The sequence below is a fragment of the Brucella sp. LJL56 genome (assembly GCF_054871705.1).
The window spans coordinates 288357-518453 of sequence record NZ_JBTXLQ010000003.1 but is presented as its reverse complement, the minus strand read 5'-3'; the positions used below and the strand labels follow the sequence as shown (position 1 = coordinate 518453).

Genomic DNA, 230097 nt, shown 5'->3' with positions numbered 1-230097 from the left:
TCGCCGAAGCACTCGTCAATATCCGAACCTACTTTATGCCGAAGCGGGCAAAACAGAAGTTCTGAAAGAAAGTGCTATTGCGATCCCGTCAACGCCGAAAGCAGTGGGCTGTTCGTCGCGCTCACGACAAACGGGACAGATGGTGTAGGGTCTGGCCAGCATGGGCGACTAGGCGTGCTGACAGAACGTATCACTTCCTCTCCTTCGGTCAGAAGCGACTTCAACGCACCAGATCTGTGATAATCGGGATTGCCCTCCGTGGCTCTCACCCTCTCTTTCTGTCAGTTTCTTTTTACCATCAGGACAAAATCCGGTCATCTCTAACTGTCGTCCATAACTACGTCGTTTGACGGATGTACAGACCAGGAACACAGAGATTGGTTCACCGAAATGAATCATCGGTTCGCGCTGATTGATTCAAAACTGTCGTTGGACAGGTGGGGCGATTACGGCGAACTTTTGGGCATGATCGCCCAGCAGTTTCATATCTATGTCGAACGGACTGACCCGAGCAAAAACATGGCCCGCTACTACGCCATGCATATCTCCTATTCGCTGTTTGGAGAGCCCTGTCTGACACGCGAGTGGGGCCGGATCGGAACCTCAGGACAGGTCAAGCTACCGCATTTCGAGCGGGAAGCGGATGCAGTTCGGATGTTTCTAAACCTGACATGAAGGAAGCAAACTCGTGGTTATCGGTCCAGAAATACGAAAGCGTAATCACCCCGCTAAGGAGCTACTGGTTATATGCCATATTTCGTACGGGAAGTGATACTAAGACTCGCTTAGTATGGTGATAAGTTAATATCAAAACTTGACCCGCATCACCTTTACGATCATGCACGGAACGTAGCGCATTCAGACTCAACCATCACGGCTTCCTTTGTTCTTGTTAATTCACCTGTAGTTTGGCGACGCTGGGTCTGACGATAACTTCAATTCCTGGAATTATCCTGTTTCGCGCTCAGCTTTTTCCGAAGAAGAAGCTTTAGTCGAATATTTTCAGCTTCCAGCTCTGCGAGTTCGTCGTCTGTCACCTGTTCATCAGCAGTTTCTGGCTTTCGCAAGCGGGGGCGCTTTTGCGGCGACGCAGGAACAACGGGAGTGGCAGCATTTTCGTTGGTTGATTTCTCGCCCTGCGAGAGCTGGCCAGCGGATGGCTCTTGAAACACCTGGGCTTCAGGGACGGTAACCACCTCTTCTGATGGATTTTTGGGGCCGGTCCGGACGGTTGCCTTGCCACCAGCTCTCTTCGTCAGCGCTTTACTGGTAACTTGTTTCTTTAGCTCTTGATCGGGCCGGTTGGTACCACTGCTGACGAGTCCTTCCCTGTCCGAAGTTTCATCGGCCGTGGCTCCCTCCTGGGCAGTCAGGTCTTTGCCTGTCGTCCGCTGGCCGCCAGATTCTGGTGTTTTCGCTCCCGGTTGCTTTGGAGGTGATTTGAACCCGGATGTTGAGGTTGAGGGCTTGATTGCTTCCCGGCCAGCCTCTTCAAGTCGACTTGACGCCGTCTCAAGCGCTTTCGGTTCGCCACCGTCTTCGGTCATTTGCGCATCTGCATATGCATTTGCCGGATCGACTTGCTGATTTGCTCGAGAGGGTTTTTCATCAAAGTCTATCGGCGTGACTTTGATCGAATCTTCTATTGGCTCTTCAACAGACGGCTCCCCGCGCCCGGCACCTGGTGTTTGGTCTGGCGCAGCATCGCTTTTGTGTGATCGCCAGTTTTTCAGTCTCGCGACGAGACGCTCACCCCATGATTTCACCGTTGATTACCTCCCCCTTTTCGAGCCCAAAAGGACTTGAGTTGTCTTCTTTCTGAAAAACATGATCGCGTAAGTGAGGATAAACCGATCACGCCTGTATGACCAGAACGTGAAGCTATTATCGGTCATTTCCAATGCAAGCATGATCAATACCGTTTCAAGGTGAATGCTGGCCTGGCTAAAGCGGATTCATCTTTTATTTAAAGTAGAACGCTGCTCCGCCCGTTCGAGCATCGCGTACAGGTTCTCGTTCTCAGCGTGCAGTTTCGCAATCAGCTCGCGCTTGAGAGAAACGTTTTCTTGTTCAAGGAACGACAATTCATCACGGATATCTATCGTTGCGACTCGACGTGTTGCCGCTCTCGTTTGCTGCGACACTTTCGTTCTTACACCGCGCCCACTCGTTCGACTTTTCCGCCCGACGATGATTTCTGGCTTTTGAACCGGATTAGGCACCATTATCGCGCGTTCTGGCTCTACAGCATCGACGACTGAAGGCCCTCCTTCTTCCTCAATCGCCTCAGCGGCTGTCACAATCTGCGGCACAACGTTTGGGTTGATGACCTTAGACTTATTGTCAGGCGGTTCAGGCAGATCAGCTTCAGCGCGAACATGCATGGGAGCTTGCAGTGCATCTGCTTCGACTTCCCGAGCTATGGATTTCAGATCAAGGCTCCTCCACAGGGAAACATTCCCCTTGCGAGCACGTTTGTTCTTATATTCGACAACGACGTTGCGGACCGGGTTCTTCATCCGTGAATAGCTATCCCATGGAAATATGACAAAAGGACGTACAGAAAGCCTTTGCCGCTACGTATAGATTTTGCTTCAGGGTTTCAACGTTCGGCACAGCGGCTGATTACCACAACAATCTCTCAAACAAGCCTTTCATATTGCTCCTATGAAATTTCCGGTCTTATTTCCACATTAAGCAATGATCTGTATATTCCAGGATCGAACAGTTCCAGCTAACAAACCAGGAGAAACTCCACATGGCTGATGAAACAAATACAGAAGCAAATTCGGCTGTAACAGAAACCAAGGCAGTTGAACCTGTCGGCGATAAACCAAAGACGCGCGCTCTGCCGAAGAAAGCGGCGCCAAAATCAAAAAAAATAGAGGCGGTCTCTTCTTCAACTGCAGCCAAAACTGGTACCAGATCCACCAGAACACCCAAAGCTGCCGCAAAAACTGAACCCGTTGCACCTCCGCCGGTGGCGCGTAAGCGCACCACGTACACGCCAGCTCAGCGCGCCTCCATCCTCGCTGCTATCGAAAAAGCAACAAAAGGTGGCAAAACCACACTCAAGGCGGCATTGCAGCAGGCCCACGTGAGCGAACAGACCTACTATAACTGGAAGAACGCTGCGGCAAAGAAAACCCCCGTGTCATCGGCGGGATCGTCCAGCGACGATCTTTCTACCTTGGTTGCACTAGAAGCGGAGAACCTCAAGCTACGCCAGGAACTTGCAGCAAAGCTGCGTGCAGAGAACGAAGAATTGCGTAGACGTCTCGGTCAGGCCTGAGACGAACCGCTGCGTATCAACGGAACCAGGCTGCCAACAAACAGGTGACTTTCCGTGCGCAAGTCACCTGTTTGCCTTTAATGGAAATTCCGGAGCCATTGTTCTCTCCTTCGAGACGCTGTCCAATAAGGCCAGGAGTGGAGCCGTATCATGATTTTGAAACCCGCCCAGGCCCATGCGATCTACAAGGCAATGCACGCCCTGAATGATGGCGGAGGTCAGTTGATTGCTGCTTCCTTTGACGCCTTCGCCGCCGGTGAGGCGATCATTGATGTTCGCACCTACACAGACGATCGTATCGAACTGCGGTCAGTTGGCGGGAATGTAACTGAAGTGCATGCTGATCTGTCCGCGTTTGCTTTTGCCTATGGCTTGCAAGCACCATGACCGCATTCCTGTAGCGTAGTCACCACTAAACGAGTTCATTTCACCTGCACGCCAGAACGGATGAGAATTTCTAGCGATGGATGGCCCAGATTTGACATTACCCTGCAAATGGCCGGAAAGCTCAGCTCCTCGGATTGCCCTTCGTTCCCAAAAATAAAACGCCCGCCGCGGGAGGAGCGACGGGTGTTTATTGAAAAGACCAGATCCTGGGAGGAGGGCGTCTGGTCGTTGAGTGCCGGGGAATTGGGAAGAACGGCCTCGGCGATAATCAAAATTTATTAGCGAACTGAAGCCTGACGAGCCACGAACGGAATTTCCGAAGCCATAATGCCCAGATCGTTCAGTTCACGTGCATTAAGGCGGCTCAGTTCGTTAACGGTGTTGCGGTAACGGCGCCAGTTGCTATACGAGCGGATCAGGTTCATTTCTCTCTCCTCAAAAACTCTCTCTGTGTTGCAAACAGCATATAGGTTTAGGCAAGTGCGGACAGAAGCCCCAGATTCGCATAGCTGTCATGCCAATAAGAAGGGTAAGAACCTAAATCCCAATATGATCGCAGCAACGCCGAACAGAACTCCCGATTGGTGTTCGCCCTGAATTCTTTCCTTAGAAACGACTGCAACGAATATTTAACCATAATCTGGCGAATACTTGGCAGGTCCAATCAGGCTTACGACATGTCGCACTTCGTTCTTTTATCCAGATTCACATTGAGTATCGTTGTATTTTCCGTCGTGCTTGGCGGTTCGGGTGGGGCCGCGACGCTCTTTCCTGAACATGAGTTTGCGCGACAATCTACTGAACATCGCCAACGCTATTCCTCGTCGCTTTCCGCCATTGAGAGTCCGGTCAATGGTTTGCTTTTGCAGATAAAAGATATCCGACCGCCAGCGTCAGTGGGGTCAAATGCACCCATCGAAGGCGAGGTGGATCAGATGACCACCGGCAGCATCAATCATACGCAACAGACACACCAGGAAATTTCATCAACCTATGTTCCAACTGCCGACGACCTGGCGCCTGCTATTGAAATGCCAAGAGGCGTTGGAGCCAAGGAACAGATTGCCGCCTATCAGATCATGCTGGACAGGGCAGGCGCATCGCCTGGCGCAATTGACGGGCGTTCCGGTAGTAACGTCGACAAGGCTTCTGCAGCTTTTGGGGAGATCACGGGCAAATTTATCAATCCAGCCGATCCGGCTGCGGTACAGGCCGAACTCGAAAACACTGGCGGAGCAGCTTTCAAGGATTACCTTATCACCAATGAGGATGTCGGCAGGCAATATGTAGTAGAAATCCCCACCGACTATGCCATGAAAGCGCAATTGCCAGCAATGGCTTATACATCGGTGACAGAGATGCTCGGCGAGCGGTTTCAAGTTGATGAGAGTTTTCTCAGGGAGATCAATCCCGGCGCTAACTTCAATCAACCCGGTTCGATCATCCAAGTCCCCAATCTTGGGAAAGCCAAACGTGCACAGATAGCGCACATCGTGGCAGATAAAGCCCGCAAACAGGTTCGCGGCTATGGCGCAGATGGCAAGCTGAAGGTTGCCTATCCGTCCACTATTGGCTCTTCGGACACTCCATCCCCTTCAGGCACGGTTCAGGTCAAGCGAATAGCGATAAATCCCAATTACACATACAATCCCAAAATAAACTTCAAACAGGGGGCCAATGATAGCGTTCTGACCATTCCGCCTGGGCCAAACGGCCCCGTGGGTACGGTGTGGATTGCGCTTTCCAAACCCACTTACGGTATTCATGGCACACCTGATCCTTCGCGCATTGGCAAGACATCGAGCCATGGCTGCGTGCGCCTTACAAACTGGGATGCCGAGGAACTCGCGAAAATAGTCAAGGCTGGCGTCATGGTGGTTTTCACAGAATGAGTGCGTATCGCCGTCGTGTTGACGTTTGGTAATCAGAGGGAAGTCGAAGCAAGGCCTACATTGGCGCTCTTTCCCAATCTGCGTGGAGGGGCGATTTATTGAGCGACGACCTCACTCATCACTCGGCTATGTTGGCCCTGCGCAATTCAATTGGACATGGATCGTCCGATCGCCAACCAAAGTGACATCACTTGCAAGGACGAGCGTTTTCGTCATGTTCTTGTTGCTTACAATAATGCCTTGCTGCAGCAATTCCCGCTCACCTCCTATATCGACGCTGCTCGTATAGACCGCCCGTGCTGAAAAGCATCCACAGTCACCGATTGGCTTATGGAATTGAAAACGGGTTTTCACTGAGATGGCAGCCTCTTTCACGACCGCTTTCTCGCCTGTGACCGTCACGCACCCAGCCAGTTTGTTTTCAAAGGCTATGCCACCGGCATCGGCAGCTCCAGCTACTCCGCACAGCAATGCAAGTGGAACTACACCGGAGATTAACTTAAGCATGAACGTATCCTTGCCTATTGAGGTGGCAACTGTTTAATGCAGCTCAGAATATCTATATTGCAAACGGGAACCTGGGACCGTGTGGCAGGCTCATTCAGCCAACGATGATATGCGCTGCGGATCTCCACGTCTTTATAATTGTAAGTTCTCGCTTTTTTATTGACACGGCTCGCTGTCAGCGCTTTCGGCGTTACAGCCATATGGGAAGCAAGTTCATTGAACTGCCAAACTTTCCAGTCTTTCTGTCGTTCGATGACCCGTACATGATAATAAGGATCATCCGGGCGCTCTGGCTGAACCTTGTAAACATCGGCCCACCGCACCCTTTTCGGTGAAACGGACAAGATGATTGTTTCCTGAAACTCCTGGGCCAATACCGGGGCAGCTACCAGAGCGCCTAGGACTGACAAAAAGAGGATGGATTTCAGCCGTTTCAACATTCACTCACTCTCACTGATGACCTGGCTTTCATTAGGGCCGAACCCAAGATGACGCGGGTTAATACGCTCTACATTACTTTTTGGCTGGCCCGGACTCATAATTATCCCGCGACCAGATTTCCGTTTGCTCTCATTCCAGAAAACAACAACTGGCTGATTGAAAAGGTCCCTCCTTGCCTTCTGTGTGAGAGATCGCAGATATCCGCCTGGTGAATTGATCGAGGCCAGTTTCTGAAGAATTCAGGCGATAGCCGTCGATGCGGATTCTGCTCCCATGAAGTGGACAGATGGTATTACCAAGTTGTTTGACTGCGGCGTTTCTTTTATCGAGGCGGCATGAATTTATCGAGCACTTTCCCTCGTTTGAAGGGGTTTCGTTTTCCGCGTGAAGTTGTCGCCTAAGCCGTGTGGGCCTATCATCGGTTTGCTCTGAGTACCGCCGATGGAGAGGACCTTCCTGCTGAACGCGATGTTATCGTGAGCAGGGGATCGGTTCGTCTCTGGATCAAGCGCTTTGGCCGACATTTTGCCGATTGCATTCGCAGAGACCGGCCCAAGCCAAACGATAAATGGATATGGATGAGGCCGTCATCACGATCAGCGGAAAGAAATTCTGGCTATGGCGGGCCATTGACGCCGATGGTGACGTACTCGACATTCTGGTTCAAGCTCGCCGCAACACCAAGGCCGCCAAGCGCTTTTTCTCCAGACTGGTCAAGCAATTCGGTGAACCGCGTATCGTCGTAACGGACAAGCTGCGCAGCTACATCAAACCGATACAACATCTGGCCCCGGATGCTGATCATCGGCCCCACAAGGGTCTGAATAACAGAATTGAGAACGCACACCGCCAGACCAGGAAGCGAGAGAAGATCATGGAGCGGTTCAAATCGCCCCGCCAAGCACAGCGCTTCCTGTCAGCCCACGATCAGATAAATACCGTCTTTCGTTTCCGCCGGTACAACCTCTCAGCCCGCTCCTGGCGACACGCTAGGGCAGATGCCTTCTGCCGGTGGTCCGACTACACTGCAGAAATGACTGTTTGAAGAAGCAGCGACCGCGCCGCCTTGCAACCAACCACAAACAACTTGGCAATACCGTCTTTGCACCTGAAAGTATCAGATTGCCGGCACCTTCCTTGCGCGACGCGCCGATGCCAACGGTCGTACCACTCATGGTGAGTGTTGTATTTGTGTCAGATATCTATTCCCTTTCCGCAGGAATTTACGGAGCGCGCATCTTGAGTAGCCACGGCTGTCACTGCTGATAGCGTTTGTCTGCCAGCATCAATTGCCTGTGGTGAATTTCGCTATTTACCAATTGACCTTTATTCCTGCGGTGGCCTTTAGAGTATAGCTGTCGGCAAAGTGACTGAGAGAGGTGTTGATGGAACCTTCGCCGAAGACTGCATATTTGCCGTCAGCCCAGGCGTAGGTTCCGCCAGCACCAATACCTGCCCATGTGTCGTCATTGTTGGTGTCGAAGCGGGTGCCGGAGACGATGATCTGCGTGCCGCCGAGAAACTCTTGATAAATGTTGGCGAGACCATAGACCTGACTATTGATCATCCGTCCGTCATTGCCGGTCCAACGCTTGTCATAATTGACTGCAAGCCCAAGGCGTCCGGTGAGGTTGTTCCCGTCGTGCAGGCTGACATTGGCCTGAAAGACATCCTGGAATGCATCGGCATTGATTGATGCCCATAGAAGTTGAGCCTGTGGGGTTAGCGACCAGTGATCGTCGATGACAATGCGCTTACCTGCTTCGAAGCTCACCGCATAGCCGAACGCCTTGGCGCCACTGGCAAGACCGCTATTGGCCGTTTTGGAATCGAGATCGTTGTCGAACCAGGTCAGCTGCGCCTGTCCGTCAACATAAAAGCCCTTGTCGCCGTACCAGGTAGTGGTTGCGCCAAGGCTCCAGGCCTGTGTCGAAACGTTGCCATCGCCGTCGCGGGATGACATGTCGCTGCGTGCCGCGCCATATTGGCCGGTGATACCGGCGATCAGACGCCCCATGCTGCTTTCGTAGAATTCGCCATCGACGCCAGCCTGCATCTGGAAGGTGTTGATGTCCTGTCGCATACCGGCAGGCGTGGAAGATTCAAGACGATTATGCGCTCCCTCCACCCGTCCCCATATGCCGCGCGCGTTCATCATGGCGCCATTGGTGCGACCGTCGCCGTTCTGACCCGTCCAGTAGCGGTTGCCGACGCGCTCCTGCAGGGTCGGCAGTTTGTTCAGGGCCTGCATGGTCTGGGCATAGCCCTCGTAGACCGGGACATTGGCACCATACCGAGGATCAGCCGGGCCGCTCGGATCGGTGTTGCCGTTAAACTGGCTTGCGAGATACCAGTTGCCGTCATCGGGCGTTTTAGCGCCACCTTGCTGCAGTGTATAGGCATAGGCTCCGGCAACTACGGCCTTCTTGCCGTCTTTGGTGGTGTAGTCGCTGACCAGCGAGAACGTACCGTTTGATTGACCGTCGACCTCGACTACATCAATGCCATTGGTGGTCTGTGCCCCTATGCCGCCGCGGTTAACGATCTTGACATTCGTATTACCCGAGGTATCGCCGGTAATCTTGAATTTGTCGGTCTGGGAACTGTCGTCACCCAGTACCGTATTGATAACCACCGTACCGCCTTTGCCGCTATAATTGCCTGCGACCGTCAGGGTTGTTCCGGCATTGGCATTGTTCATGTTGATCATACCGGCATTGGAAAGGCCCGACAGCGTGGTATCGAAGCCATTAATGTCGAGCGTGCCGGCTGCGGCTACCGAATAGGTTGAGGAGGCTGTGTTGAAGGCCCCGGTCGCACCCTGCTGTAGCGTACCGCCGTCGACCTCGGTGATGCCGCTATAGGTGCTGACACCGGAAAGGGTTTGCGTGCCGCTGCCCGTCTTGGTCAGCCCACCGCTGCCGCTGACGATGCCGGAGAAGCTGCTATTGCTGCCCATTGTAAGCGTCAGTGTGCCGCTGCCGAGCGCGACGCTACCAGTACCGGCAAGGCCGCCGGTACTGACATTGTGGTTACCGAGATCGGCATCGGTGCTGTCCTTAAGTGTCAGAACGCCGGTGCCGAATACGGTGCCGTCGGCGCCCGCGAGGATGCTGCCGCTTGCAACCATCATGCCGCCGGAGAAAGTGTTGGTGCCTGAAAGCGTCAGTTGATCGCTACCCTTCTGCACGACCTGTCCGGTGCCAGTGATGTTGCCACTGAAATTGGAATTGGCCCCCTGGCTATGATCGAAAGCAAGGGTTCCGGTTGGAGCTGCCGCTCCCTGTGTCAGATTAACGTCGCCGATTATGCTGCCGGTCGTGCCGCCATTGCCAAGTTGCAGTGTTCCGCCCGAGACTGTCGTGCCGCCGGTATATCTGTTATCGCCGGTCAGGATTGCGGTTCCGTAGTCAGTCTTGTTGAGGCCGTCGGTGCCTCGCAGCTCGCTATCGATCGTCGCCGTTTTGCTGGCCCCCGACGCCTGCCCATCACCGACCCGGATAATCGGCTGTGCATCGGAAGACGGACTGTAGAGCACTAAAGGATCGCCGGTAACGGTATAGCCACTGGTTTGAAACTGCATCCCGGTTGCTCGCACCTGGCCGTCGCCATTGTCTATGGTGACGGTAGCGGGATGATCGGCATCGATGCCATTAAAAACTGCATAACCCTTGTTGTCGTTTTCCCAGCGCCCATTGAACGACGGACCTGACTGGCTTGGTTCTGTCCAGTTGTCATTGCTGGCGTTCCAGGTTCCCGAACCGCCATCGACGGTGCCGTTGTTGTGGTTTGCCCTGTCGTCGCCATCCCAGAAACGCAGTTCCACCCCGTCCTGATTGACGAGGTTGACTTGCTTGTCCACGGTATCGTTCTGAACCCACATATGGTCCTTGTTTCCGGGGGCAGAAGCGATAGCCATGGTTCCGGTTGCAGTCCCGGTATAGTCTATGAGAGTGGAGATGCCTGCACCGAATCCACCCATATCCTGTGTGATGTTCAAGGTGCCGGCCAGAGCGACATCACCATTGACGTCAAAGAGTGCAGTGCCGCTCGCGGCGCTGGTGCCGAGGACGACATTCATGGAACTGTTCGTTGCAAAGGTGAGATTGCCGTTGATAGTCAGCGTCTGGCCGTCACTTCCAGCTAGCGAGCCGCCATCCTTCACGCCGACATTTCCGTTGAGCGTGCCTGAACCGGACAGGGCAGCATTCTGGTTGATATTGATCTGAACAGGTGTTGTCGCACCGGCTTTGCCGAGCGTGCCGTTGACGATCACCTCACCTTGATTGATATCACCCGTTCCGGTCCAGTCGATGCTATTGCCAGTACCGAAGACAAGGTTGCCGCTGCCAGCTTTTTCCCAGTTGCCTGTACCCGAGAAACCGCCGTTTAGCGTAAGGTTCTCGTCTGTCTGGAACGTGCCGCCACCGGCACCGATTGCAACGTCATTAGTCAGAGTAATCGTGGCCGTATTCACCAAAGTTGCATTGGTCGCCCCAGCTTCCTTGTCCAAGGTTAGCACACCCGAACCAAGATTGTTGGCACCTGCGATCTTCAGCGTTCCATTTGCGACCGTCGTGCCGCCGGAATAGCTGTTGTTGCTGCTCAGTGTCACCGAACCGGTGCCATCTTGCGTTACAGAACCGGTGCCACTGATCACCCCGTTGAAGACGATGCCGTTGCTGCGATTGAAGACAAGCGTGCCGTCATTGGTGACGCCACCAGCACCATTATTGCTGACAATGCCGCCGATATCGCCTGTCGTGCCACCATTGCCGATCTGCAGCGTGGTGCCGGAATCGATCTTCGTATCGCCTGAATAGGTGTTGTTGGCCGTTACCGTCAGGGTACCGCCGCCCGTTGCCGTCAGCGAATAATTGTTGACGGAAGTGCCGGATATTGCTCCGCTCATGACTATAGCATGGCCAGACGTGTCGAAAGTACCGCCATTGGCGCCGCTTAGCACTATTGCGTGGTCGAAAGAACCGGCATTATTGAAGTCCGCTCCAAAGCGCAGCGTTGCACTATTCATCGCAATATTGCTGCTGCTCGCACCAAGGTTGGAGTTTTGCATAACGGCAACCGTTGTACTCGTGATTGCAGTGTCGCCTGCATAGCTGTTGTCCCCGCTGATCGTCACAACGCCATTGCCGTCGCCCGCCAGCACCGACACACCGCCTGCTCCGTCGACTTTGTTCGAGAGTGCATAATTGCCTGCTGCATTGATCGCAAGCGTACCCTTGCTTGTCGGCGCATTCTTGCCATTCGTGGTGATATCGCCAATGAGCGAACCATTCATTGTGCCATTGCCAAGCTGAAGTGTCCCACCAGCAATGTAGGTTCCGCCCGCATAGGTGTTGTCGGCCGTCAGAACAAGCGTTCCGCCCATCCCTTTCTGCATACCATCGCTACCGGTGAGGATTGCCGAAACCGTCGCCGTCAAAGTGCTGTCGTTGGCGTTGCCAGCACCGACTTTGATAGAGGGGACACTGCCGCCATTTGGAGCGACAAGCGTGAGGCCCGTCGCGTTGGTTTGCCCCTGAATTCTATAACCATCAGTCATGAATTGGAGGCCAGATGCTGTGACTGCACCCTGAGTGTCATCCACCGTTACCGTGCCTGCCGTGCCGGTGAATATAGCCATCTGGCCCGCGCTCCACTCACCGTTGAAATCATAATTGGGAGAATCTGTCCAATTGAGCGCATTGACATCCGCGCTCCAGATTCCGTCGCCGCCATGCACGGTACCATCGCCAATCGGGTTCACGGGGTTGCCATTCCAGTAGCTCAGCGTGGCGCCATTCTCGTTCTCAATGTAGATTTCGTGATTGATCTGGGTATGGACGTGAACCTTACTGGAATCATCTCCTGTGGGAACGTTTCCGATCGTCAGGGTTCCCGTGCTGGCGCCGTCATAGCGAAACAGATGGTAGACACCTGGCCCACCGGTCCCAAAACTATCGATATTTATCTTGGCATTGAGATCGACGTCGCCGTTCACAGTAAAGACACTGCTCGCGTCATCAGATTGATTAAACGATACATTGATGGCGCTGCCGGCCTGCATTGTAAGATTGCCGCCGAAAATCAGACCCGCAGTCGATGTCCCCGCCAGTACACCGCCGTTCTCAATGGTAGTGTTCCCGCTAATCCTGCCGCCACCTTGCAAGGTGGCGCCGCTTTTAACGCCGACAATGCCACCAAGTGTTGCACCAGTGTCTATATCCAGTGTGCCGGACACGACGTTCGTTGTGCCGGCAAACGAACCACTGTCGTCGGTGAGGGTCAGTATTCCGTTGCCATTCTGGTTCAAAGTGCCGGTGCCGCTGATCTGGCCTTCGAACTGGTAGGCTGCGATATTCTTGAAGTCGATGGTTCCGTTGTTGGCCAGATCGCCATTAATTGCACCATCCTTGGTGCCGTCGCCCAGTTGCAGCGTGCTTCCTGTATTGATCGTCGTGATGCCGGTATAGGTGTTCTGTCCTGCCAGAATAAGCGTGCCCGCACCCCGTTGGGTGAGTGAACCGGTACCGCTGATGACGCCATCAACGACCGTCGAACCCTGGTTATTGAAAACAGCCGTTCCGTTGTTGGTGATGTTGGCCTGTTGTTGACCCAACGTCGCATCCTTGGTTCCATCGCCAAGCTGCAAGGTGCTTCCTGTATCGATGATGGTAGCACCGCTATAAGCAAGTGCTCCGGTCAGAACCAGCGTTCCCTGGCCGCTGGCTGTCAATCCGCCCGCACCACTGATGCCGCCGCCGAACGTGCCGGTCTTGCCTTGAGCCGTATCGATCTCGCCATCTGATGTCAGGGTGACTGCCCGTGCAGAGGTAAGATTATCGGTTAGTTGCAGCGTGCCGCCATTGAAGATCAGCCCGCCCGCCGTAGCTCCAAGATTGGTGTCGGCACTGATCGAGAGAACACCTTCGGTGATTTCCATGCCGCCGGTATAGGTGTTGATACCGGCAAGCGTCAGCGTGCCGGCGCCGGTCTTGGTCAGCTTGCCAGATCCGCTGAATAGACCGGAGAAGGTGCTGTCAAACCCGTGCGTATCGATTGTGGCGGAACTTTTGAGTTTCACCTGTCGCGCGCTGTCGAAGCTCGCGCCAAGCTGTAATGCGCCACCATCGAAAATCAATGCGCCGATAGTCCCGTTTCCAGCGACATTATTACCAAGATTACGGTCACTGCTGATCGACAAAATGCCGCCATCAATTTCCGTATCGCCCTTATAAGTGTTGCTGCCGGAAAGTGTTACCGTGCCGCTCCCGGTTTTCAGAACGCCGCCGTCGCCGGAAATCACATTGTCGAAACTGGATGTGGTCGTGCGGGCGAATTCCAGAATCGCTCCCTGATCGACCTGAATTCCGCCTGAAACCTTTCCTGCCGCGCCGCCGAGCGCGAGAGTGCCTGCGGCAATTCTGGTTGCTCCGGCATATGTGTTGTCGGCTGTCAGAAGCAATCTGCCGTTTCCGGACTTGACCAGCGTGCCTTGCCCGTCAATTAAGCCGTTCCAGCTCGCAGCTCCGGAAACATTCAGTACTTCCTCTCCTGTTTCCAGATGAAGTGACCGCGTGGAGGAGAAACTGTCATTGCCGTTGATCTGAAGCGTACTGGCCCCGGTCAATGTCAGGTCGCTGGCGGCGGAGCCGAGATTGTTGTCGCGACCGACAATCAGTGTGCTTGCATTCCGGACTGCTGTGCCGCCAGTATAGCTGTTGGCGCCGGAAAGTGTCAGCGTGCCGCTGTTTACGGCGAAATCGCCGGAGCCCGAAATGATATTCCCAAGTTCCATCGTATCGGCTGAGGCAAGATCGACAACCAGATGGCTGTTGTTGACGATATTGCCGCCGCCGGAAAACTGAGTGCCTGTTGTCTGACCGTCGCCGATCTGCAACGTACCGGCACTGATTGTCGTCATGCCGGAATAGCTGTTCGTGCCGGTCAGGGTCGTCGTACCACTGCCGCTGATGGTCAGCCCGCCCGCGCCGGTGATCGCGCCGCCATAGGTGGCGGTTGTTGAACCTGAAATATTGAGCGTGTTGCCCCCAAGTTTGACGGTCCCGCCAGCGCCTTCAAGTGTGCCGATCATGAAATCAGCGCCGCTTGTCACGCCGCTGATATCGAGCGCGCCGGAATCTATCTTGATGAGGGGGTCATCGGCACGAGAATTGCCGGTAAAGACGAGGTTGCCACCGGTAGCCCAGAGACGCGTGTTTGAAAAATCTGTCGCGCCGCTGAAATTGACCGTGCCACCGCTATCGGCCTGCGCGGTCCAGGCATCATCGCTCAGGGTGATTGTCGTGGATGTGGCAAGATCGATGCCATCGAATGTCAGTACGCTGCCGGAGTCACCAGCATAGAAAGCGGCCGCATCCTTTCCTTGGATGATTATCGTACCTGGCAGAGCATCGTTTGCGTCGCCCGAATGGTAGGTTCTGTTGTTGCTGATATAGGCCACGATCCCTTGCGAACCGTCGCCTGTAACCTGAAGCGTCGTGTCCTTGTCGGTCGTGATAATTGAATCGGGGTCTGAAGTCTGAAGGCCGATAGCGCCATTGCCACTTGCCGAGACAATTGCGCCCTGCAGAGCAATCTGCCCGCCTCCAATCGCCCATACGGCGGCGGCACCATCGCCGGTTTCCGATATATGCGTGCCTGTTGCCGTGACCGTACCGCGATTCTGAGCTAATATAGCGCCGCTCGGAATATCCCCATCCAATAACGTGAATTTCACGGAAGCGTTTCCGATCGACAGGCTTCCGCCGTCAACCAGAATCGAATGCGTTTGCCCATTAGGGCTGCCGCTTCCTATGATCTGCACGCCGTCGTCGACCGAGGCATTTGTTCCGCCGACAATTGCCAGCGTTGCAATGTCCAGGCCGCGGTCAGCCCCGCTGGACGTCAAGATCGTATCGCCCTTGATTGTCAGGAATGAATTAGGGTCTTTTCCATCATAGTAAACGGCGTTGTTGGAGCTGTTGATCTTGACGCCATCGAGCGTCGTCTGGCCTTCGCCGACATGGACGCCGTCGGCATTTGCACCCGTTGTCTTGATAGTCACATCTGTCAGCGAGAGCGTGGTATTGTTGTCGTAGGGGCCTATCGGGGAGCCATTCGTGTAGACGACTGCGCCATGCGCGCCGTCGCCCGATGTCGTGATGGAGCCACCATTCTGGGTGATCGTGCCATAGCTCAAGGCATAAAGCCCGAAACTGTCCTGGCCGGACGTCGTGATGGTCGTATCGGTCAGATTGGCAGCATATCTATAGGTTGGGTCTGGCTGCACCAGCGAGCTTCCATCCGAATATACACCGATGGATGCCACCCCACTCGTCGTAATTGTGGCGTCGGAAATTGTAGCCAATCCATAGCCTGGGAGGTAGATTGCATAGGAATCATCGCCATCAACCGTAATTGTCCCGCCGATATATGTAGCATAAGAAGAGTTATGTGTAATAATTCCTTTAGAGTTATTTCCTTTTAAATTTATATCAACTTGATTTAGTTCAATATCTACGGGTGAAATTGATTTATTCTGCATAGAAACTCCATATGAATTATCTCCATATGCAGTTATACTTCCACCGGTCTGCTGGTAATGTTGATTTGTATCTATACTGATTCCTATCGAATGATCCTTCTCAAGAATGATTTTCGTGTTGGTTGCATTCACGACAGCAGAAGAATTATCAATCGAGATGCCATTTGAATAACTGCCATGCATTGTAATGGTGTTGTCGCCTGGAAGTTCAATCGTTGTGCTTGCTTTGCCTTTGATGCCTATTCCGCTGTCTGCGCTGATTTCAACCTGATCGCCGATCTGCAAACTCTGCGATTGCGTGGTGGTGTAAACCGTTTGCGCCTGTGCGCAAAATACCGTTGCAGGAATGCAAACGGTGGAGAGCAGCAATATCACCAGCTTGCCATGAATTTTCCGTCTGGCTTGGATGCTCCGGTTGCGCAAAGACATGGATGCCGGTTTCCCGGAAGAAGGCAATGCTGTCATGCCGAAAATCACCGTTGTCGAATCGAATTAATTTCACAATTATTTCCATCAACATGTAAATGATACGGAAATATATTCAAGATTTATTGATATTACGTATTAGTAATACTTAAATTCTGTAATGATATTCTTTATTTAAGTTTTAAATGATATAATAATATATCATAATGGCGGCGATTTATTCTGTAAGCAATATGGAGGAAATGATTCTGCTTGTTCAGTCAGGGCCTATAGCCAGCAAACTCTCGCTGGGAGTTTCTTCAGTCACTCCAAATGCCATAGAGACCAAACGACCGGATAGGAGGAGGCCCGACCGACGGCCTTGCCGCCTCAAGCGCACTGCAGCTCGCATTTGGGGCAAGGCACAATGGGCTGATATTCTGATAGCGCGCAGGTGCATCTTTGTTGCGGCAGATTGCGGTAATGCCATCGTCGCCACGGAGGCCGTCTAACAAGATATGAATTTTGTTCCCCGCAGAATAGCGCGGCGGGTGCGGCTGCACACCTTAAAACTCTGTCCGTCCAATAATTTCCGGATGCATGATTATATTTTATATTACTATAATATAATTTGTCATTGGTTTGGAGTTTCCTGTTTATTTTTTTGTAAAACCTTCTTATTCTAAAAGAAAATCAATTCATTCTTATGAATATAGTTTGTTGCTTATTTATGGATTATAAATGATGGCGTCATTTATTAATATTATTCCAATAAGGCTCATCCGGGTCTCAACGTCATGCTTGGCATTAATTGCGGTATTGTCCCAGACTCAACCTTTCTGGTTAACCGAGGCATTCGCACAAGACCTCCCGGGCAATTCGGGTGGCACAGGAACGACGACTGATCCGGGAGATCCATCGGACATCACAGCAGCTCAAGGCGGAAGCGGCAATGGTTATGGAGGAGGCGGTGCCGGTGGCGGTATTGGTGCCGCCAACACCCTGGGCGGAAGCGCTTCAATTGACGGCAATGGCGGGGATGGAGCGTTTTCTTTCATTCATGGCGTGACCACACCGGGCGGAGCGGGCGGCAGTGTTGGACAAACGACACTTGGGGCGGATGTAGTGCACGTTACCGGCGGTTCGGGCCAATCTGGTGTCAACAAACATGGGTCGGGTGGTGGCGGAGGCGGAGCCGGGCTGTTTCTCTCAGACGGCAGCTCTTTTTCTCTTGCTGCGAATTCAACTGTGACTGGCGGCATTGGCGGCGCTGGCGGTGTAGGCGCCTACCAGTCCGCGAATGGAGCAGGCGGTGGCGGTGGTGCAGGTATTTTGCTTCGGCAATCGAACCTGACCGTCTCAAACGGCGCTGCCGTCGTCGGAGGAAAAGGCGGAAATGCGGGCGGTGGCGGCGGTACATTTAAATCCGGTGGTGGCGCTGGAGGAGATGGTATCGTCATTCAAGGTGGCGCGCTCGTCAATCAGGGCTCGATAAATGGGGGTAATGGCGGGACCGACTCGAGTGCCTATAGTGATAATAATCCTGGTGCGCGAGGAGGGGACGGTGGCAGCGGCGTTTTTGTCGATGAGGGCACGTTACACAATCAAGGAGATATCGCTGGGGGTAAGGGTGGTGGAGCTTATCAAAAAGGGCGTCCCGGTACCTCGGGCTCCGGCTTGCGCGTCGGATCGGATTCCCGGGTCATCAATGACGGCACGATTGAAGCAGGAGGCGCTGACGCGAACGCGGTCGATATTCTTGGAAACAACAACACATTCGAGATTGCAAGCGGGTCGGTAATTACTGGAAATGTGGTCGTAAAGGATGGTGCCGCAGGAAACGTTTTTGCTATTGGTGGTTCCGGCGACAGTAGCTTTGATGTTTCGCTGATTGGCAGCCAGTATCAGGGATTTCAATCCTATCGCAAGGATGGTTCCAGCACATGGACCCTGACAGGAACAGGCGCCTATTCTGGTGGCTTCGACATTGCTGAAGGCATCGTGCGAGCAGGTAACGACGGCACGATATTCGGTACCGGCCTTCTAACGATAGAGGAAGGCGCGCGCGTCGATCTCGATAATTACAGCGTCGGCATAGGCGGACTTGCCGGTGAGGGCAATGTAGCGCTTGGCAGTGGTAATCTGACAGTTGATCAGGGGTTCGACACGTTGTTCTCCGGCGTGATCGACGGTTCTGGTGCTTTGACCAAAAGCGGAACCGGCACCCTGACGCTGACCGGTGCCAACAGCTATACCGGTCAGACGATAGTTTCCGGTGGTACATTGAAGCAAGGTGCGGCGGGTGCATTCAACACGGCTTCATCCGGCTATGACGTCGCGGCAAACAGCACGCTTGATCTTGGCGGCTTCTCAACTTCGCTTGCCGCGCTCGCCAATAACGGACAGGTCAGCTTTGGCGGTTCGGGCGGTGTCACTCTTAAGGTCGCCGGCAATTATGTCGGCAACGGCGGCATGATGACTATCAACACGGTTCTGGGCGGTGACGATTCCAAAACCGATATGCTTAAGGTCGGCGGCGATACATCGGGGTCGACCAAACTCTATGTGAATAATGCCGGTGGTGTCGGCGCACAGACCGTCAACGGCATCAAGGTCATTGATGTGGCGGGTTCCTCGGAAGGCTCATTCTCGTTGGCTAACAGCTATACCACCAAGGATGGCCAGCAGGCCGTTGTGGGTGGCGCTTATGCCTATACGCTGCAGCAGGGCGGTACAAACACGCCGACCGATGGTGACTGGTATCTCGTCAGCCACGTCGATGGTCCCAATCCTGGCCCGGAACCGGAGCCCCGCTATAGTGCCGGCGTCCCGGTCTATGAGGGCTATGTCCAGAACATGCTGGCGCTCAACATGCTGCCCACCCTCCAGCAGCGTGTCGGCACCCGTTACTGGACCGGCAAGAATGGTAATGGCGCGGACAATGGTGCGGCGGTGAATGAATATGGTGTGTGGGCACGTGTCGAAGGAGCGCACAACCGTTTCGAGCCCGATACCTCGACGTCACGCATGAAGCAGGACATCAACACGCTCATCATGCAGGCTGGCGTCGACGGCCAGTTCTATGAAGGCGAGAATGGCAAGCTAATCGCCGGTATTACCGGGCAATATGGACATGCCAAGGGAGATGTATCGTCGTTCCATGGCGACGGCGATATCAGCACGGATGCCTGGAGTCTCGGGGCCACGGCAACCTGGTATGGCAATAACGGCTTCTATGTCGATGGGCAGGGTCAGGTGACCTGGTTCGATAATGATCTCAATTCCTGGACTGCAAATACAGGCCTTGCCGATAGCCGCAAGGCAACCGGCTATGCGTTGAGCATTGAAGCGGGGCAGCGTATTGGGATGCAAGGTAACTGGGCTTTGACACCGCAAGTGCAATTGATGTGGTCTAGCATCGATGCCGATGCTTTCAACGATACATGGGGGAGCCGCGTCAGCCTGCATGGTGGCGACAGTCTGGTCGGACGGTTGGGCCTGGCCGCAGATTATCGCACAAGCTGGAAAGGCGATGACGGGCTGCTGGTCAATACAAGCATGTATGGCATCGCCAATCTCTACCAGGAGTTCCTCGGCGGTACGACGGTCAACGTCTCCGGTGTCGATTTCGACACGGATAATGATCGCATCTGGGCCGGTATAGGTGCCGGTGGAACCTATGCATGGGATGACGATAAATATGCTGTCTATGGCGAGGGTTCCATCAATACAGCGCTCAACCACTTCGCCGATAGCTATACGCTCAAAGGCATCGTTGGCTTCAAGGCAAAGTGGTGAGCAGGTCCTGAGAGCCGGCGCATATGGTGGCCCGCCTCCCATTGGGTATTCCGTTTGAAATGTTGGTGCATGCTTGGTCTGTTGGTCACTGCGGTTGCTGAAGCCGGTCCGTTCTGGCGCGGACGGACAGCGGCGTTAAGTGCCGGTGGCTTGTAGCTCAGCGATGAATGAGGTCCCGCAGTGCTGTAATGTTGTCTCCGGTTTTCGATGATGATCTTCGCCTCCTTCAATGTGTAGGAAATTTCGCCGTTGAGCATTTCATCGCGGAGTTTCGCATTGAAGCTCTCGTAATAGCCGTCGATGTAGGTGGTCTTCCCGCAACGCCTTGGCGATGCAATCCTGGCTAAACTCGCCGATCACGTTGAGCATGCAGATTTTCCCGACGTTGTGGGTGCGACGATCCTTGACGAGGTTGTAGGACCAGACAGGGTTGTGGTATTCAGGAGGGAGCGGGATGCACGAGTTGTTTCCAGTCAGAATCCACCGCGCTTGGGGGGATTGTGCGAGACTTTCAGCCCCTCCTTTTGCCAGATCCGCTCAACCCGATCCATTTAGCTTGGTGCGCTATGTGGAACGATGCTGGCCGAGAGCTCGGCATACCCCATGCTCGGACACTTGCAGTTCATCGATGACATAATCCACGCAAGCGCGCCAGCGGCGGGGGCTTGGAAGTCTTTCTTGGCGTTCAGCGGGCAAATGATTCACTGGATCATTTGCTTGCTCGCTTCTGCTTTGTGTCGTTTCGCTGCCATTTCTATATCCTCTATTGGCTTATAAGCCATACTTCATGAAGGATCACTTTTCAGAAGGCTGAATACCTTTTTGTTTTGACTGCTGTTGCCTCGGATGTTTTCATCATACTGAAAGTAACTATTCTGCAATATTTAGTACATTCTTATATTATCTATTTAGAAAATGCTAATTCAACTTAAGAATACATAATAGTAATATGATGGCAATAATGCAACTTCAAGCTTATTGATAATATATATGTTGAAATTCATAAATGCCCCCAAAATGATTGCAATATTTTTTTGAAGGCAGGAGCATTATGAGGCATTCGACTGAAACAGATTACGCGATTTCGTCCAACAAGTTTGCGCACAGATGTACGCAAGCAATGATAGCTCGTCTGTCGCAACGCCTGTGTTCGACCGTTTCCTACTTTGCAATTACTTTGGCTGGAGCGGCGACGATCACGTTTGCCGATCCAGTTCAGGCCGACGATTATCACTTTATAGGCACGAGCGTTGTTAAGGATAGTTGGAGTAAGCCGACTTCTTGGGCGGAGGGGGTGGCCCCTGACGGTGGAGATCGGGCAATCATATCGGGGTCAGCAACCGGAATTGTTCCCAACGGACCTGCCACCATCGGATCAATCTGGATAACCGAAACGAGCGCGTTGAAATCGTTCAATCAATTGGCAGGCGCTTCCCCCATTACAATCAATGGTCTCGACGGTGCGGGTGTACAGTCTGATTCCGCCCAGATGATTAATTTTTTCAGTCGCACAATCCTTGGTGGTGATATCGCCATAAGCGCAACCAATAAAGCCGGAGGCGGATTTAATTTCAACGGAACCATCGCAAGCTATGGAAGTGGCTTCGATACGAACGGTTATACATTGACATTTGATCCCGTTAACGCAGCCAATGTCATGAATGTAAGCGGCAGCTATGCGATACGCGGCTCTGGCAACCTCGTTAAAACGGGAGCCGGTCTGCTGAAAATCGATGGATATATCGATAATCAAAACTACCCTACTTCGCCCGCATCATATACCGGAAGCACCTGGATACAACAGGGCACGCTGGCTTTGACTGGGACTGCAAGCCTGCGAAATTCGAGTGCGGTTCGCGTCGATGGAATTTTTGACATTTCGGCCACTGCGGACGGCCAGTATGACACCTTCGAAAAGGCTGGCGGTACCAGCGTGGCGGTTCTGGCTGGCAATGGCACGATAGTGCTCGGCTCACGTAATCTCACCTTGAACGAAGGCGGCAGCAATTTTGCCGGACAAATTTCTGGAAGCGGAAAACTCATCGTCCAGCAAGGCACAACCGTCCTGTCTGGAGAAAGCACTTATAGCGGCGGAACGGATATTGACGATGCCAGGCTGAACGTGGCGAATGCCAAGGCATTGGGTAGCGGTGCTGTGAATATGCAAGGCGATGCTGCGCTAGGATTTCTGGTCAATGGACTGGTACTTGACAATGATATCCTTCTTGCAAACGGCAGCATGTCTGCAATCGATACCGACGCTTTCAGTGAAACACTTGCTGGTAATATCAGCGGTAGTGGGACCCTTGCCAAGCAAGGAAATGGTACGCTGATCGTTACTGGCACCAACAGCTATACTGGCTCCACAAATGTGCTGGCTGGCACACTGCGCGCTGGCGGCGAAAACACTTTTAGTGCCGCGAGTGTCGTTGATCTGGCAAAAGCAACCGCACTCGATCTCGGTGGCTATGATCAGACCATTGCAGGTCTTTCAAATGAAGGCATTGTGAAATTTGGTGCGAAGCCCGGAACAACACTGACAATTGCCGGAAACTATGCGGGCAATGGCGGTCTCCTTGTCTTCAATGCCGATCTTGGCGGCGATGACTCTGCAACGGACAGGCTCGCGGTCGCCGGCAATACTTCAGGCAGCTCCACGGTCCAGATTAATAACCTCAAAGGCGAAGGTGCACCGACCGTAGAGGGCATCAAGATTATTGAAGTCGGCGGAATGTCCGACGGCGAATTTGCCCTCAAAGGCGATTATGAAATCCAGGGGGAACAAGCTGTCGTAGCCGGAGCTTACGCTTATCAGCTTTACAAAAACGGTAAAGCCGACCCGACCGACGGTGATTGGTACCTGCGCTCAACGTTGAAGCCCAAAGAGGTCGATCCGGTAACGCCAACAATCCCTTTAAAGCCGCTATATCAGGCGGGTGCACCGCTCTATGAAGCTTATCCGCAGGTGCTTCAGGCGTTGAACGGCATGTCTACACTGCAACAGCGTGTCGGTGATCGCTATTGGGCTGCGGACGAAAACAATAGAACGAACAACACAGCCCGATCGTCAGTCTGGGGTCGAATTGAAGACGCACATACCAGCATCGTGCCAAATTCGACGACGACGTTGACATCGTATGATGTCGATACCTACAAAATGCAGGCTGGTCTCGATGGTCAATTCTTCGACGGCGATAGCGGCAGGCTGATCGGCGGATTGACAGCCCAATATGGCAAGGCATCGGCAGATGTTTGGTCGATATTCGGCAATGGTACTATCGATACTGATGGTTACGGGCTTGGTGGCACATTAACCTGGTATGGCGACAATGGCATTTATGTCGACGGTCAGGTTCAGGCCAATTGGTTTGATAGCGATCTTTCTTCTGTCACGGCAGAAAGAGGCATGACCAATGGCAACAAGGGCTTTGGCTATGCCCTGGGCATGGAAGCCGGAAAACGGTTTGCCGTTGCGCCACGCTGGACACTGACGCCGCAGGCACAACTTATCTATTCGTCAGTTGACTTTGACAGCTTTAACGATGGATTTGGTGCACGTGTATCGCTGAAGGATGGCGACAGCCTCAATGGCCGCCTTGGCCTCTCTGCCGACTATCGCGAAAGCTGGCAGGCTGCGAATGGGTTAATTTCCAGCGCCAAAGTATATGGCATCGCAAACCTTTATTACGAGTTTCTGGGTGGCGCCCAGGTCAATCTTGCCAGGACGAGCCTCGGCACGGAGAACGACAGTTTCTGGGGCGGCGTCGGTCTTGGTGGCACCTATAGCTGGTCTGGCGGTAAATATGTGCTCTACGGCGAAGGCTTGTTGAAGACCAGTCTTGCGCATCCAAATGACAGTTTCGGCGTAAACGGTACAGTTGGTGTGAAAGTCTCATTCTAAAGCATTCGGGATGCGCGTCCCGTAAGGCATTACTTTTGCTCAAGCGGACAGGTGGTGACTAATTGGCGTTGTCGCCACCTGTATATTCTTTTTACGGCAACGTTCAGGTAACGGTGCCATCGCGGCAGTGATTATGACACCTCTTGTTTCCGCCGTCCCGGCCCAAGCGCAAAGCATCGAGATTGGACCTGATGACATTCAGGTAAACCCGGATGGAGAACGTCGGATAGATCCTGATCGTCGCTACGATCGTGATGACGTCAGCGAGCGCACGGCCGCAAGGATCGCGCGCAACGAAGGAATGGACGAAGTTGAAAGCGTTTCACGACGTCGAAACGTATTCGTCGTCAGGGGAATAGACCGTTGCGACAACGATATGCGCGTGGTGATCGATCATCGTACCGGCGAGATGCTTGAGGTGCGCTAGAGGCCACGGCCTGTAGGTATCAGGTTTGGGTGCGATTTGCGCCGGATTTGTTCCTGAGCATGAGAGCAGACTGCCGTAGAGTAACCCTCTGCGACACGCGTGACGCATTTCGGGAAAATTTCACCTCGTCCCGACGGGATGTCATGAGAATAGGCAAACTCGGCATCGCAAACTCTGAATGGGAACGCCCACCTGTGGCCTGCTCGTAAATCAGGGCGGTTCTCATCCGATCACGTTCGAAAGCTAGAGCGGTTCCAGTTAAAAACGGAGTCGTGAAACCGCTCTATCTATTTGTTTTCAAGCATTATCCAACGCATCAAAGCGGAATAAGAAATCAGTCCAGTAAATTGATTTCCTCGCGTAGATGCATCGTACTTTTGCTGGAATGCTCTAATTCTGTTACCGGCCGCAGAAAACGTGTTCCTTACCTGCAGCTTCCACGCTCATCGCATAGCCGAAGGCCTTGGCGCCGTTCGCCAGAGACGAGTTCATATCATCGGAAGACGGGTCATTGTCGAACCAGGTAAGCTGGCCCTGTGTATCCACATAGAAGCCGTTATAGCCATACCAGGTGGCCGTCGCACCGAGGCTCCAGGCATTGGTATCGGTATAGTCATCACCGAAGAACGAACGCGATTTGCTATGCGCCGTGCCATATTGCCCGGTGATGCCGGCAACCAGCTTGCCGTTATCATCCTCGTAGAACTGGCCGTCGACGCCTGCCTGCATGATGAAGGTATTGATGTCCTGCTTCAAGCCGGTGGCGCTTTGCGGCTCAAGCCGGTTGTGCGCTTCTTCGATGCGCGCCCACACACCGCGACCGTCAGTCATGGCGCCGTTCGTCTGGCCATCGCCATTCTCGCCCGTCCAGTAGCGGTTACCCACACGCTCCTGAAGGGTCGGCAACTGGTTCAGAGCCTGCATGTTCTGCGCATAGCCCTGATTGACCGGAACACCGGTACCGTAAAAAGCTGTCCATAAAGTGGAAATCGCAATCGATGCAGCGACTTACGCGTGCAGGACGAATTATCCTGCTGATTTCGTCCGCACCCGTCATGTTGCGATTGCTGATGGCAAATGAAGCAGAAGGCTATTGGACAACAATGCTTCACTGTAGAGATAAAGGATAGCGCATCCCGACAGACGCTGCCATGCACCTGGATCGAGATCACGGGCGATCTCCTACGCTGTGCCGGCGACCGGAAGCTTCCGGACCACGAGCCAAAATGGTGGTCCGGTTTGACCTCAAATACTTAGCGGGCCAACACTCAAACCTTCCCACCAGGGTGTGTGCCAAGCTACCAAACGCTACCGAAGGCGCCACGCATTTGCGATACGTCTCATCGACGCCAGGGACGTACAGATGAGTTGAGTTCTGAAATGTCACATTCCGTGCGCCGACCATCACGACCGAGCCGTCGATAGCCACAGCAGCGTGGATCCATACACCAAAGCTCATCGGTTGTGGGACATGCCCTTAAAAGCTCCAGAGTAGATCAGCTTTCAGCGACTGATCGCGTGAGGTTTGAGAAAACTGGCCCGAATAGGTCAGGCCCAACTGCGCATTGTCGGCTATGTTCATGCCGATGCGCGCTTCAGCGATCAGAGCATTCCGTGAAATTGGCAGGCCCGTGACAGCGAACGGCGCTTCACCCTGCCCAAAAAGCATGGTGCTGTTGGCAGCAATATCTCCGTCCGCACGCCGCCAGCCGAGCACCGTTGAAAGGTTAAGGGGCGCTGATCCGTTCAAGTCGAAATGCGTTTCGGTTCGCAGGCCAAGCGTCGATATCAAGCTGTTCATGGAGTCTGTTCGATAGCTCAATGCTGCAGCATTTCCATTCTCTGTTCCATTTGATCCGCCCAGATGGACCCATGCCAGACTGGCAAAAGGCTCCATCATTGTCGCTCCAACGGCGTGGCCATAACCGATGTCAACAAAACCCTGCACCGATCTGGTCGTGTGTTCGCTGTAAGTATGGTCTGAAAAGCCCGAGAAATTCATATTACGGGTGACGTCCTGTCTATACCAGGTAATCGCACCGCCCAGATTCAGGCGTACTGGACCGGCTTTGGTGCCACCATAAATCGCCGCATAATAGTTCTCACCTTGTGACGATGCCGTCAAACCGTCAATTGTCGTATGGCTATACCCACCAGCCATACCGATCTGCCACAGGCCGATTGGAGCATCAGCTCCGAAGAACACTCCGCTTGTTCTTGTGTCGAGATCATCGAACCCATGGCCCGTGTAGTTGCCGCGAGTTCCAAAACCCTGCGCCCAAAGTGTGACGTCGGAATTCTCGATCTTGTGTGCTTGTGGGCCAACGCTCGTTTCGGTATCGGCAAAGGCTTGCCGCAGACGTGTGCCTATCGCGTCGCGCACATAGCGACTCGTATCGATCAATATGGCTGGCGAGGATGCATAAACATCTCCACTGAGGCTACGAAAGACAGCATCGCCCTGCGTCTCTTGCAGTTGCAGCACCGCGTTGTAAACAGGATTGTCCTGCCCCAGATACTCAATGGCTTGTGCTGTTGCCTTACCGTTTGCGGTCGTCGCTGCATCTACAAAAGTGCGAGCATTGCGATTGATATCGATAAAGACGCTGTTTGCGCTATATTCAGCCGAAATATCGAAGAAAACAAAGGGGTCGATCAGTTCAGCAAATTGTCCCGAAACAGCACCGGCTGACAGAACCAGTCTCCGCTCACCCGCACGCAGATTGGAGCCGTTGACAATCAGCCTGCCGCCGAGAAACGCATTGCCGGAAATCGCCAGCCGACTGGATTGCTCACCCTCGATGCGGATCGCCAGCGTTCCATCGCGCCGTTGCCCGAACTGACCGTCAATCGAGAGCGTGCCAACAGAGTTCAATCCGCCCGGAGCGATTAATCCGTTGAGATTATAAACACCGTCATAGGTCAAGATATCGCCAGTTCCTGACAATGCTCCACCATTCAGCAGGACATAGCTCGTATCCAGTGTACCATCCACGACAAGCCGGCCGGCATTGATCTCAACGTCGTGCCATACAAACATGTACTGATCGAAAGGCAGATCGAGCGTAGCTCGGGGATGCGATATAAACAACGTATCCAGGGTTGGATTGGTATCCACGGTTATTGTTCCGGCGCTGGCCAGAAGCACGTTGTAATAACGACCTGCGAAGCCATAATTCTCGAAGTTTCCGTCAATGTTCTGTGGCACAGAAACAGCCCGACCTTCGAGGTCCTTCCAGGCGGATATATCGCTCCAGTTAAAATTACCGGGCAATGCGGCGACATATCGGGTTGGATTATTTTCATGAATCCAATCGAGGTAGTCGGCAACGTTGGTCCACGCATTCGTGGCTCCGTAGCCGAACTGAGAGGCACCCGTATAGTTCTCCACCCAGCTAGCGATGCCAATTTGAACGAGACCACTTGCTGTTTCGACGAACAGTGGGCCACCGCTATCAGTAGGGGCGGTTCCCGCTTGCAGATAGGGCACCAGCTCATCCGATGTCAGAGGGTTTGCAAACATACCGATAAGGAATTTTTGCTCGTCGTCTGACCAAAATTCACTGCCGGACAGGTATCCATAAAAATTGGTTTCCCCGACCCTGCGTTTAAAATCATAGGGTCCGGTCTCTCTGTCGGGCGGACTGGACCCGGTGCCGGTTGCGCCATAGCCGACGAACTTGAGCCGCGTGCCGATGTCGGGCAGAGCGACGCCCGGAGCTGTCAATTGAACCGGGGTCCCACCCCAATAGCCATAACGCATTGTGACAAGAGCCACATCATTGGAAAGCGAAAAATAGTCAAAGCCCGAATGTACGACAACACCGGCCGCATAACTGAAGCCGTCGGTTGGATTGAGAGCGTCGGGCGAGAATTCAATCGTGGTTTGCGGAGACCCAATCAGTTGTCCCTTATCCCCCATCATGCAATGGGCGGCGGTTAACATGACCCGTGGAGCAATCAAGGTACCCGAACAGGTCCCGCCATCGTCAACCGGCATACTGATGAGGCCTACATTGGAATAGACGTTATCGCGGTCATAATAGTTGGAATAACCGCCGACGTCGGCGGCGAGTTGATCATTCAGGACGACGGCAAAAGCGGAAGAGGTTACGGGCAAAAATCCGCATATAACAACGGAACTGATCCAAACCCGATGCAGCATTATATCCCCCACCCGAACCCGGCATGACTATATAAAAGCTTTTCTAGAGTTGTCGATGCATTATTAGAGATTTATGCTTATATTAAACAGCCAAATTAGCTTTCTATACACGTTCGCAGCAAAGAAGATCTCAGGCCCTTTCTTGTAGCCAGAAGGTGGGTTTTCATCGCACAGCCATGGCGGGTACCGTCGAGAGAGACATGAAGGCGCGGTATGATTTTCTGATTATATTGGCCTCGACGTGCCGCCTAGAGTTATTCCCAGCTTTGGTGCATGGATCTGAATTGTTGAGAACGGAATGCATAGGATGGTCGGTTAGCGGGGGTATTTTGATTTTATGGAAAGCCATCATGCCTCCCAAGCACAACGCTGCCCGCCGTCACACGACACCAAGACAGCAGTTCAAGGTGACGAATTGGCCGACCTGTGAGGCTGGTTTGCGCCAGCGCAGCAGCATCACCTTCTGGCTGAGCGAGGATGCCATTTCCAGATGGTATGCCGATCGGCGCAGGATGCCGGGTGGACAGCCGCCTTATTCGGACCTGGCCATTGAAGCCGCTGATGTGCAGTCTGGTCTTCGCTCAACCTTTACGGCAGATCGAAGGGCTGATGGCTTCGCTGTTTGCGTTGATGGGCGTCGATCTGCCGGTGCCTGATCATATGACCCTGAGCCGACGCCGTGGTCCGTTGCATATCTCCAGAAAATGGCGCGATGACGCGGCAGACATGCATGGGGCACCCATGCCAGCGGGCCTGGCACATCAAGACGATCCTCGAGCATGACCGGCTCGCCCGGCAAGCCATGACTGATTATGGCAAACGGTCAAGGGCGAAAACCACGATAGGCCGGTTCAAGGGCTGCATCGGAAACCGGCTTCGCGCCCCTTGAGATCGTGGTCCGCCTGAATGGCGATGGGCCCTATCGCCGTTGGTGAGGAATGTCCGCAAAGAATCTTGACTGGCGATTAGTTCAACAATCCAAAGATTTATATGGGCTGATACCGTCTGAATCAAATTAAAACCGAGATATCGCTAACGCCCATCCCCTCACGGATATGTCGAGAGAGTTCTTCAACGAACTTGTCCGGGTTCGTCGCATGTGCAACGAGCCGCGCATGCCGGTCTGCTATTCCCGAAATATTCAACTCATGTTTCTGGACATTGAGCATGGCCAGTTCAATCTGATCCTGTAATGCATGATACGAGTCTAGAAGACGCCTGTGATCGGCGCACTCGATCAATACCTCATGAAAGCGACGGTCTGCCGCCGCCAGCGCCTTGAGGTCGCGGTTCTCTGCAGCTAATGCGATAGCAGGTATGGCCGCCGCCAAAGCGGAAGATGTATAACTTCTTTGAAGTGCGAGTCGTGCTCCCATGACTTCAAGAGCCGTACGTAAGGTGGCGAGTTCGAAAATATCTCGTTCGTTAAAGCTCACAACGATGTAGGAACGGTTGGGTGACTTCTCGATCAATCCACCTCTCTCGATTAGTCTGAGAGCCTCGCGTAGCGTTGCACGGCTGACGCTGAGCTCTGATGCGACGCTCGATTCGCGTATCCTCTGCCCGGCTGGCAGTTCCCCGCTTAGAATTTTTTCTCGCAAACTGGCGACCAGGATCTGCACCATGTCACCAGTACGTCCTTGCTGATCGTTGTGCTCGTCTGAGGGCGTAAATTTATTAGACATGGCTCCATCTTTCCGGTATGTGTCGACAATAAAACAAAAAGTGCCGACACTTTTATATCGGGAACATTTGGGAAAGTCGATTCCCATGGAGGAGAAATTATGGATGAACACATCGCCCGACAAGTGACTCGCAACATAATGCCGCTGCTCGGGATCAGCTTTTTCGTGTCAATTCTGGACCGCGTGAACGTCGGGTTCGCGTCGCTAACAATGAATGCGGAAATCGGTCTTTCCGCGGCCGCCTACGGTTTTGGCGCAGGTATTTTCTTTCTCGGCTACTTCGTATTCGAGATTCCGAGCAATCTGATTTTGCAGAAGGTCGGCGCGCGCCGATGGATAGCGCGTATCATGGTCACGTGGGGCATTCTGTCCATGTGCATGGCTTTGGTGCAAGGCCCCTATTCCTTCTATGCGATCCGTTTCCTACTCGGGCTTGCAGAAGCCGGTTTTGTTCCCGGTGTCGTCTATTATATGAACCAGTGGTACACGAAACGCGAAATTGGCAGGGCAACAGCAATCTTTTTCGCCTTCGGCCCTGTTGCAAATGCTGTCGGTGCACCGCTTTCCACAGCGTTGATCGAAGCCTTTGACTGGCGCTGGATGTTTATCATTGAGGGAATACCTGCCATCATTCTCGGCGTTATCGTCTTTCTCAAACTGCCTGATCGCATCGAAGACGCGAAGTTTCTAAACAATGACCAGAAAGGCGTATTGCGCGCACAGTTGCAGGCGGAAGGCAATTCAGCCACGAAACATGCCTCGCCGTTGTCTGCGTTAAAGGATTTGCCTACGCTTGCGCTCGCGTTCCAGTATTTTCTTATCCTGACAACCGGCTATGCGCTCAACATGTGGCTGCCACGAATCGTTCGTGAACTGGGTGTCCAGACGTCGATGGTGGGCTGGGTGGTGGCTGTCCCCTATATTGCCGCCGCTCTAGCGATCTATTTCTGGAGCCGTTACACGAAATACACGGATGATCGCCTGTTTTATGTGCTCATTCCCTGTGCTCTAGGCGCATTTGGGTTTGTGATCGGCGCTTTGACGACAAACCCGCTGCTTTCGATGTTCGCATTCTGTTGCGTTGCGGCGGGCATCTATGCGGGTGGGAGCGCCTACTGGGCGCTGCCACGACCTGCAGTATCAGGCGCTGCGGCGGCAGCCGCGATCGCACTGGCGAACTCACTTGGCAATCTCGGCGGGTTCACCGGTCCCTACCTGTTCGGAATCATTCGCGATACGACGGGTAATTACGAATATGCGCTTTTCGTCGCTGCTGCTTTTCTACTGTCAGGTGGGCTCATGAGTTTCGTCAACATCCGTCTGGCGCGGCGGCGTGAGGCGCTACTTTTTGCTGCCCGCTAAAGCTGCGTGGAAGGGAAAGAAATTTCATTCTTCTAACGCTTTTAAAAGGAATGGATTCATGGAAAGTTTTCGTGCTCGCTGCAAGGCACGCTCACCGCTGATGGGGACGTTTTCCGCTATCCCCCATCCTGTCGCGGTCGAGGTGACGGCGGCCACCGGGCTTGATTTCGTCTGCATAGACTGGGAACATTCGCAGATCAGTCGTGAGCGTATTGAGGATCTGATCCGGGCTTGCGATGTTCACGCTGTGCCGGCCATGGTCCGGGTACCGGGTCATGCTCCGGAAGCGATTGCGGCTGTGCTTGATGCCGGTGCGCAAGGTGTTCTTGTGCCGCGCGTATCAACGGCTCACCAGGCACGGGCCGCAGTTCAGGCAACGCGCTATCCGCCGACAGGCACTCGAGGGGTTGGGCCCGGTCGCGCCGCGGCCTATGGCTATCGTATTCCAGACTATCTGACCGCAGCAAACGATGCCATCGCTTTGGCGATCCAGGTCGAAACGGCTGAAGGTCTGGCCAATATCGAAGAGATCTCAGAAGTTGATGGTGTCGATGTGATCTTCATCGGCCCCGGAGACCTGTCCGTTTCCATCGATGCGATGGGGCCGAATGGTCGCGAAAAACTTGTTGCTGCGATTGAAAAGATCACAAGAACAGCAATTTCTGCGAACAAAGCTGTAGGCATTTTCCGCCCGGATACAAGCGACATCGCCGTTTGGTACGGGAAAGGAATCTCGTTCTATCTGCTCGCAAGCGATACGATGTTTCTCGGCGCTGCAATGGCGGGAGGCATATCGCAAGCGCGAGCAGCTATCACTGAAACGGAAAGGAAATCCGCATGAAGATCGTCAAGTGTGATGGCGTTCTCACAGTTGAGCCGGAACAATATGCATATCTTGCAGGGCTCGATGCGACCTTCATCGAAAAAACGCTTCTTAACGAAGACGATCTGATTGAGCATTGCTACGATGCGGATGCGTTAATGATCTTGCGCGAACCGGTGACTGAGCGTGTTGTAAAGGCGCTGCCAAAACTTAAAGTCATCGGTCGCTTTGGCGTGGGGCTCGATTCCATTGATGTCGAGGCCTGTACGCGGGCAGGGGTTCAGGTCACTTATGTGCCAGACTCCAATCTAGACGAGGTTAGCACTCACGCTGTGGCAATGATGTTGGCTCTCGCTCGCCGGTTGAAGCGCTACGACACTGCCGTGCGCGCGGGACGCTGGCAGGCTATGGTGGAAGGCGAGGGAATTATCCGACCTTCGCATCAGAAGCTTGGCTTGATCGGTTTTGGTCAAATCAGCCGTATGACAGCACGCAAGGCTGCAGCATTCGGCTATAAAGTCATTGCATACGACCCCTATATGGTTCCAGAATCCATTGCTGCGACCGGTGTGGAAGCAGCCACGTTCGAAGAGGTGATAACTCAATCCGATATTGTTTCGCTTCATGTTCCCGCCACGCCCGAAACACAGAATATCATCTCAAAAGACGTGCTCGCACGAATGAAGAAAGGTGCGATCCTGATCAATGTTTCCCGCGGCGGCCTTGTGGATGAAGGAGCGTTAGCAAACGCCCTGAAATCGGCACATCTATCTGGCGCGGGTATCGATACGCTTGTCCAGGAACCGCCAAGGCCAGACAACCCGCTTCTGCGCGTGGAAAACCTTCTTCTTTCTCCTCATGCAGCACATTATTCCAAGCAGTCTTATGCAGAGGTGAGAAACAAGGTTTTTGCTGATGTTGCCGCTGTTTTGCGAAATCAGACACCAAAATACGGAATTAATTCAGTCCACAAGGAGACATGATCTTCTGGGGTCATGTCGCTTCTGATATTTGCGAGAACAATGGTGTCGACGCCATTTTATATCAGAGTTATAAGCTGTTACGTCTCTTCCGCCTTAGGCGGGGGAGAGCATCTTGAGCTTGTGTAGCACGTATTCACTACCCGCCTTAGCGAGACCACGAGTGATGGTATCTGCGGCGTCTATAACTCAAGCGGTAATCGATACCGAAGTGCGCATAGACTGCCATGGGAAAGTGAGAAAGATTTGAAGATAACAAACAAAATCTCTCCGCATTCCCTCCAATGGCGGTGCCTTTGACCACCATCGTCGGCGACGTGTTTCGTTGATGAGCCTAACTTTTAGACTTTTGGCAGCTTGGCCAAAGCCCACGGGCGCAAGGAAATACTCCAACGGTCCCGCCGAAATGAGCCACACGGTTCAAAACCTTTGTAAATTCACACAAAAAGCAGACTGAATGGCATTCCTCGTTGCAGATTGACTTACTGTTAGAGCGCGTTTCGATCTGATTGAATCAGATCGGCGCTCTAACCTCTTTTATTTGAAGCATAATCTTATCGATCCTCGTTTCATTCCGGTCGGATTATGCTCTAGTCAGCAGCCCCAACGCCGCTTTTCCAAATATTACCGTTGACGAAAGGAACAACCTTCTTCATTATAAATGCAATATATAAAATTGCAATGCAATACAGATACAATGGGGAACAATCCATGACTTTCGCTACGGATACCATTCCCGTTCGGTCCAATATGGACCGCAACGCGAAAAAGGCCATTTGGGCTGCTTCAATAGGGAATATGCTGGAATGGTACGATTTTGGCGTCTACGCCTTTCTGGCTACCACGATTTCGGTAAAGTTCTTTCCTTCAGATGATCCGACGGCGTCGTTGCTCGCAACCTTTGCGGCCTTTGGAGTTGGCTTTCTTGCGCGGCCGCTTGGCGGTGTGGTAATTGGCCGTCTCGGGGACACGAAAGGCCGTAAGTTCGCTCTGGTGCTGACCCTGATCATGATGGCAGTTGGTACCATCGGGATCGGTATACTGCCATCCTATGAGCAAATTGGTCTGCTGGCCCCGGCATCGCTGGTCGCGTTGAGAGTGGTACAGGGTATTGCAGGCGGCGGTGAATGGGGTGCTTCTACAGCCTTTATTATTGAATGGGCTCCCAAAAATCGTCGCGGTTTTTTCGGTTCTTTCCAGCAGGTAAGTACTGCGGGGGGAACCCTGCTTGGCTCCGCTGTCGCTGCGGTCCTGACGACTCTGATTTCTACGGAAGATATGATGTCGTGGGGATGGCGAATTCCGTTTTTGCTGGGTGCTGCATTACTCGTGGTTGGAGTGTTCATTCGCAGGAGCGTGGATGAGACCCCAGCATTCGAGGAAGCGCAGTCGGCTGCCGATCTGGCGCCAGAGCCCGAAATCAGCGGTCCACGCTTAGGCCTGCGCGCCTTTGGCTTCACAATCTTCTGGACCGTCGCCTATTATACATTGCTGGCTTACATGCCCACGTTTACGCAGAAATATGGTGGTCTCTCAGCGTCACAAGCGCTTTGGGCAAATACGGGTGGACTGATCGCCATGATTCTAGCGGTGCCACTTCTTGGTCATCTTTCGGATAAGATTGGCCGCAAGCCTCTTTTGATTGGAAGCACCCTGGCTGCGATCGTGTTGGTCTACCCTCTTTTCTCGCTTATCGCGGACGGCGCGTCATTTACTACAATACTGGCAGTCCAGATCGTATTGGGAGTGGTGATGGCTCTTTATTCCGGGCCTGGACCCGCCGCCATCTCAGAAATATTTCCCACTCATATGCGGTCAACATGGATGTCGATAGGATATACGATGGCGGCCGCTATTTTCGGTGGTTTTGCTCCCTTCATGGCAACGTGGCTGATCAAGGTAACGGGATCGCCGCTATCACCGACTTACTTTTATCTTATCCCGGCCGCACTCATCACGATGCTGGTTCTTTCCCGCTTGCCTGAAACGGCAAAGTCAGAACTGAGGTAATGGAGAACTTCATGAGCGATTTTGAAACTTTGAAACCATGGCAGTGGCCTGATGACGTCTGGCGCAATCGCGTCAACAAAGTTCGTGCGGGAAAGTCACTGACCCCACCATGGCCGAATGGCAAACGTTGCGCAATCGCGCTCTCGTTTGACGTCGATCATGAAACCAACGAGCTGAGGGATGGTGGTAAATCCCTCGGGCGCTTGTCATGGGGACAATATGGCAACCGTCGGGGAATGCCTCGCGTCCTTTCCCTCCTGAACAAATACGATATCAAAGCGAGTTTCTATGTTCCCGCTGTCGTTGCTCAGCTATATCCGGAAGAGCAGAAAGCGGTAGTCGACGCCGGACATGAGATTGGGATACATGGCTGGATTCATGAATTGAATTCCATCCTTCCCGCTGAAAATGAACGTGATCTCATGCTGCGGAGCGCGGATATGCTGGAAAAGATCACCGGTATCCGCCCTGTGGGAATCCGCACACCATCATGGGATTTTTCCGACAGTACACTTTCCATCATTCGCGAAATGGGTTTGCGCTACGACTCGTCCCTGATGGCTGACGACAATTGCTATGAGTTGATGGAAAACGGGGAGCGAACTGGAATTGTCGAAATACCTGTAGAATGGATCAGAGACGACGCTCCATACTTCATGATGAGCAGGTTTGAGTCTTTGCGTCCGCACATAGGACCGGAAGACGTTCTTGCCATATTCATGAGAGAATTTGAGCAGGCCTACGAAGAAGGCGAGCTTTTCCAGCTCACCATGCATCCTCACATCATCGGATATCGGTCTCGCATATGGATTGTTGAGGAGCTTATTCGGGCTGCCCAGAGCAAAGGCGATGTGTGGTTCGCTACACATCGGCAAATAGCAGAGTACGTCGCTCAGGCTATTTAACCCGTATATCCTTTGGTCAAAGTCGGTGAGGCGCGATCAGCGTCCTCGCCTCCTCTGGACACGCCCGGTTGTGCGTGTCCAACCGTCCCTGATGAATAACTTATTCTGTAGGCGATAATGAACTCTCAGCATATATCCAACGAATACAAGATCGCGGGCATTGGTTCGACTATCAGCATTAAAGTTGATCAATGGGGTGTTGCCCATATCGAAGCGGCCAACCTGTACGATCTTTTTTTTGCGCAGGGATGGAATGTCGCGCGGGATCGCTTGTGGCAGATTGATATCGCGCGGAAGAGAGGGTTGGGGTTGCTCGCTCGGGATTTCGGGCCGGGATATCTTGAGCAGGACCGGGCATCGCGATTATTTCTCTATCGCGGCGGGATGGACGCAGAGTGGAAGGCATATGGGCCGAATTCAGAAGAGATATGCACTGCGTTTACCCATGGCATCAATGCTTATATCGATGGTTGTGACGCAGGCAATTTCTGTCTTCCGCCGGAGTTTGAGCTTCTCGGGAACCGGCCAGATCGCTGGAAACCGGAAGATGTTGTTCGGGTCAGGACACATTCGCTGACGAGAAATGCCTCATCAGAGGCGCTTCGCTCAAAAATATTTGCACTGGCTGGTGGCCAACTAGCCTCGAAGCTGGATGGACTGCGCAAAAAGCTCTCCCACAGTAAGGTCCCTGAACCAGTAGATGGCTTTGATCCGGCGATCATATCAGATCGGGTTCTACGCGATTTTCAGCTTGCTGTAAGCCCGGCGACGTTTTCAAACGAACGTCTGGCCGTAAGTCTTGAAGAAGCCCAAAGTTGGACTTCTGTTTTACCGACCGGCGAAATTGCCAGAGCCTCTTTTGAAGAAGGCTCGAACAATTGGGCCATTTCCGGAGACAAGACCGCTACGGGCCGCCCAATTCTCGCTCTCGATCCACACCGCACGCATGTGCTGCCATCGATCCGCTATGTCGTGCATCTTGCAATGCCCGGGTTCGATGTTGTTGGTGCTGGTGAGCCAATGGTTCCTGGCATATCAATGGGGCACAATGGAACAGCGGCATTCGGCCTTACAATTTTCGGCGCGGATCAGGAAGACATATACTTCTACGAGACATCTGAGGATGACCCATCGTGCTATTTCTATAAAGGAGGATGGGAGAAATTCAAGATCGTTGAGGAGCGGCTTCCAGTAAAGGGGTACGACGATCAGAAGATCGAGTTGAAGTTCACCAGGCATGGTCCTGTCATATATGAAGACCGTGCGAACAACAGAGCTTTCAGCCTGCGGACGGTATGGATGGATGCAGGCATGGCTCCCTATATGGCGAGCCTCGCCGTGATGAGGGCGCGCAACTATGCTGACTATACGGCGGCGCTGGAAGGGTGGGGCTGTCCGTCCGTTAATCATGTTTATGCAGACACCTCCAATACAATAGCGTGGAAGCCTTCAGGAGCTGCTCCAATCAGAAAGAACTGGGATGGCTTGATGCCTGTTCCCGGAGATGGCCGCTATGAGTGGGAAGGATACTTGTCGCCGAGTGAAACACCGGCGGAAATCAACCCGGAACGAGGCTTTATTGCCACGGCGAACGCAATGAATATTCCCGACGAATGGACGAAGAATAATGTTCCTATCGGGTATGAGTGGTTGGATAGCAGCCGTCACGACACCTTGCATCAGAAGCTGGCATCAGAGCAATTACTCACGCTGCAAGACAGCATTCGTCTCCAAGCTTCGACCGTTTCTCCAATCGCTGTTCGAATCCTGGGCAAACTCAAAGAAGTGTCTGAATATCTTAGCAATGAGCCTTCCTGGCAGTTGCTGGAGTTGTGGAATGGCGATCTTGAGGCTAGCTCATCATCAGCAGCCCTCTTCGAAGTCTGGCTTACTAAACATCTCGGCCCGTTCATTGCTAAGCTTGAAGGGGCTGATGACAAGGTGCTTCCGCTTCTTCTACCTCTTGATCCTCCAAGTGTCGCGGAGTGGATCGAAAATGCAACGTTCGACGGCGAGACACTCGGTGCCTTAAGGCAAACCCTGGCGGCAGCGTTTATTGAGTGTTCCCAACTCTTGGGCCAGAAACCATCGGAATGGTCATGGGGGCAACTGCATAAGTTGCACCTCTACCATCCCCTTCAGAAACTCACCGATCATAACTGGTCGCCTGGTCCGGTCGCCCTTGGTGGCAGCGGCTCTACCCTCAACTATGCAACGTATCGTTTGAGCGATTTTAACGTTATAGGCGGGCCCTCGGTACGAATGGTTATTGATGTAGGCGGTTGGGATAACAGTCTTTTTATCAACAATCCGGGGCAAAGCGGAGTGCCTGGATCTGTGCACTTCGCGGATCTTGGCAAAAGCTGGCAAGACTGCGAACTCAAGCCGCTCCTTTATTCCCGAGACAAGATTGAGGCACACACGACGGCCGCGATAAAGCTCGTACCTGCTGATCGGAAGATCCGGCAAAAAGACAATAACCGGTGAATGCAAAAGTCGTGCAACGTTAAAAGAGGGTTCTTAGATGGCACTCGCAATCGTGACAGGAGCTGGAGGCGGGATTGGTCGCGCTACTGCTCGAAGGCTTGCCTTAGATGGTTTTCAGGTCGCGTGCTGTGATCTCAACTCTGAGGCGGTGGAGAAAACTGTAGCGCTTGTCAAGCAGGACGGATGTGCTGCCTTTGCAGCTTCATTCGACCTGACGGACGAAGGCGCGCATCGGGATTTTCTGTGTAAGCTAAGCGCTAGCCCGGTTGTTCTCGTCAATAATGCAGCCATCTTTTCCGTGAAGCCGTTCGACGAAATCAGCGGTGACGACTTCGATCAACAGTACATCGTCAACGTCTCGGCTACTTTCCGCTTCACGAAAAATGTTCTGCCCTCGATGCCGGATGGCGGCCGTATAATAAATCTCACTTCGAGAGCAGCCTTCGGTGGTCGGGGCACCGCTCACTATAGCGCGTCAAAGGGAGCGGTCATAAGCATGACGAAGTCATTGGCTCTGGAGCTGGCTCACCGGTCAATATGCGTTAACGCTATTGCTCCTGGAGCGGTCCTTACGGACATGCTGCTAAAAAGAGGCGAAGCGTGGAAAGACATGGTTGCCGATCAACCAATCAAACGCGTCGGGACCCCCGAAGACATCGCCAATGCCGTAGCCTTTTTTGCGGATGAACGCGCGAGTTTTATTACGGGGCAAGTCCTCGTTGTGGATGGAGGTCGCTCTGTAGGTGGTGCGCCGACATTTTGATCAAGGAGGATGACATGAACGTCGAATATACGTCGTTGCAGGGGAAATGGGCAGTCGTAACCGGTGGCGCACGGGGTATAGGGGCTGCAACATGTCGTGCCTTGGTGCATGCTGGTGCCCGCGTTGTTGCGGTCGATGTGCTTGCTGAGGATCTTAACCGCCTTTGCGAGAGCGAAGAAAATCTATGGCCTCTTATTGCAGATGTGTCTGATCCCGAATTGCCAGAGCAATTGGAAGATATTTTCGAGAAGTTGCAGGGTGATATAGATATTCTGGTCAATAACGCCGGCATTGGAAAAGGCCATCATGCTCTGGATACCACCGATGAGGAGATGCACCGATATCTCGATGTCAATCTTGTTTCAGCGTTCCGGCTGTCTCGATGGGCCTCAAGGCGCTTTGTTGCGCAACGACGGAGCGGAGCAATTGTAAACGTTGCATCTGTCTTTGGTGTTGTAGGCGCTGAAAACTGTGCGGGGTATTCAACCTCGAAGGCAGCCCTGATCGGATTGACCCGGCAGATGGCCAACGACCTGGGTCCGTCTGGAGTGCGTGTGAATGCTGTCGCGCCGGGGTTGATTGAAACGCCGCTCGTTCAGGAGCGTATTCAGACACAGCCGTGGCGTACCAAGATAATGGTAGATCAATCACCTGTCAGAAGACTAGGGCAATCCGAAGACGTGGCACGGGCAATTCGGTTCCTCGCATCCGATGAAGCCGCCTACATAACCGGACATACACTGGCCGTCGATGGCGGATGGATGATTGGTCGCTTCCCAAAAGAACATCCGGTCGACCCGGCACTGATTTCACTATCTGAGGAATGAAACTGCTCTGAGCATGCCCGGCACGACTTTGTCCGCGAATTCCTGATCCGTCCAGCGGGCGGAGTTCGCGGCCACGTGCACTGCAGCTATGGGATTATTGTTTTCGTCGGTAATCGCCGTCGCGATCACAAGTTCATTTTCGATAAGTTCATTTCGCGCAAGGCCATAACCGCGCTCACGTGTGGCTTCAATCTCTGCAAGGATATCGTCGTCATTTACGCGGGTGAAACGCGTGAAGGATTGTTTCTCTGTCGCGGTTATGATGTCTTTTGCTCTGTCGGCAGAAAGACAAGAGAGTACCGCCCGACCGCCAGCAGTGCAATAAAGGGGAATGCGCCGCCCTGCCAACGTGGTGTAGTAATGTTCACGCTGGCTTTGAAGGCGTTGGGCATAAACCAGGCTACTGCCGTCAAAAAGGCTCAAATCCACTCGCTCATCGAATTCTCTGCGCAACTCGATGAGCATTGGCGTTGCCCGTTCAATAAGAGGGTGGTTGCGGAGAAAATGATAGGACAGATCAAGCGTTCGGTTGGAAAGCGCAAAGCGACGTGTCATCGGGCATTGTTCAAGATAGCCTAGCTCGGCGAGGGTGTGCGTCATCCTCTGAACCGTACTTTTATCAAAGCCGGAGCGCACACATAGTTCAGCGAGGGTAAAATATCGGGCACCGGAAAAAGCTTCGATTATTTTAAAGCATTTTTCTACCGAGCCGACGAACAGCCGACTGCGCTCGTCATTAGCAGAGACATCCATGATGCACATCCATCGTCAAAACCGAATTGTATAGCAATACATTGATGCGCCTTGCACTACAATAGAAGGTATATCAATTGGTGGAAACGTCAACTGTTCGAGTAGCTTTGTCCCCATATGGCGATTTATCGTCAGTTCGAAATTCGATGGCAATAGAATTTTGACCGGCAATCAGCATGAACTGTAAGGAAAGCGGCGGCGCGACCGAATTTGCTTCTCTCACTGTTGAGATCACGTTCGAGTTCTACAATCTGCGAACTGGTGATGCTCCCGCTCCAGACAAGAGGGAGGGAGGTCCAATCCAGCTTGTCACGAGCAGCGATAAACGCCTCATCCTTATGGATCGCCGAGGCCAGGGCGCACCCTCTTCGGCAAAGAGCCGGAGAGGGCTTTAATGAATGTTGAGACGCTGATGCAGTTTACTGCGGAGTAAGGTCGAAGCCGAACCATTTCTCCGACAAGCGTTTGGTGGTGCCGTCTGCTTTAGCCTTTTCGATTGCCTTGTCGAACATTTGCTTGAGTTCCGGATCGGATTTGCGAAGGCCCACTGAACTGCCTGCACCTAAAAAACCGCCCTGAAAACGAGGGCCCGTGATTTCCATTTCTGAATTGGTCGGTTTTTTCATCGCTGTGGTGAAATAGCCCATGGATGCCATCACCAGATCGACGCGGCCTGCCAGCAGATCGAGATCGTGCTGTTCAGTTGTCTTGTATTCGCGCATATCCACAACGCCTTTCAAATACTCATCGACGAACCTTGCGGCCATAGATGCGGTTTGGACGCCGATGGTCTTTCCCTGCAGGAGCGGCTTGATCTCATCCAGCGCTTTTTGAGCTCCCGCCTCATTGGTAGCGAGCGAGAAGAGTTGTCCGGTTAGTGGAAGCTGTCCGAGGCCACTGTCTTTTATTGTTGCAAAAGCCTGTCCGGTGCTGCCATAGGAAATAGAAAATGCGATGGCTTGCTTGCGTTTTTCCGTTGCCGACAAACCAGCCATGATAGCGTCGAACTTCCCGGCATTCAGTGCAGGAATGATGCCGTCAAACGACTGCGCGACAAAGGTGCACTCAACCTTCATTTCGGCACAGAGATATTTGCCGAGCTCAATATCGTAGCCATCAAGCGTGCCATCGGGGCGCGTCAGATTATAGGGCGGAAAGCCACCTTCAGTTCCGATAACGATCTTGTCCCATTTCTTTTCCTGTGCAAGCGCGGGCGCCGTGAACAGAAAAGCTATGGTGGAAACACTCGTGACGAGTGCAGAGACGATCGATTTCATGATAAAATTCCCCTGTAGCTCAGTTCTTGATGAATTGACGGAAACGTTCGGATTGTGAATTGGAAAAGACATCCGCCGGCTTGCCTTCTTCTTCGATTGCTCCTTGATGGAGAAAGATCACGCGGCTGGAAACATCGCGCGCAAATCCCATTTCATGGGTCACGACCAACATCGTACGGCCTTCTTCCGCGAGGCTGCGCATGACGCGCAGGACTTCTCCCACCAACTCTGGATCGAGCGCCGAGGTTGGCTCATCGAACAACATGACTTTGGGTTGCATGGCCAGTGCGCGAGCTATCGCTGCCCGTTGCTGTTGGCCGCCGGAAAGATGCGATGGGTATTGATTGCGTTTGTCCGCAATGCCGACTTTGGCGAGAAGCGCTTCCGCTTCTTCGATACATTCGGCCCTGGGGCGCTTGAGAACATGAACAGGCGCTTCAATGACATTCTCCAGAATGGTCTTGTGCGACCATAGATTGAAGCTCTGGAAAACCATTCCGAGACGCGAACGTATATATTCGACCTGTCGACGATCTGCCGGCTGCGTTTTGCCGTCTCGTGTTTTCGCAAGCGCGACTGTCTCGCCAGCGATGGTTATCTCGCCGCGGTCCGGCGTCTCAAGCATATTGATACAGCGGAGCATCGTTGATTTGCCGGATCCCGAAGAGCCGAGGATGGAGACGACCTCTCCTTCGCGGGCATCCAGCGAAATGCCTTTCAGAACTTCCAGACCGCCAAAGCTTTTGTGCAAATCCCGAATGCGCACTGCTGTCGTTGCGGATGCACTTACACTGTTCATATCGCATGCCTTTCAGAAAAGTGCGCCACCTTCGGCTGCCGTATGTGCGGGCTCAACCGGTATTCCGCGAATGCGATGAGGCGGGTCAGAATGAAATTGATTGCAAGATAGATCGCGCCCGCGATGACGAATACTTCGATGACGCGATAGGATTCAGAAATTATTCTTGCAGCGACGCCGGTGATTTCCATCAAGGTGATAATTGATGTCAGTGAAGTCGCCTTGACGATTGAGATGATTTCATTGCCATAAGCGGGAAGTGCTTGCCGGATAGCCAGTGGAAACACGATGCGTCGAAATATCTTGAAGCGTGACATGCCGCAGGCCTTGGCGGCTTCAACCTGCCCCAAGGGAACCGATAACAGACCACCACGGATGATTTCCGCCGAATAAGCAGCCGTGTTCAGCGTCAGAGCCAGAATTGCGCACCAATAAGGCTCACGCAGCAAAGCCCAGAGGAAGCTTTTTCGGATTTCGGGAAACTGTCCTAGGCCGTAATAGATCAGAAATATCTGAACCAGTAGCGGCGTGCCGCGAAAGACGAAGATATAGCTCCGTGCGGCCCAGTCGAGAATTGTAACTCCCGATACGCGACACAACGCCAGAAGGAGCGCAAATATGCAACCAAGGGCTGCCGCTGTCAGAGCAAGCTGTAATGTCAACGGCGTCGCTGACAGGAGGCTGATGAGGGTTTCCCAAGCAAAGGCAATATCCATCATGCCCTCCTTACGCCGCGGGAGTATCGTTGTTCGGCACCCTGCAATAGGGTGCTCGAAATCGTTGAAATGCCGAGATAGATGGCGGCAGCGATGGCGTAGAAATAGAAAGGCAGACCTGATGATCCCGCAGCAATCTGTGTTTGGCGCATCAGTTCGACGACGCCGGTAACGGAAACAAGTGCAGATTCTTTCAGCGCCACCTGCCACACATTGCCTAGTCCGGGGAGGGCATGGCGCATGGTGAGCGGCATCACAACGCGACGGAACATAGTTGCGCGGGGCATGCCACAGGCGGTCGCAGCTTCAAGTTCGCCACGATTCACGGCGCGAAACGCACCACGGAAAACTTCGGTTTGCTGCGCACCCGACGTGATACCGATGGCGCATGCCCCGGCCAGAAAACCCGGAAAGCCGATAAATCCTCCTGCACCGAACCATTTACCGATGGCGGTGATGGCAGCACTGCCACCGAAATAGAAAAGATAAATCACCAGAAGATCGGGAATGCCGCGTATGACTGTCGTATAGGCACCGGCGAACGCGCGGGCAAATGAACCGCCCGAAATTTTCGCCCAGGCGCCCAAGGTCCCAATGAACGCCCCGATCGCATAACCTGCGACGGCTATAAGCAATGTCATGCCCGTACCGGTCAGCAGGACAGGCCCCCAGCCGTCGAATGAGAAACTGGCAATATCGAGAAAGCCAAGCTGGTTCATGGGTGCAACCAGTCTGTTCCGGTTCCATCATAATGCTGCATCGCGTGGTTCCCCTTAATTATGTTCTGGATACACGGAAGACGATCAGGGTTTGGCGGCTGGCAGAGGTGGGTTTACGTCGTCCGGTATCGGATTGACGAAAGGCGTGCCGTCCAGACGCAGGCGCATGTCAGCACGTGCCGCGTCGATCAGAGCGGGTTCAGCTATCAATCTCAGGGCAGTCGCTGCCATTACTTTCGCGGCGTGGGTCATTCCCTTGTGCGCCGCAGGCAATTTCCCTTGCGCAACCAGTTGCCACGAATGTCCTGGTGTGCCGATTGCATAGGTCGCGCCACGCATTTGTACGGTTGGGACCACCCAGCTTACCGTTCCCACATCCGTGGATCCTACCAATGTGCCGTCACCGCTCTCGGGTGGGAAAATACTGTCGCATAGGGCAACGTTCTTCCGGATCTTGAGACCGAAGCGCTGGAATGCAGAGGCGATGTCCTCATTGTTGAAGGTGTTTTGGAACTGTGCAGCCGTTTCGCGGTCGGCGGCATCGAAATCGGGAGGTCCCAGCCGCTCGAGTTCGGAATGCATGATCTGTTCAAGCGGTGTATTCCCAACAAGATTGGCGTCACCGCTTATGATCTCGCTTCGGACTGACGTACCGGTCATCAAAGCCGCGCCTTGTGCGACGTTTTTGACGCGTTCGAGGAGTCCCAGCAATTCTGGAAGATTACGGGCCCGGATGAGGTAACGAACCGTTGCCTGTGCCTGAACGACATTGGGTGCATGGCCGCCGGTATCCGTAACAGCATAATGGATGCGCGCAGAGGAAGGCATGTGCTCGCGCATGTAGTTGACGCCGACATTCATCAGTTCGACGGCATCAAGTGCGCTGCGGCCCAGATGTGGCGCAGCCGAGGCGTGTGATGCGCGGCCTTTGAAATGAAAATTGATCTCATTGCAGGCGAGTGAAATCGGGTTGTTCACGCCTGCGAACGGGGCTGGATGCCAAGAAATAGCAATGTCGACGTCGTCGAATGCCCCGGCACGGACCATGAAGCCTTTGGATGAGCCGCCTTCTTCAGCCGGACAGCCATAATAGCGTACACGCCCCTTGAGGCCGTTGCTCGCCAGAAAATCCTTGACGGCAGCAGCGGCGAGCATGGAACCGGCACCGAGCAGATTATGACCGCATCCGTGACCATTGCCTCCAGAAACTATCGGCTTTTCCTCAGCCAGACCGGCTTCCTGACTCAATCCCGGCAACGCATCGAATTCACCCAGAATGGCAATCACAGGCCCGCCATCGCCAGCTTCGCCGACAACTGCGGTAGGCAATCCGGCGACTCCTTTGCGGACACGGAAGCCTTCCGCCTCCAACATAGCCGCGTGTTCAGCGCTGGATCGATATTCCTCGTAGTTGGTTTCCGGCGTATCCCATACCCGGTCGCTCAACGAGGCGAATGCATCGGCCTTTTCGTCGACAACGCGCCAGACAGCATCGGAATTCAGCATGTAATCATCGCCCTATAATGTGATCCAAAATTGGTACCAATTTATGAACCTATTTCTGTTTGAGCAAGAATTATTTTTGATTAAATTGTAATTCGTTGATTCATCGTGGTGGTTGGCAGTTCGTCCATAAGGGTGGAGAATGCTGAACGGAGGTTTTCATGACTTTACAGGCAAGGGACGACGTGTCCGTTTCCATGGAAGCAGACGTAACCGACCTGATCCTTCATGATATACAGACTGGAATTCTTGCATCCGGTAGCTGGTTGAAACAGGTCGATCTGGAGCGGCGTTACAATTGCGGGCGCAATCAAGTTCGACGTGCGCTTGACCGGTTGGCGCAGAAGCGGCTGGTGGAGCATGTTCCTAATCGCGGTTATCATGTCTATGAGCCGGATGGGAAGCAAGCTGCCGAAGTTGCAGAAATCCGTATTATTCTCGAAACGGCCATTGCCGGAAAAATTGCAACGAATGCAACACAGGGCGATATTCGCACATTGCGATCATTGGCGGAGCAATTCGACCAACTCGTATTGAATGGCACGATGCTGCAGCTTTATGAGGTCAATCTCTCCTTTCATCACTACCTCATTTCCCTTGGTGGAAATCAGGAACTCACGACCCTTGTAAACGAGATCCGGCAAAGAACGTCTTCGGCGCCGGTCTCGCAATGGAGAACGCGTGCCAGAATAGAGGTATCAGCCAAGGAACATCATCAAATGATTGATGCCATCATTGCACGTGATGGTGAGACACTGCGTCAACTCCTGATCAGGCACATAAGTCAGAGCTGATTGGAAAGGCCGGAATGGAGTTGTTGCGGCACAAATGAAGTCCGCATCTTGCACTATGCTACCATGGAAGCGAGAATGTTTTGACGTTCGCATAGACCTTCGCAGGGCTGTGTCGCAATTTTTCACTTCTGCTGAGTTATGTCACGCCTGGCGGGCACACTTTAATGGGTGGAAGCCGATGATGGTGGGTGATACCGGCGATAAGCACTTGTCGTTCTGGAACCGGTTCTGAGCGGTCATATGGGCACTTCGATCCCCGCGACGGCACCAGAGGTGGAGTGGAACGCGTCGAATCCCATCGTCATTTTGGTCATCTGCCTGATGAAGCAGCCATGAGGGTCGGCCAGCATTTTGCCTCAGATCATCAATGCTGTCGTCCGTCAGAGCGGATATAGCCTGATTCTCGCCGGGTCAGTTCTCAGTGAAAATCAACAGGTTGGAGCTTCGCATGTGGAAGCATAATCATAAGTCAAACTTATGGAATGATCTGAAAGAACGATTTTACAAATAGACTACCAAATCACAATCTATGTCCAGCCATTTGAAACAGGTTCAATCGAAAGACTGTGTGGAGGACATAAATGGTGGAATACAACAAAGTCATTGCGCCCCGATTTGATCCCCCAGTTCTGGGTGAGCCATATCTCCTGACGCCGGGACCGCTGACGACCGCTACCGAAGTCAAGCAGGCAATGCTGCGAGACTGGGGCTCATGGGACGGTGATTTTCGCGGCATGACGGCGGAAATGCGCCAGCGTCTGCTGGAAATTGCCGGAGACCGGAAGGGCGAGTTCGATTGCGTTCCGATCCAGGGAAGCGGTTCGTTCGCGGTTGAAGCGATGTTGGGCACGTTCCTGCCACGCGACGGCAAGATCCTGGTTCTGATCAATGGAGCCTATGGTCAGCGCATAGCGCAGACGCTGGAATATCTGGGGCGAGCTTACAGCGTAATCGACAAGGGTGATTATCTGCCGCCGCGCGGCGATGAAGTGGCAGCGGCTCTCGATGCAGATCCCGCCATCACGCATGTGATCGTCGTGCATTGCGAAACCAGTTCAGGCATTCTCAATCCGGTCGGCGAAATTGCCGAAGTGGTTTATGCGCGCGGTCGCAAATTGCTGGTGGATTCGATGAGTGCTTTCGGTGCGATCGATCTCAGCGTCGGCGCCATCCGTTATGAGGCGATGGTTTCCTCTGCCAATAAATGCATTGAAGGGGTGCCGGGCTTTGGTTTCGTTATTGCCCGAAAGAGCGAGCTGGAGGCTTCCAAGGGCAATTGCCACTCCCTTTCGCTGGACATTCATGCGCAATGGATCGCGATGAACAAGACAGGCCAATGGCGCTACACACCGCCAACCCATGTCGTTGCCGCCTTCATGGAAGCGTTGCGTATGCATGAAGTGGAAGGCGGCGCGAAGGGTCGGCTTGCTCGCTACACCGAAAATCGCGATGTCATGGTCGCGGGAATGCGCGAGCTCGGTTTTGAAACCCTGCTGCGCGACCGTTGGCTGTCGCCGATTATCGTGACGTTCTTCACCCCGGCCCACCCGAATTTCGAGTTCAACAGATTCTATGAACTGATGAAAAACAAGGGTTTCATCATCTATCCCGGAAAACTGACGGTAGTCGAAAGTTTCCGTATCGGCTGCATTGGCCGGATGGATGCGGCTGTCATGCGCAAGGTTGTCGCTGCCGCACGGGAAACCCTTGATGCCATGGGTGTCGACACGGCTGTGCCACCGGCTGCGGCTCTCGATGAAAGAGCGAAACTCGCCGCATAGATTTTGGAACACAAACGGGTTTGGACCCGGCCCGCAAAGGATATCGACGTGAATAAGATGACCAATCTGACTGTTACGGTGAACGAGCGCGACTATAGCTGGCCCAAGGCTCCGGCGATCGCCATCTGCCTCGACGGTTGTGAACCAGCCTATCTGGATGAAGCAATAGCCGCCGGGCTCATGCCGACATTGAAGCGGATCAAGCAGACTGGCACTGTACGCACCGCTCACAGCGTCATCCCAAGCTTTACCAACCCGAATAATCTATCCATCGCGACCGGGCGCCCGCCGGCTGTGCACGGGATTTGCGGCAATTATCTCTATGACCGCGAGACCGGGACGGAAGTGATGATGAACGACGTGCGTTTCCTGCGCGCACCGACCATCTTCAAAGGCTTCTACGATGCTGGTGCCAAAGTTGCGGTCGTGACCGCGAAGGACAAGCTGCGTGCCCTTCTGGGTGCGGGGTTGCAGTTTGACGATGATCGCGCGGTCTGCTTTTCGGCAGAACGCTCGGATACGACGACCAAGGCGGAAAATGGCATCGACAATGCCTCGAAGTGGCTGGGTATGCCCGTGCCGGAAGTCTATTCGGCAGAATTGTCGGAGTTCGTCTTTGCTGCTGGCGTGAAGCTGCTGCAGACATTCCGCCCGGATGTGATGTATCTCACCACAACGGACTATGTGCAGCACAAATATGCGCCTGGCACTCCGCAAGCCAATGCCTTCTATGAAATGTTCGACAAATATCTGACCGAACTCGATGCGCTTGGCGCTGCAATCGTGGTGACGGCCGATCACGGCATGAAGCCGAAGCATAAGGCCGATGGTTCGCCAGATGTGGTTTATGTTCAAGATATTCTTGACGAATGGCTTGGCAAGGATGCCGCCAGGGTTATCCTGCCGATCACCGATCCCTATGTCGTCCACCATGGTGCGCTCGGTTCTTTTGCTACCGCCTATCTGCCTGAAGGCACGGATACTGCCGATATCATGAAGCGCCTTGCAGGGATTGAAGGCATAGATGTCGTGCTGGATAATCCGGCTGCTGCCGAGCGCTTCGAACTGCCTGCTGACCGTATTGGTGACATTGTTCTGGTTTCGACCGTCAACAAGGCCATCGGCACCAGCGAACATCGACACGATCTGGCTGCGCTCAACGAACCTTTGCGTTCGCATGGCGGGCTGACCGAGCAGGAAGTACCTTTCATCGTCAACCGGCAGATGCCGGACTTGCCGAATGCGCCGGTTTTGCGAAACTTCGATGCATTGTTTTACGCTGTCACTGCGGCTGCGCACGCGTGATACTCCAAAGGCCGATGAAGGAACACGCCATGGTCAAGCCTGAAACACAGATCAAGACACGACACGAGCCGATGCGCATCGCTGGCCGCAAGGTTGATGCCGATACGACATTCGATGTGCATTATCCCTATACGAATGCGGTGATCGGTACTGTTCCCGCAGGTCGGGCAGAGCATGCGCGCGAAGCCTTCAGGATTGCAGCGTCCTACCAATCGAAGCTCACGCGGTATGAACGGCAGAAAATCCTGTTGCGCACTGCCGAACTGCTGGTTGAGCGCAAGGAAGAAATGGCCAGCCTGATTACCTCAGAGCTCGGCATTTCGAAGATGGATGCCTATTACGAAGTCGGGCGCGCTTACGATGTCTTCACCCTTTCGGGACAGATGTGCCTGCATGATGACGGTGAAATCTTCTCTTGCGATCTGACACCGCACGGCAAGGCGCGCAAGATTTTCACCACGCGCGAACCGTTGCAGGCAATCTCCGCGATCACACCATTCAATCATCCGCTGAACATGGTGGCTCATAAGGTTGCACCCGCAATTGCCACGAACAATTGCGTCGTGGTGAAACCGACCGAACTGACACCGATGACGGCTCTGCTGTTGTGCGACATCATGTATGAAGCCGGCTTGCCGCCGCAAATGCTGTCGGTCGTCACCGGCCTGCCCAACGATATCGGGCTGGAAATGATTACGAACCCCGATATTGACCTCATCACCTTTACCGGTGGCGTTCCGGTGGGCAAGATGATCGCCCGTACCGGGGGCTACAAGCGGATGGTGCTGGAGCTTGGCGGCAACGATCCTCTCATCATTCTCAACGATCTGAGCGACGATGATCTGGCCAAGGCCGCCGATCTGGCGGTTGCTGGCGCGACCAAGAATTCCGGCCAGCGCTGCACGGCGGTGAAACGCATTCTCTGTCAGGGCAGTGTTGCGGACCGTTTCGTGCCGATGGTTCTGGAACGGGCGAAGAAAATCCGCTTCGGCGATCCGATGGACCCGCAGACGGAGCTTGGCACAGTCGTTCACGAACAGGCCGCGGCGCGTTTCGAGCAGCTTGTTTATTCGGCTGCCGAACAGGGAGCAAAGGTACTCTACGACCCCGGCAGACAAGGCGCGTTGCTGCCACCGATCGTTGTGGACGAAGTTCCCCATGGTTCGGAATTGGTCATGCAGGAAACTTTCGGCCCCGTCATTCCGATCATCCGCGCACCGGAAGATGACGATGCCCTGATCGCTTTGTCGAATTCAACGGACTTTGGCTTGTCGTCCGGCGTTTGCACCAATGATTACCGCCGCATGCAAAAATACATCCGGGGTTTGAAAGTCGGCACCGTCAATATCTGGGAAGTCCCAGGATATCGGATCGAGATGTCTCCGTTCGGAGGCATCAAGGATTCCGGCAACGGTTACAAGGAAGGTGTGATCGAAGCCATGAAGAGCTTTACCAACGTCAAGACGTTCTCGCTGCCATGGGAAACATAGAAGGGGGAAACATAAGGGGGGAAGCATAGGCGAGAAAGCACGAAGGCTGAAGCATCGGGAAGGGGACGCTGATGAAACTGGCGGTGCATACGGAAGGCGAATCCAATCGCTCGCAGGCCCGCCAGCGCTGGCAAGAGCAGAAAAACAGTCCAGCCATGCAGCAGTTGCTGAACCGCGACGCTGATGTTTTCCTGCATCAAAGCTTGTCCAGCCCATGTCTGACGGCGATTGTCAGGGCGCAAGGCATCTGGATCGAGGATGCCAATGGGCGGCGTTTCATGGATTTTCATGGCAATAGCGCTCATCATATCGGCTATGCGCATCCACGTCTGATTGAAGCCGTGAAGAAACAGATGGACGAGCTTTGCTTTGCGCCTCGTCGTTTCACTTGCGAGACTGCCGTGCTGCTCGCTGAGAAACTGGCCACTCTTGCTCCCGGCAGTCTGGACAAGGTGCTGTTTACGACGGGAGGATCGGATGCCATTGAAGTCGCCCTGAAGGTCGCGCGCGCCGCCACGGGACGTTTCAAGACATTGTCCTTCTGGGATGCCTTTCATGGTGCAGGCTTTGGGGCATCCTCGGTCGGCGGCGAGGCGACATTCCGGTCCGGTATTGCCGGGCCGCTGCTGCCGGGAACGGAGCATGTGCCGCCTTTTGCCTGCTATCGCTGTCACTACAAGCACAAGAGCCCGGATAGTTGCGGCATTGCCTGCGCCGATGTTGTGTCGTTTGTGCTGGAGCGGGAAGGCGATATCGCGGCTGTCGTTGCCGAACCCATGCGTGCAACGCCCTATCCGCCACCACCGGGATTCTGGAAGAAGGTGCGCGAGGCTTGCGACCGGCACGGAACCTTGCTGATCTTCGACGAAATACCGACCGGGTTGGGCAAGACGGGCAGGTTCTTTGCGTCGGATCATGACGGCGTTACACCTGACATGATCGTTCTTGGCAAGTCGCTGGGCGGAGGATTGCTTCCCATTGCCAGCACCATTGTTCGTCGCGATCTCGATGTTTGCGGCGACTTTGCGATCGGTCACTATACGCACGAGAAAAATCCCGTCACGGCTCGTGCAGCGCTCACGACAATTGAGATCATTGAACAGGAGGGCCTGGTGGAGCGAGCGGCAGAGCTTGGCGCCTATGCGATGGGCCGTTTGCGCGCGCTTCAGGCACGTTGTCATCGTGTCGGAGATGTGCGCGGGCGGGGATTGTTGTTCGGTGTCGAGCTGGTGACAGACCGCGACACACGGATGCCCGATCATGAAATGGCGGAAGCTGTTTACTATCGTTGCCTTGATGGCGGCGTCAGTTTCAAGATCAGCCAGGGCAATGTGCTGACGCTTTCGCCACCGTTGATCATCACCCGAACCGAGCTGGATCAGGCTTTGGATATCATCGAAGGAGCTATTCTCGCGGCAAGTAGCCGCTGATAGTCTATTATAAGTTCTGCCTTGGAATTCATAAGATAAATAGATTTTACTTATTCAACCCGACTCCACACTATACTGCTCAAAAAGAGGAAAAGTCTGAGATCCATCAGACAGGGAACATAAAACCAAGCCGCCAAAGGCTGAAAATGGGGAAATTTCACATGCTGAAACAAGGTGCTTTCATATTATCGCTCGTGACTGCCCTGAGCTTGCCTTACGGCGCGCAGGCTCAACAGTCGGAACTGACGGTCTATACTGCGTTCGAGGCTGTCGATCTGCAGCGTTTCGCCGACGCTTTCAACAAGGACCATCCGGATATCAAGATCAACTGGGTGCGCGATTCCACCGGTGTGATGACCGCCAAGTTGCTGGCGGAAAAAAACAATCCCAAGGCCGATATCATCTGGGGGATTGCTGCCACGTCATTGCTGGTTCTGAAAAGCGAAGGAATGCTGGAGCCTTATACGCCGAAGGAGGTCGACAAGCTTGACCCGCGTTTCGTGGACAAGGATCGCCCGACGAGCTGGATCGGGCTCGATGCCTATGTTGCCGCCGTTTGCTTCAATACGGTTGAAGCGGAAAAGCTCGGACTGAAGCCGCCAAAGAGCTGGGCGGACCTGACCAAGCCGGAATATAAGGGGCACGTGGTGATGCCGAACCCTGCTTCATCGGGAACCGGCTTCCTTGATGTATCGTCCTGGCTGCAAATGTTCGGCGAGAAGAAAGGGTGGAGTTTCATGGACGCCCTTCACGCCAATATTGCCAATTATACCCATTCCGGTTCCAAGCCCTGCAAGATGGCAGGAGCCGGCGAAATACCGATTGGTATTTCGTTTGAATTCCCGGCATCGCAGGTCAAGAAGGCGGGCGCGCCGATCGATATCATTTTCCCCGAGGAAGGGTCCGGCTGGGAGTCGGAAGCGGTCGCGATCATGGCAGGTACACCCAATCTGGAAGCTGCCCAGACTCTCATGGACTGGACGCTGACCACCAATGCGATGGAAGCTCTCAACCAGAGTTTCGCTGTGGTGGCCCTACCAGGCGTCGCCAAGCCGGTGGAGCATATTCCGTCCGATCTCAAATCCAAGATGATCGATAACAATCTGGAATGGGCCGCCAATAATCGGAAGGCAATTCTGGATGAGTGGACGAAACGCTACGATTCCAAGTCCGAATCCAAAGGCTGAAGCACTTTCTGCAGAAACGAAAGTCGATTTGCGCCGCGCAATACGTGAAGCCAGCTCAATGCTTTGCCGCGGCGTAAACCATGTACTGCCAGATCCGCATGGGAGAAACATATGCTCATCCAGAGGAATTTAAGTGTGAACAACGATACCGCTTCGGAGTCCGCGCCGTTTAACGACACGTTATATTCAGCCGCTCCCGCACATCCAGTTCGCAAGGATTACCTTCAGATTGAAGGCCTATGGAAAAATTTTGGGGACTTTCAGGCTCTGAAAGACATCAATCTTGAAATAGGCGAAGGTGAGTTCATCTGCTTTCTCGGCCCTTCCGGATGCGGCAAGACCACGCTACTGCGGGCGATTGCCGGATTGGATCTGCAAACGCGCGGCAGCATTCGGCAGGCGGGGCGGGATATTTCCGTCCTGCCTCCCTCACAACGGGATTACGGCATCGTATTCCAGTCCTATGCCTTGTTCCCCAATCTGACGATCGAGAAGAATATCGCCTTCGGGCTGGAAAACTGGAAGCGTCCGCGCGCCGAGATCAAGGCACGCGTTGAAGAATTGCTTGAGCTGATCGGTCTGGCTGATCAGGCGCGCAAATATCCCGCACAGCTTTCGGGCGGCCAGCAACAGCGTGTCGCTCTGGCGCGCGCCATTGCAATCTCGCCGGGGCTTCTTCTGCTGGACGAGCCGCTTTCGGCGCTCGATGCCAAGGTTCGGGTTCATCTGCGGCATGAAATAAAGGAGTTGCAGCGCAAGCTCGGCGTCACCACGATCATGGTCACTCACGATCAGGAAGAAGCACTCGCGACCGCTGACCGCATTGTCGTGATGAACGGCGGCGCAATCGAACAGATCGGAACGCCACTCGAGGTTTATCGCCAGCCAAATACGCTGTTTGTGGCCGACTTCATCGGCGAAACCAACAAGTATCCGGTTGTGGTCGGCAATGAAGGCGCGGTCGGATTAGGGCGGTTTTCTCTCCATTGTCATGATCACGATCTGCCCGCCGGTTCCGAAGCGGTCGCAGTCATTCGTCCCAACGACATCGTCCCCCACGGTCGCTTGATCGACGATCGGTCTTTTGCCGAAAATGGCGAGAACCTGATCGAGGTGCAGATCGAATCCATGGAGTTCCTGGGATCGTTCTGGCGCACGCATATGCGCAGTCCCGATCTTCAGAACCAGCCTTTGATTGCAGATTTTTCCGTCAATGCCGAGCGGCGTCTCCGGCTTGCCGAAGGCATGTCTATCCTGGTTCAGCTCCCCAAGAGCCGCATGCTGGTCTTTGGCAAGAGGGCGCAATAAATGAGCACAGTCAGCGATCATCTGGCCATGCCAGCGGCTTCACGAAAAGCTCTGTTCCGTAAGGTCAGCGCGGATGACTGGATCAAGCGCGGCATGATGCTGGTGATCGGTCTCTATCTTCTCATGACGCTGGCCGCGCCGCTTTACGTCATGCTGACCAAGTCTTTCAACAGTTACCAGTTTCAGCTCGGCAATTTTGAAGTTCAGGTCGGCGATGGAAAGGGAAACTGGCAAGATCCTCAAACGCTTTCCGCGCTGAATGAAGCGCTTGGCGTCCTCAAGCCCGATGACCTCGCTACATCCAATAGCGGTCGGCTGTCGCCAACGGACCTGTTTCCGGACTTCAGCTTCCGTGGGCCGGAACATTACCGGATGCGCGGTCTGACACCGGATGCGCGCTTCCTGATCGGTTCGACGCCGCATCAAGGTGAAGCCTGGCAGGAGATGGATTCCAATACTTTCCGGCGCGTCATGCTGGTTCCGTCGCAGATAAGAGGCCTCGAAAACTACCGGACCTATTTTTCATCGCCAACGCTGTTTCTATCGATCAAGAACTCGTTTCTGATTGCGGTCGCCAGCATGATCCTGACTGTGACGCTCGCCTTCGGTTTCGCCTATGCGCTCAACCGTTCGCAGATGCGGTTCAAGGGGTTCTTCAAGCTGATCGCGGTCATGCCAATTCTTGTTCCGTCATTGTTGCCGGGGATCGGGCTCATCTACCTGTTCGGCAATCAGGGCATATTGAGGGAATTGCTTTTTGGCGTACCCATCTATGGACCGTTGGGGATTGTGCTCGGATCGGTATTCTTTACCTTTCCACACGCATTGATGATCATATCGACGGCGCTTGCCGTCTCTGATGCCCGCCATTATGAAGCGGCGGAAGCTCTGCGCACTTCAAAATGGCGCACATTCTGGACCGTAACCGTTCCGGGAGCCCGCTATGGTCTGATCTCGGCTGCTTTCGTTGTATTCAATCTGGTGATTACCGACCTCGGCCTGCCCAAGGTCATCGGGGGGCAATTCAATGTGCTGGCCGTCGACATATACAAACAGGTCATCGGCCAGCAGAATTTCGAGATTGGTGCGGTGGTATCGGTCATGTTGCTGTTTCCGGCCATCGTCGCCTTTTTTGTCGATCGTGCCATCCAGCGCAAACAGGTCGCCCTTCTGTCTGCCCGTGCCGTACCGCTGGTGCCGAAGAAGAAGCCGGTTGTCGACAATCTGAGCCTTCTCTATTGCACCCTGATCGCCATTTTCATCGTCGGTTTGATGGCTGTGTGCCAATTGGCAGCCGTCGTCAATTTCTGGCCCTACGACATGACGTTGAGCCTGCGCAACTTCGACTTCAGCCGCATGGATGGCGGTGGATGGGCTGCCTATGCCAACTCGATCCAGCTTGCCTTCCTGACAGCAATCGTTGGCACAATCATTGTGTTCATCGGTGCATATGCCGTGGAGAAGACGGAAGGCTTTTTCAAAGGAAGGATGTTGTTCCAGTTTCTGGCCATGCTGCCGATGGCGGTTCCAGGTATGGTGCTGGGTCTGTCCTATATCTTCTTTTTCAATAATCCGGCCAATCCGCTTCATGGCATTTATGGAACCATGGCCATACTCGTCATTTGCACGGTCACGCATTTTTACAGTGTCGCGCATCTGACGGCCCTGACTGCACTGAAGCAGATGGATTCGGAATTCGAAGCCGTCTCGGCTTCGCTCAAGCAGCCATTCTATAAATTGTTTGCCCGTGTGACGGTACCGGTTTGCCTGCCCGCAATTCTCGATATCTCGCTGTATCTGTTCGTCAATGCCATGACCACCGTGTCGGCAGTTGTGTTTCTCTATTCCGCACATACCGCGCTGGCCTCGATTGCGGTTCTCAACATGGACGATGCGGGTGATGTGGCTCCGGCCGCCGCGATGGGCATGATGATATTCTATACCAACGTGATTGCCCGTCTGGCCTATTTTGCAGTGTCACGGTTTCTGTTGAAACGTACGCAGTCGTGGCGGTTCAGGGAGGCATGATAGTCGCGCTGGCGTCGGTTGTAGCGTTCGTTGAGCAATGACGGGTGCGGCATCGGTTCTCTCAACGAATACCAAGGCGCTGAGATGCTGACGCATCACGCCCTGAAAATGCTCAATCGCCGCACAGGCTTAACCAAAAACCCATGAGCCATACCCATAGGTTTTTGGTATAAGGACGAATTCACGATCCTTTTTGCGCCAGCACAAGAACCGCAGCCGATAAAACCCCTATAACGCGGCAAGTTCCGGTTCTATTGCATGCAGGGGGGATTATGACTTCATCGACTGAACGGCCAAAGCAGGATTGGGACCCCAGGTCGGAGGCCGTCCTTTCCGATCAGATCGGCGCTTATGACCGCATGCGCCATCAATGCCCGGTTGCCCATAGCGATTATCTCGGCTGGTCATTGTTTTCGCATGACGATGTGGTCCGCGTTCTGGAGGATCACGAGAGTTTCAGCAGCGTCGTTTCAGCTCATCTCTCGGTGCCAAGCGGCATGGACCCGCCGCAGCACACTGCCTTCAGGCAATTGATCGAACGTTATTTCGAGCCGGAGCGGGTCAAAGCTTTCGAGCCGGTCTGTCGGGAGATCTCGAAGAAGCTAGTTTCCGAATTGCCCCGCGATGCTGAAATTGATCTGGTGGCGCAATTCGCACAGCCTTACGCCGTGCGCATCCAGTGCGCATTTTTGGGCTGGCCGGACAGTCTGCAGGTACCCTTACTTGACTGGGTTCGCAAGAACCACAAGGCAACACTTGCCCGCGACACCAAAGCGATGGCGGTGATCGCGCTTGAATTTGATGAATATATTCGGGAGCTTCTGGACGAACGACGCAAGCTTGGCGTGGATGCACCGGACGACGTGACGACAAGCCTTCTGCGGGACAGGATCGATGGACGCGAGCTCTCGCACGAGGAAATCGTGAGTATCCTGCGCAACTGGACGGTGGGTGAGCTTGGGACCATCACTGCCTGTGTCGGTATCCTGTGTCATCACCTGGCCAAAAACCGGCAGACGCAAGCCTTGATGCGGGGCGGCCCGGACCTTATGCCGGCAGCTATCGACGAAATATTGCGGTTACACGCGCCGCTGATCTCGAACCGCCGTGTCACGACCCGCTCGGTCACGATTGGCGGAAGGGAAATTCCCGCCGGAGAAAAAATCACGCTGATGTGGGCTTCAGCAAACCGCGATGAAGCCGTGTTCGATAAGCCAGATGAATTGCGCCTCAATCGCGATCATACGCTCAATCTTCTCTACGGGCGTGGCATTCATGTCTGTCCGGGGGCGGAACTCTCACGGATGGAACTGCGTGTTCTGATGGAGGAATTGCTGGGAGGGACCCGCAAACTCGACCTTGTTCCCGGCTTGGCGCCAGTGCTCGCGGTCTATCCGGCAAGCGGCTTTTCGAGACTGCCCGCGCGTATATCCTGACTTTGCTATCCGGCAAGCGCCGCCATAACGGCTTTCGCTTGCCGGAAAACCGCCGGGTCAGGATTATTTCAACACGCTGACGCCCGTTGTTTCAATAACCTCGTTTGCGGTCGATCTCGCCTATAAGCGCCTTGCCTCCAGACAGTCGCCGCAGATTGTCGACGAGTACACCGGCAGCACCATGGCTGTCGGTCACGCAAGCAATGTGTGGGGTAAGGATTACCTTTGGATGCGACCAGAGGGGGTGTTCCGATGGAAGCGGCTCGGGTGCCGTTACGTCGATGAAGGCCGAGGACAACTGTCCGTTATCGAGAGCCGCCAGAAGAGCATCGTAGTCCGTATGTGCCCCGCGACCGACCAGAACAACACTCGCGCCCACCGGCAGACGCGCAATAAACGCGGCATCGATCATGCCTTCCGTTTCTGCAGTTAGCGGCAGAAGGCAGACCAGAATATCTGTTTGTGAGACAAATGCGTGAAGACCGTCTTCGCCGGAAAAGCAATGCACGTCCGCGATGCTCTTTTCGCTTCGGCTCCAGCCGGAAAGTGGAAACCCGAATGGCTTGAGCGCCGTCAAGGCGGCTTGTCCAAGATAGCCGAGCCCCATCACGCCGACCCGGCGGCGCGGCGCATCTGGCTGAGGCAAGGCCTGCCAGATTTCATTGCGGTTCTGCTCCAGATAGGCGGGCAATTGGCGGAAAAGCGACAGGACGGCAAGCGTAACATATTCCTGCATCATTCGTGCAAGACCCGGCTCGGTCATGCGGACAATGCGGACGTTTGAGGGGATATCTGCTTCAAAAAATTGCTCTACACCCGCCCCACTCGAGAAGATGATCTCAAGCGCGGGAAAACGCTCCGCCAGCCGTGCCGGTGTTTGCCAGCAAAGAAGATAGCGAACCCTTGCAGCAGCAGCTTCGTCCAGATCACCGGAGAGAAATTCCAGTTCCGGCAATTCATGTGCAAACACGTCGCGGATCTGCCCGGTGCGCGCGGCGTCCAGATAACAATAGAAAGCCATGAGCTCCCCCCGGCAAGACACGCCGTGCGTGTCTTGCGAAAATATGGATCAATGATTGAGAACGCGGCGCAGGAAGTCCTGAGTACGCGGATGTTGCGGCGAACCGAGCACTTCCTTTGCCTTGCCCTGTTCAACGATCACGCCGCCATCAAGGAAAAGCACGCGGTCTGCTACGTCACGGGCAAAGCCCATTTCGTGCGTCACGACCAGCATGGTGAGGCCCTCGTCGGCGAGGCTGCGCATGACATCAAGCACATCGCCCACCAGTTCGGGATCGAGCGCGGACGTCGGCTCATCGAACAGGATCGCCTGCGGTCGCATCGCCAGGGCGCGGGCAATCGCAACGCGTTGCATCTGGCCGCCGGAAAGCTGGCCTGGATAATGGTTGGCCCGATCGCCCAACCCGACGCGCTGAAGCAGATGCTCGCCATATTTGCGCGCTTCGGCAGGCTTTTCGCCTTTGACATACACCGGACCTTCGATGACATTCTCGAGCGCGGTTCGATGTGGAAACAGGTTGAACCGCTGGAAAACCATCGCCATCCGCGTGCGGATGTCGCGGATCGAGCGGTCCTGCGCGCTGACCCGCTGGCCATCGATCAGAATGTCGCCGCCCTGATAAGTTTCCAGCCCGTTCAGGCAGCGCAGCATCGTGGACTTTCCCGAACCCGAAGGCCCGATCAGGCAGACGACTTCGCCCTTCTGCACTTCGGCACTGATGCCCTTGAGTACTTGAAGCGGACCATAGGATTTGGTGACGTTTTGTAATTCAATCATCGCCATGGCTAGTGTCCGTTTCTTTTACCAAAGTGCTTTTCGAGACGCCCGACAGCCATCATCAGCGGAAGGCTCAGGCAGAGATAGAACATCGCAACCAGCGTATAGACGCTCATGTTCTTGAAGGTCGAGGAAGCGAGAAGCTGGCCTTGCAGGGTCAGTTCAGCGACGGTGATGGCCGACGCCTGCGAGCTGTCCTTTAAAAGCATGACCATGATGTTGCCGTAGGGAGGCAGGATCACACGAACGGCCTGCGGCAGGATCACGCGACGCATTGTCATGAACCAGCCCATGCCGATGGATTGCGCGGCTTCCGTCTGTCCATGATCGATGGCTTCGATACCGGCGCGGAAATTTTCCGCCTGATAAGCCGAGTAGGCGATGCCGAGGCCGATGATGCCGGCCTGAAGGGCGGAAAGTGAAATGCCGAATTCCGGTAGAACGAAATAGATATAGAATAGCTGCACCAGAATAGGGATGCCGCGGATCACATTGACGACAGTTGAGGCGATGGCCGAGAGCCAGCGAATTCCAGACACCCGCATCAGCGCCCAGACAAGCCCCAGAAGGGTCGACAGGACAAGGGAACCCAGGGTCACGAGAAGCGTGTATTTCACGCCTTCCAGCAAGATCGGGAAGAACTCGCTAATGTCCGTGAGAAAATTTTGCATTGGTTTTAACTCTGTTTTTTTGGCGGCGATCAAACGGGGAAGTAGGCCCTGCGGCCGGCTGGCCCCGTTGCGCGCGCACCCGTAAAGCATGAAAAGCTTCTGCATGGATGCGCGCGTGGAGCACACCAGAAATCTCGAGCATGAGGAGCAATCCTCGCGCTCGCATCGGAATTATTTCAGTCCATATTTTGCGAGAATTTTCTGGAGCGTGCCGTCCGACTTGATGCGGGCGATAGCCGCATTGATCTTGGGCATGCGTTCATCGCCTTTGCGCAGGGCAATGCCGAACTCGCCGCCAGCCGAAGCTTCATAGCTCTCGACCATCTTCACCTTCGGGAACTGGCCCTGTGTGAGATAATAGGCAGCCATCGGCCCATCCGCGAAACCGGCGTCGATGCGCCCGGCATTCACGTCAGCGATGATGTCGGGAATGCCCTTGTAGACCTTCACATCGCTGAACAGGCCGCTCTTCTTGAAAAGATCGACAAAGGTCGTCCCCACCTGTACGCCGACAGTCTTGCCTTTAAGATCGGCATAGGTTTTGTAAGCGGTATCGTCGGAAACCGGCACGAAGACCCCTTCGCCATAACCATAGACCGGATCGGAAAAGTCCACGACTTTTGCACGTTCCTCGGTGATGAACATAGCAGACGCAATCATATCGATCTTGTTCGAGGTGAGCGACGGCACGAGCGCCGAAAATTGCACTGCCTCGAATTCCGGCTTGATACCGATATCGGGTTCGATGGCCTTGACCACATCGATCAATACGCCATCCATCGCCTTGGTTTCCGTGTTCATAAAAGTAAACGGCAAACCGGTGGGCGAAGAACCTACCTTGACGACTTCCTGTGCCGAAGCGGGCATCGCGCCCCCGATTATGGCCGCCATGGCCGCCAGGCCGAAAATTTTCTTGAGACGCATGACATTCTCCTTCCTAAATGCAGCGATAAGCTTGTTGTCCGTCATACTGGCTATGAAGCCGTGTTCGTTAAAATGAAAATTGTCGCAGTCGGTGTTCACATCGAGTTTTCTCATTTGCGACCGCCGTGGGAACCCGAACTGTTTCTCGATGCCCGTTCCCGTGATGCCATTGCTTCCAGCTTGCGGTCCTTGCGTTCGAGATCGGCAAAAACCAGAGGCATGAACCAGGCTTTTCCGCGCCAGGTAGGGACAAAACGTGGAGGTCGGAAATCAAAGCTGCTTTCACTATTGGGAACACCCAATATCTTCTGCGCAACTTTGAGGCCGAGCCAAGGCGCCCAGACGACACCCGATCCACAGAACCCGGTTGCGTAGTGAACGGCTCCGCGCTGAAAAATTCGAGGAACCATGTCCCTGTTCATTGCCACATAGCCAAACCAGCTATGGGAGATACCCACGCCTTCAAGCTGAGGAAAAATCCTGCACATTTCCGTATAATTGCGGAGCGTCGCGCTATCAGGATCGCCCCGGCTTGTTACGTCGCGACCACCGAACAAAATGCGCCGTCCATCCGGCGACGGACGGAAATAGTAAGTCATCGCACGGGTGTCGGTGAGCATTTTCAGCCCCGGCACCAGTTCCCGCACACGTTTCTCACCCAGATCTTCGGTTGCGATGATTCGCGAACGCAAGGGCACCAGACGCTGACGCAGCCAACGATCAGAATGGTCGGTATAACCGTTCGTGCAGACAAGAACCTCGCGTGCCTGAGTGCGCCCGCGTTCGGTAATTACCGTTTTGTTATCAATAGCTTCCACGCGGCATTCGCTGTGGATCGACACGCCTTCGGCACGTGCAAGCCGCACCAGCTCCGCATGGAACTTGGCTGGATGCAGGCCGCCTATATCCATACGCACGCTGCCGCCCGCATAGAGGTCCGTCGCGATATGCTGGTGCACTTCGCTCAAGGGCACAGCATATGATTCGATACCGGTCGCGCGCTGGATAGCTTCCGAGTTTCGGGCCATGACGTCATATTCGGCGCGCGTCATCGCACCGCTGAAACGTCCCACGAGCTGGAAATCCGCGTCGATCCCTTCCTCGGCCAGAAAATCGATCATGAAGCGGCGCGCTTCATGGCCTTCGGCAGCAATCTTGATCGCGCGCTCCATGCCGAACTTGCGGATCAGCGTCTTGTCGTCCGGACGAATATTGCCGCTGGTAAACCCGCCGTTGCGGCTGGAGGCGCCATAGCCCAGTTGTTCCCGCTCGAAGACCTGGACCTTTCGCCCTGCTCGCGCAAGATGAAGGGCAGCACAAAGTCCCGCATAGCCCGCGCCAACAATGGCAACATCGCAATTCGGCTCGATCGCACTCTTCTCGGCGCTGCGCGGCGGGGCTGCTTCCCACCAGTAAGGTGTGTCCTTGTGAGCCATGTCCGATCTGTCCCCTCCATGTTTTGGATGGATTTTGTTTTTAGTTTATTGAACGTGGATCAATTATGAAGCAGAATAGTGAAAACTAATCAACCCCGATTCAATCCTGTTCGTAGCGAGAGCCATCAAAGGATGCCAAAAGTGAACAAGGCAGAAATGTCCCGGACCGCCCCGGTCAGCGAGCCTGCTTCCAACGATGCGGGGGAAATTGGAGCGCGCATTCGTCTGCGACGGCAGGCGCTGGGTCTCACACTGGGTTATCTATCGGAAGTGTCCGGCCTGTCGACGGGAGCGCTGTCGCAAATCGAGCGCGGCCTCGTGTCACCGACGGTACGCACCCTCTATACGATTGCGGACGTGCTCTCGATGAGTCCGGCGCAGCTCATCGACCCGCAAGGCTTTGCAGCGGCCGCCCGCGCCAATCCCTATGTGCTGCGCGGGGGCGAGCAGCCGGAAGTGCTGAACGCTGGTGGCATCATCAAGCACCGCGCTTCGCCTGAACTCATCGAGACCATGAAGTCCTTCTCGGTGCGGATCATCCCCGGCGGAAGCTCCGGTGAAGAATGCTACACGCATTCCGGCGAGGAGCTGGGTTATGTGATTTCGGGCAGTTTCACACTGCAGATCGAAGATGCTCAGTACCTGCTTTCGACAGGAGACGGATTCGCGCTGCCTTCAACGACTCGCCACCGATTCTTCAATAACGGCGAAACCGAAGCTTTTGTGCTCTGGGTGAACAAACCCGAGTAAGACCGCCTGGCAGGCCGGATAAACACGCTGGAGGGAGATGAAAATGGCAAGCAGCCCTGAGAGCTTCTCGCGCTCATTATGGTGGAACGAAGCTGGCGAGGCCAAGCCGAACCATCCCGGATTGAGCGGCGTGCATGAGGCGGATGTCGTGATAGTCGGCGGCGGTTTTACGGGCCTTTCAAGCGCATTGTTCCTTGCCGAACGCGGCAAGACGGTGGTGGTCCTTGAAGCGCGCCATGTCGGCTTCGGAGCATCGGGACGCAATGGCGGACAGGTGATCCCTGGGCTGAAGCATGATCCCGAAGACCTTCTGTCGACCTTTGGGCCAGAACACGGCAGGCGTATGATCGATCTGGTCGGCGGCGTGGGCGATCTCGTTTTCGACCTTATACGGGAACATGACATCCAATGCGCGCCTGTTCGTACCGGCTGGATTCAGGCCGCGCATTCCCAGCTTGCGACTGCTGCTGTCCATAAGCGTGCGCGGCAATGGCAGGCGCAAGGCGTCGAGGTCGAGATTTTGGATCGCGCGCAGGTTGCTGCGCTTTCCGGCACGGATCGTTATTTCGGCGGGTGGCGTGATCCGCGTGCCGGTGCCCTGCAACCGCTGGACTATGCACGTGGGCTTGCACGCGCTGCCACGGCGCGCGGTGTTCAGATTTTCGAAGATTCCTCCGTTACCGCTCTGGCGCAGGAAAACGGCGACTGGATCGCAAAGACCGCAAACGGGACAGTTCGCGCGCGTGAAGCGCTTGTCGCGACCAATGCCTATACAGGCAATCTGGTGCCGGGGCTCGCTCAAAGCATTCTTCCTGTGCAAAGCATGTTGATTGCGACCGCTCCACTCTCGGAAAAGCAGCGCCGCGAGGTCATGCCGGGCGGTGTGGTCCTGTCAGAAACGCGCAAGATCGCTTTTTATATGCGTCAATCACAAGACGGGCGTTTTCTCATCGGCGGGCGTGGCGCCGTCGGGATGACCGAGAAGAAAGCCCTGATGGATGCATTGAAGGCCGGGATGGTGAGGCTGTTTCCGCAACTGGACGGAATCGGCATCGATTATCACTGGTCCGGCCATGTGGCGCTGACCATGGACGGCCTGCCACACCTGCACAATCCGGCCCAAGGCTTGCACGTCATGCTTGGCTATAATGGCCGGGGCGTGGCTATGGCCACTGCCTTTGGCAAGATGTACGCGGAATACATCGCCGAAGGTCGCCCCATGGTTTATCCGACCACCAACATTCCGCGCCTTGCCTGGCATGCCATCCGCAAGCCGGTGATGGATCTCGGCATCCGCTGGTACTGGATCAAGGACAGCCTCGGCTTCGCATCGAAATAATTCCCCATATAGAAAGAATCCAACGTGCTGAAAAACGTAATCAATCTGGGCGCCGCACCTTCTTGCGCCTCGGACCTGAAAACGGCCTTTCAAACCATCGGCCTGAACGAACTGGCGACTGAATATTTCGGCTTCGGTCGTGCCGTCCTTTCGGGGAATGGAAAAGAAGCGGAAAGCCGCTTCTCGTGCATCATAATGCTGCGCGACGGCACTTTAACGATCCAGGACAGCAATGGCGCCGGGATTACGCTGACCAAGGGCGAAGTGGCCAGCCTCCCGGCAGGTATATTCTCGTGGGATGCAAAATCGGCGGATTGCGTCATTCTTGTTTTGCAACAGGATAATCCGCAACTATCCCTGGCCAAACTCGATCTTGATCACCCGATGACGCCCGGCGGTGCACCCAATGCGGCACTTTTGACCACGCCTGCGCCGCAAACTGTCCGGCACGAATTCCAGGACGAGGATTTGCTCTCATGGGGCATCTGGGCAACCACCCCATATGCCCGCCGTCCGATCACCTATTCGTTTTCGGAATTGATGATGTTGCGCAAGGGCGAAGTCACGCTCTCCAACCCCGATGAGGGAAGCGCGACATTTGCCGCGGGGGACATTTTCCTCGTTTGCTCCGGTGCCGTGGCCGCATGGGACAATCCGGTTGATCTGGAAAAGTTCTGGGTCATCCGTACGGCAGATTAGAGCGCATCCCGAAAAGTGTGAAACGGTCTTCGGAACATGATGCGCGTTAAAACAAACAGTCGAGACGCGCCGTTCCGAACTCAGTCCAGTGCCTGAAAGCGACGCCGCCGCGAGCGCCGGCGAGGGCGCAATGTGTTCAGGTCTTGCGCCTGGTCGGCCTTATGGCGCGGGGGAGGCGAAAGAAGGCGCATGATAAAAAGAATGCAGCACCCGATGGTGAATATCCAGAATATCTCATCGGTGAGATCGTTGATCATGACGCAATCCAGAGCAAAACCGCTTGTCCGTTCCCGTGACACGCGAAACAATATTCCAAGATAGATATCTTCTTGTGAAACTGTGGCCAAGTCACGAAGCCGTGCTTTATCACCACATCAACACGGCAGTCCTGTGGATGGCAGGCAGGTGCTGGTCGCGATTTATGCGCCGATCTGCAATAGATCGTTCATGCTGCCTTTCACGATCCATTGTTCCGGCCGGGTGCTTGCGGCTGAATTTTCCCACCGGCAAAACATTCTGAGCTGGTCGCTGACACGTCCGGGTTTCGTCTCGGCGCGTTCCGTCGCCTGGCTGGAAGTGCGTAATGACGATCTGACGCTGGATGTCGATCCGGCAGTTTTGCTGCAGGAAAGACTGGCAGAAGCCGGTTATGGCGAAGCGGTCCAGATGATGACCTCGCGTAGCGTGCAGAAGCATCATGTCGCAACGCGGCGCTCCGGCGAAACTTATGCTGCTTGTCTTGCCACTGTCGGCCTGTCGAATGCGGGGAGGGTTGGTGAACTCTCGCAGTTGAAGATGCCAGCCGGAACCATCAATCTTCTGGTCCACATCAACAGGCCCTTGTCGATAGCAGCCCATATAGAGGCAATGTCGATAGCAGCCGAAGCCCGCACCGCTGCCATTATCGAACTTGGCCTCACTGTCGGCGGCAGAGCCGCAACGGGCACTGGAACGGATTGCATCGCCGTTTCAGCTCCACATGGGCAGACTGGAGAGGCGGCGTCGTATGCCGGCTTGCATACGGACATCGGGGCCGCCCTCGGTGGCGCGGTTTATGACGCGGTGTCCGAAGGCGGCAGGCTCTGGATGAAGGAACAGGGTTTCTGATCGATCAGGCTTCGGCTGTAGCCCCTTTCGGCTTCAGACGCAGAATAAGCGGCACCAGAACGAGGGCGACTATCGGGAAGACGAGCCAGTTGATGGTTTCCCAGCCTGAAGAATGCAGCAGCGAACCTGCAAAGAACGAAGCGCAGGCCACGGTGCCGAACATGATGAAATCATTGGCACCTTGTGCCTTGCCGCGTTCTGCTGGCGTGTGGCAATCCGTTATCATGGCGGTCGCGCCGATAAAGCCGAAATTCCAGCCGATACCGAGGAAGATCAGCGCACCCCAGAAATGGCCGACATCAAAGCCGCCCAGAGCAATAATGGCGGAGAAGGCAATCAAAACCAATCCGAGCGCGGTGATCTTTTCCTTGCCGAAACGGGTGATGAGCTTCCCGGTGAAGAAGCTCGGCGCGAACATGGCCAGCACATGCCATTGGATGCCAAGTGCTGCATGATCGACGGAATGGCCGTGGCCGACCATGGCGATAGGCGCTGCCGTCATCACGAATGTCATCAGCGCATAGGAACAGACACCCGCAGCCACTGAAAGGATGAAGCGCGGCGAACGGAGAATTTCACCGAGAGGACGGCCTGTATCATGGACAGTGCCGGGGTCTTTGCGAATCTTCGGTGCGCGCAGCATGAAAAGGACGGGGAGGGCAAGAAGACCCAGGACCGCCTGGCTGAGAAAACTGCCTGCAAACATCGCATCCGGAATGCTATCGCGCGTCCAGATGACGAGCTGTGGCCCGACGATTGCCGCAACGAGCCCACCCACCATGACCCATGATATGGCGCGCGCCTTCATGTCGCCGGTTGCCGCATCGGTGGCGGCAAAGCGATAGCTCTGAACATAGGCGGCGTAAAAGCCGGCGGTCAGCGTTCCAAGGCAGAAGATGAGGAAGGAGGCGGCAAAAATACCTGCGGCTGCGATCACGCCCGCCGAAGCGCCGACAAGTGCGCCCAGCATATAGGCATTGCGGCGTCCAAACTGGCGCATGAAGAAGGCAGCAGGAAGCGTGCCAAGCGCGAGCCCGAGATTGAAAAGGCTGACGGGAAGCGTGACAAGCGCCGGATCGGAAGACAATTTCTGGCCCACCAGACCGCCAAGCGAAATCACAATAGGCGGGCTGGAAGCACCAAGTGCCTGTGCCATCGTCAGGACAACAATATTGCGCCGCGCGGTTGCCATGTCGGTCATCACCAACCCCTCAATTCATAAAATCGGGACGGTTCTATCGGAAACCGCATTTGCCAGCAAAATTATTCTATCATTAGGCGGAAATTTTCCCGGCAGGTTTCGCAGCGGCTGGCCCAATGTCGTCCGGCTGTCATGGAGTACTTCTAATTTGCAACTCCACTGTTCGATAGGGAGCCAGCAATGTCAGAGAATCTTTCCCAGCAAAGTCTGTTCAAGACCAGCCAGTTGGAAGAAGCAGATGCCGACCCGCGCAATCCGTCCGACAACCCCACCATGGGCGAAATCATCAGCCGCCGCTTTTCCCGCCGTGGCTTTCTGCGTGGATCGCTCGCTGTCTCGGCCATTGCGGCAACCGTCAGCCCGCTCGCGCTGATGAGCGCTGGCGATGCGCGCGCCGAATCCGGCTCGGCCTTTTCCTTCAAGGAGGTCGAGGCCGGTGTGGATGCCCATCATCACGTCGCGGAAGGCTATGATGCTGATGTGCTTTTGCGCTGGGGCGACAGACTTTTCGCCGATGCGCCGGAATTCGATCCAACCAAACAGTCAGCCGAGGCGCAGGCGCGCCAGTTCGGCTACAACAATGATTATGTCGGCTATATCGCCATCGAGGGATCGCCGGAACATGGCTTCCTCGTGGTCAATCACGAATATACCAATCCGCACCTGATGTTCCCTGGCCTTGTCAAGATCGTTGACGGCAAGGTGGAGCAGGCTCCGCTCTCCAGGGAACAGGTGGATATCGAAATGGCCGCCCATGGCGGCACGATTGTCGAAATCCGCAAGCGGGACGGCAAATGGCAGCCGGTGCTCGACGGCGCAAATAATCGCCGCATCACCTCCAATACCGAGATGGCGCTGAGCGGTCCCGCCGCCGGTCATGATCGCGTCAAGACCAATGCCGATCCTTCCGGCACCAAGGTATTCGGCACTGTCAACAATTGCGCAGGCGGCGTCACGCCCTGGGGCACCTACATCATGGCCGAGGAAAACATCCACGGCTATTTCATCGGCGAATTGCCGGAAGGTCACGCGGAAACGGCCAATTACAAGCGCATGGGCATTCCAGAAGGTTCCTATGACTGGGGACGTTTCTACGACCGTTTCGATGTTTCCAAGGAGCCGAACGAGCCGAACCGTTTCGGCTGGATTGTCGAGGTCGATGTGTCCGATCCGAACTCCGTGCCGAAGAAGCGAACCGCGCTTGGCCGTTTCAAGCATGAAGGGGCGGAATCCATCGTCAACAAGGATGGGCGTGTGGTCTTCTATCTGGGTGACGACGAACGCTTCGATTATGTCTACAAGTTCGTGACGGCGGGCAAGTTCAACCCGGATGATCGCGCTGCCAATATGGACCTGCTGGATGCAGGCACGCTTCACGTGGCCAAATTCCATGAGGATGGCAAGGTGGAGTGGATGCCGCTGGTGTTTGGCCAAGGGCCACTGACCGAGCAGAACGGCTTCAAAAGTCAGGCCGATGTGCTGATCGAAACCCGCCGCGCGGGCGATCTTCTCGGCGCGACCAAGATGGACCGCCCGGAAGACGTGCAGCCGAACCCGGTCAATGGCCGCGTTTATGTCATGCTCACCAACAATACCAAGCGCAAGGACGATCAGGTGGATGCCGCCAATCCGCGCGCCAAGAACGCCTTCGGCCATATCATCGAGATCGAGGAAGACGGGCAGGATTTTGCCGCCACGACGGGCAAGTGGGAAGTGCTGCTGAAATGCGGCGATCCAAGCGTGGCCGAAGTTGGTGCCAGCTTCTCCACCGATACGACGCGCAATGGCTGGTTCGGCATGCCGGACAATGCCGCTGTCGATAGCGCTGGGCGGTTGTGGGTCTCAACCGATGGCAACAGCAACAAGGATACCGGCCGCACCGACGGGCTTTGGGCCGTTGATACGGAAGGCGATGCGCGCGCGACCTCGAAACTGTTCTACCGCGTGCCAGTGGGTGCGGAAATGTGCGGTCCGCTGTTTGCACCCGATGACGAGACGGCTTTTGTTGCCGTACAGCATCCGGGCGACGGCGGCGAGGATTGGGACGGTCATGGCCGTCCGTCCTATTACGAGGACCTGTCCACCCGCTGGCCGGACTTCAAGGACGATATGCCGGTGCGGCCTGCCGTGGTGGCAATCACGAAACAGGGCGGCGGCAAGATCGCTGTCTGACACAGCATGTCTCCCGAAAGTGGAAACCGGTTTCGGTAAAGACATGCGTAAGACAAATAAATTGCGTGCGGCCCCCGGTGAAAGCTGGGGGCCTTCGTCAAAGCTTCATGGAAGCGTCAAGCCAGCGATACAAAGCCAGCCTAATTCCGTTCCTGTATTTGAATTCCAACGGGGACTTATCATGATATCGCGTCTCGTCGCCTCGACCATGCTTGCCGGTGCCGTCGCATTGGCGTTTCCAGCCTCCGCTGAAGAAAAGGCTTTTCCGGCCACGCTGAAGGTTCATGCCATCCTGCCTGGCAACACGATCATCGCTGCTCCGGATGATGCGGCTGAACATCTGAAGACGTCGGGCAAGTTCACCACCGCCGACCGCAAGCGCGCTGAGGGCATCGGCACGGTTGAAGGCAAGGACGGCGTGCGCAAGACCGGCCTTTCAGTGCCGTTCGACGGCCAGCCGGTACAGGGCTTTTCGGGCATCAAGACCATGGAAGACGGCAGCTTCTGGTCGCTGTCCGACAATGGTTTCGGCTCAAAGCTCAATTCTCCTGATGCTATGCTGATGTTGCACAATGTCAAGTTCGACTGGGACAAGGGAACGGTCGAGCACGCAAAAACCGTCTTCCTCAGCGATCCGGACAGGAAGGCTCCGTTTCCCATCGTCATGGAAGGCGCTGAAAAGCGCTATCTGACCGGCGCCGACTTCGACGTGGAATCCATCCAGCCGGTGGCGGACGGTTTCTGGGTCGGCGAGGAATTCGGGCCGTTCCTGCTGAAATTCGACACAGATGGCAAGCTGACCGATGTGTTCCCGACTTTCGTTGGCGAGACGGAAGTGGTGTCACCGGATAATCCGAAACTCGCTTTGCCTGCCAATCCGAGCCTCAAACTGCCGTCTTATAATCTGAAGCGTTCCGGCGGCTTCGAGGGGCTTGCCATGTCGAAGGATGGCTCGAAGCTCTATGGTCTGCTGGAGGGTCCGCTCTTCGTCGATGGTGCGCCGGAAAAGACCGAAAGTGGCAAGACCGGCTTGCGCGTCATCGAGTTCAATGTCGCGGACAAGAAGTGGACGGGCCGTTCCTGGCTCTATCCGCTAGCGGAAGGTGGTGAAGCCATCGGCGATTTCAACATGCTGGATGAAACCACGGCGCTGGTCATCGAGCGCGACAATGGCGTCGGCACGGCGGACAAGGCTTGCGCCGATCCGAAGAAGCCGCAGGCCGATTGCTTCGATGTGCCGTCGAAGGTCAAGCGCATCTACAAGATCGCTTTCGATGACAGCAATGTCGGCAAGGAAGTGCGCAAGATCGGCTATATCGATCTGCTCGCCATTGCCGACCCGGAAAACAAGCGCCGCCAGGGCGGAAGAGAAGGCATTTACGACATGCCGTTCCTGACCATCGAGAATGTGGATCGTGTGGACGACACGCATATCGTGGTCGGCAACGACAACAATCTTCCGTTCTCGGCTGGCCGTTTCCTCGACAAGGTCGATGACAATGAATTCGTCCTGCTGGAAGTGGGTGAGTTCCTGAAGGCTGAATGATCCTTCTGAATGGGTCCTATGATGAAGCCGCGGAGAAATCCGCGGCTTTTTTCTCTCTGTGCATGGCGACAAGCCCGGCGTGGAAGTTTTGTTTCGGCGCGGTTATTGTGCGGCGACAAAACGATGGAGAAAACCGTTGAAGATTTTTATTTTCGGCAGTGTGAATGTGGATGTCAGCGCCCGGATGGCCGCGCTGCCGCGTCCGGGGCAGACCGTAAATGCATCGGGCTATGGTATTGGCCTCGGTGGCAAGGGTGCCAATCAGGCGGTTGCGGTTGCCAAGCTTGGCGGCGACATTCGCTTCGTCGGCGCTGTCGGCAACGATGCTTTCGGCGAACTGGCCTTGAAGCAGATGCAGGAATTTGGCCTCAACACCGGAAGCGTGCGCGTGATTGACGGCGTCGATACGGGCATCGCGATCATTCAGGTTGAGGAAGCCGGACAGAACACGATTGCTGTTTGCGCTGGTGCCAATGCGCGCTGGTCGGCTGCCGACATTGATGCCTATGCCGCCGACATTGCCAAAGCGAAGATTACGCTGTTGCAGCGGGAAGTTCCCCATGAAGCCAATCTGGCCGTGGCAAAGGCGGCGCGTGCGGCAGGCGGCAGTGTTTTGCTTGATCCGGCGCCCGTCGGCGACGCAAGCCGCATGGCGGACCTGATTGCGCTCAGCGACATCATCTCTCCCAACGAGACTGAGGCTGCTGAAATTACCGGTATCGAACCGACCGATCTTGCTTCGGCGGAAGCTGCCGCGCGCAATCTTCTTGAGCGTGGGCCGAAGATCGTCATCGTCAAGCTTGGAAGCCGGGGCGCGCTGCTGGTGACGGCAGACGAGGTGAAACACTTCGCGCCGTTCAAGGTCAAGGTGGTGGATACGGTTGCTGCCGGTGACAGTTTCAACGGTGGTTTCGCGGTCGCCTTCTCGCAGGGCCAGTCCTTGCATGATTGCGTACGGTATGGTTCGGCAGCGGGTGCAATTGCGGTCACGAGACCGGGTGCTGGCGCGGCTGCACCGACTGCGGCTGAAGTGGCAGCGCTTCTGCAAAATAAGGCAGAATGAAAATCCGGGGCATTTTGCGCCAGTTTCGCTCAATTTGAGCAGAAACCTGCGCAAAAACCTTTTGCCAAACATGGCGAAGAAGCCGCGAGAATAAGGCGCTCGCGGCTTTTTTGCGGCTTAATTGTGATTTAGAGCGTGGCCAGACGTTCGGTCAGCAGGCTGAAGAAACCGTCTGCATCCACATCCTTGATGAAGAGCGCGTTCTTCGGACGGTCGGTTACTTCCCACCAGTCGACGACTGTTTCGCCAATAGTCAGTTCCGAATTGATCTCGATTTCCACATTGCATTCGCGCCCGGAATAGAGTTCCGGCTTGATGAGATAGGCGATGACATTCGGGTCATGCAGCGGGCCGCCATCGGTGCCGTACTTGGCTTCGTCATAGCGCTCGAAGAATTCGAGCCATGCGGCGACTACTTCGCCGACATGGGTGCCGATGCCGCGAATGGCAGCGATGCGCTTCTCGGTGGTCAGGACCTTGTGCGTGACATCGAGCGGCATCATGGTGATCTTGATGCCGGATTTGAAGACGACGGCAGCGGCGTGCGGATCGACATAGATGTTGAATTCCGCCGATGGCGTGATGTTGCCGCCCTCGAAATAGCCGCCACCCATCAGCACGATTTCCTTGACGCGCTCAGCAATCTTCGGTTCGCGGATCAGGGCAGATGCGATATTGGTGAGCGGTCCGAGCGGGCAGAGCGTGACGGTGCCCGGTTCTTCCGTCATCAGCGTTTCGATAATGAAATCAACGCCATGTTGGACCTGAAGCGGCATGGTAGGGGCAGGCAAGTCGTAGCCGTCGAGGCCGGTCTTGCCATGGACGTTTTCAGCCGTCACGAGCGGGCGCACCAGAGGGCGGATGGAGCCTGCAAAAACCTTGGTTTCGGGCTTCTTCGCTACTTCGCAGATGGTGCGGGCATTGATTTCCGTGCGTGCCAGCGGGCCGTTGCCTGCAACGGCGGTGATGCCGAGAATGTCGAGTTCCGGGCTTGCGAGCGCCAGAAGAATGGCGACGGCATCGTCCTGACCGGGATCGGTATCGATAATGATTTTACGGGCCATGATAGGTTCCTGATGAGATATTCTAGAGAGCGTTGCGCGCTGCACTGACCGTCTGGTCGACAAGCGCGTCGAAGGAGATTTTCGCCGGGCGGCGCATATAGGTGACGATGTCGTCGGCCAGAAGCGGCTTCGACCACCGTTCGGCGATGATGCCGGAGCCATGCTGGATGGCGATGACGCAGAGGATCTGCGCGGCATTGCAGTCCACGTCATGGCCGATACCGCAGACGATTTCGAGCGTGCGGTCGAAATCGCCTTCGCCGAACCAGAGCGCAATCACCTGTGCGGCTGCATTCGGATAGACGTGAATCCAGTTATATTCGGCATATTCCACGTCGCATTTCGCCCATGCGTCCTGCCAGTTGCCGGCAGAACGGCAGGCGTCGAGTGCGAAAGCCAGAACCGCACCATATTCGGTTTCGGTCGAGAAAAGCGCTGCCGTCGAAACGAGCAGTTCGCGTGTGTCGCTGACTGCAAAGGCGCGCGCCGCCATGACGGCGTTGAAAACTTCGCCCAAAATACCGTTTCCGGCATGGGAGATTTCCGCGTCCATATAGGCGAGGCGGGCGGCTTCGCGGGCGTGGCCTGGCACGACCATGCCGCAGATGACGCCGCGCATCTGTGCACCGATCCATTCATCGAACGGATTGTCGCAAGTGCCGGTTTCAGGCGCGGTGAGGCCGCGCCGCATGTTGGAAAGTGCGATTGCCTCTGCCGACCAGCCAAGCGGGATCAGCGAGGTCCAGCGCTCGGCAATGTCGGCGCTGGTTACAGCAGAACCCTTGTCGCCGAAGGCCTCCAGAAAGGCGATCTCGAAGGTGATGTCGTCATTATAGGTGTTGGGCTCGCGCACATAATCGCGGATCGGGCCGAAGGCTTCGGCGATGTTTTCCGCCGTATAGCCTTCGAGCGCCGTGCCAGCCGCAGCTCCGACAAGCTGCGCCATCCAGGCGGCTGCGGTGCGGTCGCGGAAATCATCGGACTGGACGGCATAGAGCACATCGTCGGGCCATTGAACGGCGGCATCGAATTCGTCCCACGATCCATAGCGCACCGTCTTTTGCGACGGATGATCCGGATCGGGCCGTGCTGCGCGCATCAGGACACGCAGGCGCATGTCGATACGATAGAGCGTCTCAAAGTCACTGCGTTCGAGTGCCGTCAGCCCATCCCGAAGAAGTTCTTCATAAGGGGCAAGAACAAAGCCCTTGTTTTCCAGCGATTGCAGCGCACCGGCCATCAGGCATTCAGGCGCTGCCGATCCCGGCACATTGCTTTTCCAGAACATCGCCATGAGGTCGTCCTGCGCCTTCATAACGGCACTTGCATCCCAAGTCTGTTCTTCTGCCGTGCGCACCACCGGTTTCGTATCGCGCAGCAGATCACGGGTCAGTTCCCAAGCCTTCATTTCACTCTCATTTCAGTATTCTGATCATGCATTTCAGGAGTTTTTCAGTTGCTTTGCGCGCCGCTGACGGCGCGCCGCATGGATCGTCAGCACGACGACCGGGACGAGATAAGGGATCATCTGCATCAGTTCGAACGGCAGTCCGAGGCTTTGAAGTGTGATGGCGAAAGATTCCGCCGCTGCCAGAACCAGGCTCGCCACGAGCGTTCCCCACGCGGTTCCCTGTCCCATGACTTCCGCCGCAATGGCGATGAAACCGCGACCTGCGGTCATGTTCTGGGCGAACCATGTGACATAGCCGAGCGACAGATAGGCACCGGCTGCACCACCGAAGAGACCGGACAGGACAAGCGCCATCATCTGCACCCGGCCCGTATGGATACCGGCAGCGCGCGCCGATTTCGGATCGACGCCAGTGGCGCGCAGATGCAGGCCGAAGCGCGTGCGCATCATGAGAAGGCTGACAGCCGGAACGGCGAGGAGGGCGGCGAAAGTCAGCACATGGATATTGCCGATGAAAGGCACGGCAAGGCTTGGCAGCGCGCCACTTTTCAACGCGCCTGACATGCCCTTGTCGCCGGTGGCAAGGAATAGCCCGAGCGTCGTTGCCGCCGCTGCGGCGATGTTGAGCGCGATGCCCGTCATGATGAGATCGGTGCCAAGCCGGTTGACCGAAAGCGACATCAGCCAGCCGAGAGCCGCACCCGTGATGAGCGCGGCCAGCAGGCCGACAGCCGGGCTGCCGGTGGCCGCACTGGCCAGAACGGCAATGAGTGCTGCCGACAGCATCATGCCTTCCATGCCGATATTGAGGACGCCTGCGCGGTCGGAAATCATCACGCCGAGTGCTGCCAGCAGCAAAGGTGTTGCCACGCGCAGGATGGTGCCGATGAAGGATGGATCGAGAATTTGTGCGAGAACCATGCTCATGGTTGTACTCCGGCCTGCACTACCGCTTGTTCTCCTTCGCGATTGCGAAGGTTGCGGATCAGCCGCAATACGGTCGGATGATTGTGAATGACGCTTGCCGTCGCGCCTACCATGATGGCGGCGGTCACAAGCCCCACCACTTCGGTTGGGATGTTCATGTTGCGCGCCAGTAGATCGCCGCCGATCTGCACGAAACCGAGGAAAAGCGCGGACGGAATAAGCAGGAACGGATTTTCGCGCGCCAGGATGGCGACGACGAGGCCGGTCCAGCCATAGCCGGGCAGATCGAGCCAGGCAAAGCGGGCATGAAGGCCGAGCACTTCCAGCGCACCGGCCATGCCCGCCACCAGTCCGCCGACAATCTGGGCACGCATGATGATGCCCTTGAGCGGCAGGCCAAGATGATTGGCAAAGCCCGGACTGGAGCCTGCGATACGGATATTGAGGCCCGAGCGCGTCCAGTAAAGCCAAATGCCGCCAGCGATGCAGGCCAGAATGGCGATGATCGAACCGCTGTTGAGACGCGTACCGGCCAACAGCCGGTCAAGCTTGGCGTCTGGCGGAATCCTGAGCGACATCATCCCGCCCGCAGCCGGGTCGCGGATGACATAGTTGAGGACGAACAGGCCGAGAAACAGGAAGGCATAGTTCAGGACGAGCGAGGTCACCATTTCCGATGCGCCGAAACGAAGCCGCAACGCTGCCGGAATGGTGCAGGCGAAACTGCCCGCAACCGCGCCGCACAGGATGGCGACCGGCAGTGAGAACCAGCCGAGCGAAGGGAGCAAAACGGCACCCGCCACCGCGCCGAGCGCGCCGAGGAAGAAGCCGCTTTCCGCACCCAGATTGAACAGGCCGGAGCGGAAAAGAATAGTGATCGCAAGGCCGGTCAGCATGATGGGCGTTGCCGCTTCCACCACATTGCCCATATGGCGAATGCTGCCGAACGGGCCGAGGAAGAAGGTTTTCAGGACCGCAGCCGGGTTGTCCTGCATCAGCGCCAGTGGCACCAGCAGCACAGCCATGATGACGGCGATGACAAGCACGGTCAGGAAAAAAGGTATGAGGTAGGAGATAAATCTGCGCATTACGCTGCATCCCTCGTGCCGAGCATGTAAGGTCCAAGGACAGCAGGCGTGATGTCGGGACTGTTTTTCAGAACGGCGACGATGCGTCCGTTGAAGAGAACGACGATGCGGTCGCTCAGGCGCAGCAATTCATCGAGATCTGCGCTGACAAGCAATACGGCGCAGCCGCCCTGCGCCACTTCATCGATGCGGCGGTGCAGGAAGGCTGCCGCCGAAACGTCGATGCCGCGTGTCGGCTGATCGGCGATCAGGAATTTCGGATTGGTGGCAAGTTCGCGCGCGGCGATGAGCTTTTGCGCGTTGCCGCCGGAAAGGGAATCGAGCCGTTCGGTGATTGCGCCTGCGCGCACCGAATATTGCTTGATCATCCCGCTGACACGGGTCTTGATCGCATTCCAGCGCAGGAATGGTCCCCAGAAAATCTGCTTGTCGGCGGTAATCGATCCCGTTCCGGCTATCGCGTTTTCGGCGAGAGACAGGCCGGGTGCGCCGCCTTGCGAAAAGCGGTCGGCTGGCAGATGAGCGAGACCTTGTCTGCGCCAGCTTGCCGTGTCGGCGCGCAGCATATCCTCACCGTTGAGGCTGATTGTGCCGCTGGCCGCATCGGCAAGGCCGGAAAGCACCGATACGAGGCCGCGCTGGCCGCTGCCATCGACACCGGCGACACCGACGATTTCGCCTGCGCCGACGGTCAGGTTCACATCCTTGATGCGGTCTGCCGGATCGGCTGCTTTCGTCGTGACACCCTTCATGTCGAGAACGGTTTTCATCGCGCCATGCTTGTGGGCGCGTTGCGGAATGTCGACCGCATGGCCCATGACCATCTGCATGATGGCGTCATCCGGCACGTCGGCAAGCTTTTCCGTGCCTGCAACAGCACCGGCGCGCAATACGGTCACGCTTTCGGCCAGTTCACGCACTTCGTTCAGCTTGTGGGAAATGAAGAGGATGGTAATGCCTTCATCGCGCAGCGACTTCAGCTTGCGCATCAGTTCCTCGATCTCTGGCGGAGAGAGAACGGCGGTCGGCTCGTCGAGGATCAGAAGCCGCGTGCGGCGCGCCAGCGCCTTCAGAATTTCGACCTTCTGCTGGGCGGCGACGGAAAGCGCGCCCGTGATCGCATCCGGGTCGGCGTGCAGGTCATATTGCTGCATCAGCGCTTCGACCATTTTGCGCGCGCCCGCGCGGTCGATCAGCCCGGCCTTCACCGGCTCATGACCGAGAATGATATTTTCGGTGACCGTCAGCGTCGGCACGAGTGAGAAATGCTGGTGTACCATGCCGATGCCTTGTGCTGCAGCATCTTCCGGCGACCAGGACGCAATATGCTGTCCATCGACGATGATTTCGCCTGCCGTGGCATTTTCGATACCGAACAGGATTTTCATGAGCGTGGATTTGCCCGCACCGTTCTCGCCGCAAATGGCGTGGATTGAGCCTGCGCGGATCGAGAACGACACGTCGCGAAGCGCCTGCGTGCCGTTCGGATAGACCTTGCTCACATCGCGGAAGGCGACGATTGGGCGAAAGGCGACGATAGCATCGCCGCCTTCGATATTTTCAGCTTGTTTTTCCACGATCAGGGACGAACCTTATTGCGGATCGCATTGAGATCCTCGGTGCTCATGCCGAATGCGGTCGGAACCGTGATCTTGCCTTCGGAAATCTCGTCGGAAGCCTTCTTGATGGCGTCCTTCATTTCCTGGGTGGCCATGGAAGCCATGTTGCCGTCCTGCACGATGCCGACAGCGCCTTCCTTAAGGCCGAGTGCTTCCGCCTTGCCGAACGGCAGGTCGCCTGCCTTGAAGCGTTCATAGGCTTGCAGAAGGCTGACATCGACATTCTTCAGAACGGAGCTGACGACCTGCTTGGCAATCGCCGGATCGCTGTCCTTGAAGATCGCTTCCTGATCGGAATCGACGCCGAGCACATATTTGCCGGTTTCCTTGGCAGCCGAAAGCTGACCGAGGCCCGTCTGCGAAGCGACGACGAAGCCGAGCGACACGTCGGAACGATACTGCGCGAGACCGAGTTCCTTGCCCTTCGCGGCATCCATGAAGGAACCGGCATAGGAAATGGCGATCTTGGTATCAGGCATTACGGACTGCGCACCGGCGATATAGCCGACGAGGAAGTCGTTGATGACCGGAATGTCCATGCCGCCGAGGAAGCCGAGATTCTTGCCGGTATCGCCGAGCTTGCCTTCCTTCAGGAGCGAAGCCGCCAGCATGCCGCCGAGATAGGAACCCTCGTTCTGCTTGTACTGGATGGAATAGACATTGTCGTAGCCGCCTTCTTCATAAGGCACGCTTGCATCGTAGAGGACGTATTTCTTGTCGGGATATTGCTGGGCAACCGAACCGACGGTTTCCGACATCTGGTAGGTGCCGCCGATGATCAGGTCCCAGTCCTGCTCGGACGCATCAAGGAACACTGGTTCCCATTTGGTCGGATCATCGCCGATTTCAAGAATCTTGGTCTCGACGTCGTCGCCATACTTGTCCTTGATCATCTTCATGCCCTTGGCGGCGCTGTCGAAGAACGACTTGTCGCCGAGCGCACCATTGATGATGAGCAGAATCTTGTCCTGAGCCTGTGCGGCCGTGGTGGCGAGCGTGCCCATTGCCGTAGTGGCGGCAAGGGCAAAGGCAAGGTGGATTATTCCCCGTCTGGTGGATTTGATCACAACAGAACTCCAATACTGTAGCGTTATAGAGATGGATTTTCTGCTTTGGATAATTTGCCTCCGCCCACAGAACCCCCACACCTGGGGAGCGATCAAACGCTGACGGCGTGTGTGAGTCAATCGTCAAACTTTTTACCCGCTGTGGACAAAGCAAGTCTGTTGCGCCGAATGGAGCTAAAGCTTTCGTTTATTTCAACAAAGCCTGATTGGGGTGCCGTAGCGTCGGGTCGAACGGATTGAGCTTTTGCGAGATGATCGCCGCTTCCTTGCGCAGAAGTTCTGTCACCGTCTCCTGACGCTTTTCGGTGAGGCGCGAGGCAAGCGTGCCGATGCTGAGTGCTGCCACAGCTTCACCGTCGCGGTTGAGGACAGGCACGCCAAGACCCGCCATGCCATCGATCATGTTGAAGTTGAAGGTCGCGGCACCTGTGTTTCGCACTTCCTCGATCATGATACGCAGATCGACCTCATCGATGGTGGCCTTGTCCAGAATGCGGGGCATGTTGAAGCGGATGATTGCCTCGCGCTCCTCTTCCGGCAGGAATGAAAGGATTGCGAGGCTGCCCTGACCAATGCCAAGTGGGACCTTGCCGCCGATATCGCCGGTATAAGAGCGGATCGGAAACGGCCCTTCCACCCGGTCGAGACAGACCGCATCGAAATTGCTGCGCACCAGCAGGAAAACCGTATCGTTGAACGTGGTCGAAAGCCGCAGCAGTGACGGGCGGGCAATGCTCAATATGCCGTCGCGCTGGCGCGCCTGTGCCGCCATTGCAAAAAACTCCAGCGACAGACGATAGGCTTTCTTGTCGGGAAGCTGCTCAACGAGGTTTTCCGCAATCAGCGTCTTCAGCAGGCGATGCGCCGACGGCTGGCTGAGGTCGAGGTCCCGCGCCAGATCGATGAGCCGCACACCGTCATCCGTGCTGGCGGCCAGACCCTTCAAAATATGGATGGCCTTCACCAGACTTGAGTTAAGCGCGGCGCCGGATTTCGGATTCTCAGATATATCATCCATAAAATTGCTTCCAAATTCTGCATTATGAAAGAAATATATAATTTCTTCCGGATTTGAAAATTATAATTTGCATTCATACGGATTTTTCCGCCATCTAAAACCGTCGCCAATGGGAAGGTCCGGCAAGGCACTGGAAAAGTGCCCGCACGCGGATCGGCGGTTTTGCTTGTAATCAAGGGGAACGCTGCGGCTGCGTAAGCGGCTGGACAGTCATGCGTTCAAACGGACAAGTCGGATCGGCGCTTCAAGGCGCGGTCAAGCCGCTCCCGCCAGCCAGCCCTATCGAAGAGGCGACGCGAGACAACATCACGGCGCTTCCGCTCCCCCGCACAGTTCTGCGGAAGTCATGCCGAGAGGGAGATGCAATGAGCTTTTTGACCCTTTCCGGAATTTCCCGCCACTACGGCAAGTTCGCGGCTGTCGACAATTTCAATCTGACGATTGAAAAGGGCGAGTTCATTTCGCTTCTCGGTCCTTCCGGCTGCGGCAAGACCACAACCTTGCAGATGATCGCCGGGCTGGTGCCGCCAACGGCAGGCACCATCACGCTCGATGGGCGCGACATTACACGCCTTGCGCCGGCCAAGCGCGAATTGGGCGTTGTTTTCCAGAGCTATGCGCTGTTCCCGCATATGACGGTTGCGCAGAATGTGAGCTTCGGCCTTGAAATGCGCAATGTTCCCAAGGCAGAGCGCGAGAAGCGTGTGCGCGACGTGCTGGAACTGGTGCATCTGAGCGCCCTTGCCGATCGTTATCCGCGCGAGATGTCGGGCGGTCAGCGCCAGCGCGTGGCGATTGCCCGTGCGCTGGTTATCAATCCGCCGGTTCTGCTGCTCGATGAGCCGCTCTCCAATCTCGATGCGCAGCTGCGTGAAGAAATGCAGTTCGAGCTGCGCCGCATCCAGCGCACTGTCGGTATCACCACCATCATGGTGACGCATGACCAGGCTGAAGCGCTTTCGATCAGCGACCGCATCGTGGTCATGGAAAAGGGTGTCATCACGCAGGTCGATGCGCCCTACAAGCTTTATGAGCATCCGCATAACCACTTCATTTCCAACTTCGTCGGCAAGTCGAATTTCCTGAAGGCACGCGCCGAAGGCGATATGATCACGCTGACCGAAACCGCGATCCGCTTCCCCGCAAATGGCAAAAAGGTTTCCGGCGAGCTGTCCGTCTTCATCCGTCCTGAAAAGGTACAGCTCGTTACAGCGAGCGAGGGGCATATCGCTGGTGAAGTGACGACCCGCTACTTCATGGGCGCGCAGTGGTTGCTCGGCGTGACGACGCCTGCTGGCCAGCTTTCGGTGGCGCTCCCCAATCTTGGCAACCCGCCGCCATCGGAAGGCACTTCTGTTGGTCTTAGCTGGAATCATGAAGATTGCCGCATCCTCACCGCAGGGGTGAACTGAGCATGTCGGCTGTCACCTCACAGGATACCTCCGCCGCGCCCAAGGGGCAGCGCGATCTGACCCCGCTTTTTTTGGTTGGACCGTCGACGCTTTTGTTCTTTGCGCTGGTGCTGCTGCCGCTCGGCCTCACCGTGCTGCTTTCCTTCAACAGCTACAGCTATGACAAGGGCATCGAGAACGTCTATTCGCTTGCCAATTATGTACAGGTTCTCAAAGATCCTTATTATCTTTCGATCTTTTGGCGCACGCTGAAGCTGGCACTGATCACAACCGTCATCACGGTGCTGGTCGGTGTACCGGAAGCCTATATTCTGTCCAATATGCGCAAGCCATGGCGCTCGATCTTCCTGCTGGTCATCATTGGCCCACTTCTGGTTTCGGTTGTGGTCCGCACATTCGGCTGGAGCATGTTGCTGGGTCGCAATGGCCTTGTGAACAGCGTGCTCGACATGGTCGGTCTGCCGACCACGCAGATCCTTTACAGCGAAACAGCCATCGTCATCGGTCTGGTGCATATCATGCTGCCATTCATGGTGATCCCGGTCTGGACTGTGCTGCAGAAACTCGATCCGTCGGTCGAAGCCGCAGCGCTGACGCTGGGCGCTTCGCGCCTGACAGCGCTGCGCCGCGTGGTATTTCCGCAGGCAGTTCTTGGCATCCTGTCGGGCAGCCTCATCGTGTTTGCGCTTTCGGCCAGCTCCTTTGCCATTCCGGGTCTGCTTGGCGGGCGTCGTCTCAAGATGGCGGCAACCGTCGTCTATGACGAGTTCCTGATCGAGCTGAACTGGCCGCTGGGTGCTGCCATCGCCATCATCGTTCTGGTCGCCAATCTCGTCATCATGATTGCCTATAATCGTCTGCTCGAAGGGCAGGCCAAGAAGAAGCTGGGATAGAGCCATGGTCAAGAACGGTCCTTTTGCCCTTTTCTTCCACACGCTGATCGTCATCTTCATGCTGGCGCCGATGGTTGTGGTGTGTCTGGTGGCTTTCACGCCGGAAAACACCTTGACCATGCCGTGGAGCGGCCCAAATGCGGGTCTGTCGCTGCGCTGGTTCGAGGCAGTTTTCGCGCATAACGACTTCATGACCGCCTTTGGCAACAGTCTGAAGCTTGCTCTGTTCTCGGCAACCATTTCGACGGCACTGGCCGTGCCATCGGGGCTGGCAATCGCACACTATGCATTCCGTGGCCGCGATGCACTCAACGCGCTGTTTCTGTCGCCGCTGATCATCCCGCATCTGGTTCTGGGCGTCGCGTTCCTGCGTCTTTTCACGCTGATGGGTTTCACCGGCACATTTGGCTGGCTGGTCGCGGCACATACGATTGTCGTCACGCCCTATGCGCTGCGCCTGATCCTGGCTTCGCTTGGCAGCATGGATCGCAACGCGGAAAACGCGGCACGCACGCTTGGTGCAGGCGAATGGACAGTGTTCCGTCGCATCACCTTGCCACTGCTGCTGCCGGGTCTGTCGGGTGGCTGGCTGCTTGCCTTCATCAATTCGTTCGACGAACTCACCATGTCGATCTTCGTCACTTCGCCGTCCACGGTCACGCTTCCGGTCCGCATGTATATGTATGCCAGCGAATCTATTGACCCAATGATGGCGGCGGTTTCGGCCCTGATGATCCTCGTCGCCACCGTGACCATGATTATTATTGATCGCATGTTCGGCCTCGACCGGCTGCTGGTGGGCAAGGGCTGAGCAGGCAGACCATGACGATTCCGATTTTTCCTTCGGCGGCGCAGTTCCGCAGACGGTATCGGCTGACCGAACAGCCTATTAGTTTCTCGCTTGACGGCGTTTCTTTTGAGGGACGCCGTGGCGACACCGTGCTGACCGCCATTCTCTCCGTGCAGGGAAAGCTGCGTCATACCGAATTTACCGGGGAACCGCGTGCGGGCTTCTGCCTGATCGGCGCGTGTCAGGATTGTCATGTCATGACGGCTCAGGGCTACAAGCTTCGTGCCTGCACCACGCTTCTGGAAGACGGCATGGCCTTTGTGACGGAGCCTGCAATATGAATGCCGCGCTCAATCCGGTTATTGTCGGTGCCGGTCCTGCGGGCATTCGTGCCGCTGAAACGCTGGTCAAGGCGGGTCTTAAGCCCATCGTGCTTGATGAAGGCTTTCGTTCCGGCGGCCAGATTTATCGCCGCCCGCCGCTTGATGACGGACGCAGCTATCGCAGCCGTTATGGCTCCGAAGCGCACAAGGCCGAAGCGCTGCACAAGACTTTTGACGCGTTGCGCGGCGCAATTGATTATCGCCCGGAAACGCTCGTCTGGAATATTACGCGGAGTGATGGTGATCGTCTCGATCTCCTGACCAACGGCTCGCATAGCCAGTTGGCCTATAGCCATCTCATTCTGGCGACCGGCGCTACCGACCGGGTTTTGCCGTTCAAGGGCTGGACCAAGCCCGGCGTCTATACGCTCGGCGCGTCGCAGACCGCACTCAAGGCGCAAGGCTGCACGGTTGGCGAACGCGTGGTGTTCATGGGGTCGGGGCCGCTGCTTTATCTGGTGGCCTGGCAGTATCATCATGCAGGTGCCAAGGTTGCGGCGGTGCTGGATACGGCGCCTTTCGCTTCAAAATTCCATCTGGCGCATCTCGCACTTTATGCGCCGCGCATTGTGGCGCTCGGCGCTTATTATGGTCTGCGTCTCAAACTTGGTGGCGTGCCGATCCATTATAATGTGCGTCCGGATGAGGTTTTAGGCGAAGGCCGTGTCGAAGGCATTCGCTATCGCTCGGCCAAGCGTGTGCGCGAGGCTGAGTGCGATGCGCTGGCCTATGGTTTTGCGCTGCGTCCTGAAACCCAGCTTGCCGATCTCGCCGGTTGCGATTTCCGCTTTGAAGAACGTGACCGCGCATGGCTTCCTGCGGCAGACAGGCTTGGCCGCACGAGCCGTATCGGTGTCTATGTAGCGGGTGACGGTGCAGGCATTGCCGGTGCGGATGCTGCGGAAATTCGAGGGTCATTGGCCGCGATTGCCTTGCTGCGCGATAGGGGCCTGCCATTTGACGAAGGCACGGAACGCAGCCTTCTGTCGAAGCTCGATCATATTTATCGCGAGCGCCTGATCGTCGAAAAAGCTTTCCCGTTCCCGCGCGACTGGTTCGACACGATTGCTGGCGATGTCACGCTTTGCCGTTGCGAAGAAATCGCGGTGCGTGATGCCAAGGCAGTTATAAGCCAAGGTGATACGCGGGAGATCAACCGGCTCAAGGCGCTGACCCGTGTAGGCATGGGCCGTTGTCAGGGGCGCATGTGTACCGCTGCCGCCGCAGAACTACTAGCGTCGATGCAGGACAAGACGCCCGCCGAAGCAGGGCGCATCCGTGCTCAGGCACCGGTCAAGCCGATCCCGCTCGGCTTTGGCGCTCCGTCCAAGGAAGGCGCTTCGTCATGACAAGACATCTTCAGGCGGATGCGGTGATTATTGGCGGCGGGATTGTTGGTGGATCGGCTGCGCTTTTCATGCGTCAGGCCGGATTGTCGGTCATCCTGCTCGACAAGGGCTTTTGCGGTGCGCAGGCAAGCGGCGTCAATTATGGCGGCGTTCGCAGGCAGGGTCGCGCACCGGAACAGCTTCCACTTGCGCAGCGTTCGCATCAATTGTGGGCGCGTTTGCCGGAACTCATCGGCATCGATGGCGAATATATCCGCAGCGGCCATTTGAAACTTGCCCGCACGGAAGCGCATTTCGCCAAGCTTGAAGCCTATGCTGCCCTGGTGCAACCGCTCGGGCTCGATGTCGAGCTGATCGGCGGCAACGCGGTGCGGGAACGTTTCCCATGGCTTCCGGGCGATGTCGCGGGTGCATCGCTTTGTGCGGAAGATGGCAATGCCAATCCGCGTCTGGTTTCGCCTGCTTTTGCCCGCGCCGCACTGGCTGCGGGTGCCACCGTACTGGAAAACACGCCAGTCATCGAAGCGCGTGAAACCGGCGACGGCTTTGCCATTCTGGCGGGTGATGGCATCGAAATCCGCTCGCGCCTTCTGTTCAATTGCGCCGGTGCCTGGTCGGACCGGTTTGCAGCCTCGTTCGGCGAGCCGGTGCCGCTCCAGCGCATCTATCCGTCGATGGTGGTCACCGAGCCGATGCCGTTCCGCCTGCCGATGAGCCTCGGCGAAGAAGGCGGCGGTTTCTACGGCCGTCAGGTCACACGCGGCAATTATGTCATGGGTGGCGGGCGCGGTACGCCGCTGGAAAACCCGGATTTTTCGCGGCCTTCGGTCGATGCGGCTTCCTCGGTGATGCTGCGCGCAATCGAACTGTTTCCGCATCTCGAACATGCGCAGGTGATCCGCTTCTGGTCCGGAACCGAGGCTGAAATGCCGGATGATAATCCGGTAATCGGGCCAAGCAGCCGTGTCAGAAATCTTTATCACGCCTTTGGTTTTAATGGTGCCGGTTTCCAGACTGGCCCGGCTGTCGGCGCTGTGCTCTCAGACCTTGCACTGAACGGCGAGACAGAAACTCCGATCGATGCGTTTTCGATCGACCGCTTCAATCCAAAACTCAACCACGAAGGGAACCAAGCATGAAAAATCAACGTATTACCGCAATGGCGACAATGGCGCTCGGCCTGTCCGTCGCTTTTGTATCGGGCGCATCGGCTGAAACCAAGACGCTCTATATCGGCATGAATGGTGGCAACATGGAGCGCGCTTACACCGAGCACGTCCTGCCGGAATTCGAAAAGGCCAACGACGTCAAGGTTGTTGTCGTGCCGGGCACTTCGGCTGATATTCTGGCCAAGGCAACCGCGCAGAAAGACAAGCCGCAGATGCATGTCATGCTGCTTGACGACGGCGTAATGGTGCGCGCGATCAATGGTGGCCTTTGCCAGAAAATCTCTGACGATCCGGTTCTGGCCGACATTCAGCCGGCCGCGCGTCTCAAGGACGACATGGCCATCGGTGTCGATATGGGCATGACCGGCATTGCCTATAACAAGAAGCTTTTCGACGAAAAGGGCTGGGCAGCTCCGACCTCGTGGATGGACTTTGCCGACGAAAAATATGCGAACGCCGTTGTGTTCCAGTCGGCCTCCGCCTCGACTTTCGGTCTCCATGCCTTCCTGATGTTCAACCGCATTCAGGGTGGTGACGACAAGAACCTCGAACCAGGTTTCGAAAAGTTCCCGGATACTATCGGCAAGAACGTTCTGGAATTCATCCCGTCTTCGGCCAAGATTTCGGAAATGGTCCAGACCGGCGAAGCTGCGATCTTCCCGCTGACGCCAACCGGCGTGAACAACCTCAAGGACAAGGGCATTCCGGTTGAATATGCACAGCCGAAGGAAGGTTCCGTCATCCTCGCCGTGACCGAATGCGTGCTCGCAGGTAACAGCGAGCCTGAACTGAGCCAGAAGCTCGCACATTACCTGCTTTCCGCCGATGCGCAGAGCAAGGCGCTCGACCATGGCAACGTCATCCCGTCGAACCAGAAGGCAAAAGCCGGTACATCGGAAGCACAGGCCAAGCTCGACGCTTTCAACGGTTACATGAAGACCGCCAACACGCTCGATTGGGATGCAGTCAATGAAGGCCGCCAGCAGCTCAACAGCCGCTGGAACCGCACCATCGAAAAGTAAGATTGGCGACCGTTCTGAAAAAGCCCGCCTTGGGAAACCGGGGCGGGCTTTTTGCCGGAAAGCCGCTTACGTATCGTCTGCTGATATTGTAGCTTGCCCGCAAATCATCCGGGCAAATCGATGGATCGGGGCAAGCGTGAAAAAAGCGGCAGCATTCGCATTCCTTGGAATTCTGGTGGGGGCACCTGCACTTGCAGAAGACAACTGGAAAGCCGTCGAGCAAATCAAGACCTACGCAATTGCCGGGAAAACCGGTCCCGAACTTTATGAATCCATCGGTGAGCGTGGCCCGAAGATCGGCGGCGGCAAAACCCGCGTCATCGCCCATACCAGCTATGTTTTAACCTGGGACCGGCAGTTCGACCGTTCCAACAATGACTGCACGATCCTGTCGGCCACGCCGAAGCTGAAGATCACCTATACGCTGCCGAAGCCCTCGCAGAAACTTGCCTCGCCCGTGAAAGAGCATTGGGAGACTTTCTTCGAAGGTATCCGCAAGCACGAACTTGTGCATGGCGACCATGCCAAGGACATGACACGCGAGATCGTGCGCCGGACCGTTGGCCTGTCGGTTCCAAACGACCCGAAATGCCAGAAAATCCGCAAGGTGCTCATCAAGGAAATCACCGATATGGTGGACGTCCAGCGTGCTCAGGGCCGTGCCTTCGACAGGATAGAGATGGGCAATGGCGGCAATGTCCACCAGCTCATTCTGGCGTTGGTGAACGGCGGCTGATTTTTCTTCAATAGCCTGCGCTCCGCACAGAAATCTGCTGCTTTGAACCAGGTGGAACATTCCTGATATTGATGGACTGAAAGCCTTTCATGCGCCTGTTTGAACAGAAGTGATTGACTTCCTAACCAGTTAGTACATTTTAGGGGAATGGCGCAGCCGACCGATGCGATTCAATTCTGGAGTGGGATGGACTGAGGAGGAATGGATTGCAGCTCGCGATGAGGCACTGCGGGGAGCCGGAATGGTTTTCTGACGCGCCTTTCATTGCGATGGTCGGCCCGGAATCGGTCAAGGACTGTGAGGAAAGCGAAGTTTCACCTCGGATGCACGGCGCATCCTGCCGGTGATGCCGCGTCGCTTTCACCCGAAACCCGAAAAGGGGCAGCAGTCTGCAAGCGATGCGTCTGGAGGAGGCCGGGAGGAGGAACGTGAAAGCTTTAGTCGATTTTTATTTTACGGCGGCACGGTTCGCCATTGCCTGCCTTCTTGGCTGCATGGTCGTGCTTGTGTTTGGCAATGTGGTGCTGCGCTACGCCTTCAATCAGGGCATAACGGTTTCAGAAGAACTGTCGCGCATCTTCTTTATCTGGCTCACCTTTCTTGGCGCGGTGGTCGCCATGCGCGACCATGCGCATCTGGGCGTGGATTCGCTGGTGCGCCGTCTGTCACCTGCGGGCGCGCGCATTGCGCTGGTCGCCGGCCATATCATGATGTTCGGTGCAACATGGCTCGTTCTTTCGGGAAGCTGGACGCAGACGCTTATCAATATTCCGACGCTGGCCCCGGCGACGGGTATGTCGATGGGCTGGTTTTACGGCGCAGGACTGGCCTTTGCAGTCCCCGCACTCCTGATCATCGCGTGGAACGGTTTCGGCATTGCAACCGGGCGGATCGATGTCGCCAAAACGCATTTCGTGACGGATAGCGAGGAGCATGTCACGCCCGTCTCGACCGATGAAAATCGCAAATAGGGCGCGCCGACCATGACCTTGCTCATCTTTCTTGCCGCTCTTCTGGTTCCGATGGCTCTCGGCGTTCCGGTTGCCTTTGCGCTCATCATCAGCGGTACGGCGCTGATGATGTATATGGATTTGTTCGACGCCCAGATCGTGGCGCAGAACGTGCTGAACGGCGCCGACAGTTTTCCGCTGATGGCCGTTCCCTTTTTCCTGCTTGCCGGGGAGATCATGAATGCGGGCGGCCTGTCGCGTCGCATCGTCAATCTGGCGCTGGTCATGGTGGGGCATGTGCGCGGCGGTCTCGGTTTCGTCGCGATCTTTGCGGCCTGTGTGATTGCAAGCCTTTCGGGTTCGGCGGTCGCCGATACGGCGGCGCTCGGCGCATTGCTGTTTCCGATGATGCGCAATGCCGGACACGAGCCGGGCCGTGCTGCCGGGCTGATCGCCTCCGCATCGATCATCGCCCCGATCATCCCGCCATCCATCGGTTTCATCCTGTTTGGCGTGGTCGGCGGCGTTTCGATCACCAAGCTGTTTCTGGCAGGTATTTTCCCCGGCCTGATGATTGCCGTCGCGCTGTGCGTGACCTGGTTCATCCTCGCGCGTCGCGAACAGTTTGAACTGCCGAAGAAGGCCGAACCCGGTGCACGGATGCGGGCTTTCCTCGACAGTATCTGGGCCTTGATGCTGCCGGTCATTATCATTGTCGGCCTTCGCTTCGGTGTGTTCACGCCGACGGAAGCGGGCGTGGTTGCCGCTGTCTATTCGCTGTTCGTCGCAACCGTGATCTATCGGGAATTGCCGCTTTCACGGCTCTATCCGGCCATGGTGGACGCGGCGAAGACAACGGCTGTGGTGATGTTCCTCGTTGCCAGCGCCAGCGTTTCGGCCTGGATGATTACGGTTGCCGATGTGCCGGGTGAACTGGCCGAACTGGTGCGTCCTTTGATGGATAACCAGACGCTTCTGCTGCTTGCCATCATGCTCATGGTTGTTCTCGTCGGCATGGCCATGGACATGACCCCGACAATCCTGATCCTGACGCCAGTGCTGATGCCGATCATCAAGGAGGCGGGAATCGATCCGGTCTATTTCGGCGTGCTGTTCATCATCAACAATTCCATCGGCCTCATCACCCCGCCCGTCGGCACGGTGCTGAATGTGGTGTGCGGCGTCGCGCGCCTGCCGTTCGAAAAGGTGATGACAGGCGTGCTGCCGTTCCTGATCGCGCAGCTGGTGGTGCTTTTCCTGATGGTGCTGTTCCCGCAACTGGTGACGGTGCCAATGGGCTGGTTCCGTTAAATTGGAGCATGTCTCCCGAAAGTGGAAACCGGATTCGGGATAAAGACATGCGTAAAGACAAAGACAGAATTTTTGAGTGGGAGGAAGACATGAAGAAACTATTGAAGACGATGGCACTGGGAATGGTGCTGCCCCTGGCCCTGATGACCACCACGGCCATGGCTGAAATCCGTTCGCAGACGATCAAGTTTGCTGCCGCCAATAGCAAGGGCCACCCGCAGGTCACGGGCATGGAGAAATTTGCCGAGCTGGTGAAGGAAAAGAGCGGCGGGCAGATCAATGTGAAACTGTTCCCCGGCGGTGTTCTGGGCAGCGACCCGCAGACGCTTTCCGGCTTGCAGGGCGGTGTCGTGGAAATGACGGTGATGAATGCTGGCATCCTGTCCAGCACCGTCAAGGCATTCGAAGCGGTCGATCTGCCGTTCCTGTTCAATAGCGGCGAGGAAGCCGACAAGGTCATGGATGGGCCTTTCGGCACCAATCTGATGAAGCGTCTGCCCGATACGGGGCTGGTGGGGCTTGCCTATTGGGAGCTCGGCTTCCGCAATCTGACCAATAATCGCCATCCGGTTGCGAAACTGGAGGATATTGCCGGGCTGAAGATCCGCACCCTGCAATCGCCGGTTCCCGTTGCCCTGTTCAATGCGCTCGGTGCCAATGCGGTGCCGCTGCCCTATACCGAACTTTATACGGCGCTTGAAACCGGTACGGTCGACGGGCAGGAAAATCCCAACGCCAACATTATCAATGCCAAATTTTATGAAGTGCAGAAATATCTGACGCTGACCCGCCACCAGTATAATCCGCAGATCGTCATGATCAGCAAGAAGTTCTGGGATCGCCTCAACGATGAGGAAAAAGCGGTGATCGAACAGGCTGCTGTCGAAGCGCGGGACTATCAGCGCAAGGTTTCGCGCGAGCAGGACGCGACGGCGCTCGATGAGATCAAGAAGACCGGAATGCAGGTTACTGAACTGACGCCGGAAGAAACCGCGCGCCTGCGCGATGCGGTAAAGCCGATCATCGAAAAGTTTACTGCCGAAATCGGTGCGGAAACGGTCGATGAACTCTTTGCCGAATTGAAGAAGGTGCGCGGCGGGAATTAAGCCGGTATGGCTCTATATCCGGGCCGATACGAAACACGATGGTTCCGGGCAGGTCTGCCCGGTTCTGAGCGGAAAACTCCGGTCTGGCCGGAGACAGGAGCGTGACATGAAGACTTCGATAGCAACCGTCTCCATCAGCGGCGATCTCCAGCAGAAACTGGGAGCCATCGCCAAAGCCGGTTTCGACGGGGTGGAGATTTTCGAGAACGATTTTCTCACCTTTGACGAAAGCCCGCGTCAGGTGGGCCAGATGGCGCGCGACCTTGGTCTTGAGATCACGCTTTTCCAGCCATTCCGTGACTTTGAAGGCATGCCGGAACCGTTGCGCAGCCGCACTTTCGACCGGGCGGAACGCAAGTTCGACCTGATGCAGGAGCTGGGTACTGATCTCGTTCTGGTCTGCTCCAATGTGTCGCCAGCCGCCATTGGCGGCATCGACCGCGCAGCGGATGATTTTCGCGAGCTTGGCGAAAGGGCGGCGCGGCGTAGTCTGCGCGTCGGTTATGAGGCGCTCGCCTGGGGACGCCATATCAGCGACCACCGCGATGCATGGGAGATCGTGCGCCGCGCCGATCACCCTAATGTCGGCCTTATCCTCGACAGTTTTCATACTCTGGCGCGCAAGATCGACGTGAACTCGATCCGCTCCATTCCGAAAGACAAGCTTTTCATCATCCAGATGGCCGACGCGCCACTGATCGATATGGATCTGCTTTACTGGAGCCGCCATTATCGCAACATGCCGGGCGAGGGTGACCTGCCGGTGCTGGATTTCATGCGTGCGGTGGCTGCGACCGGCTATGACGGCTATTTCTCGCTTGAAATCTTCAACGACCAGTTCCGTGGCGGATCGCCGGCCACCATCGCAGCCGACGGACGCCGTTCGCTGGTCTATCTCGGTGATCAGGTTCGCCGGGTCGAGCCGGACAACAAGCTGACGGTTGCGGCCATGCCGCCCCGCGCAAAGGTGCACCGCGTCGGCTTTGTCGAGTTCGCCACCCATGCCGATGATGCCGAAAGGCTGGTTTCCGCTGTCGGCGCGCTGGGCTTCAAACTCGCTGGCAGGCATCGCACGAAAGACGTGGCACTCTACCGGCAGGGCGACATCAACCTCGTCATCAATACGGATACGCGCGGTTTCGCAAGCTCGGCCTATGCCGTTCATGGCACTGCTGCCTATGCCATGGGGCTTGTCGTGGACGATGCGGCTGAAGCCCATGCCCGCGCGCTTGCCATGGGCGCGGAAAGTTTTGAGCAACCGCTCGATCCGGGTGAAATCGGTATGCCTGCCATTCGTGGCGTTGGCGGCGGGCTGGTCTATTTCCTCGATGAGAAGACCGATCTCGGCCGTATCTTTGATATCGAGTTCGAACCGGTTGCAGGTAATGAAACCGGTGCCAGTGTCGGCCTCACCCATATTGATCATGTTGCCCAGACGATGAAGTTCGATGAACTTCTGACCTGGCTGCTCTTTTATACCTCGCTCACGGAATCGCGGAAATCACCCATGGTGGATATCGTCGATCCGGGCGGTGTCGTGCGCAGTCAGGTAGTGGAAAACGACGAGGGAACGCTGCGTATCACGCTTAACGGCGCGGAAAACCGCCGCACGCTGGCTGGTCGCTTCATTGCCGAAACCTTTGGTTCGGGCATCCAGCATCTGGCTTTTGCGACGGACGATATCTTTGCGACGGCTGCGGCCTTGCGCGACAACGGGTTCCACACGCTGGAAATCTCGCCGAATTATTATGACGATCTGGAAGCGCGTCTCGGTCTCGATCCCGAATTCACCGACCGGCTCAAGGCCGCAAACGTCCTTTATGATCGCGACGAGAGCGGGGAATATTTCCAGCTTTATAGCCCGACCGACGATCAGGGCTTCTTTTTCGAAGTCGTGCAGAGGCGAGGCTACAAGGGGTATGGCGCAGCCAATGCGATCTTCCGCATTGCCGCGTTGCGGCGTTACATGCGCCCGGCGGGCATGCCGAAAAGTGCTGCTGCACTCTGAACGCTGAAGGGGAGGACTATGGCAAAGGCACTCGCCAAGGCGCAGCCGCGCAAGAACGATCCCGACGCAACGCGCGAGAACATTCTCGACATTGCGGCGCGGGAGTTCGTGGCATCGGGGTTTTCCGGCGCGCGCGTGGATGAAATCGCGGCGCAGACCCGCACGTCCAAGCGCATGATCTATTATTATTTCGGCAGCAAGGAGGGGCTTTATCTCGCCGTGCTGGAACGGGCCTATGGCAAGATACGCACGCTTGAAAGCTCGCTGTCTCTTGACGATCAGGACCCGGAATCCGCCATGCGCAGTCTGGTGGAAAGCACTTTCGACCATGACGATGCCAATCCGGATTTCGTGCGGCTCGTCGCGGTGGAAAATATTCACCGTGCCGAACATATGGAGCGCTCCGATGTTCTGTCGCGCCAGAATGTAACCATTCTGGAAACGATCGAGAAAATCCTTGAGCGCGGGCGGGAGCAGGGCGTTTTTCAAAGGCGCATTTCCGCGCTCGACCTTCATATGCTGATCAGCGCGCAATGCTTTTTCCGTGTGTCCAACAGGCATACGTTCGGCGCGATCTTCGGCACCGACCTGATGGCGTCCGACGTGAAGGCGCGGCATCGCCGCCTGATCAGCGACACGATCATAGCCCTTTTGAAAAGCCCGGAATAACGAGGACCGGCGTGTCGTCCGATCCTGCGGAGAATAAGAATTGATAAGTGAAGTGACCAAGCGTCGTGTGCATGTCGGATTGATCGGCGCAAATATTCAGCGCTCGCTTTCGCCGGCAATGCATATGCAGGAAGGTGAGGCCGCAGGGCTGGCCTATCGCTACGACATTATCGACATTGCCGAGAACGGGCGTTCGGCAACCGACCTGCCAGCCCTCGTCGCGGAAGCCGAGGCTGCGGGATTTGCCGGGCTCAATATCACGCATCCCTGCAAGCAGGCTGCGGTGGCGCTGGTCGATGAACTCTCACCTCATGCTTTGGCCCTGCAATCGATCAATACGGTGGTGTTCTCCGATGGCAGGCGCATTGGCCACAACACCGACTGGTGGGGCTATGCGGAAGGATTTCGCCGCGGCCTGCCGGGAGTGTCATTAGAACGTGTCGTGCTGCTCGGGGCAGGCGGGGCAGGTGTTGCGGTTGCCTATGCGCTGGCGGAAATGGGCGCGAGGGAGGTCCATATCTTCGACCTCGACGCCGCGAAGGTTGACGCGGTAATCGGCAAGCTTGTTTCCGTGCAGCCGCAATGCAGTTTCATTGCCGGGGCTGATCTGGAAGAAGCACTGGCAGGCGCGTCCGGACTGGTCCACGCAACGCCGACGGGTATGGACGCGCATCCGGGTCTGCCGCTTGCGCCAGCATTGGTGCAGCCGCATCTCTGGGTTTCGGATATTGTCTATTTTCCTTTGCAGACGGCGCTGGTTCTGCTTGCCAAAGAGCAGGGGTGTCGGGTGCTCGATGGGGGCGGGATGGCCGTGTTTCAGGCGGTCGGTGCTTTCGAGCTCTTCAGCGGCATCAAGGCCGATCCGGACCGGATGCTTGCCCATTTTGCGCAGTTGCAGGCAAGGGCTTAAACCCGTTTCCAGCCTGTCATTTCGAAAGGTGCCTCGGTCTCCGGCGCACCTTTTTCTATTCAGAGAGTTTCAGAATCGACGACGCGTCATCGTGAAATCGTTCATTAAGAATAAGCAGATTGTTGACAATATTTCGAGTGCGTGTTTAGCTTAATACATCCTTTCTCCGCCAAATGAGGGAAAGGTGAAGCTAATTAAGGGGAACTAAAATGATCAATAGACGCGCAGTTGTTAAGACTGCGGCGCTAGGCGCCGTTTCTATATTTGCGCTCATGTCCGCATCGGCCTCCCAGGCTGCGGACAAGGAGTTGAAGATCGGTTTCGTCGGTGTCACCAGCGGCCCTGCGGCGGCCTGGGGCACATCCAATGTCCGTTCGATGCAGGTTCGCGCCGACTGGCTCAACGAGCAGGGCGGCGTAAAGATCGGCGATGACACCTACAAGATCAAGGTGGTTACCTTCGACGACCAGAAGGACCCGAAGCGCGCCATCGCCGGTATGGAAAAGATGGCTCAGGAAGGCGTCCATTACGTGGTTGGTCCGAATGTCGATGACGGCGCTGCTGCCGTCCGTCCGGTCGCGGAAGCCAAGGGCATCATCTATTTCCCTTATTCCTTCCCGAAGGAACTCTATACGCCGCCGGCATCCAATGCTGTTCTCGGCATGATCGCCAACTACCAGTCAGGACCGGCGATCTATAAATATCTCAAGGAAAACAAAGGCATCAAGACGGTGGCCTTCGTGGCGGCCAATGAATCCGATCCGCTCAGCCAGCGCGACAGCGGCATCGAGGCGGCCAAGGCGCTTGGTCTCGAAGTGGTTTCGACCAACGATGCCTATCAGAATGACACGCGCGACTTCACACCTGTTCTGACGCCGATCGTCATGCAGAAGCCGGACCTGCTGGTGCTGTCGGGCGTTGCGCCGGGCAATGCGCCGCTGCTCATCCGCGCTGCGCGCGAGCTTGGCTATCAGGGCTTCATTTCCACCGAAACTGCACAGGATGCCAAGGTTCTGGAAGAAGGCGCAGGCGAACTCGCCAATGGTTTCATCTCGGTCGGCGGCGCTTCCACGCCGGAAATCGCATCTGACACCATGAAGGAATTTGTCGACCGTTATACCAAGGCCTATGGAGAATATAACGACGAGTCCAACACCAAGGTCTATGCACTCGAATATATCGTCGAAACAATCAAGGCCAATCCGGCGGCTATCGACAATGTCGAGGAATTCAAGAAGACGATGGACGCATTCTCTGCACCCAATCCTTTCGTCAAGGGTGATGGCGACGGTTCCAAGCTGACCTATGTCGGCACCTCTTCTTTCACGCAGAAGCGCCAGATCGGCATTCCGATGGTTGTGACAGAATACAAGGACGGCAAGTTCGAAACGCTTTTCGTCGGCCAGGTCGATTAGCCAGCAGGCCTGAACAGCCCGAAGCGGAGCAGGAATATTTCCGCTTCGAGCCTCCCAATCGTCAGGAACTGTTACGGAGTTTCGGGCTTGCCTTTGAGCTTGCCTGACACTTCGCACGAGGGAGTTTGCCTTCATGGAACAAGTGATAGCCAATGGGCTATATCTGGGTGCGCAATATGCATTGATCGCGTTGGGACTGACGCTGATCTTCGCGCTCATGAACGTCCTCAATTTTGCGCACGGCCAGATGTATGTGCTGGGCGGCTTCGTCACCTATACGGTTTACGGGCAGCTCGGCCTGCCGTTTGTTGTCGCTCTTCTGGCCTCCGCCGTCACATTGATGATCGTCGGTGCGCTGATTGAAAAGTTTCTCTTCAGACCGGTCATCAAGCGAAGTCTGCGCGATGAAAGCACGATGTTGCTCGCAGCCGCTATCGCCTTTTTCCTTGATGCCGTCATCCTGCTTCTGTTCGGCGAAAAACAGCGCGGCGTGCCGAAGATCGTCAATGGCGTCTTCGTGTCCGACTGGCTGATCATGCCTTATGACCGCATCCTGATCGGTGTGCTTGCGGTGGTGTTCATCGCAGCCTTCGTTCTCTTTATGCAGTACACAAAACCCGGTCGCGCGATGCGCGCGCTTGCCCAAGACCGCGTGGCCGCGCAGTTGATGGGCGTGAATGTCGACCGTTATTCCATGATAGGCTTCGCGCTGGGGGCAATGCTTGCGGGGCTGGTCGGTGGATTGCTGGTCGCTATTACCGGTGTCAATTCCGGCATTGGCGGCGCCATTTCCATCAAAGCCTTCATGATGGTGATGATCGGCGGCGCCGGCGTCGTCAGCGGCGCGATTGCCGGTGGCTTCATCCTCGGCATGATGGAATCCGTCGGCCTGACGGTGCTGCGCTCCTATGGCGACATCACCTATCTCGTCATCTTCGCCGCATTGATGGTGTTCCTGAGCATCCGTCCGAATGGGCTGATGGGCAAGCCGTGGGGTTGAGGGGGCAATCATGACAAACACAACAAAGCTTATCGGCGTTGCTGCCTTTCTGGCCCTGATCTTCATCGGTATTCCGGTCTTGATCGAGACGACCGGACGGCACGACCTTTACTATACGCTCACTTCGGTGGCGCTTCTCTCCATCGCCAGCAGCGGTGTGTGGCTCACCTTCTATATCGGTCGTATCAATATCGGCCAGGGTGCCTATGCTCTCATGGGTGGCTATGTCTCGGCGATCCTGATGGTGAAATATGGCGTTTCCTTCTGGCTGACGCTGCCCATTGCCGGGCTGTTTTGCGCTTTCGCCAGCATCCTGATCGGCTTGCCGATCCTGCGGCTTCGCGGCGTTTATTTCGCCATGGTCACACTGGTTCTGACTGAAGTTGTCCGTCTTCTGGCCATGGCGCTGCCCATCACCAACGGCGCCAAGGGCATGGTCAGCATTCCGATGCCGGGCGGTATATCGCTGTTCGGCCTGACTATCCTGCCGGATTTCGCAACATTGCAGAACCCGCGCGCGGCCTTCTATTTTGTGTCCATAGTACTGATGGTGCTTTGCTTTGCGGGGCTTTACCGTCTCATCCATTCGCGTATCGGCGGCCTTTGCCAGTCGCTGCAGCAAAATGAGGAACTTGCCTCGTCTATTGGCGTCAACATCACCAATCTGCGTGTGCTGGCCTATGCGATCTCGTCCTTCCTCGGCGGACTTGGCGGCGCGATGTTCGTTGCGATCTCGCAGTCGATCTACCCGTCGAGCTTCACAGTCACTGACTCGGTCAATTTCATGCTCAACTGCTTCCTTGGCGGGCTTGGTTATGTGTTTGGCCCGATCGTCGGAACCTTCGTCCTCTATTTCGGCTGGGACTTCCTGTTCCAGACCGGCAAGTTCCAGCTTCTCATATTCTCCAGCGTCCTCATCATCCTGATGCTGTTCCTGCCGAACGGGCTTCTCAGCCTCAGACTGACCGGAAAGAAGGGAGCAGGATCATGAGCGAGCTTCTGGAAGTCAAAAACCTGACCAAACGTTTCGGCGGACTGGTGGCGGTCAACGATGTCTCCTTTTCGGTGCGTGAAAAGGAAATCCTGTCGGTCATCGGGCCGAACGGCGCGGGCAAGTCCACGCTGTTCAAGCTGATCGCCTCGTTCCTCAATCCCACGACCGGCGAGGTCCGCTTCAAGGGTGAGCGCATTTCGGGTCTGGCACCGCATATCGTGGCACGAAAGGGCGTGGTGCGCACTTTCCAGGAAACGACGATCTTCAAGGGCATGACGGTGCGCGACAATGTGATTGTCGGTCACCATCTGCGTGCCAAGGCGAGTTTCCTCGGTTGTTATGTGGGTTCAAACCTTGCCCGTCGGGATCAGGAAGAATTCGGGCGTTCCGCCGATGAAATCCTGCAGTTTCTGGGCCTGTGGAAGCAGCGGGACGAAGTTGCACAGAACCTGCCGCATGGCCATCTGCGTGCGCTCGGCATTGCCATCGGTCTCGCCACGGAACCGAAGATCCTGCTTCTGGATGAACCTTTTGCCGGAATGAACCACGACGAAACCGTCAAGGCGGTGGAAATGGTGCGGGCGGTCCGTGACCGGGGTGTCACGGTGCTGTTGGTGGAGCACGACATGCCGGCGGTGATGAATATTTCCGACAGGATCGTCGTCATCAATTTCGGGCAGAAGATCGCGGAAGGAACGCCGAAGCAAATCCAGGAGAACGAGAAGGTGATCGAAGCCTATCTCGGCGCAGAAGACGAAACGATTGGATACTGACCATGGCAGAGCTTCTCAAAGTTTCCGATGCCGAACTCTATTACGATCACGTCTATGCGCTGAAAGGTGTTTCCCTGAGCGTTCAGGAAGGGGAGACGGTTGCGCTGATCGGTGCCAATGGTGCAGGAAAATCTTCGATCCTGCGGGCGATCACGGGACTGAAAAAAATCCGCAAGGGCGAAATCCATTACGAGGGCCGCCGGATCGACGGCACCCGGTCGGACGAGATCGTCAGGATGGGGATTGCCATGGTGCCGGAAGGCCGTCGCGTCTTTCCCTATATGAGTGTGCGCGACAATCTGATGATGGGAGCGTTTACCCGTTCCAGCAAGGCGGATATCGCCAACACGCTGGAGATGGTTCTGGGACGATTCCCACGCCTGAAAGAGCGCTATTCGCAGGCCGCAGGCACGATGAGCGGCGGGGAGCAGCAGATGCTGGTCATCGGGCGTGCGCTCATGGCCAAGCCGAAGCTCCTGCTGCTGGACGAGCCGTCTCTCGGGGTCGCGCCCAAGCTGGTGCAGGACATCGCCCGTTCAATCGTTGCCATCAATCGCGACGAAAAGGTGAGCGTTCTTCTGGTCGAGCAAAATTCGCGTATGGCGCTCCGCATCTCGCAGCGCGCTTATGCCCTGACGACCGGAAAGATTGTCCTGTCCGGCAATTCTCAAGAACTGGCGACGGACGACCGGGTCAAGAAACTCTATCTGGGCGGGGAGATCTGACCGCCTGAGCTGCGACTAGGCAGGGCGTCCCCCAAAGGACGCTCTGGACCATCCAGAACGAAAACAAACATTTCGATGGTTCGAGGAAAAATGGAAATACTTGTCATCAACCCCAATACGACTGCATCGATGACGCACAAGATCGGTGAGGCTGCGCGCAGCGTGGCTGGTGCCGGTACGACAATCATCGCGACCAATCCGCTTGATGGTCCGCCGAGCATCGAAGGATATTTCGACGAGGTTTTTGCCATTCCCGGCATGATCGGGGAAATGCAGAAGCGCCCGACCGCCGATGCCTGCGTCATTGCCTGTTTCGACGATACTGGCCTTGATGCTGCACGCTGTGCCGGAACCATGCCGGTGATCGGTATCGGCGAGGCGGCCTTTCACCTGGCAAGCCTGATTGCCGGAAAGTTCAGCGTCGTCACCACATTGTCGCGTTCGGTGCCGGCCATCGAGCATAACCTCTCCCGCTATGGGCTCATATCACGCTGCGCCCGTGTTCGGGCCAGCGATGTGGCAGTGCTCGACCTCGAAATTCCGGGATCTGACGCCCGCAACAAGGTCTCGAACGAGATCGCGAAGGCGATCCGGGAAGACCATGCCGAAGCGATTGTGCTTGGTTGCGCAGGCATGGCCGACCTTGCCGCTTCCCTTTCGAGAGAGCACGGCCTGCCGGTTATCGACGGCGTGACCTGTGCGGTGAAATTGTGCGAAAGCCTCGTGGGACTTGGCTTGAAAACATCGAAACTCGGAGGCTATCAGTTGCCGCGAATGAAGGGCTTTCAAGGTATTTTTGAATCTTTTTCGCCGCGAAGCTGACGAATGGTGTTGGAATTGATCTGAAAGTGCACGTCATCGAATGATTTCAATGAAGTTTGTGCATCAAAGCTGGCGAAATTGTTGACACTCGTGGGACCTGTGTTCGATATGTAAGCGAGCAAAAACTTGGATGTGCGGATGCTGTGTCGCCTGATCGCATCGGCCATTTGTATAGCTTCTACTGGATGACAATGACCCTGGCTGAGACGAACATCACAGACCAAAACGGCGGCGGGAATCTCCGCTGGCTTCCGGTCTATAACGGTTTGCGCGATGCGGTTGTCAGCCATCGTCTGCTTCCGGGCACCAAGCTCCCGGAGGACGAGCTGGCGACGATCTATTCCGTCAGCCGTGCTTTCGTGCGCTCGGCCCTGCAGGCGCTGGCCCATGACAGGCTTGTGCGTCTGGAACCCAATCGGGGTGCCTTCGTTGCCGAGCCGTCACGCGAAGAAGCGCGCGAAGTGTTTGAGGCGCGGTTGCTGATCGAGCCGGAGGTGGCTTCCCTTGCGGCGAAGGTCATCAAGCCCAAGCAGGTCAGGCAGTTGCGCCAACATCTCCATGATGAGCACGAGGCGCTCCATGCCGGGCGCGACAGCGAGGCTATCATGCTGTCGGCGCTTTTTCATACCCATCTGGCCGAGATTTCAGGGCATTCGATTCTGGCGGGTTTTGTTGGCGACCTGCTGCCGCGTTCCTCGCTCATCATCTCGCTCTATTGGGAACGACGCGAGACAACCTGCCAGTGCGACGCGCATCACGCGCTGGTCGATGCGATTGAAAAGCACAAGAGCGACGAGGCTGCGGTCTTGATGAAGACCCATATTCTCGATCTGCTGGCGGGCCTCAACCTTGAGCGTGTCGATAAAGAGCAGAAGCGTCTGTCGGATATTCTGCGCTAGAGCATGTCTCCCGAAAGCGGGAACCGGCTTCGAGATAAAGACATACCTAAAAACAAACAGATAGAGCATTTTCAATGATTCAATCAAAACAGGAAATGTTCTAGAGCGCGTTTCGATCTGATCAAATCAGAGCGGCTCGACTTTTGAAAGCAACGCCATACGCGTTGCGATGCTATTGTGCCATTCACCTGATTTCATTTGTTGCTTGTATGCAAAATGGTCGAAAAGACTTGTCATCCTCAATGAATGCGCAACAGAAATTGAAGAATTATACAGAGGATGTTTTAGCGACCAAAAACATTTGGGATTTTTTCCAGAATGCGATAGCGTTTCCGCAGTTCCGTGGGAGGACATTCCGGAATGTGGGTGAGGGAAGTGATTTGCAAACGCTCCCCGCTTAGCTGTGGTGCTTGCGCTACGGCAAAATCTATTGGAGTGAGGAGGAAATATGCAGATCTTTAATCGGAAAACAACTGTTTCTCTGGCGACTGCGCTTGGGCTGGTTTGGGGTGCGGCACAAGCGAAAGCTGAGGAATTTGTAAATATTCTGACCGGCGGTACCAGCGGCGTCTACTATCCGCTGGGCGTTGCGATGGAAAAAATCTATTCGGGCATTCCCGACGTGCGCCCTTCTGTGCAGGCGACAAAAGCTTCCATTGAGAATATCAACCTCATCAACAGCGGCCGTGGCGAGGTAGCGTTCACGCTGGGCGACTCCCTGCGCGATGCCTATGAAGGAAATGAAGCAGCCGGTTTTAAAAAGAAGCTCACCAATCTGAGCACCCTTGCAGCGATCTATCCGAATTATGTTCAGATCGTCGCCTCCAAGGAATCCGGCATCAAGACATTGGCCGATCTCAAGGGAAAGCGGCTTTCCGTCGGCGCACCGAAATCCGGGACCGAACTGAATGCGCGAACCATTCTGGAGGCCGCCGGGCTTTCCTATGACGACCTGGGCAAGATCGAGTATCTGCCCTTTGCAGAATCTGTCGAACTCATGAAAAACCGCCAACTGGATGCAACCTTGCAATCCTCCGGGCTCGGCGTTGCCTCGCTGCGTGATCTTGCCAATTCGGTGGACATCAACGTTGTTGAGGTTCCGGCAGACGTTATCGAGAAGATCGGCGCGCCCTATCAGGTCAACACGATCCCGGCGGATACCTATAGCGGGCAGGATAAGGATGTCGTAACGGCTTCCGTGATCAACTATCTGATCGTTCGTCCCGATATGGATGAGGAACTGGTCTACCAGATGACCAAGGGGCTATTCGAGAATCTCGACCAGTTGACTGCCGCCCATTCATCGGCGAAGGCAATCAAGCTCGACAAAAGCACCATAGTGTCACCTGTCCCGGTTCATCCCGGCGCGCTGCGTTACTATAAGGAAAAAGGCATCGAATAGGCTGGCAGCAATCCTGCCCGGCGGACGATATCCGAGTGACATTTCACGGGTATCGTCCTTTCCCGGCCGACGGCGCTCGATCCCTGCCAATCGGATCGCTCCCGTAACTGTTCATTTCAACTTGCATAATCTGATGAAGGTTCGTTCATGACGCAGAGCGAGAACAGCGCCGTTGAATCGGCTGAGCATATTCCCGCCTGGGGTGCCGGCGCAGGCGCAAAAATCCTGTTTGCCATCGCCGTGGCTTTTTCGGTTTTCCAGCTTTGGACTTCTGCCTATTCACCATTGCCAAGCCAGGTGGTCCGCTCCATCCATGTCGGATTTCTGCTTCTGCTGCTCTTCGGCCTTTATGCCAATGCGAGTACGGTCGCTGCCAAACGAGCGGCTTTCTGGCTGGCCGCCATTGTCGCTTTCGCGCTCAGTCTTTACCACTGGATTTTCTACGAAGATCTGGTGATCCGGGCTGGCGAACCCAATACGCTCGATATTGTGATCGGCATTCTCGTGGTCGGTCTCGTCTTCTGGGCGGGCAAAAAGATGATGGGCTGGACCTTGCCGCTCATCTGCGCGATCTTTTTGGCTTACGGTCTGTTCGGGCAATATCTGCCGCATCCATTCAATCATCGCGGATATGATTTCGAGCAGGTGATCGAGGTTCTCTTTCTGGGAACAGAGGGAATTTACGGCACGCCGATCTATGTCTCGTCGAGTTATATTTTCCTTTTCATCCTGTTCGGGGCATTTCTCGAACGCGCTGGCATGATCCAGCTCTTCAACGACATTGCCATGGGAACGGTCGGCGCATCGCGGGGCGGGCCAGCAAAAGTTTCGGTAATCTCGTCCGCACTCATGGGGACGATCAACGGTTCCGGTGTCGCCAATGTCGTAACGACAGGCGCGTTCACCATTCCGCTCATGAAGCGTTCCGGCTTTCGCCCGGCCTTTGCCGGTGGTGTCGAAGCGGTGGCCTCGATGGGCGGCCAGATCATGCCCCCGGTCATGGGCGCGGTTGCCTTTATCATGGCTGAAACGCTCGGCCTGCCCTATGTCGAGATCGTCAAGGCGGCAATCGTTCCCGCAATTCTCTACTTCATAACTGTCTTCGTGATGGTGGATCTTGAAGCGCGTCGTCTCAAGATGAAGGGCCTCAATAAAAGCGAAATGCCAAGTGCGCTTGAAGCAATCCGAAAACGCTGGTTTCTGGTTCTGCCGCTGGTCGCATTGGTATGGCTGCTTTTCTCGGGCTATACGCCACTTTTTGCAGGCACGGTTGGCCTCAGCCTGACCGCGCTCATCATCCTCGGTGTGCCGGTTTCCGGCTCCATGTCGATGCCGCTGCGCGTGCTGTTCTGGGTCGCACTCGGCGTCATGTCGGCTGCGGCTTTCGGCACCACCTTCAATATATTCGGCTATGTCCTGCGCGGCATCACACTGATCATCTGCCTCGTTGCGCTGTTGGTCGCGATAAATTTTCTGGTGCGCGGCGGACGCGAAACGCTGAATCTTTGCCTCGAAAGCCTCGCGGAAGGCGCCAAGAATGCGCTGCCCGTGGGCATCGCCTGTGCGCTGGTTGGCGTCATCATCGGCATTCTGGCGCTGACTGGTGCCGGATCAACTTTCGCACGCGTGATCGTCAGTGTTGGAGAAAACTCGCTCTTCTTCTCGCTGGTATTGACCATGCTGGCCTGTCTCGTGCTCGGCATGGGCATTCCGACCATTCCAAATTACATCATCACATCCTCGATAGCTGGACCGGCGCTCCTTCACCTCGAAGTGCCGCTGCTGGTGTCGCATATGTTCGTCTTTTATTTTGGCATCATGGCCGACCTCACTCCGCCTGTCGCGCTCGCAGCTTTTGCTGCGGCGCCGATTGCGCGAGAGTCCGGTATGAAGATCGGCATGCAGGCGATCCGGATCGCGGTTGCGGGTTTTGCAGTGCCCTTCATGGCAGTGTACGAGCCGGTTATCATGCTTCAGGAGGGCGGGCCTCTTTCCGAAAAATTCGGTTTCTGGCCAGCCTTCGTCTATATGTTCATCAAGGCGCTGCTCAGCATTCTGCTTTGGGGGGCGGCCGCCATCGGCCATCTTCGAACACCGCTGAACATGTGGGAACGAATGTGGGCTTTCATTGCCATTGCCCTGATGCTCGCCACCTATCCCTTTAGCGATGAGCTCGGCTTTGCGGCCTGTGCGGCCTTTCTGGTGTGGCATTTCTGGAGATCGCGACCTTCCGTCGTCGCGTCATCAGGTTGATGGCAGTCTGCATTGCAACGGCTGGCGGCGCGCTCAAAATCGCCGCCACAAGCTTTCTTCTCTCATGGACGCACAGCGTTGAGAAAGTGCCGTGGCAGGAGTCCTGGAATGTTACGCCGCAGGGACTGGTCTTGTCCGAGGCGCGCATCAAAGGTTCCGGCGCCGGCATGGACCCGCCTGCAGATGCTGTTCTCAAGAATGGCTGGTATGTCTATCACCCAGCCATTCCTCCACGTCGGGAAATCGTCCTCGCCGCCTCCGGCAAGACAGGCGGGGGCTGGACGTTCTGCTCAGGGCAACAATGTATCGAGCTGGGCAAGGCCGCGGAAAAGCCAATTCATATCAAACCTTGTGAATAGCTTCGTCAGCGACTGGTACTGCATGGCGTCAAAAATGGACGCAAGGATAAGATTCCGGATTCTACGCTAACGACTCATGTCTCCGGCGCCGCTATCTTCAATCATCTAGTAAAGCAAGCAAAGAAACATTGACCAGTGCGCTTCAATTCGAACGCGCGGACGGAATTGCTTTGAATTTTACCAGATAGCGCAAGTGAAGTATTAGCGTTGGAGGATCTCGTGAGTATAAACTTTAGATCATTGGGTATATCTGCGGATCGCATGGCAACACGGCGTATTCTCGTAGCAGGCGGCGCAGGATTTCTCGGTTCTCATCTTTGCGAGCGTCTTCTGAATGAAGGAAACTTCGTCATTTGTGTCGATAATTTTTCGACGGGACGGCTCGAGAACATCCGCAATCTGCTGCGTTATGACACGTTCAGCTTTGTGCGCCACGATATTGTCCATCCGATCGATCTGCCTGTAGACGAGATCTACAATCTGGCCTGCCCAGCATCGCCGCCGCACTATCAGGCCGATCCGGTTCACACGATGAAGACGAGCGTCATGGGCTCGCTCAATTTGCTTGAGCTGGCAGCGCATTATCAGGCCCGGATTTTTCAGGCTTCGACGTCGGAAGTGTATGGCGATCCGCAAACGCATCCGCAACCGGAAGCCTATTGGGGCAATGTAAACTCCTTCGGTCCCCGGTCGTGCTATGACGAAGGCAAGCGCTCAGCCGAAACGCTGTTTTACGATTTTCACAAGCAGTATGGCGTCGATATCCGTATCGTGCGCATCTTCAATACCTATGGCCCGCGCATGCGGCCCGACGATGGTCGTGTCGTGTCGAACTTCATCGTACAGGCCCTCAAGGGCGAAGAAATCACCATCTATGGCGACGGCTCGCAAACCCGTTCCTTCTGCTATGTCGATGATCTTATCGAAGGTTTCAGCCGGTTGATGAACAGCCAGATTCAGAAGCCCGTAAATCTCGGCAATCCGGGAGAATTCACTGTCCGCGAGCTGGCCGAGCAGATCATTGCGCTGACCGGTTCGGCGTCGCGCATTGTCTATCGTCCGCTGCCCACCGACGATCCACGTCAGCGGCGTCCCGACATCATGCTGGCAAAGCGCGAGCTTGGCTGGGAACCACAGATAGCACTTGTCGAAGGGCTGAAGCAGACGATCGCCTATTTCGAACGCCAGTTGGCCAGACCCTCGGGTGAGCTTTTCGAGGTGGCGAGATGACTCGGCGGAACATACTCGTTACCGGTGGCGCGGGCTTCATTGGCAGCCATACGGCCAAGCTTTTGCATAAGAGCGGATTTTCGCCGGTCGTCTATGACAACCTGTCGACCGGTCACAGGTCTTCCGTGCGCTGGGGTGATTTTGTCGAAGGCGACACGCTTTCGCAAGAACAGCTCATTGCTGCAATCAGGACCTTTGATCCGGCAGCCATTATCCATTTTGCGGCATCGGCCTATGTGGGTGAATCTGTCACGGACCCCGCAAAATATTATCGCAACAATGTCGGCGGCATCCAGTCCGTTCTGGAGGCCAGCCGCCTGACAGGCGGTCGCCCGGTCATCTTCTCATCGAGCTGCGCTACTTACGGTATTCCTGATGTACTGCCGATCCGCGAAGGCGAAACGCAGAAACCGATCAATCCATATGGCCGCACAAAGCTGATCGCGGAACATATGCTGGCCGACTATTCGTCAGCCTATGGCATGTCCTATGCGGCGTTGCGCTACTTCAATGCCTGCGGTGCCGATCTGGATGGCGAACTGGGCGAAGAACATGATCCGGAAACCCATCTGATACCGCGTGCCATGCTGGCTGCGGCAGGGAGGACGGACTGTCTCGAAGTGTTCGGCGACGATTATGATACGCCGGATGGCACCTGCATCCGCGATTATATTCACGTGGCCGATCTGGCGCGGGCGCATGTGCTTGCAGTCGAGCACCTTCTTGATGGCGGCGACAATCTCATCCTTAATCTGGGGACCGGGCGCGGAACATCCATCAGGCAAATCGTGGATGCGATAGACCGGCTGACCGGACGAAAGGTGCCTGTTGAAATGCGTGCGCGCCGGGCAGGCGATCCGCCGGTGCTTTATGCCGATCCGGCTGAAGCGGCTGCAAAGCTTGGCTTTCGCACGCTCCATTCCGATCTCGACACGATTATCCGCACAGCGGCCCCCTTCTTTGGTCTGGAGATGCGGACATGACACGGCGCGAGCTTCATCCAGCCATTGATGGCGATACAGGCGAAATGGAACCATTGCTGGCGCCCATCTTCACCGGCCGCAAGCGGGTGGAATATGTGGTGGGCATCGTCCTGTGGGCCCTCGCCATCGCCTATTTCTGGCAATGGTGGTTCATCAGCGCCAAGCTCAATCATCTGCTCGGCTTCATTCTGGTGACGGGACTGCTGGCCTGGATCACGATCCTGCCGCTTTATTTCATCACCGTCTTCTTCCATGCGGCACGCCCGACGGGTCCGCTTCGCATTCCTGCGGGAAGCCGCGTCGCCATGGTCGTTACGAAGGCTCCGTCAGAACCCTTCGAAGTAGTGGCTGAAACATTGCGCGCCATGTTGGCGCAGGATGTACCGCATGATACCTGGCTCGCCGACGAAGACCCGTCGCCCTCGACGCTCGCCTGGTGCCGCGAGCATGGCGTGTTCGTTTCCACGCGCAAGGGCCGCGCCGACTATCATCGGCAAAGCTGGCCACGCCGTACCCGGTGCAAGGAAGGCAATCTCGCTTTCTTCTACGATCACTATGGCTATGAGCGTTATGATTTCGTCTCGCAGCTCGATGCCGATCATGTGCCTGAACCGGGTTATCTCTTTAACATCCTGCGGCCTTTCGCCGATCCGGCTATCGGTTATGTTTCCGCACCGAGCATTTGTGATCGCAACGCGCATGAAAGCTGGTCAGCGCGCGGACGTCTCTATGTGGAAGCCAGCATGCATGGCTCGCTGCAGGCCGGTTACAATGGTGGCTTTGCCCCGCTCTGCATCGGTTCGCACTATGCCGTGCGGACGGCGGCGTTGAAAGAAATCGGCGGCCTTGGGCCGGAACTGGCCGAGGATCATTCCACGACCCTGTTCATGAATGCGCATGGCTGGCGCGGTGTTCATGCGCTGGACGCCATCGCCCATGGCGACGGCCCGCGCACTTTTGCCGATCTCGTGACGCAGGAATTCCAGTGGTCGCGCAGTCTTGTGATGATCCTGCTGCAATATACGCCGAAGCTGATCGGCCGGTTGCCGCTGCGCCTGAAGTTCCAGTTTCTGTTCTCGCAGCTCTGGTATCCACTCTACGCATTCTTTCTGGCGCTGGCATTCATTCTGCCGATAGCGATCCTGGCTTATGGCGACAATTTCGTCAGCGTTACCTATCCCGCCTTCCTGGTGCACTTCTTGCCACTATCGCTCGTGACCCTGGCGCTGGCATTCTGGTGGCGGTCGAGCAAGACATTCCGTCCGGTCGACGGCAGGATTTTCAGTTGGGAAGCGATGCTGTTCCTGCTGGCACGGTGGCCCTGGGCTCTGGCTGGCACCTTCGCAGCCTTCCGCGACTGGCTGACCGGTTCCTTTGTCGATTTTCGTGTGACGCCGAAGGGCTCATCCGAGGTCGATCCGGTGCCGTTGCGGGTGATCGCTCCCTATGCGCTGATCTCCGGTCTCTCCATCCTGCCGGTACTCTTCGTCAGGGATGCCCATGAAACGCGGGGCTTCTTCATTTTCGCCATCGTCAATGCGTGTTCCTACCTGTTCCTGATGGCGATGATCGTGATCCAGCACACACGCGAAAATCATGTGCGGATGACAAGCCGCCTCTATCGACCAGTGTTGGCATGCAGCTTTACCGCGCTGGTGGCACTGACTGGCGTTACCACCGTCGAACGCGGACGCGACGGCATCGAAGCACTGAGCTGGGGCACGAAAAGCTTCACGATATTTGACGATCGCTTCTCGGTTGCCGGTGCCGGTGTGGGCGGACGCGATCTCCACCGGACAATTTTCAATCCACGCTGGCGCACGGATGCGACTAGCGGAACGAACTAGCGGGAAAGGCGCGACGATTATGAAGATCGCTGTCATCGGTACGGGATATGTCGGGTTGGTCAGTGGCACGTGTTTTGCTGCATGGGGACACGAGGTGGTCTGCGTCGACAAGGATGCCCAGAAGATTGTCCGGCTGGAGCGCGGCATCGTGCCGATCTACGAGCCGGGGCTGGACGAACTGGTTGAACGCAATTTCGCCTTTGGCCGGCTCAGCTTCACGACCAATCTGACGGAAGCGGTCAAGGGCGCGGAGCTTGTCTTCATCGCCGTTGGCACACCGGCGCGCGCCAGCCATGGCGATGCCGATCTTTCCTTTGTCTATATGGCCGCTCGCGAACTTGCGCCGCTGATCGACGACAATACGGTTGTCGTGGTCAAGTCCACAGTTCCCGTCGGCACAGGTGATGTCGTGCAGAAGATTATCGGCTCTGTTCGCAGGCCTGGCACCTTCTCCGTCGCATCCAATCCGGAATTTCTGCGCGAGGGTGTTGCTATTCGCGATTTCCTCGAGCCTGATCGCGTCATCATCGGCGTAGAGGATGAACGTGCGCGTTCAGCGCTGGTTGCGCTTTATACTCCGCCGCTTGAAGCCCGGAAAACGCCAATCGTCATCACGCAGCGCCGCACGTCGGAACTGATCAAATATGCGGCCAATGCCTTTCTTGCCACCAAGATCACCTTCATCAACGAACTGGCAGACCTGTGTGAGGAAGTCGGCAGCGATGTCACGGAGCTCGCGCTCGGGATGGGGCTGGATCAGCGCATAGGCACCAGTTTCCTCAATGCAGGGCCGGGTTATGGCGGCTCCTGCTTCCCGAAGGATACGATTGCGCTGCTGCGCACCGCTCAGGACCACGGGATTGCCCTGCGGATTGTCGAGGAAACGGTCACCGTCAATGAAGCGCGCAAGCGTCGTATGGCATTAAAGGTGCTGGATGCACTGGGCGGTAGCGTCGAGGGACGGACGATTGCCGTTCTCGGCCTTGCCTTCAAGCCCGACACGGACGATATGCGCGACGCGCCATCCATTCCGCTCATCGAAACCTTGCAGCGCTTCGGCGCCAGCATTCACGCCTACGATCCCGCCGGGATGGACAATGCGCGCCGCCTTCTCAGCGACGTTGAGTTCCATGACGATCCCTATGACTGCCTTGGCAATGCTGATGCAGCCGTGGTCGTGACCGAATGGGACAGCATTCGCAAACTCGACCTTGTCCGTGTGAAGCAGGCCATGCGGCAAGCGGTACTCATCGACCTGCGCAATGTCTTTTCACCGCTGATTGCAGAGAAATTGGGTTTCCGGATTTCGACAATCGGCCGTCCCGTTCAACAGCGGCAGGAAATAAGACCAACAAATGTTCTGCCGCACGCGCGCACCCGTCAATCGCAAGAACCCTTGGCGGGTGCGCGCAACCTGAAGGTCGTGGGAGGTTCAAATGAAACATTTGATATGTGATGGCCAACAGTCCCGGCCAGATCGGGGCAAACGCCTTCTGACGTTCTTTGTCGTGCTTGCCGGGCTGAGTGCTCCGGCCACTGCAGCATCGGTCAGCAAGGACGGCTTGCCTGACGGCGCTCGCGTGATGACGCCCGCTGAGCTTTACCTGCTCTATCGCGACAAGAACTGGCTGTGGGCCGACGGTGCTGGGCGGATGGAAAGTTTGAACCGCCGTTTCACAGCCCGCGTCGAGGGCGAAAAGGGCAAGGCCTGGGCTGAAGGCCGCTGGAGGATTACCTGGGCGGGCCAGATGTGCTTCGATGCGAAATGGCATCTGGATCAGGGCGTCTTCCCGAACAAGACCTGTTTCTCCCACCGTGTCGCCGATGGGACGATCTACCAGAAACGAGAACCTGACGGTGTCTGGTATGTCTTCCGCCATGCTGGCGGAAACAAAAATGACGAGGCGCGCAAGCTCGTATCCATCGAAGCCTTAACGCCGAAAACGGGAGCGCTGAATCTGGCGTTGCCCGTTTCCCAATCGCCTACACAATAAAGGAGGCGGCGATGAAAAACTCATACAAGATCGCTACAGCTATTCTCTGCAGCGCACTGCTTTCAACCGCTGTTTATGCGGCGAGCGGCGTTTCGGGTGCCAATGTCGATACCCGAAACATGTTCCACGACAAACGCCCGGTCATAACCCCGCAATCCATAAAATTCGGAGCCTACGATCCGCACGGGGATTTCACCAACGATCCCAATTCCCGCATCGAGCATCTGTTCCTTCCCTGGGAAGATGTGGATTTGACGAGCCTTTCGACAGCGGATACCTATGCGCAGGAACGAGGCCGCGAACTGCTGATCACAGTGGAACCATGGTCATGGGCCCGCGACTGGCGCGTTGCGCCGGACGATCTCCTGAACGGCATCGTGCGTGGTCACTATGATACGAACATGGCTGCTGTCTGCTCGGCTGCTTCGAAGCTGAAAAGTCCTGTTACCATTCGCTGGGCGCAGGAAATGGACGACAAGACGGGCCAGTTCACCTGGTCCTATTGGTCGGCGCAGAGCTATATCCGCGCCTATCAGCATGTCGTCAATGTTTGCCGGAAGTCCCTGCCGAACGCCAAATATATGTGGTCGCCGAAGGGAGATGCCGGGCTTGAGGCCTATTATCCGGGCGATGGCTATGTCGATGTGATCGGCCTGTCGGTGTTCGGCTATGAAACCTACGATATGCTGGAACTCGGACGCGCATCCACCTTCGTTGAACGGGCAAAGCCGGGATACGACCGGGTGGTGGGCTTCAAGAAGCCGATTGTCATCGCCGAGCTCGGCTATGAGGGAAGCGATACCTATGTCCGCGCCTGGGCACAGGAGACCAACAAGCCGCAGCCCGAATTTCCGGCTCTGACTGCGACAGTCTACTTCAACGACCGGGAAGTCTATCCGTGGCCGCGCGGTGTCGGACGGCCTGACTGGAGGGTTGCGAACCATCCGCTTGATTGATCCGAAAGCTCGATTGCGTCTCGATCAGATCGGCGCTCCGGGATTTTATTGGAAGCATAGCCCGGCCGGCATTCATCTCAGCCCGGTCGGATCATGCTCTAACGTCTGAACAGGAACACGACAATGTTTTCGATCAGTTTGAGAACCATAAGCGCAGCGCTGTCTGTGCTTCTTCTGGCCGGAGCAGCCGATGCGGCGCCGAAGCAGAAAACCGAGGACGCAACCGCAATCAAAGCTGCTGCAGCGCCGCCACTATCAGCCGAAGCCCTTGAGGCGCTTTATTCCGGTAGAACATGGAAATGGAAGGATGGCGGCGGCTATTTCTCCGCCGACAGACATCGTTTCATCGCCTGGTCACAGAAGGGCAGGGCCTGGTCGTACGCACAGGGGCGCTGGTATGCAACCGACAGCGGCAAGCTCTGTCTTCAGGCCTATTGGGTCAGCAAGATGGGGGGCAGCAGCGATACGACCTGCTTCCTCCACCGCGAGCAAGACGGCGTCATCTATCAGAAGCGCTCGCTGGGCGGCAGTTGGTATGTCTTTCGCCACAATCCGTCACGCCCGACCGATGAGGCAGTCAAGCTCCTGCGCGGTGACCGTATCAGCAAGGGACTGGCAATCATGAAAGCCAAGGCGAGATGATCGCCGGGCAAGCATGCCGGCTCGCTGATCAGTATCGAGTTCTGGCGAGCCGGTATGCCTTGGAGCGTCTCCCGAAAGCCGTTTCACGCCGGTCGGATCATGCTCTAGTCGCGAATGAAGCAGCGGGATTTCTGCCCGAAGCCGCTTGGCGTGCACACATAGGACGTACCGGTCGCATATTGCGAGGCAGATACCTTGATGACCCTGGCCGATGCAGGCTTGTTGAAGCGAGCTTCACTATTCGCTTTGTACTTGGCGAGGTAAATGGAAACCGTGGCGTTGTTCTGCTTGCGGGTGTCCTTGGCTTCGGCGCCGACCGTCAGGCACAATGACACTGACAGTCCAACGACAACAGCGGCAACCCATTTCAAGCTTTCACGGCGCACAGTATATGCAAATATAGTGTTCATGCGATTGCCTCCGGTGGTTATTACTGCGCTTTCTATCGGACGCGGTTTAATATTCTGGCCGGATTTTCATAAAAATTTTCATCAAATGGGATGTATTCAAGTCGCTTCATCTGATCTGTTTTGAAGGCTTCGATACATCCGGCCAAATCTGGCGCTGAGCCAGGAATCCGCGGTTTCAACACGCAAGAGGAAATATCGGCTACCGGTCTGAACGGTTACATGGCCGATAGAGTTCCAGCCCATTTGGATTTTATTCCCGCAAATGCTAATATTATCGAAGGGACTTGGGTTGCGGTCTCCGCGCCTTAAGCCTGCGAGTTGGTTTAGGGAGTTGCCGTGACATCCCCGAGCGACAAGGCCACGCACAATCTGAAGCCCGAGTTTGTGGAGCGCCGCCAATCTGCGCGTGTACCGCTTGCGCTGCTCGGGGAAGATGCTCGAAGCGCTAATATTCTGGCTCCGCTGATCTTTACGACAGAAACGCTCGAACCTTGCGCGCAGTTTTCTGCATGGCAACAGCATATGGCTCCGCTTTATGATGTGCGCATGCCAGACGGCGGCAGCGCACAGGATGGCTTCGTTGTGATCCAGAAAGTCTGGGATCTGCACGGTATGCTTCTCATAGAGCAGACCGCCCCTCCATTCAGTTATGAACGGACCGCCGAGAAGGTTCGTTTCAGTCCGATAGATCATTGGCAGCTCAGTTTTCTGCGCAGCGGCCATACATGGACGGCGGTGGATGGCTGTGTTGCGGAAAATCAACCGGGCATGATCAACATCCGTTCGTTCGGCTATCCGTTTCGCGGTCGGGCGCTGGCAACGGAAGCAGTGCTGCTGATCATTCCTTTCGACCACTTTTCCGGTCTGGGCGGGATGCCGGAAGCCTGCAACAACGCAACGCTTGGAGGCTACCGCGCCAAGTTGTTGATCGATTTTGTATCGACGATCCAAGCAGGTCTGGATCATATAGCAAGCGAAGACCTGCCGGAGTTGCGCGATGCCTTGCGGCAGCTCGTGTTCGACACGATCACCCCCCTGGTGAAGGAAAGCGACGCGAACGAGCAGAATGCTTCTCTGGGACTGATGACCAAGGCTAGACGTTTCATCCAGAAAAACCTCATGTCCCGTGATCTCACGCCGGATGCCCTGAGCAAGGAGCTCGCGATTTCCCGCACGCATCTCTATCAACTGTTCGAAGGCTCCGGGGGCGTGCTGAATTATATCCGCCAGAAGCGGTTGTTTGCGGCGCACGAAATGCTTGCCGATGTGTCCGACAATCGCAGAGTGTCCGATATTGCCCAGTTGCTAGGCTTCGAGACGGCAGCCAATTTCACACGGGCCTTCACACAATATTTCGGCTACAGCCCAAGCAATGTTCGCAAATCGATCTCGCGAAATGATGGCATTGGCGGCAGTCAGCCTGATGCAAACCGTTCGGCCACTTTCTCAAACTTGTTACGAACACTGGCGATGTTCGATACGTGACGTCGCGCAAGGATGAGTGTTTCCGTCTGGCTGTGATGATTAGACGAAAGGTTTCTCCAGCGTCGGTGCCCGCGTCCGTTACGATGAGGTGCCTCGCTGTTCTGTCGGCTGCATGCCGGAAATCCGGTTGGTAAGAACGACAGTGTCAATGATCGTTGGAGGGTGCAGGTTACGATTGTTTATTTTCATGTGATCATTGTTTTGAATGGAGATACTTCATTCCTTAAAGCGAATTTCCATCTCATTGTATCTTGTCGGCAAATTAAAATTTTCTACAAAATACAATAGTGTCGCTCCTTGTTTCACTTCGCTCGGATGATGCTTTTAAACTGGAGTCCATGCTCCAAAGTCCTACTGATAATGTTCCAGAAGGTTGGGCGAGCAAGTGATGTCTCATGATTTGCAAAATTTGACTTTATTTTCGAATTTTAATGTATAAATTATAGTACAATAAGTTTCCATTTTTTACGTTAAAATATTAACAAGAAATTGCGGTTCGTATCGTAGATAGTTCCATATATAGTTCATATTTTATTTTATTAGGATTTAATAAATGTACAAGCAAAAAATTGTTATTGCGACTGTTACGCGCAACCGCCCCAAAATGCTCGAAAACTTGTATCGATCAATCTCCACATTGGAAATCCCCCCATTGGTCGACGTCGGGTTTCTCGTGGTGGAAAATAACCAAACCAGCACATCTGATAGCTGGTTTGCCGTCATTACTTCGAAAATACGCTTTGCAAAGGTTCACTATCTATTGGAAACCAGCATCGGAATTTCGTGCGCGCGCAATCGTGCACTGGATCATGCGGAGCAGTCTGGCGCCGACTTCCTGGTTTTTGTTGACGATGACGAACTCGTTCGGTCGGATTGGTTGAAACAATTGCTGGCCGAACAGCAAAGAATGAATCTCGATATGGTCGGTTCTCCGGTGCGGCCACAGCCATTGAAGAAGCTGAACCTCTGGCAGAGATTTATCTGGTCTGGTGTCGAGCGCAATAGCGTCAGGGCTGAGCAAAGAGCACGAAAATGCTGGCAGGAAAATCGTGCCCAAAGCATCAAGATAGCTACCGGAAGCTGGATGGGGAGGCTCGATTTTTTTCGAAAAACAGGTTTGCGGTTCGATACCCGGTTGGGATTGACGGGCGGTGAAGATTGGCATCTCTGGCGCCAGGCAAAAGCACTCGGTGCTGCGACAGGCTGGGCACCCGAAGCGATTGTCTATGAAACCGTCCCTTGCTGCAGAATAAGCCTCTCCTACCATTTTCGTCGGAACCGGGATCATAATGCGACGGAATTCGCGCTTCGATACCAAGAAAACCCACAGCAGGCGTGCAAACAGGTTCCTTACAAGGTTCTCAGCCGCTTGTGGAAGCTGCTGAGAGCGGTTTGTACCCTGCCATTCAAGGGCGGGCAGGCGCTGGTTTCATCAGCGATGGCGCTAGGAGGGATTGTCGGCCTGCTACTGGCTTGCTGCGGGAAACGACCGATGCACTATGCAAAGACAACTGGATGCTAAAACCTTGCCTCCCGAAGTTGGTTTATGAACTTGGGAGGAATGGAGATGTCATCTGTCGTACAAACAATGGCTGCGCGCGGCTCGAGATGATACCCGCGCGCAAACTCTAAGAACTGGCAATGATTGAGCCACACCAGTGGTCCGATTTCGACATTTACACCCCGCGGATGTAGGCATCGAGCAAATGCCGAAAACCGACCGCAGGCACTAAATCACCCAAATTCTGATCCTGGCGGCAGGACCCTTCAGGCACGATTCTGGAGGGGTATCAGTAGTTTTGCCAGTTACGAAAATGAGTATTCTCGCATAAAACTCTTTGTATTAATAACAAATATAAAGAGTTTGAAATGAAAGAGAAATCCATTGAATCTAATAACCAGATTGCACATACAACAGAAAATTCCTCTGGGCAATTATACAATATTAGCGCCGTACCAGACAACAGCCTTTTCTCGGTAACTATAGGGAATTTAGACCCGGATAACGCAGATACGACTGCTACAGTTACTATATTGGTAACGTCGTATGATACGGCTGTTCCGGCCCCGTCAGTGAGCGTTATTATACGCCCAGACCCGGCTGTTAGCGGCCTGATTTATTACCATAATGACGTTGAGCTTGATCTAATACCAGACATTCAAGACGGACATTACGAGATCAATACGGACAGTGCCGGAAAAATTACGCTGAAAATCCTGTCCGATCAAGTACTATATGCGAGCACGACCTTTACCGCGCCAGATTCTACATCCACAAGTGTGGGTGTTACTTTTGATTCTAAACTTGATGCAAGTCTTGATCTTGGTGCTCCCATAGTCCAAGGCTTGGATGATGATGTGCTGACGCTGGACCCCACTGAGGATAGTTTCATTGTGCGCGTTCCGCCGTCTTCCAGTCTGGCATCAAGTCTTTGTGTTCTCAATATAGGAGAAATACATTTTCTGACGCTGCAATATGAAACTGCCGCAGAAATTGGGTTTACCGTTTCGTATAGTTATCTGAATACATTACCAGGCAATACGAACGTAATATTTTATTTTTCTCAAAGCTCGGTTGGGAAAACTTACACTTCTTCGATAATTGAATTCATCGCAATTGGTTCATACGAAAATAAGCCGAAAGCTGATCCAGAGTATCGTTCAATTGATGAGCAGCCTTACCTGGCGAATCACTCAAGTATCATTAATAACAACGACGTTCTCCGCGGGGACGTGCCGGTCAGTATAGATATTGAGCCGGTTGATGGTATCTTAGCTGGAGATAATATTGTATTTACTATCTACATTAATGCTTTCAAACCAGGAACAAGTGTTCCGAAGTCGAATAAATTCGACCTGCCAGTAATAAACGTGAGTAATGCGGAGATTTCCGAAAAAAGGATCTCGGCCATGATCCCTCAGGCGCAGCTTGTCGGCTATGGCGGAGATGTAAATAGCGGAAAACCTGGTTCTATTTACATCGATTATGCTGTTATTGGCAAAGAGAATGACAGAAGGGAGCCTGAATCCTGGCTGAGTGGTTATATTGATACTGCTGGGTAAGCGAAGTTAATCCATAGAAAATTTATCATAATGATCGATATTACCTTGGATCTGCAAGGTAATATCATTGTGCTCGTGGTGAAGATTATGACAAATATTCTTGTTACAAGACAAAGAAATATTATTCGACTTCTTAATCCTTACAAAATGGCCAGAAGCGTTGTTTATCCGGCCAATCATTCTATTCCTTTCACAATTTCCTATGAGAATAAACACCATAGCGGATTGGATCAACAGCGCCTTGAGTGGCGCATAGCCGGCGGCGGTATGCTGCGGCGATGGTATACTTTGACTAACGGTCGCGGTAGAACCGTTAATCATGTGATGGTTCCCATGGCCGATCCGACGGAAAGCACCACAATCCAGATTACTGTCTGGCCATGGTCCGAGCCCGAAGCCGTTCTCGAAGTTGCGCTTGAGTTCGGCCTGCCAAGTGGTTTGGCCGACGCGACAGACGAAGATGGAAACAGGCTTTCCGTTGTCAATCCTCGTGATGGACTGGCCGCCACGACTACGGGTAGCGAAGGCGAGTATGCCGCTTTCATCGGTTACACAACTGCTGATGGTGAATCTATAGTGGGGCAGGAAACCCAAACCACCATTACCAGCGGTATGGCGCCAACCACCACGCAACATCCAAATACTCGGGCGCCCTATACGAGAGTCGCTTCAGGATTCAGAAGTTCCGAAATCAAGAATAAAACAATCAATGTTACAACGCAAAGAGTGTACTCCAACGGGCAAGACCCCTTGCTTACCCACTCCAATTTCTATTGTGAAGGAAACAACTGGGCGTCTGGTGTTTATGACATGCTGTTTCCGCGTGACGGTACGACCCTTTTGTCCGGAAAAGAGTATCCTGTCAGAGCTTTCTTCAGCATACCATTCAGTGGATTGAATCCCCGCTCCAATCTACCGACAAAGTTTGAGGTCCTAAACGGTTCGGCAACCGTTACTCCGGAGACCCGGACGAATGAGTTTGGCATGGCGGAGGGCACAATTATTGGTGCCATGCCATCAAATGGCGGTACGAATTCTGTTACGATTCGCACGGGTACCGTCGATGGATCAACATACGTAGATGCCACTTATAATTTCCGTGCGGACAGCATTCTCCTGACTACCGATCCCGAGCCGGTGTACGAAGCCAACACTGCGCAATCGTTTGCGGTCGTCTATACTGACGGACTGGGACAGCCGATCGAAGGTGCGGAAATATTCTGGTACGCTGACGAAAAGCATAGCTCCTTCAACGTCCCTTTCACCTATACAGACGCCGAGGGAAAGTCATCGAATGTCCTGAATACGTGCAATGTTCCCCAAGGTGGGATTATATCAGTCCCTGTCAGAGTCGCCACGGATCGGACAGCAACCCAAACGACCTATCGGTTTGGCGCCAACAAACTGATATTTGCTACTCCAGCCGCAGGAACCGTCTCTCCGATACACTATCCAATCGACTTCTCGGCGCGCTATACGACCTATGAAAATCAGCCGATTGCCGACGAATACGTTTATTGGAGCGCAACCCCTGCCCCTGGGGATGACACGATCAATCTTGTCTACAAGAAATCAAGAACTGATAACGACGGCTATGCACGCACTGCCATCTATGCAGAAACAGACATTACAATTGCACTGACTTGCAAATCGGGAAACGGATGCGAGCTACCAACAACGGCTCCATTCACTTTTGGCCAAAATCATCTGACGATCCTTTCACCGAAAACGAGCGATACTCTCCAGTTGGATACATGGGTTCCGGTGACAGCGCAGTTTCTGGATGAGAGTTATGGGCCGGTGCGATATACCACCCTCAAGTGGGCTGGTGGTGATTTCAAGCAAGCAGAGTCTGATACGAATGGATCGGGCATAGCGCAGAATATGCTTCGAGTAGAATCTCTCTCTGGCTATCCAGCGGCTCCGATCATACAGAATATCACTGTCAGTTCGTCGGCCCCCAAAGCATCGACCACGCAGCCTTTGACCTTCGATCTATCTGCCGATAGCAATAGTCTGGTTGTCTTGTCGCCGATTTCGGGTGCCGAACTCCCGTCCGGTCAATGGATTGATGTCACGGCGCAGCTCCAGAACGTATTTGCTCACAATCTGGCGAACTACAATCTCGTCTGGAACAGCGGTGATGGTATAATATTCGATAGTTCCACATCCACGACCAACTCCAACGGCTTATCTTCCGTCAAAATGATGGTGCCGAACTCAAACAATGGTAACTGGCCCGCGTCACTGACCGTTGCGGCCGGTGATGCAAAGGCGAATGGGTCGGCGGCATATAATTTTGTGAACCAGTCTAACATAAAAAGCGCTATGGTTGGCGATAAGACTTATGCCCACAATTACACCGGAACTCAACCAGCCGGTGACGATCAAATTATCACATTTACATGCAGATATGTAGAAAATGGGTTACCAGTACCAAATGAAAAAATAGAATGGTACTGCTCTTCAAATACGACATACTTGTACTACATGAACGAAGACGGAGTGCAGATAGAGCCCGATAAATATCAGAGAATACAGCTACAGACGAATGAAAACGGTGAATGTATTCTCAAGCTTGCTAGCCCGCACCCCTTTACAGGTTATATGTATGCCGTCCCGCCAGGCAGCGTGGCTCTCAGCGTTCATTTCACCATAGCAACTGTCATGCTATCGAATAATATGTATAGAGCGCCTCGAACTCAACCGGATCCGCTTGTTATCCCACAATCATCTCCAGGTCAGGCCACCTTCCAGTTTCTTGCCCCGGCGGTTCCGCCTGGACAGATACAGGCCGGAAGCACCGTCGTCATTTACATTCAGTCGGGAGGACAGGAGTCTATTCTTTATTCAGATTATGGCACTGTTAGTTCACCTGCCGGTGCTTTAATTCCTTATAGCGAGCTTCAGCCAGGTCCGAATACACGTATGGCCTACTGGGTTGAGTCAGGATTGTCTGATCTTTATCAATCAGATGTCATCGACATGACCGTTACAGGTAATCAGCAGAGACCGGGGCCGGATCCGACAATTCAGGATCGGACTTTGTTGGCTCCTTATCTCGGCGACAATTCAACCATCGTGAATGGAACGGCGATTTCTGGTGGGTTGGTCATCTATATTCCATATGCGACCTGGAAAACGGGAGATACTATCAGCGGAGCGGTCTACCTTAATGGATATGCCGGAAATACAACCCAGCCGAAATGGGCGACTGTGCTTTATAATGCGACTATTGGCGCGAATGATGAGGGGTCTGGTCAACCGCTGTCGATAATCGTTCCACAAGACCAGCTTGATGGGTACGGCTATCCGGCAGGTGGACGGCCAGGAACCTTGGAGTCTGACTATAGCTGGTATAGCGTGGATAATAATATGACCACATGGTCCATGGTTCTTCGAGATGTCCAGCTTGACACAGCATCTTTAGGATGAAGCGTGCTTTTCTGGTGCAATAGAGCGGTTCCGGTTTGAATGGAATCGTCGGAACCGCTTATCTCTTTGTTTTCATGCAGTATACGACGCAAAACCGCTTCGCACTTTTGCCGGAAATGCACTAGCACTCAATCCGAGCGTGATTGTATCTGTAGTGGTTTGTTGCGTAAATCAGATTTGTGCGAGCAAATATTGCTCACGGCCTGTTTTGGCTAATGCGACGGAACTCCGGGCGGCCAAGCCCAACCATTCGGTTGAGAACGGGAGCGCCGATCTTCGCGTCAGCTTTCAGGTCGTCGAAAGTTCTCGCTTCGATTTTGGGGCCGGTCACGGTCTTTCAACGATCCATTAGGGTCTCACCCGGCTGCGCTGCGCGTGGCCGGGCTTTTTGCCTGGCCAGTTACCAGTGTTCGCAATGTCTGCAATATGGCGATCCCGGTTCAATGGATTGCATGTCACTTACGGACTGGGAATGGCCGTTCGGGGCGATAACCACTATAGTTCATTAAGGTGAATCTCCAGAATGATTATGCGTTGGCGTACATTCATAAGTGCCATCGCTATAAGCCAGGCAATGAGATCATCGATCTGTTTCAATCAGATCGAAATGCGTTCTAATACAGCTCAACTGGCATCCGGATGACAAAACGGTAAAGAGATGGCGTCTTCGTCGCTCATCCATGTATCGAGGCCATCTGCACCGCGTCGCTTCTATTCGCAAGACGCTCCGGAGCCTCCTCCATGTTTTCCGTAGTCAGTTCTTTTTTGCTGATCATCGTATGTCGGGTCGAGCCGTCGACAATATGTGGCGCGATATTATGTTCCTGAAAACCGCATAATATCAGCGTCCTAGATATCGATACCTTTAAGCTTAAGTTTAAGTTATCCAACATTATATTTTAGTCATATTAATAGTAGTATATATAATATTAAGTCAATATTAAATCATTTTTGCAATTGCTGACTATTGATTGCGTAATGTATCGTGATATAGAATCAAATTTATATTTTGATAGTAGGGATATATATAATGAAACATATAAAAGCTGGCCGTTTTATGAAGAATTATCGATCTTTCTTATTAAGGAGTGCCTTTTATATATTTCAGTTCGGTATCATTGGGTTTATTTGCCCGGTTGTAGCGCATGGCCAGACTGTTGGAGGCGACGGAGGGCTTAGTTTGACCGACAGTTGTGGCGCATCAGGTGCCGGAGGTGCCCCCGGTGCGTCGGGCGGGGCAGGAACGGTCATTGGAAATACCGGTGTTCAATGTGGAGGCCCAGGCGGTGGTGGTGGCGGTGCAGGCGGTCAGGCAGGTGGCGCAGGGAGCGCACCGCAAGTCGTTGGCAACGGTGGACAAGGGGGTAATGGCGGAAATGGGGGCGCACACGGTCTGGTTGTCAGCGATAGCCTGAACAACACGACGGCCTTGTCGGCGGGTGCTGGCACCGACGGTACAGACGGTAGCAAAGCAACTGGTGCAAGAAATAATTTTGATGGCGGCGGCGGTGGTGGTGGAGCAGGTGGCTACGGTCTGGTGATCAATGGAGGTTCCAGCTTCAGTAACTCAGCTACGATCTCTGGCGGCGGTGGCGGCAATGGCGGAAATGTTGGTGGCGTTAATGGTGATTCAAACGGGACAGCCGATGGCGGCAATGGCGGCGGGGGTGGCCTCGGTGTATGGATGAACACTGGCGACGCCAGCTTGGAAAACGCGGGCACGATCACAGGAGGCGTGGGTGGGCAAGGCGGTTTAAGTTATGGCATCAACGCTGGTTTCGATTCAAGTGGGGGAGGGGGCCGTGGTGGCGCAGGAGGTGCTGGTGTCTATGCCAAACAACAGACAGGCAGCGCACTGACAAACAGTTCTGGTGCCAACATAATAGGTGGTGCGGGGGGCAAAGGCGGCGACGACCCTGGTCTCATACCAGGGCCTAATGTTGATGCCGGGTTCGGCGGGAGTGGTGGCGCGGGTGTTGATAGTGTCAGTTCCGTACGTAATTTGGGCGCCATTGCTGGGGGCGCTGGCGGTGATGCGGGGCAGGGAAATGCGGCGGGTACAGTTGCTCCGTATAATAAGATTACTCAACAGAATATCGGGGGCGACGGTGGTAATGGAATTATCAATAGTGCAGGAACTGTCATCAATTCCGGCACGGTATCTGGTGGCAACGGTGGCGCAGGTGGCGTAGCTAATACCACAATGTACCTGACATATTTGACGGGCTACACAATAATATCAAGCAATGGCGGGGCTGGCGGCACCGGCATTTCTGCCACCAACACGACCATTACCAATAGTGGAACGGTTTCGGGCGGCAATGGCGGTGCGGGTGCAATCGACTATGCAGCCGTTCACAATGCGAGCAACGGCAATGGCGGCAATGGCGGGGACGGTGTTCGCGGTGCGGGCCTGTTTCTGATAAACAGCGGCACAATCACGGCAGGAACGGGCGGCGCGGCTGGTAGTGGTATCGCAGGCGTCGATGGTGTTGCGGTGAATCTCCTTACTTCGGCGAATGGCAATACGCTGGAAATTCGAAACGGATCGAATATTCAGGGCACCGCACGCGCTGCCGGAACGAAAAATACTTTCATTCTCGGGGGAGACGAAGACGCTACTTTCTCCGGGACATTATCATCAACGCTCGACAGCAGTTCAGACTACCAGGGTTTTCAGACGTATCAGAAAACCGGAACGAGTACATGGACGCTTGCAAGTACTTACACCAATAACTGGCAGATACGCGGCGGTACATTGCAGGTCGGTGACAGCGGTGTGATTGGAGACAGCGCCACCATCGATACAGGCAGCGGTACCGACAGCGGATTTCTGGCCTATAACCAATCCGCTGGAACAACGACGACTTTTGGCAATCTGGTGACGGGTACAGGCGGCGTGCGGCAGGCCGGGGCAGGTACACTCGTCCTGACCAATTGGAATAATAGTTATACTGGGGGCACCCAGATAAATGGTGGCACACTCTCTGTATCGTCCGATGATGTGCTTGGAGCCGCCTCAGGCATACTGTCTTTCAACGGTGGTACGTTACAGGTTACCGGGACGACTTATCAAGGCACTGGTCGCACTATCAACTGGGGGGCGAACGGCGGCGGATTTGATATTGCCAATCAGAACAACAGTTTTACTGTTTCACAACTGCTGACCGGTCAGGGCCAACTGACCAAATCCGGCGACGGCAAGCTGATCATGATAGCCAAGAACACTTACGCCGGCGATACGACGATTTCGGCCGGTGTCCTGCAGTTGGGCGACGGTGCCAATCAGGCCAATGACGGTGCGATCAGCGGCGACATCATCAACAATGCGAGCCTCGTTGTTGCCAATCTGGGCGCAAGCACTCTTGCTGGCACCATCAGCGGGACGGGCTCGCTGACCCAGAACGGGAGCAGCACGCTGACGCTTTCGGGCGACAATAGCTATACCGGCAACACCAATCTCAATGCCGGCACCATTGTGGTGAGCCAGGATGAGAATCTCGGCGCTGCGGGGTTACTAAACTTTGACGGTGGTGTTCTGGAAGTAACCGGCACCGACTTCACAGGTTTCGATGCAAATCGCGCGATCACCTGGGGCACCAATGGCGGCGGCTTCGATATTGATGATGCCGACAATACATTCACCCCTTCCAATGTCTTCACCGGCACCGGTGCACTGGCCAAGTCGGGGGCCGGTACATTGGCGCTCACCGGCGATAGCAGCGCCTATACGGGTGGTACATCGGTCAATGGCGGCGCGCTTCGACTGGATGATGGTTCGCTTGGCGGCAATGTCACTGTTGCCAGCGGAGCATCCTTCGGCGGGCAAGGTACGGTCGGCGGTGCCGCCGATGTGAAGAGCGGCGGCACCTTGTTCGGCCGCAGTGGTCAGGTGCTGAACTTCCAGAACGGACTGACGTTGGACGCGGGCAGCAGTACCGATGTGACCATCTCTGGCGGACCATCTGACACAGGTCTCTTTCACGTTGACAATGGTCTCACGACCGCTGGAACGCTGACCGTTAACCCGAACAGCACTTTCGGTATCGGCGTTTATCGCATCTTCGATTCCACATCACCTATTACCGATAACGGGATGGCTCTCGCTTCGGCAAGTGACCCAAATTATCAGTTACAGATGCTCGCCACACAGGGGCAGGTCAATCTGGTCAATACGGGCGGACGGAACTTTCAGTATTGGGATGGCACAACCATGATCGGCGACGGTACCGTCCATGGTGGCAACGGTACCTGGAATGCAGCGAATACAAACTGGACCGGCATCGACGGCAACGGCAATATTGACTGGCAAAACGATACTTTCGCTGTCTTCCAAGGCGCCGCCGGTACGGTAACGGTACAGAATGGTTTTGTCCCCAGCGTCAACGGTATGCAGTTCCTGACGACCGGCTACACGTTGACGGGTGGTCCGGTTCAGCTTGGCAGCGCCGAAAACCGGGTCCTTGTCGGCGACGGCAATATCAGCAGCGCCAATGTTACAGCCACAATCGCATCGGAACTTCAGGGCCAGAACGGCTTTACCAAATCCGGCTACGGCACGCTGATCCTGACCGCGGCCAACAGCTATTCGGGCACCACAACGGTCAATGAAGGTACGCTTGCACTTGGCGATGGCGGCAGCATCGACAATAGTTCCGATATCGCCCTGGCTGGTACAGCCTATGATCATGGCGATCTGCTGATCAACAAGAGCGGACAGTTTACTCTTGGCAACACCATCAATGGCATCGGTACGGTTACGAAAGACGGCAGCGGCACGACGGTCTTTACCGGAAACAACAGTTTCAGTGGCGGCCTGACGGTTGCGGGTGGCGCGGCACAGGCGGGCATTGCCAATATTGCGTTCGGCACCGGCACCGTTTCTGTCAAGACTGGCGCGACGCTTGATCTCAACAATTTCAATGAAACCGTCGGCAACCTGTCTGCCTTCGACAAGACGGGTGCTGTCGGTGATGGCAATATCACACTTGGCTCCGGCACGCTGACGCTGAACCAGACGCTGCACGGTGATTTCTCCGGCCAGATCTCGGGTGCGGGCGGCCTGATCATGAGCGACAGCAGTACCGCATCGCTGACGCTGACCGGTCAGAACAACTATTCGGGTACGACAACGGTCAATGGCGGCGAACTGGTCCAGGGTGCACAAGGGGCCTTCAGTTCCGCCTCCGGCTATGCGGTCGGCAGCGGCGGTGCGCTTGACCTTGGCGGCTTCTCCACCGGCATGGCCTCGCTCAATAATGCAGGCACGGTCTCCTTCGGCGGTACCGGTGGCACGGTTCTGAATGTCGCGGGGGATTACAACGGCAATGGCGGCACACTTGGCATGAGCACGGTTCTGGCCGGTGACGATTCCCAGACCGACATGCTGAAAGTCGGCGGCAACACATCGGGCAGCACTGTCATCAACGTCACCAATCGCGGTGGTCTTGGCGCGCAGACTGTCAACGGCATCAAGCTTATTGATGTGGGCGGTTCGTCGGACGGTAACTTTGCCCTTCAGGGCGATTATGTCACCAAAGACGGCCAGCAGGCGATCATGACGCCATCGGCCTATGCCTATACCCTTCAGAAGAACAGCGCGACCGGTCCGAACGACGGCAACTGGTATCTGGTCAGCCAGAATACCAACAGCAACCCGACACCGCCAAACTGTGAGGAAACCAACAACTGTCCACCACCGCCCAAGCCCGGCCCACGCTACAGCGCAGCAGCGCCTGTCTATGAGGCCTATGCCTCGACTCTGCAGGCGCTCAACAAACTGCCAACCCTGCAGCAGCGTATCGGTGACCGCTATTTCAACGATACGACCGCCTTGCGTGGTACCCCGTCCGGCGATGTCGGCGAGACCGACAACAAGGCGATCTGGGGCCGTATAGAAGGCGCGCATAATCGCCTTGAACCCGGTACGACCACGGACCGTACGCACCAGGATGTCGATACGTTCATCATGCAGGCCGGCGTCGATGGCCAGTTCTACGAAGATGACAGCGGTCGGTTAATTGGCGGTATTACCGGCCAGTATGGCAATAGCCATTCCAGCGTCTCCAGCTATTATGGGGATGGCACCATCAACACCCAAGGCTGGGGATTGGGAGCAAACGCCACCTGGTATGGCAATAACGGCTTCTATGTCGATGGTCAGGCGCAGCTCAACTGGTATGACAGCGATCTTTATTCCGACAGTGCCAATAAGGGGCTCACAGACAGCAACAAGGGCTTCGGCTATGCGCTGGGTGTGGAAACCGGCAAGCGCTTCGCCATGGACGAACACTGGTCTTTGACCCCGCAGGCGCAGTTGATGTTCTCGTCGGTCGGTTTTGACACTTTTACCGACAATTATGGCGCGCGCATCTCCGATCATGACAGCAACAGCCTCACCGGGCGCCTCGGACTGGCAGCGAGCTATGCCAGCAACTGGAAAGGCGAAAATGGCAAGATGGTTAATACCAGTGTCTATGGCATCGCCAATCTTTATCAGGAGTTTCTCGGCGGAACGGTGGTCGATTATTCCGGAACGCGGATGAACACCGATAATGACAGCACCTGGGGTGGCATAGGTGCTGGTGGCACCTACGCCTGGGCCGATGACAAGTATGTGTTCTACGGCGAAGGCTCGCTGAACACCTCGCTCAATCACTTCGCTGACAGCTATGCCATTAAGGGCAATATCGGCTTCAAGGTGAAGTGGTAGGCAAAGGTCTAAGAGCCGTCTTTGGGTCTGCATCGCATTGCATGATTGTAGTGCGATGCTCGACCATCATTTCCTTCAGGTTGCACAGGCTCGGATTGTAAGCCCCTCGCCAACGCACACATTGAGAATGATTGGCTCTTCGAAATGATGGACCTTGTAAATCAAAGAGACCACTAGAAGGAGTTCGCCCACAGGACAGGGATTTTCGAGTTGGGTTCCGGCGCCTGCATGTTTGCTTTTAACCGCGAGGGCAAGATTAGCGGCATGCAGCTCAGTCCGCCGGTACAATAACGTCTTTCGGATGTATATTGAAGAAGCTCTTGAATGCTTTGGTGAATTGGTTTCCATCATTGAAACCGGACATGTAAGCGAGTTCTTTCGACGTCAATCGTTTGCCGTGGTTTGTGACGATCAATCGATATGCGAATGCGAGCCTTTTGTTCCGGATCAGCGTCATTACGCCCCCGTCCTTTTCGAAACACCGATAAAGATGCGAACGCGATATATTGAGTTTCTGACACACTATATCGGGGCTAAGCGTAGGGTTCAGAAGATTCGCGTCGATGTAGATCAGGACCCGGTGACGCAGGGAAAGATTGATCGCGGTAGCCTCTTCAGTACATTCTGTTGCACTGTTTATGCAGGCAACCAGGAGCGATATCAACGCATCCTGTGCCGCCATGGCCTCGCGACTGTTGAGGCTGCTGGAATTTTGAACAAGACTGCCTAAAAATTCCGTCAAAAGACGTGTGGTCGGTTTAGCTCGACTGAAAACCATGCCATGCGGATCTGAAGTTGAAAGCAACCGTTCAAAAAGATCGCGTGGTAAGATCGCCACTACATGTGTGCCAATAGTACTCTTCACCATTATGGGTTTCGACGTATCGATAACAATTACGTCGCCTGATCCGGCGAAAACATCGGAGCCGTTGCGTTGGAACGTGAGGCTGCCGCCTGCAACGACTGCCTGAATAATATATTGGTCTTGAAACTCCACTGAGCGGTGCGAGAGTGCGAGATGAAGGCTTTGCCCGTCAAGTTCTGCCTTGGCAATCGTGATCGCATCCACTCGGCAACATTGGACAATCGGCGCGGGTTGGCTCTTGACGCCCGGCGATGATACGACGCCTTCCATGGAAGGCATGACTTTACCGCGCCAGTTTTCGTTGTCTGTACTGTATAAAAGGGGATTCTTTCGAGAAAAGCCAGATGCATTCATATGGTTCTCCCGAAATTGCAGCTCTGCAATCATGTCTAATGCCAGAGAAGCTGTCGACATTTGAAACTAATCCGTCTCTGAGATCTGAACGACTGGAACTTGCCGGGTTGTATTGCCTGTTTTGGTGTTTTGGGACGTTTCAGAAATGGGGTTCTGAAACGTCCCAAAACACACGGTGAAAGCTTTCATGCCATGCGTTTCACCGCAGTTTCAACCGTTCGTGCGCCCCAACTCCAGCAAGAGACGGGCATAGGCTATCTGCCCCTGACGGAAGACCGGAAGGCGGAAAAATTCGTCAGGCGCATGCAGATTTTCATCGCCATGCGAGAAGCCGAACATCGTGGCGTGAACGCCGAGGACATCAAGCAAAGTCTGCATGACAGGTATCGAACCGCCGAGCCGGGCAATATAAGGCTTGCGGTTATAGACTTCCTCAAGAACGTTTGCCGCGATCTGGCTGGAATTATGCCCATAGGGAACGATGAACGGGTCGGCGTCGCCGGGCAGGTGAATCACTTCGGCTGTGACACCCGATGGAAGATGCCGTTTTACATGCTTGCTGATAAGCTCCACCACGCGCCGGGGTGATTGACCGGCAACGAGGCGACAGGTGATTTTGGCGGTTGCCTGTGCCGGCAGTACGGTTTTTGTGCCTGCTCCCTGCCAGCCACTGAATATGCCGTTCACATCCAGGGTCGGGCGTGCCCACAGGCGTTCATAGGTTGTATAGCCTGGTTCACCGGCTGTCGCCGGCGCGCCGGACTGGGCCAGATACTCAGCTTCATCATAGGGAATACGCGCCATCGCAGCTCGGTCATCATCGGTCAGGGGCAGTACATCGTCATAGAAATTATCGACAGTGATGCGACCGTCGGCTGATTTCAAGGAGGCCAGGATCTGGCCAAGTGCGAGCGCCGGGTTCGCTATGCCGCCGCCATGCAAGCCCGAATGCTGATCGGAGTGCGGCCCGGTGACAACGATATCCAGCCCGACAAGACCTTTCAGCCCCATGACAAGCTGCGGTGTATCTGCACTCCATTGCAATCCATCGGCCGAGAAAATCATGTCTGCCGCAAGCCGCTCGCGATGTTCTTCAACAAAAGGCGGAAGATCAGGCGAGCCTATCTCTTCCTGTCCCTCGAAAAGAAACTTCACATTGACCGGCAAGGCTTTTTCGGTGGCCAAAAGTGCTTCTACGCCAAAAACCGAGGTTAGCAGGCTGCCCTTGTCATCTGATGCCCCTCGACCGTAGACACGTTCGTCGCGGATTTCGGGTTCGAACGGTGGTGACGTCCACAGGTCGAAGGGCTCGGCTGGCTGTACATCGAAGTGACCGTAAATAAGCACGGTCGGTTTATCCGGCCCGGCACGAAGCCAATCGGCGTAAACACAAGGATGGCCTGCGGTCGGCAGCACGACAACATTTTCTAGGCCGGATCTGGTGAGGCGGTCGGCAATCCATTGAGCGGCGCGCTTTACGTCGGGAGCATGTTCAGGCACGGCCGAAACCGAAGGGATGCGAATGAAGTCCAGAAGGTCCGCGACAAAGCGCTCTTGTTCCCGATCGATGTATTCACGCCAGCTCATGTTGCTTTCTCCTGCCTGAATGTTTTGTTTGATGCCGGTTGCCGATAACCGTCGGTATCTGTGTTCCGGCGTTCTTCCTGCAGACGGTCCAGCCAGCCGATTTCGAGCTTGGGAACGCTGTTCAGAAGCAATTTCGTGTAGTCATCGAAGGGTGGCGACAGGACGGAGTCCTTGTCGCCGTAGCGCACGATGCGGCCGTGATGCATGACCGCAACGCTATCGGCGATAGCCCGCACGATCTCGATGTCGTGGGTAATGAACAGATAGCTGATCGCTGTTTCGGCCTGAAGGCGGCACAACAATTCGAGAATACCTTCGGCAACAAGCGGGTCGAGTGCCGATGTCGGCTCATCGCAGACGATAAGCTCCGGTTTAGCGGCCAGTGCGCGGGCAATTGCAACGCGCTGCTTTTGCCCGCCGGAAAGTTCCGATGGCAGACGATCCAGATATTGCGGTCCGAGTTCAATCTGGTCCAGCAGTTCGAGTACGCGCTGCTCCCGGTCGGCTTTTTTTATGCCGAAATAGAGCGATAGTGGTCTGCCGATCAGCTCTCTGACACTGTGTCTCGGATTGAGTGCCGTATCCGCCATCTGGTGGATCAATTGAATACGGCGTAACAATTCGCGCGGTCTCTTGTTGAAGGAGGCTGGGAGTGTTGTTCCATCGAAATGGATCGTTCCGGCAGACGGCGCAAGCAGTCCTGTGATCACGCGCCCAAGCGTCGACTTGCCCGAGCCGGATTCACCGACGACTGCAAGCGTGGTTCCGCGCCGCAGTTTAAAACTGATGTCCTGCAATATGTTGGACGCAGCGCCATAGCCGGCGTTGACCTTGTCGACTGCAAGGAGCGGCAGGCCGTCGAGGGGCGTGTTCTTCGATACCGGATTCTTGGCGCTCACCAGAGCTTTGGTGTACGGTTCAACCGGCTTCTCGATGATCTGGCGTGCTGTTCCGTGTTCGACCATCGAACCGTGACGCAGTACCATGATGTCATCGGCAATCTGCGCCACCACTGCAAGATCATGGCTGATATAGAGAGCAGCCGTTGCGGTTTGTTTTATGGCGTCCTTGATGGCGGCAAGAACCCCGATCTGGGTTGTCACATCGAGCGCCGTCGTTGGTTCGTCGAAGACGACGAGGCTCGGGCTGGGACAAAGCGCCATGGCCGTCATCGCGCGTTGAAGCTGGCCACCCGATACCTGATGCGGATAGCGTTTTCCAAACTGTTCCGGTTCCGGCAAACCGAGAATGCGAAAAAGCTCGACGGCGCGCTTTTGTGCATTCTGCCGGGTCAGAACGCCGTGGTGAACTGACGCCTCTATGACTTGATCACCAAGCTGTTTAGCCGGATTGAAGGCGCTCGCGGCGGACTGCGCGACATAGCATACTTCCGTACCGCGGATGCCACGTACGGCCTTGCCGGGAAGTTGCAGAATATTCCGGTTGTTGAGCCAGATTTCACCGCCGGTAATCCGGGCTTCGCCGCGCGTATGGGCGAGGGCGGATAGGCCGATGGTGGACTTTCCAGCCCCGGATTCACCGATCAAGCCGAGTACCTGCCCGCTGGCGACATCAAATGATATGTCGTTGACCAGCACCGTCGGTGATGCTGCCGGAACTTCTATACGCAGGTTGTGAATACGAAGCGTATTGCGCTGGCCGTCAGTCATTATCGGCTCCTCCGCATCGAAGCGCTCTTGTTGATGAGCCAGTCGACCACAAGGTTGACGCAGATCGCGAGAAGGGCAATTGCAGCACCGGGAACAAGCGCTGCCGAGATGCCGAAGACGATACCGTCCTTGTTGTCCTTCACCATGCCGCCCCAATCGGCAACTGGCGGCTGGATCCCCAGACCGAGGAAAGAGAGCGTCGAGAGATAAAGAACGGAAAAGGCAAACCGCAATCCGAATTCGCCCAGCAAGGGGGCTGCCACATTCGGGAGAATTTCGCGGACGATAATCCAGAGCGTGCCTTCGCCGCGCAGACGGGCGCCCTCGATATAATCCATGACACTGATATCGAGGGCTACGGAACGTCCGACGCGATAGACACGGGTCGCTTCGATCAATCCCATGACGGCAATCAACGTCCAGGTGCCGGATGGCAGAGCGGCAAGAACGATCAATGCCAGAATGAGTGCGGGGATCGACATGAAGAGATCGTTGATCCGCGACATGAGCTGGTCTGTCTTGCCGCCGATGGTGACGGCAATGAAGCTGAGCATGATGCCAAGCGAAAAGGCAATAATGCTTGCCGCAAGTGCAACAAACACGGTTGCTCGCGCGCCGAAAAGCAGGCGTGACAGGAGATCGCGCCCAAGATTGTCGGTGCCGATCAGAAATTCAGGTCCAGAAGGCGCCCAGACCTCGCCGACGATTGCATTGCCGTCATAAGGCGCAATCCAGGGCGCAAGGAGAGCACATAGCAATATGGCGACAAGGCCGGTAAGGCCGATCCATGCGCTGAGTGGGGTGGATCGAAAACTCATCGTGGATGCCTCAGGCGGGGATTGGCCAGCAGAGAAACAATATCGGCAATCGTATTGAGAACGATATAGATTGCCGCAAAGACGAGGCCGCAGGCTTGAACGACCGGCATGTCACGCACCGTAACGGCATCGACCATATATTGCCCGATACCGGGATAGACGAAGACGACTTCCACCACGACAACCCCGACAATCAGTGCTGCCAGATTGAGTGCAACCACTGTCACGATCGGCGCGACGGCATTGGGGGCGGCATGCGATGCGATGACCCGTAACGCCGAAAGCCCTTTCAGTTCAGCCGTTTCGATATAGGGTGCGGACATCACGTTGAGAATTGCCGAACGGGTCATGCGCATCATATGGGCGAGGACGACGATCACCAATGTTGCAACCGGAAGGGCCACGACCGATAGGCGCTCCAGAAACGGCATGCCGTCATAGACTGTGGCCGGGAAGGCGGCCCAACCGAGTTGGACGGCGAAATACTGGATCATCAGATAGCCGACGAAGAATTCCGGCAATGAGATCGCTGCGAGTGCTCCGACGCCGATGAGCCGGTCTGTCAGGCGGTTACGATGAAGGACGCAGATCATGCCGAGCAAGATGGCAAGCGGTATAGCGATGGCCCCGGCAATTCCGGCAAGAAACAAGGAGTTCGCCAGGCGCTGACCCAGTTGTTCGGCCACCGAATTGCGGTTTGCCCATGACGTGCCAAGATCGCCATGCGCAATGCCCGAGAGCCAGCCGATATAACGCTCGCCAGCCGAACGGTCGAGGCCGAGATCGTGGCGGATATTGGCGACGGCCTGCGGTGTCGCAGACTGCCCCAGATAGGTGGAGGCAAAATCGCCGGGCAAGGCCTCGACGCCTGCGAAGATCAGCAGCGTCGTGCAGAATAGAAGCACGACGCTCAGGCCAAGACGGCGCGCGATCAGTGTTCCGATCGAGTTGCCGCCAAGCCATCTTCCTATGATATTTGTCCTGTCTGCCAACACGCCCATGGCTGCGTCCGCTCCAATTGCGATCAGGAATCTAGCCAGACCCGCGAGGTGACGTAGCCGTTTGAAAGGTCATTGCCGACATCTTCGACATATCCCTTCACGGTCTTGAGCTTCGCGCTGATATAGTTGTTGAAGATAGGGATCAGCGAGCCACCCTGGTCGCGGACGATCACAGCAGCATCATGATAAAGCGTCTTACGCTTGCCTTCGTCTTTTTCGGCGCGGGCGCTTTTCAGAATCCCGTCAAGTTGAGCGCTTTTGAAATAGGTCTCATTCGTTGCTGCATCCGAGAGGTTTTCTGTCGAATACATCAGATCCTGCGTGAGACGGCTGCCATAGTATGACATGCAGAATGGAGCAACGCGCCATATATTCGTCCAGTAGCCGTCTTCAGGTTCCCGTTTGACATCGACCTGAATGCCAGCAGCTTTGGCGCTTGCCTGTAGCAGAAGCGCTGCGTCAACGGCTCCGGCGAAAACTGCGTCTGAAGCCTGCAGCACAATCGGGCCGTCATAATTGGCTTTCTTGAAATGGAAAGCCGCCTTGTCCGGGTCGTAGGCGCGCTGCTCGATGTCGGACGGGAAATTCGGATAGGTATTGTTGATCGGGAAATCATTGCCGATTGTGCCGAAGCCACCCAGCGCTGTGCGCAGCATCTGCTCGCGGTCAATGGCATATTTCATCGCAAGGCGCAGATCGGGATTGGTAAACGGCCCGGTGTCGCAGCGCATTGGAAAAGTGACATGACCGCGCCCCGGCACATGGACAATTTCGACGGTCGGGACGCGCTGTAACAGGGGGACAGTCTTCGGGCTCAATTGATTGATAAGATGTACACGCCCCGAGGTCAGGGCGGCTGTCCGCGCAGTTACGTCGTTGATGACCAGTAGCTCGACGCTGTCGGCAAAACCGCGATCATCACGCCAGTCGTCCTTGTTGCGCTCCAGAAGAACGCGAACGCCCGGCTGGAAGCTCGCGATCCTGTAGGGACCGGTGCCGATGCCCGCCGCCGGGTTTTCAATGCCGCCGCCGGGCTGGACTACGAGATGATAGGCGTTGAGGATCAGCGGCAGGTCGATATTCGGTTCGTTCAATTCGAGGATAAGGTCGCCGTTCTTGACGCTGATACTGCTCAATGCCGAGAGGTAACCCAGCGCGCCAGAGCGCGATTTTGCATCGCTATGTCGACGAAGGGTCTGCGCGGCATCGTCGGCTGTCAAAGTTGAGCCGTCGTGGAACTTTACGTTCTTGCGGATTTTGAACGTCCAGATTTTGAAGTCCGGCGAAGATGACCAGCTTTCGGCAAGGCCGGGCAGGGCGCCGCCAGTCTTCGGATCTGTCTCGACGAGCGTGTCCCCCCAGCTTCGTGAAAGGCAAAGCGCAAACGAACTGATGTAGGTGGCAGAATCAAGAGAGTCTGTTGACGCTCCGCCGCTTAGTCCAAGCTTGAGATGCCCGCCTCGCTTGGGCGCTTCGTCCGCCAAGGCTGCTCCGGTTTGCCATTGTCCGAACGTCAGTCCGATGCCCGTCGTTACTGAGGCTTTCAGAAAATTGCGCCGACTAAAGCCGCTCGATAGCAGCGAATGATCATTAGAATTGTTGCCCATTGCCCTCTCCCCCGTGCAATAAACCAGATCACTAGCTCACGCATCGAGGCCCGCGCGAAAATGCGAAGCCAGGTTTTGGAGAGCTCGACTTTTGGCGGGACTGCCGTTCCCATTTTCTTGATAGGTGTTGATAGACCTAAACATACATGTTCACTTATGTCCAGTACAAAACTCGTGAAAAGTCGTGATCTGCTTTTATTGTTTTAAATTTGGTGTCTTCTAATATTGCTCCTATAATCATAGAATTAAGAGTATATACAATTATATCAATAAATTAGCAGAACGAAAGCGAGGCTTCTTCACGTTGTGTGGCGATATATCCTCGACCTTGTAAGTGATCAATGTGCATACATTTATGTATGGACGGATTATCCGGGGTACGATAAACGAAACAGCAGCGCGAATTTGACTCTGGTCACGCAATCGGGCCTGGGCTGAAAGTCTATTTTCACGCTAGGTCTGAATTAAGTCTGATACGCTATGATGATTTTACGGCGTCACTTTTGATAGAGTTAAATCGAATGCATTGTGGGTCTGGAGTTCTTGCCAATTCATTTCGGGGCTCGCGACCGTTGGGCGGGGAATTAAAACGATGAAGCAGGTCGAATTGCAGGAAGAGGCTGGCGGTGGTCGCTCCACCAAGGAAGATTGGCTTAATCTTGCCAAGGAGACCTTGATCGGCGAAGGCATTGATCAGGTCAAGATCCAGGTGATGGCGAAGAAGCTTCGTGTTTCGCGCTCAAGCTTCTACTGGTTTTTCGAAAGCATTCAGGACTTGCAGGATCAGTTGTTGGATCACTGGTTGAGCAAGAATACCGGGCCAATTATCGAGCGCGCCATGCGGCCTGCGCCTACGATTAACAAGGCGGTCTGCAATGTTTTCGAATGCTGGATTGATGACAATCTCTTCGAGCCTGACCTCGATGTTGCGGTGCGTTTCTGGGGGCGTCACGAGCCACGTATTCGTTCGGTTGTGGATGAGTCTGATCGCCAGCGTATGGAGGCGCTCACGCGCATGTTTACGCGCTTCGGCTATCTGGAAAATGAGGCGAGCACGCGTGCCAGAGTGCTTTACTTCACGCAGATCGGTCACTTTACGCTGCAGATGAAGGAGACGCTTCCCATGCGAATGGATCGGGTAAGGGACTATCTCATAACCTTTTCCGGGATAGAGCCGACTCCAGAAGACATGGCTGCCCTTGAAAAAGCGGCGGCGCGTCGTCAGGAAGATCATTGCGATATTATATCTTGATGCCCCAATTATAGACAGGGATGATTGTCTTTTCGCCGATGCGGTTTGCAATGGAGAGGGCGGTTAATTTTCATAAGTATTTGATAATAAATTATTTTTTTCATACCTGAAAGACGAAGCGCTTCTTCTTCTGCAGACCGAGAAGCAAGAATCTGCGTCCGCGATCATAAATGATTGCATATTGTGGACACTTATGTACTTTACAGTACGTGTTTCAGGCAAAATTACTGGCTTGGCGGGTGAGAAAACATTGGCGGAAGATTTTAAAACAGCACCCCGGGTGATGCAGTTTTCATCCTTGGAGTTTCAGCCTCGCTTTGCCTTTCCTGAAATGGCGAATGTCGTTGAAGTGGCTGGCGTCGAGGATAGGAGCAAACTTGCGGGCGGCTTTGCTCGTTTCAACAATGCGCGTATTCCCTGGCAGGTACAGTATGACGAGCTCATCCTTGTGCTTGAAGGAAAGCTCTCGATTGAAACTGCGCGGGAGACACTGCAAGCGGTCCGTTTCGATACGATCTGGCTGCCTTCCGGGACAAAGCTTACCTATTTCGCCGAAAACGCGCTGGTGTTTTACAGCCTTTACCCGTCCAATTGGGCGCAGCAGCTTGAAAGCAGACCATGAAGAAGATCGGATTACTGCCGCAGGATGACAAGACAAATGGCTGGAGCGCGCTTCTGCCGGCACGCGCACCAAAGCCGTCCTTGCGTGGCGATGTCATCGCGGATTTCGCTGTTATCGGCGCCGGGTTTGCCGGGCTTGGTGCTGCCCGTCGTCTTGCAGAGCTGCGGCCGGATGCGAAGATCGTCGTGCTGGATGGGCAACAGCTTGGTGAAGGATCGTCAGGGCGAAATTCCGGCTTTGCCATCGATCTTCCGCACAATGTGGGGTCGTCTCTGGAAGAGCTTGCAAAAAGCCATGCTTATCTGAGGTTAGCCCGCGCAGGTATCGGTTCCTTGCGCGATAGCGTTAAGACGCATGGTATATAGCGTTAAGACGCATGGTATTGAGTGCGACTGGAGTGAAGACGGCAAATATCACACAGCTTCCTCGGAGCGCGGCGCGGAAGAGATTTTACAGCCGACGCTGGAAATGCTGAAGACGCTGAAGGAGCCTTATGAATGGCTGGACGGCAAGGAAACGACCAAGCGTCTCGGTACACCGCATTTCGCCGCCTCGATCTATACACCAGGCACGGTTCTGATTAATCCGGCTGCGCTTAATCGCGGATTGGGTGACACCTTGCCGGAAAATGTGACGCTCTATGAATTGTCACCGGTGCTGGAGGCCGATTTCGGTGCAAAGATCGTTCTGCGAACCGCTGACGGAACTGTCACCGCCCCGAAGGCGATTGTAGCAGTGAATGGCTTCGCGATGCGCTTTGGCTTTTGGAAGGGCCGTCTTTTGAACTTTGCGGCTCATGCCAGTTTCACCAGACCCCTGACTGAAAAGGAACAAGCTGTTCTCGGCAATATAGGATCATGGGGATCCACACCTGCCAACGCCTTTGCAGGCATCACGATGCGTTATACCAATGATCGTCGCATTCTCATCCGGCAGAATATCCATTTCTGTCCTGGTATGCGCCAGTCGGATATGCGTCGCGCTTCGATCCGTCAGGATCATCAGCGCCTTTTCGACGAGCGGTTCCCGATGCTCCACGGCGTCAATGTCGAACACACATGGACCGGCTATATCTGTCTATCTCGCAATGGCGCACCGGGTTTCGGGAAGGTTGGAGCGAATGTCTGGAGTGCCGTTTGCCAGAATGCGGTTGGCGTCGCCAAGGGCACGATCAGCGGAAGGCTTGCTGCCGAAATGGCGCTGGGGGAGGATAACGGACTGATATCCGACATGCTGAGCCTCGGAACGCCGTCGGCTGTTCCGCCAAGGCCGTTTCTCGATGTCGGCGTTCGCGCACGATTTGCCTACGAGCTATATCGTAACCAGCACGAGGCGTGATCGAGTTTCAACCGTCGCCAATTCTCCAGACTGCAGCTCCTGCAAGCATTCCGGCACCCGCTGCCGTTAAAAGCAGTGGTTCGCCGGGCTGGAAAGGGCGCGATCGCGATGCCAGAGACAGCGACAGCGGAATCGTGGCTGCCGACGAATTACCGAAGGTTTCAATCGTTCTGGCTGCTATGGACGCAGGCAGATGCAGCCGGTCGCAAACTGTGTCGATTATCCGCGCATTTGCCTGATGGGGAAAGAACCGATCCACATCGGCGGCGGTGAGCTTTGCTTGTTCAAGTGCATTTGTTGCACAGTTCGTCATCATGCGAACGGCTTGTGCGAAGACCGCTTTTCCGTCCGGCATGGTCATTCGCGTGTCACCGTCCGGAATGGATATCAGGCCATAACTTCCGCCATCGGATATAAGTGCTGATCCAACAAGCCCTTCATGCGGGTTGTCTGACGGCGCCAGCAGAACAGCCCCGGCGGCATCGGCAAAGAGAATTGCCGTGTTGCGTTCCGCCATATTGATACGACGGCTCAGTATATTGGCTGCTACGACCAGAACCGGTTTTCGGAAGTTTTTGACAAAGCCGTCGGCCAGCACAAGCGCATAGAGGAATCCCGAACACGCGCCTGCCAGATCGATGCCGCCACAGTTTTCCAGGCCAATCTTATGAGCAAGCAGCGGAGCGGACGGCGGCAGAAGATGATCGGGTGTCGATGTGGCAAGAATGACGAGCGCCACGGAGTTGGGCGGCAGGCCGGAATCGTCGAGCGCCATTGTTCCGGCCTTCATTGCCATATCGGTCAGCGTTTCATCTGGTGCCGCCCAGCGTCGTTCCCGGATGCCGGTGCGCTTTTCGATCCAGCCGGCTTCCAGTCCGAGCCGCTGTTCCAGTTCGGCATTTTCAACCCGGCGTTCCGGCGCATAGTGACCGAAACCCGCCATTCGGCTTCCAATGTTCATCGTGCCGCCGTCCCGATCATGTCGGCTACCGCATCGATTGCGTCATAGGCAAGGTCCAGATCGGCAGGCGTCACGCAATAGGGCGGCATCAGATAGATCACATTGCCGAGCGGACGCAGAAGCACACCCCGTTCACGGAAGAAGGCTTTCATTTTCGGTCCCGCATTAGAAAGATATCCGGTCTGCTCGACGGCGAGGTCGAGGGCGGCAATCGTGCCCTGCTGGCGCAGATTGGTGAAACGAGGGTCGCCCTGAAAGCGTGCAAGCCTTTCCGAATGCCATCGCGCCAGTGTCTCGATACGGTTCTCGACCGGTTCCGTTTGCCAGATTTCAATATTGGCGCATGCCGCCGCGCAAGCTATCGGATTGGCCGTATAGGAGCTGGAATGAAAGAATGTGCGACTGCGATCCTTCGAGAAATGTGCCTCGAAGATTTCTGCAGTACTGAGGGTTGCAGCCAGAGGAAGAGCGCCGCCTGTAATGCCTTTGGAAAGGCATAGAATGTCCGGTTTGATGGATGCCTGCTCGCAGGCGAACAGGGTGCCGGTGCGTCCCCATCCCGTCATCACTTCGTCGGCGATCAGAAGCGTCCCGTAACGCTGGGTAATCCGCTGGAACTCTGCCAACAGATGCGCAGAATAGATTTTCATTCCGCCCGCCCCCAGCACCAGCGGCTCAATCAACAGGGCGGCAACCGTACCGCTGCGGCAGAACCGCTCCAGCGCGTCGAGGGTTTGCTGCTCCTGTCCCGCAGATGGAAACGGGATGGTGTCGACGTGAAACAGCAGAGGTTCATAAGCTGCATTGAACACGCCGCGCGCACCAGTGGACATGGTACCAATCGTATCGCCGTGATAACTATGCTCCATCACCACAATGCGCGAGCGCGGTTCGTTTCTGTTGTGATGAAAGCCGAGCGCCATCTTGATCGCGACCTCGACTGCGGTGGAACCGCTGTCGGAATAGAAGACGTGAGCAAGGCCTTGCGGGGCAAGCCTGACCAGATCATGCGCCAGCCTTTCCGCCGGTTCGTGGGTGAACTCGGCAAAAATAATCTGGTCGAAGCGTTCCAGCGCATCGCGGATCGCCGTCATGATCTTCGGGTGACGGTGCCCATGGGTAATCACCCACCATGACGATATGGCGTCCAGCACCGACCGACCGGATTCATCCTGCAGGTAGGCGCCATCCGTTTTGACGATCCTGCGGAAAGCCGGTTCGGTGGCGTGCTGGGTGAAGGGATGCCAGACAGGTGACGGATGGCCGGTCATTTGGAAGCCTCATTGAAGACATTCAGGTCGAAATGTTCGTGAAAGGCGTGGCGAAGCGTGTTCTGATCAAGTTTCGCAAGGTGCGGCAACCGGCCCAGCCTGCGCACGCCGCCGAGCTCCGGGATGATCTCTTCGGTGTCGGGTTGCGGCTCACCGATGAAGGCGATGCCGAGTACGGGAATATTGCGCCGGTGCAATGCCTCGAGCGAAAGCAATGTATGGTTGATGGTTCCGAGGCCGGTTCTTGCGCAGAGGATGACCGGCTGATGCCAGCGCGCAAAAACATCGATAAATGTCGTGCGGCGCGTTAGCGGTACATGCAATCCGCCGGCGCCTTCGATCACCAGAGGAACATCGACCGACGGCACTTCCAGCGCATCCGGATCGATCTCGACCCCATCGATCTGTGCCGCAAGATGCGGCGAAGCCGGTGTTTTTAGGCGCCAGGCTTCGGGGACAATCCTTTGCTGCGAAAGCCCGGCGAGTCCGGCCACGGTTTCGCTGTCGGTCGCCTCGTCCAGTCCTGACTGGATCGGCTTCCAGTAACAGGCATCGAGCGCATCCGCGAGGGCTGCGGAAAAGACGGTCTTGCCGATACCCGTATCGGTGCCGGTAACGACGAAAGTGCGGTTCATATCATTTCCTCGGCCATGACGAGCGCAAGATGTTCGAACATGCGCGCTATCGTGGGTTCATCGACGTTAACCGTGATGGTGATGCGCAGGCGCGCCGTACCGGTAGGCACTGTGGGCGGGCGGATCGCGCGTATGTCGAAGCCATCGGCCTGCATGCGACGTGCGATACGCAAGGTGCGGTCGGCATCGCCGATGATGAGCGGCAATATCTGCGTACCGCTGCCGGGTCTGCCGAAGCGCTCGGCGAAGCACGCATTGGCGAATGCGATAAGTCGGTGCAATTCGTGCCGCCGATGGTCTTCTGTCGCCATGGTTCGCAGCGCCAGCCGTGTTGCGGATACCTGCAAGGGTGAGGGCGCGGTCGAATAGATGAAGGGCCTCGCGCGGTTGACGAGAAAATCGCGCAGGACCGGATCGGCTCCAACCAGTCCACCCGCACTGCCCATGGCCTTGCCGCAGGTGTGAAGCATAATCACATTCTGCCGGTCTTTCAGCCCTGCAGTGAAGCCGCGCCCATCCGGTCCATGTACGCCGGTCGCGTGGGCTTCATCGATGAAGAGAAAGGCATCATGCCGGTCAGCGATTTCAATGAGGTCGGATAGGGGTGCGCAGTCGCCATCCATCGAATAGAGGCTTTCCACCACAATCCATGGGGTGCCGCTTCCTCCCTTTTCGCGCCATGTGCTGATGGTTCTGTCGAATGCATCCGCATCGTTATGCGGGATGGACACAGTTTCGGCTTTTCCGGCCCGCATCCCCTCATGTGCGCTGGCGTGGATCAGCCCGTCATATGCGATCAGGTCGCCGCGTTGCGGCAAGGTTGAGAGAACCGCAAGATTTGCAGCATAACCAGTGCTGAAATAAAGCATTGATGGCGCACGAAAACAGGCGGCGGCCTCGGCTTCCAGAAGCGCGTGTTCGGGGTGATTGCCGCGTAACAGCCTTGAACCGCCAGCTCCGCTGGCAAGGCCGTATTCCAGCGCGTCAATCAATGCCCTGCGGATCGACGGCGAGGCGGCAAGGCCCAGATAGTCGTTCGAACTGAAATCCGCGCCTCTGTTATCGGAAAGCGTGCGCAGATGTCCGCGTCGCTGCAAGTTCTTCAACTTCGCGGCGTAACGGGCCAATGGGGCAGTGTTCATGCATGGGTGTCCAGTGCATACGCAGTCAGACCGAGCCGCCGCATGAGGCTTGTGTCGCGATCTTCGCCCGGATTGGCGGCGGTGAGCAGCGTGTCGCCGATAAAGATCGAGTTTGCGCCTGCGAAGAAGCAGAGAGCCTGCATTTCATCACTCATCGAATTGCGTCCGGCTGTCAGGCGCACATGCGATTGCGGCATCATCAGGCGGGCAAGCGCGATGATCCGAATGAAGGCGATGGGATCCACGGGGGAGGCTTTTTCTAGGCGGGATCCGGGCATGGGGATTAGCATATTGATCGGCACGCTTTCCGGAGGCGTCGGCAGATTAGCCAGCGTCACCAGCATATCGATGCGATCGTCCTCGGTTTCTCCAAGGCCGAGAATACCGCCGCTGCAAACCTTGATTCCGGCATCCCGGACATGGGCAAGCGTTTCCAGCCGGTCATCGAAACTGCGTGTTGTGATGACCTGCGGGTAAAACCGCTCCGACGTATCGATATTGTGGTTGTAATAATCGAGGCCCGCTTCCGCAAAGGTCTGCGCCTGATCCGGGTTCAGCATGCCGAGCGTCATGCAGGTTTCCAGACCGAGCGCCTTCACCTGTTTGACCATTTCCACAATGGCCGGTTCGTCGCGTGGCTTCGGGCTGCGCCAGGCTGCACCCATGCAATAACGGGTTGCGCCGCTATCCTTTGCCTTCTGCGCTTCTTCAAGAACCGTATCAAGACTCATCAGTTTTGAGGCTTTCAGGCCCGAGGCATGATGTGCCGACTGACTGCAATAGCCGCAATCTTCGGGGCAGCCGCCCGTCTTGATGTTGAGCAGCTTGCTGAGCTGTACGCGGTTCGGGTCGAAGTTGGCGCGGTGCATGCTCTGTGCTTCGAAAAGAAGATCATTGAACGGTAGATCGTAAAGCAGGCGGGCGCTTGCGAGCGTCCATGCACCGTCATCCGGTTTGGACGCCGTTTTTTTAGCGCTTTCAGTGGTCAGTTTCACCGTATTCAGCATGCTTTCTCCATTTTATCTATAAAAATAGAAAGAATCTATGAAATATAGATTATCCGCATGGATATGGCCGACTCAAGCTAAATTATTATAGATAATTATGGATGCACCGAACAAGGTGCTGTGGTGTGACGGTGCCAGAACGAAAATGCCACGATCATCGGATCGTGGCGCTATAAAATCGGCGAGTTGGAGAAGTCTGCAAAAGGGTTGTTGCAGCGCAGGCGATTACCCATCTGAAGTTTCGAACCGGACCTCAAGATGATCTTGCCGGAGGCGATGCCTTCCCAATGGCAGCATGATGGGGCGGCCGGAGGTCGGGTCGGTCATGATGCGACTTTCCAGATGAAAGACATCACGGACGTTCTGTTCTGTCAGCACCGCGTCGGGTGTCCCGGTTATATGCAGCCGTCCGTCGGCCATTGCGACCAGAAAATCGGCATAGCGGGCGGCAAGATTGAGATCATGCAAGACCATGACGATTGTGGTTCCCCGCTCCCGATTAAGATCGGTGAGCAAATCCAGCACTTCGACCTGATGGCTGATATCCAGAAAAGTCGTGGGTTCGTCCAGCAGGAGAATATCGGTCTGCTGCGCCAGCGCCATGGCGATCCACACACGCTGACGCTGGCCGCCTGAAAGCTCATCGACCGGTCTGTCGGCCAGTTCGGTTGTCTTGGTTGCTTCGAGTGCCGCCGCGATTGCTTCGTCGTCTGCCCGCGTCCATTGCGAGAAAACGCCGTGATAGGGGTTTCGTCCCCGGCTGACGAGATCGGCGACCAATATGCCTTCTGGTGCTATTGGCGATTGCGGCAGCAGGCCGAGCTTCTGTGCCAGTTGCCGGGATGGAAGCGTGTGGATCGATTTGCTGTCCAGCAGAACCTGCCCGTGGCGCGGCGTCAGAAGCCGCGACATCGTTCGCAGAAGTGTAGACTTTCCGCAGGCATTCGCCCCGACAATTGCGGTCACCTTGCCAGACGGTATCTCAAGATCGAGACCGTTCAGCACAAGCCTGTCGCCATAGCCGGTGGTCAATTGACACACGCTGAGAGTGTGATTGGTCATAGGGATGCCCCGCTGCGGTTGGCGCGTATGATGAGATAGATGAAATAGGGAGCGCCCAGAGCCCCTGTGACAACGCCGACCGGATAACGGCCCGGCAGCAGGAATTGTCCGCAATAATCGCCAGCGAGAACAAGTATGGCTCCGACGAGAGCAGATGGGATGAGCAGGGAACCGTTATTGCCGATGATGCGCGCTGCAATCGGGCCCGACAGAAAGGCGACGAATGCAATGGGTCCGGCGACCGCCGTGGCAAAGGCTATCATGCCCACGGCGGCGATGATGATGACGATCCGGGTCCGCCCGACATGGGTTCCCAGTGCTGCCGCACTGTCGTCGCCAAGCCGCAACGCTTCGAGATCGCGCGACCGGCTCAAAAGCAGCCCGCCGAAGACGATCAGAGCGACCAGAAGCGGAAACATCTGATCCAGCCTTGCGCCATTGACGCTGCCGGTCAGCCAGCGCATGGCTTCCTGCAGGCTCCAGGCGGGAGCCGTTGAAAGAATATAGGCGATGAAGCTTTCGAGCATCGCCGAAACACCGATGCCAACCAGGATAAGCCGGGTTCCGGCAATCCCGTTCCTGAAGGAAAGGCCATAGACGGCCAGCGCTACGGCAAGCCCGGCGACAACGGCGAAAACGGAGACAATGGGCCCGCTCATCGAGAGCACGACGATTGCAAAAACGGCGGCAGCGCTTGCGCCTGAACTGATGCCGATAATATCAGGGCTTGCCAGCGAATTGCGGAGCATGAGCTGGAATGCGACACCGCCGAGGCCAAAGCTCAGCCCGGCCAGCACCGACAGAATGGCGCGCGGCAGGCGCAGCCTGCCGACCGTGAAGCTTGCTCCCTGAACGTCTTCGCCCAGAAGCACCCGGACGACATCTTTTGGCGGGGTGAATGATTGTCCCATCATCAAGGTGATGAGGAAGAAGGTGACGAGAATGGCCAGAAGAAGACCGATGACAAGATTGCGCTTGCGGGCGCGGCTGCGGCGGTTTCGGGCGATCAGATCGGCGGTGGGAAGCAGTATTGTCATAACTCGCGAACCCGTTGGCGCCTGACGATCCAGATGAAGAATGGCGCACCGATCAGGGCGGTGACGATCCCGACATCCAGTTCGGCAGGGCGGGCAATGAGCCGCCCGACAATATCGGCGGCAAGCAGGAGACAAGCTCCGCTGAGCGCCGAGAACGGTAACAGCCAGCGGTGGTCAACCCCGACCAGCAGGCGACAGAGATGTGGTACGACCAGTCCGACAAATCCGATGGGGCCGCAGATAGCGGTCGTTGCGCCGCACAACAGGATTGCGCCGAGCGCCGCGACGGCGCGTGCGACGGCGACTTTTTCTCCCAATCCGGCGGCAAGTTCATCGCCGAGTGCGAGTGAGTTCAGTTTGCGGGCTGACAAAAGACTGATGACGAAGCCGACAGCAAGAAACGGCAGCACATAGTTGAGCCGGTCGAAGGTCGCACCGCCGACACCGCCGATCTGCCAGGCGCGGATGCCACCGGCAATGTCGTTGCGCGGCAGAACGACGGCAATAACCAGCGAGGAAAATGCGACGGATGTGGCCGCACCTGCAAGGGCAAGCTTGAGCGGCGTCGCGCCGCCGCGACCAAGCGATCCGACCGTATAGACGAAGATGGCGGCTCCACCGGAGCCGAATATGGCTGTCCAGATATAGGCAGGTGCGGAGACGATGCCGAACCAGGCGACCGCGATGACGACAGCGAGCGAGGCACCCATATTGACGCCAAGAATGCCGGGGTCCGCCAACGGATTACGGGTGATGCCTTGCATGATCGCGCCTGCCAGCCCGAGTGCCGCTCCGGCGAGAAGAGCCAGCAGCGTGCGCGGAATGCGCATGGCGACCGCAGCTTGCCCGACCGTGTCCAGATGGCCGCGCAGCGCTGCAACAATATCCGACCAGGGAACTTCGCGTGTGCCGAGCGACACGGACAGAACGCAGAGGACCAGGAGAAGAAAAACAACCGTGCCAAGCCAGCCTGTTTTGGTTCTGCTGGACCGATATGTGCTGATCGGCTGGCTCGAATGCCGGGTGTGGTAGGCGAAGGTCATTTCGTTTTATCGGCCGCACCGGCAAGAAGGGCTACATAGTCCTTCAGCACCCAGGAAATCGAAAGCGGCGTCGGATTGGCCGCTGTTCCAAGCGGATTTCTGCCCAGCATGACCGCCGCATTGTTTTCGACGACCGGCATTCTGGCGAGAAGCGGATTGCGCCTCATGGCATCCAGCAATTCCTGACTGCCATAGGTCACGACGATGTCGACATCATCGAACACGTCGACGCGTTCGGCGCTGATGGAACCGGAGAACTGGCCCGGTTTGGAGGCATCGACAACGCTCTTGGGCGAGTCCAGGCCAAGATCCTTGAAGAACTTCACTCGCGTGTCATTGGTGGTGTAGAAATTGATCGTACTCAGGTCCGTCGTGTCGAGATGCGTGACGAACATGGCCGACTTGCCCTTCAGGTGCGGATACTGGCTGACCGTCTCGGAAATCTCGCCTTCGATCTTTGCGATCAGTGCTTCGCCTTCTTCCGCCATCCCCATGCCTGCGCTGTTGAGGCGGATCATATCGCGCCAGTCGGTAGACCAAGCTGCTTCAGGATAGGCGACCACAGGGGCGATCTGGCTGAGTGTCTGGTAGTCGGATTGGCTCAGGCCGGAATAGGATGCAAGTATGACATCGGGTCGTGTTTCGGCAACTGCCTCGAAATCGATTCCGTCGCCTTCATCGAAGAGCACAGGCGCATCGGCACCGAGTTCCTTCAACCTTGCGGCTACCCATGGCAAAAGACCATCATTGTCGTCATCGCCGAAATTGGCTCTCGCAAAGCCGACCGGTAGCACGCCGAGCGCAAGGGGAACTTCATGGTTCGCCCAGGCAACAGTGACGATCCGCTCAGGTTTCTTCTCTATCGTTGTTGTTCCAAAAGCATGTTTGATGACAATCGGATAGGCAGTTTTTTCACCAGCCTGCGCAGCGTGCGGCATGATGATTGCAATGCAGGACAGAGCCACGAAAAATAGAGAGCGAATGGACCACGTCATCCGGCGCATTCTCCTTATATGTAAAGTGGCCTTTCACTCTCAAGTTAAACCCATTGCGTCAAGGCCGAAGCACGTACCTTGATAAAGCTGATGCGAATTAACCGTGATTTCCTACAAAAAAGCAGTTTTCTACAATACTGGACAAAGATTCTCAAGTTAGTGGCGGTACGGGGACAGTTTCAGTTTCTTCATCCTATCGATTGCCGGGCTTATCTGGCCGTTGGTCGAAGCGCTGGTCGATGTCTCCACGATTTGAAACGTCGTCGGCAAAAAACGACCGCCGCAAACCGCATATCGGACCTGACCATGACTATTTCAAAGACCGCCGAGACGAAGAAAACCAACCGGGTCCGCTATCGCAGAGCAATTCTTCTGGGATGCACGGCGCTTTTTGTATCGATGCCGGGTCTGGCTTCTGCGCAGCAGGCAGCGACGACGGAAGCGCCCACAGTGCTCAAGACCATCACGGTCGATGGTTCCGGCGGAAGCGACGACGATTCAAAGTCGATTGTCGCAACAAGAACCACCGGTGGCGGCAAGATGGCGACGGACATTATGGATACGGCAGCCTCCGTATCGGTGATCACTGCCAAGGAAATGCAGGAGCGCAACGCGCAGACCGTCGAGCAGGTGTTGCAATATACGGCTGGTGTTTCCACCAATTTCTACGGGTCAGACGACCGGTTCGATTTTTTCCAGATCCGCGGCTTCGACGCCAATACCTATCGCGACGGGCTGTCCCTTGGCCGTCCCTTTGGCGGCATACGGGAAGAACCCTATGCATTTGAAAGGATCGAAGTTCTGAAAGGCGCCAGTTCCACGGCTTTCGGTGTTTCCGATCCCGGTGGTCTGGTCAATTATGTGACCAAGCGCCCGAAGCGCGAGCGCTTTGGCGAAGCCTATGTCACCGGCGGCTCCTTCAATCACAAGGAAGTTGGCTTCGATTTCGGCGATAACCTGACCGGCGATGACACGCTGTCCTACCGCCTCACCGGTAAGTTCAAGGATTCTGACGCCGAATATGATTATTCGCGCGACGATGAAAAGTTCATCATGGGCGGGCTGACATGGCGTCCGAGCGATGCAACCAATCTGACGGTGATCTTCGATCACCTTTACCGCAATGGCGTGCCTGGAAGCGGTGGTCATCCGGTCGGCACCGATTTCAACAGAAGCCGCTTTTTCGGCGAGCCTGATTTCAACTATCGCGGCACCGACAGAAATACCGTCAGTGCCATGTTCGACCATGATTTCGGCAATGGCCTGAGCCTGAGCGCGAACGGGCGTTACAGCAACCAGGACACCGATTTCGGCTATGCCTACATTTCGGCTACGCCAACCGATGGTTCCACAATCGCCAAACGCGATTTCTTCGGGAACGAAGCTTCAGCCGAGAATTTTGTCGGTGACGCGAACCTGAAATATGAGACGAACTTCGATCGGTTCGAAAGCCGGACGATGGCGGGCATCGAGTACAATAATTATTCGGCCACCAACAGGACGCTCTGGGGGCCGGCTCCGGGCATCGACTGGACCAACCCGGTCTTTACAGGCGCTCCGGTCAATCTGCCTCTTATCGGCAGCACGTCGACCAAGCAGAAAACCAAGGCGATCTATTTCCAGCAGGATCTGACATTCGCAGAAAAGCTGATCGCCAGCGTTGGCCTGCGCAATGACTGGCTTGATCTGTCGCAGACGAACAATCTCAAGAACACGACTGCGGACGGGGACCTTAGCGAGTTCACGAGCCGGTTCGGTCTGACCTATCGGGTGACCGATGAATGGGCGGTCTATACGAGCTATGCGGAATCGATCGCCCCTCCCGCCATCGGCATTGATCCCGAGCGCGGCGAACAGATCGAAGTCGGCGTAAAATACCAGCCGTCAGCGTTTCCGGCCTTGTTCACAGCGTCGGTTTATGACCTGACCAAGAACAATATCTCGGTTACCGATCCCATCACGCTTCAGCCATCCACGATCGGCGAGGTTCGCGTTCGCGGCATCGATCTGGAAGCCAAGGCGGAGTTGACCAGCAATATCAATCTGATCGCAGCCTATTCCTATATGGACCCGGAGATCGTGGAGAACGGCACGAGCGGCAATGAAGGCAACCGCCCGCAGTTCGTTTCAAAGCACCTTGCCTCGCTGTGGGCAAACTACAAACTTGAGGGCAGCGGGCGTCGCGGCGACATGACATTCGGTATCGGTGGTCGCTATATCGGCGCCTATTACTTCACGCCAGCCAATACATCCGGCACAAGCGGCAATGTCGTATTCGATGCTGCATTCACCTATGAGTTTCTCGATAACTCGGCGCTGCAGGTCAATGTCAGCAATCTGTTTGACAAGAAATATGTTGCCTATGGCGGCTTCGGCGCGGATTTCTATAATCCTGGCCGCGAGATTACCGCAACGCTTCGCCGCACCTGGTAGGATTAGCGGTTCGACTGGAAGCGTCGCCAGGCGGCCGGTGTTTCACCCACCACCTGGCGGAAGGCTTTGGTCAGATGGGCCTGATCGGTAAATCCGAGCTGGGCAGCGATGCCGGCAACAGTCATCTCGCTTTCCGCCAGCAACTGTTGCGCCAGATCGATGCGTTTTGCCATCTGCCATTGCAGCGGGGTTTTGCCGGTTGTCTGTTTGAAGACATTGGCGAACCAGCTTTCCGACAGACCAACGGAAGCTGCCATTTCGGCGACGCTTAACCGGCGATCGCTGCAGCTATCGAACCGTGCGTTCAGCTTGTTCATCTGCGCCATGGTGAGGCGGCCATAGCCCTGTTTGTTCTCTTCGCCCGGTATATCGAGCAGGCCGGTCAGAATACTGCCGATCAGGTTTTCTGCGAAAAGCCCATGTTTCGACGGATTGGCCGTTTCGTCGACCAGCAGGCGAGCAAGTGTCTCTATCGCACCAAGATCCTGAATCTCGACCGGGCTGCGCATGGCGGCCATGGCCATAGACGCACCGAGCGCAGGGCTGAGATATCTGAGTAGCCGGTCTTTATGGAAATGCAGGTTGAGGTGCGAAAAACGGTGGAGCGAAACCGTGTTCGTCCACATAGGGACGCCGGCCGGTATATAGATCGCACGTGTCATCGGGCGGTGGCGCTGGCCAAAGACACCATTGTCGTTCGATATGCGAATGTTGGATGAGACATCCTGGAAAAAGATCATGATGCGGGGATCATGCGACAGGAAATAGCCGTTGGCTCCCGTCTGGCTTTCGGCCTCCCAAAAGACGCTGACCAGCCCGTCCAGTACACGCCATTGGACCGGCGCAACCACCCGGATACCTTCGGCTTGCCAGATCATAGAATGCCAAAAGCCCAAACTGTTCCGATCCGTATTTAAACAGCGTTCCGATGAGGCCCCGGACTGTTCGCCGGAAATGCGCCAGGATGCATCATATTAATATGACTAAAAATATCATCTTATAGGGCTGACGCAAGATAATTCTGCCAATAATGAGGGAGGGGAAACGCGCGATCCCGACCGCCCGTGTTCACTCAAGATCTTCCTGCTCGAAATGCTGGCTGACGTGAATGTCGGTTGTTTCCAGACGTCCGGGTCCCAGATTGATGAATTTGTGCGGTATGTTTGCGGGGCCGAAGACGACCTGTCCTTCCGTCGCCTCGATCTGTTCATCGCCGACAATGAACAAAGCTTTCCCCTGGCGGACAATGAAAATTTCGTCATAGGGGTGCCGGTGCAGTTTGGGTCCGTGTCCGACAACATCGGTTGAAAAGAATATGATTGACGCGTCGGTGCCAAATCTCTTGCCTTCGACACGGCCGGACCAGGCATCTTCGCGCCTCGCCCATTCTTCTCTTTTCAAGACGACGGGTTGTTTCGTCAAAACCGTTCTCCCGGAGCACTCCCAGTCAGTACGGGATCATTGGAGCCGCTCTATCTCGTTGTTTGCGCGCATTGCCCGATCAGGAGGGCCCCGATCAGGAGGGCAGGTCAAATTCTAACGAGACCCGAGCGCTTCAACAACCCCATGAGGACCAGCGGCAGAAGCGTGGTGATGAGAATGGCTATGAATGCCATGGCCATGCCGAGGCCGACCGACCCCTGTTCGAACTGGCGCCAGATGAAGATCGAGATGGTCTGCATTCCAACCGGAGCGACCAGGATCGACGCGACCAGCTCACGGGTCGCGACGGCGAAGACGAGCAGCATGGCGGTTATGAGGCTCGGCGCGATCAGCGGCAGCATAATGCGGCGGAAAGCAGTGAAACTGTTTGCACCGCAGACCCGTGCCGCAGCTTCCAGATTGTCACCGATCTGGTGAAAGGCAGCCGATGCATAGCGGATCGGCTGCGGTAGAAGAATGCAGCAATAGGCAAGCAACAGGATCAGCGGTGTGTTGTATGGCGAGACGGGTAGCACGGGCTGGTTCCATGCCAGAATGAGACCGACTGCCACAACGACGCCGGGCAGGGCATTCGGCAGAACGGTCAGCACGTCGAGCCAGAAGCGCCCGCGAAAGCGCATCTTCACTACGGCATAGGCGGCAACCGCGCCGAGGAGTCCTGTCAGCAGGGCGCTTGCAATGCCGAGCGACAAGCTGTTGAGCAGTGCACGTATGCCCCCTGCGCTGTTGTCGGCAATGGCGGCGAAATTGTCAAAGCCGAGATTCGACAGGATCAGCCCGCCGGAAACGGTTTTGGAAAGGGCGCTCGCCAGAATGGCCAGCGAAGGAATACCGGTTGCGGCAAAGGCGACGATGGCGAAGAGAGCAACCACGGGAATGGTGAGCGCTCCGAGCGAACGTTTGTCCTTTGCCTGTGGCTTGCCGCCAGTCGTCACATAGGAGCGGCGTGTCAGTATCCAGCGCTGGACCAGAAAAGCGGCCAGCGACAGGCAGACAAGCGTCAGTGAAAAGACGGCGGCTCCGGCAAGGTCGATGGGCCAGTCGGAAATTCGCAGGTCGATTTCCGTCACCAGTACGTCGAAACCTGAACGGCGTCCAAGGGCTGCGGGCGTGCCGTATTCCTCAATAGCGGCCGCGAAAACCAGAAGGAGGCTTGCCGCGAGACCCGGCGTCGCAAGCGGCAGGGTAATGCGGATAAAGGAGCGCCACGGCGAAGCTCCGAACACGCGTCCGACGTCGGAATAGCGCGCGCCGACCGCTTCAATCGTGCGCGACACCGCAAAATAGACGAGCGGAAACGTATTCAGCGCCATGACGAAGCTCATGCCCGCGACCGAGAACAGGAAGGGAGCCAGATTGAAACCGGCGAGCTGTTCAAGATAGCCGCGCGGTTGCAGGGTCATGATCCAGCCAAGTGTGGCGATATAGGGCGGGATCATGAAGGGAACGAGCATCAGCACGTCCCACAATACGGCGAAAGGAACCTTGTAGAGCGCTCTGAAAACCGCAAGCGGAACGGCGATGAGGGCGGAAAGTGCCACCACCGAAAGCCCGAGCAGCACGGTATTGCCGCTCATGCGCAAAAGTTTCGGTTCTTCGAACAGGGCTGAGAGATGCAGGAAAGGCTCGGCCAGCGAGCCTCTCCCCAACTGCGGAAAGATTGCCTGAAGGACAATGAAGACAAACGGCACCGCGACGATGAATGCGAGCCCTGCAACCGCAACGAATCCGAGCGGATTGCCAGCCGCCGCACTGCTTGACTTCATGTCTGCCTGTCCTTCAAAAATCAGTTGCTAACGGCGAATGCGGCGCCGAACTCCTTCAGCGTTTCGTTGCGCTTGCCATAGACTTCCTTGGCGTCGACCGGCAGGATTTTGAGATCGCCGATCAGTGGACGATTGGCCGAAATATCCGTGCGCGACGGCATCAGATAGGTGTCGGCAACCATTTTCTGGCCTTCATCGGACAGCATGTAATCGACGAACTGCTTGGCCTCGTCCTGGTTCTTCGACCATTTGAGGATCATGGCCGGGCGTGGTGCGATCACGGTACCGGATGCCGGGAAAATGACGTCGATGGATTCACCCTTGGCCTTGCCGGCAAGCGAGATGTAATCGACTGCGCCGAACACTGCTGCCTTCGCACCCTGGAGGACAGGGTTCAAAGCTTCTGCATTGGCACCGGCGACAGCGGCGCCGTTTTCATGCAGGTTCTTGAACAGGTCCCAGCCCTGCTGTGCCTGAAGGGCAGCGACGAGCTCGAAGGTCGCGCCCGACTGTGCCGGGTCCGGCAGGTTGACCAGATCCTTGTATTCAGGCTTGGCGAGATCCGCCCATTCGGCGGGCTTCGGCGTCTTGCTGGCAGGGTTCCAAGCGATACCGAGGGCAGAGACGCCCTGCGCAACCGCCGTTTCATTCTTGAGAAAATCCGGCACTTTCTCGGCGTTCGGGCTGGTATAGGCGACTAGCCAGTCGCGCTTGGCGAAATCGGTTGCCGTATCCCACGATGCGGAAATCAGAACGTCGACGACCGGATTGGCAGCTTCCGCTTCGATGCGGGCCATGACCTTGCCGGTGGTTGCCTGAAAGACATTGACCTTTGTGCCGGTCTTGGTGGTGAAGCCCGCTGCCAGCTTTTCAATCAGGCTGCCGGGGCCTGCCGAATAAACCGTGATGTCCGCATAGGCAGCCGTGCTGGTGAGCAAAGCAGTAACAAGCGCAAGCCCCGCGCCGAGAATGGATTTCTTCATCTGTGCCTCCTGAGATGTTACCTGATGTGATGGTCTTATTTTGAGAACCAGCGAAGCTGGCTGGCATCGACCGAAATACCGACCGGAACGCCGGGTGAAAGGCGGATGCTGTCGAGATAGGTCAGTTCGTGACCGTCCTGCTGTGAGCCGATGCGCACCGTGGTCAAATGACCATCACCGCGAAATTGCGAGCGCAGGACTGTCGCCGGAATTGAAGCTTCATGGACGGGAACGCTACGAACCGAGCGTGACGGCAACAACACATGCGTTGCATGTCCCGCGATGGAGCCATGGGCGATGTGGATTTCGGTGCGCGCAATCCGGTAGGCATTGTCGAGGTGTTCTACAGGCACCACGCAGCCAAGCCGTAGAAAATCGGCGACCTCCGGTGTCGTCGGTTCTGCGACAAGCGCTTCGGGTGCGGCGAGCTGTTCGATCACACCGGCACGCATGACGGCTACCTGATCGGCAAGCGAGAACGCTTCGCTCTGGTCGTGCGTGACATAGATTGCAGTCAGTCCCAGATTGGCGACAAGCTGCCCGATCTCTGTGACCATGTTTTCGCGCAGCTCGCGATCGAGATTGGAAAGCGGTTCATCGAACAATACCAGTCCCGGTTCGGCGACTATAGCGCGGGCAATGGCGACGCGCTGCTGCTGGCCACCCGACATATCGCTGATGGCGCGATCACCGAAGCCGGTCAGGCCGACACGATCGAGTGCGGAGGCAACCCGCTTCTCGCGCTCAGCGCGACCGAGCCCGCGCATCTCAAGTGGGAATGATACATTGCCGAAAACAGTCATATGCGGCCAGAGCGCATAATCCTGAAACACCATGCCGAGATGGCGCTTCTCAGGCGGAATGAAGGTTCTGGTCGAGGCATCTGCGACGGTGACGCCGTTGATCGTGATCGAGCCCTTCGTTGGGGCGAGAAGACCAGCCACGAGACGGAGCAGCGTTGTCTTGCCGCAACCGGATGGTCCGAGCAGGGCGAGCGTCTGTCCCTTCGGCAGTGAAAGATCGATATTCTTCAATATGGTGGCCGGACCATAGGCCAGATTCAGCCCCTCGGCCTGAACGGCGATATCCGCTTTAATATTCGAGGAATGCAACATTTTCCCACAATCCAAATCGATTGGGAGCTTCTATTCCGATTGCATGACAGTGGGATGACGCTGCGGAAGCCTGCGTTGTTTGCGGTTCTGAACCAATCGCCATCACATCGGTTTGTCTCTTCATGCAACAAAGGAAGGGAAGACGATGAGATTTGGAAAGCTTGCTCTTGGTCTGACAGGGCTGGCGGTGGGATATGCGCTGACGCGGGCAAGCTCGCCGCAGATTCCACAGGGTATCGTGCCGGTAAAACCCTTCGATCTCACGCGCTATCTGGGCCGTTGGTACGAGGTCGGGCGCCTTGAAAATCGTTTCGAGCGCGGCCTGACCCGAACGACGGCGGAATATTCATTGGACCCCGATCAAACCGTCAAAGTGGTCAATCGCGGCTTCGATCCCTGGAAGGGACGCTGGACGCAAGCTACAGGAACCGCCCGCTTTGTGCGATCTGCCGATGAAGGCGCGTTGAAAGTATCCTTCTTCGGTCCCTTCTACGGTGGCTATAATATCATTGATATCGATGAAGAGGGCTATCAGTGGTCTATCATCGTCGGTTCGACGCGAAGCTATTTCTGGGTGCTTTCGCGCGAGCCTGACGCGGGCGAGGAACTAAAGGCACGTGCGGTCGCGCAGGCGTTGCTGCTGGGGATCAATCCCGACACTATTTTATGGGTGCCGCAATAAGCGCGAAGACCCCGCAGCGAAAGGCCCGCCGGAGCGGGCCTTTCGGTTCTGATCTATGCCCCGTAAGGCACCCAGATATTCTTCACCTGAATGGCACGGCGCAGATAGTCGCGGCCTTGCCCTTCGGTCTTGTTGAGCCAGTTTGGCAGACGGCCATTATTGACCCAGGTTGCTTTGAGATTGCCAGCCGACGCTTTCTCCACCATGGCGCTGCCGTCGCGCGAACCGAAATACCAGAGTGCGGCAACATCATCGTGCTCGGCAAGTGTCTTCGTCAGAAGGTCGCGCTCGCCGGTGACGATATTGATCACGCCGCCCGGCACATCGGAGGTGTCGAGCACCTGATAGAAATCGCCTGCGATCAGCGGATGACGGCTCGAAGGCACAACCACGGTCCGGTTACCCATCGCAATGGCAGGCAAAACCAGAGAGACGAGTGAGAGAAGCGGCGCTTCGTCAGGGCAGACGATGCCCATGACGCCCCATGGTTCGTTCATCGCCAGTGTCACATGGCGCGACTTGGTGGAATGAACTGCTCCATCGAACTTGTCGGCCTGCGCGGCGTAATAGAAAATGCAGCGCAATGCAGCTTCGAATTCTTCTGCGGCCTTTTTCTCGCTGATACTGGTACTTTCGATCAGTCGCGCGACGAAATCCGCACGGCGCGCATCGAGGTTTTCGCCGAGATAATAGAGCACTTGCGCCCGGTTATGCGCCGTCGCGGCACCCCAGCTTCCAGCTTTGCTCGCTGCTTCCACCGCGTTGCGAATGTCCTTGCGGCTGCCGATACCCGCCTGGCCGATGACCGCACCGCTCTTGCCGATGACCGAATAGCTGTAGCCACCATCGGGACGGGCCTGCTTGCCGCCGATATAGTTCTTCATCGTCCGGTCGATACCGTCGATGGTGATTGTGTCATTCCCGGAAGGTGAGGCCGACGGCACGAAAGCTTCCGCAATCTTGGCCGAGGAAAGCGCTTTTTCCCAATCGGAAACGAGATATTCGTACATGCCTTCGCGTGCACCCTCGCGACCGAAACCGCTCTCGCGGTAGCCACCGAAGCCTGCGCCTGCATCCAGCATGTTTGTGCAGTTGATCCAGACGACGCCGGCCTTCACCCGCGCAGCAAGATCGAGTGCGACATTGATGTTTTCGGACCAGATCGAAGCGGCCAATCCGTAACGTGTGTTGTTGGCGAGCGTGACGGCTTCGTCCGGTGTGCGGAAGGTTGTCGCCGCCGCAATCGGTCCGAAGATTTCCACCTGACAGACGGTTGATGCCTGATCCACTTCGGTGAAGAAGCCGGGCGCGATGTAATTGCCCTTTGCGGGTAGCGGGTTCGGCGTCTGCCAGAGCTCGCCGCCTTCCTCAATGCCCTTCTGGATCAGATCGGAAATGCGCTTCACCTGACCGGGTGAAACAATGGCGCCGACATCGGTGGATTTGTCGAGCGGATCGCCAACACGCAAGCTTTCGAGACGCTTTCTGAGCTTGGCATAGAAGCGGTCGGCAATGCCTTCCTGCACGAGCAGGCGCGAGCCTGCGCAACAGACTTCGCCCTGATTGAACCAGATGGCATCGACCACGCCTTCGACGGCGGCATCGAGATCGGCATCTTCGAAGACGATGAAGGGCGACTTGCCACCCAGTTCCAGCGACAGCTTTTTGCCCGATCCGGCAATCTGCTCGCGGATAATACGACCAACCTGCGTGGAGCCGGTGAAGGCGACCTTGTCCACGCCGTCGTGACCGCAGATTTCCGCACCCGTGGTGCCATCGCCCTGCACGATGTTGACGACACCGGCGGGCAGGCCGACCTCATGACAGATTTCAGCAAAGGCAATGGCTGAAAGCGGTGTCAGATCGGCAGGCTTCAAAACGACTGTGTTGCCGGCAGCCAAAGCAGGCGCGATTTTCCAGGCAAGCATGAGAAGCGGGAAATTCCACGGAATGACCTGACCGCAGACGCCAACCGGCGAAAAGCTCTTGAATTCATCTTCCACCATCTCGGCCCAGCCTGCGTGGTGATAGAAGTGACGGGTGGCGAGCGGAATGTCGATATCGCGGGTTTCGCGGATCGATTTACCATTGTCCATGGTTTCCAGCACGGCCAGAAAGCGCTCGCGCTTCTGAATGTGGCGCGCGATGGCATAGAGATATTTGGCGCGCTCATAGCCAGACAGTTTGGACCATTTGCCGAAGGCAGCGCGGGCGGCTTTCACCGCCTGATCGACATCTTCCGCATTGCCGCAGATGATTTCAGCGAGCTTGTCATTATTGGCCGGATTGGCAACCGCAATCGTCTTGCGGCCTTCCGGTTTGACAAAAATGCCGTTGATATAGTGGCCGAAAGAGCGGCCATGCTGTTCCAGCCACAGGTTCACATCGCCGTTTGCTTCGGGGGAAGGTCCATATTCCATGGTCTTCAGGATGTCCTTGATGGGTCGCATATTTGTATTCCTTACGAGCATTTCCAGCAAAAGTGCGAAGCGGTTTTGCGTAGGAGAATGCGAAATTCCAAGTTTAAGCAGCGGCGTGACGGTTGGCGGCGGAGTAGCGTCCGGTCACGAAGTGCTCCAATTGCCGTTCGACATCGCCGAGAAGCGAGCTTGCGCCGATGCGGAAAAGATCGGGCTCCAGCCAGCGATTACCGAGCTCTTCTTTCATGAGGCTGAGCCAGGTGAGCGCATCCTTGGCCGTCTTGAGGCCGCCCGCAGGTTTGAAGCCGACACTTTGACCGGACAGCTCGCCATAATCGCGCAGTGCTCGCACCATGGTCAGGCTCACCGGCAAAGTGGCGTTGACGTCTTCCTTGCCCGTCGAGGTCTTGATGAAATCGGCGCCTGCCTGCATCGCCACCATCGAGGCGCGATAAACATTGGTCAGCGTGTTGAGGTCGCCAGTGGCGAGGATCGCCTTCATATGCGCTTCACCGCACGCTTCACGCATGGCGGCAATCTCGTCGTAGAGGGCCGACCAGTTCTGCGTCAGCACATGCTCGCGGGTAATCACAATGTCGATTTCATGCGCACCCTGTTCGACGGCATAGGTGATTTCTGCAAGGCGAAGTGGCAGCGGCGTCAGTCCGGCGGGAAAGCCCGTCGCAACAGAGGCGACCGGAATGCCGGAGCCCTCGAGCGCCTTCACGGCATGCGGCACCATGGTGGGATAAACGCAGACAGCGCCGGTGGTAATGCCCGCATCTGCAAGGCCCAGCGCTTCCAGAATATCCTCGCGCACCGGACGACGTGCCTTGGCGCAGAGCCTGCGGACGCGCCCCGCCGTGTCGTCGCCTGCGAGCGTCGTCAGGTCGATGCACTGGATGGCACGGATGAGCCACGCAGCCTGATATTCCTTTTTCACCGAACGGCGGGCGCTGATTGTGGCGGAGCGGCGCTCGGAAGCGCTGCGATTGACGGACACGTCCTCAAACCATTCCGGCTTGAGCGGTGTCCCGTTATTGCGGGGGAGGGCTTCGGTCATTTCATTGTCCGTTCATAAGTTCAGATGCGTTCAGGCGCATTCGATCGTGGGAGCGTGATCGCGGCAGAACGTTTCGAATTCTTCCCAACTGGCATAGGCTTTCTGCGTGCCGGGCCGGGTGATGGAATGGGCCGCATAAAGTGCAGCTTTGCGAAGCGAGGCCTCCACATTGCCGGTTTCTGCGTAAAAGCGGGCGAACGAACCGATAAAGGCATCGCCTGCGCCGGTTGTGTCTTTTGGCGTGACCTTGACCGGCGGGATATTGACAATTTCGTTTGCCGTAATCATGCGCGCGCCGCGTCCGCCGAGCGTGACGATGACGGTGCGGATGCCGCGCGCGATGAGCGAACGCGCCGCGGTGACGATTTCATCGTCCGTGCCGGTTGGCAGACCGGAGAGGATCGCCAGCTCGCTTTCGTTGGGCACGAGAAAGGTCACCTGCCGGATCAATTCGGGATCAAGATCAGCGGCGGCAGGCGCAGGGTTCAAAATGGTTTCGATGCCGTTTTCAGCCGCAAATGCGATGGTGTGATAGACGGTCTCAACCGGAACCTCCATCTGCATCAGGATAAGGCCGCAAGCTTTCAGATCGTCGGCAGCCTTATCGACTTCGGCAGGCAGAAGATCGGCATTGGCGCCCTTGACGATCAGGATCGAGTTTTCACCCGATGGTTCGACAAAGATTGGCGCAACGCCGCTCGATTTGCCGGGAACCTGGCGCACATGGCGCGTATCGACGCCGAACTCATTCAGGTTGCGGATGGTATTGTCCGCGAAAATATCGTCACCCACCCGCGTGACCATCATCACATCTGCGCCAAGGCGCGCGGCAGCCACGGCCTGATTGGCACCCTTGCCGCCGCAGCCGATTTCAAATGTCGGCGCTTCCAGCGTTTCACCGGGGCCGGGCATACGGTTCACATAGGTGATGAGGTCCACCATGTTGGAGCCGACCACTCCGATCTTTCTGGTCATGAGATGTTCCTTTGAAATTTCAGAGTGCCTTGATCGAGGCTGCAAATTCTTCGGCGGCTGCGGTATCGAGATAACCGACGCGCACGGGGAAAACGGCGCGTTCACCCGATGCCAGCACCTGCACATTGTTCTTGGCCTTTTCCGCCAGATAGCCTTCCGGCTCGCAGGTCGAGGGCAGGGCAAAGGCTGCAACCTGAGCGTCCCCGTTCACGAGAATCCAGCGCACGGTCTTGGGGAAAATGTCAGTCGAATAGGAAATGCCAAACCCGTCGCCTTCGGGAAGCTGCATCATCAGATGCGTGTTGCCGCCCGTGTCTTTCGGCAGTCCGCGAATATAGAAGACCTGTTCGGGGTCGTAACGCTTCGGTTCGTCCAGCACTTCCATCGCGGCTGGATCGGAGGCCAGTTCGTCGATCAGCGACAGGTAATCATCATTGGGCGTAACGTGACCGGGAACGGCAGTGCGCACCTGCACATGATCCGGTGTGTAGGGCACCGGCTGTACGATCTGCGCACCTTCCGCATAGGCGAAATTGACGTGGCACATATACATCAGCTCCATCGGAGCGGATGAAAGGTTCTCGACGTCCATGGTGATATCGAACAATGTTTCATCGGCGTGGAGCCGCACATTCGGTCGTGCCAGATAATGCGCGCCGAAGCCCATCACATATTCATATTCACCGGTGATTTCCACGAAGGCGCCGCGCTCGTCATGGCCGAACAGAAGCCCGGCCTTGTCCATCTTCGCACAGGCCATTTCTCCATGCAGAAGATGATTGTCCTGAGGCGAAGGACAGCCATTGCGCAGGATGCCGCTGTGGAAAGCAAAGCAGCCATAGGTCTCGACGATGGTGGTTGCCGGGCGCGGCATGGAGAAGCTGTTGCCCATGGTCAGGTCGACGCCGTCGAACTCCGCGCCCCAGATCATCTGCCCCATGAATGGCAGTACGATGATGTTGCCGCGTTCGTTCTCGACCAGCAGAGCCTCGATACCGCTTGGATAGCGAAAGGCCGTGACGCTGAGACCATAAGTATTGGCGACCACATGCGGCTGTTGGACAAAATCCTGACGGCGAAGATGAAATTCGATGTCCTGCATAAGAGGTCACCTGCCCTGATTGCGCGATGCGTTGATCGCGATGACGAGAATGAGGAAAGCACCCCAGATGAAATCGATGAGGTGGTTGGAGAACCGCATCATCTGGAAGCCGGACGAAAGCAGCATCAGAGCGATCAGCGCGATTGCGATGCCCAGCACACGTCCCTTTCCGCCTGCCGGATTGGTGCCGCCGAGAACGGCGATCAGCACGGCTTGCAGCAGATAGGATGCGCCGTAGTCCGACTTGGCTGCGTTGGTGCGTCCAGACAGGATGATCCCGGCTATGGAAGCAAGCACGCCGGTGAGCATGTAGGAATAGAGGATCATGCGATCCTTGCGGATACCGGCAAAGACGGCTGCACGCGGATTGGTGCCGATCAGCATGAGATTGATGCCGAGCGTCGTGCGTGTCAGGAGAATTGCCACGACGATACAAACTGCGATGAACAGCAGAAAGGGTGTGGCGATGCCGAACATCTTGCCGTTGCCGACCCAGTTCCACGCGTCGGGAAAACCGACGATGGCCGGTCCACCGGTCAGAACAAGGGCCAGCCCCATCAAGACTTGTCCGGTGCCGAGTGTGGCGAGGATCGGCGTGATGCGCAGCTTGGCGATCAGCAGGCCGTTGACCAGCCCCGCTACCAGTCCGATCAGCAAGGCGAGCAATATGCCAATGATGGTATAGAACAGCATTCCCGAGCCGGAAGCCTGTGCTGCCTGCACCATGGAGGAGTGGAAATAAACCCCGGCGACGATGCCTGCCAGATTGGCGATGCCGACCACCGAAAGGTCGATGCCGCCCGTTAGCATGGCAATCATCATGGCGACGGAGAGGATGCCCAGCTCCGGCATGATGTAGCTGATGGATTCGAAGTTGTAATAGCGCAGGAACTTGTCCGGGTTCATCCAGGTCATCAGCGCAAAGACCAGCACAGTGATGACGATGAGCTGGATGATGTTGTTGTCTCCGCCAAGGATGCGGCGCATGTCGAAAGACTGTTTCATGTCGCGTTTTCCCTTCAGGCGATGCTTTTGCGGTCGCGCCATGCGGTGATGGCTGTGGCGACGATGATGATGAGACCCACCACGACGCGCTGCCATGTGGTGTCCACCTTCATGATGATGAGCGAGTTCTTGACCATGACGAGCATGAAGACACCCATCAACGTGCCGAGAACGGTGCCGCGTCCGCCAAAGATCGACGCGCCGCCCAGAACCACGGCTGCGATCACGTCCAGCTCCAGCCCGACGAAATCGCGCGGATTGGCAAGCCAGATCATCGAGGAATGCAGAAGGCCCGCGAAGCCTGCGAGCGCCCCTGCCACGCAATAGACGAAGAAGATCGTGCGGCGGGTGTTGAAGCCGACGCGCTTTGCCGCTTCCGGCGAGCCGCCATAGGCATAAACGCTGCGTCCGATCATCGTATAGTTGAGGGTCAGGTGGATCAGCAGCGCCAGCGCCAGATAGACCAGGAACATTGCGGTCAGCCCGAACGCCGTGCCGGAGGCCGATGTCAGCGAGATCACATCCGTCTTGCCGAATTCGATCAGTTCCTTCGGCATCTTGTTGATGTTGACGGTGCTGGTGCCGACAAGGCCCAGCACGAGCCCGCGCACGATGGAGCCTGTGCCGAGCGTCACGATCAGCGGGATCATCTTGAAGCGATGGATGATGAAACCGTTGAAAGCGCCAAGCAGCAGGCCGATCAGCGTTGCCGCCACAAACGGAATGAGCACGCCGTCATAGCCGAGATAGACCATGGCGCGGACGGTCAGATACATGGCTGCGATGGCAAAGGCGGTGAAAGAGACGTCGATGCCGCCGGAAATCATCACCAGCAGGACACCAAGCGCCATGATGCCGATCACGACATTGGAGCGAAGAAGGCCGAAGATATTGTCCAGCGACCAGAACGCCGGATTGATGAGGCCGATAATAACCATCGCCGCGAACAGCACACAGGCAATGATGAATTCGGTACTGCGGAAAAACTTCATGGGCCGGTTCCTCAATTCAGCGTCTTGAGCCGGTCATTGACGGCATCTTCGGTCATGGCTTCACCGGAAAGTTCGTCGACGAAACGTCCGCGATGCATCACCAGCACACGATTGCAGTTCTGCACCAGCTCGGGCACATCGTCGGAGATCATCAGAACAGCGAGCCCTTCATCGCGGGCGAGCTTGCGGATGATATTGTGGATCTGCGCCTTGGAGCCGACATCGACACCGACAGTCGGCCCGTTGAGGATCAGCACTTTCGCGCCTGTCAAAAGCCAGCGTGCCAGCACCACACGCTGCGCGTTGCCGCCCGACAGGTGATTGACCGGCGTATGCGGGCCGGGGGCGACGATGTGCAGTGCCGAGAACATGTCGCGGGTGGTGGCATCGGCTTGTCTGCGGTCGATGAAAAGACCACGCACGAATTTCTCGATCGATGTGACGATGATGTTGCGCTCGATTGATTGCGTGAGGAACAGACCTTCCGTCAGGCGGTCTTCCGGCACATAGGCGACGCCGCAGGCGATCCCCTCCTGAACTGTTTTCGGATGAACTTGCCTGCCATCGATACGAACAGTGCCGGTGAATTGCGGCTTCATGCCGAAGAGTGCCAGCGCCAGTTCCGTGCGGCCTGAGCCGATCAGCCCGGATATGCCGACGATCTCGCCCGCGTTGAGAGTGAGGCTGGCATTTTCCACCGAACCCGGAACAGAAAGGTTTGTGATTTCGAGGGTCGGATTGGTTGAAGCGCCTTCACGCGGGGTCCAGTGATAATGGTCCGACGTGAGTTCCTGACCGGTCATGGCGCGAGTGATTGACGGTTCGTCGAAATCGGAAATCGGGCCTTCAGCAACCTTTTTGCCATTGCGGAAGACGGTCAGTCTTTCGCTGATTTCCAGCATTTCGCGCATCTTGTGGCTGACGAAGAGCACCGCAATGCCCTGTGCCTGAATATCGCGCACGATCTTGAACAGCGCATCGACCTCATGCCGCGTCAGTGCGGTGGTTGGTTCGTCCATGATGATGAGGCGGGCGTCAGCCATGACGGCGCGCGCAATCGCCACGATCTGCTTGCCCGATGTCGGCAGGCTGTCCACATCCGCATCGAGGTCCATGCTGACGCCAAGTCGGTCCAGCGCCTTTTGCGCCAATTCGCGCACGCGCTTCCAGTCGACGCTTTTGCGGCCTTCAATGAGGAAAGTATTGATTGCCAGATTTTCGGCAACGGTCAGGTTCCCGAACAAAGAGAAGTCCTGATAGATCACCTGAATGCCGTGATGAACCGATTTGACGGGGTTGAGCTTGCCGACGGATTTGCCGTCGATCAGTATCTCGCCGTCTTCCGGCGTGTAGACGCCCGACATGACCTTGATGATGGTGGATTTGCCGGAGCCGTTTTCGCCCGCGAGACAGTGGATTTCACCGGGCTTGATGGCGAAGGAAACATCGTCCAGCGCCCTGACACCGCCGAAGCGTTTTCCGATATGGCGCAGTTCGATCAGGTTTTCACTCATGGGAAGGCCTCGTGCAAGGCTGGAATGCAATTTGCCGGATGGGAGGAGCATGAAGCTCCTCCCATCGAACATCCATGGATATTAGAAGTCGTACTTATCCATGTTTTCCTTGGTCACGCCGACCCAACCGGCACCATAGAGCAGGTTCGGTTTGGCAGCGTCCGGTGCCAGCAGGCTTTCATAGCCAGGCAGGCCCAGATTGAGACCGGCCTTGATCTGGTCGTTCTTCTTTTCAAGTGCGGCGACGGCCAGCATGTTCATGGCGTAGCCTGCAACGGCAGGGTCCCAGAACTGGATGTACTGAATGTCGTCGTTCTTCAGATATTCGCCAGCGACCGAGACGAGGCCCGTGCCAGCGAAGAAGACCTTGCCCTTCAGGCCGCCTTCGGCGATCAGGCGTCCGGCACCGGCAGAGGTCGGCATCGGCGCGCCGAGAATGCCCTTGATGTCCGGATAGGCGGTCATCGCTTCCTTGAGCTTGTTATAGTCGGTGTTGGCATCGTCATAGGTTTCGAGACGACCGGTTGCTTCCGACATTTCCGGGAAGTTGGCCTTCTGGTATTCGACGGCACCGTCGATCCATTCCATCTGCGACTTGGAAGTCAGGCTGCCGACGGTCGTGACATATTTGCCTTTGCCACCCATCGACTTGCCGAGTTCCTTCATGAGGTTCGCGCCGTAGGCCTTGTTGTCGAAGGCTTCGATATCAAAATCGACGTTCTGAATGTTGGATGCTTCGTGGCTGATGACGACGATGCCGCGTTCACGCGCCTTCTTCAGAACCGGTTCCACCGCTTCAACCGAGAACGGCACGATAGCAATAGCGTCAACACCCTGCGCAATCAGGTTTTCAACGATCTGCACCTGTGCCGCGGCATCCGCCTGACTCGGACCAACCATCCAGACGTCATTGCCGGTGTCGGCCTTGAATTGGTCGACGCCATCACGCATACGGTCGAACCAGGCAATGCCGTCCACCTTCACAACGGTTGCGATGGTGTATTTCTTGTCATTGGCAGTGGTAATCAGTTCCTTGTTGATCTTCGACGTATCAACGACGCCTTCCGCGAAAGCGTGCGGAACGGCAACGGACATGGCAATCGCCACGGATGCTAGAAATTTTTTCACCGGTATTTCCTCCCTGGGAATTCTTTGGCCCTCTGCCCTTGATGGCTCGGACAAACACAATTGTTGCTACGCCGACGCATCTCAGGAACGGTGAGTGCGTCGGCGTTCTCCTCCATGCCCGGCTTCCCGGCCGGGCGAAAATTCGATCTGTTTTCCCGCCTGTCTGACGTCCTCGAAGAATGGAATTCTGTTCGAGGCGCGCAAAACCCTGTTGTCATATCCTCCCAACAATGCGAATTATAATGTTACAATCCGATCATTATGTTTGGATCGTTTCACATTTATGTTCAGCCTGTCAAGATCGGATGATCGCATTGCGTGAAATGTGACGGACGTATAAACGGGGTGAGCGGACCGCAAGGAATGGGGACAGCGTGAGCAGAATCAGCCGGAAGGAAGAGCGGATAGCCGAACTGGCGGCGCTGGTCGATGAAGTCGGCGTGCTTCGCCTGCGCGATGCGGCAGCGCGTCTTGGCGTTTCTGAAATGACGATCCGCCGCGATATCGGCAGCGATGGCGGGATGCTGAATTGTTTGGGTGGTTACATTATCCCCACGCAAGACGGTGTGAATGGCGATTATGTCTTTGATTTTGAAAAAGACAGTCATGCCAATGCCAAGGCGCAGGCCTGTGCCGCAGCCGCAGCGCTGATCGAACCCTATGATACGGTTTTCATCGATTGCGGCACGACGATGCCGCACCTTGCTCATCGCATCCCGCAGAACCAGCACATTACGGTTGTCTGCTACGCTCTCAACATTGCAGAAATCCTGTCGCAGCGCAGCGATGTCCGCCTCATCGTTCTGGGTGGGCTCTATCACCCGGAAGCGGCATCGTTTTCTGGGGACGAGGGGATTGACGTCCTGAAGCGCGTCAACATCAACAAGGCTTTTCTGTCGGCTGGCGGCATCGATGAGCAGCACGGGGTCACCTGCTCGCACTTCCATGAAGTGCCGATCAAGCAGATGGCAATGCAGCGCGCCGTCGAGAAACATCTCGTCATCGACAAGAGCAAATACGGCAAGGTAAGAGCCGCGCGTTTTGCAGGCACGGCTGATTTCACGTCGATCGTGTCGGGCTAGAGCGCATCCCGAAAAGTGTGAAACGGTTTTCGGATAAGATGTGCGTTAATACAAAAATAGCTCAATTTTTCCGCTTCAACAGGCCTTCCAGAAACGTCCTGAACGCCTTGACGGCTCGCTTTGACGTGGCTTCGGGATCGTCCGAATTGGCAATCCATTGCGCGGCGCTGCTGCTCGCTGCATTGATCAGTCGCGCGGCGGCTTCCGAGTCGATATCGACGATGATACCTTCTTCACGCAAGGCATCGAGGCTTGTGGCTATCGTGCGGATACAGCCATTGGCGCTTGGCCAGCTCGAAGGATCGCCGAACACTGCCGGCCCGTCGCGAAACATGATCCGCTGGATTTCCGGTTCAAGCGCCATCTCGATATAGGCCGCATTCTCGTCGACAAAACCCTGCCAGCGGTCGGGTGCCCTCGCAGAAATCGTGCATAGTCTCGCGGCCATTTCGCAATCGATCTCGTTGATCACGGCCTGTAGAAGTCCCTTCTTGTCACCGAAATGGTGATAGAGCGCGCCGCGTGTCAGCCCGGCGGAGGCGGTAAAATCATCCATCGAAGCCTCGGCATAACCAACAGTCCCGAAAGCCTTGCGGCCCGCAGCCATCAGCTTCGTCCTTGTTTCGGCAATCATTTCGCTTCGCGGCTTACGCATCATGGTTCCTTTTATTTGCATACGCTTCGTATATTAGTTGACATACGCCGCGTATCAATTATTTAATTAACATACGGACCGTATGCAAGTGATGTAATTCTCCCTTTCAAGGACCCACTCCGATGTCCAATCCATATAGAGAAATTTTCAGCGCCCCAGGCGCTATCGGCTTTTCGGCGGCTGCGTTCTTCGCCCGTCTACCCTTTGCGATGGCGCCGGTCGGCATCGTGGCCATGCTTGCGCAGACTCATGGTCAATATTGGCTTGCGGGAGCGGTTTCGGCCACTTTCGCACTGACGAATGCATTCATATCGCCGCAAATATCGCGGCTGGTCGATCGTTACGGGCAAAGCCGCATCGTCATGCCTGCCACAATCGTTTCGGTGATAGCGTTCGCCCTTCTGATTGCGGCAACAAATCAGGGCTGGGCGAACTGGACATTGTTCGTCTCGGCATTCTTTGCTGGTGTCATGCCCAGCATCCCGGCAATGGTGCGGGCACGATGGACGGAAATTTTCCGCAACCGTCCCGAACTGAATACCGCTTTCGCGTTCGAGTCGGCTGCAGACGAACTCGTCTATATTTCAGGTGCTTCCCTTTCCGTGGCTTTGGCGGTTTCGTTGTTTCCCGAAGCGGGGATGCTTATCAGCACGGCTTTCCTGGCGGTGGGCACGACCGCCTTCCTTTTGCAGCGTTCCAGTGAACCGCCGGTTCGTGTGCTCGATCAGAATGGCCCGCAACGCTCCGCAATCTGGTCGCGTCCCGTTCAGATCATCACGCTGGCACTTATCTTCGTCGGCTCCACTTTTGCGACAGCCGAAGTCAGTGCCGTGGCGATCACAAGCGAGCTTGGTCAGCCCGGCGCCGCCAGCCTTGTGATCGGCGTCTACGCGATCGGTTCGTTCCTTGTCGGGATAACGCTTGGAGCACTGGCGCTTCGGATGCCTCTGCAGCGCCAGTTGATGATTGCCGTCAGCGTGCTGGCACTGACTGCCTTGCCGCTACCTTTTGCCGGTACGTCGACCATGCTTCTTGCAACGGCGGTGTTCGTCAGCGGTGTTGCGATTTCGCCGACATTCATCACGGCCTTCGGCCTGATCGAACGCCGCGTCCCCGAGACGATGCTGACCGAAGGTATTACCTGGGTCATGACAGGCATCGGCATCGGAATGGCGTTTGGCGCGTTCGTTGCTGGCTGGGTGGTCGACAATTTTGGTGCCGCAAACGGCTTCTGGGTTTCGGTCGTGGCCAGCCTCAGCGCCGCAGTAGTTGTCGCGCTTGGTCAGGCGAGCCTGTCCGGTGCGCGGGACGCCGTCGAATGCAATGCGCTATGCGCTGTAGAAGCGGCGGAATGATTGTGGGGCGAGCGGGCTTTGCCCGCTCTTCAATCTCCGTAGATACGGTCTTCCAGCGGGGTGGAGGCAATCAACGCCTTCAGTCCGGCCAGCATGGCCTTTTCGGCCTTGTTGAGATTGGTTTCCGGATTATGGATCAGGAAAACATCGATAGCCGGCGGGTTATCGTAGGGCGGCAGGCGCCAGAGAACACCGTCATCGATCTCGCGCCGCGCGACATGCAGCGGAAGCGGGCCGATACCAAGCCCGGTGATGATCATCCGGCGCACTTCTTCAAGGCTCGACGAGGTGCCGACGACATCCGGCGAAAGCCGCGCCTCGCTGCGCAGCAGGGCCACAGGGCGCAGCGCGTCGGCAATATGATCGGTCTGGAACGATACCGATGGTTCTCCCTTCAGATCGGCAAGCGTCAGCCCCGACTGGCCGAACATGCGGTGGCGGGGTCCGCAGAAAAAGCCGAAGAACTCCCGGTAGACCATGGTGTAGTCCAGCGCCGGGTCGCGATTGCTCACCAGACCAAGCCCGAACGAGGTGCGCTTTTCCCGCACCAGCCGGGCGACTTCGGTGCTGGCGGATACGTTGATCGTCAGTGTTGCGCGGGGATGCTGTTCGTGAAAAAGCGCAAGCGCCTGATCGAAAACGGGCGAAACAATGTGGCTGGCGACTGAAATGGTGACATGGCCAGTCACATCGTCACCGACGCCGCGCACCAATTGCGGCAATTGCGAAATGGCGCCGAAGACTTCGATGCTCTGTTCATAGAGCAGTTTGCCAACTTCGGTGAGCTCAAAATGCGTGGCGTCACGCTCCACCAGTCGCTGGCCGATGCGATCTTCCAGCCGCCGCAGCGCATTGCTCACACTTGGCTGTTTGAGGTTGAGGCGCTCGGCGGCGCGGGTGATGCTTTTCACTTCGGCGATCACCACGAAACTACGCAGAAGATTCCAGTCCAGATCCCAGACAAGACGCTCGGGGCGGTGCAGCGACATGGCTTTATCCATTCATAAAATCTATGCAATCTATTCCCATTATCTATTTGCGAAATGCATCCATAAAAGCAATCATGAAAATTGAGGGCCATAAAAAAGGCCTCAAGAAAAACAATCAAGAGGAAGTCGGGAACAGCATGTTTAACAAATTCACGGGTTTCATTGCCGCTGCGGCAATTGCCGCCACAGCAGTTTTTGCGATTGCGCCCGCACAGGCGGATGATCTTGAAAAGATCAAGGCATCGGGCGAACTGAAGATCGCCATGAGCGGCCAGTACCCGCCGTTCAATTTCGTCAACGAGAAGAACGAAGTCGTGGGCTTCGACGCTTCCATCGGTTCGGCGATTGCCGAGCGTATGCAGTTGAAGCCGCAGCTCATCACCACGGCCTGGGATGGCATCGTTGCCGGTCTTCGGGCGGGCAAGTTCGATACGGTCGTCGGTTCCATGACGATCACGCCGGAACGCGAGAAGGCCGTGGACTTCGTGGGGCCGTATTATCATGCGGGCCGCGCGGTTTTCGTGAAAGAGGATTCGCCCGTTCAGAAGCTGGATGACCTCAAGGACAAGACCTTGGGCGTGACGCTTGGTGAAACCCATGAGAAGTGGGCGCGCGAGCAGGGCGGCTGGACCATTCGCACCTATAAGGGCTTGCCGGAACTTATGCTCGAACTGAATTCGGGTCGTGTTGACGCCATCGTTGTCGACAACATTCCGGTCATGGTGGCAATCAAGGAAACCGGCCAGAAGGTCCGCAAGCTCGATACGCCGGACATTGAAGGCGGCAGCGTCGCCATCGGCATCGCCATCCGCAAGAACAATCCGGAGCTGAAGGCTGCCATGCAGAAAGCTCTCGATGAGATCATGGCCGACGGCACCTACGAGAAGATCTCGATGCAATGGGTCGGCAGCGACATTCGCTGATACGTCATCCCGGCCCGGCATATGTCCGGGCCGGTTGAGAACCGATTGACCGGAGTTTTCCGATGGATTTTGCGTTGATGCAGCGCGTCCTCCCGTTTTTTCTGGAGGCGGCATGGGTAACTGTGCAAATTTCTGCGCTGGCCCTCATCCTGGGCCTTGCGGTGGCTGCAACACTTGTGGCGGCGCGCCTGTCCCGCTCCCCCATTTGGCGGGGATTTGCGATCGCCTATGTCAGCGTCTTTCGCGGTACACCCTGCCTTGTCCAGCTCTTCATTCTCTATTTCGGTGGTCCGCAGATCGGCATCAATCTGGAACCGTTTGCCGCTGGCGTCATCGGGCTTGGGTTGAATATCGGCGCCTATATGTCGGAATCGATCCGCGGCGCGATCCAGAGCGTGGACCGCGGCCAGACGGAGGCGGCTCGTTCCATCGGCTTCGGGCGCGGCCAGACCATGCGGCTCGTCGTACTGCCGCAGGCGGCTCGCCTGATGATCCGTCCGCTCGGTGTCAACGCTATTGCCCTTTTGAAAGGCTCGGCGCTGGTCTCCACCATTTCGGTGGTTGAACTGACCTATACGGCACAGCGTTTCATCGGTTCGACCTACAAGCCGTTCGAGATATTCGGCGTCGCCGCCGTTCTCTACATGATCATCATCTATGTCATGGCGCGCGGGGTCGATTTTCTCGACAAACGCTTCGCGGCGCAGTGAGGGGGGACTGGATGCAGGCTCTCGATTTCAGCATCGTCACTCCCTATACGGATCTGCTTTTGACCGGACTGTGGTGGACGCTTGTTCTGACCGTTGCATCGGCGTTCTTAAGCTTCGTATTCGGCATCGCATTTGCGCTGGTGGTGCTTTATGCGCCTGCCATACTCGCCTGGCCGGTACGGTTTTTCATGTGGCTGTTCATGGGAACGCCGCTTCTGCTGCAACTGTTCCTGATCTATTTCGGGCTGGTGCAGATCGGCATCAATATTCCCGCTCTTGGTGCTGGCATTATCGGCCTTAGCCTGCACTTTGCCGTCTATAATGCCGATATCATCCGGGCAGGTATCGTGGCGGTCGATCCGGGTCAGATGGAAGGCGCCCGTTCCATCGGTTTCAGCCACGGTCAGGCTTTGCGCTACATCGTCATCCCGCAGGCGATCCGCAACACGATCCCGCCCATCGGCAACAACATGATCGTTCTTCTGAAGGATACGTCGCTGGTTTCGATCATCGGCATTGCCGAGTTGGTGCATAGCGCCCAGCTTGCCATCAGCGAAACCTTCAGCCCATTCGAATTCTATATCACCGTCGCGGCCATCTATTACGTGGTCAATCTCGTCCTTGAGGCCGGTTTGCGACGCATTGAAAGAAAAGTGGAGGTTACGCGATGAGCAGCCCCAAAGCCGCAAAACCGATGGTCGAAGTGAAGGGCGCCCGCAAAGCCTATGGTGAGCTGGAAGTACTGAAAGGCATCGACCTTTCGGTGGCGCGCGGCCAGATCGTTGCGATCATCGGTCCGAGTGGTTCCGGCAAGAGCACATTGTTGCGTTCGATCAATCATCTGGAAACGCTGAATGGCGGCGAAGTCTGGCTCGATGGCGTGCAGGTCAACCAGCCGCTGACAGGGCAGGCGTTTGAGAAGCATATCAATGCGGTGCGCCAGCAGATGGGCATGGTGTTCCAGCACTTCAATCTGTTCCCGCATCTGACGGTGCTGGAAAACATCACGCTCGGCCCGATCAAGCTGAAAGGCATGGGCAAGGACGCGGCCCGCACGCTGGCGCTGGAGCTTCTGTCGAAGGTGGGGCTTGCCGACAAGATCGACGTCTATCCTTCGCGGCTGTCGGGCGGTCAGAAGCAGCGCGTGGCCATTGCGCGTGCACTCGCCATGCAGCCCAAGGTGATGCTGTTCGACGAGGCTACTTCGGCGCTCGATCCCGAGCTGGTGGACGAAGTCAATGCCGTCATGAAGCAGCTTGCCGCCGAACATATGACGATGCTGATCGTCACGCACGAAATGCGTTTTGCAGGCGAGGTCGCCGACCGCATCCTGTTCATGGATGGTGGCGTGGTGGTGGAAGAGGGACCGCCGGATCAGATTCTGAGCAATCCGGTGCAGGAGCGTACCCGCTCCTTCCTCAAGAAATATCTGGCTGCGTGAGGTCTCGGCATGAGCGAGAGAAACGTTAACGATTTTCCCGATTTCGGGCTGACCCCGGCACAACGGCGCGAAGCAGTCCTTGGCCACTATTACGAATATCCCGGCATGGACGGGCCGCGCGGCGAAATCTGGTGCTACACCGACGCCTATTCCTATCTGCCGGGCGCGACTGTCCATCTGCAGGTGAGTGCGACCGCCTCGCGTTTCGATATTGAAATCGTGCGGGACGGGGCCGTGGAAACGCCGGTCTTCTCCAAACGCGGGATTGACTGCAAATGGCAGGAAACACCGGCGCAATGTTCGGTTGTCGGTTGTGGCTGGGAGACGACATTCACCTTCAAGACGGATGAAAACTGGCCTTCCGGCGCTTATCGCATCACGCTGAAGGCGCATGGCAATGACGGACAGCCGATCCATTGCCATCACCTTTTCATCCTGCGCCCGGCGGCGGGCCGCAAGCCCGGACGTATCCTGCAGGTCGCCGCGACCGGCACATGGACCGCCTATAATACCTGGGGCGGTTCCAACCATTATCAGGGCATTACCGGGCCGAATGGCGATCAATATGCGACGACGGTGAGTATCGAACGTCCGTTCTGCCGTGGCTTTGTTGTCCTGCCATCCGACGCGCCTCGCGTGCCGCTGGAATTTGTGACGCCGCCTGCCGCACCCCCGCGCTATCCGCATATGGAATGGGCCTATGCCAATGGCTATTCCAAGAAATATACCTCTTCCGGCTGGGCAAGCTATGACAGCCTGTTCTTCCGTTGGGCCGAGCGGGAAGGCTATGCGGTTGATCTCGCCAGCCAGCACGAGTTGCATTTCTCGCCGGAAATCCTCGACGGTTATGATTGCGTGGCCTTTGTCGGTCACGACGAATACTGGACGTGGGAAATGCGCGATGCTGTCGATCATTATGTCGATGGCGGCGGCCGTGCGGCACGTTTTGCGGGCAATTTCATGTGGCAGACCCGGCTTGAGGACAATGGCAAGCGCCAGACCTGCTACAAATATCGCGCCCGCGCCGAAGATCCGGTCTATCGCTCCGCCGATCCGCGCCGCACCAGTGGTTGCTGGGAAGCGACCGAAACCAGACGGCCCGCAGCGGAGACATTCGGGCTCAACGCACTGCGCGGGCTATATGTGGGCTGGGGCGGCTGCGCCCCGCGGGGCGTGCGTGGTTTCCCGGTCTATCGCCCCGAGCATTGGGCCTTTGCTGGCACCGGCATCTATTACGGCGATCTTCTCGGCGCGGATGGTCACGCCTTCGGTTACGAAGTCGACGGGCTCGACTATGTGATCCGGGGCGGATTGCCGGAACCGGAGGAAGGCAGTGGCGCTCCCGATGGATTGCAGATTCTGGCGCTCGGCATGTCGTCTCTGAAGGAGGAGAGTGCGGATATTCCAGCCGACGACCAGTTCCTCTCCGATGCCGATGCCAAATTCGTTGCCGATACGCTAATCGGCGACAATGGGGATGCAGCCGTCGAACGCATCAAGCGCGGCTGCGGCATGATCGTCAACTTCCCGCGCGGCAAGGGCGAGGTTTTCCACGCCGGAAGCTGCGAGTGGGTGGCGGCCCTCAAGCGCGGTGACCGTATGGTCGAGCGTGTGACCGCCAATGTTCTCAACCAATATCTCAAGCGCTGACAGAGTAACGCCATGCTCAACACAAAAGCACTGAACGAACGCCCCGCATCGCATCTTTTCTACCAGTCGCGCCTGCGCAGGCCGCTGGTGGATCGTGCCGAGGGCATCTACATCTGGGATCAGGACGGACGCCGTGTCATCGACGGGTCGAGCGGCGCGATGGTGGTCAATATCGGCCACGGCAATCGCAACGTGCTCGATGCCATGAAAGAGCAGATGGACCGCGTGACCTTCGCCTATCGCCTGCATTTCGAAAATGAACCGGCGGAAGATCTGGCACGCATGGCCGCCGAGCGTATGCCGGAGGGGCTGGACAAGATTTTCTTCGTTTCCGGCGGGTCGGAAGCGGTCGAATCCTGCATCAAGCTCGCCCGCCAATGGGCGGTTGCGACAGGACAGGGCAAACGCTGGAAAGTGATTTCGCGTTTTCCCTCCTATCATGGTGGCACGCTTGGCGCTCTGGCTGTCACCGGCTATGCGGCTTTGAGCGAGCCCTTCGCGCCCATCATGCGCGAAATGCCGAAAGTTCCGGCACCGACCGCCTATCTCGACCGCGACAATCTCACGATGGAACAGCGCGGCCAGAAATATGCCGACATGCTGGAGGAGAAGATTCAGGAAGAAGGCCCCGAAAGCGTGCTCGCTTTCATCATGGAGCCGATCGGCGGGGCGTCCACCGGCGCGCTGGTCGCGCCCGACAGCTATTATCCGCGTATCCGCGAAATCTGCGACCGTTATGGGATCCTGCTGATCCACGACGAGGTGATGAGCGGCGCCGGGCGTACCGGCAAGTTTCTCGGCGGCGACCACTGGAATTGCAAGCCCGACCTCATCGCGCTTTCCAAGGGCTTTGCCTCCGGCTATTGCCCGCTTGGCGCGATGGCGGCACCAGCCCGTATCGTGCAGCCGGTTCTGGATGCAGGCGGCTTCCTACATGGCTTCACCTATGCCGGCAATCCGCTGGCCTGCGCAGCGGGCAAGGCGGTGCTGCAGGAGATTGATCGCCTTGATCTGGTCGGCAACGCTGCCCGTATGGGCGACGCTCTGAAGGGCGAGCTGGAGGGGCTTGCAAAACGCTTTCCCTTCATCGGCGATGTGCGCGGTAAGGGCCTGCTGCTCGCTGCCGAATTCGTGTCCGATCCCGAAACCATGAAACCGCTGCCGAAGGAACTGAACGCTCATCAACGGATGGTCGATCTCGCCTATGAGCGCGGGCTCATCATCTATTCGCGCCGCACGCGCGGTGGTGTCGAGGGCGATCACTTCCTCGTCTGTCCGCCCATGGTCGTGAGCCGCGAACAGGTCGGCGAGATCACCGCCATCCTTGGCGATACGCTGGAGGTTCTGGCGCGTGAGCTCAAACTGCCCGTGAATGCGTAAGGAAACCCGATCATGACCGACAAGAAGAGAACGCGTCGCAAGGTGATCATCACCTGCGCGGTGACAGGTTCCGTGCACACGCCCTCCATGTCGCCGCATCTGCCGGTGACACCGGACGAGATTGCGAGCGAAGCCATCGCGGCGGCGGAAGCGGGTGCATCCATCCTGCATCTTCACGCCCGCGATCCGCGCGACGGCAGGCCCTCCGCCAATCCGGACCTGTTCATGCAGTTCCTGCCGCGCATCAAGCAATCGACGGCGGCGGTGGTCAATATTTCCACGGGCGGTTCATCATTGATGACGCTTGATGATCGGCTGGCTGCACCACTTAAAGCGCAACCGGAAATGTGTTCGCTCAATATGGGCTCGATGAATTTCGCGCTGTTCCCGGCACTCGACAAGCCGCGTGAATGGAAACACGCGTGGGAGCCGGAACTGCTGGAGGCTACCCGTCATTCGATCTTCAAGAACACTTTTGCGGATATGGAAGGCATTCTGACCAGCCTCGGGCAGGGCTGCGGCACGCGCTTCGAGTTTGAATGCTATGATGTCGGTCATCTCTATTCGCTGGCGCATTTCCGCGACCGGGGGCTGGTGTCCGGCCACCTGTTCATCCAGTTCGTCTTCGGCGTGCTGGGCGGCATCGGTGCCGACCCGGACAATCTCATGCATATGAAGCGGATCGCCGACAAACTGTTCGGCGACGACTATTCCTTCTCGGTGCTGGCGGCTGGGCGGCATCAGATTCCGATGATTACCATGGCGGCGGCGATGGGCGGCAATGTGCGTGTCGGGCTGGAAGACAGCCTCTACGACGGGCGCGGCCAGCTTGCCAAGAGTAATGCCGATCAGGTTCGTCGCATCCGCAGCATCCTCGACGGCCTGTCGCTGGAAGTTGCGACGCCCGACGAGGCGCGTGAATATCTGGGCCTCAAAGGTGGAGACAGGGTGAAGTTTTGATGCCGAAGATTGTGTTGGACAGCAAAACAGGCGTCGTGGTCCGGCTGGCGGAACTTGCCGATGCTGAACAGATTCACGCAGCAATCTGCGTGATGGGTGCGGGACTTGGCGCTGCGGGCAAAATCACCAGCACCGTTGAGGATTTCCGCCGCTACGGCTTCGGTCCATACGCGGCTTTTACCAGCCTGATCGCTGAGGTGGACGAGGGTTTTGCCGGGCTCGCTCTGTTCTTCCCGATTTTCTCGACGTGGTACGGCAAACCCGGCGTCTACGTGCAGGACCTTTACGTTGATGAGGCCTTTCGTAGCAAGGGGATCGGCGAGGTGCTTTTGCGCCATGTCGCCTCCTGGTCGATGGCGCGAGGCGGCGTCTATCTGCGGCTGGCCGTGGACCGGGACAATGTCGCAGCGCAGAGATTTTACGAGCGGCTGGGTATCGGCTGGATCGAAGCCGACCGCGATCATGGCGCCTATGGCGATGATTTCGCCCGTCTGGCGCGCATCAATCAATTTAGGGAGCAGTCATGAAAGCCTTTTACGCTGTCGAACAGAAGCGTCACGACCCGAAAGCCTTTCTTTCCAGCGGTGCGCCGCAGCCGAACCCCGAACAGCCGGAGCGTGTTGAGCGTCTGCTCACCGGCGCAAAAGCCGCAGGCTGCGAGATCATCCGTCCGCGAAATCATGGCCTTGGCCCGATTGCAGCCGTGCATACGCCGGAATATCTGGAATTCCTGCAGCATATCTACGCCCGCTGGCGGCGCATTGAGGAGGCTTCGGAAGAGGTAATCCCGAACATCCATCCGCTGGCGCGTGACGGCCGTTATCCCGCATCCGCAGTCGGGCAGGTCGGCTATCACATGGCCGATACGGCTTGCCCGATTGCTGAACATACATGGGAAAGTGTGTGCTGGAGCGCATGGAGCGCGGTCGATGCCGCCGATGCGGTGCTTGCAGGCGAGGTCGCGGCCTATGCGCTCTGCCGTCCACCGGGGCATCATGCCTTTGCCGATGTGGCGGGCGGCTTCTGCTTCGTCAATAACTCGGCTGTCGCGGCCCAGCGCCTGCGTTCGAAAGCCGAGCGCGTGGCGATCCTCGACGTCGATTTGCATCACGGCAACGGCACGCAGGGCATATTCTATGCCCGCCCTGATGTGCTGACCGTCTCGATTCACGCCGATCCGGTGCGCTTCTATCCGTTTTTCTGGGGCCATGCCGATGAGCGCGGCGAGGGCGCGGGGCTTGGCTACAATCTCAACCTGCCGCTGCCGCGCAAATCCGGCGATGCCGAATTCCTGGCGTCACTCGAAACAGCCTTCCGCCGCATTGAAGCCTTTACGCCGGATGCGCTGGTGGTAGCACTTGGCCTCGATCCGTTTGAAGGCGATCCGTTCGGCGGATTGTCGGTTACCACCGGCGGTTTCGGCCGCATTGCAGAAGCAATCGCAAAGCTTCGGCTGCCAACCGTCATCGTGCAGGAAGGCGGCTATCTCTGCGATGCGCTGGGCGATAACCTCACGGCCTTTCTGGGTGGCTATCAGTCGGTGGCGCGATGAGCGGTCTTGTTACCTTTGTTGGCGTCGCGCATCCGTGGATGTGCGATGTTATGGGACACATGAATGTCCGGCATTATGCTGGGATGTTCGATGATGCGAGTTTTCACCTTTTGGGCCACATTGCCGGGAAAATTCCCGATGACGGCTTCGGTTGGGCGGATGTGCGCTCGACAACCGAATACAAGCAGGAAGTTCCAGCCGGGGATCTGCTGACGATCAACTCACACGTGCTGAAAGTCGGGCGCTCGTCGATCACCTTTCGACAGATGATGGTGGGTTCACTGGACGGCGAGTTGCGCGCGCTCAATGAGACAACCACGGTTTATTTCGACAAGATTGCGCGACGTTCGACCGAACTTGAACCGGACATGCGCATCAGGGCCGAAAGGCTGCTTGCGGATTATCCCGCCGGCTGACAGGAAAAATGCAGCACGCTTTTCGTGCAGTCGCATTGAAGGTCACGCAGCAGGCCATCCTTGAGGCCGTACATCCACCCGTGCACGACAATATCCTTGTTCTGCTTCCAGGCTGATTGCAGAACCGGCGTGCGCGACAGGCTTTCCACCTGCGAGGCGACGGTCAGTTCGCAAAGCCTGTTCAGGCGTTCCTCGGGATCGATAAAGCCGTCCAGCTCCTGCGCGTTTGCCTGTGCGATATCGCGAACCGGCTGGAGCCAGTTGTCGATGATGCCGTGGCCATAACCGGCCATGGCGGCGCGTACGCCGCCGCATCCGTAATGGCCGCAGACGATGATGTGTTTGATCTCCAGCACCTCGACGGCGAACTCAAGCACTGACAGCAGGTTGAGATCGGCGCGATGGACGAGGTTGGCGACGTTGCGGTGCACGAAGACTTCCCCCGGTTGTAACCCGGTGACAACATTGGCCGGAACGCGGCTGTCCGAACATCCGATCCAGAGATATTCCGGACGCTGCATTGATGACAGGCGGCTGAAATATTCAGGGTCTTCCTGACGCTTTTCCGCTGCCCATTGCCGGTTGTGTTCGAAGAGGTCTGATAGCATGAACCCGTCTCATCCAGATGATCTTCATTCCCAGACATAGACGGATATAGAAATATAGTAATTGATGTCGATCAAGTAAGAATTGCTTCGGCATGGAAGGAGCGGGACCGATGCCCGCTCCTCTTGTTTTTATGCCGCTGGCTTATCGCTACGACCGATACCGAGCAACTGGTAGAAGACGAGGGCCGCCAGCGTCGATGTCGCAATGCCGCCAAGCGAAAAATCGCCGATCGTCAAAGTGAAGTCGCCCGCGCCGAAGATGAGCGCCACGCCAGCGGTGAACAGGTTGCGGGAATCCGCGAAGTCCACCTTGTTGACGATCCAGATGCGCGCCATTGCCGAGGCGATCAGGCCGAACACCGAAACCGCAAGACCTGCCAGAACCGGGGCGGGGATGGTCTGGAGGATCGCGCCGAATTTCGGCGACATGCCGAGGATCAGTGCCATGACGGCCGCAATGACGAAGATCAGCGTCGAATAAACCTTGGTCATCGCCATGACGCCGATATTTTCGGCATAGGTGGTGACGCCGGTGCCGCCGCCTGAACCGGAAATCATGGTCGCAAGGCCATCACCGAGGAAGCCGCGGCCGATATAGCGATCCATGTTCTGGCCGGTGATCGAACCGAGCGCTTTGATATGGCCGAGATTTTCCGCCACCAGAACGACAGCGACCGGCGCGATGAGGGTGATCGCCTGCCAGTTGAATTCCGGCGTGGTGAAATGCGGCAGGCCGAACCAGGCTGCATTGCTGACGGCGGTGAAATCGATGCCGGGCACGATGCCGAGGCCGTTGCCGAGGATCAGCACCAGCAGATAGCCGAACAGTAGAGCGAAAAGCACCGACAGGCGCTTGGTCCCACGCGGTCCGTAGGCGGCGATCATCCCCATGCAGAGAACGGTGAGCAGCGCGATGGTTATATGCGTGCCGCTTCCCTTCAACTGGCCGACGGCGACCGGTGCGAGGTTGAGGCCGATGGAAACGCCGATGGCGCCGGTGACGACCGGAGGCATAAGCCTTTCGACCCAGCCCGTGCCGATGGCCATGACCACAAGGCCGATAAAGGCATAGAGCGCGCCGCAGGCGATGATGCCGCCGAGCGCGATGGCGATATTGGGATTGGGGCCGGAACCGCTATAGCCGGTTGCGGCAATCACGACCGCGATGAATGCGAAGGACGAACCGAGATAGCTCGGCACACGGCCTGCCGTCAGCACGAAGAACAGAAGCGTGCCAATACCGGAGAAGAAGACGGCCACATTGGGATCGAAACCCATCAAAAGCGGGGCCACGATGGTCGAGCCGGACATTGCGAGAAGATGCTGCACGCCCATTGGTATGGCGGCGGCGGCTGGCAGGCGCTCGTCAGGAAGCACGACGGCGTTTGATGTCAAACGCCAACTTGGAAAATAGCCCATGATGTCCCTCTGGAAAATATTATCCGTTTGTTTCTAACGCGCATCTTTTCCGAAAACCGCTTCGCACTTTTCGGGACGCGCTGTTGCCTTTATCGCCTCATGGCGGCGATTTCCAGAGGGGAACAGCCCAATCGGCAAGCGAGTTGTTGATGAGTGGTCTCAACAGTTTTCAGCCTGTCACCGTCACGTGGCCCTTATCATCCGTCACCGTTCCGATGATGCTGGCAGATGGATAACCGGCGGCGCAGATACTGTTCAAAAGCCTTTCGGCTTCCTCCGGCGCACAGGATACGAGAAGGCCGCCGGATGTCTGCGGGTCAGTCAGCAATTGCTGTTTCCAGAGCGGATAATCGTCCGGAAGCCGCACCTCATGGCCGTAGCTTGCCCAGTTGCGGGTGGAGGCTCCTGTTACAAAGCCGCCTTGCGTGAGGTGCTCGGCCTGCTTGAGAAAAGGCAGCGCAGCATAGTCGAGGCTGATGCCTGCATTCGAACCGCGCGCCATTTCGAGCGCGTGACCGAGAATGCCGAAGCCGGTGACATCGGTGACGGCATGGACGGCGTCATCCTTGCCAAGTTCGGCGCCAACCCGGTTCAGCAAGGTGACGGACGCCATCATTTCATCGTAGCCGGTGCCGTCAAGTTCCTGCTTCTTGAAAGCGGCAGAATAGATGCCGACGCCGATTGCCTTGGTGAGTATCAGCGTGTCTCCGGCGCGCGCGCCGCTGTTTTTGCGCAGGCTCGAAAGCTTGCAGGTGCCGATGACCGCCAGTCCGTAGATCGGTTCCGGCGCGTCGATGGAATGCCCGCCGGCGACTGGAATGCCAGCTTCAGCGCAGATGCTGGAACCACCTTTCAGGATTTCGCGGATCATTTCGGCGGGCATCTTGTTCACCGGCATGCCGAGGATCGCCAGCGCCATGATCGGTGTTCCACCCATGGCATAAACGTCGGATATCGCGTTGGTGGCTGCGATGCGTCCGAAGTCGAACGGATCGTCCACCATCGGCATGAAGAAATCCGTGGTGGCGATCACGCAGTTTTCGTCGTCCAACTGCCAGACGGCGGCGTCATCGCCGGTTTCCGTTCCGACGAGAAGTTGGCTGAAAGGCTGCATGACCGGCTGGTCCGACAGCAAGTCCTGCAAAACGGCCGGAGCAAGCTTGCAGCCGCAGCCGCCGCCATGGGCAAGGGTGCTGAGACGAATAGGCGATGCAATATCCATTCTATTTCCTCAAACTAAATTGTTATCTCGCGCGCAGTCATCGCGTAGCGGAAAGCATCCGCATCGAGACAATCAAGACGGGCGCTGGCGACTTCGGCCTGCGGATACATCAGGAAGCCGAGCTCCGGTCCTTGCGCAGATGGCAAGGCGATATCGCTGCCATCATTGAAGGCGATCCAGTTGCCCTCCCATGAGCCGAAAAGCTTTTGCCGGACGGCCACGACACGCGGATCGTCGGCGGTCAACCCGTCCTTTTCCTCTTCCAGCATCACCTTGCGCACATCCGCCGGATCGGCCGCGACCCAGCCAATGCCGTCGAGATAGATTTCGGCGCGGCAGTGCTGGGCCTTGGTGATGACTTCGTTCTTTGCGCCGAGGCTCTTGTAGCCGAAGGCGGAAGGCGCAACGCGCACGCCATAAAGATCGCGGGCCGGAATTCCCGCCGCCCTGACCAGAGCGACGAACAGCGGATTGATGTCGGCGCATTTGCCGCCGAGATCGCCGGTGTCTAGCATGGCGACGATGTTGCCGTCACCACAGCCGCGCGTCGCGGCGCGCCGGTAGGTGTTGGCGACGACCCAATCATAGATCAGGCGTGCCTTCTCCTCATCGGTGCCCGCATCCGCAACGATCTTGTCGGAGGTTTGTTTGACGATGCCTTCGACGGGCGCAAGGCGCGTCCCGGCCAGATAGCGTTCGCGTTCCGCGTGGGTCAGCGGCACGGCCTTTGCCGAAGCATCAAGGCTGCTTGCACGGTCGCGGGTGGAGATGAAGCTGATGATCTCGGCTTGCGGTTTTGCTTCGTTTGCATCCCATTCGAGATAAAGCATCCCGGCGCCACTGGCCGGATCGCGGTCGAGCCGCGCGATCTTCGCATTTGTCGTCCAGCGATTGCCTTCGGGACGGTTCCAGTCGTCGCCATTGAACCCGGCCATCGGAACCCAGACGCGGACAACTTCTCCCGAAGCGGCAGGCTTGACGCTGGTGGTGATCTCGAAGCTGCGCCAGCCGGATGGCTGTGGCGCAAATGTATTGCTGGCCGCAGATGCAAAATTCGGCAGCATGCTGAAGGCGGCGCAAGCCGCACCGGATTTAAGAAGTTCCCGACGGTTCATGACGATCCCCTTTTTTGCTTTGAATGATTGTTTTGCGATTGCGCGGAAAAAATCGCTCTCCCGCTTTCAGGGCGGACAGCGAAAGGAATGCGGCGATTGCAGGAAATCTGGATGCGGCTTTTCGTGATCGAAAGAAGCCTGAGCTGAGGGCCACACAACACCATCGCATCGGGTCAAGGAAGCCGACACGAGGCAAGAGCCACTCAAAATTCAGGCCCCGAAACTCGGGAGCAACGAAAGAAGCCACGACGTCAGTCTGGCGGTTTTACACTGGAACGTCAATCAGCCGGTGCGCTTTCAAGTCATTCCTGTTGTAAGGATCATGTATTAATATATGACTATAAAAGTCATGTTATTGATAAATGCACCGTATTGTTAATTTTTTTAGCCTGCGGTTCGGTTGACAACTTGGTTTTATTGCGGTGAACTGATGTCAGGCAAGTCCAATTTAAAGAAGAATATGCTTTGGCATTTTTCTTCCGACGATCAGGGAGGTGCAGCGCAATGAATGTGGAGCTCTCACGCCGCCAGTTTCTGGGCGGAACGGGGGCGGTAGTGGCGGCTTCGGCGCTTGGGTCCTTCGGTTTTGGTGCGGTGGAAAGCGCCTATGCCGAATCCATTCGCCCCTTCAAGCTGACCAACACGACCGAAACCCGAAATACCTGTCCTTACTGCTCGGTCGCCTGCGGCGTCATCCTTTATTCCAAGGGCGACGTCAGGAAGAACGAGAAGGCCGAGCTGATCCATGTCGAAGGCGATACGGATCACCCGACCAATCGCGGCACGCTTTGCCCGAAGGGCGCGGCACTGAAGGATTTCGTCAAGGCGAAGACCCGTCTGCAATATCCGCAGGTGCGCGAGCCGGGTTCGTCCGAGTTCAAGCAGATTTCCTGGGAAGATGCGCTCGATCGCATCGCGCGGCATCTGAAAGACGACCGCGATGCCAACTTCATCGCGAAGAACGAGGCGGGCACGACGGTCAACCGCTGGACCTCGACGGGTTTCCTCGCAGCTTCGGCGACCACCAACGAAACGGCGTTTCTCACCTACAAGGTGGTGCGCAGCACAGGCATAGTAGCATTCGATAACCAGGCACGCGTCTGACACGGCCCGACGGTGGCGAGTCTCGCCCCAACATTTGGCCGCGGAGCAATGACCAACTCCTGGACCGATATCAAGAACACCGATCTCGTCGTCGTCATGGGCGGCAATGCTGCGGAAGCGCATCCGTGCGGCTTCAAATGGGTGACGGAAGCCAAGGCCAATCGCGGCGCCAAGCTGATCGTCGTCGATCCGCGTTTCACGCGCACGGCGTCTGTGGCGGATTTCTACGCGCCTATCCGGCAGGGATCGGATATCGCCTTCCTGCTCGGCGTCATCAACTACTGCATCCAGAATGATAAGGTGCAGTGGGATTATGTGAAGCATTTCACCAATGCCAGCTACATCATCAAGGATGGCTTCGAATACAAGGACGGGCTGTTTACCGGCTATGACGAGGAAAAGCGGGATTACGACCGTTCGAGCTGGGATTATGTGATCGGCGATGACGGCTATGCGGTCGTCGACGATACGTTGCAGAACCCCCGCTGCGTCTGGAATCTCTTGAAGCAGCACGTTTCGATCTTCACGCCGGAAATGGTTGAACGCATCTGCGGTACGCCGAAGGAGAAATTCCTGAAGGTGGCCGAGATGATGTCCGAATGCTCGGCTCCGACCAAGACGATGACGTCGATGTATGCGCTCGGCTGGACGCAGCATTCCAAGGGGTCGCAGAATATTCGCTGCATGGCGATGCTGCAGCTCATCCTCGGCAATATCGGCGTGCGTGGTGGCGGCATGAATGCGCTGCGCGGTCACTCCAACATTCAGGGACTGACCGATATTGGCCTGATGTCCAATCTTCTGCCGGGCTATATGAATATCCCGGTCGAAAAGGAAACCGATCTCGAAATCTATATGTCGACACGCGGCTTCAAGCCGCTGCGCCCGAACCAGACAAGCTATTGGCAGAACTATCGCAAGTTCTTCGTCAGTTTCCAGAAGGCGATGTGGGGCAGTGCCGCGACCGTCGAAAACGACTTCGTCTATGACTGGCTGCCGAAGCTCGACGTGCCGAATTACGACATGCTTCGCATCTTCGACATGATGTATGAGGGCAAGGTCAACGGCTATGTCTGTCAGGGGTTCAACCCGCTGATGGCTGTGCCGAACCGCAAGAAGCTGACCGACGCTTTGTCGAAGCTCAAATTCCTCGTGACGATGGATCCGCTGGAAACGGAAACCTCGCGTTTCTGGGAAAATCACGGTGAATATAACGACGTGGATTCGGCTTCCATCCAGACGGAAGTGTTCCAGCTCCCATCCACCTGCTTCGCAGAGGATGAGGGTTCGCTCACCAATTCCGGGCGCTGGCTGCAATGGCACTGGCCTGGTGCTACGCCGCCCGGCGACGCGAAGACCGACAACTGGATTATGGCGCAGATATATTTGCGGCTGAAGGGGCTTTATAGCAAGGAAGGCGGGGCCTTCCCCGATCCGATCCTCAATCTTGTCTGGGATTATAAGGACGAAGGCGAGCCGACGGCGGAAGAACTGGCCAAGGAACTGAACGGTCGTGCCCTTGGCACGGTGACCGATCCAACTGATCCGACCAAGGTCGTTGCCGAGGCTGGCAAGCTTCTGTCCGGCTTCGCGGCACTGCGCGACGATGGTTCGACGGCATCGGGCTGCTGGATCTATTCCGGCTGCTTCACCGAGGCTGGCAACAATATGGCCCGCCGCGACAATCACGATCCGGATGAGAGCGGCGCCTATCTCAACTGGTCGTGGGCATGGCCTGCAAATCGTCGCATTCTCTATAACCGCGCCTCTGCCGACCTCAACGGCAAGCCGTGGGACCCGAGCCGCAAGCTCATCGAATGGGACGGTTCGAAATGGACGGGCTATGACGTGCCGGATATTGCGCCGACCGCCAAGCCGAACGAGGTTGGTCCGTTCATCATGAATGCGGAAGGCTCCTCGCGCCTGTTCTGCCGCGGCATGATGCGCGATGGTCCGTTCCCGGCCCATTACGAGCCGTTTGAATCGCCGCTCGCCAATGTGATCGCACCGAAAATCCGGGGTAATCCGGTGGCGCGCGTTTTCAACGACGACTTCAAGCAGTTTGCGGAAACGGCCTCGGAGGAGTTCCCCTATGCGGCGACCTCCTACCGCCTGACCGAGCATTTCCACTACTGGACGAAGCACGTCACGGTGAATGCCGTTCTGCAGCCCGAGTTCTTCGTGGAAATCTCCGAAGAGCTGGCGAAGGAAAAGGGCATTGCCAAGGGTGACTGGGTGCGGGTGTGGTCGAAGCGCGGTTCGGTCAAGGCCAAGGCCGTGGTGACCAAGCGCATCAAGCCGCTCATCTGCGACGGCAAGACGGTGCATGTGGTCGGCATCCCTCTCCATTGGGGCTTCATGGGTGCTGCCCGCAAGGGCTTCGGCCCGAACTCGCTGACACCGTTTGTCGGCGACGCGAATATCGAGACGCCTGAATTCAAGGCGTTTCTGGTCAATATAGAGCGCTCAAGCGCGCCTGTAGCTTAGGAGGGATTAGAGATGTTTCCACCCGTTCCCAATCCTAGCGTTCAGCCGCAACAGCCGCGTTTCGGTGATAAGGACCTGATCAGGCGGTCGGCGTCGAATGTGACGCCGCCTGCAGAGCGCCAGACCGAGGTGGCGAAGCTTATTGATGTGTCGAAATGTATCGGCTGCAAGGCCTGCCAGTCAGCCTGCGCCGAATGGAACGACACGCATGAAGAAGTTGGTATCAATGTGGGTGTCTATGACAATCCGCATGACCTGACGCCGAATACTTTCACGCTGATGCGCTTTACCGAGTGGGATAATCCCGATACCGGCAATCTGGAATGGCTTATCCGCAAGGATGGCTGCATGCATTGCGAAGACCCCGGCTGTCTCAAAGCCTGTCCGGCGCCGGGCGCAATTGTGCAATATTCCAATGGCATCGTCGATTTCATCCATGATGAATGCATCGGCTGCGGCTATTGCATCAAGGGATGCCCGTTCAACATTCCGCGCGTTTCGGAAGTGACTCATAAGGCCTACAAGTGCACGCTCTGTTCCGACCGCATCGCGGTTGGACAAGGACCGGCCTGTGCCAAGGCCTGCCCGACACAGGCCATCGTCTACGGCACCAAGGACGAGATGAAGGAATGGGCCGAGGGTCGCATCAAGGATTTGAAATCGCGCGGCTTTGAAAATGCGGGGCTTTACGACCCGCCGGGCGTCAGCGGCACGCATGTCATGTATGTGCTGCATCATGCCGACAAGCCCGAAATCTACGCCAATCTGCCGAACAATCCGCGCATCAGCCCGGTTGTCGAGGCGTGGAAAGGCATGACCAAATATGCGGGCATGGCCGCAATGGGGCTGGCTGCCGCAGCAGGTCTGCTGCATTATGTCTTCAAGGGTCCGAACGTCGTGACAGAGCATGACGAGGAACAGGCCGAAAAGCTCACGGGAGAGAAAAGCTCATGAGCAAGACCGACTTTGACGATGTTGAACGCGGCGACGGGATAGAACCCGGCAAGCCGGTCAGGGTGCACCGCTATTCAGGCGGCGCGCGTTTCAATCACTGGATCACCGCCATCAGCCTCGTGCTGCTGGCCTTGTCGGGCCTTGCGATGTTCCACCCCTGGCTGTTTTTCCTGTCAGGTCTGTTTGGCGGCGGACAATGGACACGCGCCATCCACCCGTGGATCGGCGTGGTGTTGTTCTTCAGCTTCCTTGGGCTTTTCGTGCGTTTCTGGAGTGCCAATCTGTGGAAGCGCGAAGACAGCCAATGGCTGGCACAGGCCAATGACGTGATCGCTGGCCATGAGGAAAAACTGCCCGAAGTCGGCAAATATAATGCAGGTCAGAAGCTTGTTTTCTGGTCCATGTCGCTGCTGATTATCATTCTGATCGTTTCCGGCGTGATGATCTGGAACGAATATTTCGGTTCCTTCACCAGCATCAACCAGCAGCGCTGGGCCCTGCTTGTCCATTCCATGGCGGCGGTGGCGGCGATCTGCGTCTGGATCGTGCATGTCTATGCCGCGATCTGGGTCAAGGGCACAATCCATGCGATGACACGCGGCACGGTTACTGGCGGCTGGGCATGGCGACATCACCGCAAATGGTTGCGCGAACTGACATCGAAGCAGAAAGTGAAACAGGGCGGCAGCAAGCCTGCCGCCTAGAGCGCATCCCGAAAAGTGTGAAACGGTTTTCGGAACAAGATGCGCGAAAAAACAAAAAGATAGAGCATTTCCAATGATTCAATCAAGACAGGAAATGCTCTAGAACTTCGCACTGGCGGGTTGTAATTTCCGTTGGTCGCCTCAGAATGACAGTATTCAGTGGTCCACGTGGCCCGTTGGGTTCGTGAGGAGTGACATGGCAGGCAAGAAAGATCTGGTGCCGGACCCGACGGTCATCGGCGAAATATCGGCCCCACCCTTCGTTCAATTGCCGGACCCCGGCGCGCTTTTTGCCAAAAGAGCAGAGCGTCTGCGCCTTCTGGGCTCGGTCAGTCCACTGAAGCCCTATCTGGAATTTATCGCCGATCTGAGCGAGGCACAGTCTGAAATTGCCACTGGTCTCGGTCCTGTCGCCGCGCGGCAGGGCGATGAACGGGGGCGGGAATTCGGCATGCCGTCTGTCGATCGTGCGGATGCCATATCGGAAGAGGCGCTCGATACCATCTTCGATCGGCTCTTTGAGCGTGCTCGCAATATTGCCAAGCCGCAGGATGCAGCCGATGCGCTGGAGCGTGTGGCGAGTAGTGATGCGGGTGAGCGTCGCCGGATGATCGAGGCAATCTTCGCCGGTGTCCTGCCGCCGGACGCGATTGCCGAACATATCTATGTCTGGGCGGGCCTGCAGCTCTATTTCACGCGGCTCGCATCGGCGCTTGACCCGAAGTCGCTGAAGCCCGTTGCCGATGGCGTCTGCCCGACTTGCGGCAGCATACCGTCAAGCTCGATGGTCGTAGGCTGGCACGGTGCGCATGGCGCACGCTTCTGCTCCTGTTCCGTCTGCAACACGCTCTGGCATTATGTGCGGGTCAAATGCGTGTGCTGCGGCTCCACAAAGGGCATCGGCTACAAGGAAGTCGAGGAAGGCGGCGGCATCATCAAGGCCGAAACCTGCGACGAATGCCAGCGCTGGGTCAAGATCATCTATCAGCAACTATCAGCGGATGCCGATCCGATGACCGACGATATTGCAAGCCTCGGTCTCGATATATTGATGCGCGAGACGCCTTACGGGCGAGGCGGCTTCTCCCCGCTTCTTGCCGGACTGTGAGGCAGCATGGACCAGATCAAGACCTCGCTGCGTCACCTTCCATCCGTGGATTCCATCCTGCAAATGCCGGAGCTTTCCGGGGCATTGGAGAGCTTCGGCCACGCATCGGTGACGGAGGCCGTGCGGAAGGCGCTGGACGATGAACGCGAGGCGGTGAAATCCGGCACCCCGCTTTCAAGCAACACGCAATTGGCTGAACGGGTTCTCCATTTGCTTGAAGCGTCGGGGCAATCGAGCCTGCGCCCGCTGTTCAATCTGACGGGAACCGTTCTACACACCAATCTGGGGCGCGCTATTCTTGCCGAAGCCGCAATCGAGGCCGCTACGCAAGCCATGCGGCAGGCGGTTTCGCTTGAATTCGACCTGTCATCGGGCGGGCGCGGCGAGCGGGATGACCATCTGCGCGCACTTGTCTGCGAACTGACCGGGGCGGAAGACGCCACCGTCGTCAACAACAATGCCGCTGCCGTGCTTCTGGTACTGAACAGCCTTGCCTCGGGCAAGGAAGCCATTGTATCGCGCGGCGAACTGATTGAGATCGGCGGCGCGTTCCGTATGCCGGACATCATGACCCGCGCCGGGACACGGCTTGTCGAAGTGGGCACCACCAACCGCACTCATCCGCGTGATTACGACAATGCAATCAACCCTGATACGGGGCTGGTGTTGAAGGTCCACACCTCCAACTACCGGATCGAAGGTTTTACGCGGGAAGTCACGGCACCGGAACTGGCCACAATCGCGCAAGCCAAGGGCGTGCCGCTGGTCAATGATCTTGGCTCCGGCACGCTTGCCGATCTGACTTCTTTCGGCCTCGCACACGAGCCGACAGTACGCGAAGCGGTCGCCGAAGGTGCGGATATCGTCACCTTTTCCGGCGACAAGCTTCTTGGTGGGCCGCAAGCGGGATTCATCGTCGGGCGGCGCGATCTGATTGCCCGCATCAACAAGAACCCGATGAAGCGCGCCTTGCGGGTCGACAAGATCCGGCTCGCAGCACTTGAAGCGACGCTGAAACTCTATCGCAATCCAGAACGGCTTGCCGAAAAGCTGCCGACCATTCGCACTCTGGCGCGTCCGCAGGCTGAAATTGCCGCACAGGCAGAACGGCTCAAGCCGGAGCTGGAGAAAATACTCGGCCCGACTTTTATCGTGACGGTGACAGATTGCGCCAGCCAGATCGGCTCTGGTGCATTGCCGCTCTCGACCGTTCCAAGTGCTGGATTGTCGATTGTGCCGAAGGACGGCAGCGGCTCCGCGCTGACAGCACTTGCCGGTTCATTGCGTGCACTGCCCCTGCCGGTCATCGGGCGGATCGAAAAGGGCGCATTCGTGCTCGATATGCGCTGCCTTGATGACGAGAATAGTTTTGTTCGGAACCTGTCATCCTATGCGGCTCGCTGATTTTTTCGCCCGCAAACCGAAGCCGGATACGACAGCGCAAGCGCTGGAGAAGGCGCTTGTCGCTGCAAAGGCGGGTGACTATGCAACTGCACTCTCCATATGGGAGCCGCTGGCACGTGCAGGCAATGCGCGCGCCCAGAACAATATCGGCGCCTGTTTTGCAGGCGGCATGGGCGTTGAGAAAAATGTCGGTCTTGCGCAGCGCTGGCTGGCTTTGTCTGCTGCGGCTGGCGATGCTTCCGGCCAGCGCAATCTCGCCTCACTGCTGTTCAAGGGCGAAGACATTGAAGCCGACTATCCGGAAGCGGCAAGGCTGTACCGGCTTGCCGCAGAACAGGGCGATCCACAGGCGCAGGACATGCTGAGCTGGATGCTCATGGAAGGCGAGGCAATCTCCGCCGATCCCGTCGAGGCACGCGAGTGGGCGCAGAAAGCAGCGGAAGGCGGCGTTGCGAGCGCCATGACCCGGCTTGGCATGATCTATCATAATGCTCTCGGCGTGCCGCGTGATCCGTCTCAGGCCGTACACTGGTGGCGGAAGGCGTCCGCCGCGGGCGACGCGGATGGGGAAGCCATGCTTGGTGCCGCGCTGCATCTTGGCATGGGCGTGGAACGCGACCCGGTGGCGGCTTACGAATGTCTCATGCGCGCCGAGGCGGGCGGCAGTGCGCTTGCCACCCCCTTCATCGAGGCAGCGCGCAATGCGCTGAATGAAAAGCCATGATTGTCGGAACGGCGGGGCACATCGATCACGGCAAGACCTCGCTGGTGCGCGCACTCACGCAAGTCGATACGGACCGGCTGAAAGAGGAAAAGGCGCGGGGCATTTCCATCGACCTCGGCTTTGCCTATCTGCCCTTGTCCGGCGACGAAAAGGAAATACTCGGCTTTGTCGACGTGCCGGGGCACGAAAAATTCGTGCACACGATGCTGGCCGGTGCGGCGAGCATCGATTTTGTGATGCTGGTTGTCGCTGCCGATGACGGGATCATGCCGCAGACGCGTGAACATCTGGCAATCGTCAACCTGCTTGGCATCCGGCGCGGTATAGCTGTCATCACCAAATCCGACCTTGTCGAGCTTGATCGTCTTGCCGAAGTGGAAGCCGCGATCTGCAATGAACTGGCGCCGACCGGACTTGCCGAAACTCCCGTGCTGTCGGTCTCCACCGTGTCGGGTGCCGGGATCAACGATCTTAAAACCATACTGGAAACCGAAGCCCATGCCTTCGGTGAGCGGCGGGCAAATGGTCGCTTTCGTCTTGCCGTGGATCGCTCCTTTACGATCAAGGGCGCGGGCACGGTCGTTACCGGCACGGTACTGTCCGGCAAGGTTGCTATTGGCGACCATCTGGTCATCAGTCCGTCGGGCAAGGAAGCGCGTGTTCGCACCATTCACGCGCAGAACAGGCTAAGCGAAACCGCGCAGGCGGGTGATCGCTGCGCGCTTAATCTGGCAGGCGATGGCATATCGAAAGAGGCCGTACATCGCGGCGATATGCTGGTGTCACCCGGCCTTCATCGCCCGACGGACCGCATCGACGCATCGTTGCAAATCCTGTCATCTGAGAAAAAGCCGATCAGTCAATGGTTCCCGGTTCGCCTGCATCATGCCGCAACTGAGGTCGGTGCGCGCATCGTGCTTTTGCGGGATGAAGAACTTCGACCGGGCACTGAAGACCGGGTGCAACTGGTGCTGGATCGTCCTGTTACGGCTGCGGCAGGAGATCGTTTCGTCATCCGGGATGTTTCTGCGCAGCGCACCATCGGCGGTGGACGTTTTCTCGATCTGCGCCCGCCCCAACGCAAGCGCCGCAGCCCGGAACGCATGGCGCAGCTCGACGCCTATTCCATTGACGACCCGGTGGAAGCGACACGGGCACTGCTGTCTGTCGAGCCTTGTTTTCTTGATGCAACTGCATTCTTGTGCGACCGCGCGCTGCCGGATGATCCGCAAGGTCTGGCGCAAGTGCTCAATGCTGCGATGCTCCGCCAAGCAAATTCGGTGCTCTTGCTGCTGCCAGGGCGATGGGATGCGTTGCGCGACGATATTCTGGCGCGGCTCGGCACTTTCCACGAAGAAAATCCAGACCTGATCGGCATGGGTGTAGAGCGGCTGAGGTTGCTGTTGAAGCCGCGCCTGCCAGCACCAGCCTTTCGCGCGGCCATCGCCGCTCTGGTCGAGGCCGACCTGCTGAGGCTGGACGGTGCCTGGCTTCGCCTCCGCGATCATGAAGTGACGATGAACGATGCCGACGAAACGCTCTGGCAACGCATCGCGCCGCTGCTTGACGGTGAGGCTCGTTTTCGTCCGCCGCGCGTGCGCGATATTGCGGGTCTGCTTGATGAACGGGAGGAAGATATTCGCCGCCTGCTCAAGCTTTCAGGGCGCATGGGCCGGGTGCATGAAGTGGCGCACGACCATTTTTTCCTGCGGGCGACAATTGCCGAAATGATCGGAATCCTGTCGGATATGGATGCGGCATTCGATAGTGGTTGGTTCATTGCGGCGCGGTTTCGCGACCGGGTGGATAGCGGTCGCAAGGTGGCGATCCAGATACTGGAATTCTTCGACCGCAACAGCGTCACGATAAGGCGCGGAGACATGCGCCGCCTGAACCGCCGCAAGCTGGACTTGTTCGGTGACTTCACACAAGGGGAGACACTGTCGTAGGTAGTAGAAGGAAGAAAGATATTGATACCGTCTGGGTAGCGATTAATTCTTCTGTTGTTCGTGGCAGCATATACACGTTCATACTACCTATCTGATTTTTGACCGTTCCTATTTGATCACTTGCAAAATCACTAGATTCACGCTTTGAAGTTGCAGGGGACGGGGATCAATATGCGCGCTATTTTCTATACTGCACTATCATCCATCATAGTCGCGAGTACGCCAGCGGCTGCTTATTGCAGCAAGCCTTCTGCGCCGTATTGCGCAACGAGCTTTGGTGATTTTGACGATCAGTGGGAATTTGATCGCTGCAAAAGCGAGATGGAAAGCTATCAGGACGACGTTCGACGATACATGAGCTGTAGGAATGATGAAGCACAAACTGCCGTTGAAGAAGCGCAAAGTGATAACAATCGGGCGTTAAATGAATTCAACGACGCGGTCTCGTCATTCAATAATCGAGCGCGATAGTAACAAACACATAATGTGGGGATGGCTATGCGGGGAATAATCTTGGTTGTAGTCGCAATGACGTTGGCGGCATGCACGACGCCGATGTGAGAGGCACGCTTGAAACGTGAAGCGCAGCAATGTGAGGCTTTTGGATTTCAGCCAGGCACGGATGCATATGCAAATTGTAGAATGCAATTTGAGTTGAAACACAAGCAGGAGGCGGCTGAATTTGGACAATCCATCGGGAATGCGGTCAGCAGTTCGTATGGCAGCGGTTCGTCATCAGCATCTCAACCGAAATCGGTCTATTGTACATCTCGTCAGAGCTACCCAGGCGCAACCGTGCAAACGATGTGTTATTGAGAGCGCTGCAACGCAAACGAGGAAGCAATGAAATCTCTTTCGTCAGCCATCTGCCTGATACTGGTTCTGGCCGTCATTGGCGGCTGCGCCAACAGGTCGTGTAGAGACTGGCCGGGAACCTGCATCATTCAGTGATCGGCGGCTGGAATACAGCCGCCCAGATTGACGCTATGATTGCTCCTGCTGTAGGAATGAAGAGCGAATGAAATGGCCGCAGCAAGGCAGAAAACTGGCTGTTGCTGCGGCCACCCGAAACGAATTTATGGAATGAATTCAATATCAGGAAGGGATGCATGCCCGGTGGCATGTCCGGACTTCAAATTCTAACGCCCCTGTCTGCTGCTGTGCTTAATCATCCACGAAAAGCCCGAATTTTCGGCGATAGCGGTAGAGGCTTTCCTTATCTGTATGCATCTAAATTGGATCGTGCTACCGAGTTGGGTAGCAAAATGGTAGCAGCCTGTTCGCAGATTGTTCTTCCGGCTTGACCGCCTGTCACGTAGCTGCCAGCCTCTCCATACGAGGGAGGTACAAAAGAATGACACACCAATACGCTTATCGTCCTGAAGACGTGGCGAAACTCTGGGGATGCTCATCCCGCCAGATACGGAACATGATTAATTCCGGCCAACTTGAAGCGTTCCGCGTCGGCAAATTGCTTCGCATTACACCCGCTGCTGTCGAGGAATACGAACGACGCAATGCTGTCTCGGTTAAATCCGAAGAAGGTGCTGCTGCTCTGCCAGGTGAGAGGATGGCCCTCGCAGACACTTTGCGCTTAAGACGACAGACCAGAGAAAATCGGTCGTAGCAGCGGGAGGGGAAAAACCATGAGCACAGACAAACCGCGCATTACTGATCTAGACGAAGACGAACTGATCTCGCTTGCAGATGCTGTTGAGATATTCTTTTCTGGGCGGTTGACGAAATCGTCTTTGCGGACAGAAGCGGCGAAGGGAAACCTCGAAATCATCCGCATCGCAAATAAGGATTTCGTGACGCGTAACGGCATAAGAAGGATGATTGAAAGATGTCGCGTAAGAGTGACGCCGACGCCTGAGATCAACTCGGCAGCCGCGAAATCAGGTGTGTCAGCGCAGGAAGCTTTGAGAATGCGCCTGAACGGTCCAAAATCAAGGGAAGCTCGCTAATACACTTCCAGTAGGTCAGCAAATGTCCAAACGTCTCGATATCACCGCCAGACAGGTAACCGCGATCTGCGAAGGCGCGAAGAAGGCCGGATGCATCCCCGAAATCAAGATCGGTAACGCCTACATCCGTCTGATCCCGCAGGAACTCCTGAACGACATCTCGGATGAAATTCCTTACGAGGACAAGGGAAGAGGCTACCTGTGAGAAGCGATCCCTATTCTTATCCACCACGCGGAATGAACCGAGAGGAAGCCGCCCGGTACATCGGCGTCGGCACAACCAAGTTCGATGAATTGGTAAGAGACGGACGCATGCCCAAGGGAAAGTGGATCGACGGTCGTGTCGTCTGGGATCGGTACAAACTCGACGCCTACTTCACCGATTTGCCTGACAATGACGAGAACGTTCTAGAGAGCCTATTGGCAAGAGCAGAACGCAAGCGAGCGCAGACTTGATCTAATGGAGGGGCGATTGTGACTGAGCGCAAACAAATATCCAAACTAGACGCGGCCAGAAGGCAATTGCTGGCTGCAATACATATCCATTGGTATATGAATGAACCCATTGCTGTGTATTCGCTAGCCGCAAATGTCTGGGAAATCTGCGACGCCCTACTAGCTCGCCAGAACAAGATACGAATTCTAGAAGAAATAACGAACAGCCAAGGCATAATGCCGAGAGCTATTCGAGATTTGATTAATGCGCCAAGAAATTTTGTCAAACATGCGGATCGAGACCCTGATGCTGCGATAGACGATTTTAGCCATTCCGATTGTGACGCAATTCTGCTTACCGCCTGTCTTGATTATATGTCTGCCAATGGTCGTAGCCCGTATGGGGCTGGGGTTTTTGTGACGTGGTATTCTGCGATATACCCGGAAAAAACTGAGCATTTCTTCCGTGCAGAAGCTGAAGCTATCTTCCCTGGATTGGCCTCCGATAGCCGAGAGCGTCAGGTGCAAGCAGCTAGAGATTTTCTCCAGCGTCCACCACAGGTGGTTCTTAACGATGTTCGCAATGAACTTACAGATAACTACAGATGGTCAAATCTGAAGCTACTCTTTGGTCAGAGGCGCGATCCGATAAACCAATCTTAAAAGTGGGAGATGTGATTGACTGTTTGGCCTGATCCGAGCGCATATCATCGTATACGCAATGCTGCTGAAATACTCATGCGTGGCAAAGGTAAATTTGCCAAATTTGCTTACTCTGCGGTACAGCAGCTCTTGTTTCTTTCCACTGAAAGTTTTCCAACAGAAGACCTCAGAGAGCATCACCGAACTATCCGAAGCCTCGCAAAGAAATGCGCAGACAACTATCCCGATGCGCTTCACTATTCTGGCATGTGGGGTCTAACTGCGAAAGAAAGAGATCAGCTTACTTACTCCGTGTTACGAATATTCGAGGCTGCCGCTAAGGCTCGGGGGAAGATTGAGCAAGAGGGGGAATAGGGTTTCGGTCTAATCTGAGTGACCAATGACTTGACCCTCTTTCATTGCTCTGCGAGAAATCGATATGGGCAAGGGGGATTTAAATGAGACTTAAGTCGTTCGCATTTTTAGCTGCATTGATGGCCGCAAGTGGTTGCGTGGCAACTCCTGAAGTCAAATCAACGTTCAATGCGTCTGAGGCAGCTTTTATCAACAAGGCAGGCAGTGGAACGATCAAGGGCCAAGCCTTTTTACGCCGCAATGACGGAATGGTGGTCTACGCAGCAGGGTCAGATGTTCGGCTAATTCCGAAATCAACTTACGCGGATGAACGCATGAATTTGATTTATGCCGGCGGAAAGATTGGCAGATACGTCCAGCCCGTTAACAATAATCCTCAATACATATCGATGACCAAAGTTACCCGCGCTAATGGCGAGGGGCGATTTGAGTTCAATAATGTGGCAGACGGCGAATATTACGTTGTGACGCCTGTCACTTGGATGGCTGGGGATGTATCACAGGGCGGGTCACTGATGGAACGTGTGACCATACGCGGTGGTAACACAGCCGATCTTATAATGACGGGGCAGTAAATGGGACCGTGCATGAAAGGGCGTTTTCGAGAGGCGCTATGAAGCCGTTCAAGATAATTCGGGGATATTGGGCGGCAATATTGTTTGGTATTGTCGGCGCTTTCACCATCATTCTCTGTACCGAAATAGTCCGAATGTTTTATCGCGACGGATTTTGTTCGCCGGATGACTTGAGCGGTATAGCGTGTTTTCGGCAATGGGTTGGAGCTCTCAGTGGATGGGCTGCGGCTATCGCTGCTGGAATAACGATCTATTTTCTGTATGGGCAAACACAGACGCAACGAAAACAGATGGCCTATGCAATAGGTGAAGCTGATCCCGATTTTCTTATTGAACGAGGCGACGACACCAACCGTTGCGTGCTGCGCGTTGTTAACTTTTCCCGGCACAACATCGTCGTTGATCAAGTAAACATTCAACAACCAGACTTTGCTTTTGTCAGCGGGGGCTACATAGACGGAAAGTGTTATGCGGGTAACCAACCACGCTTTCTTGTTAAAGGAAATAGAGGAAAGCCAGCCGGAACAGTGACGCGGCACTTCACGATCAATTTCTCTCGAATGCCTGGATATCCCAATATAGATATCGGCACAGGCGAGTTCGTTTTGGAAATTTCGTACCGGAAGATAGGGCAACGCCATACAAAACATACCGCGTTGTGCCATGCTCTTTCTAGACAAACCTACTGATTTCAGGCCGCCCCTCATCTAAAGCGTTTTGTATTGCTGGGAAGCTGTGGCAGCGAAGGCAAGCCGCCTATTTCCGTCGAGGTTGCCCGGTGAAGGGCTTTTTCCTCATCGTAGGCTTTCATAAGCGCTTTGTAGTTAGGCGCTTTGTTGGCCCGCTTTGCGCTCTTGTGCATGGAAAGCATCAGGTAGAGCATACCGGCAAGACTGGCGCGCTGAAGCACGATGCCAGATAGCTGGTTACATTCCCACATGGCGAAACCCATAGGCATCTGATCCCATGCCTCATACCAGCTTGATAAATCGGTCTCGATCCAATCAGAGCAGGCACGGACAAGATCGCTCACGGCCCAGAGGCTGTACTTGTCGATCAGTCCCTGCTTTCCCACTGCTTCCGCCAGGGTGGACAGGACGATACGGGCGTGGCCTTCACCGTACTTCTCGATCAGTCGGTTGATCGTGGCAACGGCGCGTGTCTGCCCCGGTAGCGGGTAGCTGGTGCCTGGAATAATCTCGATATCAAATTCCGCGCAAAGTTCATGTGCTGTCGTCATGGTGAAACGGCCTGTTTGCTGGATTGGAGACTGTTCAGAATATATCACATTTGGTGAACAGTGCGCTATAATAGATCGAATTTATTGAACATTTGTGGATTGCACATGTCGAAGCTCAACAAGCCTATCCGCTCCATGCTCATCAACCGATACGATGGTGCGCGGGTGCTGCACATAAGCGATATCGCTTTCAAGGAACTGGTCTCAGAGGGCTATATCAAGCCAGACAGGCGCAAAGGCTTCTATCGGCTGGGACACATCATCGATGGTCACGCTGAAGCTGTGCGGATGAATAGGATTGTCGCACCGCATGAGAGAGCAACCAATCCGGCGATGCTGGCCTGCTGTCTGACGGAATAGGAGGCGGGGGTAGGTCTAAACTGTCACCGATCGGTGTCCGAGACCCGTGTGCCAGGACAACACACGTATCCGCAATTCAATAAAAGGGGCGGGATAGTTCAAAGTTCACGAGATTTCCTGAGTTTCGAGAACGCTTCCTCGGCCTTTTTTAATCCGGCGGAGAGCCTTTCGCTATTGATGGTGAAATCAGTACCGCACCCAGGACAAATGACCTTGTCGTTGGATTTAAGCCAAGCGATGGTCTGCTCAATCTGGCTTCCGCATTTAGGGCAAGTCACTCCGATTATCTGTTTTTCAAACATGAGACGCCTCCCGCTGGCAGTTCAACACAGTGATAGCGTCTGTTTCAATAGCTAACCAAAGGGTTGCTGTTTCATGAGCCTCGACAATTTTTGTTTTTCTTACGCTTTATGATTGCCGTCTTGTCGGGCGGGTCTGGAAACGGACGCCGATTATTCCGAGAATGCCCCGCCCCCCTTTTTCTCAATTGCAGATGGATGCGCGAAGTGGGCTGACGGGTACGCAGTGGATAGCGGCGAAGGATCGATATACCGCCCCCCTTGACGCAAATAATGGCTTCTGCCAGCTTGCGAAAACTAGGGGGAGCAATGAAACCACAATCACCACTTTATCCTCTACTGAATGAGATCAATATCGCAGCTGAGAGAGGGCTACCATTTCTTGCAGTAACGATGACGGTGGCACTACCCGATATTTGCGTCTCATTATCTTCTGCTGATGGACGAACTAGCGGAAAATTGTATCGGCAGTGGTGTGACGAAAATCTTCCAAGAGATAAGTTCAGTTTCGTCACATCTGAGGATCTTTATTCAATGCGGTGTGGTGTTGTGCACAATGGGCGCTTTGGAGATCTCGCACATAACGTCGAGAGGGTAATCTTTGTGCCCGCAGGAACCGGTGCAACGATGGTTAATTGTTTAATGAACGATGCATATATTTACAGCGTACCGAACTTCTGTCGCTCGTTTACAGATGCAGTATATGTATGGTTTGAGAAGAACCGGGAAAACGAAAACGTACAGAGTAATATTTCGCGTGTCATGCAATACCGAGATGGCTTCTCGCCCTACATTACGGGCATCAGGGTTCTCGCTTGAGGACATCGCTTGCTGGTTGCTTTGGGTGCCGGACTGATCCGACACCTTCGATATGGATTTCGTTAACGCGGTTCATGGCTAAAAATTTTCTTGTAGCCGGTTCTTAAAAACAAGAGCACGGAACCGGTAGTCGTAACTGGTATCTACACCCTTCTCGGTAGATACCCAGATGTGGTTAGTCCAATATGCGATCTGAAAGAAATCGTTCATCTCTTGTGTGGCGGTCGCACGGTCATTTGGGAAAAAGACACGACCGAGACTGGTTGGCGTAATAGACACGAAGATCAATGGAAGGTAGCCAAGATCGGGGAAAGCGGCTTCTCCGATGTAGTAACGCTTACCGTCGTGCTGATATTTGGTCAGCGGTATGTCTACGATTGTGTGCAGCTTCAGATAGTCATTGTCCGATGAAAATGTGGCCGGGTCAGCCAGATTATTCGCATCATAGCCCGGTGCCGTCATGCGCTTGAGCATGCGTCCATTGAGCATACCTGTGAAACTTCTTACGCTCATATCGTCCTCACGCTCCTTGCTCTACGAACGCGACAAAGTTGACGATGCCGTGACTGGTCAGCCCATCCGGGTCACGCATTGTCATGGTCTGCCGGTGGGATATAGAAACCAGCCGATTGTCAGACAGTTCAATTTCGGCACTGAGGACAGCCCGCCTGACCAGATCACCAACCTGACGACATTCTGGGAAGCCAGGTTTTCGCGACCATACGTCTAGCTGCATGGTGATCTCGAAGCCGGTGATGCACTCCGCATCATCGCTCAGTTCATCGAAAGAGCCGAATGAGACATACGGAAACTCGGCCCCTTCCGGCACGGTGTCATAGACCCGGCCATTGATAACTGCCGACAACGCCGGATCGGATTTGAGACGGTCATACAGGGCCTTTTGAAGCTCAAGGGACGGTGATGTCATGCCGCCACCTCGCTAACTGCCTTGGCCTGCTCGTAGCGCTCCTTCAGCCACGCCGGATAACGTTCTGGGCCGTTCGGGTCGATCTGTTTGCCAATCTGATCTTCGGGCCACCTATGAGCAATCCACGATTGGCTGTGTCCCTGCTGAATGGCGGTCATCTGAATAAACCCACCAACCATGTAGTAACGATTGTCGCCCTCGTTTTCTTCTTCTCCCTCGACAAGTCCGCTGTCGGCACGACATGCGCAAATCAGCCGCATCAGAATGTCGGCAGTATCTTCGTTCGGAAGCACCGGGATCAGGTCAAACTCATGCATCGTATCTGGCAGATGACTGCACCATGTCGCGGCAGGCAATGGTGCGCGCACGAACGGCTCTAATTTCATGGAGCGCCCATTACCCAAATCCACAGTTGGCTTTTCGTAGCTGACCACGCGATACGCCTCATATGCCTGCCGTGCATCAGACCATCCGCCGATGACACATGAGACTTCGCTGATCGGACCTCGGTACCATTGCCCCCACACATCGGTAAACAGCTTGCGGTGAACGGTCTCACAGAAGTCCGCTATGCCGTCCACCAGATCGTCAAAGCTGTTAATCTGCTGATTGATTTCCCATCGCAAGCCAACGGCGAATTCGCCTGCGCCGGTCGCACCAATGAAGCAGTCATATTCCGGTAGCAGGATGACCTTGGAGACAAAGCCCGAAATCTCGCCGGTATCGTAGGGGTGACAAACCCCATCCGATGCAACGAGAATGCCGTCCGTGCCAACTGATATAGCTAACGCGCTCATGCCTGCCCTCCTATCGCCAGAATACATTCGGCCCCAGCTTCACCGCCTGGCACATATCCGCCTGTCGCAAAGTGGTCCAAAGACATGCCGTTGTTGATTGCTTCCAGAATGCCCCGGTTCTGTTTCGTCGCCTTGGCGTTCACAACGAACTCGCCATTGGAGAGCTTTGCAAAGATGCTGTCTGAGGTCGATGAACCGGGACCGCGCACGTGACCGCCGCCCGCCAGTCGTAAACCGGACCATGGGTCGGAACTGCCTCCACCGAATATGCTGCTGAAGATGCTACCGATCCCGCCACTGCCACCGCCTCCGAATAGAGCATCCAGGCCTGAGTTAAGGAAGCGGTCAGCCAGTCGGCCCAGAGCGTCGGACAGCACGTCCGAAGCCTTTGCGCCACTGAGAAGGCCAGAAACCAGCGTACCGGCAAATTCGCGACCGGCATCGTTGACTTCCTGAATAGCTGCCTGCTGCTTGTCGTATGCCTCGGTAGCCTTGTAGTTTGCTTCCACAAGCTGCTCGATCTGGGCCTTTTCCGCAGCCGTCGCCGCCGCTCCTGCATGGCGGAGAGCGGTCATCTTCTCCTTTTCCAGTGCCGTCTTGCCAACCAGCGAGGCTTCGAATTGAAGGTCTTTAATCAGGTCGGTGACAGCCTTGCGTTCGCGCTCAGCGGCCTTGGCTGCCCGGTCACGCGCCTTTTCCTCATCTGACTTGCCCTTCTTCTTGGTGTCAGGCGGGATATACGGCTTCACCGGTGGCTCGATTGTGATGGTGTCGAGTTTGACCGCGGTTAGTTCGTCCTTGCGAGCCTGCAAACGTGCCATCTGCTCGTCGACGGCTTTTAGCTCTGTGGCAGCATCCTTGCCGACGACACCGAGAACGCTATCTTCCCATCCACCTTTTTGAGCAAGAAGCTGTTCTCTTCGCTTGATGAGCGTGTCCAATTCGGCATTGATGCCAGACAGCGTTTTGTTTTCCATACCCTGCCACGACGACAGGAAACCTTGCAGCGCGGTTGCTGCTTCCACGATAGCGCCTTTGACAGCCGTCCCCATCGTGGTCGCCAGACGGTTGAAAGCCTTGTCGATCTCATCAGCCTTCTTGATGAATTCAGCATCGAAGACAGCGCCCATCTTTTCGGCTTCGTTGAGCGTGGCAGTGATGCCTTCGCGACCTTGCTCAATGAGGCGGGTGAACTGCTCGCCCCCTTGTCCTCCAAGCAACTCGTCAAATATCCTGACGCCTGCCGCTGTGTCCTTCAGTCTTCGTGTACGGTCGATGATTTCCAGCAATAGCGCTGAAGGGTCTTTCAGGCGCTGTTTTACTTCAGCGGGTGACATGCCGATCTGAGCAAAGGCATCCGCGCCGCCGCCTTTGCCGGTCTTTGCGTACTCATCACCACGAATATTGAGCTCTTTAAAAGCATCGATCATGGCGTCAATGCCGATGCGGTTCTGATCCGCAACATAGCGCCACTTCTGGAAATCCTCGACCTTGATACCGGCAGTCTGCGCCTCGCGGCCAAGGTCAGCAAATGACTTCGTGACAGCCTGTACACTCGCGGCGAGACCAACTACGCCACCGGCAGCGATGCCCGCAAACAGGCCCTTGCCAAACTCGGCCACGATGCCTTTCATCTTGGAGAAGCCACGGCTCAGCGAGCTTTCCATGTTCTTCGCCGCCTTGTTGGTGCGGCGCTCCATGTTCCCCATTTCGCCGTCAAGCTGCTTGGCAAACTTCGCCATCTGCTTTTCGGCCTGGGCGACACGCATTTCCATGCGCGCATACAATGCGGGTTCATTGGCCATTGTTGAAATCCTTGACTGATTTGCTCAGAGCACGGCTGCGGCGGCTCGCGAACTTCTTCTTGAACAGGCGATAAGCGGGCCAGAAGAACGGATTGGCTGCCATCTCCTGGGTGCCGAACTCTTGCGCCAGAGCGTAATCGAATGTGGCGCTCTGGCCGTCCTTGACGGGTCGCGTGGTGGCTTCGCCGCCAGCCCGCACAACCTGACCGCCTGTCTCGGTCTCGTAATGGCGGATGCTTGGTTTCAGATGGATGCCGTCCTTCGGATCGACCGGGGCCATGCTGCGCGACACACGCACCCATTCGTCGGCGTTCTGCTCTATGGCCCGATTGGTCTCCTTGCGGACCTTTTCAGGCAACCGAAGCATACGCCGCTTAAATTCACCGCTTAGATACCAGCCCTTAGCCATCGGCGTTCTCTTCTTCATCGGAGAAGGAAGCATCCGCCTCATCAACGCCGTACAGTGCGGCAAGGAGAACCATGGCGGCGAGTGGCGCATATGTGCCGACGCCCTTGGCCCGAATAGCTTCCTTAAGCTGAATGATGCCTTCACATGATTTTCGGGTAGTGAGAACCCCGTTGACCCTAGCGATTGGCTTGAGAAGCCTCCACTGCATGAGGTCGGTGCCTTCTGCTGGCTGTGGCCCAAGTGCAAATTCGAGAACGTTCGTGACATCATCCGCCGTCCACGAATTGCCCATCAGGCGTTTGAGCATGGAAATTGCTGATCCATGGTCGTACTCGAAATATGGCAATGCGTGGTGCTTGATACCGATATTGGCCTGATTGCCGTTGATATTTGCGTTAACAGTTAACGCCTTGGCTGTTTCGATGCTCATGTTAACTCTCCGAATAAAAATGGGGTGCCGCCGCCATCGTGGCGCGGTCAGAAGCCCGGATTTTCAGGATCAAGCGGGCGGAGGGTTTTTCGGTCATTTTTCCGTTTCGCTTAACAATTCGATCTGGGGGAAAAAATTATGCGAATGTGGAGGGCGTGGGTACGCGCTCAAAGCCCGATTTCGGATCAAAACGGCCCCCCCGGTCATCGATAGGCCCTCATCTGATGGTCGAGGCGCTGCTTTTCGCCGTCATGGCAAGTCTTGCAGAGACATTGCAGGTTGGTCTCATCCCAGAACTTGGTCTCACTGCCGCCATGTGGTTCGCGGTGATCGCAAACGAGCTTGGATGTGTCGCTTTCCAGAAGTCCGCACATCTGACAGGTGAAGAGATCGCGAGTGAATATCTTCATGCGAAGCTTCTGCCACCGGGCAATGCGATACCACCGACGCCAAGGCTCTACCTTCACACGGTGCGCGTCTCGGCTCTTCTGGCTACCAGGTGTAGGACCAAGGCGGGGCTTCATGGTCGAGACTAGAGGCTTCATCATCTTGAGCTTAGGTCTGGCCATCAGAAGGTCATCCCTTCAGTATTGTGCTTGATGATCTTGAAGATTGTCCGCTGCTCTTCCTTGGTAGGTACGCGTCCGAAAATCTCAGTGGCGTGTGCGTAGCATCGCAGGAATAGCTCGGTCTCGTATCGGGCGCGGGTGCCGAACTCATCCTGAACTCGCTGGAGCGTATTCACAGCATCGTCACCGAACAGCTCAACAATCGGCGTGGTGAACGCATCTGGCTTGTCGTTGGCGTGGGCCTGCTGTTTCGCCGCAGCCTCATGTCGAGACACGGCCTTTTCGAGAGCCGTGATCTTCTCGCCTATTACGGCCAAGCTCTCATCGAGAACAGGCTTGATCTGGGCCATGATGGCCGTAACGAATTCTTGTGCGTTCGTGGTCATGCTGATGCCCTTTCGGTCATTACAGATTTGCTTGTGATGGTTTTGGTGAGGGCGATCACATCGACCGATGACAACGCCACTGCGAGGGTGCGGGCGACGGAAACGGGATCGGCGCGGGGATGCTCTATCATCACCTCATCGCAGATTTCTGCGAGGTACTTCGCCATCTTCTGGTTGAGATGCTTTTCAAGATCGGCGCAAAGCTTCTGGTCGCTGGTGATCTTGCTCATCGAGCTTCCTCCCGATTGGCCTTGGCCTCAACGGCACTGAGGCGTTTCTCAACATCGGAGAGCTTCTCTCCAAAGGCGTCAAAGGATCGGTCGATGTAGCCCTTCACAGCATCGAAGGCTTCATCGAACGCTTGCTGGGATGACATCGCTCCGCCCAAGCGTTCGCCTATCTTTCTCTCGATAGTCTTGAGAACGGCCTCGGCCATGCGCTCACCGCGCTTTTCCCACTCGTCATTGGTCATCACGCGTCCCGTCCTTTCTTCACCATCAGCATCCAGCCATCACATGAAGCGGGCGCTTCCGTTTCCTTGAGCGCCTTTACGGCTACCCATGCGGAACCGTTGAACGTCACTACGTCGCCCTTGGAATAGTCCTGTGCTCGCTGGTAAGCGCCTCGGTATTTGATGCCGCCTTCTTCCAGGGCATCCAGTCGCTTCTTCATCGCATCAAATGCGTCCATGACTTCGGCTAGAGCTTCATAGAAGACGCCAGTTTGGACGGATGATTTCAAAAGCTCCGGTGGGGCGTTCTTGATTAAGTCTCGCAGGCTCATTGCCGATCCTCCGCAATTTCGTGAATGATCCCGTTTTCAAGGCACCAATCGATAGAAGACGGGCTTTCGTCCGATGCGATGTTTTGGATCGTGGAAACGTCTATGCCGGTGCGCTGCGCGATTAGGGCGAACATATCCGTGTCAATCGCCCGGAATTGATCCGCCTGACGCTGGAAATCAGCGGCCGTCCACGATGTGACCGAGTATTCCCCACATCGCGTCTGATGGATGAGGAATGATGCCTTCCGGCTGGCGATGCGCCGATCTGCTGCCAGTGCGATCAACAGGCCGCCGCTTTCGCAGCTACCGACGATATGGGCCGTCTTGCGTTCGGCGGGATGGTCGCGAAGCTGCTTGTGTAGCAACATCGCTGGAAAGCACTCGCCACCGGGGCAGTCGATAATAAGGTCGATGGAATGCGCAGCCGGGGCAGATGCAAGCTTCTCAACCGTGTCGCAGAACATCTGTTCGTCAATCGATCCCTTGATGTCGATCTGGATATGACGGACGTGGTTGCCCTTGGTGCGGTAACGCTCGGAAAGCTTGAGATTGCGCTGCTTCACGGCCTCGGTCGGTTCCAGGCTGATGCCATCATCTGAGAACATGCTGATGATCATCGGCACCAACTCCGGGCAAGTTTCAGGGAGTTGTCGATAAGGCCGCGTGTGGCCTTGCTGCCGTTGATTGCTGGGTGATCCGGCGAGAGACCGGCGCGCAGAGCTTCACGGTGAAAATCTTCGCCGGCTTTCAGAAGGGTATCCAACGTCTCCACAGCGTCGAGCACGGCGGCGGCATAGGCCGCATAAACCGGCTGGAGTTGCTGATTGGCCGTCTGGACGTATTCGCGATGGAGGCTCTGGAAGGTGCCGCTCGTCTCGGTATCCTGATTGACGAGTTCGGCCAGATTGTCGGCTGCACCATCGATCTGTAACTGGCTGGGAATTGACCGAACCGTAACACCGGCCTCGGCATTGCTGCGGCTTAACCGCATATCGGAAAGCTCACGCGATGCTAGCGCTCTGGCGTTCCGAGTTGCTTCATAGGCCTGTCCCGCTTCAACAAGCTGGCGGGGCTTCTCTGGAAGGCGAAGAGCGCGGGTGAAGTATTCCGCGCCCTTCTGGTCTTTGCTGTTCCGGGTCATGTTGGGTGCCTTGTTTGCCATTGCTGACAAATCTATCACCCCGCATCGTCACGCCCCGTCACGCGTGACATAATCCCGGAATGCGACTTCAAGAGCCTCCTTGACAAGCTCCGGATCATCATCGTCCCATTCCTTCAGATGGCCGGTTTCGATGAGGAAATCTCTGACGGCTTCACCCGGAAGCGCGAGAGGGAATATCACATCACCACGGCGTTGACGGGCGCGACAATCACGCTGACGCTCTGCTGCCGTCCTGGGGCGTTCACTGCTGGTTCTCCTGGTCAATTCGCCCTCGCGTGGATAAGAACGCTCTCCGCTGCGGCAAGGGTGGCCTCAAGCACGGTCAAGCCAAACCGCCGACGAAGCGCCGGGATAATCGGGTGCGGCTTCTGGTCCGTCGGCGTGGTCGCCAGCCATTGAGCAGCTTCGACAACGCGGGGATTGATTTGCTCGGTCATACCGGTTCCTCCTGAACCTTGAATGATTGCAAATGGCCAGACGCCCACTTGGCAAATTCTGCGACCTGCGCAAGGTTTTTCATGTGCTTTTCAACCTGATCTGCGCGTAATGTCAGAGTGTAGAACTCTGCTTCAGCTTCCTTCTCCTCGTCACATGCATTTCGAAGTTCCATGAGTGTCAGTGTGTCTTGAATGCTTTCTTTCTCAATATCGACATAGCGCCCCAGCCAGTTGTTCTCACGTTCAAGACACTCGGAAGCGCTATCGAGATAGCTAATGATGAGAGCCAATACTTCGGTGTATGTTGCGAGTGGTTCGGTGCTCATGCTGTCTTCCTTTCTTGGAAGTTGGCAACGTTTCCGTCACCTTTACGATTTGGGATGTTGTAGATGACTTCCAGTGCCGCCTTACGGATCAGGTACGGCATTGCATCGATCACGTTTGACGGCTTGGCTTCTGCCCATGCGAAAAGATCAAGCTGGCTCATGCTGCCCTCGCTTCGCGTTTCCACTCTTCGATGTCACAGGGAAACAGGCATTCCTTCATCAGCCGATGAAGAGCCGTTTCAAAGTATGCTGACGGACAGCCGATCCTCTTGAGGAAGTCTTGCCCATCTGAAATGTTGGCTGGAGCATCGAAAGGAAGTTCCATTTCGTCTTCACGCGTAGACGCTAAACTTGAAACCTCGGAGCGGATTTCTCCTGTTTCTTTATCTAGGTCCTCGCCCTTTTCCTGCTCCTTATCCTTCTCCTTGCTTCGAAGCCCCTCGGAAGCCCCTTGCAAGGCCCTTTCGTATTCCTCGCATTCTGGGCGTCCAGAAAGGTGAAATTCCGTGCGATAGAGACGGTAAAAGTCCAATGAAATCGGGCAGATAGGGAGTAAGGCGATCTGCTTCGCAACCCCGGCAACCTTGTTATCCTTGGGGGTGAGGCGTGGGGCCACCTGAGAACGGATCATATCGTGTACCCAGACCAGTTCTGCCTCACTGTCATAAGAGGCTATTCCGGCATCAATGACCCTTTGAAGCCCCTTCGAAGCGCCTTCCAAGGGTATGCCAATATCCAGCGCCAAATACTCGATATTCAGCGGATAAATGCCGATCATCGTTGAGTGGTGACTGGTCGTGAGGTGATAGTAGACCGCGATTGCTTCCAGATCGCCGCGAAGCTTCTTCAGATCGGTTTTCCAGATTGTCGGCGGAATAGATGCAAATGATCTCATCGGCCATACCTTTGCTTGTAAACTCGGTCAGCGTGTTTGGAGCAAACCAGCGCAAGCCATTGCCAGAAACGATTGTGGAGTGAATGTAGCAAGCGCATCACGAACTCCTCCCGTAGCCATAGCCCGGCGAAACCCGAACGTGGGCTTGATGGATATCAGGGCGGCGGCGCTGAAGCCTCGCCAATTCATCTTTCGCTTTGCGGTAGCCGCTTCCGTCAAAACCAAGGTAACGAGGCCCGCCATAATCGGCGTGACTGTCGTCGGTGTCATAATTTGCCGAGAACGGTTCCGGCATTTCTATGCCGCGCTGCGTGACCTGTTCGGGCCAGCCAAGCGTCAGTTCATCGTCGCCGCTGTCGCAATGATCATGCGGCTCATCTTGAATGTCGCCGCCGTGCTCGTTCTCGTCCTCTAAATCGTCGTCTTCAAAATCGGGGTCGCCGTCCATCTGGTCGAGAAGCCGGATCATGTCTTCTATCCAGCTTTCCAGCATGAGCCGGTGAAAGCGTTTAACGGCGAGGCTGTTCATAACTCTACCTCCACTTCCAAGGCTTCCTTTGCCTTTGCTGCGATCATGTCCTGCTGAGATTTGATGCTGCCGAACATGACCGGCCAGCCATTGCTACGGCTGCGGGGCAGAATAACGGCCATGTATTCACCTTCCTGCCATTCGTCCAAAGCGTCGGCCACGCTCTGTGAAAGGTCGTTGAGTTGATCGACAGGCAGCTTGAGCTTGCATGGATCACTTAGCCCGCCTGACGCGAACCCGTACCTGTAGCCCCGGCTGGTGTCTGGAAAGACCATCGCATATTCCGGGCGGTCCTCATCAACAATGCTAGCCAGGGTGTCGGATAGCTCGCGGGCAAGACGCCTTGCCTTCACCCACGGGTTCTCTGTTGCCGGTCCCGGCAGTTCTGTGGTATTGCTCTGCATGTTCTTCTTTCCTGTTTGCGGGGCGAGGTGAACACAGCCCGGTTTTGAGGTTGCCGCCTCTGCCGGGCCTTTTGCTTTCTGGGTCATCCCTGACCTCCGATGTTGGCGCGAAGACCCAGCATTTCAGCGAGACGCATTACCGGCACTCTCTTCACACCTCCAACTGGAATAGTTGGAATATCGCCAGTACGGGCGGCTCGATAGGAAGCATCCCGTGATAACCCAAAGAACAGCTGCCCCGCTTCGATGATGGTTATTGTGGGCTTCGTAAGCGCTTCATCAATCGTCATTATTTTTCTCCATTTCGTGTGTATCGTGCACACAAAACTGAATTTACACAAAATTAACTTGACCGCAACTATTTTGTGCGCACTTTATGCACTTAATAGCGGAGATTATGATGGCGCGGCCAAAATTGGGCGAGAGTGAAACCGAGAGGCTTCACATCAAGATTACGAAGGATGAGTTGGAGGCAATCGATGATTGGCGCTACGAAAACCGTATACCGTCCCGATCTGAAGCAGTAAGGCGACTGGTACAGATTGGGTTGAGGCTGGATAGGCACTTCGACGCGCTCTTAGAAAACCTAAATGACTTACGTGCTTTAATGCCGCGAATGATCGATAACTTGGATAACGCGGTGAATGGGGTTGATGATGAGGCCTATTCGACCCAAGCGCTAACCGAAGTTCTCGTTGCCTTTATGAACCAAGCAGAAGGGCAAAAGCGAATGATCAACCTTCTGTATGGAGTTTTGGGCGAGGCCGCGACCCTCAAAGACGCAAAGACTACAGCGCAGGCGATCCAAGAGGCTGATGAGGTGGCCGACAAATATTATACGAGTGTCAAAGAGGTTCTTAAGCCGCTTGCTGAGAAGTGGAAGGAGAGCAAATGAAAGGCCACATCCGCGAACGCTCGCCCGGCAAGTGGGCAATCGTCCTTGACGTTCCTGATCCTGAAACAGGAAATCGCCGTCGCAAATGGCACACCTTTCATGGAACCAAACGACAAGCCCAGGTCGAATGTGCCCGGCTGATTTCCGAGCTTAATGGCGGCGTTTACATCGAGCCTGACAAAACCACGGTTTCGGAATTTTTGAAACGGTGGCTTGTTCACGTCAAGCCGAGCGTATCGAACAAGACCCATGAGCGCTATACCGAACTCTGCGAACTGAATATCAAGCCGCTGCTTGGCGATGTCATTTTGAATAAGCTCAAAACTGAGCGTATCGACAACGCGCTAGCAACGGCGCTCGTTTCCGGCCGCGTTGACGGCAAAGGCGGGCTTTCTCCAACTACTGTCCGGCATATTCGCCGGGTGCTTGTCATGGCGCTTGGTCAGGCTGTGACATGGGAATTGCTGCCGAGGAACCCGGCCACGACATCCAAGGCTCCGAAGCAGGTAAAAAAGCCAATGAAGGCTTTTGACGCCAACCAGACAGCAATGTTGTTGCAGGCCGTCGAAGGCAAGCGTCTGCATATCCCGGTGCTTCTTGCGGTAATGTGCGGAATGAGGCGTGGTGAAATTGCGGCACTGCGCTGGAAGCATGTCGATTTCGAAGGATCGCGGATATTCGTGATCGAGAGCGCCGAACAGACGAACAAAGAAACCCGTTACAAGGAGCCAAAATCCGGGAAGGGGCGCGTTGTCGATCTCCCGGCATCTGTGACCAAGGCTTTACAGACGCATCGGGCCAAACAGGCGGAAAATCTTTTGCTGCTCGGAATACGGCTGAACGATGACAACTTTATCGTTGCGGACCATGAAGGGAAACCGCTTCAGCCAAGATCACTGACCGACGCTTGGCAAGATTTGATCAAAGGCAATGCGGAACTGCCCCGCATCAGGTTTCACGATCTACGGCACACCCACGCCACGCAGTTGCTTGCCGCTGGCGTTCATCCGAAGATTGCCAGTGAACGCCTCGGCCACTCGACTATCGGCATCACGCTCGATCTGTATTCGCATGTCATGCCGGGCATGCAGGCTAATGCCGCAGCCCAGATTGACGCGATGATTACTCGTGCTGTAGGAAAGAAGGGAAAATAAAAAGGTAGCAAATGGGTAGCAAATCGCCATTCAACATTGCTACCGAATTAGAAATTAGGCAATAATATCAATTAGATGGAAGGGATGCATGCCCGGTGGCATGTCCGGACTTCAAATCCGGGAGGGGCCGATAGACGGTCTTTGGTGGGTTCGACTCCCATTCTCTTCCGCCAATCGGCTTTTCCAGCTTATCTCGAGCGTACGATGCCGAGCACATTGCGAACCACTTCACTTTGAAGCGGGCGCTGCTTCTCGATATTGAAATGGCCGATATCCTTCATGTCAGAGAAATCGCGATTGTCGAGACTTCCCCGGAAGCGCGGGCCGGCGGTCAGCGGCAGGCCCCAGCCATGCTGCTTGAAATAGAAGTTCACGACACGCCTGATATTGCCGGGCAGAGGGGCCGGCGCGGTTGCTGCAAAAGTGGCCATATAGGCGACCTGGATGCCTTTCTGCTCAAGGGCTGCTGCAATATCGATGATGGCATTGGCGCCGAGCGAATGGCCGATCAGAATGACGGGTGCGCGCGGATTTTTCCTCTGGTCGGCGAGTATCTTGTTCAGCACGAAACGCCAGGCCTGATGCCCCTCGACATGCGCATCCACTCCGTTGGCCTGCAATTGCTTGCCAATCTCGTCGATGCCTGTGGAGAAGACATCCCCGAAACCGCGCAGAAGATAGACATCGGCCTTTGGCGAGTTTCCGGAAGGCGTTTTGGGTGCTGCCTGTGCCGCGCTGCCATAGAGTGCAAGTGCAGCCCCGGCAAACAGCAGGCTGCGACGGGTCAGGGATTTCGAACGCAAACTATTCGGCTTTGAAATCATCTTCGATTACCTGTTGGAGCGCGTTCGAAAACTATGAAACGGCTTTAGAACGCGACACATCAAGACAGATATCTAGAGTGTCGGATTGTTTCAACCAAATCACTAGAGTTTGATTTTTGGAATGATACGCCCGGTCCGGCTGGCATATTCGTCATAAGATGCGCCGAATGCTGCGCGCATCATCGCCTCCTCGTGCTCGACCCGATAGAAATAAAGGATGCCAACGCCGACAAGTCCGGCAAGACCGGCAAACCAGTTCGGCAGCAGGCAGAATTGCGCAATCGCCCACAGCCAGAACGATACATACATCGGATGACGGACATATTTGTAGAGCCCGTCGGTTACCAGCTTGTGCTCGCGGCGGATCTCAAGCGAGACGGACCAGTTTTTGCCCAACTGTCGATGGCTTGCATAGAAAAGCCAAAGGAAAGCGATTTCGACAATCAGCCCAATCCAGGCCAGCCATGGCTGGAAAGCATAGTCGGCAAAAGCGGGAAAGCCGGTTGCGACATAGACGATCGGAATCAGCGACAGGCCGACGGTCGCCGCCCCCAGCGCCAGCCTGTCGGCAAGCGTTTTTGCATTGTTGGCAACCTTGATCTTGCGCGCACGCCGCTGGTGCGGAATGCGGATAACGACCCAGGCAACAAGCCCGATGCCCCAAACGATTGCGGCCAGTGTCGGTGTCATTCGGCAATAGTTTCCTTCGTTGGCAAGGCGCCGATTATTCGGTCGTCTGTCCGGTCTCTCAGCGAAATCGGCCCACAGCAAATCTGAAAGAAATCATACCAATAGGGCTTCGTATTTCCGAATACATATTGATAGTGCACGCGAAAAAGATTGCGCTTTACACGCTTGTAGATTTCCGGCTGCAGCATGTCCTTTATTCGCACAGTCTTTGTGACAGGAAAGGGCCGCTGCGGTTCGCGCTTCAGGCCCATTTCGGCCACAGGGTCGGTCTTGTAGAAATTGATGGCATCGGTCAGGCACTGGATTTCCACCCAGTCGATTTTGCCGTCGTCCACCAGCCGTTGCACGCCTTCGCGAAAATGCTTGCCAGCGGGGTGATAGCCTGCCTTGAGCGCGGTCGATCCAAGGGTGAGCACCGTCACTTTCGATGCGCGGCTGCTGAATGCCGGATCGATGGCAAGGCAGCGCGCTGCAACGTCCAGCATCAGCATGCCGCCGGTGCTATGGCCGATCAGAATGACCTCGTCATAATGTTTCGCGCTGATGCGTTCGACGATACCGGATGCAAAGCGCTGCATCAGGGCATCGGCGTCCTGCCGTCTTCCCCGAATGAAATTGAGCGAAAACGACCACAGATCCATCAGATGGTTGGTTGACCATCGCTTGCCCAGAACGGCGAGTGCTGCGGAAAAAACCGCCAGACCGACGAGCCAGCTCACAGCGCCCAGCCATTGCGCCGTCCACCGCGCCACCGCATATCCAATTGCTGCGAACAAGGCGAGCACGAGAAACGGGTAGAGGAAATAAAGCCCGAAGCGCCACGCCTTGGCAAAGAAGCGGAAGGCCGTGCCGGTTATGAAGAAATCGCCGAATGCCACAAGATATTTGGCCAGCCTGACAGGAAGGGGGCGCTCGAAATCCGCCAGCACTATTCTGTCCAGCACAAGAAAATTGAAGTCCGTTTCGGTGGCCCAACTGTCGTCGGCTGGAGCGGTTCTGATCGACACGGAGCCGATTTCGCAATCAGGCGATACGTTAACAGCGGAAACATCGGAACGGGCACCCCAAAGTGCCTCGAACCTCTTGATTTCTCTATTCAATCGTCCAAAAAACGCCTCTGGCGTTTTCGGGTCGTAGCCGCCAATGAAGAAGATAGCGCGTCGTCGAACCGGTTGCTTCATGAGCAAATCGTAATTTGGGGCTTTCGGGTTGTCGAGATCATTGCCGGTCATCCCCAAACAAATCTGTTTGAACTCCACGCTGGCCTATCTCATGTCGATCAGGCCGCGCCTTATTGCTTCACGGGTTGCCTCGGCGCGCGAGGACACGCTGAGCTTTTGATAGATGGCCTTCACATAGTCGCTGACTGTATGCTCCGATAGCCCAAGTTTGCGGGCGATTTCGCCGTTCCGGTGTCCGATGCCGATTTCCTTCAGCACTTCGGTTTCCCGGCGCGACAGATGGATGAATTCGCCGTCCGGCTCAACCGCTACCGGATGGGTGGATATCGCTTTCACGCGCGCGACCAGATTGAGCCTGGCGCGGATCGTGAGAATGAGAACGTCGAAGTCGATCGGCTTCGTGAGATAATCGTCGGCGCCTGCTTCCCTGCCGGTCAGCTCGTGGCTTCGGTCTGCAAGTGCGGTCAGAAACAGGAATGGCGTTCCGGCAAGGTCAGCGCGGGAGCTGCGAATCTGTTCCAGAAACTGCAGGCCGTTAGTTCCGGGCATCAATATATCGCAGATGATGATGTCGGGTGTCGTCGTGTCCAGCACGTGCAGCGCTTCGGTCGCGTTGGCTGCGCCGACGGCGTTGAAACCTGAAGTGCTCAGCTCATCGATCAGTTCTTCCAGAATATGCGTTTCGTCCTCGATGCAGAGGATGGTGGGCATGGGGAGGATTTCAGGCAGTCGCATGCTGGGCCACCTTTGGTAGAGTCAGAATGAACACCGTACCTTGTCCTTCAACCGAAGTGAAGACAAGCGTTCCGCCGTGCAACTCGGCCAAGGCACGCGACAGGCTGAGGCCAAGGCCGGTGCCTGCCATGTGCGATGCGTTGCTGGCGCGGAAAAAGCGCGTGAAGATGCGCTCGGTATCCTCCGTCGGTATGCCGATGCCGTAATCGCGGACGATGCATCGGAAGCCGTTCTCGTCTTCTTCCGTGGTCACTTCGATCGGTTTGTCGGCGGGCGAATATTTGGTGGCATTGCCAAGCAGGTTGACCAGAATCTGTTCGACCAGAATGCCGTCGCAATAACAGAAGGTCTCGCTGTCCCGAATGTCCATCACCAGTTCCAGCTCGGGATGCAGTTCCTGATGGTAGGTGCAGGTATTGCGGACCAGTTCCGAAAAATCGACCGGCTGCCGGTTGATCTGAAAACCGTTCTCATCAAGACGCTCCGCATTGGCCGTACTCTCCAGAAGCAGAATCAGGCGGCGGCTAGCGTTGCGCATCCGCTTGGCCTTGTCGATGATGATTTCGGGTGTGAACTCGTCGGCGCGACGAATGAAGCGCTGTGCGATGATATCGATGATCGATACGGGCGTACGGAACTGGTGAGACACCGTGGTGATGAAGCTCTTGTAAAGTTCCTTGGCTTTGCGTTCGTTTTCCAGCGCTTCGCGCAAGGCAGCGGTGCGGTCGGCGACGGTGTGTTCCAGTTGCTGCTTGTATTCCTGCAGCGCCTTGTTGGCGCGCTCGGCCTTGCGCATGTTGGAAAACACCTGCCATGACAGAATGCCCCCGGTGGCCATGATGCCCAGCACTGCGAACATGATGAGATAGATCGATTGCAATTGTTGGTCGCGCTGCGCGCCGCCGCGGTCGCGCTCCAGGATCATCGCATCATTGGCAACTTTGGTCAGTTCCTCGCGCATGGGAACGAGCGCTTCGTAAATGGCGATCGGGTCGAATTTTTCCGGCTCCGCGTCGATCATCGCCTCGATTTCGGGAAGCCGTTCGGCATTGCGCTGGATGGTTTGGGCGCCACCCGGAATGCCTGCGAAATATTTCTTCTGCGGGGCATCCGCCAGAAGCGCAAAGCGGCTGTAAAGAACGTCGAGACGGAGCGAGAGATCGGCTGTGTTGGTGTTGCCGCTTGGCAGTGTCAGTGCCGCTTCGCCCAGCCGCCCGGCGTCGCGTTCGGTCTGGGTGATGGCCCAAACCATGTTTTCGCCGACATAGGTTGCGAGCGATTTCTGGATGACGAGAAGCTGAATGAATGCATAAGCGAGCAGGGCTGCAAAACCCACCATGACCAGGCCGGAAAGAATATAACCCCGCTTGAGTCTCATTTCACCTCGATCTGCTTCAACTGCCATGCCCAGCGGTGATCATAGCGCGAATCGTTCAGTTCCTCATGCTGGTCGCGCGGGTAGACGATCCAGTATGGCCCCTTGTCACGCCGGTTCAACTCCTTGCCGTTCATCTTGTGCGCGACGAGAACATCGTATTTGTAGGCGTCTTCCAGCGGAATGCTAATGCTGTAATCATTGAGCGCGAGCACGGTGATCGAATGGTCGGCAGCCGCTTTTCCGTCGACTCCCACGGTCGCCAGCACGTCGCGCAACAGCACGCCGTCGAAATTCTGCGGCCCTTCGGTCCATGCGGTGTTCGTCTTCAACGTGTTCTGCGGCAGTTTTGTAAAGTCCTCGCCGGTCAGCACACGCGTGGTTCCGTTCGGAGCGACGATAGTCAGTGTGGTGGGCGGCGCAGCTTCAACCGCGCCGGTAAAATATGTGATTTGGCAGATGGCGAAAAACGCGATCAATGCCGGTAGCGCCAGAAGACGCCGGGAAGCGAACATCCAGTTTGCGCATGACACGTGGGGTATCTCCAGAAACGAACAGTTACGAATGCATCTAAGCTTAAACGGGAGGACGTGTGCAATTTCAAGGTTCTCTTGAGTTTGCAAAGCGAAATTACCCGCTGAAAGCTTCAATTCACACGTTACATTAAAAAATTTCGTTCCAATGCCAAATAAATATCAAACTGATTCACAAAATCTTTCAATCTCTACCGGCGTTTACAAGTGTTTTTCGGAAAGGAAGGCGTGTTTTTCTTTCTAACATACCCCCCTGAACAGGGGAATTGTTTTTCTCTGTTAGAGCGTTCACTTAATAACCGCCGGCCTGTTGGGGCTTAGGAGGCTGGCGCAAAATTGGGCGGGGGCTGCTTATCGACCGCGGGGAGTCGGGGTCGATAGGCAGCCAACCAGTCTGGATAGCGCGGAAGCGGCGATAACGGTTACTCTCGGAAAAGTTTCGAGCTACGAATAAACCGATCCTGCATTCATCGATTGCTTTCCGGATAAGAATGGCCGGCGGGCATCTGGTCGAGCCTAAGAACCTGCCGTTCGGGTTCCTCGATCAGAGCGAGCTTGCAACTCTTTCGCGTCCTTCATCTGGAGGGCGCGCTTTTTTTTGTCCTTCACTGAAAATGCAATTAGTTCCCTCGCCACGTTTGAGGAATGTTTGCGATTCTCAGGTGGCATGTCTTTGCATCTGTGGGTTGCAAGTACAGTGTGGAAGCGCTTCACGAAACCCCAATATTCCTCCCAAGAAATTGAGATTTTCATCTTTTGTTTCTGTAAGTCGCAATGTAAAAGCGGTGATGCGCATTCGCGTTGTCCAGTAAAAATCTATGCATTGCAGGCGGGTATCCGGGGGGATTCACATGACAGGCGTGTTGCGTCACAAATCCATATTGCTGATGACAACAGCGCTGGCCGGTTTATCTGCTGTATCGTCAGCGCAGGCGACATGCACAGAGGACGGGACGAGGGTGACCTGTTCGGGTACTTCGGATTCCAGCGCCCCCAGTTATTCGAATAGTGCCGACGATCTAAATGTCACCATAACAGTTGGCGCGGTTGTCGACGTGGATTCGAGCGTTGGCGGGACGGCAATGAGCCTTACTGGCAATAACGTCACAGTAACCAATCAAGGCGCAATCGATCCAGCCTTCCAGGGGCCAGTGAGTATTCCCTCTTCGGGGCTTGTTGTCGGTAATCCGGCAACGGCACCAGGCAATATATACTCGATCAACAATTATGGCACTCTGTCCGGTGTATCAGGAGCGTCGGTTGGTCTGGATGGCCTTGCGTTGTCGGTGCAAAACAGCGGCGTTTCCAATATTATCAATACCGGTACGATAGCGGTAAGGCCTGCCGCGATTGGGGGGCGGGGAACCCCCGATCCGGACGGCATTGCTGTTGTTGTCTATGGCGGTGGGCAGGTCAATTTCGAAAATTCCGGAAATATTACCGGACGTATTGGCTTTGGCTCATCGGTATCAGGCAACACATTCACAAATTCTGGAACCATAGCAGGCAGCGTATGGTTGGGAGCTGGCAGCAATAATCATTTCATCGCCACAACGGGTTCATCAGTCGGTTCGGGGGGCGGTTTTGCCTGGGCTGTAGGCCCTGGTCCGGGCACTGGAAATGTCGGTTTCGCCGCAACGGGTTATGTCGATGGCGGAGCCGGTGGGAACAATACATTGACCCTTCAGCAATCCGGCGGAACACCAGAAGGCGCAATCGACGTCAGCAAGTATATCAATTTCAATCTTCTCGACATTCGAAACGGAACCTGGAATCTTTCCGGAGCGTCAAGTGTCGCCAGTGCAGAAGTCGGTAATGGTGCCACCGTCAATCTCGGCAATTCGGGCGCCCTGGGTATAGGCACGGTTGTATTCGACGGCGGGCGGATGACGTCGCTGCGTCCATCGCTGACATTGGCCAACGATATAAGCCTCCAAAGAGGAGGGATAGCTGGCGGAGTGGAAGGGTTGGCGGTCTCCGGCGCATACGACTTAACCCTGAACGGCGCCATTTCAGGTGTTGGGTCGCTCGGCAAAAGCGGCTCCGGCACGCTCATGCTGAGCGGTGCCAATAGCTATACCGGTGGCACGAATCTTGGTGGTGGCAGGGTGGTTTTCGCCAATGGTGCCGCATTTGGATCGGGCATCATTCGTATCAGCGGCAATACAACGCTCGACAGTACCTCGGCCGCCAGCCTCTCAAACGCAATGAGCGTCGACAGTGCCACAACCCTTGATCTTCGCAGTTCCAATACGATGGCCCTGAGCGGTGTGATCTTCGGTGTTGGTGGCGTCTTAAAAAACGGTGCAGGAACACTCCTTCTAACCGGCGCCAACACCTATACCGGCGGCACGACGATCAATGCAGGCACGCTGGCGCTTGGTGCCGGTGGGTCGCTTGCAGGTACCGGAGCAGTGAGCCTTGTTGGTACAGGTACGAGTTTGGATATCAGCCAGGCCAGTTCGTCCCAAACGATCGGGGCGCTTGCCGGAACGGGAGGAACTCAGATCGCTCTGGGAGCGAACTCTCTAACATTTGGCGACAGCGCAAACACCGCATTCGGCGGAACAATCGGCGGCACTGGCGGAATCACGAAATCGGGGTGGGGTACGCAGACGCTCACCGGCACCAACACCTATACCGGCGGCACGACGATCAATGCTGGCACGCTGGCGCTTGGCGCTGGCGGGGCACTCGCGGCTGGCGGCTCTGTAAATCTGGGCAGCACGGGGGCCAGTTTTGATATTAGCGGGGCAGGCAGCAACCAGACCATAGGCTCTTTGAGCGGTGTTGCCGGAACATCCGTATCGCTTGCTCAATACGCCTTGACATTCGGCGATGCAACCAGCCGGACTTTCGACGGGGTGATCAGTGGCACGGGAGGTATCATCAAGCAAGGCAGCGGACAGCAGGTTTTCAACGGCATCAACACCTATCGCGGACTTACCAGTGTCGCGGCTGGCAGTCTCGTCATAGGAGATACTAGCGGAACGGCAGCATCGGTTGCGGGCGATGTTGTGGTTTACGCAGGCGCGACAATCGGCGGTCACGGCAGCATCGGTGGTAATCTGACGCTGGGCTCGGGAAGTCATTTGAGCCCCGGCGCAAGCATCGGCACATTTACGGTTGGCGGCAATCTCACAGTAGGGGTGGGCAGTCAACTTGATTTCGAGATCGGTGCGCCTGGCCCAAATTTCTCGACTTTTGGTCTGAGTGACAGTGTACGTGTCGAAGGCGACCTGACGATCAACAGTTCTATTCTTAATATCACCGATGGCGGCGGCATGGGGCCGGGTGTGTACAACCTGTTCACTTATGGAGGAGCATTAACCATCAGTAGCGGTGGGTTCAGCGCGCCTGTGGGAAGCAGTATCCAAGTTCTCACCGGTAACAAGCAGATCAATCTGATCAACATGGCCGGATTTCAGCTCAATTTCTGGAACGCAAACGGTTTAGCCAGCCCGACGCAGATGGGCGGTGGCAGTGGATCGTGGTCTGTCTTCGCCAATAATTGGACTGATTCTCAGGGCAGCGTGACCGGACCCATGACTCCGCAGCCGGGCTTTGCAATATTCGGCGGTGCACCCGGCGTCGTCAGGGTCGATAATACCGGTGGTGCGGTGAGTGCGCTTGGAATGCAGTTTGCCAGCGACGGTTATCGGCTCGATGGCGGTGCCCTGCTCCTCATCGGCAGCAGCGGAAATGCATCTGAAATTCGCGTAGGGGACGGTTCGGCTGCAAGCGCAAACTGGGCTGCAACCATCGATAACGTCATCGTCGGCATGGACGGCATCGCCAAAACCGGCGCGGGAACGCTCGTTCTCAATGCCTTCAATGCCTATAACGGCGGCACACGGATCAGTGCTGGCACACTTTCCGTATCGAACGACGGCAATCTTGGCTTTCCCATCAGTGGTCTCATCCTTGATGGCGGTACGCTGCGGATCACAGGGACCGGATTTTCGCAAACCGCCCGTAGCCTGACCATGACCGGCAATGGCGGCGGCTTCGACATTGCCGATGCGGCAGCACGCTTTACGGTCTCGCAGGCTCTTTCGGGCAGCGGCGCTCTGGTCAAATCGGGCGACGGCACATTGGTCCTGTCCGGCCCAAACAGCTATAGCGGCGGCACGCTCGTCAGCGGCGGCACCTTGCAGGGTGATACGGGAAGCTTGCAGGGCAATATTACCAACAATGCGCAGCTTGTGTTCGACCAGCAGAGCGACGGCACCTTCGCAGGCAATGTTTCGGGCAGCGGTACGTTTGTCAAAACGGGTGGCGGCACATTGGTCCTGTCGGGTGCGAACAGCTATAGCGGCGGAACGCTTGTCAGCGGCGGCATCTTGCAGGGCGATGCGGGAAGCCTTCAAGGCAACATCACCAATAATGCGCGGCTTGTCTTCGACCAGCAGGACGATGGTATATTTGCAGGCAGTCTTTCCGGCAGCGGAAGCCTTGTGAAGCAGGGTTCGGGCATGCTGGTTTTCAATGGCAACGGTGCGAGTTTTACCGGTTCCACCATCATTGAAAACGGTATGCTCAAGGTCGGCGATGCCGACCCATCGGCTGCGGTTCTGGGCGGCGATGTCACCATCAGGACGGGCGGTACGTTACGCGGGCACGGCGCAATTCTCGGATCGGTCACCAATGACGGTGTGCTGCGTCCCGGTGGTTCCATCGGAACGCTGACCATCGGCGGCAATCTGGTGCAGGATGCGAACAGCGTCCTTCTGATCGACACCACACCTACGGGAGAAGCCAGCAAGCTCGTCATCGGCGGTTCGGCGCAGCTTGCCGGTGGTCTTTCGATTATTGGCGAAAACGGCGGCTGGGCGCCGCAGACCAATTATACGATCCTGACTTCGGCGGGCGGTATCAGCGGAACATTTGCGTCAATCGACAGCAATCTGGCGTTTCTGACGCCGAGCCTGAATTACGGTGCGACGACGATCGATCTCCGTCTTGAGCGCAACGATGCCAGCTTTGCCAGCGTCGGCGAGACGCGAAACCAGAAAGCGGTGGCTTTTGCTGCCGACGGGCTGGGCAGCGGTGCAGTTTATAATGCGCTCGTCAGCCTGACTGCCGCTGAGGCACGCGCTGGTTTCGATGCTCTTTCGGGTGAAACCCACGCCAGCGTCAAGGGTGCGCTGATTGACGAAAACCGGTTTGCACGTGACGCCATCGGCGACCGCCTGCGCGCTTCGTTCGATGCAAATTGCAAGGCGGGCGATCCGGTATGGACCGGCAAAGGCAGCACGGGAGCCTACAGTCAGGCCTGCGCCAATACCGCCGAAACGGCCTTCTGGCTGCAGGGCTATGGTGCCTGGGGTTCCTATGATCGCGACGGCAATGCCGCCAAGCTCTCAACTTCCGCAGGCGGTGTTTTCATCGGTACCGACATGCCGGTCGGCAACTGGCGCACCGGGCTTCTGGCAGGCTATGGCCATTCTTCCTTCGATGCCGATGACCGTTTCTCAAGCGCATCCGTCGATACCTATACGCTCGGGGCCTATGCCGGAACCGTCGTCGAAAAGGTCGGCGCAGGTGATATCGGGCTTCGCTTTGGCACAACCCATAGCTGGTACAATATCGACACCGGACGCTCGGTTTCCTTCGCCGGTTTCAATGCGGCGGAAGAGGCTTCATACGACGCAAGGGCGCTGCAAATGTTCGGCGAGGCCGGTTACAAGATGCAGGCCGGTCGCACGAGCTTCGAGCCGTTTGCCAATCTGGCCTATGTCCGGCTCCATACCGATGGATATGATGAGGACGGTGTTGCCGGTCTTCACAGCGGCAGCGACAATGACGACGTCACCTATACGACGCTTGGCCTGAGAGCCGCGACAGACCTGACGCTTGGTGGTATCGCCTCGACATTGCATACAATGGTCGGCTGGCAGCATGCGGCCGGGGACACTACTCCCGTTGCAAATCATGCATTTACCGGTTCGGATGCCTTCAATGTAGCGGGTGTGCCGATTGCTGAGGATGTAGCCTTGATTGAAGCTGGTCTGAACTTCCAGTTCAGTGAAAACGCTTCGCTTGCAGCCGGTTACAAGGGTCAGTTCGGTGACGGAGCGGTGCGAAACGGCTTCAACGCTTCGTTCAACGTGAAGTTCTAGGCCCATAAAATTTGTGACGATTGTTGCTCATGGCAACGATCGTCACAAATGAAGATATGGCAATTACTTCTGTTCGGGTGCCGTTGTCTGAATGCTGGCAGTTGTTTGAGGCTTCTCCATCTTCGTGGAGGATTGGGCACTATGATAGGTGCAGTCTGCCATCGCCGCTGTAACCGACAGAGCGAGGACAGCGGTAGTCACGAATACGACTTTCATGTCTGTCTCCCTTCAGTTGGGATGTGGCATTGCAACGGCAAGTTTAGCAGAGCCTGACCGCCCTGTCGCATCACATCATCCCTAAAACGCCATACGCCATATTTTGGCCATGATTTCGCCGGGCGCTCGCCACAATTTCCGACGGGAAAATGCGCGCGTTCTGCCAGTAAAAACGTATTTGGCGCGAAAATCGCGCCAAATCATTGTTCTGCCTTGATTTGATTTTGGCCCGTTCAGGACGCGCAACGGCTCACCACTGCCCGCTTGCCGCCCATTGACAGGAACGAGATATGCAGCGACTGGCCGACAGGTGAAATGGTGATGTTTTCGTTCGACTGCTGGCCATTGGCGGTGCAGGATATGGCCACGGTAAAGGTACCTTCGTAATTGTTCATCCGCGTGACCGAACATTGGCTGTCGCGGCTGTCGAAACGCTCGCCGGAAATGGAAAACCGCTGGCCATCGGAACTGCACCAGTTACCGGTGATGGGTGTCGGATCGACTGGCGGTTTGGCAGGAGCGGCACTTGCCGACGGGCCGGGCGTCGTTTCGGAACACGCAGTCAATGCTGTAACAACGAGGGCGAGGGCAAGCAAACCGGGTTTCTGCAACAATCTTCTCCTTCATGCATCGGACAAGCCCCTCTTAAAAAAGAGATTCGGGCGATATCGCGACGGCGGGACGCCAGTCCACAATTTGCATGAAGAAAGGGCCGGATTGCTCCGGCCCTTTGACTCGGGACTAGAGAGAGGACGCCGGGTTATTCCCCCGGCGCCAGATGCGGGGCTTCGATCTTCGCGCCTGCATGCTTCAGCGGGCGTTCTCCGGAGAGCTTGCGGATCAGCACATAGAACACCGGTGTCATGAAGATACCGAAAGCCGTCACGCCGATCATGCCTGCAAAGACCGCGATGCCCATGGCCGAGCGCATTTCCGCACCGGCACCCGTTGATGTCACCAGAGGCACCACGCCCATGATGAAGGCCATCGAAGTCATCAGGATCGGGCGCAGACGCAACCGGCTTGCCTCGACTGCAGCCTGCACCACGCTGCGTCCGGATAGCTCCAGCTCGCGGGCGAATTCCACGATCAGGATCGCGTTCTTCGCCGATAGCCCCACAAGGACGATCAAGCCGATCTGGGTGAAGACGTTGTTGTCACCTCCCGTCAGCCAGACGCCGGTGAGCGCTGCCATGATCCCCATCGGCACGATCATGATGATCGAAAGCGGCAGGGCAAGGCTTTCATACTGTGCAGCCAGAACCAGATAGACGAGCAGCAGCGCCAGCGGGAAGACGAGGAAACCGGAACTGCCAGCCAGAATCTGCTGATAGGTCAAGTCGGTCCACTCGTAAGCGATGCCCGGAGGCAGGGTTTCTTCCGCGATCCGTTCGATGGCAGCCTGAGCCTGACCGGACGAGAAGCCGGGAGCCGGGTTGCCGTTGATATCGGCGGAAAGGAAGCCGTTATAACGGATGGCGCGTTCTGCACCCACGGTCTGCTCGACTTTCAGAAGAGCCGACAGCGGGATCATCTCGCCCGACTGCGAACGCACTTTCAGCTTGCCGATATCCTCGGCATGGCTGCGGTAATTCGCATCGGCCTGAATGCGCACGCTGTAGGTCCGTCCAAAGGCATTGAAGTCGTTGACATAGAGTGAACCCAGATAAATCTGCAGGGTTTCGAACACATCGGTCACGGCCACACCAAGCTGACGTGCCTTCGTGCGGTCGAGATCGGCATAAAGCTGCGGCACATTGATCTGGTAGCTCGAATAGAGACCAGCCAGTTCAGGTGTCTGATACGCCTTGGCGAGAAACGCCTTGGTCGCATCGTCAAGCGCTTTGAAGCCAAGCCCGTTGCGATCCTCAAGCTGGAGCTTGAAGCCGCCCGTCGTGCCGAGACCCTGAACGGGCGGTGGCGGGAACATGGCGATGAAAGCATCCTGAATGGCGCCGAACTGCTGGTTCAGGTCTGCCGTGATTGCATTGGCTGAAAGGTCCGGGGTTTTACGTTCCTCGAACGGCTTCAGCGTCACGAAAACGATGCCGGAGTTCGACGAGTTGGTGAAACCGTTGATCGACAGGCCGGGGAAGGCGATGGCATTGGCCACGCCCGGATGTTTGAGGGCAATGTTGCTCATGCGGCGGATCACATCTTCCGAACGGTCGAGCGTTGCCGCATCCGGCAATTGCGCGAAGCCGATGAGATATTGCTTGTCCTGTGCCGGAACGAAACCGCCGGGCACCGCACGGAACAGAACGAAGGTGACGCCAAGCAGCACGACATAGAGCCCCATGACCAGCGACTTGCGCGAGAGAATCCCGCCAACGCCGCGCCCATAGGCTTCCGAGCTTGCACCGAAGAAACGATTGAAGCCACGGAAGAACCAGCCGAACAGCCTGTCCATGATGCGGGTAAGCCGATCCTTCGGCGCATCGTGACCGCGCAGCAGCAGGGCTGCCAGAGCAGGCGAAAGCGTCAGCGAGTTGAAGGCGGAGATCACCGTCGAAATCGCGATGGTGAGAGCGAACTGGCGGTAGAACTGACCGGTCAGGCCGGTGATGAAGGCAAGCGGCACGAAGACCGCAACCAGCACCAGTGCAATGGCGATGATCGGCCCGGACACTTCCTGCATGGCACGATAGGTTGCCTCGACCGGCGACAGGCCCTGTTCGATGTTACGCTCGACATTTTCCACCACCACGATGGCGTCATCGACCACAATGCCGATGGCAAGCACGAGGCCGAAGAGGCTGAGTGCATTGATGGAGAAGCCGAACACATACATGACCGCAAAGGTGCCGACGATGGAAACGGGAACAGCGACCAGCGGAATGATGGAGGCGCGCCATGTCTGCAGG

Annotated in this window: 204 protein-coding genes, 1 tRNA gene and 3 pseudogenes (1 of these 208 cut by a window edge); 110 read left to right on the top strand and 98 right to left on the bottom strand. The window is 55.9% G+C overall.

Going from position 1 to position 230097, the window contains the following annotated elements; all coding sequences use genetic code 11:
• Together ACYSN1_RS14335 and ACYSN1_RS14330 are read left to right on the top strand one after the other, a co-directional pair.
• Positions 1-65: pseudogene (locus ACYSN1_RS14335) on the top strand (UPF0149 family protein); the annotation flags it as partial.
• A 325-nt stretch (positions 66-390) separates the two neighbouring features.
• Entirely contained in the window at positions 391-675 is a 285-nt protein-coding gene (locus ACYSN1_RS14330) for a WGR domain-containing protein (protein WP_461726291.1), read from the top strand.
• 260 nt (positions 676-935) lie between these two features.
• Here the strand turns inward: ACYSN1_RS14330 and ACYSN1_RS14325 are convergent, their stop codons facing one another.
• On the bottom strand, positions 936-1766 hold the full coding sequence (locus tag ACYSN1_RS14325) for a hypothetical protein (protein WP_461726290.1): 831 nt from the start codon (positions 1764-1766) through the stop codon (positions 936-938).
• Between the two features lie 189 nt (positions 1767-1955).
• Positions 1956-2519: a hypothetical protein gene (locus ACYSN1_RS14320; protein ID WP_461726289.1), complete on the bottom strand. Its 564-nt coding sequence runs from the start codon at positions 2517-2519 to the stop codon at positions 1956-1958.
• 239 nt (positions 2520-2758) lie between these two features.
• Here ACYSN1_RS14320 and ACYSN1_RS14315 point away from each other — a divergent pair, with 239 nt between their 5' ends.
• Together ACYSN1_RS14315 and ACYSN1_RS14310 are read left to right on the top strand one after the other, a co-directional pair.
• Positions 2759-3292 (top strand): transposase, encoded by a 534-nt coding sequence (locus ACYSN1_RS14315; protein ID WP_461726288.1) that lies wholly within the window; start codon positions 2759-2761, stop codon positions 3290-3292.
• Between the two features lie 150 nt (positions 3293-3442).
• Positions 3443-3679 (top strand): hypothetical protein, encoded by a 237-nt coding sequence (locus ACYSN1_RS14310; RefSeq protein WP_461726287.1) that lies wholly within the window; start codon positions 3443-3445, stop codon positions 3677-3679.
• Between the two features lie 278 nt (positions 3680-3957).
• On the opposite strand, the gene ACYSN1_RS14305 is transcribed toward ACYSN1_RS14310, so the two are convergent.
• The gene (locus ACYSN1_RS14305; RefSeq protein ID WP_461726286.1) at positions 3958-4104 is read right to left on the bottom strand and encodes a DUF1127 domain-containing protein; all 147 of its coding nucleotides are present in this window, start codon (positions 4102-4104) and stop codon (positions 3958-3960) included.
• A gap of 252 nt (positions 4105-4356) precedes the next feature.
• Between ACYSN1_RS14305 and ACYSN1_RS14300 the strand changes: the two genes are divergently transcribed.
• The gene (locus tag ACYSN1_RS14300; RefSeq protein WP_461726285.1) at positions 4357-5571 is read left to right on the top strand and encodes a L,D-transpeptidase; all 1215 of its coding nucleotides are present in this window, start codon (positions 4357-4359) and stop codon (positions 5569-5571) included.
• Positions 5572-5697: 126 nt separating this feature from the next.
• Here ACYSN1_RS14300 and ACYSN1_RS14295 read toward each other — a convergent pair whose 3' ends face one another.
• Complete coding sequence (locus ACYSN1_RS14295) at positions 5698-6078, bottom strand: DUF2195 family protein (protein WP_461726284.1); 381 nt, start codon at positions 6076-6078, stop codon at positions 5698-5700.
• 14 nt (positions 6079-6092) lie between these two features.
• Entirely contained in the window at positions 6093-6518 is a 426-nt protein-coding gene (locus tag ACYSN1_RS14290; RefSeq protein ID WP_461726283.1) for a DUF5086 domain-containing protein, read from the bottom strand.
• A 336-nt stretch (positions 6519-6854) separates the two neighbouring features.
• On the opposite strand from ACYSN1_RS14290, the pseudogene ACYSN1_RS14285 reads away from it, so the two are divergent.
• Positions 6855-7564 (top strand): annotated as a pseudogene (locus ACYSN1_RS14285) (IS6 family transposase).
• A gap of 267 nt (positions 7565-7831) precedes the next feature.
• On the opposite strand, the gene ACYSN1_RS14280 reads toward ACYSN1_RS14285, so the two are convergent.
• Complete coding sequence (locus ACYSN1_RS14280) at positions 7832-15889, bottom strand: autotransporter outer membrane beta-barrel domain-containing protein (RefSeq protein ID WP_461726282.1); 8058 nt, start codon at positions 15887-15889, stop codon at positions 7832-7834.
• Positions 15890-16328: 439 nt separating this feature from the next.
• The gene (locus ACYSN1_RS14275; RefSeq protein ID WP_461726281.1) at positions 16329-16586 is read right to left on the bottom strand and encodes a hypothetical protein; all 258 of its coding nucleotides are present in this window, start codon (positions 16584-16586) and stop codon (positions 16329-16331) included.
• A gap of 704 nt (positions 16587-17290) precedes the next feature.
• Between ACYSN1_RS14275 and ACYSN1_RS14270 the strand changes: the two genes are divergently transcribed.
• Positions 17291-20269, top strand: a complete 2979-nt coding sequence (locus tag ACYSN1_RS14270) for an autotransporter family protein (RefSeq protein ID WP_461726280.1) — start codon at positions 17291-17293, stop codon at positions 20267-20269.
• Here the strand turns inward: ACYSN1_RS14270 and ACYSN1_RS14265 are convergent.
• The gene (locus ACYSN1_RS14265) at positions 20227-20571 is read right to left on the bottom strand and encodes an integrase core domain-containing protein (protein WP_461726304.1); all 345 of its coding nucleotides are present in this window, start codon (positions 20569-20571) and stop codon (positions 20227-20229) included. The genes ACYSN1_RS14270 and ACYSN1_RS14265 overlap by 43 nt on opposite strands.
• A gap of 818 nt (positions 20572-21389) precedes the next feature.
• Here ACYSN1_RS14265 and ACYSN1_RS14260 point away from each other — a divergent pair.
• On the top strand, positions 21390-24170 hold the full coding sequence (locus tag ACYSN1_RS14260; protein ID WP_461726279.1) for an autotransporter family protein: 2781 nt from the start codon (positions 21390-21392) through the stop codon (positions 24168-24170).
• A gap of 133 nt (positions 24171-24303) precedes the next feature.
• Entirely contained in the window at positions 24304-24597 is a 294-nt protein-coding gene (locus ACYSN1_RS14255; RefSeq protein ID WP_461726278.1) for a PepSY domain-containing protein, read from the top strand.
• 435 nt (positions 24598-25032) lie between these two features.
• Here the strand turns inward: ACYSN1_RS14255 and ACYSN1_RS14250 are convergent.
• Both ACYSN1_RS14250 and ACYSN1_RS14245 read right to left on the bottom strand, forming a co-directional pair.
• A pseudogene (locus ACYSN1_RS14250) lies at positions 25033-25563 on the bottom strand (autotransporter outer membrane beta-barrel domain-containing protein); the annotation flags it as partial.
• A 511-nt stretch (positions 25564-26074) separates the two neighbouring features.
• Positions 26075-28762 (bottom strand): autotransporter domain-containing protein, encoded by a 2688-nt coding sequence (locus tag ACYSN1_RS14245; RefSeq protein ID WP_461726277.1) that lies wholly within the window; start codon positions 28760-28762, stop codon positions 26075-26077.
• Between the two features lie 350 nt (positions 28763-29112).
• On the opposite strand from ACYSN1_RS14245, the gene ACYSN1_RS14240 reads away from it, so the two are divergent.
• Complete coding sequence (locus ACYSN1_RS14240; protein WP_461726305.1) at positions 29113-29418, top strand: hypothetical protein; 306 nt, start codon at positions 29113-29115, stop codon at positions 29416-29418.
• The gene (locus ACYSN1_RS14235; protein ID WP_461726303.1) at positions 29324-29545 is read left to right on the top strand and encodes a transposase; all 222 of its coding nucleotides are present in this window, start codon (positions 29324-29326) and stop codon (positions 29543-29545) included. Before ACYSN1_RS14240 ends, ACYSN1_RS14235 begins: the two co-directional genes overlap by 95 nt.
• Positions 29546-29772: 227 nt before the next feature.
• On the opposite strand, the gene ACYSN1_RS14230 is transcribed toward ACYSN1_RS14235, so the two are convergent.
• Positions 29773-30447 carry a GntR family transcriptional regulator gene (locus tag ACYSN1_RS14230; RefSeq protein ID WP_461726276.1) on the bottom strand — a complete coding sequence of 225 codons (675 nt, stop codon included), beginning with the start codon at positions 30445-30447 and terminating at the stop codon, positions 29773-29775.
• 99 nt (positions 30448-30546) lie between these two features.
• On the opposite strand from ACYSN1_RS14230, the gene ACYSN1_RS14225 reads away from it, so the two are divergent.
• From ACYSN1_RS14225 to ACYSN1_RS14190, 8 genes are all read left to right on the top strand, one after another.
• A complete protein-coding gene (locus tag ACYSN1_RS14225) occupies positions 30547-31809 on the top strand; it encodes an MFS transporter (protein ID WP_461726275.1) in 1263 nt (420 codons plus the stop codon).
• A gap of 58 nt (positions 31810-31867) precedes the next feature.
• The gene (locus ACYSN1_RS14220; protein WP_461726274.1) at positions 31868-32650 is read left to right on the top strand and encodes an HpcH/HpaI aldolase family protein; all 783 of its coding nucleotides are present in this window, start codon (positions 31868-31870) and stop codon (positions 32648-32650) included.
• On the top strand, positions 32647-33615 hold the full coding sequence (locus ACYSN1_RS14215; protein WP_461726273.1) for a C-terminal binding protein: 969 nt from the start codon (positions 32647-32649) through the stop codon (positions 33613-33615). The genes ACYSN1_RS14220 and ACYSN1_RS14215 overlap by 4 nt, the downstream gene beginning before the upstream one ends.
• Positions 33616-34323: 708 nt before the next feature.
• Positions 34324-35622, top strand: a complete 1299-nt coding sequence (locus ACYSN1_RS14210; RefSeq protein WP_461726272.1) for an MFS transporter — start codon at positions 34324-34326, stop codon at positions 35620-35622.
• A gap of 11 nt (positions 35623-35633) precedes the next feature.
• Positions 35634-36527, top strand: a complete 894-nt coding sequence (locus tag ACYSN1_RS14205; RefSeq protein ID WP_461726271.1) for a polysaccharide deacetylase family protein — start codon at positions 35634-35636, stop codon at positions 36525-36527.
• Positions 36528-36644: 117 nt separating this feature from the next.
• Positions 36645-39014, top strand: a complete 2370-nt coding sequence (locus ACYSN1_RS14200; protein ID WP_461726270.1) for a penicillin acylase family protein — start codon at positions 36645-36647, stop codon at positions 39012-39014.
• Between the two features lie 37 nt (positions 39015-39051).
• Positions 39052-39777 (top strand): SDR family NAD(P)-dependent oxidoreductase, encoded by a 726-nt coding sequence (locus ACYSN1_RS14195; protein ID WP_461726269.1) that lies wholly within the window; start codon positions 39052-39054, stop codon positions 39775-39777.
• A 14-nt stretch (positions 39778-39791) separates the two neighbouring features.
• The gene (locus tag ACYSN1_RS14190; RefSeq protein WP_461726268.1) at positions 39792-40604 is read left to right on the top strand and encodes an SDR family NAD(P)-dependent oxidoreductase; all 813 of its coding nucleotides are present in this window, start codon (positions 39792-39794) and stop codon (positions 40602-40604) included.
• Here ACYSN1_RS14190 and ACYSN1_RS14185 read toward each other — a convergent pair.
• From ACYSN1_RS14185 to ACYSN1_RS14160, 6 genes are all read right to left on the bottom strand, one after another.
• Positions 40590-41357: an IclR family transcriptional regulator gene (locus tag ACYSN1_RS14185; protein ID WP_461726267.1), complete on the bottom strand. Its 768-nt coding sequence runs from the start codon at positions 41355-41357 to the stop codon at positions 40590-40592. The genes ACYSN1_RS14190 and ACYSN1_RS14185 overlap by 15 nt on opposite strands.
• Positions 41358-41776: 419 nt before the next feature.
• The gene (locus ACYSN1_RS14180) at positions 41777-42634 is read right to left on the bottom strand and encodes a transporter substrate-binding domain-containing protein (protein WP_461726266.1); all 858 of its coding nucleotides are present in this window, start codon (positions 42632-42634) and stop codon (positions 41777-41779) included.
• Between the two features lie 19 nt (positions 42635-42653).
• Positions 42654-43433 carry an ABC transporter ATP-binding protein gene (locus ACYSN1_RS14175; RefSeq protein ID WP_461726265.1) on the bottom strand — a complete coding sequence of 260 codons (780 nt, stop codon included), beginning with the start codon at positions 43431-43433 and terminating at the stop codon, positions 42654-42656.
• A complete protein-coding gene (locus ACYSN1_RS14170; protein WP_461726264.1) occupies positions 43430-44149 on the bottom strand; it encodes an ABC transporter permease in 720 nt (239 codons plus the stop codon). The genes ACYSN1_RS14175 and ACYSN1_RS14170 overlap by 4 nt, the downstream gene beginning before the upstream one ends.
• Positions 44149-44868, bottom strand: coding sequence for an ABC transporter permease (locus ACYSN1_RS14165; protein ID WP_461726263.1), 720 nt, complete (start codon positions 44866-44868; stop codon positions 44149-44151). Before ACYSN1_RS14165 ends, ACYSN1_RS14170 begins: the two co-directional genes overlap by 1 nt.
• Positions 44869-44952: 84 nt before the next feature.
• Positions 44953-46374, bottom strand: coding sequence for a M20 family metallopeptidase (locus ACYSN1_RS14160; protein ID WP_461726262.1), 1422 nt, complete (start codon positions 46372-46374; stop codon positions 44953-44955).
• A gap of 158 nt (positions 46375-46532) precedes the next feature.
• On the opposite strand from ACYSN1_RS14160, the gene ACYSN1_RS14155 reads away from it, so the two are divergent.
• The 9 genes from ACYSN1_RS14155 (at position 46533) to ACYSN1_RS14115 (ending at position 59130) form a co-directional block, all read left to right on the top strand.
• A complete protein-coding gene (locus tag ACYSN1_RS14155) occupies positions 46533-47165 on the top strand; it encodes a GntR family transcriptional regulator (RefSeq protein ID WP_461726261.1) in 633 nt (210 codons plus the stop codon).
• A 581-nt stretch (positions 47166-47746) separates the two neighbouring features.
• Positions 47747-48946 carry a 2-aminoethylphosphonate--pyruvate transaminase gene (locus ACYSN1_RS14150; protein WP_461726260.1) on the top strand — a complete coding sequence of 400 codons (1200 nt, stop codon included), beginning with the start codon at positions 47747-47749 and terminating at the stop codon, positions 48944-48946.
• Positions 48947-49003: 57 nt separating this feature from the next.
• On the top strand, positions 49004-50251 hold the full coding sequence (gene phnA, locus ACYSN1_RS14145; protein ID WP_461726302.1) for a phosphonoacetate hydrolase: 1248 nt from the start codon (positions 49004-49006) through the stop codon (positions 50249-50251).
• 29 nt (positions 50252-50280) lie between these two features.
• The gene (gene phnY, locus ACYSN1_RS14140; protein ID WP_109989321.1) at positions 50281-51741 is read left to right on the top strand and encodes a phosphonoacetaldehyde dehydrogenase; all 1461 of its coding nucleotides are present in this window, start codon (positions 50281-50283) and stop codon (positions 51739-51741) included.
• A gap of 71 nt (positions 51742-51812) precedes the next feature.
• On the top strand, positions 51813-53171 hold the full coding sequence (pbfA, locus tag ACYSN1_RS14135; RefSeq protein ID WP_461726259.1) for a (R)-1-hydroxy-2-aminoethylphosphonate ammonia-lyase: 1359 nt from the start codon (positions 51813-51815) through the stop codon (positions 53169-53171).
• Between the two features lie 161 nt (positions 53172-53332).
• A complete protein-coding gene (locus tag ACYSN1_RS14130) occupies positions 53333-54358 on the top strand; it encodes a putative 2-aminoethylphosphonate ABC transporter substrate-binding protein (RefSeq protein ID WP_461726258.1) in 1026 nt (341 codons plus the stop codon).
• 135 nt (positions 54359-54493) lie between these two features.
• On the top strand, positions 54494-55666 hold the full coding sequence (locus ACYSN1_RS14125) for a putative 2-aminoethylphosphonate ABC transporter ATP-binding protein (protein WP_286166684.1): 1173 nt from the start codon (positions 54494-54496) through the stop codon (positions 55664-55666).
• The gene (locus ACYSN1_RS14120; protein ID WP_461726257.1) at positions 55667-57694 is read left to right on the top strand and encodes a putative 2-aminoethylphosphonate ABC transporter permease subunit; all 2028 of its coding nucleotides are present in this window, start codon (positions 55667-55669) and stop codon (positions 57692-57694) included.
• A 272-nt stretch (positions 57695-57966) separates the two neighbouring features.
• A complete protein-coding gene (locus ACYSN1_RS14115) occupies positions 57967-59130 on the top strand; it encodes a cytochrome P450 (protein ID WP_461726256.1) in 1164 nt (387 codons plus the stop codon).
• Positions 59131-59221: 91 nt separating this feature from the next.
• Here the strand turns inward: ACYSN1_RS14115 and ACYSN1_RS14110 are convergent, their stop codons facing one another.
• The 5 genes from ACYSN1_RS14110 to ACYSN1_RS14090 all read right to left on the bottom strand — a co-directional run bounded on the left by ACYSN1_RS14110 (position 59222) and on the right by ACYSN1_RS14090 (position 63959).
• Positions 59222-60151: a 2-hydroxyacid dehydrogenase gene (locus ACYSN1_RS14110; RefSeq protein WP_461726255.1), complete on the bottom strand. Its 930-nt coding sequence runs from the start codon at positions 60149-60151 to the stop codon at positions 59222-59224.
• A gap of 48 nt (positions 60152-60199) precedes the next feature.
• A complete protein-coding gene (locus ACYSN1_RS14105) occupies positions 60200-60928 on the bottom strand; it encodes an amino acid ABC transporter ATP-binding protein (protein WP_140021012.1) in 729 nt (242 codons plus the stop codon).
• A gap of 8 nt (positions 60929-60936) precedes the next feature.
• Positions 60937-61599 carry an amino acid ABC transporter permease gene (locus tag ACYSN1_RS14100; protein ID WP_140020781.1) on the bottom strand — a complete coding sequence of 221 codons (663 nt, stop codon included), beginning with the start codon at positions 61597-61599 and terminating at the stop codon, positions 60937-60939.
• Positions 61600-61770: 171 nt separating this feature from the next.
• On the bottom strand, positions 61771-62523 hold the full coding sequence (locus ACYSN1_RS14095) for an ABC transporter substrate-binding protein (protein ID WP_461726254.1): 753 nt from the start codon (positions 62521-62523) through the stop codon (positions 61771-61773).
• Positions 62524-62633: 110 nt separating this feature from the next.
• A complete protein-coding gene (locus ACYSN1_RS14090) occupies positions 62634-63959 on the bottom strand; it encodes an NAD(P)/FAD-dependent oxidoreductase (RefSeq protein WP_461726253.1) in 1326 nt (441 codons plus the stop codon).
• Between the two features lie 132 nt (positions 63960-64091).
• Here ACYSN1_RS14090 and ACYSN1_RS14085 point away from each other — a divergent pair, with 132 nt between their 5' ends.
• Genes ACYSN1_RS14085 through ACYSN1_RS14075 form a run of 3 tightly spaced genes read left to right on the top strand, consistent with a single transcriptional unit; the run spans position 64092 to position 66747 of the window.
• The gene (locus ACYSN1_RS14085) at positions 64092-64709 is read left to right on the top strand and encodes a cupin domain-containing protein (RefSeq protein ID WP_461726252.1); all 618 of its coding nucleotides are present in this window, start codon (positions 64092-64094) and stop codon (positions 64707-64709) included.
• Positions 64710-64752: 43 nt separating this feature from the next.
• On the top strand, positions 64753-66048 hold the full coding sequence (locus tag ACYSN1_RS14080; RefSeq protein ID WP_461726251.1) for an NAD(P)/FAD-dependent oxidoreductase: 1296 nt from the start codon (positions 64753-64755) through the stop codon (positions 66046-66048).
• Positions 66049-66072: 24 nt separating this feature from the next.
• A complete protein-coding gene (locus ACYSN1_RS14075) occupies positions 66073-66747 on the top strand; it encodes a cupin domain-containing protein (RefSeq protein ID WP_461726250.1) in 675 nt (224 codons plus the stop codon).
• Between the two features lie 80 nt (positions 66748-66827).
• On the opposite strand, the gene ACYSN1_RS14070 is transcribed toward ACYSN1_RS14075, so the two are convergent.
• Positions 66828-67004: a hypothetical protein gene (locus ACYSN1_RS14070; protein WP_168436666.1), complete on the bottom strand. Its 177-nt coding sequence runs from the start codon at positions 67002-67004 to the stop codon at positions 66828-66830.
• Positions 67005-67137: 133 nt separating this feature from the next.
• Here ACYSN1_RS14070 and ACYSN1_RS14065 point away from each other — a divergent pair, with 133 nt between their 5' ends.
• The gene (locus ACYSN1_RS14065) at positions 67138-67854 is read left to right on the top strand and encodes an adenosylcobinamide amidohydrolase (protein WP_461726249.1); all 717 of its coding nucleotides are present in this window, start codon (positions 67138-67140) and stop codon (positions 67852-67854) included.
• Positions 67855-67858: 4 nt separating this feature from the next.
• On the opposite strand, the gene ACYSN1_RS14060 is transcribed toward ACYSN1_RS14065, so the two are convergent.
• Complete coding sequence (locus tag ACYSN1_RS14060; RefSeq protein ID WP_461726248.1) at positions 67859-69055, bottom strand: MFS transporter; 1197 nt, start codon at positions 69053-69055, stop codon at positions 67859-67861.
• Between the two features lie 180 nt (positions 69056-69235).
• Between ACYSN1_RS14060 and ACYSN1_RS14055 the strand changes: the two genes are divergently transcribed.
• The 3 genes from ACYSN1_RS14055 (at position 69236) to rbsK (ACYSN1_RS14045) (ending at position 73836) form a co-directional block, all read left to right on the top strand.
• A complete protein-coding gene (locus ACYSN1_RS14055; protein WP_461726247.1) occupies positions 69236-71227 on the top strand; it encodes a PhoX family protein in 1992 nt (663 codons plus the stop codon).
• A 181-nt stretch (positions 71228-71408) separates the two neighbouring features.
• A complete protein-coding gene (locus ACYSN1_RS14050) occupies positions 71409-72773 on the top strand; it encodes an esterase-like activity of phytase family protein (protein ID WP_461726246.1) in 1365 nt (454 codons plus the stop codon).
• A gap of 184 nt (positions 72774-72957) precedes the next feature.
• Positions 72958-73836, top strand: coding sequence for a ribokinase (gene rbsK / locus ACYSN1_RS14045; RefSeq protein ID WP_461726301.1), 879 nt, complete (start codon positions 72958-72960; stop codon positions 73834-73836).
• A 128-nt stretch (positions 73837-73964) separates the two neighbouring features.
• Here rbsK (ACYSN1_RS14045) and ACYSN1_RS14040 read toward each other — a convergent pair whose 3' ends face one another.
• From ACYSN1_RS14040 to ACYSN1_RS14010, 7 genes are all read right to left on the bottom strand, one after another.
• A complete protein-coding gene (locus tag ACYSN1_RS14040; RefSeq protein ID WP_461726245.1) occupies positions 73965-74900 on the bottom strand; it encodes a nucleoside hydrolase in 936 nt (311 codons plus the stop codon).
• A 22-nt stretch (positions 74901-74922) separates the two neighbouring features.
• Positions 74923-76308 carry an ADP-ribosylglycohydrolase family protein gene (locus tag ACYSN1_RS14035; RefSeq protein WP_461726244.1) on the bottom strand — a complete coding sequence of 462 codons (1386 nt, stop codon included), beginning with the start codon at positions 76306-76308 and terminating at the stop codon, positions 74923-74925.
• A 33-nt stretch (positions 76309-76341) separates the two neighbouring features.
• Complete coding sequence (locus tag ACYSN1_RS14030; protein ID WP_461726243.1) at positions 76342-77238, bottom strand: ABC transporter permease; 897 nt, start codon at positions 77236-77238, stop codon at positions 76342-76344.
• Complete coding sequence (locus ACYSN1_RS14025) at positions 77235-78326, bottom strand: ABC transporter permease (protein WP_461726242.1); 1092 nt, start codon at positions 78324-78326, stop codon at positions 77235-77237. The genes ACYSN1_RS14030 and ACYSN1_RS14025 overlap by 4 nt, the downstream gene beginning before the upstream one ends.
• Positions 78326-79903: an ABC transporter ATP-binding protein gene (locus ACYSN1_RS14020; RefSeq protein ID WP_461726241.1), complete on the bottom strand. Its 1578-nt coding sequence runs from the start codon at positions 79901-79903 to the stop codon at positions 78326-78328. Before ACYSN1_RS14020 ends, ACYSN1_RS14025 begins: the two co-directional genes overlap by 1 nt.
• A gap of 2 nt (positions 79904-79905) precedes the next feature.
• Complete coding sequence (locus tag ACYSN1_RS14015; protein ID WP_461726240.1) at positions 79906-81012, bottom strand: BMP family ABC transporter substrate-binding protein; 1107 nt, start codon at positions 81010-81012, stop codon at positions 79906-79908.
• Positions 81013-81199: 187 nt separating this feature from the next.
• Complete coding sequence (locus ACYSN1_RS14010) at positions 81200-82030, bottom strand: IclR family transcriptional regulator (protein WP_461726239.1); 831 nt, start codon at positions 82028-82030, stop codon at positions 81200-81202.
• A 365-nt stretch (positions 82031-82395) separates the two neighbouring features.
• Here ACYSN1_RS14010 and ACYSN1_RS14005 point away from each other — a divergent pair, with 365 nt between their 5' ends.
• From ACYSN1_RS14005 to ACYSN1_RS13855, 31 genes are all read left to right on the top strand, one after another.
• Positions 82396-83442 (top strand): ABC transporter ATP-binding protein, encoded by a 1047-nt coding sequence (locus tag ACYSN1_RS14005; protein WP_461726238.1) that lies wholly within the window; start codon positions 82396-82398, stop codon positions 83440-83442.
• A 2-nt stretch (positions 83443-83444) separates the two neighbouring features.
• A complete protein-coding gene (locus ACYSN1_RS14000) occupies positions 83445-84335 on the top strand; it encodes an ABC transporter permease (RefSeq protein ID WP_461726237.1) in 891 nt (296 codons plus the stop codon).
• Positions 84336-84339: 4 nt separating this feature from the next.
• Entirely contained in the window at positions 84340-85146 is an 807-nt protein-coding gene (locus ACYSN1_RS13995; protein WP_461726236.1) for an ABC transporter permease, read from the top strand.
• Between the two features lie 11 nt (positions 85147-85157).
• Positions 85158-85466 (top strand): (2Fe-2S)-binding protein, encoded by a 309-nt coding sequence (locus ACYSN1_RS13990; protein WP_461726235.1) that lies wholly within the window; start codon positions 85158-85160, stop codon positions 85464-85466.
• A complete protein-coding gene (locus tag ACYSN1_RS13985) occupies positions 85463-86857 on the top strand; it encodes an FAD/NAD(P)-dependent oxidoreductase (protein ID WP_461726234.1) in 1395 nt (464 codons plus the stop codon). The genes ACYSN1_RS13990 and ACYSN1_RS13985 overlap by 4 nt, the downstream gene beginning before the upstream one ends.
• Entirely contained in the window at positions 86854-87996 is a 1143-nt protein-coding gene (locus ACYSN1_RS13980) for an NAD(P)/FAD-dependent oxidoreductase (protein ID WP_461726233.1), read from the top strand. The genes ACYSN1_RS13985 and ACYSN1_RS13980 overlap by 4 nt, the downstream gene beginning before the upstream one ends.
• Positions 87993-89048, top strand: a complete 1056-nt coding sequence (locus ACYSN1_RS13975; protein ID WP_461726232.1) for an ABC transporter substrate-binding protein — start codon at positions 87993-87995, stop codon at positions 89046-89048. The genes ACYSN1_RS13980 and ACYSN1_RS13975 overlap by 4 nt, the downstream gene beginning before the upstream one ends.
• 136 nt (positions 89049-89184) lie before the next feature.
• Positions 89185-89784, top strand: coding sequence for a DUF922 domain-containing Zn-dependent protease (locus tag ACYSN1_RS13970; RefSeq protein WP_461726231.1), 600 nt, complete (start codon positions 89185-89187; stop codon positions 89782-89784).
• A 428-nt stretch (positions 89785-90212) separates the two neighbouring features.
• The gene (locus tag ACYSN1_RS13965; RefSeq protein WP_461726230.1) at positions 90213-90755 is read left to right on the top strand and encodes a TRAP transporter small permease; all 543 of its coding nucleotides are present in this window, start codon (positions 90213-90215) and stop codon (positions 90753-90755) included.
• Positions 90756-90767: 12 nt separating this feature from the next.
• Positions 90768-92045 carry a TRAP transporter large permease subunit gene (locus ACYSN1_RS13960; RefSeq protein WP_461726229.1) on the top strand — a complete coding sequence of 426 codons (1278 nt, stop codon included), beginning with the start codon at positions 90768-90770 and terminating at the stop codon, positions 92043-92045.
• 89 nt (positions 92046-92134) lie between these two features.
• Positions 92135-93151, top strand: a complete 1017-nt coding sequence (locus ACYSN1_RS13955) for a TRAP transporter substrate-binding protein (protein WP_109988244.1) — start codon at positions 92135-92137, stop codon at positions 93149-93151.
• Positions 93152-93257: 106 nt separating this feature from the next.
• Positions 93258-95159, top strand: coding sequence for a bifunctional sugar phosphate isomerase/epimerase/4-hydroxyphenylpyruvate dioxygenase family protein (locus ACYSN1_RS13950; RefSeq protein ID WP_461726228.1), 1902 nt, complete (start codon positions 93258-93260; stop codon positions 95157-95159).
• Positions 95160-95177: 18 nt separating this feature from the next.
• The gene (locus tag ACYSN1_RS13945) at positions 95178-95828 is read left to right on the top strand and encodes a TetR/AcrR family transcriptional regulator (protein ID WP_461726227.1); all 651 of its coding nucleotides are present in this window, start codon (positions 95178-95180) and stop codon (positions 95826-95828) included.
• Between the two features lie 40 nt (positions 95829-95868).
• Positions 95869-96738 (top strand): shikimate dehydrogenase, encoded by an 870-nt coding sequence (locus tag ACYSN1_RS13940; protein WP_461726226.1) that lies wholly within the window; start codon positions 95869-95871, stop codon positions 96736-96738.
• A 209-nt stretch (positions 96739-96947) separates the two neighbouring features.
• Positions 96948-98153: an ABC transporter substrate-binding protein gene (locus tag ACYSN1_RS13935; RefSeq protein ID WP_140020810.1), complete on the top strand. Its 1206-nt coding sequence runs from the start codon at positions 96948-96950 to the stop codon at positions 98151-98153.
• Positions 98154-98286: 133 nt separating this feature from the next.
• Positions 98287-99153, top strand: coding sequence for a branched-chain amino acid ABC transporter permease (locus ACYSN1_RS13930; RefSeq protein WP_105545289.1), 867 nt, complete (start codon positions 98287-98289; stop codon positions 99151-99153).
• Positions 99154-99163: 10 nt separating this feature from the next.
• Complete coding sequence (locus tag ACYSN1_RS13925) at positions 99164-100144, top strand: branched-chain amino acid ABC transporter permease (RefSeq protein WP_461726225.1); 981 nt, start codon at positions 99164-99166, stop codon at positions 100142-100144.
• Positions 100141-100920 carry an ABC transporter ATP-binding protein gene (locus ACYSN1_RS13920; protein WP_461726224.1) on the top strand — a complete coding sequence of 260 codons (780 nt, stop codon included), beginning with the start codon at positions 100141-100143 and terminating at the stop codon, positions 100918-100920. The genes ACYSN1_RS13925 and ACYSN1_RS13920 overlap by 4 nt, the downstream gene beginning before the upstream one ends.
• Positions 100921-100922: 2 nt before the next feature.
• Entirely contained in the window at positions 100923-101645 is a 723-nt protein-coding gene (locus ACYSN1_RS13915) for an ABC transporter ATP-binding protein (protein WP_461726223.1), read from the top strand.
• A 90-nt stretch (positions 101646-101735) separates the two neighbouring features.
• Positions 101736-102467 (top strand): aspartate/glutamate racemase family protein, encoded by a 732-nt coding sequence (locus tag ACYSN1_RS13910; RefSeq protein WP_461726222.1) that lies wholly within the window; start codon positions 101736-101738, stop codon positions 102465-102467.
• Positions 102468-102658: 191 nt separating this feature from the next.
• On the top strand, positions 102659-103366 hold the full coding sequence (locus ACYSN1_RS13905) for a GntR family transcriptional regulator (RefSeq protein WP_461726221.1): 708 nt from the start codon (positions 102659-102661) through the stop codon (positions 103364-103366).
• 448 nt (positions 103367-103814) lie between these two features.
• A complete protein-coding gene (locus ACYSN1_RS13900; protein ID WP_105544995.1) occupies positions 103815-104768 on the top strand; it encodes a TAXI family TRAP transporter solute-binding subunit in 954 nt (317 codons plus the stop codon).
• 147 nt (positions 104769-104915) lie between these two features.
• On the top strand, positions 104916-107021 hold the full coding sequence (locus tag ACYSN1_RS13895; RefSeq protein WP_461726220.1) for a TRAP transporter permease: 2106 nt from the start codon (positions 104916-104918) through the stop codon (positions 107019-107021).
• Positions 107021-107380: a DUF1850 domain-containing protein gene (locus ACYSN1_RS13890; RefSeq protein WP_461726219.1), complete on the top strand. Its 360-nt coding sequence runs from the start codon at positions 107021-107023 to the stop codon at positions 107378-107380. The genes ACYSN1_RS13895 and ACYSN1_RS13890 overlap by 1 nt, the downstream gene beginning before the upstream one ends.
• 261 nt (positions 107381-107641) lie before the next feature.
• Positions 107642-108610 (top strand): UDP-glucuronic acid decarboxylase family protein, encoded by a 969-nt coding sequence (locus ACYSN1_RS13885; RefSeq protein ID WP_461726300.1) that lies wholly within the window; start codon positions 107642-107644, stop codon positions 108608-108610.
• Complete coding sequence (galE, locus tag ACYSN1_RS13880) at positions 108607-109593, top strand: UDP-glucose 4-epimerase GalE (RefSeq protein ID WP_461726218.1); 987 nt, start codon at positions 108607-108609, stop codon at positions 109591-109593. Before ACYSN1_RS13885 ends, galE begins: the two co-directional genes overlap by 4 nt.
• A 44-nt stretch (positions 109594-109637) precedes the next feature.
• Positions 109638-111440, top strand: a complete 1803-nt coding sequence (locus tag ACYSN1_RS13875) for a glycosyltransferase family 2 protein (protein ID WP_461726299.1) — start codon at positions 109638-109640, stop codon at positions 111438-111440.
• A 19-nt stretch (positions 111441-111459) separates the two neighbouring features.
• Positions 111460-112896, top strand: coding sequence for a UDP-glucose dehydrogenase family protein (locus ACYSN1_RS13870; protein WP_461726217.1), 1437 nt, complete (start codon positions 111460-111462; stop codon positions 112894-112896).
• Positions 112877-113434: a DUF995 domain-containing protein gene (locus tag ACYSN1_RS13865; RefSeq protein ID WP_461726216.1), complete on the top strand. Its 558-nt coding sequence runs from the start codon at positions 112877-112879 to the stop codon at positions 113432-113434. The genes ACYSN1_RS13870 and ACYSN1_RS13865 overlap by 20 nt, the downstream gene beginning before the upstream one ends.
• 11 nt (positions 113435-113445) lie before the next feature.
• On the top strand, positions 113446-114390 hold the full coding sequence (locus ACYSN1_RS13860; RefSeq protein WP_461726215.1) for a glycoside hydrolase family 26 protein: 945 nt from the start codon (positions 113446-113448) through the stop codon (positions 114388-114390).
• 123 nt (positions 114391-114513) lie between these two features.
• Positions 114514-115032 carry a DUF995 domain-containing protein gene (locus ACYSN1_RS13855; RefSeq protein ID WP_461726214.1) on the top strand — a complete coding sequence of 173 codons (519 nt, stop codon included), beginning with the start codon at positions 114514-114516 and terminating at the stop codon, positions 115030-115032.
• Between the two features lie 104 nt (positions 115033-115136).
• Here the strand turns inward: ACYSN1_RS13855 and ACYSN1_RS13850 are convergent, their stop codons facing one another.
• A complete protein-coding gene (locus ACYSN1_RS13850) occupies positions 115137-115442 on the bottom strand; it encodes a hypothetical protein (RefSeq protein ID WP_461726213.1) in 306 nt (101 codons plus the stop codon).
• A 336-nt stretch (positions 115443-115778) separates the two neighbouring features.
• On the opposite strand from ACYSN1_RS13850, the gene ACYSN1_RS13845 reads away from it, so the two are divergent.
• The 5 genes from ACYSN1_RS13845 to ACYSN1_RS13825 all read left to right on the top strand — a co-directional run bounded on the left by ACYSN1_RS13845 (position 115779) and on the right by ACYSN1_RS13825 (position 130137).
• Complete coding sequence (locus ACYSN1_RS13845) at positions 115779-116927, top strand: helix-turn-helix domain-containing protein (RefSeq protein WP_461726212.1); 1149 nt, start codon at positions 115779-115781, stop codon at positions 116925-116927.
• 553 nt (positions 116928-117480) lie between these two features.
• Positions 117481-118449, top strand: coding sequence for a glycosyltransferase family 2 protein (locus tag ACYSN1_RS13840; protein WP_461726211.1), 969 nt, complete (start codon positions 117481-117483; stop codon positions 118447-118449).
• A 347-nt stretch (positions 118450-118796) separates the two neighbouring features.
• Positions 118797-119990 carry a hypothetical protein gene (locus tag ACYSN1_RS13835; RefSeq protein WP_461726210.1) on the top strand — a complete coding sequence of 398 codons (1194 nt, stop codon included), beginning with the start codon at positions 118797-118799 and terminating at the stop codon, positions 119988-119990.
• A 30-nt stretch (positions 119991-120020) separates the two neighbouring features.
• Positions 120021-123425: a hypothetical protein gene (locus ACYSN1_RS13830; RefSeq protein WP_461726209.1), complete on the top strand. Its 3405-nt coding sequence runs from the start codon at positions 120021-120023 to the stop codon at positions 123423-123425.
• Between the two features lie 1180 nt (positions 123426-124605).
• On the top strand, positions 124606-130137 hold the full coding sequence (locus ACYSN1_RS13825) for an autotransporter outer membrane beta-barrel domain-containing protein (protein ID WP_461726208.1): 5532 nt from the start codon (positions 124606-124608) through the stop codon (positions 130135-130137).
• A 271-nt stretch (positions 130138-130408) separates the two neighbouring features.
• On the opposite strand, the gene ACYSN1_RS13820 is transcribed toward ACYSN1_RS13825, so the two are convergent.
• From ACYSN1_RS13820 to ACYSN1_RS13795, 6 genes are all read right to left on the bottom strand, one after another.
• Complete coding sequence (locus ACYSN1_RS13820; RefSeq protein WP_461726207.1) at positions 130409-131416, bottom strand: helix-turn-helix domain-containing protein; 1008 nt, start codon at positions 131414-131416, stop codon at positions 130409-130411.
• Positions 131417-131566: 150 nt separating this feature from the next.
• Complete coding sequence (locus ACYSN1_RS13815; protein WP_461726206.1) at positions 131567-132943, bottom strand: dipeptidase; 1377 nt, start codon at positions 132941-132943, stop codon at positions 131567-131569.
• Positions 132940-134613 (bottom strand): ABC transporter ATP-binding protein, encoded by a 1674-nt coding sequence (locus ACYSN1_RS13810; protein ID WP_461726205.1) that lies wholly within the window; start codon positions 134611-134613, stop codon positions 132940-132942. The genes ACYSN1_RS13815 and ACYSN1_RS13810 overlap by 4 nt, the downstream gene beginning before the upstream one ends.
• On the bottom strand, positions 134613-135431 hold the full coding sequence (locus tag ACYSN1_RS13805) for an ABC transporter permease (protein ID WP_461726204.1): 819 nt from the start codon (positions 135429-135431) through the stop codon (positions 134613-134615). The genes ACYSN1_RS13810 and ACYSN1_RS13805 overlap by 1 nt, the downstream gene beginning before the upstream one ends.
• A complete protein-coding gene (locus ACYSN1_RS13800; RefSeq protein WP_461726203.1) occupies positions 135428-136432 on the bottom strand; it encodes an ABC transporter permease in 1005 nt (334 codons plus the stop codon). The genes ACYSN1_RS13805 and ACYSN1_RS13800 overlap by 4 nt, the downstream gene beginning before the upstream one ends.
• A gap of 23 nt (positions 136433-136455) precedes the next feature.
• Entirely contained in the window at positions 136456-138039 is a 1584-nt protein-coding gene (locus ACYSN1_RS13795) for an ABC transporter substrate-binding protein (RefSeq protein WP_461726202.1), read from the bottom strand.
• Between the two features lie 592 nt (positions 138040-138631).
• On the opposite strand from ACYSN1_RS13795, the gene ACYSN1_RS13790 reads away from it, so the two are divergent.
• The 4 genes from ACYSN1_RS13790 to ACYSN1_RS13775 all read left to right on the top strand — a co-directional run bounded on the left by ACYSN1_RS13790 (position 138632) and on the right by ACYSN1_RS13775 (position 141251).
• On the top strand, positions 138632-139291 hold the full coding sequence (locus ACYSN1_RS13790) for a TetR/AcrR family transcriptional regulator (RefSeq protein WP_461726201.1): 660 nt from the start codon (positions 138632-138634) through the stop codon (positions 139289-139291).
• Positions 139292-139589: 298 nt separating this feature from the next.
• Positions 139590-139913, top strand: coding sequence for a hypothetical protein (locus ACYSN1_RS13785; protein ID WP_461726200.1), 324 nt, complete (start codon positions 139590-139592; stop codon positions 139911-139913).
• Positions 139910-140278 carry an FAD-dependent oxidoreductase gene (locus tag ACYSN1_RS13780; RefSeq protein ID WP_461726199.1) on the top strand — a complete coding sequence of 123 codons (369 nt, stop codon included), beginning with the start codon at positions 139910-139912 and terminating at the stop codon, positions 140276-140278. Before ACYSN1_RS13785 ends, ACYSN1_RS13780 begins: the two co-directional genes overlap by 4 nt.
• Positions 140268-141251, top strand: a complete 984-nt coding sequence (locus ACYSN1_RS13775) for an NAD(P)/FAD-dependent oxidoreductase (protein WP_461726198.1) — start codon at positions 140268-140270, stop codon at positions 141249-141251. The genes ACYSN1_RS13780 and ACYSN1_RS13775 overlap by 11 nt, the downstream gene beginning before the upstream one ends.
• Before the next feature lie 7 nt (positions 141252-141258).
• Here ACYSN1_RS13775 and ACYSN1_RS13770 read toward each other — a convergent pair whose 3' ends face one another.
• The 9 genes from ACYSN1_RS13770 to ACYSN1_RS13730 all read right to left on the bottom strand — a co-directional run bounded on the left by ACYSN1_RS13770 (position 141259) and on the right by ACYSN1_RS13730 (position 150404).
• On the bottom strand, positions 141259-142212 hold the full coding sequence (locus tag ACYSN1_RS13770; protein WP_461726197.1) for a beta-ketoacyl-ACP synthase III: 954 nt from the start codon (positions 142210-142212) through the stop codon (positions 141259-141261).
• On the bottom strand, positions 142209-143483 hold the full coding sequence (locus tag ACYSN1_RS13765; protein ID WP_461726196.1) for an adenosylmethionine--8-amino-7-oxononanoate transaminase: 1275 nt from the start codon (positions 143481-143483) through the stop codon (positions 142209-142211). Before ACYSN1_RS13765 ends, ACYSN1_RS13770 begins: the two co-directional genes overlap by 4 nt.
• Positions 143480-144118, bottom strand: coding sequence for a dethiobiotin synthase (gene bioD / locus ACYSN1_RS13760; RefSeq protein ID WP_461726195.1), 639 nt, complete (start codon positions 144116-144118; stop codon positions 143480-143482). The genes ACYSN1_RS13765 and bioD overlap by 4 nt, the downstream gene beginning before the upstream one ends.
• Positions 144115-145260, bottom strand: coding sequence for an 8-amino-7-oxononanoate synthase (locus ACYSN1_RS13755; RefSeq protein WP_461726194.1), 1146 nt, complete (start codon positions 145258-145260; stop codon positions 144115-144117). The genes bioD and ACYSN1_RS13755 overlap by 4 nt, the downstream gene beginning before the upstream one ends.
• Complete coding sequence (gene bioB, locus ACYSN1_RS13750) at positions 145257-146255, bottom strand: biotin synthase BioB (RefSeq protein ID WP_461726298.1); 999 nt, start codon at positions 146253-146255, stop codon at positions 145257-145259. Before bioB ends, ACYSN1_RS13755 begins: the two co-directional genes overlap by 4 nt.
• Positions 146256-146492: 237 nt before the next feature.
• The gene (locus ACYSN1_RS13745; RefSeq protein WP_461726193.1) at positions 146493-147329 is read right to left on the bottom strand and encodes an ABC transporter ATP-binding protein; all 837 of its coding nucleotides are present in this window, start codon (positions 147327-147329) and stop codon (positions 146493-146495) included.
• Positions 147326-148366: a FecCD family ABC transporter permease gene (locus ACYSN1_RS13740; protein WP_461726192.1), complete on the bottom strand. Its 1041-nt coding sequence runs from the start codon at positions 148364-148366 to the stop codon at positions 147326-147328. Before ACYSN1_RS13740 ends, ACYSN1_RS13745 begins: the two co-directional genes overlap by 4 nt.
• Positions 148363-149409 carry a FecCD family ABC transporter permease gene (locus ACYSN1_RS13735; RefSeq protein ID WP_461726191.1) on the bottom strand — a complete coding sequence of 349 codons (1047 nt, stop codon included), beginning with the start codon at positions 149407-149409 and terminating at the stop codon, positions 148363-148365. Before ACYSN1_RS13735 ends, ACYSN1_RS13740 begins: the two co-directional genes overlap by 4 nt.
• Complete coding sequence (locus ACYSN1_RS13730) at positions 149406-150404, bottom strand: iron-siderophore ABC transporter substrate-binding protein (protein ID WP_461726190.1); 999 nt, start codon at positions 150402-150404, stop codon at positions 149406-149408. Before ACYSN1_RS13730 ends, ACYSN1_RS13735 begins: the two co-directional genes overlap by 4 nt.
• A 306-nt stretch (positions 150405-150710) precedes the next feature.
• On the opposite strand from ACYSN1_RS13730, the gene ACYSN1_RS13725 reads away from it, so the two are divergent.
• Complete coding sequence (locus ACYSN1_RS13725; RefSeq protein ID WP_461726189.1) at positions 150711-152837, top strand: TonB-dependent siderophore receptor; 2127 nt, start codon at positions 150711-150713, stop codon at positions 152835-152837.
• Between the two features lie 2 nt (positions 152838-152839).
• Here ACYSN1_RS13725 and ACYSN1_RS13720 read toward each other — a convergent pair whose 3' ends face one another.
• The 5 genes from ACYSN1_RS13720 to ACYSN1_RS13700 form a co-directional block, all read right to left on the bottom strand.
• Complete coding sequence (locus ACYSN1_RS13720) at positions 152840-153733, bottom strand: helix-turn-helix domain-containing protein (RefSeq protein ID WP_461726188.1); 894 nt, start codon at positions 153731-153733, stop codon at positions 152840-152842.
• Between the two features lie 172 nt (positions 153734-153905).
• Positions 153906-154259, bottom strand: coding sequence for a cupin domain-containing protein (locus ACYSN1_RS13715; RefSeq protein ID WP_105544946.1), 354 nt, complete (start codon positions 154257-154259; stop codon positions 153906-153908).
• A 107-nt stretch (positions 154260-154366) separates the two neighbouring features.
• Positions 154367-156046 (bottom strand): ABC transporter permease, encoded by a 1680-nt coding sequence (locus tag ACYSN1_RS13710; RefSeq protein ID WP_461726187.1) that lies wholly within the window; start codon positions 156044-156046, stop codon positions 154367-154369.
• A gap of 20 nt (positions 156047-156066) precedes the next feature.
• Positions 156067-157029: an ABC transporter substrate-binding protein gene (locus ACYSN1_RS13705; RefSeq protein ID WP_461726186.1), complete on the bottom strand. Its 963-nt coding sequence runs from the start codon at positions 157027-157029 to the stop codon at positions 156067-156069.
• 35 nt (positions 157030-157064) lie between these two features.
• The gene (locus tag ACYSN1_RS13700) at positions 157065-158144 is read right to left on the bottom strand and encodes an ABC transporter ATP-binding protein (RefSeq protein WP_461726185.1); all 1080 of its coding nucleotides are present in this window, start codon (positions 158142-158144) and stop codon (positions 157065-157067) included.
• 145 nt (positions 158145-158289) lie between these two features.
• On the opposite strand from ACYSN1_RS13700, the gene ACYSN1_RS13695 reads away from it, so the two are divergent.
• Entirely contained in the window at positions 158290-158826 is a 537-nt protein-coding gene (locus ACYSN1_RS13695; RefSeq protein WP_461726184.1) for a lipocalin family protein, read from the top strand.
• Between the two features lie 53 nt (positions 158827-158879).
• Here ACYSN1_RS13695 and ACYSN1_RS13690 read toward each other — a convergent pair whose 3' ends face one another.
• From ACYSN1_RS13690 to ACYSN1_RS13655, 8 genes are all read right to left on the bottom strand, one after another.
• On the bottom strand, positions 158880-161276 hold the full coding sequence (locus ACYSN1_RS13690) for an aldehyde dehydrogenase family protein (RefSeq protein ID WP_461726183.1): 2397 nt from the start codon (positions 161274-161276) through the stop codon (positions 158880-158882).
• 73 nt (positions 161277-161349) lie between these two features.
• Entirely contained in the window at positions 161350-162309 is a 960-nt protein-coding gene (deoC, locus tag ACYSN1_RS13685) for a deoxyribose-phosphate aldolase (protein WP_461726182.1), read from the bottom strand.
• A gap of 30 nt (positions 162310-162339) precedes the next feature.
• Complete coding sequence (gene rbsK, locus ACYSN1_RS13680) at positions 162340-163284, bottom strand: ribokinase (RefSeq protein ID WP_461726181.1); 945 nt, start codon at positions 163282-163284, stop codon at positions 162340-162342.
• A gap of 19 nt (positions 163285-163303) precedes the next feature.
• Positions 163304-164386: an aldose 1-epimerase family protein gene (locus tag ACYSN1_RS13675; RefSeq protein WP_461726180.1), complete on the bottom strand. Its 1083-nt coding sequence runs from the start codon at positions 164384-164386 to the stop codon at positions 163304-163306.
• A 6-nt stretch (positions 164387-164392) separates the two neighbouring features.
• Positions 164393-165391: an ABC transporter permease gene (locus ACYSN1_RS13670; protein ID WP_461726179.1), complete on the bottom strand. Its 999-nt coding sequence runs from the start codon at positions 165389-165391 to the stop codon at positions 164393-164395.
• A 14-nt stretch (positions 165392-165405) separates the two neighbouring features.
• Positions 165406-166383 (bottom strand): ABC transporter permease, encoded by a 978-nt coding sequence (locus tag ACYSN1_RS13665; RefSeq protein WP_461726178.1) that lies wholly within the window; start codon positions 166381-166383, stop codon positions 165406-165408.
• An 11-nt stretch (positions 166384-166394) separates the two neighbouring features.
• The gene (locus ACYSN1_RS13660) at positions 166395-167897 is read right to left on the bottom strand and encodes a sugar ABC transporter ATP-binding protein (RefSeq protein WP_461726177.1); all 1503 of its coding nucleotides are present in this window, start codon (positions 167895-167897) and stop codon (positions 166395-166397) included.
• Between the two features lie 81 nt (positions 167898-167978).
• Entirely contained in the window at positions 167979-169025 is a 1047-nt protein-coding gene (locus ACYSN1_RS13655; RefSeq protein ID WP_461726176.1) for a substrate-binding domain-containing protein, read from the bottom strand.
• Between the two features lie 374 nt (positions 169026-169399).
• Between ACYSN1_RS13655 and ACYSN1_RS13650 the strand changes: the two genes are divergently transcribed.
• Positions 169400-170107, top strand: coding sequence for a DeoR/GlpR family DNA-binding transcription regulator (locus tag ACYSN1_RS13650; RefSeq protein ID WP_461726175.1), 708 nt, complete (start codon positions 169400-169402; stop codon positions 170105-170107).
• 61 nt (positions 170108-170168) lie between these two features.
• Here the strand turns inward: ACYSN1_RS13650 and ACYSN1_RS13645 are convergent, their stop codons facing one another.
• Positions 170169-170762: a TetR/AcrR family transcriptional regulator gene (locus ACYSN1_RS13645; RefSeq protein WP_461726174.1), complete on the bottom strand. Its 594-nt coding sequence runs from the start codon at positions 170760-170762 to the stop codon at positions 170169-170171.
• Between the two features lie 122 nt (positions 170763-170884).
• On the opposite strand from ACYSN1_RS13645, the gene ACYSN1_RS13640 reads away from it, so the two are divergent.
• A complete protein-coding gene (locus tag ACYSN1_RS13640; RefSeq protein ID WP_461726173.1) occupies positions 170885-172117 on the top strand; it encodes an MFS transporter in 1233 nt (410 codons plus the stop codon).
• A 29-nt stretch (positions 172118-172146) separates the two neighbouring features.
• Here ACYSN1_RS13640 and ACYSN1_RS13635 read toward each other — a convergent pair whose 3' ends face one another.
• Positions 172147-173106, bottom strand: a complete 960-nt coding sequence (locus ACYSN1_RS13635; protein ID WP_461726172.1) for a LysR family transcriptional regulator — start codon at positions 173104-173106, stop codon at positions 172147-172149.
• A gap of 137 nt (positions 173107-173243) precedes the next feature.
• Between ACYSN1_RS13635 and ACYSN1_RS13630 the strand changes: the two genes are divergently transcribed.
• The 10 genes from ACYSN1_RS13630 (at position 173244) to ACYSN1_RS13585 (ending at position 182138) form a co-directional block, all read left to right on the top strand.
• The gene (locus ACYSN1_RS13630) at positions 173244-174029 is read left to right on the top strand and encodes an ABC transporter substrate-binding protein (protein WP_461726171.1); all 786 of its coding nucleotides are present in this window, start codon (positions 173244-173246) and stop codon (positions 174027-174029) included.
• 62 nt (positions 174030-174091) lie between these two features.
• Positions 174092-174739, top strand: coding sequence for an amino acid ABC transporter permease (locus ACYSN1_RS13625; protein WP_461726170.1), 648 nt, complete (start codon positions 174092-174094; stop codon positions 174737-174739).
• An 11-nt stretch (positions 174740-174750) separates the two neighbouring features.
• Positions 174751-175410 (top strand): amino acid ABC transporter permease, encoded by a 660-nt coding sequence (locus ACYSN1_RS13620; RefSeq protein ID WP_461726169.1) that lies wholly within the window; start codon positions 174751-174753, stop codon positions 175408-175410.
• 23 nt (positions 175411-175433) lie between these two features.
• The gene (locus tag ACYSN1_RS13615; RefSeq protein WP_140021019.1) at positions 175434-176180 is read left to right on the top strand and encodes an amino acid ABC transporter ATP-binding protein; all 747 of its coding nucleotides are present in this window, start codon (positions 175434-175436) and stop codon (positions 176178-176180) included.
• A gap of 9 nt (positions 176181-176189) precedes the next feature.
• Positions 176190-177830 (top strand): N,N-dimethylformamidase beta subunit family domain-containing protein, encoded by a 1641-nt coding sequence (locus ACYSN1_RS13610; RefSeq protein ID WP_461726168.1) that lies wholly within the window; start codon positions 176190-176192, stop codon positions 177828-177830.
• 12 nt (positions 177831-177842) lie between these two features.
• A complete protein-coding gene (locus tag ACYSN1_RS13605; protein ID WP_461726167.1) occupies positions 177843-179210 on the top strand; it encodes an aminotransferase family protein in 1368 nt (455 codons plus the stop codon).
• 12 nt (positions 179211-179222) lie between these two features.
• Positions 179223-180170, top strand: a complete 948-nt coding sequence (locus ACYSN1_RS13600) for a beta-keto acid cleavage family enzyme (RefSeq protein WP_461726166.1) — start codon at positions 179223-179225, stop codon at positions 180168-180170.
• Positions 180170-180697 (top strand): GNAT family N-acetyltransferase, encoded by a 528-nt coding sequence (locus ACYSN1_RS13595; protein WP_461726165.1) that lies wholly within the window; start codon positions 180170-180172, stop codon positions 180695-180697. The genes ACYSN1_RS13600 and ACYSN1_RS13595 overlap by 1 nt, the downstream gene beginning before the upstream one ends.
• A complete protein-coding gene (locus tag ACYSN1_RS13590; RefSeq protein ID WP_461726164.1) occupies positions 180694-181722 on the top strand; it encodes a histone deacetylase family protein in 1029 nt (342 codons plus the stop codon). Before ACYSN1_RS13595 ends, ACYSN1_RS13590 begins: the two co-directional genes overlap by 4 nt.
• Positions 181719-182138 (top strand): acyl-CoA thioesterase, encoded by a 420-nt coding sequence (locus ACYSN1_RS13585; RefSeq protein ID WP_461726163.1) that lies wholly within the window; start codon positions 181719-181721, stop codon positions 182136-182138. Before ACYSN1_RS13590 ends, ACYSN1_RS13585 begins: the two co-directional genes overlap by 4 nt.
• On the opposite strand, the gene can is transcribed toward ACYSN1_RS13585, so the two are convergent.
• The 4 genes from can to ACYSN1_RS13565 all read right to left on the bottom strand — a co-directional run bounded on the left by can (position 182123) and on the right by ACYSN1_RS13565 (position 186502).
• On the bottom strand, positions 182123-182746 hold the full coding sequence (gene can, locus ACYSN1_RS13580) for a carbonate dehydratase (protein ID WP_461726162.1): 624 nt from the start codon (positions 182744-182746) through the stop codon (positions 182123-182125). The genes ACYSN1_RS13585 and can overlap by 16 nt on opposite strands.
• A gap of 129 nt (positions 182747-182875) precedes the next feature.
• On the bottom strand, positions 182876-184165 hold the full coding sequence (locus tag ACYSN1_RS13575; RefSeq protein ID WP_461726161.1) for a solute carrier family 23 protein: 1290 nt from the start codon (positions 184163-184165) through the stop codon (positions 182876-182878).
• A gap of 169 nt (positions 184166-184334) precedes the next feature.
• Positions 184335-185387 (bottom strand): selenide, water dikinase SelD, encoded by a 1053-nt coding sequence (gene selD / locus ACYSN1_RS13570; RefSeq protein ID WP_461726160.1) that lies wholly within the window; start codon positions 185385-185387, stop codon positions 184335-184337.
• A gap of 14 nt (positions 185388-185401) precedes the next feature.
• Positions 185402-186502 (bottom strand): transglutaminase-like domain-containing protein, encoded by a 1101-nt coding sequence (locus ACYSN1_RS13565; protein WP_461726159.1) that lies wholly within the window; start codon positions 186500-186502, stop codon positions 185402-185404.
• 504 nt (positions 186503-187006) lie between these two features.
• Between ACYSN1_RS13565 and fdnG the strand changes: the two genes are divergently transcribed.
• The 15 genes from fdnG to ACYSN1_RS13490 all read left to right on the top strand — a co-directional run bounded on the left by fdnG (position 187007) and on the right by ACYSN1_RS13490 (position 201619).
• Positions 187007-190093 (top strand): formate dehydrogenase-N subunit alpha, encoded by a 3087-nt coding sequence (gene fdnG, locus ACYSN1_RS13560; RefSeq protein WP_461726158.1) that lies wholly within the window; start codon positions 187007-187009, stop codon positions 190091-190093.
• A 12-nt stretch (positions 190094-190105) separates the two neighbouring features.
• Positions 190106-191047, top strand: a complete 942-nt coding sequence (fdxH, locus tag ACYSN1_RS13555) for a formate dehydrogenase subunit beta (protein WP_461726157.1) — start codon at positions 190106-190108, stop codon at positions 191045-191047.
• Complete coding sequence (locus tag ACYSN1_RS13550; RefSeq protein WP_109988098.1) at positions 191044-191751, top strand: formate dehydrogenase subunit gamma; 708 nt, start codon at positions 191044-191046, stop codon at positions 191749-191751. Before fdxH ends, ACYSN1_RS13550 begins: the two co-directional genes overlap by 4 nt.
• A gap of 196 nt (positions 191752-191947) precedes the next feature.
• The gene (gene fdhE / locus ACYSN1_RS13545) at positions 191948-192859 is read left to right on the top strand and encodes a formate dehydrogenase accessory protein FdhE (RefSeq protein ID WP_461726156.1); all 912 of its coding nucleotides are present in this window, start codon (positions 191948-191950) and stop codon (positions 192857-192859) included.
• 6 nt (positions 192860-192865) lie between these two features.
• Positions 192866-194263 (top strand): L-seryl-tRNA(Sec) selenium transferase, encoded by a 1398-nt coding sequence (gene selA, locus ACYSN1_RS13540; protein WP_461726155.1) that lies wholly within the window; start codon positions 192866-192868, stop codon positions 194261-194263.
• On the top strand, positions 194250-194987 hold the full coding sequence (locus tag ACYSN1_RS13535) for a tetratricopeptide repeat protein (protein ID WP_461726154.1): 738 nt from the start codon (positions 194250-194252) through the stop codon (positions 194985-194987). The genes selA and ACYSN1_RS13535 overlap by 14 nt, the downstream gene beginning before the upstream one ends.
• Positions 194984-196936 carry a selenocysteine-specific translation elongation factor gene (gene selB, locus ACYSN1_RS13530; RefSeq protein ID WP_461726153.1) on the top strand — a complete coding sequence of 651 codons (1953 nt, stop codon included), beginning with the start codon at positions 194984-194986 and terminating at the stop codon, positions 196934-196936. Before ACYSN1_RS13535 ends, selB begins: the two co-directional genes overlap by 4 nt.
• Positions 196937-197107: 171 nt before the next feature.
• On the top strand, positions 197108-197407 hold the full coding sequence (locus ACYSN1_RS13525) for a hypothetical protein (RefSeq protein ID WP_146206485.1): 300 nt from the start codon (positions 197108-197110) through the stop codon (positions 197405-197407).
• Between the two features lie 883 nt (positions 197408-198290).
• Positions 198291-198563: a helix-turn-helix domain-containing protein gene (locus ACYSN1_RS13520; RefSeq protein ID WP_461726152.1), complete on the top strand. Its 273-nt coding sequence runs from the start codon at positions 198291-198293 to the stop codon at positions 198561-198563.
• Positions 198564-198582: 19 nt separating this feature from the next.
• Positions 198583-198903 (top strand): hypothetical protein, encoded by a 321-nt coding sequence (locus ACYSN1_RS13515; RefSeq protein WP_461726151.1) that lies wholly within the window; start codon positions 198583-198585, stop codon positions 198901-198903.
• A 22-nt stretch (positions 198904-198925) separates the two neighbouring features.
• Positions 198926-199108, top strand: a complete 183-nt coding sequence (locus ACYSN1_RS13510) for a hypothetical protein (protein ID WP_461726150.1) — start codon at positions 198926-198928, stop codon at positions 199106-199108.
• 107 nt (positions 199109-199215) lie between these two features.
• The gene (locus tag ACYSN1_RS13505; RefSeq protein ID WP_461726149.1) at positions 199216-199359 is read left to right on the top strand and encodes a hypothetical protein; all 144 of its coding nucleotides are present in this window, start codon (positions 199216-199218) and stop codon (positions 199357-199359) included.
• An 18-nt stretch (positions 199360-199377) separates the two neighbouring features.
• Positions 199378-200001 carry a hypothetical protein gene (locus tag ACYSN1_RS13500; RefSeq protein WP_461726148.1) on the top strand — a complete coding sequence of 208 codons (624 nt, stop codon included), beginning with the start codon at positions 199378-199380 and terminating at the stop codon, positions 199999-200001.
• Between the two features lie 437 nt (positions 200002-200438).
• Positions 200439-200930: a carboxypeptidase regulatory-like domain-containing protein gene (locus ACYSN1_RS13495; RefSeq protein ID WP_461726147.1), complete on the top strand. Its 492-nt coding sequence runs from the start codon at positions 200439-200441 to the stop codon at positions 200928-200930.
• 38 nt (positions 200931-200968) lie between these two features.
• Entirely contained in the window at positions 200969-201619 is a 651-nt protein-coding gene (locus ACYSN1_RS13490) for a hypothetical protein (RefSeq protein WP_461726146.1), read from the top strand.
• A 14-nt stretch (positions 201620-201633) separates the two neighbouring features.
• Here the strand turns inward: ACYSN1_RS13490 and ACYSN1_RS13485 are convergent, their stop codons facing one another.
• Positions 201634-202170 (bottom strand): hypothetical protein, encoded by a 537-nt coding sequence (locus ACYSN1_RS13485; RefSeq protein WP_461726145.1) that lies wholly within the window; start codon positions 202168-202170, stop codon positions 201634-201636.
• A 105-nt stretch (positions 202171-202275) separates the two neighbouring features.
• Between ACYSN1_RS13485 and ACYSN1_RS13480 the strand changes: the two genes are divergently transcribed.
• Positions 202276-202530: a hypothetical protein gene (locus ACYSN1_RS13480; RefSeq protein ID WP_461726144.1), complete on the top strand. Its 255-nt coding sequence runs from the start codon at positions 202276-202278 to the stop codon at positions 202528-202530.
• A gap of 98 nt (positions 202531-202628) precedes the next feature.
• Here the strand turns inward: ACYSN1_RS13480 and ACYSN1_RS13475 are convergent, their stop codons facing one another.
• Positions 202629-202832, bottom strand: a complete 204-nt coding sequence (locus ACYSN1_RS13475; protein ID WP_151588454.1) for a YnfU family zinc-binding protein — start codon at positions 202830-202832, stop codon at positions 202629-202631.
• A gap of 306 nt (positions 202833-203138) precedes the next feature.
• Between ACYSN1_RS13475 and ACYSN1_RS13470 the strand changes: the two genes are divergently transcribed.
• The gene (locus ACYSN1_RS13470) at positions 203139-203648 is read left to right on the top strand and encodes a hypothetical protein (protein WP_151588455.1); all 510 of its coding nucleotides are present in this window, start codon (positions 203139-203141) and stop codon (positions 203646-203648) included.
• Between the two features lie 78 nt (positions 203649-203726).
• Here ACYSN1_RS13470 and ACYSN1_RS13465 read toward each other — a convergent pair whose 3' ends face one another.
• From ACYSN1_RS13465 to ACYSN1_RS13365, 21 genes are all read right to left on the bottom strand, one after another.
• Entirely contained in the window at positions 203727-204161 is a 435-nt protein-coding gene (locus ACYSN1_RS13465) for a hypothetical protein (protein ID WP_318282608.1), read from the bottom strand.
• Between the two features lie 7 nt (positions 204162-204168).
• On the bottom strand, positions 204169-204576 hold the full coding sequence (locus tag ACYSN1_RS13460) for a DUF3168 domain-containing protein (protein WP_461726143.1): 408 nt from the start codon (positions 204574-204576) through the stop codon (positions 204169-204171).
• Complete coding sequence (locus ACYSN1_RS13455; RefSeq protein ID WP_461726142.1) at positions 204573-205373, bottom strand: hypothetical protein; 801 nt, start codon at positions 205371-205373, stop codon at positions 204573-204575. Before ACYSN1_RS13455 ends, ACYSN1_RS13460 begins: the two co-directional genes overlap by 4 nt.
• Positions 205370-207178: a hypothetical protein gene (locus ACYSN1_RS13450; RefSeq protein ID WP_461726141.1), complete on the bottom strand. Its 1809-nt coding sequence runs from the start codon at positions 207176-207178 to the stop codon at positions 205370-205372. The genes ACYSN1_RS13455 and ACYSN1_RS13450 overlap by 4 nt, the downstream gene beginning before the upstream one ends.
• A complete protein-coding gene (locus ACYSN1_RS13445) occupies positions 207168-207587 on the bottom strand; it encodes an HK97-gp10 family putative phage morphogenesis protein (protein WP_461726140.1) in 420 nt (139 codons plus the stop codon). Before ACYSN1_RS13445 ends, ACYSN1_RS13450 begins: the two co-directional genes overlap by 11 nt.
• On the bottom strand, positions 207580-208017 hold the full coding sequence (locus ACYSN1_RS13440; RefSeq protein ID WP_461726139.1) for a hypothetical protein: 438 nt from the start codon (positions 208015-208017) through the stop codon (positions 207580-207582). Before ACYSN1_RS13440 ends, ACYSN1_RS13445 begins: the two co-directional genes overlap by 8 nt.
• 203 nt (positions 208018-208220) lie before the next feature.
• On the bottom strand, positions 208221-208391 hold the full coding sequence (locus ACYSN1_RS13435; protein ID WP_461726297.1) for an HNH endonuclease: 171 nt from the start codon (positions 208389-208391) through the stop codon (positions 208221-208223).
• Between the two features lie 194 nt (positions 208392-208585).
• Entirely contained in the window at positions 208586-208972 is a 387-nt protein-coding gene (locus tag ACYSN1_RS13430) for a hypothetical protein (RefSeq protein WP_461726138.1), read from the bottom strand.
• Positions 208969-209202 carry a hypothetical protein gene (locus ACYSN1_RS13425; protein WP_461726137.1) on the bottom strand — a complete coding sequence of 78 codons (234 nt, stop codon included), beginning with the start codon at positions 209200-209202 and terminating at the stop codon, positions 208969-208971. The genes ACYSN1_RS13430 and ACYSN1_RS13425 overlap by 4 nt, the downstream gene beginning before the upstream one ends.
• Positions 209199-209447 carry a hypothetical protein gene (locus ACYSN1_RS13420; RefSeq protein WP_461726136.1) on the bottom strand — a complete coding sequence of 83 codons (249 nt, stop codon included), beginning with the start codon at positions 209445-209447 and terminating at the stop codon, positions 209199-209201. Before ACYSN1_RS13420 ends, ACYSN1_RS13425 begins: the two co-directional genes overlap by 4 nt.
• Positions 209444-209755 carry a hypothetical protein gene (locus tag ACYSN1_RS13415; RefSeq protein WP_461726135.1) on the bottom strand — a complete coding sequence of 104 codons (312 nt, stop codon included), beginning with the start codon at positions 209753-209755 and terminating at the stop codon, positions 209444-209446. Before ACYSN1_RS13415 ends, ACYSN1_RS13420 begins: the two co-directional genes overlap by 4 nt.
• Positions 209752-210372, bottom strand: coding sequence for an ATP-dependent Clp protease proteolytic subunit (locus ACYSN1_RS13410; RefSeq protein WP_461726134.1), 621 nt, complete (start codon positions 210370-210372; stop codon positions 209752-209754). Before ACYSN1_RS13410 ends, ACYSN1_RS13415 begins: the two co-directional genes overlap by 4 nt.
• Positions 210369-210896, bottom strand: a complete 528-nt coding sequence (locus tag ACYSN1_RS13405; RefSeq protein ID WP_461726133.1) for a hypothetical protein — start codon at positions 210894-210896, stop codon at positions 210369-210371. The genes ACYSN1_RS13410 and ACYSN1_RS13405 overlap by 4 nt, the downstream gene beginning before the upstream one ends.
• Positions 210897-210944: 48 nt before the next feature.
• Positions 210945-211181 (bottom strand): hypothetical protein, encoded by a 237-nt coding sequence (locus ACYSN1_RS13400; RefSeq protein WP_461726132.1) that lies wholly within the window; start codon positions 211179-211181, stop codon positions 210945-210947.
• Positions 211178-211354, bottom strand: coding sequence for a hypothetical protein (locus ACYSN1_RS13395; protein WP_461726131.1), 177 nt, complete (start codon positions 211352-211354; stop codon positions 211178-211180). The genes ACYSN1_RS13400 and ACYSN1_RS13395 overlap by 4 nt, the downstream gene beginning before the upstream one ends.
• Positions 211351-211680: a hypothetical protein gene (locus ACYSN1_RS13390; protein WP_461726130.1), complete on the bottom strand. Its 330-nt coding sequence runs from the start codon at positions 211678-211680 to the stop codon at positions 211351-211353. Before ACYSN1_RS13390 ends, ACYSN1_RS13395 begins: the two co-directional genes overlap by 4 nt.
• Complete coding sequence (locus tag ACYSN1_RS13385) at positions 211677-211841, bottom strand: hypothetical protein (RefSeq protein WP_461726129.1); 165 nt, start codon at positions 211839-211841, stop codon at positions 211677-211679. The genes ACYSN1_RS13390 and ACYSN1_RS13385 overlap by 4 nt, the downstream gene beginning before the upstream one ends.
• Positions 211838-212575 carry a hypothetical protein gene (locus ACYSN1_RS13380; RefSeq protein ID WP_461726128.1) on the bottom strand — a complete coding sequence of 246 codons (738 nt, stop codon included), beginning with the start codon at positions 212573-212575 and terminating at the stop codon, positions 211838-211840. Before ACYSN1_RS13380 ends, ACYSN1_RS13385 begins: the two co-directional genes overlap by 4 nt.
• Before the next feature lie 97 nt (positions 212576-212672).
• Complete coding sequence (locus ACYSN1_RS13375; protein ID WP_461726127.1) at positions 212673-213104, bottom strand: hypothetical protein; 432 nt, start codon at positions 213102-213104, stop codon at positions 212673-212675.
• A complete protein-coding gene (locus ACYSN1_RS13370) occupies positions 213101-213595 on the bottom strand; it encodes a hypothetical protein (RefSeq protein ID WP_461726126.1) in 495 nt (164 codons plus the stop codon). Before ACYSN1_RS13370 ends, ACYSN1_RS13375 begins: the two co-directional genes overlap by 4 nt.
• Positions 213592-213798: a helix-turn-helix domain-containing protein gene (locus tag ACYSN1_RS13365; protein WP_461726125.1), complete on the bottom strand. Its 207-nt coding sequence runs from the start codon at positions 213796-213798 to the stop codon at positions 213592-213594. Before ACYSN1_RS13365 ends, ACYSN1_RS13370 begins: the two co-directional genes overlap by 4 nt.
• 110 nt (positions 213799-213908) lie before the next feature.
• Between ACYSN1_RS13365 and ACYSN1_RS13360 the strand changes: the two genes are divergently transcribed.
• The 3 genes from ACYSN1_RS13360 to ACYSN1_RS13350 all read left to right on the top strand — a co-directional run bounded on the left by ACYSN1_RS13360 (position 213909) and on the right by ACYSN1_RS13350 (position 215730).
• Complete coding sequence (locus tag ACYSN1_RS13360) at positions 213909-214403, top strand: ribbon-helix-helix domain-containing protein (protein ID WP_461726124.1); 495 nt, start codon at positions 213909-213911, stop codon at positions 214401-214403.
• Complete coding sequence (locus ACYSN1_RS13355; RefSeq protein ID WP_461726123.1) at positions 214400-215557, top strand: site-specific integrase; 1158 nt, start codon at positions 214400-214402, stop codon at positions 215555-215557. The genes ACYSN1_RS13360 and ACYSN1_RS13355 overlap by 4 nt, the downstream gene beginning before the upstream one ends.
• A 77-nt stretch (positions 215558-215634) precedes the next feature.
• Positions 215635-215730, top strand: a tRNA-Sec gene (locus ACYSN1_RS13350).
• A gap of 15 nt (positions 215731-215745) precedes the next feature.
• On the opposite strand, the gene ACYSN1_RS13345 is transcribed toward ACYSN1_RS13350, so the two are convergent.
• The 6 genes from ACYSN1_RS13345 to ACYSN1_RS13320 all read right to left on the bottom strand — a co-directional run bounded on the left by ACYSN1_RS13345 (position 215746) and on the right by ACYSN1_RS13320 (position 220895).
• Positions 215746-216381, bottom strand: a complete 636-nt coding sequence (locus ACYSN1_RS13345) for a lipase (RefSeq protein ID WP_461726122.1) — start codon at positions 216379-216381, stop codon at positions 215746-215748.
• A gap of 102 nt (positions 216382-216483) precedes the next feature.
• Positions 216484-217071 (bottom strand): protein-S-isoprenylcysteine O-methyltransferase, encoded by a 588-nt coding sequence (locus ACYSN1_RS13340; protein WP_461726121.1) that lies wholly within the window; start codon positions 217069-217071, stop codon positions 216484-216486.
• The gene (locus ACYSN1_RS13335; RefSeq protein WP_461726120.1) at positions 217068-218252 is read right to left on the bottom strand and encodes a lipase; all 1185 of its coding nucleotides are present in this window, start codon (positions 218250-218252) and stop codon (positions 217068-217070) included. Before ACYSN1_RS13335 ends, ACYSN1_RS13340 begins: the two co-directional genes overlap by 4 nt.
• A gap of 84 nt (positions 218253-218336) precedes the next feature.
• Positions 218337-218987, bottom strand: a complete 651-nt coding sequence (locus tag ACYSN1_RS13330) for a response regulator (protein WP_461726119.1) — start codon at positions 218985-218987, stop codon at positions 218337-218339.
• A complete protein-coding gene (locus ACYSN1_RS13325; RefSeq protein WP_461726118.1) occupies positions 218974-220365 on the bottom strand; it encodes a sensor histidine kinase in 1392 nt (463 codons plus the stop codon). The genes ACYSN1_RS13330 and ACYSN1_RS13325 overlap by 14 nt, the downstream gene beginning before the upstream one ends.
• Complete coding sequence (locus ACYSN1_RS13320; protein ID WP_461726117.1) at positions 220362-220895, bottom strand: putative pterin-binding protein; 534 nt, start codon at positions 220893-220895, stop codon at positions 220362-220364. The genes ACYSN1_RS13325 and ACYSN1_RS13320 overlap by 4 nt, the downstream gene beginning before the upstream one ends.
• Positions 220896-221746: 851 nt before the next feature.
• Between ACYSN1_RS13320 and ACYSN1_RS13315 the strand changes: the two genes are divergently transcribed.
• Complete coding sequence (locus ACYSN1_RS13315; protein ID WP_461726116.1) at positions 221747-227017, top strand: autotransporter domain-containing protein; 5271 nt, start codon at positions 221747-221749, stop codon at positions 227015-227017.
• A 63-nt stretch (positions 227018-227080) separates the two neighbouring features.
• On the opposite strand, the gene ACYSN1_RS13310 is transcribed toward ACYSN1_RS13315, so the two are convergent.
• From ACYSN1_RS13310 to ACYSN1_RS13300, 3 genes are all read right to left on the bottom strand, one after another.
• Complete coding sequence (locus ACYSN1_RS13310; protein ID WP_155723819.1) at positions 227081-227233, bottom strand: hypothetical protein; 153 nt, start codon at positions 227231-227233, stop codon at positions 227081-227083.
• A gap of 233 nt (positions 227234-227466) precedes the next feature.
• The gene (locus ACYSN1_RS13305; protein WP_461726115.1) at positions 227467-227844 is read right to left on the bottom strand and encodes a hypothetical protein; all 378 of its coding nucleotides are present in this window, start codon (positions 227842-227844) and stop codon (positions 227467-227469) included.
• Positions 227845-227993: 149 nt separating this feature from the next.
• Positions 227994-230097 carry the 3' portion of an efflux RND transporter permease subunit gene (locus tag ACYSN1_RS13300; RefSeq protein WP_461726114.1) on the bottom strand. 1082 nt of this gene lie beyond the right edge of the window, so 2104 of the gene's 3186 nt are visible here — the last part of the coding sequence; its start codon lies beyond the right edge, outside the window; it ends in the stop codon at positions 227994-227996.

Bases quoted from the DNA above. Each gene is read 5' to 3' on its own strand.
- ACYSN1_RS14200 (WP_461726270.1), top strand. From the start codon at position 36,645: ATGAACTCTCAGCATATATCCAACGAATACAAGATCGCGGGCATTGGT.
- ACYSN1_RS13600 (WP_461726166.1), top strand. From the start codon at position 179,223: ATGACCGACAAGAAGAGAACGCGTCGCAAGGTGATCATCACCTGCGCG.
- ACYSN1_RS14000 (WP_461726237.1), top strand. From the start codon at position 83,445: ATGTCGGCTGTCACCTCACAGGATACCTCCGCCGCGCCCAAGGGGCAG.
- ACYSN1_RS14330 (WP_461726291.1), top strand. From the start codon at position 391: ATGAATCATCGGTTCGCGCTGATTGATTCAAAACTGTCGTTGGACAGG.
- rbsK (WP_461726181.1), bottom strand. From the start codon at position 163,284: ATGACCAGAAAGATCGGAGTGGTCGGCTCCAACATGGTGGACCTCATC.
- ACYSN1_RS13475 (WP_151588454.1), bottom strand. From the start codon at position 202,832: ATGTTTGAAAAACAGATAATCGGAGTGACTTGCCCTAAATGCGGAAGC.
- ACYSN1_RS14030 (WP_461726243.1), bottom strand. From the start codon at position 77,238: ATGAGCATGGTTCTCGCACAAATTCTCGATCCATCCTTCATCGGCACC.
- ACYSN1_RS13585 (WP_461726163.1), top strand. From the start codon at position 181,719: ATGAGCGGTCTTGTTACCTTTGTTGGCGTCGCGCATCCGTGGATGTGC.
- ACYSN1_RS14100 (WP_140020781.1), bottom strand. From the start codon at position 61,599: ATGCAAAATTTTCTCACGGACATTAGCGAGTTCTTCCCGATCTTGCTG.
- ACYSN1_RS13430 (WP_461726138.1), bottom strand. From the start codon at position 208,972: ATGACCACGAACGCACAAGAATTCGTTACGGCCATCATGGCCCAGATC.
- ACYSN1_RS13440 (WP_461726139.1), bottom strand. From the start codon at position 208,017: ATGAGCATCGAAACAGCCAAGGCGTTAACTGTTAACGCAAATATCAAC.
- ACYSN1_RS14005 (WP_461726238.1), top strand. From the start codon at position 82,396: ATGAGCTTTTTGACCCTTTCCGGAATTTCCCGCCACTACGGCAAGTTC.
- ACYSN1_RS13365 (WP_461726125.1), bottom strand. From the start codon at position 213,798: ATGACGATTGATGAAGCGCTTACGAAGCCCACAATAACCATCATCGAA.
- ACYSN1_RS13395 (WP_461726131.1), bottom strand. From the start codon at position 211,354: ATGACCGAGCAAATCAATCCCCGCGTTGTCGAAGCTGCTCAATGGCTG.
- ACYSN1_RS13640 (WP_461726173.1), top strand. From the start codon at position 170,885: ATGTCCAATCCATATAGAGAAATTTTCAGCGCCCCAGGCGCTATCGGC.
- ACYSN1_RS13645 (WP_461726174.1), bottom strand. From the start codon at position 170,762: ATGCGTAAGCCGCGAAGCGAAATGATTGCCGAAACAAGGACGAAGCTG.
- ACYSN1_RS13515 (WP_461726151.1), top strand. From the start codon at position 198,583: ATGAGCACAGACAAACCGCGCATTACTGATCTAGACGAAGACGAACTG.
- ACYSN1_RS13775 (WP_461726198.1), top strand. From the start codon at position 140,268: ATGGTATATAGCGTTAAGACGCATGGTATTGAGTGCGACTGGAGTGAA.
- fdxH (WP_461726157.1), top strand. From the start codon at position 190,106: ATGTTTCCACCCGTTCCCAATCCTAGCGTTCAGCCGCAACAGCCGCGT.
- ACYSN1_RS14295 (WP_461726284.1), bottom strand. From the start codon at position 6,078: ATGCTTAAGTTAATCTCCGGTGTAGTTCCACTTGCATTGCTGTGCGGA.
- ACYSN1_RS14035 (WP_461726244.1), bottom strand. From the start codon at position 76,308: ATGAAGGCTTGGGAACTGACCCGTGATCTGCTGCGCGATACGAAACCG.
- ACYSN1_RS13635 (WP_461726172.1), bottom strand. From the start codon at position 173,106: ATGTCGCTGCACCGCCCCGAGCGTCTTGTCTGGGATCTGGACTGGAAT.
- ACYSN1_RS13480 (WP_461726144.1), top strand. From the start codon at position 202,276: ATGTCGAAGCTCAACAAGCCTATCCGCTCCATGCTCATCAACCGATAC.
- ACYSN1_RS14150 (WP_461726260.1), top strand. From the start codon at position 47,747: ATGGTGGAATACAACAAAGTCATTGCGCCCCGATTTGATCCCCCAGTT.
- ACYSN1_RS13800 (WP_461726203.1), bottom strand. From the start codon at position 136,432: ATGGGCGTGTTGGCAGACAGGACAAATATCATAGGAAGATGGCTTGGC.
- ACYSN1_RS13710 (WP_461726187.1), bottom strand. From the start codon at position 156,046: ATGAAGTCAAGCAGTGCGGCGGCTGGCAATCCGCTCGGATTCGTTGCG.
- ACYSN1_RS13315 (WP_461726116.1), top strand. From the start codon at position 221,747: ATGACAGGCGTGTTGCGTCACAAATCCATATTGCTGATGACAACAGCG.
- rbsK (WP_461726301.1), top strand. From the start codon at position 72,958: ATGGCCGCGCTGCCGCGTCCGGGGCAGACCGTAAATGCATCGGGCTAT.
- ACYSN1_RS13890 (WP_461726219.1), top strand. From the start codon at position 107,021: ATGGCAGTCTGCATTGCAACGGCTGGCGGCGCGCTCAAAATCGCCGCC.
- ACYSN1_RS13340 (WP_461726121.1), bottom strand. From the start codon at position 217,071: ATGACACCGACACTGGCCGCAATCGTTTGGGGCATCGGGCTTGTTGCC.
- ACYSN1_RS13960 (WP_461726229.1), top strand. From the start codon at position 90,768: ATGACCTTGCTCATCTTTCTTGCCGCTCTTCTGGTTCCGATGGCTCTC.
- ACYSN1_RS13855 (WP_461726214.1), top strand. From the start codon at position 114,514: ATGTTTTCGATCAGTTTGAGAACCATAAGCGCAGCGCTGTCTGTGCTT.
- ACYSN1_RS14190 (WP_461726268.1), top strand. From the start codon at position 39,792: ATGAACGTCGAATATACGTCGTTGCAGGGGAAATGGGCAGTCGTAACC.
- ACYSN1_RS14310 (WP_461726287.1), top strand. From the start codon at position 3,443: ATGATTTTGAAACCCGCCCAGGCCCATGCGATCTACAAGGCAATGCAC.
- ACYSN1_RS14320 (WP_461726289.1), bottom strand. From the start codon at position 2,519: ATGAAGAACCCGGTCCGCAACGTCGTTGTCGAATATAAGAACAAACGT.
- ACYSN1_RS13875 (WP_461726299.1), top strand. From the start codon at position 109,638: ATGGAACCATTGCTGGCGCCCATCTTCACCGGCCGCAAGCGGGTGGAA.
- ACYSN1_RS13690 (WP_461726183.1), bottom strand. From the start codon at position 161,276: ATGCGACCCATCAAGGACATCCTGAAGACCATGGAATATGGACCTTCC.
- ACYSN1_RS13995 (WP_461726236.1), top strand. From the start codon at position 84,340: ATGGTCAAGAACGGTCCTTTTGCCCTTTTCTTCCACACGCTGATCGTC.
- ACYSN1_RS13490 (WP_461726146.1), top strand. From the start codon at position 200,969: ATGAAGCCGTTCAAGATAATTCGGGGATATTGGGCGGCAATATTGTTT.
- ACYSN1_RS13915 (WP_461726223.1), top strand. From the start codon at position 100,923: ATGGCAGAGCTTCTCAAAGTTTCCGATGCCGAACTCTATTACGATCAC.
- ACYSN1_RS13325 (WP_461726118.1), bottom strand. From the start codon at position 220,365: ATGAGACTCAAGCGGGGTTATATTCTTTCCGGCCTGGTCATGGTGGGT.
- ACYSN1_RS14070 (WP_168436666.1), bottom strand. From the start codon at position 67,004: ATGATCAACGATCTCACCGATGAGATATTCTGGATATTCACCATCGGG.
- ACYSN1_RS13390 (WP_461726130.1), bottom strand. From the start codon at position 211,680: ATGAGCACCGAACCACTCGCAACATACACCGAAGTATTGGCTCTCATC.
- ACYSN1_RS13820 (WP_461726207.1), bottom strand. From the start codon at position 131,416: ATGTCGACAGCTTCTCTGGCATTAGACATGATTGCAGAGCTGCAATTT.
- ACYSN1_RS13810 (WP_461726205.1), bottom strand. From the start codon at position 134,613: ATGACTGACGGCCAGCGCAATACGCTTCGTATTCACAACCTGCGTATA.
- galE (WP_461726218.1), top strand. From the start codon at position 108,607: ATGACTCGGCGGAACATACTCGTTACCGGTGGCGCGGGCTTCATTGGC.
- ACYSN1_RS14060 (WP_461726248.1), bottom strand. From the start codon at position 69,055: ATGACCGACATGGCAACCGCGCGGCGCAATATTGTTGTCCTGACGATG.
- ACYSN1_RS14110 (WP_461726255.1), bottom strand. From the start codon at position 60,151: ATGGCTTTCTATTGTTATCTGGACGCCGCGCGCACCGGGCAGATCCGC.
- ACYSN1_RS13790 (WP_461726201.1), top strand. From the start codon at position 138,632: ATGAAGCAGGTCGAATTGCAGGAAGAGGCTGGCGGTGGTCGCTCCACC.
- ACYSN1_RS13525 (WP_146206485.1), top strand. From the start codon at position 197,108: ATGCGCGCTATTTTCTATACTGCACTATCATCCATCATAGTCGCGAGT.
- ACYSN1_RS14260 (WP_461726279.1), top strand. From the start codon at position 21,390: ATGATAGCTCGTCTGTCGCAACGCCTGTGTTCGACCGTTTCCTACTTT.
- ACYSN1_RS14315 (WP_461726288.1), top strand. From the start codon at position 2,759: ATGGCTGATGAAACAAATACAGAAGCAAATTCGGCTGTAACAGAAACC.
- ACYSN1_RS13625 (WP_461726170.1), top strand. From the start codon at position 174,092: ATGGATTTTGCGTTGATGCAGCGCGTCCTCCCGTTTTTTCTGGAGGCG.
- ACYSN1_RS13930 (WP_105545289.1), top strand. From the start codon at position 98,287: ATGGAACAAGTGATAGCCAATGGGCTATATCTGGGTGCGCAATATGCA.
- ACYSN1_RS13700 (WP_461726185.1), bottom strand. From the start codon at position 158,144: ATGTTGCATTCCTCGAATATTAAAGCGGATATCGCCGTTCAGGCCGAG.
- ACYSN1_RS13485 (WP_461726145.1), bottom strand. From the start codon at position 202,170: ATGACGACAGCACATGAACTTTGCGCGGAATTTGATATCGAGATTATT.
- phnY (WP_109989321.1), top strand. From the start codon at position 50,281: ATGGTCAAGCCTGAAACACAGATCAAGACACGACACGAGCCGATGCGC.
- ACYSN1_RS13455 (WP_461726142.1), bottom strand. From the start codon at position 205,373: ATGAGCGCGTTAGCTATATCAGTTGGCACGGACGGCATTCTCGTTGCA.
- ACYSN1_RS14290 (WP_461726283.1), bottom strand. From the start codon at position 6,518: ATGTTGAAACGGCTGAAATCCATCCTCTTTTTGTCAGTCCTAGGCGCT.
- ACYSN1_RS13610 (WP_461726168.1), top strand. From the start codon at position 176,190: ATGAGCGAGAGAAACGTTAACGATTTTCCCGATTTCGGGCTGACCCCG.
- ACYSN1_RS13385 (WP_461726129.1), bottom strand. From the start codon at position 211,841: ATGAGCCAGCTTGATCTTTTCGCATGGGCAGAAGCCAAGCCGTCAAAC.
- ACYSN1_RS13550 (WP_109988098.1), top strand. From the start codon at position 191,044: ATGAGCAAGACCGACTTTGACGATGTTGAACGCGGCGACGGGATAGAA.
- ACYSN1_RS13615 (WP_140021019.1), top strand. From the start codon at position 175,434: ATGGTCGAAGTGAAGGGCGCCCGCAAAGCCTATGGTGAGCTGGAAGTA.
- ACYSN1_RS14090 (WP_461726253.1), bottom strand. From the start codon at position 63,959: ATGGCTCACAAGGACACACCTTACTGGTGGGAAGCAGCCCCGCCGCGC.
- selA (WP_461726155.1), top strand. From the start codon at position 192,866: ATGGACCAGATCAAGACCTCGCTGCGTCACCTTCCATCCGTGGATTCC.
- ACYSN1_RS13460 (WP_461726143.1), bottom strand. From the start codon at position 204,576: ATGACATCACCGTCCCTTGAGCTTCAAAAGGCCCTGTATGACCGTCTC.
- ACYSN1_RS13925 (WP_461726225.1), top strand. From the start codon at position 99,164: ATGACAAACACAACAAAGCTTATCGGCGTTGCTGCCTTTCTGGCCCTG.
- ACYSN1_RS13850 (WP_461726213.1), bottom strand. From the start codon at position 115,442: ATGAACACTATATTTGCATATACTGTGCGCCGTGAAAGCTTGAAATGG.
- ACYSN1_RS13605 (WP_461726167.1), top strand. From the start codon at position 177,843: ATGCTCAACACAAAAGCACTGAACGAACGCCCCGCATCGCATCTTTTC.
- ACYSN1_RS13745 (WP_461726193.1), bottom strand. From the start codon at position 147,329: ATGACCAATCACACTCTCAGCGTGTGTCAATTGACCACCGGCTATGGC.
- ACYSN1_RS13980 (WP_461726233.1), top strand. From the start codon at position 86,854: ATGACAAGACATCTTCAGGCGGATGCGGTGATTATTGGCGGCGGGATT.
- ACYSN1_RS14080 (WP_461726251.1), top strand. From the start codon at position 64,753: ATGGCAAGCAGCCCTGAGAGCTTCTCGCGCTCATTATGGTGGAACGAA.
- ACYSN1_RS14180 (WP_461726266.1), bottom strand. From the start codon at position 42,634: ATGAAATCGATCGTCTCTGCACTCGTCACGAGTGTTTCCACCATAGCT.
- ACYSN1_RS14095 (WP_461726254.1), bottom strand. From the start codon at position 62,523: ATGCGTCTCAAGAAAATTTTCGGCCTGGCGGCCATGGCGGCCATAATC.
- ACYSN1_RS13795 (WP_461726202.1), bottom strand. From the start codon at position 138,039: ATGGGCAACAATTCTAATGATCATTCGCTGCTATCGAGCGGCTTTAGT.
- ACYSN1_RS13370 (WP_461726126.1), bottom strand. From the start codon at position 213,595: ATGACCCAGAAAGCAAAAGGCCCGGCAGAGGCGGCAACCTCAAAACCG.
- ACYSN1_RS14130 (WP_461726258.1), top strand. From the start codon at position 53,333: ATGCTGAAACAAGGTGCTTTCATATTATCGCTCGTGACTGCCCTGAGC.
- ACYSN1_RS13465 (WP_318282608.1), bottom strand. From the start codon at position 204,161: ATGAGCGTAAGAAGTTTCACAGGTATGCTCAATGGACGCATGCTCAAG.
- ACYSN1_RS13620 (WP_461726169.1), top strand. From the start codon at position 174,751: ATGCAGGCTCTCGATTTCAGCATCGTCACTCCCTATACGGATCTGCTT.
- ACYSN1_RS13770 (WP_461726197.1), bottom strand. From the start codon at position 142,212: ATGAACATTGGAAGCCGAATGGCGGGTTTCGGTCACTATGCGCCGGAA.
- ACYSN1_RS14170 (WP_461726264.1), bottom strand. From the start codon at position 44,149: ATGGATATTGCCTTTGCTTGGGAAACCCTCATCAGCCTCCTGTCAGCG.
- deoC (WP_461726182.1), bottom strand. From the start codon at position 162,309: ATGACCGAAGCCCTCCCCCGCAATAACGGGACACCGCTCAAGCCGGAA.
- ACYSN1_RS13730 (WP_461726190.1), bottom strand. From the start codon at position 150,404: ATGACGTGGTCCATTCGCTCTCTATTTTTCGTGGCTCTGTCCTGCATT.
- ACYSN1_RS13505 (WP_461726149.1), top strand. From the start codon at position 199,216: ATGCCCAAGGGAAAGTGGATCGACGGTCGTGTCGTCTGGGATCGGTAC.
- ACYSN1_RS13595 (WP_461726165.1), top strand. From the start codon at position 180,170: ATGCCGAAGATTGTGTTGGACAGCAAAACAGGCGTCGTGGTCCGGCTG.
- ACYSN1_RS13935 (WP_140020810.1), top strand. From the start codon at position 96,948: ATGATCAATAGACGCGCAGTTGTTAAGACTGCGGCGCTAGGCGCCGTT.
- ACYSN1_RS14275 (WP_461726281.1), bottom strand. From the start codon at position 16,586: ATGTTGATGGAAATAATTGTGAAATTAATTCGATTCGACAACGGTGAT.
- ACYSN1_RS13835 (WP_461726210.1), top strand. From the start codon at position 118,797: ATGAAAGAGAAATCCATTGAATCTAATAACCAGATTGCACATACAACA.
- ACYSN1_RS13955 (WP_109988244.1), top strand. From the start codon at position 92,135: ATGAAGAAACTATTGAAGACGATGGCACTGGGAATGGTGCTGCCCCTG.
- ACYSN1_RS14195 (WP_461726269.1), top strand. From the start codon at position 39,052: ATGGCACTCGCAATCGTGACAGGAGCTGGAGGCGGGATTGGTCGCGCT.
- ACYSN1_RS13895 (WP_461726220.1), top strand. From the start codon at position 104,916: ATGACGCAGAGCGAGAACAGCGCCGTTGAATCGGCTGAGCATATTCCC.
- ACYSN1_RS13470 (WP_151588455.1), top strand. From the start codon at position 203,139: ATGAAACCACAATCACCACTTTATCCTCTACTGAATGAGATCAATATC.
- pbfA (WP_461726259.1), top strand. From the start codon at position 51,813: ATGAAACTGGCGGTGCATACGGAAGGCGAATCCAATCGCTCGCAGGCC.
- ACYSN1_RS13375 (WP_461726127.1), bottom strand. From the start codon at position 213,104: ATGAACAGCCTCGCCGTTAAACGCTTTCACCGGCTCATGCTGGAAAGC.
- ACYSN1_RS13520 (WP_461726152.1), top strand. From the start codon at position 198,291: ATGACACACCAATACGCTTATCGTCCTGAAGACGTGGCGAAACTCTGG.
- ACYSN1_RS13330 (WP_461726119.1), bottom strand. From the start codon at position 218,987: ATGCGACTGCCTGAAATCCTCCCCATGCCCACCATCCTCTGCATCGAG.
- ACYSN1_RS13665 (WP_461726178.1), bottom strand. From the start codon at position 166,383: ATGAAGTTTTTCCGCAGTACCGAATTCATCATTGCCTGTGTGCTGTTC.
- ACYSN1_RS14300 (WP_461726285.1), top strand. From the start codon at position 4,357: ATGTCGCACTTCGTTCTTTTATCCAGATTCACATTGAGTATCGTTGTA.
- ACYSN1_RS13310 (WP_155723819.1), bottom strand. From the start codon at position 227,233: ATGAAAGTCGTATTCGTGACTACCGCTGTCCTCGCTCTGTCGGTTACA.
- ACYSN1_RS13920 (WP_461726224.1), top strand. From the start codon at position 100,141: ATGAGCGAGCTTCTGGAAGTCAAAAACCTGACCAAACGTTTCGGCGGA.
- selD (WP_461726160.1), bottom strand. From the start codon at position 185,387: ATGGATATTGCATCGCCTATTCGTCTCAGCACCCTTGCCCATGGCGGC.
- ACYSN1_RS13630 (WP_461726171.1), top strand. From the start codon at position 173,244: ATGTTTAACAAATTCACGGGTTTCATTGCCGCTGCGGCAATTGCCGCC.
- ACYSN1_RS14040 (WP_461726245.1), bottom strand. From the start codon at position 74,900: ATGGCCCGTAAAATCATTATCGATACCGATCCCGGTCAGGACGATGCC.
- ACYSN1_RS13425 (WP_461726137.1), bottom strand. From the start codon at position 209,202: ATGAGCAAGATCACCAGCGACCAGAAGCTTTGCGCCGATCTTGAAAAG.
- ACYSN1_RS13495 (WP_461726147.1), top strand. From the start codon at position 200,439: ATGAGACTTAAGTCGTTCGCATTTTTAGCTGCATTGATGGCCGCAAGT.
- ACYSN1_RS13780 (WP_461726199.1), top strand. From the start codon at position 139,910: ATGAAGAAGATCGGATTACTGCCGCAGGATGACAAGACAAATGGCTGG.
- ACYSN1_RS14240 (WP_461726305.1), top strand. From the start codon at position 29,113: ATGCCTCCCAAGCACAACGCTGCCCGCCGTCACACGACACCAAGACAG.
- ACYSN1_RS13450 (WP_461726141.1), bottom strand. From the start codon at position 207,178: ATGGCCAATGAACCCGCATTGTATGCGCGCATGGAAATGCGTGTCGCC.
- ACYSN1_RS13815 (WP_461726206.1), bottom strand. From the start codon at position 132,943: ATGAGCTGGCGTGAATACATCGATCGGGAACAAGAGCGCTTTGTCGCG.
- ACYSN1_RS14055 (WP_461726247.1), top strand. From the start codon at position 69,236: ATGTCAGAGAATCTTTCCCAGCAAAGTCTGTTCAAGACCAGCCAGTTG.
- ACYSN1_RS13510 (WP_461726150.1), top strand. From the start codon at position 198,926: ATGTCCAAACGTCTCGATATCACCGCCAGACAGGTAACCGCGATCTGC.
- ACYSN1_RS13435 (WP_461726297.1), bottom strand. From the start codon at position 208,391: ATGTGCGGACTTCTGGAAAGCGACACATCCAAGCTCGTTTGCGATCAC.
- ACYSN1_RS14305 (WP_461726286.1), bottom strand. From the start codon at position 4,104: ATGAACCTGATCCGCTCGTATAGCAACTGGCGCCGTTACCGCAACACC.
- ACYSN1_RS13735 (WP_461726191.1), bottom strand. From the start codon at position 149,409: ATGACCTTCGCCTACCACACCCGGCATTCGAGCCAGCCGATCAGCACA.
- ACYSN1_RS13990 (WP_461726235.1), top strand. From the start codon at position 85,158: ATGACGATTCCGATTTTTCCTTCGGCGGCGCAGTTCCGCAGACGGTAT.
- ACYSN1_RS14230 (WP_461726276.1), bottom strand. From the start codon at position 30,447: ATGTCTAATAAATTTACGCCCTCAGACGAGCACAACGATCAGCAAGGA.
- ACYSN1_RS13380 (WP_461726128.1), bottom strand. From the start codon at position 212,575: ATGAGATCATTTGCATCTATTCCGCCGACAATCTGGAAAACCGATCTG.
- ACYSN1_RS14010 (WP_461726239.1), bottom strand. From the start codon at position 82,030: ATGGATGATATATCTGAGAATCCGAAATCCGGCGCCGCGCTTAACTCA.
- ACYSN1_RS14245 (WP_461726277.1), bottom strand. From the start codon at position 28,762: ATGCTGCATCGGGTTTGGATCAGTTCCGTTGTTATATGCGGATTTTTG.
- bioD (WP_461726195.1), bottom strand. From the start codon at position 144,118: ATGAACCGCACTTTCGTCGTTACCGGCACCGATACGGGTATCGGCAAG.
- ACYSN1_RS14205 (WP_461726271.1), top strand. From the start codon at position 35,634: ATGAGCGATTTTGAAACTTTGAAACCATGGCAGTGGCCTGATGACGTC.
- ACYSN1_RS13445 (WP_461726140.1), bottom strand. From the start codon at position 207,587: ATGGCTAAGGGCTGGTATCTAAGCGGTGAATTTAAGCGGCGTATGCTT.
- ACYSN1_RS14235 (WP_461726303.1), top strand. From the start codon at position 29,324: ATGTGCAGTCTGGTCTTCGCTCAACCTTTACGGCAGATCGAAGGGCTG.
- ACYSN1_RS13360 (WP_461726124.1), top strand. From the start codon at position 213,909: ATGGCGCGGCCAAAATTGGGCGAGAGTGAAACCGAGAGGCTTCACATC.
- ACYSN1_RS13535 (WP_461726154.1), top strand. From the start codon at position 194,250: ATGCGGCTCGCTGATTTTTTCGCCCGCAAACCGAAGCCGGATACGACA.
- ACYSN1_RS14120 (WP_461726257.1), top strand. From the start codon at position 55,667: ATGAGCACAGTCAGCGATCATCTGGCCATGCCAGCGGCTTCACGAAAA.
- ACYSN1_RS13345 (WP_461726122.1), bottom strand. From the start codon at position 216,381: ATGATTTCAAAGCCGAATAGTTTGCGTTCGAAATCCCTGACCCGTCGC.
- ACYSN1_RS13755 (WP_461726194.1), bottom strand. From the start codon at position 145,260: ATGAACACTGCCCCATTGGCCCGTTACGCCGCGAAGTTGAAGAACTTG.
- ACYSN1_RS13910 (WP_461726222.1), top strand. From the start codon at position 101,736: ATGGAAATACTTGTCATCAACCCCAATACGACTGCATCGATGACGCAC.
- ACYSN1_RS13675 (WP_461726180.1), bottom strand. From the start codon at position 164,386: ATGCAGGACATCGAATTTCATCTTCGCCGTCAGGATTTTGTCCAACAG.
- ACYSN1_RS14025 (WP_461726242.1), bottom strand. From the start codon at position 78,326: ATGCGCAGATTTATCTCCTACCTCATACCTTTTTTCCTGACCGTGCTT.
- ACYSN1_RS13405 (WP_461726133.1), bottom strand. From the start codon at position 210,896: ATGACCCGGAACAGCAAAGACCAGAAGGGCGCGGAATACTTCACCCGC.
- ACYSN1_RS13590 (WP_461726164.1), top strand. From the start codon at position 180,694: ATGAAAGCCTTTTACGCTGTCGAACAGAAGCGTCACGACCCGAAAGCC.
- ACYSN1_RS13565 (WP_461726159.1), bottom strand. From the start codon at position 186,502: ATGAACCGTCGGGAACTTCTTAAATCCGGTGCGGCTTGCGCCGCCTTC.
- ACYSN1_RS14220 (WP_461726274.1), top strand. From the start codon at position 31,868: ATGGAAAGTTTTCGTGCTCGCTGCAAGGCACGCTCACCGCTGATGGGG.
- ACYSN1_RS13410 (WP_461726134.1), bottom strand. From the start codon at position 210,372: ATGATCATCAGCATGTTCTCAGATGATGGCATCAGCCTGGAACCGACC.
- ACYSN1_RS13945 (WP_461726227.1), top strand. From the start codon at position 95,178: ATGGCAAAGGCACTCGCCAAGGCGCAGCCGCGCAAGAACGATCCCGAC.
- ACYSN1_RS14115 (WP_461726256.1), top strand. From the start codon at position 57,967: ATGACTTCATCGACTGAACGGCCAAAGCAGGATTGGGACCCCAGGTCG.
- ACYSN1_RS13335 (WP_461726120.1), bottom strand. From the start codon at position 218,252: ATGAAGCAACCGGTTCGACGACGCGCTATCTTCTTCATTGGCGGCTAC.
- ACYSN1_RS14105 (WP_140021012.1), bottom strand. From the start codon at position 60,928: ATGATTGAATTACAAAACGTCACCAAATCCTATGGTCCGCTTCAAGTA.
- can (WP_461726162.1), bottom strand. From the start codon at position 182,746: ATGCTATCAGACCTCTTCGAACACAACCGGCAATGGGCAGCGGAAAAG.
- ACYSN1_RS13950 (WP_461726228.1), top strand. From the start codon at position 93,258: ATGAAGACTTCGATAGCAACCGTCTCCATCAGCGGCGATCTCCAGCAG.
- ACYSN1_RS13355 (WP_461726123.1), top strand. From the start codon at position 214,400: ATGAAAGGCCACATCCGCGAACGCTCGCCCGGCAAGTGGGCAATCGTC.
- ACYSN1_RS13905 (WP_461726221.1), top strand. From the start codon at position 102,659: ATGACCCTGGCTGAGACGAACATCACAGACCAAAACGGCGGCGGGAAT.
- ACYSN1_RS14175 (WP_461726265.1), bottom strand. From the start codon at position 43,433: ATGAACAGTGTAAGTGCATCCGCAACGACAGCAGTGCGCATTCGGGAT.
- ACYSN1_RS13765 (WP_461726196.1), bottom strand. From the start codon at position 143,483: ATGACCGGCCATCCGTCACCTGTCTGGCATCCCTTCACCCAGCACGCC.
- ACYSN1_RS13805 (WP_461726204.1), bottom strand. From the start codon at position 135,431: ATGAGTTTTCGATCCACCCCACTCAGCGCATGGATCGGCCTTACCGGC.
- ACYSN1_RS13865 (WP_461726216.1), top strand. From the start codon at position 112,877: ATGAAACATTTGATATGTGATGGCCAACAGTCCCGGCCAGATCGGGGC.
- ACYSN1_RS14050 (WP_461726246.1), top strand. From the start codon at position 71,409: ATGATATCGCGTCTCGTCGCCTCGACCATGCTTGCCGGTGCCGTCGCA.
- ACYSN1_RS14185 (WP_461726267.1), bottom strand. From the start codon at position 41,357: ATGGATGTCTCTGCTAATGACGAGCGCAGTCGGCTGTTCGTCGGCTCG.
- fdhE (WP_461726156.1), top strand. From the start codon at position 191,948: ATGGCAGGCAAGAAAGATCTGGTGCCGGACCCGACGGTCATCGGCGAA.
- ACYSN1_RS14155 (WP_461726261.1), top strand. From the start codon at position 46,533: ATGACTTTACAGGCAAGGGACGACGTGTCCGTTTCCATGGAAGCAGAC.
- ACYSN1_RS13670 (WP_461726179.1), bottom strand. From the start codon at position 165,391: ATGAAACAGTCTTTCGACATGCGCCGCATCCTTGGCGGAGACAACAAC.
- ACYSN1_RS14085 (WP_461726252.1), top strand. From the start codon at position 64,092: ATGCCAAAAGTGAACAAGGCAGAAATGTCCCGGACCGCCCCGGTCAGC.
- ACYSN1_RS14210 (WP_461726272.1), top strand. From the start codon at position 34,324: ATGACTTTCGCTACGGATACCATTCCCGTTCGGTCCAATATGGACCGC.
- ACYSN1_RS13985 (WP_461726234.1), top strand. From the start codon at position 85,463: ATGAATGCCGCGCTCAATCCGGTTATTGTCGGTGCCGGTCCTGCGGGC.
- phnA (WP_461726302.1), top strand. From the start codon at position 49,004: ATGACCAATCTGACTGTTACGGTGAACGAGCGCGACTATAGCTGGCCC.
- ACYSN1_RS13840 (WP_461726211.1), top strand. From the start codon at position 117,481: ATGTACAAGCAAAAAATTGTTATTGCGACTGTTACGCGCAACCGCCCC.
- ACYSN1_RS13660 (WP_461726177.1), bottom strand. From the start codon at position 167,897: ATGAGTGAAAACCTGATCGAACTGCGCCATATCGGAAAACGCTTCGGC.
- ACYSN1_RS13885 (WP_461726300.1), top strand. From the start codon at position 107,642: ATGGCAACACGGCGTATTCTCGTAGCAGGCGGCGCAGGATTTCTCGGT.
- ACYSN1_RS14160 (WP_461726262.1), bottom strand. From the start codon at position 46,374: ATGCTGAATTCCGATGCTGTCTGGCGCGTTGTCGACGAAAAGGCCGAT.
- ACYSN1_RS13725 (WP_461726189.1), top strand. From the start codon at position 150,711: ATGACTATTTCAAAGACCGCCGAGACGAAGAAAACCAACCGGGTCCGC.
- ACYSN1_RS13900 (WP_105544995.1), top strand. From the start codon at position 103,815: ATGCAGATCTTTAATCGGAAAACAACTGTTTCTCTGGCGACTGCGCTT.
- ACYSN1_RS13695 (WP_461726184.1), top strand. From the start codon at position 158,290: ATGAGATTTGGAAAGCTTGCTCTTGGTCTGACAGGGCTGGCGGTGGGA.
- ACYSN1_RS13975 (WP_461726232.1), top strand. From the start codon at position 87,993: ATGAAAAATCAACGTATTACCGCAATGGCGACAATGGCGCTCGGCCTG.
- ACYSN1_RS13575 (WP_461726161.1), bottom strand. From the start codon at position 184,165: ATGGGCTATTTTCCAAGTTGGCGTTTGACATCAAACGCCGTCGTGCTT.
- ACYSN1_RS13830 (WP_461726209.1), top strand. From the start codon at position 120,021: ATGATCGATATTACCTTGGATCTGCAAGGTAATATCATTGTGCTCGTG.
- ACYSN1_RS14165 (WP_461726263.1), bottom strand. From the start codon at position 44,868: ATGAACCAGCTTGGCTTTCTCGATATTGCCAGTTTCTCATTCGACGGC.
- ACYSN1_RS14255 (WP_461726278.1), top strand. From the start codon at position 24,304: ATGACACCTCTTGTTTCCGCCGTCCCGGCCCAAGCGCAAAGCATCGAG.
- ACYSN1_RS13740 (WP_461726192.1), bottom strand. From the start codon at position 148,366: ATGACAATACTGCTTCCCACCGCCGATCTGATCGCCCGAAACCGCCGC.
- ACYSN1_RS13705 (WP_461726186.1), bottom strand. From the start codon at position 157,029: ATGAAGAAATCCATTCTCGGCGCGGGGCTTGCGCTTGTTACTGCTTTG.
- selB (WP_461726153.1), top strand. From the start codon at position 194,984: ATGATTGTCGGAACGGCGGGGCACATCGATCACGGCAAGACCTCGCTG.
- ACYSN1_RS13860 (WP_461726215.1), top strand. From the start codon at position 113,446: ATGAAAAACTCATACAAGATCGCTACAGCTATTCTCTGCAGCGCACTG.
- ACYSN1_RS13415 (WP_461726135.1), bottom strand. From the start codon at position 209,755: ATGAGCCTGCGAGACTTAATCAAGAACGCCCCACCGGAGCTTTTGAAA.
- ACYSN1_RS14225 (WP_461726275.1), top strand. From the start codon at position 30,547: ATGGATGAACACATCGCCCGACAAGTGACTCGCAACATAATGCCGCTG.
- ACYSN1_RS13870 (WP_461726217.1), top strand. From the start codon at position 111,460: ATGAAGATCGCTGTCATCGGTACGGGATATGTCGGGTTGGTCAGTGGC.
- ACYSN1_RS14215 (WP_461726273.1), top strand. From the start codon at position 32,647: ATGAAGATCGTCAAGTGTGATGGCGTTCTCACAGTTGAGCCGGAACAA.